This is a genomic window from Micromonospora sp. NPDC005237, from assembly GCF_040607775.1.
Lineage (GTDB): Bacteria > Actinomycetota > Actinomycetes > Mycobacteriales > Micromonosporaceae > Micromonospora.
Map to the genome: position 1 here is coordinate 1 of NZ_JBEXHJ010000004.1, position 224,785 is coordinate 224,785.

Sequence of the window (224,785 nt, forward strand, 5' to 3'; positions counted from 1 at the left end):
CCGCCCTGGACTGGAAGACCAGCCTCCAGGAGTTGACCGCCGCGCTCAGTCTCGGCGTGCCCGAGTACCGGATCGAGGGGGCCGGGCCCGCCGCCGACGACCGGTCAGATCTTGGCGACCTGGTTGAAGTTGAGCTCCACCGGGGTCTCCCGGCCGAAGATCGACACCAGCACCTTGAGCTTCTGCTGGTCGGCGTTGATCTCGCTGATCGTGGCCGGCAGCGACGCGAACGCGCCGTCCGTGACGGTGACCGAGTCACCGACCTCGAAGTCGAGGACCTTGATCTCCGGCTTGGCCTTCTTCTGCTCGGTCTCGACGGCCGGCGCCAGCCACTTCAGCACCTCGTCGAGGGAGAGCGGCGCCGGCCGGTCGGCCCGGTCGGTCGCGCCCACGAAACCGGTCACGCCCGGGGTGTTGCGGACACACGAGTAGGACTCGGCGGTCAACTCCATCCGGACGAGGATGTAGCCCGGGAAGACCTTGGCCTGGATCTGCGAACGCTTACCGTTCTTGACCTCGATCTCTTCCCGGGTCGGCACCTCGACCTGGTAGATGAAGTCCTCCATGTCGAGGCTCGTGATCCGGGTCTCGAGGTTGGTCTTCACCTTGTTCTCGTAACCGGCGTACGAGTGCACCACGTACCAGTCACCCGGGGCGTAGCGCAGCTTCTGCCGCAGCTCGGCGACCGGGTCGTACTCCTCGTCCGGCGCAGGCTCGGTGGTGGGGAACTCCGGCTCGCTGGCGGCCTCAACCGACTCGTCACCAGCCGCCGTCGCGACCGTGGACTGCTCGTCCACCGGTCCGGCGGTCTCGTCGTACTCAGGCACGCTCGCTCACTTCCGTCACTATCGGCTGGAGACAGCCGGTCAGTCCGAGTTGCCGAAGACGAACAACACGACCTTGGCGAAGCCGTAGTCCAGCACGCCCACGATCGTCAGCATCACCGCGACGAACGTGACCACCACGGCGGTGTACGTCAGCAACTCCTTGCGGGTCGGCCAGATGACCTTACGCAGTTCGGCAACGACCTCGCGGAAAAACCGGGCGATGCGGCCGAACACGCCCACCCGACCGGTTTCCGGCCGCGTGGTCGGCCGGCTGTCCGCCGATTCAGCCCGGGCGCGGGACCGCGTCGCGGTGCCTCCCCGGGAGACCGGCTCGTCCGCGCCAGAGGCGTCGTCGTCGGCTACGTCGTCGACGATCTCGTCGTCCAGACGATCGTCGCCGGCGTCCTCGCCGCGCCGCTTGTTGTCGGCCACTTCGCCCTCCGTCGCGGAATCTCGGGTCGCACGCCGGGCGGCGTGCGCGGCGCTGGTCACGCCGGCCGGGCCAAACCGTCCCGCGACGGGCCGCGGCCGGTGGATCAACCGGGGGCCCCGAATGCCTCGGAACCACCCCGCCGATGCCACCACCACGGGCCGGACGCCGCCTTGTCGGCGGCGCGACCCACGGGAACGGTCAGGCCTGAGGCGCAGGGGTGACAGGACTTGAACCTGCAGCCTGCGGTTTTGGAGACCGCTGCTCTGCCAATTGAGCTACACCCCTGTGCGGCAACACTCGCCCCACGCGGTCACAGACGACCGTGCAGGGGTCACTTGCCCCACGGCGGACCAGTGTACGGGTAGGCACCCGACTTTCCCAACCGGTCTCCCCGCCACGCGTGGCGGACCCGATTCAGCGCGCGGTCCGGATGGTCGCCCGGGCCTGTGAGAGCACCTTCTCTCCCAGGCAGGTCGCGGTCACATCGAGCCGGGTGAGGCCGTCCTCGGTCACCTCACGGACCCGCGCGGTCACCTCGATCTCGGTCCCCTGGTCGTCGTCCGGGACCACCACCGGCCGGGTGAACCGCACCCCGTACTCGATGACCGCGTCGGGCGCCCCGGCCCACTCGGCGACCGCCCGACCGACCAGGGCCATCGTGAACATGCCGTGCGCGATCACCCCGGGAAGCCCCACCTTCGTGGCGACCCGGTCGCTCCAGTGGATCGGGTTGAAGTCACCCGAGGCGCCGGCGTAGCGGACCAGGTCCGCCCGGGTCACCCGGAACGTCTTGGCTGGCAGCTCCATCTCAGCCCTCCCCGCGGATCACGTACCGGGCCCAGACGGCGACCACCGGTTCCCCGGCGACGGTGCTCACGTCGGTGCGGGTGGTCAGGAATCCGTGCCCGCCCCGGCTGCTGACGTCCTCGATGGTGTTGGTGCAGACCAGCTCGTCGCCCGCGACCACCGGCCGGATGTACGCGAACCGCTGATCGCCGTGCACCAGCCGGCTGTAGTCCACACCCAGGGCCGGGTCCTCGATGATCTGGCGGCTCGCCGCCATGGTGACGACCACCGGGAAGGTCGGCGGGGCGACCACGTCCGGGTGGCCCAGCGCCTGCGCCGCCACCGGGTCGTGGTGAGCCGCGTCAGTGGCGCCGATGGCCGTGGCGAACTCACGGATCTTTTCTCGGCCCACCTGGTAGGGGGCGGTCGGCGGATACGTCCGTCCGACGAAGGAAGGGTCCAGAGACATGCCGCGAACCTACACGGGAAGCACAATCGCCGATCTGGTCGGCAGGCAGCGGCTGAGCCGCGCCGTACCGGTCAGATCGGCGATTGGAAAGGCCTCGTCAATGGCCGGCGACTGCCGGCCAGAGATCAGCGGGTCTCGCGGTGAACCGTGTGCCGGCCGTCGCGCGGGCAGAACTTCTTCAGCTCGATGCGGTCGGGGTCGTTCCGGCGGTTCTTGCGCGTGATGTAGTTGCGCTCCTTGCACTCCACACACGCCAAAGTGATCTTCGGCCGGACATCGGTAGCCTTCGCCACGGCGGAGTGCCTTCCTCGCTAACGGAAACAACTACGACGCGTCAGCCTAGACGCTGACTGCGCGGACATGCAAAGTGGGCGCCAGTGGCGCCCATCTCCACGACCACCGGGAACGAGCCCGGAAGACGAGAGTAGCGGTGGCCGGACTTGAACCGGCGACACAGCGATTATGAGCCGCTTGCTCTGCCATCTGAGCTACACCGCCGCGGTGGGTCCAGCTGAACCCTCGAGCCCCCTTACGGAATCGAACCGTAGACCTTCTCCTTACCATGGAGACGCTCTGCCGACTGAGCTAAGGGGGCCTGCGCGATCTCCCCGTGGGGCGCGCAGAAGTAAGAGTACACGGCCCGGCTCGACAGGTGAAATCGGATCCCTGGTGATCGTCTACGCCCAGCTCAGGGCACGACACGCAGCCGCGGAAGCTCCCCGCCGGAGATCGTTTCGGGGTCGACCTGAGCGCCGAACCAGGCCGCCAACCGCTCGTACGGCAGGGGTCGACTGAACAGGAAGCCCTGGCCGATCTCGCACCCGATGTCCTGAAGGAGCTCCAGGGTCAGCTCACTCTCCACGCCCTCGGCGACCACGGCCAGACCGAACTGCTGGGAGAGCGTCACCACCGCGTTGACGATCGCCAGGTCCCCCGGATCGGTCGCCATGCCCTGCACGAAGGACCGGTCCACCTTCACCTCGTGCACCGGCAGCCGGCGCAGGTGGGCGAGCGAGGAGTCACCGGTGCCGAAGTCGTCCACCGACAGCCGGACGCCGAGATCGCGGAGCCTGCGCAGCGTCGGGATCGGCCGGTCCGTGCCGTCCAGGACCCCCGACTCGGTGATCTCCAGGGTGAGGCGCTGCGCCGGCACGCCGTACTCGGTCAACAGCTCCTGCACCCGGTCCGGGAAGTGCTGGTCGGTGAGCGTACGGGCGGCGAGGTTCACCGCGATGGGCAGCGGCTGGTTGGCCTCGGCCCAGTCCCGGCTGCGCCGCAGACCCTCGCGGAGCACCACCTCGGTGAGCCGACTCAACTGGCCGGTGTGCGCGGCAACCGCCACGAAGTCCTCGGGAGCGACGGTGCCGTGCGTCGGGTGCTCCCACCGGGCCAGACACTCGACACCGAGCAGACGCCGGTCCCGCAAGGTCACCTTGGGCTGGAAGTAGACCTCCAGCTCGTTCTGGTCCAACGCCTGACGCAGGTCACCGGCGAGACCCAGCCGGCGCAACGACCGGGATTCCAGGCCCGGGTTGAACAACTGCACGCTGCCGGGCACCGATTTGGCGGCGTTCGCCGCCAGATCGACGCGGAGCAGCAGGGTCGCGGCATCGCTGCCATGATCCGGGTGTACGACGACCCCGACGGCGGTGTTCACGTCCAGGGTGAGCGCGTCGAAGACCATCTCGTCGCGGATCTGGTCGCGCAGCTGTTCGGCCAGCTCCAGCGCCGCGTCGGGGTTCTCCAGACGCAGGGTCACCAGGAACTCGTCCCCACCGACGCGACCCACCAGGGCCGACGACGGCGCGCTGGCCCGCAGCCGGTTGGCGACCTCGACGAGCACCTTGTCCCCGGCGGCGTGGCCGAGGGACTCGTTGACCTGGCGCAATCCGTCGACGTCGAAGAGCAGCAACGCCACCACCTCACCCGGCGCGCCAACCTTGACCGACTCGTCCAGCGCTGCGGTGATGCGCCGCCGGTTGGGCAGCCGCGTCAGGGTGTCGTGGTAGGCGTCGTGCCGCAGGCGGTCGACAAGTCGCGAATTTTCGAGCGCCACAGAGGCGTGGGCGGCCACCGTCTCGAACACCGAGATGTCGCGTTGGGTGAAGTACAGCGGGTCGGCGAGCCGGTTGGTGACCTCGAGAGTCCCAATCACCACACCACCTGAGCGGAGCGGAACGACCACTGTGTCCTTGACCCCCCGCTCGGCGAGGCTGGCCCTGAACTCGGGATCACTTGTCACCCCACGACCGACAGTCACCGGGCGAGCGGTCTCCAACACCTTCTCCCGCAACGCCGACGGGGTCAGGGACAGATCCAGCAGGCCAGAATCCTCGACTCGCGCGGTGAGCAGAATCTCGGGGTGACGGCCCTGTGCGGGCAGCCAGAGGGTGGCGTACTCGGCCTGCATCAGCGCGCGCACCCGGCCGAGCAGGGCGTCGACGAGGGTGCCGTCCTGGCCGCTGGCCGCGACCGCCATGCTCAGCTCGTACATGTCGGTGAGCGTGCGGTGCTGGCGAAAGAACTGGGTGTACGAGCGGTAGACCAGAGCGAGCCCGGCCGCCAGCGCGGCCAGGGGCACCAACGACCACCAGGACGCCCTGATCAGGATCAGGACGACCAGACCGGCGGCGACGTTGATGCCTGCGGTCAGGAGCAGTGACGGCGCCGCGCGGAGGGCCTCCCGGCCGGCCTGCCAGCCCTGCAACAGGGTGTGCACCGACATGACGGCGGTGAGACTCACCAGGAACACCACGCTGATCGCGCAGCAGAGACTCACCCACGTCGTCGGGCCGACACCCGACCTCGGCGGCAACGCCTGGAGGACGAGAGTGGCGAGCGACGTCCCGGCGGCGGCCCGCGCCACGTTGAACCACACCTTGGGCGCCGTGATCCGGTGTCGCAGTTGGGTGACCAGGGACGCGAGCGTGTAGATGACGACGACCGTCAGCGGCGGCAGGAAGTAGAGCGCCAAGACGAGCGGCAACTCGGTAAGCGTCATGGCCACCGACTGCCGGCGGGCGACCAGCACCAGCAGCGGCAGACCCGCGGCGATCATCGCCGCGAGAAGGAGCGCTGCCCAGTGCCAGTCGCCAAACGGCCGGTCGGAGACCAGACCGGTGAGAGTTGCGCAGGCGACAGCCAGAAGGATCAGCGGAGCGGTGATGATCCAGGCGTCTTCCGACGACCTGCGCCTCGACTGGTCCCGCGCGATCATTCCGCTCCCTGGCGGTGTGGCGTGTCCCTTGACAAGCGGTGGCCCGTCGGACAGGGGTCGTCAGACCCAGACGACGTCCGTGAGGTGCAAATCGGCGGGTACACCGTGGTTGGCGATGACCATGGTGGCGACGGCGGCAAGGATGAGGAGCGAGCCATACAGCCGGCCCAACCTACGACCAGACATAAGATTGCTCCTGTCGGAAGGTCTCGTGGGGTAGTGGAGGTTCCACGATCGTGCCACAGCACGGGCAACCAGAGAAGTGGTGGCCGCCCGACTGGCACCACCGTCTGTTACTTCCCGCCGTTCGGCCCACCGCCCTCGTCGCACTGGGCCAGATCACGAGCTTGCGAGACAGTTCACCGCTGCGCGCAGTGCTGAAAACGACCTTCAACGCAATCCGGGTCCACCTATAAGCACTCGACACATCCGGTTCGAACGTTACGCTCAGTAACATCGGCCTGTGCGACCCGAACGCGCGCCTTAAGTCCGGCCATCGACCACCATACCGGCTCCGCGCCATCTCGCCAGTACCTCGTCGGGTTCATTTCACATGGACGACGCCTCCTGCCGCCGCTCGACCATGAACAGCATAGATGCAGCTCACCTGCGCAATCCCATCGACCCCCAAAGATGCAAGTTGCGTGCGCCATCAGGCGTACGGGCGCTCAAGCCGGCGTCGCGGTGTCCTACCGCAGCAGTCGGAACGGGGCCCACATTTCGGCCTCCGGCACCTCGTGGGCCGCGAAGTACCCACCTTGTTCCAGTGGCCCCAGCATGGAGACACCCCTCGACGTAGCTGCGTGGCGGGACCCGTCGCCATGGCGCTGGGGGCCACGTCCGGCAGTTGGGCCCAACCCTGTGGCAGCCGAGCAGGAGCAGAGCCTCCTTTGGGGCACCCCGGGTGCTCTACCCGGAGATGCACCTTGGGCATGGTGAGCCAACCAATGTGCTGGCCCGGGCAACCCCAACCCCAGCAGCCCGAGCCGGTTCGTCAGCAACATCGCAGCCACGACGCCGGTCGGCGGCGAGGCACCAGGAGGGTGACACGAGCCCTGTGCAGAGCCGGTCGTGCACATCAAGAGACAACGGCCTTCGGTTGCAGGCCGATCTGGAGCGGCATCCGTCAGGAGATCGCCTCCGGTTCCGCGGAGCACGAGCATCCGCAGAAGACCTCACAGCGACATGATCGACATACCCACAACCGGTCGGCAACGGCTGGACGCGGCCGAACTCGGCCGGACAAACGACAACGGCCCCCGATCAGCATCTCTGCTGGTCAGGGGCAGTGTCTGCACCTGGTGGCGGGTAGAGGATTCGAACCTCTGTAGCTTTCGCGACGGATTTACAGGGCGTCGGTGATTCCGCTCCAGTCAACGACGTTGAACTGCCGCTTCTTCCTTCCGGACAGGAACCGCCTGACCGGCCGCCCACCATCTGCCCACTGCCCACCAGGTCTGACGGGGTCAGGCCCTCGCTCTGGTTGCGTCTTCGTGCATCGCTGTGGCTGCGCTGCCGAGGACACGATTTACGTCCCAAACGTTCTGCATGCCGGAGACATAGCCGCTTAGAGCCGAAATTACGGCTGTCGCCTGGCTCCCGATCTCATCCCCGCCCATGATCATCACTTCGTCATAGCACTTATTTAGTTCGCTCATCGCAGCCGCGAACGGGGTGCCCATCCTGTAACGCCCTGTATATTTGATCTTCGAACCGGCTGGCAAGGGAGGTAAAGACGCCTCATCCATCAGCTCCGCGGCACCCCCATCGACCAGCAACCCCGCCTCTCCGAACGCCGCACGGGCGAGTTGAAGGAATCTCGCGTAGACCAGGCGCTTCTCGGCCGCTAGGGCGACGGCGACACTGATGGCCCCCTGTGTCCTCACTGCATCAAGCTGATGACGCCTGCCTAGGTGAGCAGTCAAGACTGTTCCCGCCACGCCCACCACCCCAACCACGGCCGTGGTCACCGGCCCAAGCCATTCCCACGTCATCCACTCATCGTGGTAGCTGGCCGCAATACCCAGAGTCATCCGAGGGCGTCGCCGATCTTGTCGTTCATGGTGTCGTCGCCGCCGTCGATGCAGTTGGCGTAGACGCGTAGAAGGACGGCGACGACGCGGCCCAACCGCCGGGCTACCTCGGTCGGCGGCACGCCTGCATTCAGCCAGAGCGAGGCCGCCGCATGCCGCAGGTCGTACGGCCAGCAGACGAGCCGCGGATAAGCCAGTGACAGCGGGGGCGCACTGCCGGATCGTATAGCGATGCTCTGTCAGGATGCTCTCGCTCGCCTCCAGGACGCCGCTGTCTTCTGGAGCGTCGGTTCTGGCACCGCGGCTCAGGTGATCGAAGCCGCCTGCGACTGCCTCACCGCGGGTATCGACAGCCCGACTCTCGGGATCCTCGCTGGCATCTCGCCGGTTAAGGGCGAGGAGAATGACGAGCTGCGGCGTTGGCTCGAAGGGGCGCTGTCGGAACTGTCTCTGGATTACTACGGTGAGGGAAGCCGCGAGAGCGAGGAGGAAGCCCTCCGACTCATGGCCCGGCGACTGCTCGCACAGGCCATCACACCTCGTGATCTCACCTCTTGGGCATACCGATTCATCTCCCACGACGGGACTCCCCTGGCAGCCGAGCTGATCGCCCTGGACAACGCCTACGACCTCGTAGACGCCGTTCACGACTGGCAACCGCACACCAGCACCGAAACCAGCAAGATCGACGCGGACGTCGTCGGCGAAGCCAAGCGCCTTCTCGGCGACGCGACGACCGCCGAGAAGGACTGAAGCGCGGACACTCATCCGAGGGCGTCGCCGATCTTGTCGTTCATGGTGTCGTCGCCGCCGTCGATGCAGTTGGCGTAGACGCGGAGCAGGACGGCGACGCCGTGGCCCAGGCGGCGGGCGACCTCGGTCGGTGGGACGCCGGCATTCAGCCAGAGCGAGGCCGCCGCGTGCCGCAGGTCGTACGGCCGGCGGACGAGCGGCGAGGCGACCTGCGATTCGGTCAGCGCCTTCTCGCGGGCGAGCTTCCACCACCGGTCGTAGACCGACTCGGAGAGCGGCCCACCGTGCAGGCCCCGGAAGAACCGCCCGTCCGGGCCGACCCCGTGAGTCTCGACGTGCGAGCACAGCAGCTCGACCAGCCGGGGCGGGATCGGGACCGTACGAGTCTCGGCCCTCCCCCGGTGCTTCAGTCCCCGCCGCTCGTGGGAGCCGCCGTCATCGGTCCAGTGCGAGCCGGCGCGCGGCGAGGTGCCGGCGAGCACCAGGCGCCCCCAGCGATATTCGATCTTCTCGTGCTCGCAGGACCGGGAAGGCTTGACCGCCGCCAAGTCGTCAAAGTCAGCCCCGCAATCGGCGCACCGGCCGGCGAGGTCGCAATCTTCCCGCCGTAGGTCCGCGGCTTCCGAGGGGCGCATCCCCGCGTAGTAGAGACAGCCGAAGAACGCCGTGACCTTGTCGGCCCGTTTGCCGAGAGATTTCACCGCCTTCAGCAACGTGGCGACCTGGGCCGGGTTCGCCACCACCCGCCGGTCGATCGACTGCGCCACCTCGGGGGCGGTCCACTGCACCCGGTCGACCGGGTTGGAGGCGATCAGCTCCAGCTCGACGGCGTACCCGAGCACGTTGTAGAAGGTGGCCCGCTTCCGCTGGACGGTGGAGGCAGCCGCGGGCTTGCCGTCGAGGCGTACGCAGAGGCTGTCGAGGACGCGGCGGACCACCGCGGGCGAGTCCAGCTCAACTACCGGGAGAGACGCGGTTTCCAGCCAGGCCAGCGCCGCCGCGTGCTCGGTGGGGATCTCCTCGGACCAGCGGCGCGGGTTGAGGCCGTAGAGGTACAGCGCCTCACGGAGCAGGGCGTCAGTCGGTCGGCCCCGCTTGGCCGGGCGGGTCAGGGTCACCGTGATGGAGGTCAGCGCCTCGACGATCGAGCGCCGGGTCTTGGCCGCCGCACGGGGCCACTTCATCTCGACGTACGCGCGGCTGTGCGCGTACCAGGTGGTGGGGTTCTTGGTTCTCGCCTCGGACACCGGGCGGCCAGTGGCTGGGTCGAAGGGCTCCCCCGCGTTGGCCGCCTGGACCAGCTCGGCGCGGAACGAGTGCGCCAGGGCCTTGGTACGGAACATGTCTTCGAAGCGCTGGCCGCTCACCGCCCAACGGACCCGCCACGGCCGAGCCTTCCGGTCAGCGCGCTTACCGATCTCCCAGATCTGGACCTCGTAGCTCTTCATGCTGCGTCCTGCTCCAGGTCGCCGAGCCACCGACCGAGCGCCGACCGCCGGACCCGCAGCTGCCCGTTCGGGAGCTTGATCACCCGCGGTCCCTTGCCGGTCTGCCGCCAGTAGAACCAGGTCGAGCGCGGTACGCGCAGCTCGGCGAGCACTTCCGGCACGGTCAACAACTCCTCGTTCACTGCGTTTTCTCCCCGTCGTGCTGTGCGCTGTGCTGAATTGCCGAAAGATCTGAGGACCCCTGCGCGGCCCGGTCCTTGGCGGCGAGCAGTTCGGATCGCCAGCGGGCGCGTTCGCTGATCGACCGCATGAGCCGGTGGGTCATCGGGCCGACGTCCGGGTCATCGGGCCGGGCCAACTCCCAGGCGTGCCGGACTCGTTCGGTGGTGGCGCCCTGGTCGTCGACGAGCTGCGTGCCGTCGGTGGTGACGCCGAGCAGTGCCCGCACCCAGGCCCGCGCGTCGTGCTTGTGGTCGGCGAGGGTCTTGCCGGACCAGTCGCGGGAGATGAGGATGCGCCGGCCGCCGATGCCGAGGGTGTCGCGCTGGTGGACCTTGCCCTTGCAGCGGCCGGGCTTGAGCTTGGCGTGTGCCTTCTTGGGCTGGACGCCGTAGAGCAGCCAGTTCGCGCACCGGTCGGTGCACGGAGTCAACTGGAGTTGCTGCCAGAGCCGGTCGAGGTGCTTGCGTTGCCGGTCGGTGGTCGCCTTGTGGCAGTCGCCGGTGTGCTTGGTGATGTATTTCGTGACGTACCGGATGGTCCGCTCGGCGTCCTCGGTGCCGGGCATGACGCCGCGGGCGTCGACCTGGGCGCCGAAGCGGACGACGTGGACGGGTTCGGCGTCCGGGTCGTCGTCGATGGCGTCGAGGGCTTCCGTCCAGGTGGTCAGCGGCTCGCGGTTGTCCGGGTCGACCCATGCCGCCGCCTGCTCGTCCCAGACCGGGAGCCGGTCGAGGGTGTAGCGCTGGACGTCGACCGACGGCCACCACACCTGGTGATAGGTCGCCGCCGCCACGGTGCGAAGCACGTCCCGAGGGATGGTGCCCCGGATGGCGAAGTGGGCGTGTGGGGCGAGACGGCGTTGCGGCTCGACGCAACCGGCGTACTGGACGTTCCAGCCCTCACACCGCCGCAGGTTCTGCCAGAACCGGTCGAGGAGCCGGGGGAAGTGCACGGCGTCCCAGGCGGCGCGGCGGTAGTCGTACCGGTCGGGGTTGAGCGGCGTGCCGTCGGGGCGGACCGGGCCGTACGAGTCGAGGGTGAGTGTCAGCCACATGGACGGTTGGTAGGTCGAGCCGTCGGGGGCGGTGTAGGTCTTGCCGACGGTCCGCCGCTCGACCTTGCGCCGAGGCAGTTCGGGAGCATCCTGGCGTCGCTTGGTGGAGCGCTTGCGCCGTGGGCCGGGCTCGTCGCCCTGGTCCTCATCGTCGGTGGCGTGGGGTGGTCCGACGCGCCCGCGCAGGCCCTTTGCGGCGATGGCTTCCTCTACCTCGCGGATAGCCTCGTCGATGTCGGCCACCTGGTCCCACTGCGCGGCGCGCACAGCCTCGTCGCGAGAGAACTCCAGGTGCGCGCGGAACAGGATCAGGGACTTCTGCGCCTCGGTCGCGGGTTCCGGGCCGGGTAGTGGCTCGTCGTCGCGGTGCCAGCCCTCGCGAATTTGGGCTTGCCGTAGCCGGCGGTTCTTCTTGGCGCACGGCGGGCACTTGTCCTCGCGGGTCGCGCCGCAGGGCAGGTCGATGACCTCGGTCAGGCCGGTGTCGAGGTCGGTCCGGCGCATGGCGAGCGGGCGGACGCAGACGCCGTACTCGATGGCGATGTCCTTGAGGACGTCGATCGAGCGGGGTAGCGCCATGCGGGCCGCCCGCGACCCCGGCCGAGGTGCAACCGGGGTCGGGGCGGGTTCGAGGCCGGGCAGGGTTGGAGCCGTCATCGGATGATCCCGACGACCTGGGGCCGGTTGGACGGGACGACACCGGCCGGAGGCAGTACCGGAACTGATGCCGGCGGCATCACCGGCGCTGGCGGGGCGGATTCGACAGGCTGCGGCTCGTCGTACCAGTCGCCCTGCGGCTGATCGGGCTCGGGAGCCGGCGCGGTGGTGGGTGCGCTTGACAGGACGACCTTGACCAGGGCGAGGAAGGCCAGCGACGGCACGGCCGCGACGATCCAGCCCCAGACAGAGGGTTCGGCTTCGGCGACCTGGGCGGCGAGGGAGAGCAACGCGAACGCGATCAGGAGAACGCCGACCAGGCCGACGGGCCGACCGTCACGGCGGCGGGCGCGGATCTCCAGGCCGAGATAGATGGCCATCAGCTCGACGGCTACGGCGTTGGCCCAGCCGATCCAGTCGGGCTGGCCGTGGGCGACGGTCAGGTCGTGGACGTGGGTGAAGGCGGCAGCGCCGGCCATGGTGCCGATGGCGAGCAGGATCAGCACCCGGATGCCCGACTCGGCTCGGTGGCGGATCATTCGAAGTCGCCTTCCGGGATGCGAATGGTCACGGTGATGCGGATGCGCTGCCCGTCGAGGTCACTGCGGCGGCGGACCATGTGCGCCAGGCCGTGCAGGGCGGCGGCGAGTCGGTCCGGGGAGCCGTTCAGGTCGATGTGCAGGGGCTTGAGGCGGTGGGTGCCAAGGAAGAAGCTCTTGAGGGACATCGGTTACCTCCGGGCCGGGGCGACGCGGGTACGGATGTGCTCGGGTGGCTCGCCGAGGGAGGCCACCGCTTCTGAGAGGCAGCGCCACAGCGCCCACGCCTCATCGGGGGTCAGGTACATGCGGCGCCGGCCACCGCCGACGGCGAGATAGACCGGGTACGGGTCAGGCCGGGCCGGGTCGACGCGGACGGACACGGCCGTACTGGTGGAGCCGTCGGTGCCCGGGGCGCGCAGCCGGTAGAAGGCCGGGGCGGTCATCGCGGCTCACCCCCGTCGGCGTCCCGGTCGAGGAAGTTCAGCAGCGAGTCGGGCAGCAGCGGTCCGCGACGCTGCCGGGGCAGGGGCGGTCGGGCCGGTTCGGTGGCGGTCTCCCGGCCGATCTGGGCGAGGATGTCCGCCGCGTCGGCCGGTGCCGGGTACTCGGCGGCCAGTTCCCGGATGTGGTCGTCGGAGATGTACGAAAAGCGGACCCGGGCCGGCTCGGGGGTGCCGTCGAGGATCACGTACCCGACGCCCTTGGCCCACCGGGGCATCTGGTCGGCAAGGGCACCCCGGTTGCGGGCACCGTCGCCCAACACGAGGTCGACCTGAGCGGCCTCGGTCAGGCCGAGCGCGATCCGGGTGGGGAACAGGTCCCGGAACGGCAGTACCTCCTTGCGGGGGTCCTGCAACGCGGCCACCACCAGGACACCAACGCCGGCACCCTGCGACAGCAGCAGCCCGAGCGACCCGGCGATGCGTTTGCGCAGGTCGACGTCCTGGAGGTACGCGGTCAGTGCCGCCATCTCGTCGATGACGACCACGACCAGGGGGTCATCCAGGGTCGGCGTGTGGACCCGCACCGCGCCGGCAAGCCGGGTCTGCCGTTCCCGCATGACTGTCACGGCCTCGTCGAGCAGATCGGCCATTGCCTCGAACGACTTGCAGGCGAACCGGGCGAACAGCGGCCGACCCATGGCGAATTCCATGCCGCCTTTCGGGTCGATCACCCAGACCCGGACCAGCCCGGAGGAGATCCCGCCGGCCAGGACGCGGACCAGCGACCAGAGGACCGAGCCCTTGCCAGAGCGGGTGGCGCCGCCGATGAGGACGTGGGTGGCGAGCAGGTGCAGGCACCAGTGCCGCAGGTCTTCCCGTCGAGCCAGAGGTAGCGCGGTGAAGTCGGGCACCGATGGAACGGCAAACGGGTCGACCAGGGTCCGCAGCGCATCCGTGCGGACCACCACCAGGTAGACCACCGACGGCCGGTCCCGGAACCGCAGCCGGTCCACCGCGCCCAGGACCAGCGCCCAGTAGCCCGACCGGATCGGCGGGTCATCGGGACGCTCGGAGTAGACCCGGGCGTGCCGCCGGCCGAAGGCGTACGCCAAGTTTGCCGTTGCCTTCTGGAACTCCTCGGGTGTCTGGCCGCGGACCATGCGGATGGTCAGCACGTCGAGCGCCTGATCCGAGCGGACCCGCAGCAGCTCCGGCAGGACCGTGCGATGGTCGTACACCTTGGCCAGCCCGCAGAGGGTCATGGCCTCACGCCAGGCCCGCCGGTAGACGAACAGCTGACGGAACCGGCCGAGGATCGGACCGGCGCACCAGGCCCACCAGGACGACTCGTGCCGCCACCGCCACAGCGCCGACACGGCAGCGGCCAGGACCACGGGCACGACCACGCCGGCCCGACCGAACTCGCGGTAGAGACTCACCCCGACCACGACCAGGCCGACGGCAACCGGGTGGCGAAGGCACCACCACAGGCCCCGCCACAGCCACCGCAGCACCAGGCCGAGCGCGATCAGCCAGAACGGCAACTCCAGCCGGCGCGGGCGAATCACCATCAAGTCCCCGGCGGAGGTCATCACGACCTCGCCACGCGGCCGGCGCATCACCGCGCACCCGCCACTGCGGGCCGCCGCAGGACGGCAGGCATACCCTTGGACATGTCACTACCTCTCTCGACAGAGCAGGGGAAAGAGACAAAGGGCGGGGCTGCCGTCCGCCAAGACCTGACAGCCCCGCCCCCACCACGTGCGGCTACTGCGCCGCCTTCGACGCCACGCCCGCCGGAGCACGCATCCCGGTCGCCCGCAGCGAATACGCCATCCGGTTGTTGTTGGTCACGTACGGCGTGACCGTCATGCCCTCAAACTCCACCGCCTCGAACGGGGCACCCGTCGGCGGGACTGGCTGGTAGTCCGCCGAGATCTTCACCGTCGTCTCCCGCGACCGCTTCCCCAGCTCCGGATCCAGGTCCATCACCCGGACCTGCCACACCCGCTGGCCGGTCAGCTTGTCCTTCGCCGGGCTACGCCGGCCGGTCTTCTCGTCGTAGTCCTCGACCTCGCCCAGAGACTCGGGCACCAACGCGCACCCCGCCGGGAACACGTCCTCACACCGCACCGCGAACCTCGTGCCGCCTCGCAGAGCCATCGCTCAACCTCCAACTTGTTAACTTGTCTGCCAAGTTGCGTCCAAGGTAGACGGCACTTGGCAGACAAGTCAACAAGTTGGCGCAGAGGCTAGCTGACGCGGGGTGACAGCGTGCGGCAATTGATGGTGCGCAAGCCATGTCTTTGGGCAGCTCAACCCACTGTCCATGATGGACAGACGGGGGACGCCTCCGGCATTCGTACTTGCCGCAAAATCTTAGCGCGCAGGAGCGGACATGCGGTCGGCAAGCGGCCATGGGGCAACATGCGGGCCGAATCTCCGAGAAGTGGCCTACCCCCACCAGATAGAACGACGGCCTCTCCGATGCAGCGGAGAGGCCGTCAACCCGTCGGTCCGCCCAGGTGTATTGAACAAACCGAGATGGCGCGTCACCGCAGGTCACGACTACCGTGCCAGACGGCGAGCTGCCGCCACGAGTATGTCATACACTCAGCGTTTTCCTGTATTGCGCTGCTCGTTTCGCCATCATCACCAACTGCATTCGACAATCATCGGCGCGTAAATTCGCCGGCGAATGGCTCAGGTGAGGGAACACCAAAATGCCTTGCCTGCAACTCAATCCGGAGTGTTTCGCGCGGCTCTTATTTAGAAACTTATACCTGCAATCAAATCTCGACTACCGCCCCTACCGAATGAGTCAACGCGCTGACCTGCGGCTTCGCGTCCGAACCGTCCGGACAGCCTCACCTGCACAGCCCCGTCCGGACGGTGAGCGCCACAGCAGCGTCGGCCTCGCGAGAATCAGGGGTATCTTTATAGCCCTTCCTGGTTGACCAACTCCCCACGAGCCAGCGATCCGCGCAGCAGGAATTGCGGAGTGGGATCGACTCGTGCGATGATCTACCCCGCCCAAAGGGGATTCCTTCAGACCAGATGGAATGCAGTCCGTCTGGCTCGGTGTCGAAGGCGCATCTCCGCAGGTCATTCCAGGTGTATTAACAAACGGAGGAGTTTGATCTTGACAGAAGTGACGTTCTCGCTGCGTGCACCACAGGTCGTGGTCATCCAGATCCTGGTGGTGATCGTCCTCGTCCTGGGCATCACGCCCGTCTTCGTCTAGGCAGGTGGGCGCGGAGGGGGCCCTTCCTCTCCGCGCCTGCGGGCAGCTATGTCCTGCTCGCGGGTGTTGCCGCAGCGACTGTCTGGGTATGGCCAAAACATGCCAGACCAACAGCATGCGGGCGCGCTCGACGCCGCTCACTCTCGCCCGTCGGGACTTGATGACGCAACCGTGGAGGCGCTTGGCGAACTGAGCAAGGCGCTCGAGACTATCCACCGGGTACGAGGTCACCTGTACTCGGCGCACCAGCTCGTCGGCGGCGCGGATCTCACCCTGGACCGGGTGGTGAAGTTGCTCCGCGAAGCCGGGCACGACGAAACGGCCGACCGGGTCGAGCACGAGCTGCTGGGGCGGAACCTGCTACCCGGCCGGTGGACGTTCCAGATCGTGGAGGAGTTCGACGACGGCTACTACGCCGCGTTCCAGGAGATCGAGCGGGACGCGCGGGAGAAGCTAGCCGGCGGTCGGCGGCACATCTTCGAGGCAGAGATGAAGGAGCGGCGGCGTACCCACGGGATGCCGGGGCACGAGGCTACGCCGTAGCGCTGCCGCCGAAGCCGTTCGGGATCATCGAGGCCAGGGCGTTTGCGCGGGCCTCGATGATCCTCATTCGCGCCTGATACTCGGCCGGTTCCCGGTGCGCGGCCTGGCTGGTGACCTGGCCGGGCCATTTGCGGTAGAGCAGGCCGTACTCCCGGGTGAAGTAGCCCGCGCTAACGGCGTTGGCGGCGAGCAGGAGGCCGGTGTCCTCAGAGGCGGGCAGCGCCATCCAGCCGCCCAGGGCGAAGACGAGATCTCGCCGCAGGCACAGGGTCGCCGGGTGCACCGATGCCCGGTAGTCGTTGGATTGCCAGAACGACAGGACAGCACCGCGGTCGATGACCCCGCCGGCCGGGTCCTTTTCCCAACCGGCGGTTGACCCGTCGGGGAGCAGATCGAGTACCCGCGAGGTGGTCCAGCCGATCTGCGGGTGCGCGTCGAACGCGGCGATGTCCCGGCCGAACGCGCCAGGGGTCAACTGGTCGTCAGCGTCCAGCACCTTGATGAGTTGCCCGGAGACCCGGGCAAGCGCGAGGGTACGGGCAACGCCAGGCCCACCGGGACGGCCGGTGCCCAGACTGATCCGGGGATCGTCGGGCAGCACGTCGACCAGGGCGCCGGTCTGCCCGTCCTCCTGGACCAGCCATTCCCAGTCCCAGCCGGCCGGCATTTCCTGCTTGGCCAACGACTCGTAGGCGCCAGCCAGATACTCGACGCTGGGCGCGTGGACCGGGGTGATGACCGAGACGAGCTGCGTCAAGTTTTCCACCGCTGGAGTTTGTGGGAGTAGACAAGCTCGGTGCGATCTCCCGGCATCACCACGTCGGCGACCTCGACGATCCGGCCGGTGGTGTCGGTGGAGGTCTTCCGCACGGTGAGCACGGAGACGCCCGGGTCGATATCCAGCAACTCGGCCTCATCCGGCGACGGCGGACGTGCCCGGATCTCGTCGTCGATCCGGTCCAGCTCGATGCCGAGCGTGTAGAGCTGGTGCTGCGTACCACCGGGCCACGGCTCCTTGCTCTCGTCGAGCAGGTCCGGGTTCGCGGCCACCAGGTCGTACGGCAGGTAGGAGTACGACATGGTCAGCGGCGCGTTCTCGTGCTTGGAGGATGTCCAGTAGACCCGGCGCAGCAGAGGCGTACCCGGCTCGACCTGCAAGGCCGCCGCCATCTCCGCATTAGCTTCCACCCGGGAGTACTCGGCGTGGAACTTGAGATCGTCGACGGTCAGGCCGGTGTCATGCTCGGTGGCGCCGGTCTTCAGCCGCTCGTCCTCGTCGAGCAGGACGCGTTCCTTCTCCCACTGGTATCGCTCGGTGTTGCGACGGCGTACCCGCTGGCGGGGTGCCCGCACGTAGGTGCCACGCCCCTGCTCCGCGCGGACCAGGCCCCATTCCCGGAGCTGCCGGATGGCGTTGCGGACGCTCGTGCGCGACAGACCCGAGGTCTCAGCCAACTCGGTCTCGCTCGGCATCAGCGTCCCGGGAGCCAGTTCACCGCCCATGATCTTCGCCCGCAACTCTTCCGCGAGTTGCAGGTAGCGAGGGCGCCAGTCCCGGCCATGCACACCGGTCACCGTACCCCCTAGACGTTCCAACGTCTGCCAGGTGGTCCCGCCGGCCGGCCGCTCGGGCACCGGGGGCACCACGACCGCCGGTCGCGGTTGTCGCCCAGGGCGTGAGCCGGGGGTACGAGGTACAGCCATACCCGGACGTCTGTTCGTGTTCACCGCACCTCCCCCGCCTGCTCGCCAGCATCAGCCGGGGTCAGCATCTCCAGGCGGGCGTGCTTCAGCTCGTCGATGAGCCGGTCCACCTGGGCGGCCGACAGGAGCACCGTCTGCGTCGCGCCGTAACGGGTCGCGTCGAGCTGCACGGCCAGGTCCCGGCGGGCGAACCGGTCCACGAGCAGTTGAACCGAGACCCACCCGCTGCGCTCCAGTCCGATCGTGGCGAGGAACCCTCGATGCATCGGATCGTTCGGACCGCAGCCCCGGCACCACACCGGGCAGACGACCGCAGCCTTTGACGACGGCGGCCGGTTCTCCGTCGATGGGACGCCTTCATTCATGGTCGGCCCTCGGCTCCCCGAGTACCTGCTCCACCAGGGCGCCAAGTTGCTCGGCCAGTTCGATCGCCTGTAGCAACGACAACTCGGCCCAGGCGATCCCGCTACGGCACGTCACGTGAACACCGACCAGGGCACCGTCCGAAGCCTCAGCACCGATGAGGTACGTGACGACCAGGCCGGCGGCGCGGCCGTCGCCAACTCGCTGCATCGGGCCGCGATGACGGCGGGCCATGTGTGCCATCACCGGCGGCACCAGGTAGCCGCAGCGGTCCGGGTCACACCAGTCCGGGTGGTTCGTGACCTTGAGTGGCCTGTTCGTACGGCTCACCGCATCCACCGCCCGCCGTTGCCTCGGTAGAGCTGCGCCCGGGTAGTCAGCGGCGCAAACCGGAGCACGGGCAACTCACGGGTTACCCCAGTGGACCACCGCGGCGAGATCATCGCAGAAGCCGTGCGTGGACCTGGCGGCTCCTGACTGCTCGCATTCAGGGCAACTGGTCGTCTCCAGATCCGCCACGACGAGAACCAGCGGCTCCGGCGATGAGAACCAGACATCGCACCTCCACAGGTAGACGGGGGCCGGTGGCTAGCCACGGGGGAATGCGGCCAGCCACCGGCCCGGATGAAGGCGCGGCGCACCGTCCGACGCCGGACGGGTCGGGTATCGCCGAGCCAACTTGTACGCGCGGCTACCGCAACCGGTCCGACAGGACGCCGCGCATCAGGTGCGACCAGGGCCGGCGGTGACCACCCCTGACACGAGCCGTCACCCCAGCCGCACACTAGGAAACGTATCTACAAGTGGACGAGTTGTCTAGACGTCGAAACGGGCCACTTGGTTGGCACTTGGTAAGACAAGTGCCGGGTACGGTAAGCAGGTGCCCACCCCGCACTTCGGACAGCCCCGCTACCGCATCATCGCCGACGAGTTGAGAGCGCGCATCGAGAACGGCGCTATCCCACTCGGCGCCCTACTGCCTCCCGAGAGCCTCCTGACTGCTGAGTTCCGGGTCAGTCGCGGCACGATCCGCCAGGCCATCGCTGTTCTGCGGGAGGAGCGGTTGGTTGCTACCGAACACGGCCGCGGTACCTACGCGAATTTCCGCCGGCGGGCGAGTGAGCTTGACAAAGATTCCGAACCTGAAACACGAGGGCGCGAGGTCGCCGCCGATCCGGAGCTTGCGGATCTTTTTGCCGTCGAGGTCGGCTCGCGCCTAGTCGAACAACAAACAGTCACCCGAACAGATGGAGCCGTCAGGGCAGTCGTCAGAACCTACCGACTCCCCGGACGAGCCGTTAGCTAGCTACAGTTCGCACCTTCGGTTCAGCCTCAAGGCGGCCCTGAACGGGCCGCACGCGCCGCCGCCTGGGCGCGCGTCCGTCCCTCCGCTGGCGCTCCGACTCGACGGGTGCCGGGTGCGTGGGTGGTTGCGGTAGACCAACCGCCTGCCATCGACCCGGCGCAAGCCGAGCAGACCACCGCCCTACCCGCCAGCGTCCGAACGTGCGTCAAGGCCGTCTTGACGTGGCGGGGCGGGCGGGAGCCCGCTCCCCCAGGAGGGCGGGTCGACGGCGGAAGGGAATCTCTCCTCTCCTCTAAGGAGCGCGGATGTTGACCGAACTCACGGTGGTGAGCGACCCTGTCAGTTGTGAACCAGCGCCGCAGCACTTCCGCCTATAAACTCTTACCTGCATGGCTTTATCTGGTATTGGGGATCACTGCAATTGCTATTACGATCGCCGCAGGGCTATGGCTATGGAGCACGGCCCAGCTACCATCTGTTCCAATGGGTGCGAATCTGACGCCGGCCGAGCAAGCCGATTTGGCGGTGAGTCAGGCTCAAATCCGGGGCAACGCCATCCGCAACATACTCGGACTGGCGGCTGGGATCGGCGCAGTTTTCGCCTTGATCTTAGCACTCCGGAAGCAATACGTGTCAGAGCACGACAGCCGATCAGAACAAGATTTCAAGGACCGTACGGCCGCTGCTTCTGATTACGACGCAGCTGAACGACGGCTAACGGACTTGTATGTAAAAGCGGGCGATCAACTCGGCTCCGATAATGCATCAGTGAGATTGGCTGGGCTGTATTCTCTAGAGCGTCTAGCACAAGATCACCCACTGCACCGTCAGACAATCGTGAACCTATTTTGCGCATACCTGCGCATGCCCTATCTTGACGCGAAGGATTCGTATGCGGCTGTAGCTAAAGCAGTCGACCCTGTTGCGAAGATGAAAGTAATTTTCAATGCTCGCAATGAAGAGGAGGTTCGAGTTACGGTCCAAAGAATTTTGAAGAAGCACCTCGACTCTAGGGAATCGTCACGTGAAGCTGGCACATACTGGTCCGATATCGCTCTGAATCTGCGAGGGGCGGTCCTTATCGATTTCGACCTTTCTTACTGCCGACTTCAGGAGTTGGTAGCTCACGGGTCAACTTTTCGTGGCCCTGGCTTGACGAATTTCGCAAACCTACACGTTGATGGATATCTGGGAATCCATGGTGCGAAATTCGAATCTCCGGTCACATTCAATAAATTGTACGCTGCCGAGAGGGTGCATCTTAGTGCGACCACATTCGAGAGCGCCGCCCTCTTCGAATCGGCAGAGTTTCAAGGCTTCGTCACTTTCGCAGATAGCAAGTTCGGAGATTTCGCAAACTTTCGCGATGCCAGATTCCCGGGATTAATGATTCTAAAAAGTGCCTTTACTGGCGCTCGTGCGCGTGCGGGCGGCGATCGAAGTCCGAAGGACTTCTTCCCGCCGCCTTGGCGGGTCAGTGGGGCGAGTTTGGAAGAACGACTCGGACTGCTCGTCTTTAAGGAGGAAGACTTAGCGTCCTCGGATCAGCGAGAACCCGAGGGGCACGTCGCTAGTGCATAACCAGCGGATCGGCAGCCGGCGCCGCAGGCGGGGGTTTCATCGGATCTACTCGACCGCATCCCTGCGCTGGCGGATTGATGCTTCAACGTCAGCTCAGCCAAGTAGCCAACGCAGCTCCCTCAACCGTGGTCGTTCCTTTGGGACGAAAAGGTCAAGCTCAGTCAGGAAATTGCGGACGGGGGCATCCATAGTCGCACCGGGATGCGCATCATTGCTTCTCGCCACGTGCAACTGCGGGGCGCCCTCGTTGACGACTAGGGGTTGTCTTCCCTTTCGGAACATTCCTTGGCGTCAGACTTCTGTCCGGGCTTACGCCGCCTAGTCGATACCGCGAACAAGCTGGTTGCCAAGCCGGCTAGAGCGACTGCCGTCGTGCCAGCCCGAAGCACAAGCTCCGCCGAAAGGGACCCAGCCGTAGCGGTTGCATAGATCAGGCTGCCTGCCAGTGCCGTTAGTAGAGCAAAACCCAATGCGCTGAGTGGAACCGGTACGCCGCGAAGCCGCTCTTGTTCGCGCCGTCTCTCCCTATCAATGGCCGCGCTGTCGCGAGACATTAGCGATCGCCGTATGAATGGAATCGCAAGGGCAATCCTGGTAGCGTAAACTAGCTTTCCTATACCGGTCCTGACGTTGTCGACCTCCGCAGTTAACTCCTCGGCATATCTCTCGGCGTAAGGATCTGGTAGAGCCCTGGCTGCTTGCTTAACAATGAATACCGAAGCGCGGTTGACCCACTGTCCGAGTTCGACCGCAAAGAGACCGGAGATCAACCCGGCTGCAAGGCCCAGGAGTAGCTCAAGGTCCACTGCTTACTCCCCTCATGCCTTGGCGCTAAGTGCGAGCAGTAGCGAGAGTTCGAGTGCGCCGACCGCAGATAGATGCGGCACCCCGTAAGTCCATATTACCTTCCGCCAGGGAGTGGTTCGCGGTATTGCGGCCATGAATGACACAATCCAAAGTGCCAGGAGGAGCACAAGTCCGGCCGACATGATGGCCAGAAAGCTGTCGCCAGCCTCTTCTGGGGAAAGTTTCCTATTCGCAAGATCGGAGGCCGCCGTCAAGAGGTTGAAGACTGCAGCCAAGAGCAGTTCAGGCCAAAATACGAACACCTCAGGACCAATCGTGAGACTACGAATCTTGGCCGTGAAGTATCGAATGAAGCAGCCGAGCCCCGCCGTAGCGACGGGAATGGCGACCATTCTGAAAAGTTCACTCGCCAGGAAATCCGTCAACTAAACCACCCGGTCGTAGGAGGCTCCATCCTGGACGCATTATTCGCCGATCTGTATCTGCCTGTCAATGGAGGTTACGAAGGCGGAGGACCTGAGTGCCTATCGACTGCATAGGAGCCGGTAAGCAAGACGTCAGGTGGCAGCGCAGGCAGCGTGAGTCTCAGGGAGTCTGCTAGGAGCAGAAGTCGATGACTGGTGCACCTGCTCACGGGTGCCGGGCGCTACCGGCCCGCAAACCAAGTAGCTTAAGTCCGCTTCCTCACAGCCGGGACTCGCACGCGGCCAGCTGAGATGACGGAGCGTTGTTGACAGGAACGGTGACAGCAACCGGCCGGGACGTGCGTAGTTCTGGACGGTAAACGGCGGACCGTTACCTGACATCGCACACGTGGATGGATGTCTCCGGACGACGTACACAGAGCTTGTAAGCGAGATCTCCTCGTGACCCTTCGCCAGGCTATTGCCGATTTGCTCTGTTCTGGATCAAGGCGCCGCGCTGCGCGCGGCGCGGGGCGGTGAGCCGGCCGGCGGCAAGCCGCCCCGGCCGCCTCCGGCGCCGGGGCGGTGAGCCACCGACTGCCGCCGGACGGCCGCCCCGAGCCTGCTGATCTAGGAAGCGCACGTTCACGGCCAGGCGGTACGGAAGCCGGACGCGTCGCCCTGATCGAGGGTCGCGGCTTCCGACTGCCGCACCAGTCCAACCCCGGGACTGGCTTGCCCCCGGCCTACCTCCCGCAGCCGGCTACGCCCCCAACGCGGAGCCCTCAGCCAGTCGCTGCACCCGTGGTCCACGCCGCCCCTGGCAATCCGGAGCATCACCAGCATTCGCAGCCCAGAACGTGTTCGAGATGGTGGGAAGTCGGTCCAACAGATGGCCGACCTACTGCCAGGTGATTGAGCCGGGGACGGCGGCCTCCGCGGCGGCGATCGCATCATCCACCAGGTGGAAGCCCTGAGAGTCCGGCCAGAAGGGCTTTCCCCCGGCAGGCCATCCTGGCCGATACCTCACGTAGTAGAGCCGGCCCTCCGGGTTCAGCTGCGGAGACTCGTCTTCTTCGAGGTCGTTGTCAGCCTCTCCGACGGCATACCAGAAGTCGTAGTCGAGCATCACTACGCAGACCGCCGCGGAAGTGACCCCGCCGTAGATCCAGTGGCCCGTCGCCACGATCGTCTCCACACGGCGAGCGTAGGACGGCGTCCGGACATCTCTCAAACGCGCTGCCAGAGGCAAGATCGACCTGCCCACCATCTGCCCACAACCAGTCGTCAACGGCTGGACCCAGCCGGACCCCGTCAGACAAACGACAACGACCCCCGATCAGCATCTCTGCTGGTCAGGGGCCGTGTCTGCACCTGGTGGCGGGTAGAGGATTCGAACCTCTGTAGCTTTCGCGACGGATTTACAGTCCGCTCCCATTGGCCGCTCGGGCAACCCGCCAGGGCACCCCACCGCGTCGTAACGCGGCGGCGGAAGCAAGGATAGCGGCTCGCCCCGGGACCGACGCAACCGGGTACGGTCAGAGGGTCGTGCCGCTGGTCGGCGGCCGACGGCACGCCCAGACCGCCGGACAGCAGGAGCAGAAGCATGCCAGCGAACCCGTCATTCGACATCGTGAGCAAGGTCGATCGCCAGGAGGTCGACAACGCCCTTCGCCAGGCGGAGAAGGAGCTCGCGACGCGGTTCGACTTCCGCGGCACGGGCGCGGAGATCTCCTGGTCGGGCGAGGAGGCGATCGGCCTCCAGGCGGAGACCGAGGAGCGCGTCCGGGCCGCGCTAGACGTGTTCAAGGAGAAGCTGGTCAAGCGGAACATCTCGCTGAAGTCGCTGGACGCCGGCGAGGCTCGCCCGTCCGGCAAGGTGTTCAAGATCGACTGCAAGGTGATCCAGGGCATCGAGACGGACAAGGCCAAGGCGATCAGCAAGAAGATCCGCGAGGAGGGCCCCAAGGGCGTTCAGGCGCAGATCCAGGGCGACCAGCTGCGCGTCACCGGCAAGAAGCGGGACGACCTCCAGGCGGTCATCTCGCTGCTCAAGGGCGAGGACTTCGGCGTCGCCCTCCAGTTCACCAACTACCGCTAGCGGCACGAGCAGCCGGGCCGGCACCCGCAGGCGTGGAGTGCCGGCACCACGGTTGCCGAGCGGTTCACCCCACGCTGTACCAGTGCGTGGTCTCGCCCGGGATGGGCGTCAGCCGCACCCGTGCGCCGCCCGGGTCGTCGAACATGCGCACCCCGTCTCCGAGCAGCACCGGAGCGAAGAAGATCAGGATCTCGTCGAGCAGGCCAGCCCGGACGCACTGCCGGGCGATGTCGGCGCCGAGGACGTTCACGTATGTGTCGCCGGCCGCCGCCTTGGCCTGCTCGACAGCGGTGTGCAGGTCGCCGACGAACGTGATGCCGTCCGGGGGCTCGGCCGGCGGCTGGTGGGTCAGCACGAACACCGGTCCGTGGTACCGGCCGCCGAACGCGCCTTCCTTCTCGGTCCCTCGGTTGGGGTCGTCGCCGCCGAAGGTGCGGTTGCCGGCCAGGATCGCGCCGACGTTGGCCAGGACGCGGTCCGCGGTCGGGTTGTCGATCGTGAGGTGTTCGGTCAGCCAGGACATGTCCCCGTCGGGGCCTGCGATGTAGCCGTCGAGCGACGCGGTCGCGGAGTAGAGCAGCTTGGCCATGGTTCCCCCCTCGTCGATGCCCATTCTGATGGACGCCGCACGGCGGCAGAAGCCATCGGGGGCACGTCCACTGAGATCGACTCGGGTTTCTGGATGTCGGGGCGTCCTCGTCAACGGGACACCGCGACTTGCAGGAACCCGAGTCGATCAAGGCGCGGGGCCTGGCCGGACCGAGCCGGCCGGTGAGGGATCAGACGGGGACGGGCTCTTCGGCGCGTACCGCCGAGGCTTCTGCCCGGGCGATGGGCCCGGCGGGCAGCGCGGCGACCGCGGCCCCGACGGCCACCGCCACCCCGGCGAAGACGAAGGCCCACGGCACGCCCCCGGCGTGATCCACGATCAGGCCGGCCACCGAGCCGCCGGCGGCGCTCGCCGCCACGGCCACCGTGACCACCCAGGTGTACGCCTCGTTCAGCATGCCGGCCGGGGCGATCCGGCCGACCAGGGTGTTCTCCAGGGTCAGCGCCGGCGCGATGGTGGCCCCACCGACGATCAGCGCCACGCCCAGCGCCAGTGGCGTGGGCATCACCGCGAACACCACGAAGGTGCCGGCCAGCGCGGCGAGCAGCAGGGCGAACTGGCGGGTCATGTTCGGCGCGGGCCGACGGACGCCGAACCACAAGCCGCCGATCGCGCTGCCGACTCCCCAGACCGCCAGCAACAGCCCGGCCAGGCTCTCCGGATCGTCGGTGGTGGCGTTGCCGGCGTACGCCGGAACGATTACACCGGCGGCGCCGAAGGCGATGCCCAGCCCGGCCACGCAGACCAGCAGGGCCGGGAAGCCACCGACCCGCAGCGGGCCGAGCCCACGGGCGTGGTGTTCGCGCGGGTGCGGACGCCATCCGCGCATCACGCGACCGAGGGCGACGGCGGTGGTGCCCACCAGGGTGACGACCGCTGCCCCGATCAGCGCGGCGGCTGCGTCGGCGACCAGCACGAAGCCGGCCACGAGCAGCGGGCCGAGCACGAACACGATCTCGAACAGTGAGGTCTCCGCGGCCAGGGCGGTGTTGCGCAGGGCGTACCGGCCGGAGGCGGGGCTGGTCAGCTCGTTCCAGGCGCCGCGGATGGCGGCGGTGAGCGGCGGGTACGTCGCACCGGCGACGCCGGCCGTCAGGTAGATGGCGGCGAGGGCGTCGTCGCCCGAACGGCTGGCCAGCAGCAGTCCGATGAGCGCCAGCGGGTGAGCCACGGCGGTGACGAGCAGCACCGGGCTCGGACCGACCCGGTCGGCGATCCGCCCGGCCACCGGGCTGAGCGCGGCGCCGGCGACGGCGTAGATGCCGCCGGCAACGGCGGCCAGCGCGTACCGGCCGGTCACCTGCTCGACCACCAGCAGCAGCGCCAGCGGCGTCATGCCGATTCCGAGTCGCCCGATGATGCCGGTGACCAGCAGGATCGGCGCACCGGGGATCCGCCAGACACCCAGGTACTGACGCAGCGCGGCCACCGTGAACCTCCGAGCATGTAATGAGCGTGAGCGGTTATGACCCTAACGCCGCCGGTCGGGCGGGCAGTACCGGATATCGGCCCCGACACAGCACTCCGCCCGCACCGGAGGCGAGCGGGTGCGGGCGGAGTGCAGGAAAGATCAGCGCTGGAACTGCACGGGCCCCGAGTTGGCGGCCATCCGCTCCAGCCGGGCGACCCGGTCCTCCATCTTGGGGTGGGTGGAGAAGAGCGCGGCCACCGCGCCACCGGAGAACGGGTTGGCGATCATCAGGTGGGCGGTGCTGGTGAGCGTGCCCTGGGCGGGCAGCGGGCGTTGCCGGGCCACGGCGTCGATCTTGCGCAGGGCGCTGGCCAGGGCCAGCGGGTCCCGGCTCAGCTCGGCGCCCGACTGGTCGGCCTGGAACTCACGGCTGCGGCTGATCGCCAACTGGATCACCGTGGCCGCGATCGGGCCGAGGATCAGGGTCAGCAGCAGGACTGCCGGGTTGGGCGAATCCTCGTCGTCCCCACCGCCCAGCGGGATGAACCAGGCGATGTTCGCCAGGAAGGTGATGATGCCGGCCAGACCGGCCGCGACGCTGGAGATCAGGATGTCCCGGTTGTAGACGTGGGACAGCTCGTGCCCGATCACACCCCGCAGCTCCCGGTAATCCAGGATCTCGGTGATGCCCTGGGTCACGCAGACCGCCGCGTGCTGCGGGTTACGCCCGGTGGCGAACGCGTTGGGCTGAGCGGTCGGGCTGACGTACAGGCGCGGCATGGGCTGCCGGGCTTCGGTCGCGAGTTCGCGCACCATCCGGTACAGCTCGGGGAACTGCGCCTCGCTGACCGGTTGCGCCCGCATCGAGCGCAGCGCGAGCTTGTCGGAGTAGAAGTAGGAAATGCCGTTCATGACCAGTGAGATGAGGACGGCGATGACCAGGCCGCCACTGCCGCCGAACCAGTAGCCCACCGCGAGGATCAGGGCGGTGAGCAGACCGAGCAGCGCGGCGGTCTTCAGACGGTTGTGGTGCACGATCTCTCCTTCGGTGCACGGATCGCCGGGATCCGCTGACCGGTTCAACAACCCGGTACCCGTCAACCATCCGTCTCAACGCTGAGAACTCACTGAGATTGGGGTCGCAGGTCAGCGGGCGGCCAGATCCAGCACCAGCTGCGGGGCGCAGCCCAGCACCACGGCGGCCACCGTGGCCACCGCCAGCACCGCCGCCACCACACCCCCCAGCGGTACGGCCGGCGCCGCGGCACCCGATGTCGCCGTCGGCGCCCACAGCGCGGCCGTGACCCGCAGGTAGTACGCCAACCCGATCACCGCGTTCAACGCCACCACCAGCGCCAGCCAGGCCGCGCCGCCGTCCAGCAGCGACCGGACCACCGTCACCTTCGCGAACAGCCCGGCCAGGCCCGGCGGCAGCCCGGCCAGACCCACAAGCGCGAGACCGAGCGCCGCGCCCCGCCACGGGTGCCGGCGGGCCGCCCCGCGCAGGTCGTCAAGCGTGCCGCCGTCCGCACCCACCGGGCGCAGCGCGGTCACCCCGGCGAACGCAGCCAGCTCCAACACCACGAAGAAGACGGCGTACGCCACCGCGGCGGCGTACGCGGCGGACCGCGCCTCGCCCGTGCGGCCGGCGGCCAGCGCCAACGCACCCAGCGGGGCCAGGATGTAGCCGGCCTGCGCCACCGAGGACCAGGCGAGCAGCCGGACGGTACGCCGCTGGCGCAGCGCCACCAGGTTGCCGACGGTCATCGTGAGCACCGCCAGCAGGGCGAGCACCGGGCCGGTCTGGTCCGCCGGCAGCGCCCGCTGCACCACGGCCAGCAACGCGACGAGGCCACCCAGCTTCGACGCCGTCGACAGGTACGCGGCCACCGGCAGCGGAGCGCCGTCGTAGGTGGCCGGCGCCCAGGCGTGGAACGGCACCGCCGCCACCTTGAAGGCCAGCCCGAGCAGCAGCAGCGCCACGGCGGCGGTGGTCAGCGGCAGGTCGCGCAGCTCCGACCGCTCGGCCAGCAGGGCACCGAGCCGGTCCAGGTGCAGCGACCCGGTCACCGCGTACAGCAGCGCGGCGCCGAGCAGGGTGATCGTGGTGGCCACCACGCTCACGACGAAGAACGTCACCGCCGCCTCGGCGCTGGCCAGGCTGCCCCGGCGCAGGCCGACCAGCACGTACAGCGGCAGGGTCAGCGTCTCCAGGGCCACGATCAGGGTGATCAGGTCGCCGGCCGCGCCGAGCACCACACCGCCGGTCATCGAGCAGGCGAGCAGGAAGGCGTACTCCCCCACCGGTGACCGCCCGGCCCGCAGCGCCGGCACCGACAGCCCGAGCACACCCAGGGTGAGCAGCGCCACCACCGCGGCGACCAGGGCCGCCCGCCCGCCGAAGACCCAGGAGCAGTCGGCGCCGACGCAGAACGTCCGCCGCTCGCCGCCCGCACCGACCACGGCGGCGCCGACGGCGGTACCGAGCGCGCCGAGCGCGGCCACCGCGACCGTGACCCGAGGCCGCGCCAGGACAAGATCGATGATCAGCACGAGTACGGCGGTGCCGGCCGCCAGGTACGCCGGCAGCAACGCCACGCTGTCCACGCTCTGCACGGCGCTCATTCGGGCCTGCCGTCGTTCGCGTCCACCCGCTGTGCGGTGCTCATCGGGAGACCACCCCGATCAGGGCGTCGACGGGCGCCTCGGCGACGCCGAGGACCAGCGCCGGGACCAGGCCGATGGCCAGCGCGAGCAGCACCAGCGGCGCCCACGCGGTCAGCTCCGCGCCGGCCAGCCCGGAGCCGACCCGGCCCACCGCGGGGCTCGGCCGGCCGTGGGTGACCTGGCGCAACAACCGCAGGAAGTACGCGGCCGTGAGCGCGCCACCGACCGCCGCCAGCACCCCGAGGGTGATCCACAGCGGGCCGCCCACCTGGATCGCCGCGACCACCGCGAACGCCTCCCCCCAGAAGCCGGCCAGCCCGGGCAGGCCGAGCGACGCGATCGCCGCGAACGCCAGCAGACCCGCCAGCCGGGGCGCGGTCTCCCGCAGCCCGGACAGCTCGGCGAGCGCACCCGTGCCGGTACGGTCCTTCACGGCGCCCGCGAGGAAGAACAGCAGGCCGGTGATCACGCCGTGCGCGACGTTGCCGATCAGGGCCGCCTGGATGCCGGTGGCGGTCAGCGTGGCGACGCCCAGCAGGACGAAGCCCATGTGCCCCACGCTGGAATACGCGATGAGCCGCTTCACCTCAGCCTGGGCCAGGCAGACAAGCGAACCGACCAGGATCGCGGCGACCGCCAGCACGCCGAGCACCGGCGCGGCCCAGCGGGCGCCCTCGGGCGCCACCCCCACCGCCACCCGGATCAGCCCGTACGTGCCCATCTTGAGCAGCACGCCCGCCAGCACGACGCTGCCCACCGTCGGGGCCTGCGTGTGCGCGTCGGGCAGCCAGGAGTGCAGCGGCCAGAGTGGACTCTTCACCGCGAACGCGAGCGCGAGCAACGTGAACGCGGCCAACTGGGTGCCCCGGGACAGCCCGCCCCCACCGGTCAGCGCGACCACGTCGGCGGTGCCCGCCGCGGCGACCACGACGTACACGCCGACCAGCAGCAGCACCGACCCGAAGAGGGTGTAGAGCGCGAACTTGCGGGCCGCCCGCCGCCGGTCCGCGCCACCCCAGCCGGCGATGATCGCGTACATCGGCAGCAGGACGACCTCGAAGAAGAGGAAGAACAGCACCAGGTCCAGGGCGAGGAACGTGCCGAGGATGCCCACCTCGACCACCAGCAGCAGGGCCACCAACGCCCGGCCGCTGCCGCCGTCCGGCACCCGCCACACCGTGTACGCGCAGCAGAGCAGAGTGAGCAGCGCGGTCAGCACCACCAGCGGCCAGGAGATGCCGTCGACGCCGAGGTGGAAGCGCAGATCCAGGCCGGGCACCCAGGGCAGGTCCACCTGATGCCAGGGGCGCACCGCAGGCGTACCGGCCGACCAGGCGAACCACCCCCGCCCACCGAACACCAGCGGTACGGCGGCCAGCAGGGTCAGCGCCGCCGCGACCGTCCCGACGATCCGTGCGGCCCGGTCCCGTGGAGTCGCCGCCACCGCGACCGCGCCCACCGCCGGCACCACCAGCACGGCGACAAGCAGAACCTGCCCAAGCGTCATCGGATCGCTCCCAGCATGGCGGCGGCCAGGCCGATCAGCAGGGCGCCGGCCAGCACACCAGCGGCGGCCCGGGGCAGCGCCGCCCGGTGCAGCGCGGCGAGCCCGGCGCCCAGGCCGGAGGCAGCCCGGCCGCTGCCCTCGACGGCCCCGTCGACCACCACCTCGTCGCCGCTGCGCGCGAGGCGGGCCAGCGCCCGGACGGGGCGTACGACAAGGGCGTGCTGGACGTCGTCGAGCCGGAACGCGCGGGCGAAGACCGGCCGCAGCGGACCCAGCGCGGTCGCCGGGTCGGCGGCCCGGTCCCGCTGCCAGCGCACCCACACCAACCCCGCGCCGACCGCCAGCAGAGCCAGCGGCAGCAGCAGCGCCGGCCCGACGTGGACCAGGCCGTCCTCCGCACCGGCGACCGGCACGGTGGCGAACCGCAGCCGGTCGGCGAACGCGCCCACGAACCCGGCCAGGCCGAGCAGCGCGGCCGGCACGGCCAACAGCAGTACCGGCCACCGCAGCACCGCCGGAGGATCGTGCGGCGCGACCAGCGGCAGCCGGGGCTCGCCGAAGAAGGCCCGCAGCAGCAGCCGGCCCGCGTACCAGGCGGTGATCGCCACACCGAGCAACCCGGCCAGCCAGACCAGCCAACCCACCCACGACGGCGCCGGCCCGGTGCCCTCCAGCGCGGCCGACTCGGCGACCGTCAACACGCCGTCCTTGCTCCAGAAGCCGGCCAGCGGCGGCACACCGGCGAGGGCCCCGAGGCCGATCACGGTGCACCAGAACGTCACCGGCATGCTGCGGCGCAGACCACCCATCTCCGACATCAGCGTGGTGCCCACGGCGTGGATCACCGCGCCGGCGGCGAGGAACAGCAGCGCCTTGAACGCGGCGTGGGTGAGCAGGTGGAACAGCGCCGCCGACGGTGAGCCGACGGCCAGCGCGCCGGTCATGTAGCCGAGCTGGGACACGGTCGACCAGGCCAGCACCCGCTTGATGTCGTCCTGGGCGGTGGCGGCGAGCGCCCCGAGCAGCAGGGTGATCGCGCCGAGCACCCCGAGCACGGTCAACGTGACCGGAGCGGCCGTGAACAGCGGGTAGAGGCGGGTCACCGCGTACACCCCGGCGGCCACCATCGTCGCGGCGTGGATCAGCGCGGAGATCGGCGTCGGGCCGGCCATCGCGTCCGGCAGCCAGGTGTGCAGCGGGAACTGCGCGCTCTTGCCGGCCACCCCGGCCAGCAGCAACAGGCCGGCGGCGGTCAGCGTCACGCCGGAGTGGTCGTGCGCGAGCACGTCGGCGATCCGGAAGCTGCCCGTCGACACGCCGAGCAGCACGATGCCGAGCAGGAAGCCGACATCACCGACCCGGGTCACCAGGAACGCCTTCATCGCGGCGGCCGGTGCGCCCGCGAGCCGGCGGTCGTGGGCGATGAGCAGGTACGAGCAGAGGCCCATCACCTCCCAGCCGACCAGCAGCATGATCAGATCGCCGGAGACCACCACCAGCAGCATCGCACCGGTGAAGAGGCTGATCTGGGCGGCGTACGGCGGGTAGCGGTGGTCGACGTCGACGTCGTCGTGGGGGCCGCGCCGCAGATAGCCGATCGAATAGACCTGCACGGCCAGGGCCACCGCGGTGACCGCGACGGCGACCAGCGCGGCGGCGCCGTCCAGGCGTACGCCGAGGGTCACCCTCAGCCCGCCGATGTCGACCCAGGTCGTCGACGTCTGGGTCGGACCGTCGACCGCCACCAGCAGGGCGACGGCCAACGCCAGCGCGCCGACCGCGCCGGCCACGCCGATCGTCACGGCGGCCGTCCGGGCCCGGTCACCTCCGGCCGCTCCGCCCGGGTGACGCGGGGCCGGCGGCAGCAGCAGACCGAGCAGGCCGGCGACCAGCGGCACGGCGGGCAGCACCGCCCCGAGCAGCCCGGTCACCGACCCGCCTCCGCGTTCTGGCCGGCGGCCCGCGCGGGCACCGGCGGCTCGGTCAACGCCACGTCATCAACCGCCACGGTGGCCCGCAGGCGATAGAGCTGAAGGACGATCGCCAGCCCCACCCCGATCTCCGCGGCGGCGAGCACGATGACGAACAGCGCGAAGACCTGACCGGAGTGCGGCAGCGCCGCACGAACGGTGGTGTCCGCCGTGACCAGGATGAGGTTCACCGCGTTGAGCATCAACTCGACCGCCATCAGCACCAGCACGGCGTTGCGTCGGCGCAGCACGCCGTACACGCCGAGGCCGAACAGCAGCGCGGCGGTCACGTACGGGATGACGGGCCTCACCGGCGCCCCCCGGAGGCCATGCTCCTCGCCGGTGCCTCGGCGTCGTCGCCGCGCCGGCCGATGTCCGGCCGGGACAGCACCACCGCGCCCACCAGGGCGGACAGCAGCAGGACGGAGAGCACCTCGAACGGCAGCACCCAGGAGGTGAAGATCTGCTCGCCCAGCCGCTCGGCCGTGCCCGCGCCGGGCATCGTGACGGTGCTCCAGCGGTACGCGTCGACCAGCAGGACGCTCAGCCCCAGGCCGGCGCCGCCGCCGATCAGCGCGGCGGGCCAGCCGGGCCGGTCCAGATCGTCGGAGGCCCCGATCGGGGCCCGCGTCAGCATCACCGCAAACAACAGCAGCACCACCACCGCGCCCACATAGATCAGCACCTGCACCCAGGCGACCAGCTCGGCGCCGAGCACCAGATAGTCGCCGGCCAACGCGCCCAGGCAGACCACCAGGTAGAGCCCGGCCCGGACCAGGTGCTTCGTGGTCACCACCAGCACGCCGGCGCCCACCGCGACCGCGCCCAGGGCGAGCAGCAGCAGATCCGCGCCGGTCACCGGGCCGCCCTTCCGCCGGGTCGGGCCGCGCCTGGCCGCGTCACAACGCGTCCCGTCACGACGTGTGCCGTCAGGACCTGTGCCGTCACGACGCGGGCGGTCACGACGCGGGACCCGGGTCGGCGTCGGGACGTACCGCCGGTGGGACCGAACGCGCGGCCTTGCGGGCCGCCGCGGTCTCCTCCTTGGCCGGCTCGCCGTTCGGGTCGTGCGCCGGCGGCGGTGGAACCGTGGCCATCCACTGACCGAGGTGGTCCTTGTCGTGCAGCAGGTCCTTGATGTCGTACTCGGCGTACTCGAATTCCGGAGACCAGTAGAGCGCGTCGAACGGGCAGACCTCGATGCAGATGCCGCAGTACATGCAGAGCGAGAAGTCGATGTCGAACTTGTCCAGCACGTTGCGCTGGCGGGGGCGGGCGGCGCCAGGCACCGCCACCTCCTCCTTGTGGGAGTCGATGTAGATGCACCAGTCCGGGCACTCGCGGGCGCAGAGCATGCAGACCGTGCAGTTCTCCTCGGACAGCGCAATCACGCCGCGCGAGCGCGGCGGCAGCTCGGGGGCGACGTCCGGGTACTGCTGCGTGGTCGAGCGGCTGGTCATCGTCTTGAGGGTGACCGCCAGCCCCTTGACCAGGCCCGCGCCGGGCAGGCCGCGCTCGGTGGCGCCGCCCGCCGGGTCGCCGTGCTCGCTGGGGTCGGTCATGTGGACCATCCTGCCCTGTGGCCCCGGCGCGCGCGACCACCACCCACAGGTCCACGGCGGTATCGTGGTCGTGGGGAGAACGACGCACCTGGAAGGACCCGCTCATGACCGCCGCGCTGCAGAGCGACTACCCGCCCGAGAGCGGATGGACGACTGACGATCTGGATGCGCTGCCCGAGGACGGCCGCCGCCGGGAACTGCTCGATGGAATGCTGCTGATGTCCCCCTCCCCCACCCGCACCCACCAGACCATCGCCGGCAGACTGATGGCCGCGCTCGACGAGGACTGCCCCGACGGCTACGACGTGACCCAGGGCGTCGAGGTGCGGATCAACCGCACCCGCTCCTTCATCCCCGACGTGCTGATCACCACCGCTACCGCGGCGGCGCGCGAACCGTCGAAGTACGAGCCGCACGAGGTGGTCCTGGCCATCGAGATCGTCTCACCGAGCACCCGCTCAATCGACCGGGTGTTGAAGCCGGCGCTGTACGCCCAGGCCGGCATCCCGTTCTACTGGCGTATCGAGACGGAGGGTGGCGCGTTGGAGGTCGTCACCTACCGGATCGACGCCGTGAACGAGGTCTACACCGAGACCGGGCGGTGGACGAAGTTCGTCGACACCGGCGAGCCGTTCCCGATCAACCTGCCGATCAGCCGGATCACGCCCCGGGTCCGCTGACGACGGTCGGCGGGAGCATCTCGACGCCGAGCTGTTGGAGGAGCTGGAACAGTTCGTTGCAGCTCCACACCTCGACGATCCGGCCGGCCGTGTCGAAGCGCAGGAACGTCGCCCCGGAGTAGCTGACCACCTGGCCGGTCGGCGGCACCGGCCCGAACTGCCCGGCGTGGGTGCCGGCCGCCCGCCAGTGCACAGCCACCCGCTCACCGGCGGCGACCACGTCAACGATCTTGTAGCGCAGGTCCGGGAAGGCCGCTCGGCGCTCGCGGTGCCAGGCCAGCGTCGCCTCCGGCCCGGTGCCGCCCAGCCCGGGGCACTCCTCGGCGATCAACTCGTGGGCCGACTCCTCCCGGCGGGCGTTCCACACGTCGGCGATGAAGCGCCGGGCCGCCACCTCCACATCCGTCATGCCGGCAGGGTATCCGGACGGGCCGGCCCCGAGCCGGGCCAGGTTGAGCCGCACCACACAGCCGGACCGGAGATCCGCGAGGATGGGACGGAGGCGGCAACAGACCGGAGGATGACGTGGGCGAGGAAACAGGCGGGAAGTACGTCGAGCCGGGTGGCGAGTTCACCCGGGACCAGCGGTACATCGCCACCCGGATCACCGCGGACGGGCGGGACGGCTACCCGGTCGAGCCGGGCCGGTACCGGCTGGTGGTCAGCCGAGCCTGCCCGTGGGCCAACCGCCTGATCATCGTGCGACGGCTGCTCGGCCTGGAGGACGCCATCTCGATGGCGGTGGCCGGCCCGACCCACGACGCCCGGAGCTGGACCTTCGACCTCGACCCGGGTGGGCGGGACCCGGTGCTCGGCATCGAGCGCCTCCAGGAGGCGTTCTTTGCGCGCTTCCCCGACTACGAGCGCGGCATCACCGTGCCGGCGATGGTGGACGTGCCGACCGGGCAGGTGGTGACCAACGACTACGCGCAGATGAGCCTGGACCTGTCCACCGAGTGGACCGCGTACCACCGAGAGGGCGCACCCCAGCTCTACCCCGAGCACCTGCGGGAGCAGATCGACGAGGTCAACAGTGTGGTGTTCCGCGACGTCAACAACGGCGTCTACCGGTGCGGCTTCGCGGGCAGCCAGGAGGCGTACGACAAGGCGTACCACCGCCTGTTCGACCGGCTGGACTGGTTGAGCGAGCGGCTGACCGACCAGCGGTACCTGGTGGGCGACACCATCACCGAGGCCGACGTGCGGCTGTTCACCACGCTGGTCCGCTTCGACCCGGTCTATCACGGCCACTTCAAGTGCAACCGGCAGAAGCTGAGCGAGATGCCGGTGCTGTGGGCGTACGCCCGGGACCTGTTCCAGACCCCCGGGTTCGGCGACACCATCGACTTCGACCACATCAAGCGGCACTACTACCAGGTGCACCGCGACATCAACCCGACCGGAATCGTGCCGCTCGGCCCCGACCTGTCCAACTGGGTCACCCCGCACGGCCGGGAAGCTCTGGGTGGCCGCCCCTTCGGCGACGGCACCCCACCCCCGCCCCCGGCCGAGCCCGTGGACCCGGCCCACACCCCGCTGCGCTGACCCACACCCCTCCCGGCGGGGGCGGGAGGGGGCGGGGTTAGAGGGCGACGCGGACCGCTGCGGTGAGGACCAACTGCGCCAGGGAGGCGGGCACGAGGACCAGCCAGCAGAGGCGTTGCAGCTGGTCCTCGCGCAGCCGGGGGTAGGACACCCGCAGCCAGATGATCACGAAGGCCACGGCGAAGACCTTGAGCAGGGTCCACAGCCAGCCCAGGTGCTCGTCGGCGAACGGGCCCTGCCAGCCACCGAGGAACAGCACCGTGGTCAGCGCGGCGATCACCACGATGCCGACGTACTCGGCGAGCAGGAAGAACGCGAACCGCAGCCCCGTGTACTCGGTCATGTAACCGAAGACCAGCTCCGAGTCGGCCACCGGCATGTCGAATGGCGGCCGGCGGATCTCGGCCAGCCCGGCGACGAAGAAGATGATCATCGCGGGCGCCTGCCAGAGCAGCCACCACGGCTGCCACGCCTCGACGATGCCGGACAGGCTCAGCGTGCCGGCCGCCATCGCCACCGAGGCGGCGGCCAGCACCAGCGGCAGCTCGTAACCGAGCAACTGGGCGGCCCCGCGCAGCCCGCCGAGCAGGCTGTACTTGTTGGCCGACGCCCACGCCGACATGAGCACCGCCACCACCCCGACGCCGACCACGGCCAGCACGAAGAACAGGCCGATGTCCAACGGTTGGCCGACCAGGTCGTTCGGGCCGAGCGGAATGACCAGCAGCACCAGCAGGTACGGCACCAGGGCCACCGCGGGCGCCAGCCGGAACACCGCCCGGTCCGCCTCGCGCGGGGTGATGTCCTCCTTCTGCACGAACTTGACGCCGTCCGCCACGAGTTGCGCCCAACCGTGGAAGCCACCCGCGTACATCGGGCCGAGGCGGCCCTGCATGTGCGCCATCACCTTGTGCTCGGCCTGGCCGACGAGCAGCGGCAGGGTGAGGAACGCGACGAGCACGCCGCCCACCCGGAGCACCAGCTCCACCCAGAGCGGCATCAGGCCGTACCCCCGTCGTGGTCGGTCCGGTCGTCGCGGCCCGGCGGGTCCGCGACCGCCTCGCCGCCCGACGCGGCCGGGCCTGCGCCGGACACCGGCTGGTCGGCCGGGCCTGCGCCGGACACCGGCTGATCGGCCGGGCCTGCGCCGGGCGCGGGCTGGGCGGCCGGTGCCGGGTCGTCGGCGGGGCCGGCGGCCCGGGGAGTACGCGCCGGACGGGTCCCCGGCGCCGGCCGTGCGGGTCGCTCGCCAGCTGGTCGGGCCGGGGTGCCGCCGCGTGGACCCTCCCCCACGCCACCCGCGCCGGCCGGAGTCGGCGTCGTTCCCCACTCGCCCGGAGCGGGCACGCCCGGCGGGCGGATCGGTCGACGGCCACCGCCGGCCTCCGACTCGCCCGGCTCCTTCGCGCCCGGCCAGGGCTTCGCCACGCGGGAGGCGAGCACGAACTCCTTGCGCAGCGGGTGGCCCTCGAACTCCGGGGGCAGCAGCAGCGGTCGCAGCTCCCCGTGGCCGTCGAAGTCGATGCCGAACATCTCGTGGGTCTCCCGCTCGTGCCAGGCGGCACCCGGGTAGACGTCGACCACCGAGGCCACCGAGGGCGCGTCGCGGGGCACCCGCGTGCGTAGCAGCACGCCGTGTCGCAACCGCGTCGACCAGAGGTGCGCCACCACGTCGAAGCCCTCGGCCAACTCATCGACGGCGGAGAGCCAGTCGAAGAAGTCGCAGGCCAGCTCGCTGTCGTCGCGGGCCGCGCGGACGGCGGCCGACCAACTCGTCGGGGGTACGTCGACGGTGGCCCGGGCGAACCGCTGCCCGCCGGAGACCGACGGGGTCGCCTCGACCGGCGCGAGCAGCGCGACCAGCCGAGCGCCGACCTCTTCCTCAGTCATGCCGCTGATCCTAGGGCGTCGGCCGGGTGCCGACCCGGCCCGCGGTCCACGACCGATCCCCGGTGATCTGCCCGCTTTACTGGGCAGCGGGCCAGTCGGCGGGGAAAGATGAGGGCGTGCGCGCTGTCACTGTGAAACCCGGGGTCGCCAACTCGCTGAGCCTCGCCGAGGATCAGCCGGAGCCGGCGCCCGAGGAAGGCGCGGTCCTGGTCGAGGCACTGGCCGTGGGAATCTGCGGCACCGACCACGAGATCATCGCCGGGGAGTACGGCGAGGCGCCGCCGGGCGCGGACCGCCTGGTCATCGGGCACGAGTCGCTGGGCCGGGTGCTGGAGGACCCGAGCGGCGCCCTGCAACCCGGCGACCTGGTGGCCGGCATCGTCCGGCATCCCGACCCGGTGCCCTGTCCCAACTGCGCGGTCGGCGAGTGGGACATGTGCCGCAACGGTCAGTTCACCGAGCACGGCATCAAGGCGCTACCCGGGTTCGCCCGGGACCGCTGGCGGATCGAGCCCCAGTTCGCGGTCAAGCTGGATCCGGCGCTGGCCCAGGTCGGCGTGCTGTTGGAGCCGACCAGCGTGGTGGCCAAGGCGTGGGACCACATCGAGCGGATCGGCCACCGGGCCGAGTGGCAGCCGCACACGGTCCTGGTGACCGGCGCCGGGCCGATCGGGCTGCTGGCCGCGCTGCTCGGCACCCAGCGCGGGCTCACCGTCCACGTTTTGGACCGGGCCACCGACGGCCCCAAGCCGGAACTGGTCGCCGGGCTCGGCGCCACCTACCACGCGGTGCCGGTCAACGACCTGCCCTTCGAGCCGGACGTGGTGATCGAGTGCACCGGCGCGCCCACGGTCGTCCTCGACGTCATGTGCAAGGCGGCGCCGACCGGCATCGTCTGCCTGGCGGGGGTGTCCAGCGGCGGCCGGAGCATCGACTTCGACGCCGGGGCGCTCAACCGGGCGCTGGTGCTGGAGAACAACGTGGTGTTCGGCTCGGTGAACGCCAACCGGCGACACTGGACCATGGCCGCGCAGGCACTCACCCGCGCCGACCAGGTCTGGCTCTCCTCACTGATCACCCGACGGGTCCCGGTGAACAGGTACGCCGACGCGTACACCTCCGGGCCGGACGACATCAAGGTGGTGCTGGAGTTCGCCTCCTGACCGGCGGCCCGGCGACGTCAGATGCCGGGTAGCCGGCCGTTGCGGAACAGGTCCACGAAGAGCTGGTGATCCTGACGGGCACGCACCCCGTACGCGTGCGCGAAGTCCACCAGGTGGGTGACGAAGCCCGACTCGTCGGTGTCCACGGCGGCGACGATCGCCTCCTCGGTGGAGTAGTCCACCAGGTCGTGACTGGACTCGTCGTCGGCGACCGAGTGCATCCGGGCCACCGCCCGGCCAAGGTCGGCAAGCACCCCGGTCAGCTCGTCCGGCTCGTTGACGTCGGACCAGTCCAGGTCGGCCGCGTACGGGGAGACCTCGGCGACGAGCTGACCGGCGCCGTCCAGCTCGGTGAAGCCCAGCCACGGGTCGGCGTGCGCCTGCAACGCCCGCTGCGACTCGGCGGTCCGGTGACCCTGGTGCTGGAAGTAGCCGCGTACCGAGTCGTCGGTCGAGTAGCGGGCCACCGCCGGGACCTGCGCCTGCTTCATGTAGATCACGACGTCGTTCTCCAGCGCCTGCGTGTGCCCCTCCAGCAGCAGGTTGTACGACGGCAGGCCGGCCGAACCGATGCCGACTCCCTTGCGCAGCACCACGTCCTTGATCCGCGTCGCCACCGGGCGCAGCCGGGCCGAGGCGGTCGGCAGAGTCCCCAGGTACTCCTCGAAGGCGGCGAGAACCCGGTCCCGGGTCTTCCCGTCGACCTCGAAGACCCCGTCTCCGATGGAGAACCGCCGCTCGTAGTTGTCGACGGTGGTCTGCTCGGCGAGCAGGTCGACCCGCGTGTTGAGGCGGGCCTGCTGGAGCACCCGACGCAGCACCCCGTCGGCGTTCTCCAGGGTGATCGAGCCGATGGCGTCGTCTCCGCCGGCGGCGATCGCCCGCAGCTCGGTCAGGTAGGAGCGGGCGAAGCCGGCCACCAGTTCACCGATCACCGTGTCGGAGAGGGCCTTGCTGTAGCCGAGCAGCGCCACGCTGGCCGCGAGCCGGCGCAGGTCCCAGGTGAACGGCCCGACGTACGCCTCGTCGAAGTCGTTGACGTTGAACACCAACTGCCCGGAGGCGTTCATGTAGGTGCCGAAGTTCTCCGCGTGCAGGTCGCCGTGGATCCACACCCGGCCGGTCCGCTCGTCGAGGAAACGGTCGTCGGCGAAGTCGCCACGCTGGTCGGCGTAGAACAGCGCGGCGCTGCCCCGGTAGAAGGCGAACGGCGACGCGGCCATCTTGCGGAACTTGCGGCGGAAGGCCGCCGGGTCGATTGCCATCGACGCGCCGAACTCCTCGGTGAGCACGTCGATGATGTGGGCGGACCGCTGGTCCACGGAATTGCTCATGAGCGCAGGTTAACCGGGCCCGACCAGCCCCCACGTCGAGCAATCGAGCGGTCCCCTCCGCACGGCGGGCCGTTCGTCAGTGTGCGGCGGGTGGGCGGACCGGCGGGGCGGTGAGGGAGTCGACGGAGCGCGGGGCGGCGGCCTCGCGGGGCGGGGCGTCCAGCGGCGCGGCGAGCAGATCCCGCTGCGGCACTCCGCCGATGCCGGACTGTTCGGCGGCGATCTTCTCCTGCAGGCGCAGGATGCCGTGCAGCAGCGCCTCTGGGCGCGGCGGGCAGCCGGGCACGTAGACGTCGACGGGGATGAGCTGGTCGACGCCCTTGGTCACCGAGTACGAGTCCCAGTAGGGGCCGCCGCAGTTGGAGCACGCGCCGAACGAGATGACGTACTTCGGCTCGGGCATCTGGTCGTAGAGCCGCTTGATGGCCGGGGCCATCTTGTCGGTCACGGTGCCGGAGACCACCATGAGATCGGCCTGCCGGGGGCCGTGGGCGAACGGAATCACACCCAGCCGGATGAAGTCGTGCCGACCCATGCTGGTGGCGATGAACTCGATCGCGCAGCAGGCCAGGCCGAAGTTGAACACCCAGAGCGAGTAGCGGCGCCCCCAGTTCAGCACGAACCGGATCGGCTCACCGAGCACTGCCGGTAGCTGCACGGACGTCCCCTCTCCTCATCCCACAGTGAATCACAGCCGCTTGTCACGGACCGGACAGGCAACCCCACCGGTTCGACCGCAACCGGCGGGCGCGGCCGAGTGTGTGACCGGTGCTGGCGAACACGCCGCCTGCGCCCACCACGGGGAGGACGAGTGCTTGTGACGAGAGAAGTACGGGTGGGCGGACCGCCCCCCGACCCGCCGGGAAGCCCCATCCCCGCGACTGCCGAACTGGCCTTCGACGACTTCTACCACGCCCACTTCCGATCGCTGGTGGTGCAGCTCACGGCGTACACCGGTGATCGTGGGCAGGCGCAGGACCTGGTTCAGGAGGCCTTCTGCCGGGCGTACACCCACTGGGGCCGGCTCGCCCGGTACGACGATCCGCTGGCCTGGGTGCGCCGGGTCGCCTGGAACCTCGGCCACAACCGCTGGCGACGGTTGCGGACCGCGCAGGCCTGGCTGCTGCGGCAACGCGAGACACACGTCGCCGAGCCGAGCCCGGACCGGGTCGCCCTCGACACCGCGCTGGCCAAGCTGCCGCCGAAGCAGCGACGGGCTGTCGTGCTGCACTACCTCGCCGACCTGACGGTCGCCGAGATCGCCGCCCAGGAACGGGTCGCCGAGGGGACCGTCAAGTCCTGGCTGCACCGGGGACGGGCGGCCCTCGCGACGCACCTGCGCGACACCAACGAGGAGGTGCGAGATGTCTGAGCAGGAGATCCTCGGCCTCGCCGACGAGTTCACCCACTACCGCCGTACCGTGCTGGCGGAGGTCGAGGTGCCCGGGCCCGCCGCCGTGCGGCGGACGGCAACCGGGCGCGGCCGTCGCCGGCTGGCCACCACCACCGCGACGGTGCTCGCGCTGTTCGGCGGGGCCGCCGTCGGGTACGCGGCGATGAGCGGCCCGGATCGCGAGCCGGGCCCGGTCGACCCCACGCCGACCATCTCCGCGTCGCCCACGCCGAGCGGCACGGCGAGCCCGACCCCCGGCCCGTCCGTCACGAGCGGCAGCCCGACCTCCACCGCCCCGAGCGGGAAGATCAGCCGGGCCCAACTGCTCGGCGCGGCGGTGACCCTGCCCGCGTGGCGAGCCGGGCGGGGATGCCCCACGTCGGGCGTCCGGCTCAGCGGTGACGACCGTGAGGGCGTCAACTGGCTGCTGGCGCTCGACCAGGGGGACGTCGACGGGGACGGCACGGTGGAGGCGGTGGCGCTGGTGCAGTGCGTGCTCGGCTCCGGCGGACCCATGCAGGTGGTCGCCTTCGACCGCGACCAGCAGGGCAAGATCGTCACACTGGGCCGGGTGGTCACGACGAGCATCGACAAGCCGCAGTGGTTGTTCGCCCTCGACGTGGTGGACGACGGCACCGTGCGGGTGCAGGTCGGCGACATCGCGCCCGGTGGTGGCTGGCCCGGTGAGTGGTCACAGCGACAGTGGCGGGGCTACCGCTTCAAGGGCGGGTCCTTCGCGCAGGTCTCCGGGCCGACGAGCTTCGGGCCGAACCCGCACGACGTCAACCTCGTGGTCAGCGCCACGAACCTCGTGCTGGCCGACGCGCCGGACGGCTCCCGGACCGGCACGATCACCGTACGCATCCGCAACGGGGGCGGCGGACCCGCCGCCTACGTGGCCCTGCGGCTCGGCCTACCGGCGGCGGTCCGCCCTGACGGGGACGGCTGGGCGGCCTGCCGCAACGACCCGGAGAAGACCCGGGATCCGCTGACCTGCGACCTGAACCAGCTCGGGGCCGGCAAGGAGGTCCGGCTCACGCTGGGCTTCCGGGTCGCCGCCGGCACCACGGTCGGCACGGGGAAGGCCGACGTGGACGGCCGCCCGATGGACGCGAGCTTCGACTTCGTGCAGGAGGTCTACGACCCGGACAACACGGTGGTGATCACCTACCGTTGAGCCGACCCGACCGGGACGGGACACGGCCGCGCTCACCGAGCGCGGCCGTGTCGGCGTGCCAACCGTCGCGTCCCTCGTGCCGACTGTCAGATTCGCGGCCGTTCGGGCCGCAACCTCGTACGCCGCACTGAAGTGTTACCGGCGCCAGGGCACCGGCCCCGGCGCCAACGGGGAGGGGCAGTGACAGCAACGATGGGAGCCCGCGCCAACGAACCACCGGCGGCGTTGACGGCCGCAGGGCTGAACGCGGCGGCGATCACCTTCGACGACTTCTACCACGCGCACTTCCGGAGCGTGACCGCCCAACTGTGCGCGTACACGGGGGATCTGGGCCACGCTCAGGATCTGGCCCAAGAGGCGTTCTGCCGGGCGCTGGCGCGCTGGGACCGCCTGGTCCGGTACGACGATCCGGTGGCCTGGGTTCGCCGGGTCGCCTGGAACCTGGCCCGCAGCCGCTGGCGTCGGCTGCGCACGGCCCGCAACCACCTTCTGCGCCAGCGGCGCACCGAGGCCGAGGTGGACGGCCCGACACCGGACCGGGTGGCCATCGACGCGGCGCTCGCGCAACTGCCCGCCAACCACCGGCGGGCCGTCATCCTGCACTACCTGGCCGACCTGTCGGTCAATCAGATCGCTCTTCAGGAAGGGGTGGCCGAGGGCACCGTCAAGTCCTGGCTGCACCGCGGCCGGGCCGCCCTTGCCGGACTGCTGGACGAGAACACCGAGGGGGTGTCCGATGTCTGATCTCGAACCGCGACTGCGCGAGCGGTTCACCGCGTACCGCACCGATGTCACCACCCGGGTCGTCGGTCCCGGTCCCGACCAGGCCCGACGCACCCTGCGTCGGCGCCGGCAGACGAGGGTGGTGGCCGTCGCCGCGGCGGCGGTCGTCCTAGTGCTGGCACCGGTCGTCGCCAACGCCGCGCTGAAAGGCGACCGCACGCCGCCGGTCCCGGCCGAGTCCGTCGACCCGACGTCCCCGCCGACGACGGCACCGCCGCCGCCCACACCGTCGGTCAGCCAATCGCCGAATTCCACACCCACGGCCGACCCCGACGCCCCGGACGGCCGGATCAGCCGGACGCAGCTGCTCGCTGCCCGCCTGGACCTGCCGGCCTGGCCGCCGATCGTGCCGTCGACCTGCACCACGTCGAAGGTGCGGCTGGTGACAAGCTCCATCAACAACTACATTCCGCTGCTCACCGACCTGAAGGTGAGCCACGCCGACCTGGACGGGGACGGCGCCGAGGAGACTGTCGCCGCCATCTCCTGCCGGTACGGCGAGGCGTCGGCGAAGCAGGTAGTCGCCTTCGACCGGGACGACAGTGGGCGGATCGTGACGCTCGGCAGAGTCGTGCGGACCACCGACGGTGTCGAGGACATTCGCGGCCTGGAGGTCACCGCGGCCGGTGCGGTCCAGGTGCGGGTGGCCGACCTGCAACCCTGCTGCGACACCCCGTCCTACTGGCCGCAGGAACAGCTGCGCACCTACCGGTTCACGGGGGGCCGGTTCACCCAGACCGACGGTCCCACGAAGTTCGGCAAGGATCCGCGGCTCACCGACCTGCGGCTGAGCATGACTCACACGCTTGTCGACGCCCCGGGTGGCCGCAAGCTGACCACCGTCTTCACCGTGAGGAACGCGGGACCGGTCGATGCGGCACAGGTCGAGCTGCGCGGCTTCAACCTGGGTGAGCCGACGGGTGGCGACTGGTCCCGGTGCGACCCGAAGGTGGCGGCAGCAGACGACAACGACTCGTGCCTGCTGCCGGGGGTGCCGGCCGGTGAGTCGCGGCGCTACACCTTCGTGCACCTGATGCCCGACCGTTCGGGCGCCGACGCGATGACACGGGCCTTCCATGTCACGCACTTCGACGCTCAGGACCGACGGTGGCGCGATCTCAACGACAAGGACAACCGTGTGGAACTGCCCGGCGTGCTCTGAGCGGGACGTCCGCTGCCCCACCCCGATCGGGGTGGGGCACCGGCGTTCAGTCGTCCGAACCCCAGGTGGGGCGTTGCAGCAGACCGACGAACTCGACCAGCAGGCGTTCGCGCAGCGCCGGCGGGGCGGCGTCGAGCAGCGTGTTCACCAGCGCCATCCGGTCCGGCAGAGGCCCCGCCGCACCTGTGTCGGCCCCGCCACCCAGGCCGAGCCCGGCGGCCAGGCCGACCACCACCTCCGGGGTCAGCGCCTCGGGGGTGAGGGCGCCAACCAGGGACGCCAACTCGGCGGGCAGCCGCACCGGGCCGGCCGCGTGGGCCGCCGCCACCGCGGCGGCGAGATCCGGGCCGAACTCCGCCACCCGGGGCGCGACCGAGGCGGTCACCGTGAGGTGCACGCTGGCCGGCAGACCGGCGTACGACAGCTGGGGCTGGGTGTGCCAGCCACGCGCGGTCAGCTCGTCCACCAGGACGAACAGGTCGGGTCCATCCTCGGTGGCGGTGAAGCAGACCACTGTCGACTCCGGCTCGGCCAGCAGCCGCAGACCGTCGACGGCGCGGACCGCGTCGGCCAGGCCGGCGACCGCGTCCCGGGTCACGGCGGCCAGTCGCAGGTAGCCGGCGTCGCCGAGGTGCCGCAGGGTGGCGTACGCGGCGGCGATCGGCCCGCCCGAGCGGGTGGACGCGATCACCGGATTGATCATGGTGTAGCCCGGCCAGTCCGCGTACGCGAAGTACTGCGGGGCGCGTCCCGCGGCGTCGCGGTGCAGCAGCACCGACACGCCCTTCGGCGCGTACGCGTACTTGTGCAGGTCGACCGAGATGGAGGCGACCCCGGGCACCGTGAAGTCGAACGCCGGCACCGGCTCGCCGAGACGACGCAGGTACGGCAGGGTCCAGCCGCCGAAGCAGGCGTCGACGTGACAGCGCACCCCGGCGTCGGCGGCCACGGCGGCGATCTCGGCCACCGGGTCCACCACCCCGTGCGCGTACGAGGGCGCGGAGCAGGCGACAAGCACCGTCTCCGGGCGGATCGCGGCGGCCATCGCGGCCGGGTCGGGGCGCAGAGTGTCCACCGAGACCGGCACCACGTCCAGCGCCACCCGCAGGTAGTGCGCCGCCTTGGCGAACGCGGCGTGGGCGCTCGCCGGCACCACGATCCGGGGTGCGGTGATCTCCGGGTGGGCGTCCCGGGCCGCCTTGACGGCGAGGATCAGCGATTCGGTGCCGCCGCTGGTGACGCTGCCGACCACGTCGGGTGCGGTCGTGCCCGGCCCGCCGCCGAGCACCCGGCCGGCAGCGCCGACGAGCGCGTTCTCCATGGCCAGCAGGGACGGGAACGCGGTCGGGTCGAGCCCGTTGACGTGCGCGCTCTCCCGGTGCGCGGCGGCGGCGAGGTCGTCGAGCCCTGGCACCGCCGGGTCGTACACGTACGCGAACAGCCGCCCGCCGTGGGTGGGCCGGTCGCCCGCGCGCAGCCGTCGAACCTCCGCCAGCGCGACGTCCGCGGCCACCCCGTCGCGGGACAGCGCCCCCGCCCCGACCGTGTTCTCGTCGATCATGGAATCGTCGTGCCCTTCTCGATGCGGCCCACCGCCGTGGTGTGCTGGCCCCGCGTGGAGGCCAGGACGGCGGGGGTCAGGGTGTAGCGGCGCAGGAGCAGGATCGGCGGGCCCAGCAACAGGGCCGGGATGATCGTGAAGCCGAGGAGAACGCCCAGTCGCGCCGTGTCGGACTGGGCGGCAGCCGTGCCGGTGTCGGAGGAGACGTAGCCGGAGAGCTGGAGCACCAGCCCGTACACGCCCGGGCCGAGGGCCAGGCCGAGGGTCTCCCCGGCGGTCCACAGGCCGGTGAAGACGCCCGCCTGCCGGCGGCCGGTCCGCGCCGTGTCGTACGCGATGCAGTCCGGGAGCATGGCCAGCGCGAACACCTGCTGCCCGGCGTACCCGACGCCGATGACCGCGACCACCAGGTAGACGACGACCAGGGGCAGCAGCGGGGCGGCGACCAGGGCGAGCGCCCCGGCGGCGAGGATCAGCCCGGCGGCGACCAGGGCCGACCGCTTGCCCAACCGGGCGCCGACGCGGGACCAGAGCGGCATCACCAGCAGCGCCGGCCCGACGAAGCAGGCGAAGAGGAGGGTCGGCCCACTCTGCTCGTCGCGCAGGATCTGCCCGGCGAAGTAGTTGACCCCGGCGAGGATGGTCGCCACGCCGGCGGACTGCACCACGAAGCAGACCAGCAGCGCCCGGAACGGCCGGTTGGCGGCCGCCACGGCGAGCTGGGCGCGCAGTGTCGGCTCGCTGGCGCCTACCACGCCACCGGGCGCGGACCGGGTGCCGAGGAACGCGCCGAGGGCGCCGACGACTATGAGCGCCGCCACGAACAGGCCCATCCAGCGGTGCCCGGGCACGCCGTCGCCGCCGACCCTCACGACCAGCGGGGCCACCGCGCCGGAGACCAGGATGGTCAGCGCCAGCACGGCGATCCGCCAGGTCATCAGCCGCGTGCGCTCGGCGTAGTCGTCGGTCATCTCGGCGGGCATCGCCACGTACGGCACCTGGAAGAAGGCGAACGCGGTGGCCGTGGCGAGGAAGGCGAGCGCCACGTACGCCGCGGCGGCCGGCCCGTTGCCGAACGGCGCGGCGAAGATGGCCGCGAAGAGCACGGCGAGCGCGAGACCGGCGACGAGCAGGTACGGCCGGCGTGCGCCCCAGCGCGACCGGGTGCGGTCGGAAATCCGCCCGGCGACCGGGTTGACCAGCACGTCCCATGCCTTGGGCAGCAGGACCAGCAGGGCGGCGAGCCCGGCGGCCACGCCGAGCGTGTCGGTCAGGTACGGCAGCAGCAGCAGACCGGGCACCGTGCCGAACGCGCCGGTGGCCAGCGAGCCGAGCGCGTACCCGGCGTGTACCGGGCGGGGCAGCCGACCGGCGGCGGGCAGGCTGGCCGCATCCGGGCCGACGGCGGGCAGGCCGGCGGCGCCCGGCGGCTGGTTCATGGGGCCGAATGTTACTCACGTTATGCGGCAGGTCACATCCCCTCATCCGGCGACCAACCGGCCACCGAAATGTCCACGCCCTCGCCGCGCAACGGGACCCCCTCGGCCCGCAGCCGGGCCCGCGCCTCCCGCTCGTGACCCGGTGGAAGCCGGCCACCAGCGGTCACCACCCGGTGCCAGGGCACCGAGCCGCCGTGCCGGGCCATGATGGAACCCACCAGGCGCGCGGAGGAACGGCCCGAGCGCTCGGCCAGGGCGTCGGCGACCCCGCCGTACGACATCACCCGACCCTGCGGGATCCGCTCCACCAGGTCCAGCACCGCCTCGACGTACTCGTCAGGAGTCACAATCGGCCACCATATGGGAACGCCGCCGGGCGACGCGGGCGTGACCACGCAGAATGGGCGGGTGCGCGACGCAGTCACGGCCGCCCGACGGGTCGTCGTCAAGATCGGATCCTCCTCGTTGACCACCGCCACCGGCGGCCTGGCCGACGAGCGGGTCGACGCGCTGGTCGACACCCTGGGCCGACTCGCCGCCGAGGGACGCGAGGTCGTGCTGGTCTCGTCGGGCGCGATCGCCGCCGGCCTCGCCCCGCTCGGGCTGATCCGACGTCCGCGCGACCTGGCCACCCAGCAGGCCGCCGCCAGCGTCGGCCAGGGCCTGCTGATCGGCCGGTACGCGGCCAGCTTCGCCCGGCACGGCCGCACCGTCGGGCAGGTGCTGCTCACCGTCGACGACGTGACCCGGCGGGCGCACTACCGCAACGCGTACCGCACGCTGCGCAAACTGCTCGACCTGCACGCGGTCCCGATCGTCAACGAGAACGACACGGTGGCCACCGAGGAGATCCGGTTCGGCGACAACGACCGCCTGGCCGCCCTGGTGGCCGCGCTGGTGCACGCCGACCTGCTGGTGCTCCTCTCCGACGTGGACGCACTCTGGACGGGCGACCCGGCCCGCCCGCAGTCGACCCGGATCCCGGAGGTCCGCAGCGACGAGGACCTCGCCGGGATCACCATCGGCGGCGCCGGCCGGTCCGGGGTCGGCACCGGCGGCATGGTGACCAAGGTCGAGGCGGCCCGGATCGCCACCGGCTTCGGCATCCCCGTGGTGCTCACCTCCGCCGACCTAGCCACGTCGGCGCTGGCCGGCGAGCCCGTCGGCACGCTGTTCCATCCGCAGCGGCAGCGCCCGACGGCCCGGCTGTTCTGGCTGGCCCACGCCACCTCGCCCCGAGGGCGGCTGCACCTGGACCCGGGCGCGGTGGCCGCCGTCGTCGGGCGGCGCAAGTCGCTGCTGCCCGCCGGCATCACCGCCGTGGACGGCACGTTCACCGCCGGCGACCCGGTGGACCTGGTCGACACCGCCGGCGCCCCGGTCGCCCGTGGCCTGGTCAACTACGACGCGGTGGAACTGCCCGGGCTGCTCGGTCGCTCCACCTCCGAACTCGCCGCGGCGCTCGGCCCGGCGTACGAACGGGAGGTCGTCCACCGCGACGACCTCGTACTGCTGTAAGCCAACCGCCCAGCTGAGGAGTAGTCGATGAGTGAGCGCCAGCGAATGAATCATCAGCTCAGGGCGTCGGTGCCTCAGGACGGCACGGAGCGAAGCGGAGTGCCGGCATGAGCGTCGTCGAGCAGGCGCGACGGGCGCGGGACGCCGCCGCCGACCTGGCCGTGGCCACCCGTACGGTCAAGGACGCCGCGCTGGTGGCGATGGCCGACGCGCTGGTGGCGCGTACCCCGGAGATCCTGACCGCGAACGAGACGGACCTGGCGGCCGGCCGGGAGGCCGGGCTGAGCGCGGCCGTGCTGGACCGGCTCGCCCTCGACGCGGGCCGGGTGGCCGGCATAGCCGACGCGCTGCGCCAGATGGCCGCGCTGCCCGACCCGGTCGGCGAGGTGGTCCGCGGCTCGACGCTGCCCAACGGCCTGGAGCTGCGCCAGATCCGGGTGCCGTTCGGGGTGGTCGGCATCATCTACGAGGCACGCCCGAACGTGACCGTGGACGCCGCCGGGATCTGCCTCAAGTCCGGCAACGCGGCGCTGCTGCGCGGGTCGTCCTCGGCCGCGCACTCCAACGCCGCGCTGGTCGCGGTGCTGCGCGACGCGATCGCCGACGCCGGCCTGCCGGCCGACGCGGTGCAGCTGCTCGACGCCAGCTCCCGCGACTCGGTCAAGGAGCTGATGCGCGCCCGAGGGCTGGTCGACGTGCTCATCCCGCGTGGCGGCGCGTCGCTGATCCGCACCGTGGTCGAGGAGTCGACGGTGCCGGTGATCGAGACCGGGGTGGGCAACTGCCACGTCTACGTCGACGCCGCCGCGGACGTGGCGAAGGCCGTCGCGGTCACGCTGAACGCCAAGACGCAGCGCCTGTCCACCTGCAACACCGCCGAATCGCTGCTGGTGCACACGGACGTCGCCGACGCGTTCCTGCCGCCGATGCTGGCCGCGTTCGCCGAGGCCGGCGTGACCGTGCACGGCTCCCCCGAGGTGACCGCGTACTCCGCCGCCGTGGTCCCGGCGACCGAGGAGGACTTCGCCACCGAGTACCTGTCGGCCGACATCTCGGTCGCGGTGGTCGACTCGCTGGACGCGGCGGTCGCGCACATCCGCCGCTTCGGCACCGGGCACACCGAGGCGATCCTCACCGACTCGGCGAGCGCGGCCCGCGACTTCGTCGCCCGTGTCGACGCGGCGGCGGTCATGGTGAACGCCTCGACCCGGTTCACCGACGGGGGCGAGTTCGGCTTCGGGGCGGAGATCGGCATCTCGACGCAGAAGCTGCACGCCCGGGGCCCGATGGGCCTGCCCGAGCTGACCAGCACCAAGTACGTCGTCACCGGGGACGGGCACCTGCGCTAGGGCCGATGTCAGCCCGGCTGCGCGGCGGCTCCGGCCGCCGCCGGTCGGGCGGCCCGGATCGCGGACAGCGTGGCGTGCACGTCGAACTGGTGACCGTCGTCGCTCTCCCAACCCCCGTCGCTGCGCTGGGTCTCGGCGAGCCGCCGCAGGGCCCGCACCATGATCCAGTCGTGCAGGTCGATGCCGACCCGGCGCAGCGTGGCCCCCAGCCAGGCCACGTCGCCCGGCGACATCGTGGGCATCCGTTCGGCGAGCACCACCTGGATCCGCGCCGACTCCTGGAACATCTCCTGACGGTGCAGCACGGCGGCGCTCAGCCAGCCCGCCGCGAGGAACGACGGCCAACTGCCGTCCGGGCGCAACCGCGCGACGATCGACTGGGCCGCCGCCTGCACCACACCGGCGTACGCCCCGCCGACCCGGTGATCGAGCGGACCCGAGGCGCGGGCGTCCAGGCCGGCGACGGTCAGCCAGAAGCCGGCGTTGGCGGTGAGGAAGAGTTTGGCCTCCGGATCGCCGGGGCGGGCCCACTCCGGGGCCGAGCCGGTCAGCGAGAGGTCCTCGTCCCAGCCGCCGTCGGCCTGCTGCCGGGACGCCAACCAGTCCAGTGCCCGGCGGGCGGCGGGACGGCCCAGCGCGCCCAGGTCGTCCAGCTCGGCGAGGCGGAAGCAGGTGGCGTCGACCGAGGCGACCTCGCCACCCCAGCTCGCCGGCCAGCCGCCGTCCGACGACTGGCCGATCTCGGCCGTCTCCAACAGCTCCGGCGGCACCGGCGTGCCGTTGCGCAGCCAGGAGAGGCGGGCGCGTTCCACCGCGTCCCCATGCGCCACGACGAACCCGATCGCGGCTTCCAAGTCGACCACGGCGGTGACGCTACCTGCGCAGACACGATCCCGCCTCGGGGAATCGGCCAGCTGGAAATGGCTGCGTCGCTCCGGCCGGAGCGCCGTACGGAGGCACTTGCGTCGATTTACCGCCGTCGGCCGCGGTGTGTAGAACCGCGCCGGGGCGGCGCCGCGTGGCGTCGCCCCGGTGGGCCGGTCAGTACGCGGGCAGTGCCGGGTCGATCTGCTTGATCCAGGAGAGCACGCCGCCCTGCACGTGCACGGCGTCGCGGAACCCGGCCGCCTTGAGCGCGGCGAGCGCCTCCGCCGAGCGGACACCGGACTTGCAGTGCAGCACGATCTGCTTGTCCTGCGGGAGCTTCGCCAGCGCCTCGCCAGAGATGATGTCGCCCTTGGGGATGAGGGTGGAGCCGGGGATCCGCACGATCTCGTACTCGGCCGGCTCCCGCACGTCGACGAGGAAGATGTCCTTGCCGGCGTCCTGCCACTCCTTCAGCTCCAGGGCGGTGATGGTCGAGTCGAGCGTCGCCTCCTGGGCCTCCTCGGAGACCGCGCCGCAGAAGTCCTCGTAGTCTTCCAGCAGGTCGGTGACGGTCGGGTTCTCGCCGCAGAGCACGCAGTTCGGGTCCTTCCGAACCTTGATCTTGCGATACTCCATCTCCAGGGCGTCGTAGACCATCAGGCGGCCGACCAGCGGCTCACCGATGCCGGTGAGCAGCTTGATGGCCTCGTTCACCTGGATCGAGCCGATCGACGCGCAGAGCACGCCGAGCACGCCTCCCTCGGCGCAGGACGGGACCATGCCGGGCGGCGGCGGCTCCGGGTAGAGGCACCGGTAGCAGGGGCCGTGCTCAGCCCAGAACACCGACGCCTGGCCGTCGAAGCGGTAGATCGAGCCCCAGACGTACGGCTTGCCGAGCAGCACCGCCGCGTCGTTGACCATGTACCGGGTGGCGAAGTTGTCGGTGCCGTCGACGATCAGGTCGTACTGGGCGAAGATCTCGCGGACGTTCTCGCGGTCCAACGCGGTGTTGTGGATCTCCACGTTGACCAGCGGGTTGATCTCGCGGATCGACGCGGCGGCGGACTCGGCCTTGGAACGGCCGACGTCGGACACGCCGTGGATGACCTGGCGCTGGAGGTTCGACTCGTCGACGGTGTCGAAGTCGATGATGCCGAGGGTGCCGACCCCCGCCGCGGCGAGGTAGAGCAGGGCGGGCGACCCGAGGCCACCGGCGCCGACACAGAGCACCCGGGCGTTCTTCAGCCGCTTCTGCCCGGCCACCCCGACGTCCGGGATGATCAGGTGGCGCGAGTAGCGGCGGATTTCGTCAACGGTCAGCTCGGCGGCGGGCTCGACGAGCGGGGGCAACGACACGGTGAACTCCCCGGGATCGGCGGTGTGACCGCGCCATTGTTGCTCGCCCGGGCCACTCTCGGCCATGAGGGAGGACACGTGGCCCGCGATGCGGGAGGGGAATAACCGGCGGCCGGTCGCTCAGGGGACGATGTCGCCGCCGTAGCGACGGCCGTCGAGGTACGGCCAGGCGTTGGCCAGGCAGCCCTGCAACCCGTACGTCTGCTGCTGCATCACCGGTGCGGGCTCCCCCGGGCCGGGGCATGCCTCGTGCTGCTCGCCGAACTCGTGGCCGACCTCGTGGTTGATGACGTAGGTGCGGTACGTCTCCAGCGGGGCCCCGTAGTCGGGCACCGCCTCCTGCCAGCGGGCCAGGTTGATGATGACCTGGCCGGGCAGCCGGCAGGAGGTGTAGCGCTCGGTGGTCAACCCGCCCTCGGCGCACATCCGCTCCGACGTGACCGGGGTGGCGAGGTAGACGGTGAAGTCGGCGGCATCGACGTCGGCCACCCGCTGCACCCGCAGCTCACCGGAGGCGATCCAGCTGCGCGGGTCGGCCAGCACCTCGTCCACTTGCGCGGCGAACGCGTCGGCGTCCTGACCGCTGCCCCGTTCGACCACGACCCGGTAGCGGCGCAGCGGTCCGTCCGTACCGTGCACCACCGTTCCCCCGTCGGCGACGGTGAAGCGTCCCGCGCCGACCGACGGGTAGCCGCTGGGCACCGGGTGGGCCTCCCCGCCGCCCAGGCCCATTCCGCCCTGGGTCGGGGTGGGCGGTACGTCGGCCGTCGGTTCGTCGCCCCGCGTCGCGGTCACGCCGACTGCGGTGGCGGTGGCGGCCACGAGCAGGCCGAGCAGCAGGCTGCGGCGTCGACGGCGGCGCATCCGCAGCACCGTGGGACGCGCACCCTCGTACGCGGACCGGTCGGGCGCCTCGGGCGGGCCGTAAGGGGACGACGGCGTCATGACGTCCAGCCTGCCAGATTATTCGGGCAATTCTCCGCTTTTAGCTTCTATTGCCGCAATACCCCTCATGGGGCCGGTTGTCTCAGAGAGCCGGGCCGGCGTAGCGCCGACCGTCGACGTACGGCCACGGGTTGACCCGACACCCGTCGAGAAAGAGGGTCTGCTGCATCATCACCGGCGCCGGACGCCCCGCGCCCGGGCAGCGCTCGTGCCGGTGCCCGAGCTGGTGACCCACCTCGTGGTTGACCACGTACGTCCGGTAGACCGCCAGCGGCACGCCCGCCGACACGTAGTGCGGCACCGACAACCGCCACCGATCCAGATTGATGATCACCTGGCCGGGCGCGCGGCAGGAGGTGTACGGCCGCCCGCCGATCCGGATGTCCACGCCACCCTCGGCGCACATCCGGCCCGCCGTACGGGCGGTCGCCAGGTAGACGGTGAAGTCCCGGGGAGCGTCCCCCGGGACCTGCTGCAACCGCAGCCGGCCGCTGTCGACCCAACTGCCCGGCCCGGCGAGCGCCACCTGGACGGCCTGCGCGAACGCGGCGATGTCCTCGTTGCTGCCCGACTCGACCGCCACCCGGTAGCGGCGCAGCTCACCCGCCCGGCCCAGCACCGGGCCGGCGTGGTCGTCGTGGCTGAACCGGCCGGTACCCGCGGTCGGCACCGCACCGGGCAACCGCAGCACCGGCGACGGGCTCGGCGACGCGGCGGTGGCGGTCGGTGACGGATCCGCCGACGGCGGCAGCGGCCCGGCCGCCGACGGCGGCAGCGGCCCGGCCACCAGCGGCGGCCCGATCTCGTCGGCAGTCAGCCGATCCGGTGGCACCCCCGGACCCTCGGCGATCACGGTCACCGCCGCGCCGACAGCCAGCACCACCGCCACCAGCTGGGCGATCAGTGCGAGGCGACGGCGGCGGCGAGCGGACCTGAACATCCCGGTCAGCCTGCCAGATCGGACGGCCGAGCGGCCTCCTCCGTTTCGGCGAGCAGGCCGACCACCGCCCGGGCGACCAGCCGGGGAACCTCCAGCTGAGCCACGTGACCGACACCGCCGAGCATCAGCAGGCGGCTGTCCGGGATGACCCGGGCGGTCTGGGGCGCGACGCGAACGTCGACCAGCCGGTCCTGCCGGCCACCCACCACAAGCGTCGGCGCGCGCACCGCCCCGGCGAGCCGCCACAGCGAGCCCGGCCCCGGCAGATACGCCCGCAGGAAGCTGGAGACCAGCCCCCGGAACGTCCGGACGTACGCGGCCGCGTAGTGCTCCGCCTCGTACCGGACCCGGATCTCCTCCAACGCCTCGGCCCGGCGCTGCGCACAGATGCGGCTGAGGTCGGCGACGCACGCCTCCAACACCTGCTGGGCCATCACCTCGGGCGCGAGTTGGGTGAGCCGCCGGGCGACCAGCCGTTCACCGCGCGGAATGGCCAGCACCGGCAGCATCCTGCCCTGCAACGACCGCCGGAAGTCCAGAAACGGCAGCGCCGGAGAGATCAGGGTGAGGGTGCGGACCAGGTCGGGCCGCAGCCCCGCCACCTGGACCGAGACCGCGCCACCCAGCGAGTTGCCGAACAGGTGCACCGGCCCCCGACCGGAGTGCTCGATCCACCGGATCACCAGGTCGGCGAAGGCCGGGATCGTGTAGCGCGGGCCCGGCTCGCTGCGGCCGAACCCGGGCAGGTCGATGGCCTGGCCGTCCAGCCGGTCGGCGAGCAGGCCGGCCAGGTCGGTCCAGTTCTGCGACGAGCCGCCCAGCCCGTGCACGTACAGCGCCGGCTCCGCGTCGACGGTCGTCGCCGGAGTGTCCCGCACATAGGTGACGACGCCGTCGAGGCGGACCTCCCGGCCCGGCCACGGCGGCGGCACACCGACCTCGGGGAGGAGGTGGTCCGGCCAGAGGGAGGCGCGCTTCATCCTCCCAGTCTGCCTCGGACCACTCAGGACAGCAGCGCCTCCAGCCGACGATTGACCGCCGCCAGCGTCGCCCGGACCACCGCCTGTCGCGGATCGCCGGCCACCAGGGCCGAGCCGGCGAGCTGCTCGACCCAGCCCTCGCAGACCAGCAGCACCACCACCGTGGCCACCTCGCAGTTGCCGAACGGCACCACCGCCGCGTGCTCGACGAAGCAGCGGCCACGCTCGGCGTTCTCGGCGCCGCGCAGCAACTCGTCCACGGCGGCGGCTGCGGCCACCGCGCAGAGGCGCAGCACGTAACCGTCGACCGCCGGCCCGGTCGCGTACCCGGCCGCGTTGTCGTCGCCGGCCAGCAGCCGCACCTCCACGTTGGCGTCCAGGCCGAAGGTGCTGACCTGCACGTGGTCGATGACCACACGCGGCCCCGGCACGCCGCCGGTGTCCAGAGGCCGAGAGGGCGCCGACTCCGTCGTGGTCACCTGACCGCCGGAGTACGACGTACCGACCGTCGCCGGGCTGCCGGTGGCTCCGCCAGTGGGCGCGGCCGAGACCGAGCCGGGCTCCTCGACGGTGGCGCGGCCCCGGTGCGGGGCGCCCGCCCGCCGTCGACGCGCGGCGTCCGGCCCGGCCCACTGCTCCGGGCCCGCCGGCGTGGCCTCGACCCGACCGCCCGACGACCGAGCGATCGAGGGCGCCTCGGCGGTACGCGGTTCCGCGCCGGTGTCGCGCGGCTCGACAGGCCGCGCCTCGACAGATCGCGGTTCGACGGGACGCGTCTCGGCAGCTCGTCGCTCGGCGGGGCGCGGGTCGGCGGATCGCGGCTCGGCAGCGCGACGGCGGACCGGCGGGGCTGGCGTGGTGGGCAGGCCGGGCACGTTCTGCGGGGCAGCGGCCAGCCCCATCCGTTCCTGGAGCAGCCGGGCCACCTGTCGACTCACCTCGGCCGGATCGGCACCGTCGGCCAGGTCCAGCCGGAGGCTGTGCGCGCCGGCCGGCGTACGGCGCAGGGCGGCGTCCCGAACGCCGGCCACCTCCCGTACGGCGTCCAGGATGGCGTTGACGTCGAACCCCTCGGGACGCTCCCGCAACGGAGCGGGCTCGTCGTCGCGGCGCAGGTGGGTGGCGATGCGCGCGAGTTCTGGGGTTTCGGCGGGTGGCTCCACGGCTGGCGGCTCCGGCACAACGGGCACGTCCGGTTCCGCGGGGACGCGCTGCGGCAGCACCGCCGACGTGTCGGGCCGTCGCCCGCCGTCGGCGGGCTCGACCGGCGACGCCGGGTCGGGGGCGGATCGGCGAGCCGCGTAGGGAGGGGAGGACGCGGGTGACGGCCGGTCGTGACGCCCGGGGCCGCTGGCGGCGGAGGCCGGACCGGCACTGGCCGAGGGAAGCGGGGCACCGGCGAGGGAGGGACCGGCCGCCGTCGGGGCGGCAGCAGTCGGCTCGGCGGGCGACGGCTCGGGCGGCTCGGGGGTCGCCGGTCGGAGCCGGAACGGTGCGGTCGGCCGGACCGGGCCGGTCGACTCACCCGCGTCGCTCGCCCGGGGAGAGGTCGCCGGCCGGGTAGCCGGCCAGGAGGGACGCTCGGCCGGAGCTGCCGGGATGCGGCCCTCGGACCAGTCGGGTCGCTCGGCCGCCACGGGTGTCGGCGATCCACCGGCCCACGAGGGCCGCTCGGCCACCGGACGGACGGGTGTCGCCGGTGGCGGCGCATCGGTCAACGCCGGCGGTGGGCCGGCGGGCGCCGGCGGCGGATCGACCGGCGCGGGCGGATCGACAGGTGCCGGGCCCGCCCAGGACGGGCGCGTACTCGCCGAAGTGCCGCCGGGCGTCGGATCGCCAGCCCAGGACGGGCGCGACGGCGGGACGCTGGTCGGCGTCGGGTCCGGGCCACCAGCCCAGGAGGGGCGGGGCGGCGGCGGGAGGGCCGATGCCGGGCCGGCCCAGGACGGGCGCGACGGCGGGGCGCTGGCCGGCGTCGGGTCCGAGCCGCCAGCCCAGGAGGGGTGGTCAGCGGCCGGCGGGCCACTGGTCGGCTCGGCGCGAGCGGCACCGCCCGACGCGGACCCTCCGGCCCACGACGGACGCTCAACGGCCGGCGGACCACTCGTGGGGGGAGACCCCCCAGCCCAGGAGGGGCGCTCAACAGCCGGCGGGCCGCCGGTCGGGGTGGGGGCGCCGGCCCAGGAGGGGCGCTCGGCGGCGGGCGGCGCAGTGCGTGGGGGAACGGGCGGGCCGCTGGTCGGGGTGGGGTCCGTGCCGCCCGCGCGAGGCGACGGGTCGGCCGCCGCGCTGACCGGGGCCGGCGCGGCCCAGGACGGGCGGGCCGCGGGGAGCCCGCTGGTCGGCTCGGGCGTCGGCCCACCGGCCCAGGAGGGCCGCTCGGCCGGCTCGGGCCGGGAGACTTCCGGAGGCACGCTGGTCGGAATCGCGGCCGGACGTTCACCGGCCCAGGACGGGCGCGTGGGCGTGCCGCGGTTGGCGTCCGCCTCGGCCTGGGGGGCGTCCCGGGTGACGTCGTACGCGCGGGGCGGCTCGGCGGGCACCGGCTCGTACGGACGGGTCGGCTCGGCGCGCACCGGCTCGTACGGCAGGTGGGGCTCGGCGACCCAGCCCGGGGTGGACTCGTCCCGCGCCGGTCGGCCGGCTGGCTCGCCGTCCTGGCGGGACCAGGGCGGCGCCCACCCACTGCCCCAGCTCGGGCGGTTCCAATTGGGCCCGGACCAGTCCGGCTCGATGGAAGGAGACTCACCCGCTCGGTGCGTGTCCCCGGTGGGGCGCTCCGGCTCGGGGTCGTCGCCGCGCCCGGTGGCACGCCCCGACTCGGCCGACGCCTCGGCTGCGGGCGGGACCTGCCAACCGCGGGAAACGGCCGGTTGATCGTCGACGGCCGGCCGTTCGCCGGTGGGCGCGCGGAGACCGGGCGGAACCTCGAAACCCGAGGCCGCCGTGCCGACGGGCGGCACCTGGATGGCGGCTGGCGCCGTGCTGGGCAGACCGGGGTCGGCCCAGCGGACGCTGCGCGGCGCGGCAGGGTCGGTGGTGGAGTGCCGGGGCGGGCCGGTGTCGGCCTCCCCCGCCCCCGGCTCCGCGGCCGGCGCGGGACGCTGGGCGGGCACCACCAGCCGGCCCCCGCCCACGTCGGGCCGGTCCTCGGCGGTCCGCCCGGGCGGCGCGCTCACCGGCGTCTGGCGGCCCGACGCGGCCCCGCCGTTGAGGTGCGCGACGCCGTTGATCTCCGCATCGCCGTGGCGGACGCCGTTGATCTCGCTGTCGCCGCTGCTCTCGCTGTCGCTGTCGATCTCGGCCTCGTCGTGGTGGACACCGTTGGTGTGGTGGCCGTTGACCCGGGCCGGCCGCTCGGAGTCACCGGTCAGCCCGGGCAGAGGCGCGGGCAGGTCGCCGTGCCTGGTGGAGGAGGCGCGCCAACCGGACGCGGGGGGTCGCTGCCACGGTGGTGCCTGCTCCCCGGCCGCCTCGCGCTCGACAGACGGGGACCACCCGCCCGTCGAGGGCGCCCACCCGCTGCCGGAGCGGCCCGGGTCGTCGTGCTGACCCGTTCCGTCACCGTGCTCTCCCGGGGTGGCGGCTCCGGGTTGCCCTGTTTCACTCACCGCGCGCTCCTTGGTCGCCCTCGCTGAGGCTACCGTGTGGGGAGAGTGGCGATAAGTTACAGCGGCGGGCCATTTCCACGACGCGGTCGAGGGCCGCCCCGGTCTGGGGGGAAAATGCCGGCCCGTACGGAGAACTCGGAGGATCCCATGACCGCTGTGGGGAACGGCGCACAGACTGCTGGCAGGCCCACCCGCCTGCCCCGCTCCGCGCGCCGTAAGCAGCTGCTCGCGGCGGCGCAGGAGGTATTCGTCGCGCAGGGCTACCACGCCGCGGCGATGGACGACATCGCCGAGCGGGCCGGGGTTTCCAAGCCGGTGCTCTACCAACACTTCCCGGGAAAGATGGACCTCTACCTGGCCCTGTTGGACACGCACTGTGACGCCATCGTCGCTCAGGTGCACGAGGCGATGCGCGGCACCAGCGACAACAAGGAGCGGGTCAGCGCGTCGGTGCGCGCGTACTTCGACTTCGTCGATCACGAGAGCGAGGCGTTCCGCCTCGTCTTCGAGTCGGACCTGCGCAACGACCCGGCGGTGCGGCAGCGGGTGGAGCGGGTCGAGCAGGGCTGCATCGCGGCGATCACCGACACGATCATCTCGGACACCGGCGTGAGCCGGTCGCACGCCGAGTTGCTCGCCTCCGGGCTGGTCGGCGCGGCGGAGACCGCCGCGCAGTTCTGGCTGGCCGGTGGCCGGCAGGTGCCGAAGGCGGAGGCCGAGGCTCTGGTGGCGGCGTTGTCCTGGCGGGGCATCGCGAGCTTCCCGCTGCAAGGTGAGTCAGCCTGACCGCCGACCCCGTGATCGGATAGCCTTCGCAGGGCGGTTATCGCCCCAGTTGAGGAGGCACAGTGGAGGTCAAGATCGGCGTGCAGTACGCGCCGCGCGAGCTGGTTCTGGACAGCGCGCAGTCGCCGGCCGAGATCGAGCAGATCGTGACCGACGCCTTCGCCGGCAACGGCGGCACGCTCTCCCTGACCGACGAGAAGGGCCGGCGGGTCATCGTTCCGGTCGAGAAGGTCGCCTACGTCGAGATCGCCGAGGCGTCCCCCCGAGCGGTCGGTTTCACCGTTCGCTGACCGGTCCGGCCGTCGCGGCAGGTAGGCGTTTCCAGGCCACCTGCCGCGGGCCGGTTCCGCGCCCGACGGGTGGCGGTCAGTTGTTCAGTCCGGCGACCGCCATTCGCGCGGTGTGTGCGGCGGTGAGCCTCCCGAACAGCCCCGGCACGTCGACCCGGTCGCCCCGCGCGATCAGCGCGGTGAGTGCGGCCCGTTCGGCGGCGACGCGGCCGGCCTGGGACAACGCCTCGCCGACCAGCCGCCGGGCCCACATGGAGAGCCGACCGGCCACCCGGGGATCGGCGGCGACGGCCACCCGGATCTCGGCGACGGCGAACTCCGCGTACCGGGAGTCGTGCAGCACGTCCAGCACCAGCGCCCGGTCGGGCTCGTCCAGCGCGTCGGCGATCTCCCGGATGAAGTCGTCGGTGATCGCGTCGCCCACGTACGCCTTGGTGACCACCTCCGCCCAGTCCCGCGGCTCGGTGGAGTCGTGGTACGCCTGCAACGGCTGCACGTACGGCGTCATCGCCTCCTCCGGCGGCACACCCAGCGCGGTGAGCCGGTCGGCGAGCCGGCGGTAGTTGCCGATCTCGGCCGCGGCCATCTGGTTCAACGCGGCACGTCGGTGCAGGTCGGGGGCGAGTCGCGCGTCACCGGCCATGCGTTCGAAGGCGAGCAGCTCACCGAAGGCGACCAGGCCCAGCAGGTCGGCGACGGCGGGACCGGGGGTGGTCGGCGCGGACACGAGCGCAGGCTACCGTGCGGGACGGGCGCCGGGTGGCCCGTGCGGGGCACGGACGAGCGCCCAAGGAAGTGTGGCGCAGGTCACATTCGATGGCCCCGCGTGCCGGCTGGCCGACCGGGAATCGGGACGTGAGCTTGCCTGTTCAGGTAGCATAGAGCAGTTGCCGTGGGCGCCGATCTGATCGAAAGCTCAGCCCGCGGCGCGCGTGCGGCCCGGTCCGGCTCGGCACTCTGCCGCCGACCGTGTGGCCCGCGTCATACCGAACGCGCCCTGAGGACGAGACGGGGCGCACCCACGAGAGGGCACCCCCACATCCACATGAGCGAGCTGACTCAAGATCTGATGGACGGCCAGGAACTGGCCCCCACCGCCCCGGTTCGACCCGAGGCTCCCACCTTCGCCGCCCTCGGCGCCCGCGAGGAGACCGTCGAGGCGCTGGCCGCGGCCGGCATCACCCGCGCGTTCGCCATCCAGGAGTACGCGATCCCGATCGCGCTGCGCGGCGTCGACCTGATCGGCCAGGCGCCCACCGGCACCGGCAAGACCCTCGGCTTCGGCGTACCGCTGCTGGAGCGGGTCTTCGCGCCGAACGAGGGCAGCGACGGCGTCCCCCAGGCGCTGGTCGTCGTCCCCACCCGTGAGCTGGGCATCCAGGTCGCCAAGGATCTGGCCGCCGCCGGCCGGACGCGCGGCGTCCGGGTGCTGCCGATCTACGGTGGCGTGGCGTACGAGCCCCAGATCGACGCGCTCCGCAAGGGCGTCGAGATTCTGGTCGGCACCCCGGGCCGACTGATGGACCTGCAGAAGCAGAAGCACCTCCGACTGGACCGGGTGCACGCGCTCGTCCTCGACGAGGCCGACCGGATGCTCGACCTGGGCTTCCTCGACGACGTCGAGAAGATCCTAGCGATGCTTCCGGAGGACCGGCAGACGATGCTGTTCTCGGCGACCATGCCGGACCCGATCGTCACCCTGTCCCGGCGTTTCCTGCGCCAGCCGATGACGATCCACGCCGGGCACACCGCCGAGACCGGGCCGTCGCCGCAGACCCAGCAGCTGGTCTACCGCACCCACTCGATGAACAAGGTCGAGGTGGTGGCGCGCATCCTCCAGGCCGAGGGGCGCGGGCTGACCATGATCTTCACCCGCACCAAGCGGGCCGCCGACCGGGTCGCCGAGGATCTCGACTTCCGCGGGTTCGCGGTCGCCGCGGTGCACGGTGACCTCGGTCAGGGCGCCCGTGAGCGGGCGCTGCGGGCGTTCCGCGCCGGCAAGATCGACATCCTGGTCGCCACCGACGTGGCGGCCCGTGGGCTCGACGTCACCGGCGTCACCCACGTGATCAACTACGACTGCCCGGAAGACCAGGACACCTACACCCACCGGATCGGTCGTACCGGCCGGGCCGGGGCGACCGGCGTCGCGGTGACCTTCGTCGACTGGGACGACATGCCGCGCTGGCGGATCATCGACAAGACCCTCGGTCTGGAGATGCCGGAGCCGCCGGAGACGTACCACACGTCGCCGCACCTCTACACCGACCTGCACATCTCCACCGAGGTCAGCGGCACCCTGCCCACTGCCGAGCGCACCCGGGCCGGGCTGTCCGCCGAGATCGAAGAGGATCTGGGCGGGACGACCCGCTCCCGCCGGGGCGACAGCGGCGGTCGGGGCCCTCGACGCGGTGAGAGCCGCGGCGACGGCCGGGGTGAGCGCCGTGGCCGTGGCGACGGCCGCCGGGACCGCACCGACGCCGGCACGCCGGCCGCCGAGGCACCCACGGACGCCGCCGGCGACGACGCCAGCCGCACCCCGCGCCGCCGGCGTCGCCGCCGTGCTGGCGAGACGGTGGCGGGCGAGCCGACCGCGGTGATCTCGGCGGACGCGGCACCTGCCGAGCCGGCCTCCGCCGCCGCCGAGGGCGAGGCGTCGAAGCCGCGCCGCCGCCGGCGCAGCCGTGGTGGCGGTTCCGGCGCGGGTACGCCGGCCGAGGCGACCGCGGACTGACGCAGCGAGATTCACCCGACATCCCCCGCACCGCCTCAGCGCGGTACGGGGGATGTCGCCTTCCCACCCCACCTGCCGAAAATGGAACGATGCCGGAACCACTGGATGCCGCCCTGACCGAGGTTCGTGCACTGCTGCTCGACCCCGCGCTGACCCGGGCGGTCGCCGCCGGGCGCCGCCGCGGACACCGACCCACGGTAGTGCGGGCCGAGCTGCGTCCGGTGACGCTCAAGGCCGGCCCGCGGTTGCAGATCGCCACCTCCGACGGCGCGCGCCCGCACACCCGCAACGTCGCCCCCGGTCCCGAGGCCGCCGTGGCGGTCGACGAACTCCTGGCCGAGCCCTTCGGCAACTGGCACGTGGAGACGGCCGACGCGACCCTCCAACTGCGGGTGACCAAGTCCGGTGAGGCGCAGGTGCACCGGGCCGCGACGACCCGACCGGCGGCGACGCCGAGTGGTAACGACCGAGCCAAGGAATACCTGCTCGACCCGGGCGACCCGATCTTCGCGGAGATCGGCGGCTCGGCGGCCAAGCGCCGCCAGGTCGACGCGTTCCTGCGCGCTCTGGCCGCGACCCTGCCCGCCGATCTGACCGGCCCGCTGCGGGTGGTCGACCTGGGCTGCGGCAACGCCTACCTGACCTTCGCCGCGTACCGCTACCTCGCCAGTCGCGGGCTCGACGTCGAGCTGATCGGCGTGGACGTCCGGGAGGACCAGCGGCGGCGCAACACCGAGTTGGCGCAGCGACTGGGCTGGGCCGACAAGGTCAGCTTCGTCGCGGGCACGATCGCCGAGGCCGTTGTCGACCCCGCCCCGGATCTGGTGCTGGCGCTGCACGCCTGCGACACCGCCACCGACGAGGCGCTGGCCCGCGCGGTGCGCTGGGAGGCCCGCTGGGTGCTCGCCGCGCCGTGCTGTCACCACGACCTGGCCAAGCAGCTACGCGCCCAGCCCACCCCGGCGCCGTACGAGCTGTTGACCCGGCAGGGCATTCTGCGCGAACGCTTCGCCGACGTGCTCACCGATGCGCTGCGCGCGGGGCTGCTGCGGGTGCACGGGTACCGGGCCGAGGTGGTGGAGTTCGTCGACTCCCAGCACACGCCCCGCAATCTGCTGATCCGAGCCCGCCGGAGCGGCACCGCCGACCCCCGACAGGCGGAGTACCGCGAACTCGTCGACCAGTGGCGGGTCACACCCCGGCTGGAGACCCTGCTCGCCGCCGACGAGCCGCCCGCCGTCTAGGAGCCCAACCGCTGGCCGGCGGTACGCGGTCACCGCCGGCCGGCCCCGGCCGTCGCCGTGGACTCGGTTTCAGCGTCGGCGGTCGCCGTTGTTGCCCCGGTCCCGGACGCCGGAGCGGTCGAAGACCGACACCCGGTCCCCGCTGTGGCGCAGGGCTGGGCGGTCGTCCTCACCCGCGCTGCTCGGGAAGGGCACCACCTTTCCCGAGCTCTCGGCGTTGCCGGCGGCCGTGAACGCGTTCCAGGAGATGTCGACGAGCAGCTTCTTCGTCTCGGCGTGTCGGATGGCGGCGTTGCGTTGCAGCGCCATCCGGGCGCCCAGCACCACCGCGACCAGTGTGGTGGTGATCGCGCCGGTGGCGGCCAGCACGTGGGCGCCGGTCGCCGTGCTGGTGCGCAGCACCAGGACCAGCAACCAGATCCAGAACCCGGCGGCGAAGACGCCGGCCTTGGCGACGAAGAAGAGGCTCACCGCACCGGGCTGGTACGGCAGCGGACGGCTCGATTCGGCCATGGTGCTCCTCGGCGGTGGTCCGGGCGATCGGCGGCACGCGCGCGTGCGCCGTGCCGGGACGGGCACCGAGCTTAGTGTAAGAACGACGATGATCGCTGGGTGCCGGTACGAATACTGCCCGAGTTGGAGTCTCATCGATGGGACAGTTTGTGCGGTCAGTCAGTGGTTTCCGGTTCCCGGCGTACTACGCTCGGGAGGCACATCTTCCCAGTGCTCGGCCGGGAGGGAAAGACATACTGGAATGGGTTCCGCAGACGTGTCACCGCAGATGGCGTTCGCCCGCTTCGTCCGGCGCGCCATCGACGACGCTCGCGACGAGCGCGGATGGACCGTGACTGATCTTGCCTCGCACACGGGCGTGGGCCGTTCCACAGTGTTCCGTTGGCTCGCCGGTGACTGGCAGGATTACCCCGAGTTGGCCAAGGTACGCGGCTTCTGCGCCGCGCTGGATCTGCCGGTGGCTGCCGCGTTCCGGGCGCTCGGGCTGCCCGACGCGGGCTCGGTGCCCCGGCGCCGCAGCGATGACGGCCCGGTCGAGGCCGACGTCCGGGCCATCCTCGACCGCCTGGCCGATCCCACCGTCCCAGCCGAGGAAAAGCACCACATCCGCGACCTCCTCCGCTACCTGGCCCGCCGCCCCACCCGCCGAGCCGGCTAACCCCTTACCCCCTCACCCTCACCCCCACCCCTCCGCGCGTCGATCATGAAGTTATTGCCGCGACACGCCGACGCGAGTGGCAATAACTTCATGATCAACGGGGGTGGCCCCCGGGGGGCGGGCGGGAGGCCGGGGGTCAGGGGACCGTCAGGGTGAACTCGGCGGTGTGGACCTTGTTGGCTACCTGGAAGTCGAGGTAGAGGCGATAGCGGCCCGGGCCCGGGGTGGTCAGCCAGAACTTCACCTGGCCGTCGGCCAGCTCCGGTTCGGGGTGCACGTGCAGGTAGCCCAGGTCGCCCTCGCGCAGCGCCACCAGGTGACCGTACGCCCCGAGGTAGCGCTCCAGCACCGCGTCACCGTCCGCGCCGTCGATCCGGAAGGTCAGCGGCACCGTGACACCGGCCTGCGGGCTGCCCTGGTAGGCGACGCTGAACCCGTCCACCGTCGTCGAGGTCGCCGGGCCGGGCAGCAAACGCGGCTCGTACGTGCCCGGCACGACCAGGTCCACCCCGAGGGTCAGCGCGCTCTGGCCGCCGTTGTCGGCGACCACCGTGAAGTCGGCGTACGCCCGCCAGACGCCGGGCTGCGCGAGGGTCACCGGCACCGTCCAGGTGCCGTCCGCCGCCATGGTCGGGTGCAGATGCTGGTAGCCCGTCAGGTCCCGACGGACCACGATGAGGTGCATCGGCTTGTCGTGCACGACGGCGAACCGGGTGACCGGGCGGCGTTGCACGTCGCGTACCTGAAAGCGGAGCTGCCCGGGGCGGCCGGCCGGAAACTCGGTGGCCAGGGGGACGAGCGTGTATCCGGCCGAGCTGACCGACAGACCGCCGGGCTCGGCGGCCGCGCCCTGGTCGGCGCCCGTCACGGACCCGTGGTCGTGGGCCCCGGTGCCCGGCGGGTGGGTGTGGTCGGCGGTCAGTGCCGCAGCGCTGCTGCCGCCGGTGGTGGTGGTGCCGTTCATGCGACCGAGGCCGAACCCGAGCAGCACGGCGAGCACCAGCCCGCCGACCACCAGCGCCAGCCGGACCGTGCTCCGGTCCGGCACGGTGGCGGCCTGCTCAGGCACCGCCAGCGTCCAGCACGTAGCCGGCCTCGTCGACGGCCGCCCGCACCGACTCGTCGGGCAGCGGGCTGTCGCTGGTCACCGTCGCGGTGCCGGAGGCCAGGTCGACCTGGACCTGCCGCACACCGGGCAGCGCCGACAGCTCGTCGGTGACCGCACGCACGCAGTGCGCGCAGGTCATGCCGGTCACGGCGTACGCGCGGGTGACGGGCTGCTGATCGGTCATGCGGCCACCGTACCGCCGCGCCCGGCCAGCCCTGACCGACGCCGGGGCGGCGTGGCGACCGTCGCAATCCGCGCGGCCCGGGAACTTTCCGCCCCGCAGCCGCCCACCGACCTCCGCGATCGCGAACGGCGGCTCAGCCGGCCACGGCCAGAGCGAGCGGGAGCACGTCGGGAGCACCGGCCCGCCGCAGCGCGCGGGTCACCATCGTCATCGTCCAACCCGAGTCGACCAGGTCGTCGACGAGCAGCACCGGCCCCTCCAGCGCGGCCAGCGCGTCGGCCAGGTCGGCCGGCACGGTGAAGGCGTCGTGCAGCGCGCGTACCCGCTGGGCGCTGTTGCCGCGCGGCCCGCCGGGGCCGTCCGGGCCGGTCGGGGTGACCGCGCCGAGCAGCGGCAGCCGGCCCACGGCGGCGATCCGCTCGGCCAGCGAGCCGACCAGCCGGGGCCGCCGGCGGGAGCCCACCGCGACCACGCCGACCGGGCGGCGGGGCCACGGATCGTCGCCGTGCGCCCACGCCTTCAGCACCTCGACCACCGCGCCGGCGACGTCGTCGGGCACCGGCACGTCGGGCGCCTCCGGGCCCACCAGCTCCCGCAGCCGGCCACCCCAGCCCAGGTCGGAGAGGCGCCCGACCGCACGGCCGGGCAGCGCCTGCTCCGCGGGGGCGATCCGGCCCTTCAGGGGTACGCCCACCGCGTCCAGCCCGGTCGGCCAGAGCTTCTTCGGGGCGATCTCCACGCCGGGGCGACCGAGGAAGGTCTGCGCGGCGGCGAGCGCTGCCGTCGACACGTCGGCGGCGAAGAGCGGGTCGGCGCACCTGTCGCACCGGCCGCAGTCGGTCGCGGCGGTGTCGTCGAGGCGTTCGCGTAGATACCGCATCCGGCAGTCGGACGTCGACGCGTACTCCCGCATGGCCTGTTGCTCGACGGTGCGCGCCTCGGCGACGCGGCGCAACCGGGCCTCGTCGTAGACCCAGGGCTCGCCGGTGGCGAGCCAGCCACCGCGCACCCGGCGGACCGCGCCGTCCACGTCGAGCACCTTGAGCATCAGCTCCAGGCGGGCCCGGCGCAGGTCGACGAGGGGTTCGAGGGCCTGGGTGGAGAGCGGACGGTCGGTGTGCAGGGCGGCCAGCACGGCGCGGACCTGCTGCTCCGGCGGGAACGCCAGCGAGGCGAAGTAGCGCCAGATCGCGGCGTCCTCGACACCGGGCAGCAGCAGCACCTCGGCGTGCTCGACGGCGCGGCCGGCCCGGCCGACCTGCTGGTAGTACGCGATCGGCGAGGGTGGTGCGCCGAGGTGGACGACGAAGCCCAGGTCGGGCTTGTCGAAGCCCATGCCGAGCGCGCTGGTCGCGACCAGCGCCTTGATCTTGTTGTCGAGCAGGTCCTGCTCGGCGGCCCGCCGGTCGGCGTCGTCGGTCTGCCCCGAGTACGAGGCGACCGGATAGCCCCGCGACCGCAGGAACTCGGCCGTCTCCCCCGCTGCCGCGACGGTCAGCGTGTAGACGATGCCGGACCCGGGCAGCTCGTCCAGGTGGTCGGCGAGCCAGGCCAGCCGGTGCGCCGGGCTGGGCAGGTCGAGGACGCCGAGGCGCAGCGACTCGCGGTCCAGCGTGCCGCGCAGGACGAGCGCGTCGCCCAACTGCTCGGCCACGTCCTGGGTGACCCGGGCGTTGGCGGTGGCGGTGGTGGCCAGCACGGGCGTGCGCTCGGGCAGGTTGGCGAGGAACGTGCGCAGCCGCCGGTAGTCCGGTCGGAAGTCGTGCCCCCAGTCGGAGACGCAGTGCGCCTCGTCGACCACCAGCAGCCCGGTGGTCGCGGCCAGCTTCGGCAGCACGCCGTCGCGGAAGTCCGGGTTGTTGAGCCGCTCCGGGCTGATCAGCAGCACGTCCACCGCGCCGGCCTGGATCTCGGCGGTGATCTCGTCCCACTCGTCGAGGTTCGCCGAGTTGATCGTGCGAGCCCGGATGCCGGCCCGCGCGGCGGCCTCCACCTGGTTGCGCATGAGCGCCAGCAGCGGCGACACGATGACGGTGGGGCCGGCCTGGTCGGCCTGCCCGCTGTCGCGCAGCAGGGCGGTGGCCACGAAGTAGACGGCTGATTTGCCCCAACCGGTGCGCTGCACGCAGAGCACCCGTCGCCGGTCGACGACCAACGCCTCGATGGCCCGCCACTGATCCTCGCGCAGTCGGGCGTGCTCACCGGCCAGCCGGCGCAGCACCGCCTCGGCCCGCTCCCGTACCGCCGCCCGTTCGTCGCCCATCCGGCATTTCTACCAGCTGGGGCGGACATCCCCTCCGGCCTGTTGCGGCGGAGAGCTGGTCTGCTGGGGCGGAGAGCTGGTCTGCTGGGGCGGAGGGCTGGTCTGCTGCGGGTGGGCGGCGGTCTGCTGCGGGAGCACGGTCGTCGGGCCCGGCGTCGGGGCAAGGAAGACGAGGTGGTCGCGGAGGGAGTCGGTGAGCAGCAGCGGGAGCAGACAGCGAGCGGCCAGGTCCTCCATCGAACCGAACGGGCCACGCAGCCAGCGGTCCACCACCACCTGCCGGGCCTGCTCGGCGGTGATCCCGGGCAGCTCGGCGATCGTCGTCTCGGGGACCGCGTTGACGTCCACCAGGCCCCCGTCGTCGAAGGTACGGGGCAGGTCGGGCCGGCCGATGCGCAACTCATGCCGCGCCGCCGGGTAGTGGTACAGCAGGTAGCGGGCCTGCTCACGGCGGACCCGGCGCTCGTCGGCGACCGCCCCGGCCGGCGCCGCGCCCCGGCCGGTGATCGCTGACCAGATCGCACCGTTGAGCAGGAGCGTGTGCAGGACGCCGAGCAGCCAGGTGAGCAGCCAGGTGATGATCGCGACGACGTCGACGGCAGTCACGTCGTCCGAGTCACCGGAGCCGACCATGCCGATGAACGCGACCATCACCGACAGGTAGCCGAGGGAGGCGAGCCCGTGTCGCCAGCTCCGTCGCCACACCGCGTAGACCAGCACCACCAGCCACGTGAGCAGGCCGAAGGAGAGCACCCCGATCAGCGCGGCGACGATCGCGGTGCTGATGCTGACCCACCGCCGCGCCCGCCGGGGTGGGGTGCCACGCACCGGGTACTCGTCCCGCGGCATCGGCGGGAACGCGGTGGGCGGCGGAACGGCGGCCGGCGGCGGGAACGCGGCCGGCGGCGGAACGGGCGGCGGAACGGCGGAGACCGGGTCGGCTGGGTGGCCTGACTCGGCTGCCCGCTCCTGGGCCGGCACCACCGCGACGGATCCCGCGGTCGCGGGCAGGGGTGACTCCGGCTCGTTCGCCGGCTTTTCCACCACCAGTGTCGGGTCGGCGCGCAGTATCCGCCCGTGCAGCACGCGGAGAGCCTCACCCGGCTCGATGCCGTACTCCTCGCGGAGCAGGTCCGCGAATTCCCGGTACGCGGCGAGTGCCTCCGCCTGCCGCCCACTGCGGTAGAGCGCCAGCATGAGCTGGTGCCGTAGCCGTTCCCGGACCGGGAACTCGGCCACCAGCTCCACCAGCTCCCCGGCCATCTCGCGGTGCCGCCCGAGGTCCACCATCAGCTCGGCCCGGGTCTCCAGCGCCACGGCCCGCAGCTCCACCAACCGCTGCCGGGCCGCCTCGAAGACCGGCCCGGTGAAGCCGGCGAACGGTTCCCCCTGCCACAGGGCCAGGGCTGCGGCCAGCTCGGTCACCGCGTCGGTGGCACGGCCCTCCGCGCGGCGTTGTCGGGCGCGGTGCACCCCCCGCTCGAAGCGGACCGCGTCCACCGCCTCGGGGCTGACCCGGAGCAGGTAGCCGGCGTCGGTGAGGCTGAGCACCTGTCCCGGCGTACGCGGCGACCGGTCCGGTTCCAGCACCCGGCGCAGCCCGGCCACGTACTTCTGCACCACGTTCGGGCCGTTGGCGGGCGGGTCCTCCGGCCAGACCGCCTCGACGATCTGCCCGGTGGAGACCGAGCGGCCGGCGGAGAGCAGCAGTACGGCGAGCACCGCGCGCTGCTTGCCGGGACCGAGGTCGATCTCCCGGTCGGCGTACCAGGCCCGCTGAGGCCCGAGGATCTCGAAACGCAGCTGTCCTGACATGCGAGTTTCCGCTCCTGACACCCCCGCGAGCGCCGGACGGCAGTGCCCGGCAGCCGGACGGCAGCATATCGGCAGCCGAACCGCCGTGCCGGCCGGCAGCATCGTCGTCGGCAGAAGCCAGGCAGCGAGAAAGAGAAGTGCGATGACACAGGCAACGGGCACCGCCGGCACCATCCGACGGACGGTCGGTACGGCCGCCGCCGTGCTGGCCGCGACCACCCTGCTCGCGGGTTGCGGGTCGAAGAGCGAACCGGCCGCGGCGCCACAGAGCAGCCCGTCCGCCAGCCCGAGCGTCAGTCCGAAGGAGGCGCTCCTCGACGCCGTCCCGGACGGCACCGAGGGGGCGTTCCGGTTGAGCGGCAAGGACGCGTCGAGCACCGTCGACGGCCGGGTCGACCCGGCGGCGAAGGGACTCGAACTCAACATGGTCATGCCGCCGGACTCCGACGGCATCGCGTTGAAGATGTCGTTCCTGGTGATCGAGGAGCAGTACTGGGTGAAGGTGAAGCTCAGCGGCCGTCCCGGCCTGCCGAAGTTCCCCGACAAGTGGATGAAGCTGGACCGCGCGAAGCTGACCGACGCCGAGAGCGTCCCGTCCTACGACGGTGTGGACCAGGGCAACGCCGGTCCGCTGATCCAGGCGGCCACCTCGGTCGAGGAGAAGAGCCCCGGTCAGTACGTCGGGTTCATCGACGTGAGCGAGCCGGAGGCGTCGAAGGCGCTGGAGGAGGGCGAGGCGGCGGCCCTCGGGGAGGCCGCCAAGAAGGTGCCGTTCACCGCGGTGGTCGGCGCGGACAAGCACCTGGCCTCGCTGACGTTGAAGATGCCGGCCGCCGGCAAGGCGAAGGCGTACGACTACGTCGTCAAGTACGCCGACTACGGCAGCGCGCCGAAGATCAGCGTGCCGACCGGCGCCGCCGCCACGAAGGCGCCGGCGATGGCGTACGAGTTGTTGAACGGCTGATCGGCTGACCCACGACGCAGAGGGCGGCGGCCACACGGGGGGCCGCCGCCCTGTCGTCGTCCGCGGACAGTGGCGTGCTGAGTGCGCTGCGGGTCGGCGTGGCGTGCTCAGCGGCCGAGGACCGAGCCGCCGTTGACGCCGAGGACCTGGCCCGTCACGTAACCGGCGGCGGGGCTGGCGAGATAGCGGACCGCCTCGGCGATGTCGTCGGGCACCCCGGCCCGCCCGACCAGGGTCGCCGCGACCCGCTTCGCGTGCCCCTCGGCGGTCATCCGGTCACCGAAGAACTCGGTCTCGGCGACGTAGCCGGGGCTCACCACGTTGACCGTGATCTGCTCCGGGCCGAGCTGCGCGGCCAGGTCGTACGCCCAGCCGTGCAGGGCCGCCTTCGCCGCCGAGTACGGCCCACCGCCACCGCGCTGGGCGGCGATCGAGCTGACCAGGATCACCCGCCCGCCGGGCCGCCGCAGAGCCGGCCGTAGCGCCTCGGTCAGCAGCACGGCGGTGAGCACGTTGGCGTCGAGGTTGGCCCGCCAGTGCGCGGCGGTGCCGGCCAGCGTGTCGGTGTCCCCGGCCAGGTAACCGCCGGCGTTGTTGACGACCACGTCGACCGGCCGGTCACCGACCGCCGCGAGGACCGCGTCGACCTGCCCGGGTTGGGTCAGGTCCGCGGTCACGGCGGTGACCGCGTCCGGCCGACCGCAGTCGGCGGAGATCCGCTCGGCGGCGGCCGTCAACACGTCCGCCCGCCGCCCGACGATCAGCACGTCGTACCCGTCCCGGGCGAACGAACCCGCGACGGCCACCCCGATCCCGGTCCCACCCCCACTGACAACCGCAACCCGTGAGTCCATCTGTCTGCCTCCCCATCCACAGAACCCCGTCGATCATGAAGTTATCGCCATCCGCGACGGCGTGTCGTGGCAATAACTTCATGATCGACAGAGGGGTCAGCGTGGGGGGCGGAGGGATCTGGTCAGGTGGGCCAGGCGGGGGGCGAGGCTCGTGATGCCTCCGGGGAAGAAGTAGACGGCCAGGATGAAGACCGTGCCCAGGACGAACAGGGGCTGGCTCAGCGGGTGACTGAGGACGGCCGGCAGGTTGTCGACCGCGTCGCTCGTGCCGAACGCGGTGAGCCGGTGGTCCAGGTACATGTAGAGGACCCCACCGAGCACCGGCCCCCACCGGGTGCCCGGCCCGCCGAGCACCACCATGACCAGCAGCGACAGGGTCAGCTCGGACGAGGTGATGTGCGGCGACGCGCCGCCGACGATCAGGACGTAGACCACCCCGCCCGTCGACGCCAGCCCGCCGGCCAGGGTGAACGCCACCAGCTTGTAGCGGTACGGGTCCAGCCCGAGCACGCCGATCCGCCGCTCGTCGTCACGCAGCCCGGCGAGCACCCGACCGGTCGGCGACCCGCTCACCCGGTGCACCACGAACACCACAAGCGTCAGGTACGCGAGCGCCAACCAGTACAGGTTGACCGTGTTGGTCACCCCGACCAGCCCGGCGGGCAGCCCGGACACGTCCAGCGGCAGACCCTCCTCGCCGCCGGTGAGCCCGCCGAAGTCCCGGGCCACCAGGATCGCGCCGACCTGGGCGAAGGCGAGGGTGACCATGGCGAAGGCGATGCCCACGGTCCGCAGCGCCACCGCGCCGAGCAGCGCCGCGAGGATGGTTCCCCCGGTGATGGTCAGCAGCGCCGCCTGCCACAGCGGCAGGCCGGCCCGGGTGACCAGGATGTCGGTCCCGTAGACACCGGCGGCGAAGTACAGCGCGTGCCCGAAGGAGAGCATCCCGGTCCGGCCGAAGAGCAGGTCGTACCCGGCCGCCAGCCCGCCGAAGATCAGGCAGATGGCGAGCAGTTGCAGGGTGCCGGGTGAGTTGACCGGCCCCTCGAAGATCCCCGGCAGGGAGATCGTCGAGTACGGCAGGATCGCCAGCACGGCCAGCGCGACAAGCGGCAGGAACGGGCGGACCCGGTGCCACCGCCCCCGCTGCGGGGTCAACTCGTCGGGCACCTGCGCGGGAGGCGCGTCGATCACCGTCATGCCGTTGCCACCTTTCCGGCGATGCCCTGCGGGCGCAGCAGCAGCACCACGGCCAGCAGGCCGACCACGCAGATGTCGCCCAGCCCGGACGTGCCGTAGTAGTTGACGAACTGCTGCACCAGCCCGACCACGACCGCCGCGTACGCGGAGCCGACCACCGAGCCCATCCCGCCGATCACCACCACGATGAACGCGAAGATCAGCAGCGAGCCGCCCTGCCCGGGCGAGACGGTGCCGAAGTAGACCCCGCCGAGCGCACCGGCGAGCGCGGCGGCCGCCCCACCGATCGCGAAGACCAGGGTGAACGCCTTGCGGACGTCGATGCCGAGCGCGGTCACCATCTCCCGGTTCTCCACCCCGGCCCGGATCACCAGGCCGTAGCGGGTCCACCGCAGGAACGCCAGGATCGCGCCGAGCACCAGCACCGCCGCGACGATCAGCAGCAGGCCACCGTTGGGCACCTGCGCGCCGAGGATCCCGGTCACCTGCCGGGTCCAGTCCGGCCGGGGAAACGGCCGGGCGTCCGCACCCCAGGTGGCCTGGAGCAACGCCACCCCGGCCAGCGACAGCCCGACGGTGACCAGCACCTGCTCGATGGTGCGGGAGTACAGCGGGCGGATCAGCACCAGCTCGACCAGGATCGCCACCAGCGTGCCGGCGGCCACCCCGAAGGCGACCGCGAACACGAAGCCGAACCCGTCGCCGCCGGCACCGGGCAGATTGCCCGCCGCCCACCAGGTGCCGTACGCGCCGACGCCGAGGAACAGTCCGTGCGCGAAGTTGAGCACGTCGGCCAGGCCGAAGACGAGGGACAGGCCGGACGCGACGAGGAAGTACAGCGCCGCCAGGCCCAGCCCGGTCAACGTCAAGAGGATCACGGTGCCCATCAGTGGTTCACCTCCGCCGAGCCCACACCCAGCAGCGACTTGGTCAGCGCCGTCTCCAACAGCAGCTCCCGGGCGTCGCCGGTCCAGGCCACCTTGCCGGCGGCCAGCACCACCGCGTCGCGGGCCAGCCGGCGTACCACCGCCAGGTTCTGCTCGACGAGCAGCACCGGCACCGACTCCGCGACCCGTTCCAACACCTCGGCCACCTCGGTCACCACCTTCGGCGCCAACCCCTTGGTCGGCTCGTCGACCAGCAGCAGCCGGTTGTCATTGAGCAGCACCCGCCCGATCGCGAGCATCTGCTGCTGCCCGCCGGAGAGCGAACCGGCCCGTTGGCGTCCGCGCCGGTCCAGCTCCGGAAAGAGCGCGAAGACCTTGTCGTACGCCGGGGTGGTGCCGCGCCGCTCGGCGAGCCGCAGGTTCTCCGCGACGGTGAGGCCGGCGAAGACGCAGCGGTCCTCGGGCACGTAGCCGAGACCGCCGCGGACCAGCCGGTGCGTGGGGCGGGCCAGCAGACTCTGCGCTCCCATCCGGATGGTGCCGCGGACCTCGCCGGCGGGCGGGGTGAGGCCGACGATCGCGCGCAGCGTGGTGGTCTTGCCGACCCCGTTGCGGCCGAGCAGGACGGTCACCCCGGTCGGGGCGACAGTGAAGGACACCCCCTGGAGGATGTGCAGCCCGGAGATCCGGACCGACAGGTCCTCCACGCTGAGGATCGGTTCCATCAGAGGGACTCCCCCAGGTAGGCCTCTTGCACGGTGGGGTTCGCCATCACCGTCTCCGGGGTGTCGCAGGCGAGCAGCGCGCCGTGGTGCATGACGGCGATCCGGTCGGCCAGTTCGAGGATCACGTCCATGTGGTGTTCGACCATCAGCACCGCCCGACCGCTGTCCCCGGTCAACGACTTGATGACGGCGACCAGCTCGGGCACGTCCTCGGCGCTGACGCCGGCCATCGGCTCGTCGAGCAGCATCACCCGCGGCTCACCTGCCAGCAGCAGAGCGATCTCCAGCTTGCGCTTCTCGCCGTGTGCCAGCGTGCCGGCCATCGCCGTACCCCGGTGGGCGAGGCCGACCCGGTCGAGCGCCGCGTCGGCGGCGGCGGCGACCTCCCGGTCGGCCGCCGCCCGCCGCCACAGCGCCATCGAGCCCCCGCGGTGCGCCTGCACGGCGAGCCGGACGTTCTCCCGCACGCTGAGCGAGCCGAAGACCGACGACGCCTGGAAGGTACGGCCCAGACCGAGGCGGGCCCGCCGGTGCGGCGCAAGCCCACCGATGTCCTGCCCGTCCAGGGTGATCCGACCCTCCGTGGCCCGGCGCAGGCCGGTGATCAGGTTGAACAGTGAGGTCTTGCCGGCGCCGTTCGGCCCGATCACGCCCAGGAACTCCCCGGGCGCCAGGTCGAGGTAGACGCTGTCGACGATGGCGACCTCACCGATCCGCCAGGTCAGACCGCGGGTGGCGAGCATGAATCAGCCCTTCATCGCCACGGCCGGCGGCGCGGTCTCGTCACCGGTGAGGCTCTTCTGCGCGGTCGCCGTGAAGGCGGTGCCGCTGCCGGTCAGCTTGGCCTGGAACATCGGCTGGAGCAGCGCGTGGTCGGCGGCCCGGATGGTCATCTTGCCCTTGACCCCGTCGAAGCTCCAGCCCTCCAGCGCGGTGACCATCTTGTCGACGTCGTCGCCGCCCTCCTGCACTGCGCGGACCACCATCTGGGCGGCGGCGAAGCCGTCCGGGTGGAACAGGTCGATGGTGTTCACCTTGGCCTTCAGCGCCTTGCTGGCCTCGGTGTCGGACGCACCGTCGAAGTAGTGCGACAGGAAGGAGATCTTCGCGCCGGCCGCCCCGAACGTCGGCCAGGAGGCCCGGATGTCCAGGCCGGTGACGACCGTGGTGGAGGAGAGCACACCCTGCTGGTCGAGCGTCTGCCACATCGCCGGGGCGGTCGTGCCGGCCCAGGCCACGAAGAGCAGGTCCGGCTTGGCGGCCTTGATCTGGCTGGCGAACGGCGTGAACTCGGTGGCACTGGCCGGCGCCCGGACGCTGCTCACGGTGGCGCCCGCGCTACCGATGACCGCCTTGACGGCCGCCTCGTTGGCATCGCCGAACGCGCCGTCCTGGGCGAAGACCACGACCTTCTTCCCGGCCGCGTCGCCGATGAACGACTTGGCGGTCACCACGTCCTGGTAGGACTGTCGGCCGGAGCGGAACGTGTACTTGTTCGCCCCGGTCACCGCGTCGGTCGCGGCCGGGCCGGAGATGAAGAGAACCTTGTTCTGCGCCGCGATCGGCGCGACCTGGAGCGCCACACCGGACGCGGTCGAGCCGGCAATGATCTTCGTACCCTTGCCGATCAGGTCCTTTGCGGCGGAGACCGCCTTGGCCGGGTCACCGGCGTCGTCGACCTCGGTCAGCTCGATCTTCCGGTCACCCACCTTGCCGGTGCCCTTGGTGGCGAAGTCCAACCCCGCCTTGAACCCCTCGACGTACTGCTTTCCGTAGCTGGCCAGGGCTCCCGACTGGGAGTACACCAGGCCGACCTTGACCGGCGCGGCGCTGTCGCCGCCGCCGGTGGCGGTGTCCTGCGGGCTACCACAGGCCGTTGCGGCGAGCGCCGCAGCCATCATCGTGGCGGCGGAGAGGAACGCCCGCCGCGTGTGCCGGACCGTCATCGCGACTCCAGGTGAGGACAGGATGCTGTGTTGTCGGCTCACGCTAGAAGTGACGTCACCCACGAGCTATGTGGCGGAAACACACAAGTAACAGGAAGGGGGTGGCCCGGGGTTACAGCGGGCCGCACTACCATCCTCGGCCCAGGCCTACCGATAGCCTGAAGCGCCACGGGTGGATCGACAGGTGTGTCGCCCCGAGCCATCCGCCGTCAGCCGCACGGCCCGTCGTGGTCCGCCGGGCGCGGGCACCGCCGAAGAGGCGGGCGAAGATCACCACAACATCAGGGAAGTCGCTGCCTCCGCCAGCCCCGGTGCAGCAACTTCCCCGTTGTTGCTGCATCGGGCCGCTTAGCCCCCGCAAGATCGTGCTCGATCGTTGATGTAGTGGCCTCGGGGGCACGGCGAGGCCACTACTTCCTGGATCGAGCACGCTCTTGGGGAGTGCCGCCGTTGGGCGAGCCATCTCCTGTTGAGCGGTATACCTGTGAGTCATAAAAATGACTCACAGGTATACCGCTCAACACAGCAAGTGGCTTCGGTCGAGTGGGGCGTCCCGCACAAGAGGTCGGCGGGTCTTGGGCCTGCGGGCTGTGCCGGAGACGCCGCTGGCCCGGCGTCCGAGGTGACGGACGACGGGCCAGCGTGTGGGCCGGGCGTGATCGGCCCGGTGGTCGACTCGGAGCGGGTCAGCTCCGGGCCGAGGCTCGCGATGGATCAGCAGCTCGCAGGGGATCAGCAGCTCGCAGGGGCTCAGAGGCCGGCGCGGGCGGCGACTGCCGTGTCCGGGTGGTCGCTGAAGACGCCGTCCAGACCCAGGCCGAGGAAGAGTTCGTACTCGGACGTGATGTCGCCGCGCGCGTTCGGGTCGGTGCCGATCCGGAAGTCCACGGGGAGGAACTGGTTCTCCGCGCGGAACGTCCAGGCGTGCACGAGCAGCCGCTCGCGGTGTGCGTCACGCACCACGTTCGTCGGGGCGAGCAGCTTGCCTGCGGCGTCGCGGGGCACGATCAGGTTCTTGTTCGCCCCGATGCCGTCGGCGTACCCGGCGATCCACTTCAGGCCGGCCGCCGTGGCGAGGTCCTGGTAGCTGCGGGTGTCGCCGGCGGCGGTGAAGTCGTACGGGCGGCCGGTGGCGTCGAGCAGCTGGACGAGCTTCACGTCGGTCAGCCGGCTCAGTCGACGCAGGTTGGCCGTCTCGAACGACTGGATGAAGACCGGCGAGTTCCGGTGGTCCAGCTTGTTCCGGCGCAGCACCTTCAGCAGCGGCTCCTCCAGCGGCAGTCCGATCGACGTGAAGTAGGTCGGGTGCTTGGTCTCCGGGTAGATGCCGATGGTGCGGCCCCGTGCCCGCCCCTCGGTGCGCGCGAGGTCGATGACCTCCTGGAGGGTGGGCACCTCGAAGCGTCCGTCGAAGGCGGTGTTCGCCACGCGGACCTGCGGCAGCCGCTCCTTGGCCCGCAGCGTCTTCAGCTCGGCCAGGGTGAAGTCCTCGGTGAACCAGCCGGTCACGGCGACACCGTCGATGGTCTTCGTCGTCTTCCGGGCGGCGAACTCCGGGTGCGTCGACACGTCGGTGGTCCCGGAGATCTCGTTCTCGTGTCGGGCGACCAGGACACCGTCGGAGGTGGACACCAGGTCCGGCTCGACGTAGTCGGCGCCCATCCGGATCGCCAGCCGGTACGCCTCCAGGGTGTGCTCCGGCCGGTAGCCGCTGGCGCCCCGGTGACCGATGACGATCGGCCGGTCGTTGCCGCGGGCGCGGTCGGCCCCGGTCGAGGGGTCGGCGGCGGCCATCGTGGGCACGGCCACGGCGGCGGCGAGCAGCGCGCCGGCCACGCCGAGGGTCGAGAGGGTACGTCGCAACGCCGTCTCCTGTCATCGAGGGATGTCGCAGACAGCAGACCCCCCGAGATTGACCGGGAGTTGGTCGATGACTGGCCGGCAGGTGAATCTCCGGAATGGGCGTTCCCACTCGGGCGGCCACCCGGAAAAGGAAGATTGTCTGGTGCGCCGGTTACTCCGCAACCCCGTGCGGCTGGTGCCGCTGGGGTTCCTGGTGCCGATCCTGCTCGGCACCGCGCTGCTGCTGGCGCGCTGGTCGACCATCCAGCACCAGCGTCCGTCCCTGGTCACCGCCTTGTTCACCGCCACCTCGGCGGTGTCCGTCACCGGCATGGCCGTCACTGACACCCCCAACTACTGGTCCGGTTGGGGCCTGGTGGTGATCACCCTGCTCACTCAGCTCGGTGGTCTCGGCATCCTCACCGCCGCGGCGCTGGTCATCCTCGTGGTCTCGCGCCGGCTCGGGCTGCGCAACCGGCTGCTGGTGCAGGCCGAAACGGCGGAGTTCGGGGTCGGTGACGTGGCCCGGCTGCTGCGGCGGATCGCGGTCACCGTCTTCGCGTGCGAGGCGGTGATGATTGCGCTGGTCGCCGGCCGCCTCTGGTGGGCGTACGACTACACGCCTGGTCGGGCCCTCTGGTCCGGCGTGTTCCATGCCGTCCAGGCGTTCAACAATGGCGGCTTCGCGCTCTACTCGGACGGGCTGCTGGCCTTCGATCGTGATCCGTGGGTGTCGTTGCCGCTGGCGTTCGGCGCCATCGTCGGCGGGCTCGGGTTTCCGGCCCTGTTCGAGGCCGTGCGCGAGTGGCGCAGGCCGGCGGGCTGGGCGGTGGCGACCAAGCTGACCATCTGGGGCAGCGTGGCGCTGCTGATCCTCGGCGTCGTCGGCCTGCTCGCCGCCGAGTGGACCAACGTCAGCACCATCGGCTTGTACGACGCCGAGGGCAAGGTGCTCGCGTCCTTCACCCAGATCGCGTTGAGCCGTACCGGTGGCTTCAACGTGCTGAACATCACGGACCTGCAGGAGGAGAGCTACCCGCTGCTGATCGTGCTGATGTTCATCGGCGGCGGCAGCGCCAGCACGGCCGGTGGAATCAAGGTGTCCACGTTCTTCCTCCTGGCGTTCACCATCTGGGCGGAGCTGCGCGGCGAGCCCGACGTGACGGTCGGGCACCGCCGGGTGGCCACCGCCAGCCAGCGGCAGGCCATCACCGTGGCCCTGCTCAGCGTCGCGCTGGTCACGGCCGGAACGATGCTCCTGTTGCTGCTCACCGAGGGCGTGCGGTTCATCGCCGCCCTGTTCGAGGTCACCTCCGCGTTCAGCACCACCGGGCTGACCATCGGTCTGGCCAGCGAGTTGCCGCCCAGCGGCCAGGTGGTGTTGACCGTGCTGATGTTCATCGGCCGGGTCGGGCCGCTCACCCTCGGGTCGGCGATCGCCCTGAACACCCGGCGCAGGCTCTATCGCTATCCCCAGGAACAACCCATTGTCGGCTGACGAGAAGGAGGGTCGAGGTGTCGGCGAGACGATCGGACGGCAGCGGCATCGTGGTGATCGGGCTGGGTCGGTTCGGGTGCCACCTGGCCGGCGCTCTCACCCGGATGGACCGTGAGGTGCTGGCCATCGACCGCGACCCGGATCAGGTGCAGCGCTTCTCGACCCAACTCGACCGGGTGGTCCAGGCGGACACGACCGAGGAGGGCGCCCTGCGGCAGCTCGGCGTCACCAGCTTCGGCCGGGCCGTGGTGGCCATCGGGGCCTCGGTGGAGGCGAGCGTGCTCACCGTGCTGGCGCTGGTCGAGCTGGGTCTGCCGCAGATCTGGGCCCGCGCCACCTCGCAGAAGCACGCCAAGATCCTGTCGTCGGTGGGCGCGCACCACGTGATCTTTCCGGAGGCGGAGACCGGGGACCGGGTGGCCCACCTGATCGTCAGCCGGCTGCTCGACTTCATCGAGTTCGACGACGACTTCGCGATCGCCACCGTCCGCGTGCCACAGTCGCTGGCCGGTCGTACCCTGCTCGACCTGCGCCCGGAGGAGCGCTACGGGGTCCGGGTGATCGGCGCGAAGGTGCCCGGTGAACGCTTCCGGTACGCCTCGGACGACACGGCGCTGCCGCGGGACGGGGTGCTGGTCGTGGAGGGTGGGATCGACCAGGTGCAGCGGTTCGCGGGGCGACGCTGACGCCTCATTTGTGGTGCGCGGCGCGCTTATGGGGCGCCTTCACCCTTTTCCCGGACCACCCGGTCCCTTGGCGTCGGTCGGCTTCGCGTGCTCCTTCGCGGGGGCCTTGGCGGGCTTCGGGGGCTTGGGCTTCGGCGCGGCACCGCCGGAGCCGCTGCGTACCGTCGTCTTCTTGGTCGGTGCCTTCGTCGGGGCCTTCGTCGGGGCAGCCTTGCTCGGCGGGGCCGTGGACGGGGTCGTCCCGGCCACCCCGGAGACGCGTACCCTGCAGGTCGCGTCGCCGAGCCGGAACTCCACCGGCAACGGGTTAGCCCCCTTGTACGTCCCGGCGAGGGTGAGCTTCTCGGCCGCGCCCGGCGCCAGAATCGTCCGCTGCGCAGCGGGCCGGATCTGCACCGATCCGCCCTGCTGCTGCACCGGGGCGGGCTCCGCCTTCGTCACCGTCTGTTGGCCGGGGAACGTGAAGTTCATCGTCCAGTCGCGCAGCTCGCGGTCACCGGTGTTGGTCAGGGTCAGCTCGGCGGTGAAGTCCTTGCCGGAGTCGGTGCGCAGCGCGTACGCCACCTCGCAGGGGGCCGTCTCGGGCAGGCCCATCCGCGCCTCGGTCGTGGGCCGGTCCTCGCCGCTGGCGGGGCTGCGGGAGGTGAACCCCCACATCGCCCCGGTGACCGCGATCAGCCCGACGGCTGCCACCCCGGCCTCCACCCGCCGCCGCCGCCGGTTCACCCGTCGGTCGCGGCTGCGCCGGGTACGCGAGAGCGGAAGCGCGTCCGTCTCCGCCGACCAGGGCAGGATCGTGGTTCCGGCGTTGGCCAGCTCGGCGGGATCCAGCGGACCGGCCGCCGGCGACACCGGCACCGCCGCCAGCATGCCGGCCGCCTCGGCGAGGGTGCGGGCCAGCTCGGCGGTGGTCGGCCGGTCGGCGGGGCGCTTGGCCAGGCAGCGCCGCACCAGGTCGGTCACCGCGTCGGGCAGTCCGGGCACCGCAGGCATCGGGTCCGGGTCGCTGTACATGTGCGCACGCAGCATCTGCGTGGTCGTGTTCGCCTCCCACGGCAGCCGGCCGGTGAGCATCCGGTAGAGCAGCAGCCCCACGGCGTACACGTCGGTGGCCGGGGAGACCTGGCCGTTGTCCAGCCGCTCCGGCGCGAGGTACGCGGGCGTGCCGAGCAGCGCGCCGTCCGGCCCCTTCTCGCTCTCCCCGACCAGCGCGGAGATGCCGAAGTCGACCACCTTCACCCCGGTCGAGGTGAGCATGACGTTGCCCGGGGTGACGTCGCGGTGCACGACCCCGCGAGCGTGCGCGGTGGCCAGCGCCGAGCTGACCTCCGCGCCGATGGTCACCGCCGCACGCCACGGCAGCCGCACCTCCCGGCCCAGTCGGCCGGCCAGCGAACCGCCGTCGACAAGCTCCATCACCACGTACGGCACGGTGATGCCGACCTGGTGGGACTCGCCGTAGTCGTACACGTTGGTGATGTTGGGGTGGCAGAGCCGCGCGGCGGCCTGCGCCTCGATGCGAATCCGGTGCCGGAAGGCCCGGTCGCTGGCCAGCCGCGAGGCCAGCACCTTCACCGCGACCTGGCGGCCCAGCACCTCGTCGTAACCGCGCCAGACCACCGACATGCCGCCCGCGCCGAGCTGCTCGATGAGCCGGTACCGCTCATCGAGGAGTTGTGCGCCGTTCCGGTCCCCACCGCCCATGGTGGCCGTTGTTGCCCGCAGGAGACCGGGCTACACCTGAAGGATCGGAATCGGTCAGGAATATCACCCGTTCAGGCGGTCGCCAGCAGTTGGTCCACCGGGGCGTAGTCGTCGGTCAGCACCGTCGCCTCCCCGATGAAGTCCGTGAGGCCCGCGCCGGAGAGCAGGCTGACGCTCCGGTCGACCTCGTCGAGGCGGGCGCGGACGGCGGCCAGCGGCAACGGCGCGTCGGAGCCGACGATGAGGAAGTTGCTGCCCCGCTCCTCGGCGAGCGCCTCCGGCGGGGCGATCAACGCGACGTGGGTGAACTCGTCGGCCACCGTGGCCAACTCGGCGCGGATGAACCGCAGCGGCGGGTAGTCGATGACGTTCTGCACGTACACGCCGCCGGGGCGGGTCACCCGCCGGATCTCGGCGGCCATCTCCCGGGTCGCCAGGTGCCAGGGCACCACCAGGTGACCGAACGCGTCGCCGACGACCAGGTCGCGGCTGTCCGCCGGCTCACCGGCGACCAGCATGCGGGCGTCGCCCACCACCGTTCGCAGGCCCGGCCCCGGGCGTACGCCCAGTTCCCGCTCGCCCAGCTCGACGAGCCCGCCGTCGATCTCGAACACCACGTTGTCGGTGCCCGGTCGGGTGGCGCTCAGGTACGTCGGCACGGTGAACCCGCCGCCGCCCAGGTGCAGCGCGTCCAACCGCTGCCCGGCCGGCGCGGCCACGTCGGCGACCGCGCCGATCCACTTGGTGTACGCGTACTCCAGGTGTTTCGGGTCGGCCAGGTCGACGTACGAGTGCTGGGCCGAGTTGAGCAGCAGCGTCCGGCCGCTGGGCCGGAGCGGGTCCGTGGTGACCCGGGCGCAGTGGTACGCGGTCTCGATGTCGCACGGGTTCGGCGCGACGGTGGTCAGCCCCGCCCCGAGCAGGCCGAGGACGGCCAGCGCGGCCCGGGTACGGGCCGGACCGGGCAGGTCGGTGCGCGCCTGCCGCCGCAGATACCACCCCAGGCCGATGCCGGCCAGCCCGAGCGCCACCGCCAGCGACAGCAGGATGACCGTGCTGGGCAGCGCGGCGACCAGCACGAACCCGGTGAGCAGGGTGGCGGTGATGCCGCCCAGGGTGCCGATGCCGGACAGCCGGCCGACCACCTGGCCGGTTCGACGCAGGTCGGCGAGCTGGAGCTTCACCACCAGCGGGGTGACCGCGGCCAGCAGCGCCGCCGGCACGAACACGGCGAGCGCCACCAGCAGCAGGATGGCGCTGGCCGCCCCGCCCCGCAGGACCTCCCCGGCGTAGCGCACCACGGGCAGGGTCACTGCGGTGGCGATCCCGGCCAGCACCAGGGCGGGCGCCAGCAGGCCGCGTGGGTCACGCCGGTCGGCGAGCCAGCCGCCGGCCCATGCCCCGTACGCGATCGCGGCCAGCGCGATGCCGATGACCGAGCTGGTCACCTGGAGGGTCACCCCGACGTACGGGCCGACCAGGCGCAGCGCGACCGTCTCCAGCACCAGCACGGCGCCGCTTGCGAAGAAGACCAGGAAGGCGGCCAGGCCGCCGGGCAGCGCCCGGCCGGTGACCGGCACGGACGGGCCCGAGGAGACCGGCGTGGTCGCGACGTCGGACGGTGGGGAGCTCATCGTCGCGATGGTACGCAGCGAAGCGGGCGTCTCGGGTCAGTACATCGAAAGATGAACATGGTTTGTGTGGCTGGCGGCCGGGCTGCCGCTGCCGCTGTACGACCGCCAGCCCGTGCCCGGATGCCAGATCTGCCGGTACCAGATCACGTAGAGCACACCCAGCCGGTCGGCGTTGCGCACGTGCCAGGCGGCCAGGCTGTCCCCGTACGCCTTGTCGCCGCCGGTCGCGTTCTTGTCCTCGAAGCCGTTCGTGGCGGCCGAGAAATCGCAGGCCCGCCCCTTCGGGTGCTCGCCGCCGCCGCCCTCACGCTTGCAGGAGACGTGCCGCTTGTAGCCGGCGGCCTGGGTCTGCTTGAGCGCGTTGAGGGTGCGCGGGGTGATGCAGCCCGAGGTCGTCGGGTCCTTCACCGAGCAGGACTCCGACGGCCAGGACCCGTCGGAGTTGCGCGGCGCGGGCTTCGCCGACGCGGAGCTGCCGCCGCTGAAACCGTTGCTGCTGCCCGAGCTGACCTCGGCGAGAGCCGCCTCGGCCTCCTTCTTCTTCTTCGCCATCACGGCGAGCTGCTTCTGCTGCTCACGGACCTCGGTGTCGATGGCGATCTTGGCCTGCTGGGCCTGCTGCCGGGCCTCGGTGAGATCGCGCAGCCGCTTGCTGTCCCGCTGGGCCATCAGGTCGAGGTCGGCGGCCCGTTGCAGGAACGCCTGCGGCGTGGCGGTGTTGAGCAGCATCGCCGTCGGGGTGAGCCGACCGGCCCGGTACGACTGCGCGGCCACCTCGCCGACCTGGGCGGTGAGCCCGACCAGCCGAACCTCGACGGCCTTCAGCTCGCCGGTCAGCGCCGTCTGCCGGCGCTTGGAGTTGTCCAGCTTGGCCTTGGCCTCGATGTGACCCTTGGCGGTCAGCTCCAGCGCGTCCTGCAGCTTCTTGGTGCCGCCCTCACCGGGCTCGGCGTACGCGGGCACCCCGCCGGCGAGCACCAGCGCGACGGCGGTGAGCAGAGGGAGCAGTACGCGGCGAACGCGCCGCTGGCTGAGCCTGGTCCTGGGCACGACAGCGTCCTTCCGTCGACCGCCGGCCCCCGGTGAACTCTGCGCGGCGGCGTCCCCGCCGGCGCCGGTCGGCGGCCTGCTGGCGGAGACCGCCGGTCACAATACCGGAACGCGCGCCGGTGACCAGCCCCGCGAGCGCCCGCCGGCCCCGGTGTCGACACAGCGTGCCGCCGTCGTCGCACACTGCGCGCCGATGCCGCGCTGGCCGTCGTCGCACACCGGGCGGAGACGCCCCACGGCCGTCGTCGTCGACGGCCTGGAGTCGCGGCGCGGACGTCCGTCACACGGTCTGGAGACGTCGCGCGGTGTGCGGATCAGGAGCCGAGCAGGGCCTCGTGCACCTCGGCCCAGACCTGTTCGTTGGCCGCGACCAGCAGCCCGCGGCCATCGTCGGCCGGGTGGTAGTCGACGCCGTCGAACCGGCGGGCGACACCCCCCGCGGCGCGGACCAGCAGGGTGCCCGGCGCATGGTCCCACGGCAGGGTGCGCCAGAAGAGGGTGAACTGCTGCTCGCCGGTGAGGATGTCGAGGTATTCCCGGCCGGCACAGTGCTGGCCGGGCAGCAGCTCGCCGAGCCGCCGACCGCCGGCGCGGACCCGGTCGCGGGCCTCCGCCGGCAGGAACCGCGTCATCGCCGCGCCGCGCAGGTCGCCCAGTGGCGGCACGGCGTCGGCGGCGTCGACCGGCTGGCCGTTGACCAGGGTGCCCTCGTCGGCCCGACCGGCGGCCAGCGTCCCGGCCAACGGGTCGAGAATCCAGCCGGCGGTCGGGCGGCCGTCGGTCAGCAGGGCCACCATCAGGGCGAACGGCCGGCGGCCGGCGGCGAAGTTGGCGGTGCCGTCGACCGGGTCGACCAGCCACACGTCTCCGCTGTCGCGCAGGTGCCGCAGCAGCCCCGGATCGTCGGCGACACCCTCCTCCCCCACCACCGTCGAGCCCGGCCGCAGCCTGCGCAGCCCAGCGGAGATCAACTCTTCGGCGCGGCGGTCGGCGACGGTGACCACCTCGCCGGGCGCCTTCTCCGACACGTCGGCGTCGTCGAGCTTGCGGAACAGCGGCAGCACGACCTGGTCGGCGGCCTCCAGGAGCAGGTCACCGACGTCGTCGAGCAGGGTGTCAGCCACGAGGCGGCAGCTTGACCACGCTGACGAAGAACTCGTCGATCTGCCGGACCACGGCGATGAAGCGCTCGAAGTCCACCGGCTTGGTCACGTAGGCGTTGGCGTGCAGCTGGTAGCTGCGCAGGATGTCCTCGTCGGCCTGGGAGGTGGTGAGCACGACCACCGGAATCCGGCGCAGCTCGTCATCCTTCTTGATCTCTTCGAGCACCTCGCGGCCGTCGCGGCGGGGCAGGTTGAGGTCGAGCAGGATCAGGTCGGGCGCCAGCGCGTCGGCGTACTGGCCCTCCCGCCGCAGGTAGGCGAGCGCCTCGGCGCCGTCGGAGACGACGGTCAGCCGGTTGCGCAGCTTGTGCTCCTCGAACGCCTCCTGGGTCATCAACACGTCACCCGGATCGTCCTCCACGAGCAGGACCTCGATCGGGCTCTTGCCGTCCGCCGGCGCGGTCATCCCACCGTCTCCCTCATGTCACCCGTTCTACCGCTTTCCGGCGACCCGTCGGCCCGGTCCGGCTGGTCCGCTCCGGCGGAGTGCTCCGGCAGCGCGGACGACGCCTCGTCCGCGGGCGTCGTGTCCCCCGGCGTGGCCGGCTGCGGCTGCTCGGCGGGGTCGGTGGCGGCAGCCGCCTCCACGTCCTCGGGACGTGCCGGGAGGGTGAACCGGATGGCCGTGCCCTCCGGTACGTCGGTGTCCACCCAGACCCGGCCACCGTGATATTCCGCGATCTTCTTGACGATCGCCAACCCGATGCCGGTGCCCGGGTACGCGTCCTTCGAGTGCAGCCGCTGGAAGATCACGAAGATCTTGTCGGCGAACTCCGGCTCGATGCCGATGCCGTTGTCCTGGCAGCTGATCTCCCACTCGGCCCCGACCAGCCGGGCCGAGATGTGCACCTTCGGCGGCACGTCGGGACGGCGGAACTTGATCGAGTTGCTGACCAGGTTGGCCAGCAGGTTGGTGAGCAGCGGCTCCTCGCCACGGATCACCGGCAGCTCGGTCCAGGTCAGCTCGGCGTCGGCGTACTGCCGGGCAGCCTCGGTCTGACCGGCCACGTCGCCCATCACCTTGTTGAGGTCGACGTCGACGAAGCCGGTGGTGAGCCGGCCGATCCGGGAGAACGCGAGCAGGTCGTTGATCAGGCGCTGCATCCGCTGCGCGCCGTCCACCGCGAAGGCGATGTACTGGTCGGCCCGCTCGTCGAGCTGCCCGGCGTAGCGGCGCTGGAGCAGCTGGCAGAAGCTGGCCACCTTGCGCAGCGGCTCCTGCAGATCGTGGGAGGCCACGTACGCGAACTGCTCCAGGTCGCGGTTGGACCGGGTGAGCTCCTCGGCCTGCTTCTGGAGCTGGCTGTTGACCCACTCGATGCGCTCGCGGGCCTCCCGCACCTCGGCCAGGTCGGAGGCGATCTTCTGGCGCATCGCGTCCACGTCGTCGCCGAGCCGGATGAACTCGGGTGGGCCGACGGTGGCGATGCGGTGCTGGTAGTCGCCCTCGGCGACCTCGCGGACCTGGGTGGCCAGCCCGGTCAGCGGCCGGATCACCATCCGGTCCAGCGAGAGCAGCAGCACCGCGCCGGCCACGACCACCACCACGGCCGCGATGATCAACAGGATGACCAGCACGTTGCTGCTGTTGCGGACGTCCGCCGCGGACTGCTCCCGGGCGGCCAGAATCTCCTGCTGGAGGTCATCGACGGCCGAGCGCACCTCGTCGAACCGCTGCCGGGCCTGCTCGGTGACCAACGCCTGGCCGGCGCGGGTGCCATCCTGTTCGGTCGTGGCGATGACCGGCTCGGCCACGGCCCCCCGCCACTGCTCGGCCCTCTCCTCGACTACCCGCAGCTCCTGGCCGATCTGCGGGTAGTCGTCGAGCAGCGCCCGCATCGCGCTGATGGTGGCCTTCTCCTGCTCGAGCCCCGCCTCGTACGGACTCAGATCAGCCGGGTCACCGCTGACCGCGTACCCGCGAACCGCCGTCTCCTGGTCGAGCACCGCGTTGAGCAGCACCTGCGACTGCACCCGCAGCGGGCCGGTCTGGTTCAGGATGGCGTCGATCTGGGTGCGGTTGCGGGCGGCCATCGCCGCCTCCGCGGTGGCCAGGCCGATCAGCAGCACGCCCACGACGGTGAGCAGCGTGATGACCCGGCGGCGCAGACTCCAGCCGCCGCTCACCGGCTTCACCGGCCACCGCCCCGGCTGACCAGCAGCATGGCCACGTCGTCGGCGAGCGGGCCGCCGTTGATCTGCTCGGCCCGACCGACCAGCCAGGCCGGCAGTTCGGGCAGCGACACCTCCCGGTTGGCCGGCTCGTCGAGCAGCCCGCTCAGGCCCGGCACGTCGAGCCGTTCGTTGCCGGCGCCCACCCGCCCCTCGATCAGGCCGTCGGTGTACATCAGCAGGGACCAGTCATCGGTGTCGAACTCCAGGTCGTAGGCGATCGGCCGGCGAGGTCGTACGCCCAGCAGCAGGCCGCCGGGCGCGGGCACCGGGACGACCCGGCCACCGGAGAGCAGCAGCGGCGGCGGATGCCCGGCGAGTCGGACGGTGGCCCGGTTGGCGTCCAGGTCGAGTCGGGTGGTGGCCACCGTCGCGAAGATCTCCCGAAGTCGGCGCTCACTCATCAGCACCTGCTCCAGTGCGGGCAGCACCTCGTCGTCCGGCACCCCGGCGAGCACCAGGGCCCGCCAGGCCACCCGCAGTTCCACACCGAGCGCGGCCTCGTCCACCCCGTGCCCGCAGACGTCCCCGACGATCAGGTCGAGACGGTCCGGACGGGTCTGCACCACGTCGAAGAAGTCTCCGCCGATCAGCGCGGCGTGCCGACCCGGCCGGTAGAACGTGTGCACCGCCACCTGGTCGGTCGTCATCAACGGTTGGGGCAGCAGGCCACGTTCGAGTCGCGCCGACTCGGCCTGGCGCAACTCGACCTCACGCAGCCGGCGGGCGTTCACGTCGGCGCGCTTGCGCTCAACCGCGTAGCGCAGCGCCCGCGTCAGCAGCACCCCGTCGACCTGGCCCTTGACCAGGTAGTCCTGTGCGCCCTCGGCGACGGCCACGATGCCCATGTGCTCGTCCGAGCGGCCGGTCAGCACACAGACGGCGGCCCCACTGGGCATCTCCAGCACCTGGCGCAGCCCGTCCAGCCCCTGCGCGTCGGGCAGGCCCAGGTCGAGCAGGACGCAGTCGACGCCGGTGATCCGCTGCCGCGCCTCGCTGAGGCTGGTGGCGACCACCAGGTCGATCATCGAGTTCGTCTCGGCGAGCAGCTCACCGACCAGGAAGGCGTCACCCTCGTCGTCCTCCACCAGCAGCACCCGCAACCGCTCGCCGGGCGGCAGGTTGGCGTGCCGCGCCAGGCCACCGTGCGGGTACGGCACAACTGGGGACGCGGCCAGGCCGCCTCCCCGGTGCGGCCGGGTCACCGCCGCGAGACGCGGGAGTTCGCTGGTGATGTCGGGCTCCTTCCGAGTGCCCTGCTGATCCTGTATTAGACAACGGTCGCACACAACACGATGGGCGCGGCACGGGCGGGGATGGGCCGGATCACTGCCCGCCGGGGGACAAAACGGACGGCCGGTCGGTGCCCGGTGGCCGAGCGCCCCGCCGACGGGCGGGAGATCGGTGGACGCCCGGCCATCCAGTCCCGGGCCACCGGAGGGCAGGATGGTGCCACCCCAGGCCCCACCACCTTCGAGGAGTTCGGATGGGCGCACCCCCCACCCCCGTCACGGCGGGCGTACCGCTCCGGCCGGGTCCGGGCGTACCCCCGGCCGACCGTGCGCTGACCCGACCGCGCCGACGGCTCCTGGCCGCCGCGGCGGCGCTGGTCGCGCTGGCGGCCGTCGGCGCCGGCAGCCTGCTCGACCTGCGCACCCCGGCGCCGAGGCCGGCGGACGCGCCGGCGGGCGAGTTCAGCGCCACCCGGGCGTACGAGGACGTCCAGGTGATCGCGGCCCGGTCGCACGTCGCCGGGAGCCCGGCCAACGACCAGGTTCGCGCGCACGTCGAGCAGCAGTTGCGCGGCCTGGGCCTGGAGACGGAGGTGCAGGACACCGTCGCGCCGGAGGCCGGCCAGCTCAGTGGCGCGGCCGGCGGGGCGACCCTGGCCCGGGTGCGCAACGTGGTGGCCCGACTGCCCGGCACCGACCCGACGGGTCGGGTGTTCCTGGTCGCCCACTACGACTCGGTGCAGACCGGGCCGGGCGGCAACGACGACGCGGCCGGCACCTCGGCCATCCTGGAGGTGGCCCGCGCGCTGACCACCGGCCCCCGGCCCCGCAACGACATCGTCTTCGTGCTGACCGACGCCGAGGAGGCGTGTCTCTGCGGGGCGGCCGCGTTCGCCGCGAGCCACCCGCTCGCCGCCGACGGCGGTGTGGTGCTCAACCTGGAGGCGCGCGGCTCCACCGGCCCGGTGATCATGTTCGAGACGTCGAAGAACAACGCGAAGCTGGTGGACGTCTTCGGCCGGGCCGCCCCGCACCCGGTCGGCACCTCGTTCGCGGTGGAGATCTACCGGGCGCTGCCCAACGACACCGACTTCACCGCCTTCCTGGACCAGAAGTTCGTCGGGCTGAACTCGGCGTACATCGACGGCGGCGCGATCTACCACACGCCGCTGGACACCCCGGCCGCGATGGATCGGAGCAGCCTCCAGCAGCACGGGGACAACGCGCTGGGCCTGGCCCGGGAGTTCGGCCGCACCGATCTCACCGACCTGCGCTCCGGGTACGACGCCACCTACTTCCCGGTCCCGCGTGGGCTGGTCCGCTACCCGGGCTGGCTCGTCCTGCCGCTGGCCCTGCTCGCGGTGCTCGCCGTCGCGGCCCTGGGTTGGCTGACCCGCCGCAGCGGTCGGGCCAGCACGGGACAGCTCGCCGCCGGTTTCGGCCTCGCTCTCGGGCCGATCGTGGCCGCGCCGGTCGCCGCCCAACTGCTCTGGCTGGCGATCACCGCGATCCGTCCGGGGTACGCCGAACTGCTCGACCCGTACCGGCCGATCTGGTACCGGATGGCCGTGCTGGCGCTCGCCGCCGCCATCCTGTTCACCTGGTACGCGCTGGTCCGCCGCCGGATCGGCCCGGCCGCGCTCGCCGTCGGCGGGCTGGCCTGGCTGGCCCTGCTCGGGGTGCTGCTCGCCGTGGCGGTGCCCGGCGGGGCGTACCTCACCACCCTGCCGGCCCTGGCCGGCGCCCTCGGCGGGCTGGTCGCGCTGCGGACCCGGCAGACCGGGCCGTGGCCGGTGGTGGCGGTGACGGCCGCCGCCGCGGTCGGCGTGGTGATCCTGCTGCCGACAGTGGTGCTGCTCTTCCCCGCGTTGGGCATGGCGATGGGTGGGGTGGCCGCGCTGGTCGCGGTGCTGCTCGGCCTGACGGCGCTGCCGGTGGTCGACCTGCTGCACCCGCAGGCCGGCGGGCAGCGCGGCCTGGTGGCGCTGCGGGCCCGACGACTCGCGGCGCTGCCGGCCGGGGCCGCCGCCCTGGCGGCGGTGGTGCTCGCCGGGGTCGGGCTGGCCGTGGACCGGTTCGACGCCGCCCACCCCGCGCCCACCCACCTGATGTACGCCCTGGACGCCGGCACCGGGCAGGCCCGCTGGCTGAGCCACGAGACCGACCCGCAGCCGTGGACGGACGGCTACGTGGACGGGGTGGCCAGCGTGGCGGACGACTTCCCCGGCCTGGGCGACGCGGAGCTGCGCGCCGGCCCGGCGCAGGCGGCGAACCTGCCGGCGCCGAAGCTCGACGTGCTGGCCGACACCAGCGCCGGCGGTGAGCGCACGCTGCGGCTGCGGCTCACCCCGCAGCGGGCGGTCCGGCTCGCCACCCTGCACGTCGACACGGCGACCGCCACCGTGGTGCGCGCCGAGGTGGCCGGCCGTCCGGTGCCCGTGGAGCCCCGCGCGGGCAGGTGGGGCTTCGGACTGGTCTTCCACGCCCCACCGCCGGAGGGCGTCGAGGTCACGTTGACGCTGCGGCCGATCGCAGCGCAGGTGGCGCTGCGGGCGATGGACGCCAGTGACGGGCTGGACGCGCTGCCCGGCTTCCGGCCCCGGCCGCCGGCCGTCGGCGTCGTCGGATCACACAGCTCCGAGATGCTGGCGGTCGCCCGCACGTATCCCCTCTGAGAAGAAAAACCGGTGGTCCGGCGGCACGAATCAGCCGCCGGACCACAGTCGTTGGAATTGCGTTTCGGTCAGCTCACCGGCTCGGGTTGACCGGAGCCGATACGCCGCCAGCGGTTTCCGTCATGATCGGTGAAGGTGAGCTCCACCAGAACGGTGTCGGTCGCCACTTGTAGCCGATGCTCCGCCGTGACGGTGACGAACAGATCCGAACTTTCCCGGCCGTGGATCCGGCGGACCTGTTTCGCACCGGCCAGGTCCACGGGGGTGCCCTCCGGATCGTCGGACGGGACCAGTCGCGGCAGCGCCGTCACGTCCAGGACCGGCGCGTCACTCTCGTTGGCCACGGTCACCCGCAGCACCGACTTGCCCCGGATCTCGGCCACCGCCGAGACCAGCCGGGCCTGGGTGGCGCGGAACCGCAGCTCGTCGGTGCGCCGGGCGCGGATCTCCCGGCGCAGCCCGAGATAGACGAAGAGCACACTCGCGATGGAGCCGAGCGCGCCGAACCAGTCCGGCACCGAACCCCAGTCGGCCACATCGTCGTACGGCAACCAGTTCATGCGTCCATCGTGGAACCGCCGCGCGAGGAACGAGCACGGCGGATCGGCCCGAATGGACGGCGAATTGGAATTCCCGGTGCCGATTCCGGTCAGCCGGGCGACCTAAACGGAGAGTGTGCAAGCCAGCACAGTGGTGGATACCCTTGCGGTTGACGTAGGGCGGGTGACTATCCCTCCGAATGTCCACTCAGTGGACATGATCTTTTCTGCCACCCGCCGCGCCGCAATTTCGCCACCGAAGGGGGACCGCATTGACTGCGGACGTTCCACCCGAGGATGCGGGCGTGCGCCGGCCGGCCTACGACCGACCGAGTCGCGTCTCCGTCGACCCGCCACTCGGGCGCCTGGACAGCCCGCTGCACGGCCGGGACGACCTGATCGACGAGATCATGCATCCGGCAGACGCCGACGGCGAACAGCCGTCGGTGCACATCCTGTGCGGCATGGGCGGCTCCGGCAAGAGCCACGTGGCCCTGGAGATCGCCCGCCGGGCCCGAGCGGACGGCCGGACCGTCTGGTGGGTGCAGGCCGGCCGGCTCAACTCCGGAATGCGCGAGGTGGTCAGTCAGCTCGGCGCCTCGGAGAGCCAGGTCGACCAGGCGTGGGCCGGCATGATCAGCGCGACCGACCTGGTCTGGCGCTACCTCAACCAGGCCCAGCAGCCCTGGCTGCTGATCTTCGACAGCGTGGACGAGCCCGGCACACTCGGCCCCACCGACGGGGTGCTCGCCGACGGCACCGGCTGGCTGCGCAGGCCGGAGGCCGAGGACGGGATGGTCCTGGTGACCACCCGGGACGGCAACCGGGCGACCTGGGGCACCTGGTCGATTCTGCACCAGGTGCGCCCGCTCGACGCCGACGCCGGGGCGCAGGTGCTCATCGACCGGGCCGGCGCGCAGGCCGGCGGCCTCGACGACGCCCGCGAACTGGCCCGCGAGCTGGGCGGGTTGCCGCTGGCGCTGCGGGCGGCCGGCAACTACCTCCGCTCGGTCAACGCCAGCCCGGTCTGGCGCGGCTCGTCCACCATCACCACCTTCGCCGACTACCGCAGGGCGGTGCAACGCCGGTTCCGCTCGCCGCGCGACGCCGCCGACGTCGACCTCGACGAGTCGCTCGGTCTGGAGATCGTCCGCGAGGTCGACGACATCTCACTGGACCTGCTGGCCCGCCGCCAGCTCCAGCAGAGCCGACCGCTGCTCAACGTGCTGGCCTGCCTCAGCATCTCCCCGGTGCCCTACGAGGTGGTGCTCAAGCCGGCCATCCTGGCCGGGTCGCCCCTGTTCGAAGGGCTTACCGCCCGGCAGCGGGTGAAGGTGCTGGAGGGCATCGGTGACCTCGCCCTGGTCGACTTCGATGTCCAGGAGGACGTCACCGACCCGGCCTTCGCGCACGTGCTGTCGCTGCACCCGCTGGTGCACGCGATGTTCCGCGACCGCGACGAGGTTCGCGAGCAGATCGCCGAATACCACGGCGTGGTCATGAAGCTGCTGCTCGCCGCCACCGAGGGGCAGAGCCCGGACGACTCGGCGGTCTGGGCCAACTGGGACGTGCTGGTGCCGCACCTCGTCGAGGCGGTACGCGAATACCTCGTGCCGCAGCGACAGAAGCACGACCCCGAGACCGTACGCCGGGCGCTGGAGCTGACCCGGCTCACCGCCCGCTACCTCATCGCGATCGGCCTGCCGGGGTCGGCCTTCGACATCCTCGACCCGATCGTGCGGGGCTGCGCCGCGTACGACCACGACCTGGACCGGCCCCAGGTGCTGGCGCTGCGCCACGAGCTGGGCCGCACCTGGCTGGAGCGCAACCAACCGGAGATGGCCGACCGGGTGCTGCGCGACGTGATCGCCGACCGCACCCGCGTGCTGGGCAGCGACGACCCCGACACCCTCGCCAGCCGGCACAAGCTCACCAAGGCGATCATGGCGCAGCGCCAGTGGCCGGAGGCCGAGTCGGAGCTGCGGCAGATCGTCGCCGCCGAGGACCAGGTCCGCGGGCCCGAGCACTGGGACACGATGATCGTGCGGCACAGCCTCGCGCTGGCCGTCCTCGCCCAGCACCGGGCCCCCGAGGCGGAGGAGATGCTGCACGCCATCCTGGAGGTCCGCTACCGGCTGTGGCCGCTCAACCAGCCCGAGACGTGGCAGGCCCGGCACACGCTGGCCCGGTGCATGCAGGAGCAGGGCCGCCTCGCCGAGGCGGAGGCGGAGCTGCGGGCCACCCTGGCCACCGTGGAGCCCCGGCACGCCGACCGCAGCGAGGTGCTCGCCATCCGGGCCACGCTCGCCGTGGTGCTGCTGCTCGACGGGCAGGTCGACGCGGCGATCGGGGTGTACGAGCACCTGCTGGCCGACCGGCGGCGGCTGCTCGGGGACACCCACCTGGACACCCTCCAGGTGGAGCACGCCCTGCGCCGCCTGCGCAACGGCGGCTGACCCGTCAGTGCGGCGCCGCCGGGCCCAGGTCGCTCGGGTCGGTGTTGCCACCGCAGACGATCAGCGCCACGCGCTCCCCCGCCTGCGGCACGTACGCCCCGCCGACCAGCGCGGCCAACGCGGCGGCGCCGCCCAGCTCGGCGGCGACCCGCAGCTCCGACCAGAGCAGCCGACGCGCCCGCACCAGGTCCTCGTCGCGCACCAGCACGGACACCACGCCGGTACGACGGGCGGTGTCGAACGCGATGTCGCCGATCCGGCGAGCGCCCAGTGAGTCCGTGGCGATGCCGCCCACCTCGATGTCGACCGGTCGGCCCGCCTTGAGGGCGGCGTGCAGGGTGGGGATCTGCTCCGGCTCGACGGCGACGACGCGTACCGACCCGTCGAACCAGGTCGCGATGCCCGACACCAGCCCGCCGCCGCCGACCGCCACCAGCACGGTGTCGATCCCGTCGAGCTGGCGTTCCAACTCCCGACCCACGGTGCCCTGACCGGCCACCACCTCCGGCTGGTCGTACGCGTGCACCACCAGCGCCCCGGTCTCGCCGGCCCGCTCGGTGCTGGCCGCCAACGCCTCGGCGTAGTGCTGGCCCACCTGCCGCACCTGCGCGCCCAGGCCGGCCAGCCGCTGCACCTTGACCGGCGAGGCGGTGACCGGCACGAAGACCTCCGCCGGCACGCCCAGCGACCGGGCCGCGTACGCGACCGCGAGGCCGTGATTGCCCCCCGAGGCGGCGATCACCCCGGCCGACGGCAGCGAACCCTGGAGCATCCGGTTGAACGCGCCGCGCGGCTTGAACGAGCCGGTGTGCTGGTGCAGCTCCAGCTTGAGGCTCAGCAGACCGGGCACGCCCAGGTCGGCGCCGTCGACGGAGATGACCGGCGTCTGCCGGACCCGACCCTGCACCAGCGCCGCAGCCGCCTCGACGTCGCTCTTGTCCACCATGGGGAAACGCCCTTCGCTACGACCAGAGAGCCAGTCGACCGTCGTCGGTGAGCCCGACGAAGCATCCTATGGAGATTCGCCGGCCATCCGTCGCCGGACGCACCGTGTGATAGTGACGCGGGTCAAACAGAAATCCCTCTCCCAGTTCGGGCCGCAACGTCAACGACTGCGCGCCGTCGGCCACCGACTCGTGATAGCCGTACCCGCCGGGAATCCGCAGGTCCTCGTCGCTCGGCTGCCACCGGCGACGCCACAGCACCGTTTCACCGCCGACGGGCGGCACCCGGACGTAGATGTTGAACGCCAACTGGGCCACCACCTCCGCGTCGAGCAGTCGGCCGGCGTACTCCCGGACCGCGTCGTCGAAGTGCACCTGCAGGCCGGCGTTGATCTCGCGGACGATGCCGACGTGCATCTCCCGCCGCTGCCGCCGCCCGGGTGCCACATCCGGCCAGGCCGACCGGAACGCGGCCAGGCACAGCTCGCGCGGCGCGTCCGGCAGACCCAGCACGGACCAGCCCTTCTCGGCGGCACGAGCCGCCTCCCAGTAGTCGTCGCGCAGGTCACCGCCGTCCCGGTGATCGTTGATGGCCGGGCCGAACTTGGCGACGACGGGAAACACCCGGCTCTCGTCGTAACGGTCCATCTCCGCGTCGGCGAGTGCGGCGGTGATCGCGTGGCAGCGGGCGGCGGGCAGCAGCCCCGGCACCCGGACGGCGGCGATCCGCCCCGCCACGAGCCCGGCGACGTCTGACCGGGTGATCGCCGCGGACTCGACGGCCACGAACAACGGATCGGTTCTGCTCGGTTGCCGCACGGCGGTCCTCCCGTATCGAAGATCCCTCACCGGACAAATCGCGCCCCCCGACCCGCGCACGGTGCAATGTAGCCACCGGCGGCAAATCCGCACCGCACCATTGACCGCAGCACATGTCGTGAACACTTCCGCAGTTCCACGGCGGGGTGGCGGATGCCCCGTTACCATCGGCCCCACCAGGAGTACGTCACACCGAGCCGTACGGCGGGTCGATTCCACCGATCGGGGAATGGTGACGACTCCCGGCCGGGTGGATGATGCGAGTAGTTCGAATGCGGACGAGGAGTTCGATTATGGCTGGCGCCGGCTCGACCGATCTTGACGCGTACGTCGACCGCCTGGAGATGGCGCGTCGAATAGCCCGGGAAATGATCGAGTCCGACCACCTCACGCTGGAGCTGGCCGTCCGGCAGCGCCCGCAGTGCTGGTCCCGACGTCCGGTCGTGCACACCTCCCGCACCGACGCCTGACTCACGGGGCCACCAAATGTGGCACGGCCGGGCAGAATGCCACCCATGCGCCGGCTCGCCATCGTCCTTTGCCTGCTGACTGCCGTGGTGCCGGGAGTGGCTGCCTGCGCGGCGCCGCAGACACGGCCCGGAGACGCCGCACCGAGCGCGTCCGCCGCGTGGGGCACCTACCAGGCCGAGGTGAGCGGCGTGACGCCCGGTCCGGGTGTCCGGGCGGTGACGGTGCAGGTCAAGGCGCTCGCTGGTGGCGATGGTTGCTCCCGCAACGTGCGGGTCGACAACCAGACCGAGGAGAACGGCGTCATCTTTGCCGACATCGTGCAGGATTCGGCCGGGTCCGCCATCGTTGGCGCCTGCCCGACCTTCGAGCCCGCCGAGGTGACCCTCACGTCGGAGGAGCCCATCGGCGACCGCCCGCTGTCCCTCAACCAGAAGACGTGGGCGCTGAAGAACGGCGCCTACAGCCGCTGCGATGAAAACCTGGGCTGCAACCCACCCAAGGATCGCTGCGACCCGACCTGGACGCGTGCGGCCGTACGCGGGATGGACGTGTCCCGCCACTCGCAGGGTCACGTCGAAGCCTGCGACGGGACGTGGCTGGTCATGACGGTGGCCGACGACCCGACCTCGTGCGGCGCCGAGCCACGCCCTGGGTGCGAGGTGAACACCGCCGTACGGCGCTACTTCCTGCGGAACGAGCCGGCCGGATGGTCGACCGTCGCCCGGACCACGTCGGGTGGGTGCGACGTGGTCCGCAAGGCCGCGCCCGCCTTCCCCCGCAAGCTCTGCGTCGATCTGAAACCGACGGTCCGGCTCGTCACCGCGGGCCCACCGCTGCCGAGCGGTCAGCCCGGCGGCTGATGCGAGTAGTCCGAATGGGGACGAGGAGTTCGATTAGGGCTGGTGCGGCCCGGCCGGCCACGGCACCCGCTTAGACGCGCAGGGACTGACCCCGCTCGTACGACAGCGGATACTCCCGTCATTCCCCCGTCGCCGCCATGCTCCGACATAGCCAGCACGGGCAAGGCGACCCGCGCTCCTCTTTCCTCGTGCTGATCGGCTGGTACGTGGCCGTCGTTGTGGCGTTCGGCCTGTTCCTCGGCGACCGCTCCGGCTCGGTTCCGGCGGACTGCGGCGAGGTGTGCGACTCCGAACGTTCCCGGATGCTGCTCTTCGGGCTGTACGTCGCCGCGCCGGCGCTGTTCCTCGAGCTGCTGGTCAGCCTGGTAACGCTCGCAATGCTGGTCTCCCGTACGCGGAATCGCTCGTCGGCCCTGGTGGGACCCTGAGCGCGGTGCTCCCGCTGGCCGTGTGCGGCCTTCTCACCGCCAGCCTGTGACCGTGCGCCCGGTCGGAGTAGGACATGCCCCCGTCGCCTGGGTGGACGCTGCCCATCAGCGCGTCCAGGCCACGAACCGCTCGTACAACTCGGCCGGCGCCACCTCGGGCAGCTCCACGACGACGACGACGAGCAGCCCACTGACGTAGATGGAAAGGCCGATACGGTCACACCCGTACGCCTCGGCCAGGCGCACCCGCGCGGGATGGCACGGCCAGGGGGTGTCTGCCGCACACGTCTGACAGTGCCACTGCGGCCGGCGCGGCAGGTGCTCCCCGTCCATCCGGCGATCGAGCGCTGACACCGACCGTTCAGCCCGATTGGCCCGTGCCGTCTCCCATCCTCCGGCCATCACAGCGCCGCCCGCCCACCGTCGCGGTTGCCGTCCCGCGCCGTGATTCCATACGCGCCGGACCGCTGTGGGTAGCAGGTCGCTGCGCCGGTTTTGTCCAACTGGACCTGATGCCGTCTCCTCCACCAGCGCTTGACCCGCTCCCAAACTGCCACCACGCCTCCCGCCGATCACTGCGCGTGCTCGTCCGATACACCGTGCGGCGGTACGCTCACATCGGTCGACGGGTTGCGCGTTGCCAACCCGCATCGGCAACCCGGCAACTCCGGCGGGAGGCGCGAGACATGCCAACATTCGGCGCCCGAATGCGCACAGCGCGGGAAGCGCGCGGACTCAGCCTGGCAGCTCTCGCCGAACTGCTGCCCGCCGACAAGGGGCACCTCTCCCGCCTTGAGAACGGCCGTCGCCGACCGGGTGAGGATCTGGCCCGCCGGATCGACGACGTCCTGGCCGCCCGTGGGGAGCTGATCGCCTGCGCCGCCCTGGATATCGCCGCCGCCTCCGACACCCGGCCGTCGGAGACCGTCGAGCTGCTACATCGAATGCACGCCAGCGACACCGCCCCCGCCACCATCGAGACGTTGCAGGCGACCGTGACCGAGCTGTGCTGCCAGTACGGGTGGCGCGACGCCGGGGAACTCCGCGCCGAAGGTCAGAGTTGGCTGCGCGAGGTCGCCCGACTGCTACAGCGACCCACCGGGCTACGGCAGCACCGCGAACTGCTGGTGTGCGCAGGCTGGCTGGCGCTGCTGATCGGCTGTGTCGAATACGACCTCGGCAAACGCGCCAGCGCCGAGGCCACCCGCACTGCCGCCCGTCAGCTCGGCGAGGAAGCCGGTCACGCCGGCATCACCGGCTGGGCGTGGGAGATGACGGCGTGGTTCGCACTCACCCAGTCTCGGCACGAGGCAGTGTTGACTGCCGCCCGAGCTGGGCAGGAAGCGGCCGGCCGGCAGCGGGTGGGGGTGCAACTGATCGCACAGGAAGCCAAAGCGCTGGCACGACTCGGCGACCTCGAGGGCGCGCGGGCGGCGCTCGATCGAGGTCGGCGGCTACTCGACGACCTCGGTGCGCCAGACCGGCCCGACAACCACTTCGAGGTCGATCCTGGCAAATGGCTGTTCTACGCGATGGACGCCTACCGGCTCGCCGAGCACGACACTCTCGCCGAGCACTACGCCAACGAGGTTCTGCGTCTCGGCACCGGGTCCGATGGCATCGAGCGATCACCTATGCGGATGGCGGAAGCCAGACTCACTCTCGCCGCCACTGCCCTGCGCGCTGGTGAGCTTGACCGGGCCGTCGAGCAGGGGGTGGCAGCGTTCGCCGCAACTCGCCGGTCCCTGCCCTCGCTGCTGCTCGTCGCCGGTGAAGTCGACGTCGAACTCCACCGTCGCTACCCCCACGAGCAGGCCACCGCCGAGTTCCGCGACGCGTTGAATGTGGTCCGGTAGATACATCCAGCAGCATTGGTCTGGATTCGTGGCGCAGTCGGTCAAACCGGCAAGCACGTCTCTGACCTGCGGTCACTTATGGCATCGATGGCCTGGCTCCTGCATGAGCCCTCCGCCGGCTGGAGGAACGGCTATGTCGGATGTGTTACACCTTCACTACCAGCGGGCTGCGGAACTTCGGACTGGATGGTAGATAAGTAGCCCTGCGCCCAGCATGGAGGTACGGTGCCCGGACTTGAAGCAGCCCTCCTCGGCCTTGCCTCGGCAGCCGTGAACAGTGCCATCAAATTATGGATGGGCGACAAGACACTTGCAGCGGACCTAACGACGAAGGCAATTGACCAGGCAAGCACCTCGCTCACTTCGCTTATTCAAAGGCGAAAACTGGAACGCGTCGCCGACCAAATGATAGAGATTGTCACCTCGCGAACACAGCCGCTGGTCGAGACAGAGTTCCGAAACCTGCGGGAGAACGATCGTGACGCAGCGATTCTCGCCGTCCAGGCGACCTTCGAACAGGCGCGGCTCACGAACGACGACCTATTCCGAGCTGATCTTGATGCGGTGTACTTAGATCGATACCTGCGCAGTCAGGGCGCAGGCGCGAGCGATGATCTTCCAGACGATGCGACTCGCTTGTATGACCTACTGCTACGCGAATGTTCTGGATACGCAATCGAGTTAGCCAAAACACTTCCCCCATTCGCGCCTGCGGCGCTGGTAGAAATACTTAGGCGAGAAACTGAGATCATCGACGAGCTTAGGCGCATTATCGAAAGCACACCACCTCGTCAGTCGGCTCGTGATTTCGAATACGAATATAGACAGCTGATTGCACGAGTCTTGGACGTCGTCGAGATGTTCGGGGCTACGTTCAGCGAGGCGTCGCGCAGGTATTCACTCTCAGTGGCATATATCAGCCTAACAACGGTTACCAAGACAAATCCGGTCGAGCACCAGGGCCGCATCTCATTAGTGGCGGGTGAGCGAGTTGAGAACCTGCTTGAGGAGAGCACCCGGATCTTCCTACGAGGACAGGCGGGACTGGGAAAGACAACCCTGCTTCAATGGATAGCGGTTCGCTGCGCACGGTCCGACTTCCCACCGGGCCTAGCCCACTGGAGCGAGCTTGTGCCATTTTTCATACCTCTGCGGAGGTACGTCAATGAGCGCCTTCCGTCAGCTGGTGATTTCGCAACTGTAATCGGAAGCCACATTGCCGATGAGATGCCAGTAGGCTGGGTACAAAACAAGCTACGCTCGGGCAAAGGTGCCATCCTTATCGATGGCGTTGACGAGCTACCAATGAATCGCCGCGACGAAGTAAGACGGTGGCTAACCGAACTCATCAACGCTTTTCCCAGGTCTCATTACATTGTCACCTCGCGACCGGCTGCAGCGGAAGCAACGTGGCTAACCCCTTTGGAGTTTACTGAGGCCGAGCTCGGCCCTATGTCCCCGTCAAATATTGCTACCTTCGTTGGGCGCTGGTTCGAAGCACTGCGCAAGGAGTCTGCAACCTACACGGGCTCCCATGAACTTGCTCAACTGGAGTCCGGCCTTCTCCAGCTGATGGCTGGCAGGCAGCATCTGCGGCGCCTCGCCGGATATCCACTTCTTTGCTCCCTGATATGCGCCCTGTATAGAGACCGGCATGCGACTCTTCCTGAGAGCCGTATGGAGCTTTACGACATCGCATTACAGATGTTGCTTGAACGGCGCGACGCAGAACGGAAGATATCTACGGACGTGGCAATAACGCGTACCGCAAAGGCGATACTATTGAGCGACCTAGCCTACTGGCTCATCAAGAATGGCGCGTCCGATGCTCCCACACCTCAGGTAGTAGGCAGGATCGCACGGAAGACGGACGCTATGACTATACGAGCGTCGGCCGATGTCGTGTACCGTCACCTTCTTGAGCGGACAGGTCTGCTTCGCGAGCCAGCTTATGGACGCACGGACTTTGTTCATCGCACGTTTCAGGATTATCTTGCAGCCAAGGCGGCAGTAGATGATGACGACGACGGCTTGCTACTCGCGAACGCGCATCTGGATAACTGGCATGAAGTGGTCGTTATGGCCTGCGGCCACTTTGGTCGCGAACGCAGGGAGAAGTTACTAAAGGGCCTCTTGAAAAAGGCTAAGAAGAGTCCTCGGTGGCGAGCAACGCTGTACTTGCTCGCGGCGGCCTGCCTGGAGACGAGCACTGAACTGACCTCCGAGCTACGCATGGAGATTCAGGCACGCGTCCAGCGTATGCTTCCACCAAGCTCCCTAGAGCAGGCAAAAGCCCTTGCAGTTGGGCCTTTCGTCCTTGATCTTTTGGCTGCTTCTCTTCCGAAGACTGAGGTCGAAGCCGCAGCAACGATTCGCGTTGCGACAGAGATTGGCGGCGAGGAGGCCCTCCCGGTTGTTGCACAATTTGCAGCACGGACAGAGCCACTTGTTCGCCGGGAGTTGATCGCCGCTTGGGCGCGGTTCGACCACAATGAGTATGCCAAAGCGGTGATATCGAACATGGAGCTGTCCACCCTCACCGTGCGTGATCCAGGGCTGGTGGACTCCTTGCGGTTCTTGCGCGGTGTACACGATCTGGCGTGTACCCTGCCGCCGAATTCAAAGCTCGATTTTGTTCCGGCGTCGGTTCAGACGATGGAACTCGACTTCGAGGGTGTGCTTGAACTAAATCAGCTCAGAGCGCCTTCCCTAAGCCAGTTGCATATACGAGGAGTTAAAAGGGATGGATCCGACGCAGCCTTCGTCTCTAGCTTTGACCGACTGCCGAAGCTTCGATCCCTCATTGTGGAGGCCTGCAGCCTTGAGGCACGCGGGGTTAGCTACACGTCTGGACCCAGCAGCCTAGAGTTCCGGGAGCTGCCGGGACGTTCATTAGGTTCATCTGGCCCCGCTACCGTGATCCAGCGCCTCCAGGTATCGTCCTGTCAGTTACTAGGCAGCCTGAGCGGGTTGGAGCACATCGCGGGAGTGGAAGAATTAACACTGTCTAACTGCCGGAATCTAATTGACTTGTCAGTGCTTCCCAGGTGGACATTTACGCTGAGGAAAGCGACTATCACGAACTGCGCGGCTCTCGGCAGCCTACGGATCTTCGGTGCTCTTAAATCGCTTGAACATTTAGAGATTACGGTTGACGAACCGGACGCTAACTGGCAGAAGCTTCAGCGGGGATCTTTCCTACTAGCATCGCTGGCACCACTTGACCATCCGCTAAATATTTCATTGGTCGGATTTTCGGTCAGTGATCTCGACCCGTTGAATGATCTGGGCATGGTATCCAGTGTTACGCCATTCGAGGGTGGCATTGCTTTCCGAGCGCGACTCGTTCCTGCTACGCACATCCCAAAGCAGCGAACTGCTGAACATAGCGACCCCCTGTACCCCAAGGTGATCTCCAGGCGGGATTTAGAGGGCGGAGATTTCGGCTGGACCCTTAATCCGCGCGCACCTCGGCGACAGGAAGGCGCGGACTAGTTGCCCCGGTAGCGAGGGGCCCCATCCGAACCGATCACCCTGCCTTTGGCCAGCCTGACCGGCGAGCCGCAGAGCGTCGAGCTGTACCTGTCCACTCCCGCCGGCACGCCCTCACCCGCTCGCATGCTCAACTCCGGCATCTGGATTCGACGATCCGTGCAACGGGCGCACCGAACGACAGGCACAACGGGATGCAAGTGCTCCGGCACACCTACGCCTCGGTGCTCCTGGACGCCGGGGAAAGCATCAAGGCCCTGGGCCACGCGGACCCCGGTTTCACCCTCCGGACCTACACACACCTGCTGCCTAGCAGCGAGGACCGCACCCGGCTAGCCATTGACAAGGCATTCGGTGAGGACCAGGTGGTCGACCGGGGGCCGGGAATCTGACGACAGCCCGCGGGCCGGCGAGGGCCATAGAGAAGGCGGGATCTAACTGGCCTTTTTGCGCTTGAGTTCATAATTAACAGATGACGTCCAGACAGTGATACCGCCACTCGCGGGTCGACCATATCCGGCGTGCGGCTGATATTCGACGGTCGAAGCCCCGACCCTCGAAACAGATATAACCTCCCAGCCCATGTCTCCGATTTCATTCAGCTTAGCCATCGCGGCCACCTCTCCTTCGATGGCCTGCCTCTTCGTTTCCTTTCCATCTAGCCAGGAGATTGTCCAACCGTTTCGGTCATCGCCGCTGAGATTACTGTCTCTGCATTCGACCGAAAAGCGCGCGTATTCCCATCTCGGCATGCCTCTATAGTGGTTCAAGGAAGACGGTGTCGGAATCCGTCAAACGGACACGCAAGAGTGGTCCTCGCGCCATCCCGCCGAGCGTTCGCACTGCGGAGGTCTCCACCCGGAACGAAGCCGGCCGACGACGGCCCGGAAGCTGGCGACGGCCTGGAGACGGCATGATCATTGCTCTGTGGTCCTCGAATAACCCGAACGCGCAGGTCAGGACCGGTGTCGGCGCTACTTCCAGCGGAAGTGGACGAAGAGGCGGCCGAAGTTCTTCGAGTCCTTCTCGACCCGGTGGTAGAGCTGTTTGACGTCCTTTTGGTCGAGGAACCGCAGCACACGCTTCTTGAGCTGTCCCGACCCCTTGCCCGGGATGATCTCCACGAGGGTGGCCTTCTTCGCCACCGCCTCGTCCATGATCCCGCGCAGCGCGCGGTCGATGTCCTGGCCCTTGTTGAAGATGTCGTGCAGGTCCAGCTTGAGCTTCATGCCGCAGCCCCCGGCCGGTCAGGTCCCATGTCCGCCATCCTAGGCACGCCCGTCGGCCCGGCCGCCGGACGACGAAGGGGCGGTCCGCAGGACCGCCCCTTGCTCATCACCAGGTCTCCGCTCAGCGCGTGCCGCCCACTCGGGTCTCCACCCGCTGCAGCGCGATCCGGTAGTCGTCGTTGGCCGCGTACATCGCTGCGGCGATCCGCAGGTGCCGCAGCGCGTCGGTGTGCCGGTTCAGCCGCTCCAACGTCCGGCCCAGCACGTGGTGCGCGTAGTGGTCACTCGGGTCCCGGTCGACGAGCTCCCGCAGCTGCTCCTCGGCCCGGTTGAGCTGGGCCGACTGGAAGTACGCCCGGGCCAGCAGCTGCCGGACAGCGGCGTTGCCGGGTTCGGCGTCGACGATCGGCTCCAGCAGTCGGGCCGCTCGGCTCGGGTCACCGGTTTCGAAGAACATGGTCGCCCGCCGGTAGTCCGCCAGAAGATCCATCTGCCCACCTCCTCGGGTCGCGCCGTCACCTGTTGCGACGCTGGCACAACACTCGACGTTTGGCGACTGTTCCCCGGGTGGAAATAGGGTCAGGCGCGAGCGTCCCGGCGGCCGGCGGCCAGCTCCCAGGCGCGGACGCCGCCGACGATCCCGGCCGTGTTCGGCACCACCACCACATCGTCGCCCATCCGGGCCAGCTGCTCCGGCCGGATCAGCCGGGAGTTGCCCCCGCCCAGGTAGAGCCGGTCCCACCGGAACACCGGGCGCAGCCCGTCCACCACCTGCCGGATCCGCCGGGACCAGAAGGCGTCGCCGAGCCGCCGACGCTCCGGCTCACCCACGTACGTGTCGTAGGTGGTGCCCCAGCGCACCGGCGCGTGCGACAGCTCCAGGTGCGGTGCGAGCACACCGCCGTCGAAGAGGGCGCTGCCCAGCCCGGTTCCCAGGGTCAACACCAGTTCACAGCCGGTGCCGGCGACCACACCCGCTCCGTGCACCTCGGCGTCGTTGAGCACCAGCGCGGGCACCCCGAACGCGTCGGCCAGCGCGCCTCGCGCGTCCCAGCCGGACCACTCGGCCAGCAGGTCCGGGTCGATGCGGGAGCGGGGGCCGCTGCGGGTGACGTAGTGCGGGGTGGCCACCACCACGCCGTGCCGGATCATCCCGGGTACGCCGACCGTCAGCCGGTCCGCCGTGGGCAGCCGCCCGCCCAGCTCCAGCAGGGTCCGGACGAACAGGGCGGGAGGCAGCGGGTACGGGGTCGGCACCCGCAGCGGCCGGGCGCGCATCGTGCCGGCCTCGTCGAGGACCGACGCCTTGATGCCCCCGCCACCGCAGTCGATCGCCAGAGTGGTCACCACGCCGTTGAGTCTGCCCGCTGCCGTCGGCTCTTATGCGAGCAGCCGGATAGGCTGCCGTCCTGATGAGCGCCACGATGATCGTCAAGGACCTGGCCGCCGGGCACGGGGACCGCCCACTCTTCTCCGGGTTGGACCTGGTCGTCGCCCCGGGCGACGTGGTCGGCCTGGTCGGGCCGAACGGGGCCGGCAAGTCGACGCTGCTGCGTACCCTCGCCGGATTGTTGCCGGTCGAGGCCGGCAGCGTGCGACTCAGCCCGCCCACCGCGAGCGTCGGGCACCTGCCGCAGGAGCCGGAACGGCGACCGGGCGAGACCGTACGCGACTTCCTGGCCCGCCGGACCGGGGTGACCGCCGCCCAGGCGGCGCTGGACGCGGCCACCGAGGCGCTGACCGCCGGGACGGCGGGCGCCGACGACGCGTACGCCGACGCGCTGGAGCGCTGGCTCGCCCTCGGCGGCGCGGACCTGGACGAACGCGCCGAGCAGGTGAGCGCCGGCCTCGGGCTCGCGGTCGACCTGGACCACCCGACGACCGGGCTCTCCGGCGGTCAGGCCGCCCGCGCCGGGCTGGCGTCGCTGCTGCTCAGCCGGTACGACGTGTTCCTGCTCGACGAGCCGACCAACGACCTGGACCTGGCCGGCCTGGAGCGGCTGGAGGAGTTCGTCACCGGGTTGCGGGCCGGCACGGTGCTGGTCAGCCACGACCGGGAGTTCCTCACCCGCACCGTGACCCGGGTGGTGGAGCTGGACCTGCCGCAGCAGCAGGTGCACCACTACGGCGGCGGTTACGCGGCCTATCTGGAGGAGCGCGAGGTGGCGCGGCGGCACGCCCGCGCCGACTTCGAGGAGTACGCCGACACCAAGGCCGGCCTGGAGACGCGGGCCCGCACCCAGCGCGGCTGGATGGACAAGGGCGTGAAGAACGCCCGCCGCAAGGCCACCGACAACGACAAGATCGGCCGCAAGTTCCGCAGCGAGGCGAGCGAGAAGCAGGCCGCCAAGGCCAAGCAGACCGAGCGGCTGATCGAACGGCTCGACGTGGTCGAGGAGCCCCGCAAGGAGTGGGAGCTGCGGATGGAGATCGCCGCCGCGCCCCGCGCCGGCGCCGTCGTGGCCACCCTGCGACATGCGGTGGTACGCCGGGGAGGCTTCACCCTCGGGCCGGTCGACCTCCAGATCGACTGGGCGGACCGGGTCGCGGTGACCGGGGCGAACGGTTCGGGCAAGTCCACCCTGCTGGCCGCACTGCTCGGGCGGCTGCCGCTTGACGAGGGCACCGCCTCGCTCGGGCCGGGCGTGGTGGTCGGCGAGGTGGACCAGGCTCGGGGACTGTTCCTCGGCGACGCGCCGCTGATCGACGCGTTCCACGCGGCCGTACCGCATCTGTCGCCGGCGGACGCGCGGACCCTGCTGGCCAAGTTCGGGCTGCGGGCGGCGCACGTGCCGCGGCCGGCGGCGACCCTCTCCCCCGGCGAGCGGACCCGCGCGGCGCTGGCCCTGCTCCAGGGGCGCGGGGTCAACCTGCTGGTGCTCGACGAGCCCACCAACCACCTCGACCTGCCCGCCATCGAGCAGCTCGAATCGGCGCTGGCCAGCTACCCCGGCACGCTGCTGCTGGTCACCCACGACCGGCGGATGCTGGCCGCCATCGAGACGAACCGTCGGCTGCGGGTCGACGCCGGGCGGATCGCCGAGGATTGATCCGTGCCGGAGGGCCGGGCCGGGGTGAGAATGACGCCATGCTCAAGTGGGAGTACGCGCTGCTGGTCCGCCGCCGCCAGGCGGCGACCAACGACCTCGGCTGGGAGGTCGTCTTCGTCTGGTACGGCCCGGACGGCTCGATGGTCGACGTGACGCCGTACGGCGACACGGCGCTGGCTCACCTGAACCGGGCCGGCGACCAGGGCTGGGAACTGGTCGCGATGAGCGAGGACCCGTCCCTGCCCGGCCACAACGAGTTGCACCGCTATCACCTGAAGCGGCCGAGGGCCGCCGCCCCGCAACCCCGCCAGCGGATGCGCGGCAGCCGGCGCACCCTGTCCGGCTGACCCGGCCGTCCGCCGGGCCGATGGCCCTGGTGGCCGCCGTGGGCTGCGACACGCCTGCGACGAGGCGGCGGCCCTACGGCGTGGTGGACGAGCGGGGCATACCGGGCGCGAATGCGGGTAACGCGCGGCGGGAGGTGGCCCGAATGGTCGCTTTGGCGCAGACTCCGCCCTCGGCCGACCGGCTGCGGTTGATCGACGAATCCCTCGCGCAGGCGTGGGCGGACCAGGCCCGGCACGACGACCGGCTGCGTGCTCTGGCGGTCGAGGTGCGGTTCGACCGGGGGGTCGCCCATCTCACCGGGGAGGTGGCCGAGCCGGCCGAGCTGCGGCTGGTACGGGACCTGGTGGGACGGCTGGCCGGCGTCTACGGCGTCTGGTGCCGGGTCGGCGTCGGCGGGCGGGCACCGGTGGTGGTGGACCTCGGTTGCGGTCCGACCAAGCAGTGGTCGGGCAACCTGGGGCTGGACATCTACCCGGCGCCGGGGGTGGACGCGGTCGCGGATCTGTCCGGCTCGCTGCCGCTCGCCGACGATTCGGTGGACGTCCTCTTCGCGGTGCACATCCTGGAGCACCTGATCGACTTCCTGCCGCTGGTGGACGAGTGCCATCGGGTCCTCCGTCCGGGTGGCGTGCTGCACGTGATGAGCCCCTGGTGGGGGCACGTGAACGCGGTTGCCGACCCGACTCACGTCCGGCTGATGGATGTGCAGACGTTCAAGGGGATCTGCCAGCTCCGGCCGCCGGGCACCCCGCGGTGGTACCCGCTGCACGCGGGCTGCGACGGCGCCTCGATCTTCGCCGACCTGACCCCCCTCCCCCCAGAGGCCGACCCGGCACCCCGATGCCACCTGGCCCGCTTCTTCGACTGAGAACCGTCAACTCGAACGCTTGTCATGCCGATCGAGCGCCAGGGGGCTGCCTCCGGACGACGCCATCTTCGTATCACGGGGTCGGGATCGTGGGGACGATGCGGCGGATTATGGGGCCTGGGTGGATTCGCGGATCTCCAGGCGGTACGGGGCGGAGAGTTCCTTTGCCGGGGCGGCGCGGTCGCCGTCCAGGCGGTGGGCCAGGAGTTCGACGGCCAGTTGGGCGATCCGCTCCTTGTCCGGGGCGACCGTGCTCAGTGTCGGGATCGAGAACCTGCCGTCCTCGATGTCGTCGAAGCCGACCACCGCCACGTCCTCGGGCACCCGCAGGCCGGCCTCGTGCAGGGCGCGCAGGGCGCCCAGGGCGAGCGTGTCGTTGAAGCAGAAGACGGCGTCGGGGCGTACCCCCGCGGTGAGCAGGCCGCGCATCGCGGCCGCGCCGTCGGCGCGGTGCCAGGCCGGCGCGGGCGCCACGAGGGCTTCGTCGTAGGCCAGACCGGCGGCGCGCAGCGCCTCGGCGTAGCCGGCCAGGCGCAGGCGGGCGCTGGCGCCCTCGTCGGTGCGCTGCGAGCCGATCGCCGCGATCCGGCGGCGGCCGAGCTGGATCAGGTGGTCGGTGATCTCGCGGGCGGCGGTCACGTTGTCGATCACCACGCGATCGGCGGGGCCGTGGTCGACACGCTCGCCGAGCAGCACCATCGGGGTGCCGTCCAGACCGGCCAGGTCCTCGGCGGTGAGCGCCAGCGGGCTGAAGATCAGCCCGTCGATCAGGTGGTCGGTGATGCCGGAGGCGACCACCCGTTCCTGCTCGCGCCGGCCGCCGGTCTGGTCGATGAGCACCGTCCAGCCGTAGTCGGCGGCGGCGGTGACCACGTAGCGGGCGAGTTCCGCGAAGTACGGGATGTCCAGTTCCGGCACCGCCAGGGCGATCACCCCGGTACGTCCCTTGCGCAGGTGGCGGGCGGAGAGGTTGGGCCGGTAGTTCAGTTCGGAGATGGCCTCCTCGACCCGGGCGCGGGTGTCCGGGCGTACGTGCACGTAGCCGTTCACCACGTTGGAGACGGTCTTCACCGAGACGCCCGCCCGTTCGGCCACGTCCTTGAGCCTGTTTCGCACGCCGCAACCTCCCCGATGGAACCCAGCGCACCATACCTCGTCATCAGCTCTTTACAACGTTGACTACAACGTTGTAGAAACGAGGGACGCCGGGTGGACGGTGACTGCGGTCACCCGGTTCCGGCACTGAGGAAAGGTGGCATCCCTTGCGGACCGCGCAGCTCACGATCGACCCGGCCTTCTCGATCGGGCCGGCCGACCGACGTCTCTTCGGCTCGTTCGTCGAGCACATGGGGCGGTGCGTCTACGGCGGCATCTACGAGCCCGGCCACCCCAACGCCGACTCCCGCGGCCTGCGCCGCGACGTGCTGGACCTGACCCGCGAGCTGGGCGTCTCGGTGGTCCGCTACCCGGGCGGCAACTTCGTCTCCGGCTACCGCTGGGAGGACGGCGTCGGCCCGGTCGGTGACCGGCCGCGCCGGCTCGACCTGGCGTGGAAGACGATCGAGACCAACGCGTTCGGGCTGGACGAGTTCATGACCTGGGCCGCCGAGGCCGGTGTCGAGCCGATGATGGCGGTCAACCTGGGCACCCGGGGCGTCCAGGAGGCGCTCGACCTGCTGGAGTACGCCAACCACCCGGGCGGCACCGAGCTGTCCGACCTGCGCCGCAAGCACGGCGCGGAGGACCCGTACGGCGTGCAGCTGTGGTGCCTCGGCAACGAGATGGACGGTCCGTGGCAGGTCGGCCACAAGACCGCCGACGAGTACGGGCGGCTGGCTGCCGAGGCGGCCCGCGCGATGAAGATGATCGACCCGTCGATCAGCCTGGTCGCCTGCGGCAGCTCCAACCGGCGGATGCCCACGTTCGCCGCGTGGGAGGCGACCGTGCTGGAGCACACCTACGAGCACGTCGACTACATCTCGGCGCACACCTACTACGACCCGTCCGACGGCGACCAGGCCAGCATCCTGGCGTCGGCCGTCGACATGGACAACTTCATCACCGAGGTCGTGGCGACCGCCGACCACGTGGCCGCCAAGCGGCGGCAGAAGCGCAAGCTGAAGATCTCGTTCGACGAGTGGAACGTCTGGTACGAGTCCCGCCTCCAGGCCGACCTGGACCGGCGTGGCTGGGTCGAGGCGCCCGCGCTGATCGAGGACGACTTCACGGCGGTGGACGCGGTGGTGGTCGGCGACCTGCTGATCACCCTGCTCCGGCACGCCGACCGGGTCGGGGTCGCCGCCCAGGCCCAGTTGGCCAACGTGATCGCGCCGATCCGCACCCGCAACGGCGGCCCGGCCTGGCGGCAGAGCATCTTCCACCCGTTCGCGCTGACCGCCCGGTACGCCCGGGGCACCGTGCTGCGTACCGAGCCGGTGTCACCGCGCTACGACACGAAGAAGTACGGGGACGTGCCGGTGCTCGACACGGTCGCCGTGCACGACGAGGAGACCGGCGAGCTGACAATCTTCGCGACGAACCGTGACACGACGGACCTCGCATTGGACATCGACCTGCGCGGCCTGCCGGGACTATCCGGTCTTTCTTTCCAGAGCATCGCTGCCGGGTCCGACCCGTCGGCGACGAACACCGAGGCCGAGCCCGACCGGGTGACGCCGCGGGAACTGCCCACCCCCACCCCCGACGGCGGCCGGTGCACCGTGCGCCTGCCCGCCGTGTCGTGGAGCGTGCTGCGCTTCGGCCCGACCGGCGTCTGAAGTCGTAACGGTTCTGCGCAGGCACAATTCATCCCGTCCCCCTCCAAGGAGAGATACAGCATGATCCAGAACGACATGAGCCGGCGACGCCTGCTCGGCCTCGGTCTCGGAATCGGTGCCGCGGCCTCGCTGACCCTCGCCGGCTGCGGCGGCGACGACAGCACCTCCGGGCCGGCCGTCGGTAACGGCGGCAAGGAGTACACCGGCCCGAAGGTCGACCTGAAGCTGTGGAACGGGTTCACCGGCGGCGACGGCGACATCTTCAAGGCGCTGGTCAACCAGTTCAACACCGAGCACAAGAACATCGCGGTGTCGGTGGCCACGTACCAGTGGGAGGACTACTACAACAAGCTCCCCGGTGCTGCCTCCAGCGGCAACGGCCCGGACATCGCGGTCATGCACATGGACCAGCTCGCCACCTTCGCCGCTCGTGGCGTGATCACCGAGCTGGACGACGTGGCCAAGAACCTGGAGCTCTCCGAGGGCGACTTCGCCCCGACCGTCTGGAAGGGCGGGATCTACAACAACAAGCGGTACGGCATCCCGCTGGACATGCACCCGCTGGGCTTCTACTACAACAAGGCCGTCATGCAGAAGGCCGGCCTCGACCCGAACAAGCCGCCGACGACGAAGGACGACTACACGGCGGCCCTGGTCGAGCTGAAGAAGGCCGGTGTGCAGGGCTTCTGGGTCAGCCCGTTCCAGTTCACCGGCGGCATGACGTTCTACTCGCTGCTCAACCAGTGGGGCGCCACCCTCTTCGACGCCGAGGTGGCCAAGGCGACGTTCAACTCCGACCCGGCGGTCGAGGCGTGCACCTGGCTGGTCGACGTGATCAAGCAGGGCTACTCGCCGGCCAACGTCGGACAGGACGCCGACTACCTGGCGTTCAAGAGCGGCAAGAACGCCTTCACCTGGAACGGCATCTGGCAGATCAACGACCTCAAGAAGAGCCCCGAGGTCCAGTGGGGCGTCGCCCCGCTCCCCCAGATCGGCAGCAAGCCGTCGGCCTGGGCCAACTCGCACAACTTCACGATCGTGAAGCAGCGGGCCAACGACGCCAACAAGGTCTCCGGGGCGAAGGTCTTCATCAACTGGCTGAGCCAGCACTCGCTGGACTGGGCCAAGGGTGGGCAGATCCCGGCCCGCAAGGAGGTCCGTGAGGGCGCCGAGTTCAAGGCGCTGCCGGAGATCTCGTCGCTCGCTCCCGAGCTGGAGTACGCGGCCTTCCCGCCGGCGGCCCCGGGTCTGGGTGAGGTCATGACGACCTTCTACAACTCGTTCAACGAGGCCGCGCTGGGCAAGAAGTCGCCCAAGCAGGCGCTCGACGACGGCGTGTCCAAGGCCAACAAGCAGCTTGAGGACAACCGCAAGAAGTACGGGAGCTGATAACCCGTGGCGGACGTGATCGAGGTCGGGGCGGCGCGCGGTGACGCGCCGCCCCCGGCGGCCAACCCAGCCCGCCGGGGCGCCTCGGCGCGCCGGACCGGACGGGCGACGCCATACCTGTTCCTCGCCCCGTACCTGGTCCTGTTCGGGGTCTTCGGCCTGCTGCCGATCATCCTCGGCCTCTGGCTGAGCGTGCACCAGTGGGACTTCCAGCTGCCCAACCGACCCTTCGTCGGGTGGGACAACTACAAGGAGCTGTTCTCCAGCGACTCCGCCGTCTACGGCGACTGGTGGGAGAGCGTCCGGGCCACCGCGATCTTCACAGTGCTGTCGGTGCCACTGCTGGTGGTCGTACCCCTCGGGCTGGCGCTGCTGTTGAACCGCTCCTTCCCGGGCCGCACCTTCTTCCGGGCGATCTACTTCGCCCCGTACGTGCTGGGCGTGGCGGTGATCGGCCTGCTCTGGCGATTCCTGCTCGACGCCAACCTGGGCCTGGTCAACCGGCTCCTCGGAGTCGTCGGCCTGCCGTCGGACACCCCGTGGGTGACCAACATGCCGTGGGCGTGGATCTCCCTGGTCGGGGTGACCGTCTGGTGGACCTCCGGCTTCAACGCGGTGATCTACCTGGCCGGTCTGCAGGACATCTCGCCGGAGCTGTACGAGGCGGCCCGGGTGGACGGCGCCAACGCGTGGCAGCGGTTCCGCAACGTCACCCTGCCCGGGCTGCGGCCGGTGCTGCTCTTCGTGATCACCACGACGGTGCTCGCCTCGGCGAACATGTTCGGCCAGTCGTTCCTGATCACCCAGGGAGCGCCGGGCACGGAGACCCGCACGGTGGTGTGGTTCATCGTCGAGGAGGGCCTGCGGGACAACGACGCCGGTCGCGCCGCCGCGATGAGCATCGTGTTCGCCCTGCTGCTGGCGATCGTGAGCATCGCCAACTTCCGCCTCTTCCGCTACCGGGAAGACTGAGGGGACCGCCATGACGACGCCCACGCCGACCACCAACGGCTCCGCCCCCGGGCTGCGCCGGGTCGTCTTCTACGCCACTCTGGTCGCGCTCACCCTGATCTTCCTGACCCCGCTGGTGTGGATGGTCATCACCTCGCTGAAGACCTACACCGCCGCCCAGCAGATCCCGCCGAGCTGGCTGCCGAACCCGCTGGCGGGGTACGGCTACGAGCAGATCATCAACAACTCGGCGAACCCGGTGCTGCGCTGGTTCCTCAACAGCATGGTGGCCGCCACGCTGCACTCGCTGCTGGTGCTGGTGACCGCCTCGATGGCCGCGTACTCCCTGGCCCGGCTGCGGTTCCGCGGACGCGGGGTGACCTTCGCGTTGATCGTCGGGACGCTGTTCATCCCGCCGACCTCGCTGATCATCCCGAACTTCCTGATCGTCGACCAGCTCAACTGGATCGACACCCTCGCCGTGGTGGTGGTGCCCGGCGCGGCCAGCGCGTTCGGGGTGTTCTTCCTGCGGCAGTTCTTCCTGTCGCTGCCGAGCGAGCTGGAGGAGGCCGCCACTCTCGACGGTGCCAACCAGTGGCAGATCTTCTTCAAGGTGGTGCTGCCGCTGTCCAAGCCGGCGCTGGCCACCCTTGCCGTGCTGTCGTTCCTGACCAACTGGAACGACTTCCTGTGGCCGATCTTCGTGCTCTTCAGCCCGGAGAAGCTGACGCTGCCTCCGGGCCTGGGCCTGCTCCAGGGCTCGTACGTCACCGACTACCCGGTGATCATGGCGGGCGCGGTGCTGGCCAGCCTGCCGGTGCTGATCCTCTTCGTGCTCGCGCAGCGGCACATCATCCAGGGCGTCTCCCGCAGCGGTCTGAAGGGATGACGCGGGCGACAACTCGGCGAGTCGGCGCGGCGGCGGTCACCCTCGCCGCCGCGCTGCTCGTCACGGGCTGTTCCGACGGCGACGAACCCACCTACACGAGCAACGGGAGCGGCACCAGGATGTTCACCAACCCCGTCGTCAGCACCGACGCCCCGGACCCGCAGGCGATCCAGGTGGGCGACACCTGGTACCTGTTCCACACCAACTCGCAGGGCCGCAACGTCCCGGTGCGCACCTCGACGAACCTGGTCGACTGGACCGAGGCGGAGGACGCCCTGCCGACGCTGCCGGACTGGGCGGACCCCGGCAAGACCTGGGCGCCGGAGGCGATCGAGCTGGCACCGGAGAAGTTCCTGCTCTACTACACCGTCGCGGGCCGGGAGTCGGGCCGGCAGTGCGTCGGGCGGGCGGTGGCCAGCGCGCCGCAGGGGCCGTACTCCGACGACGCGACCGGCCCGCTGATCTGCCAGGCCGAGTTGGGCGGGGCGATCGACGCCAGCCCGTACCGGGACACCGACGGCAGCCTCTGGCTGCTGTGGAAGAACGACGGCAACGCGATCGGGGTGGACACCTGGCTCTGGTCGCAGCGCCTCGCCGACGACGGCCTGACCCTCGTCGGTGAGCCGACGAAGCTGCTCAAGCAGACCGAGCCGTGGGAGGGCACCCTGATCGAGGGGCCGTTCTTCCACCGCCAGGACGGCCGGCTGCTCCTGTTCTTCGCCGCCAACGCCTATGACCGGGCCGAGTACGCGGAGGGCTACGCGGTCTGCGAGAGCCCGACCGGCCCGTGCGTGAAGGCCGCCGAGAACCCAATCCTGAAGAGCAACGAGGCCGCCTCCGGCCCGGGCCACGCCTCGATGGTGGTCAAGGACGGCCGCACCTGGCTGCTGTACCACGCCTGGCCTCCCGGCCAGGAGGGCAGCACCGACCCCGGTCGTCAGGTGTGGCTCGACGAGGTGACCTGGGTCGACGGCAAGCCGGTCGTCAAGGGTCCGACGGCCACGCCGCAGACCCGCCCCTGACCTGGTCAGACGGAAGGGCCCCCGGAGCGGGGGCCCTTCCGGCGTTCGTGGGTCAGGCGCTCGGTTCGCGCGGTGCCGGGGCGACGGCGGGTTCGTGCCGGGCCAGCCGGTTGCGGCGGTAGCCGTAGCCGAAGTAGATGACCGCGCCGAGCAGCATCCAGGCCAGGAACCGCAGCCAGGTCTCCACCGACAGGTTGAGCATCAGGTAGAAGCAGGCCAGCGCCGAGACGACCGGCAGCACCGGGGAGAACGGAACCCGGAACGGCCGCTCCAGGTCGGGGCGCTTGCGGCGCAGGATCGGCACCGCGATCGAGACCAGCACGAACGCGCAGAGCGCGCCGATGCTGACCAGGTCGGCCAGGGCGGAGAGCGGCAGGAAGCCGGCCAGCAGCGCGACCGCCACCGTCATGATCGCCGAGATCCGGTACGGGGTGCCCCAGCGCGGGTGCACGGCCGCGATCGAGGGCGGGATCAGGCCGTCCCGGGCGATGGCGAAGCCGATCCGGCCCATCGCCACCAGGTCGACCAGGATGACGCTGGTCAGGCCGGCAACCGCGGCGATGGAGACGAGCGTCGCCGCCCAGCCGGCGCCCACCGACTCGAACGCCGAGGCGATCGGGGCGCCCCGGTCGATCTCGGTGTACGGCACCATGCCGACGAGCACCAGCGAGACGCCGATGTAGAGCACGGTGGAGATCAGCAGCGTGCCGAGCAGACCCAGGGTGAGGTCCCGCTTGGGCTTGCGCGTCTCCTCGCCCAGGTTGGCCACGGCCTCGAAGCCGGTGTACGCGAAGAAGACCACCGCGGCGGCGCTGAGCACCCCCACGAAACCGAAGACCGACGGCTCCAACCCGAACAGCGCCTGCGTCACCGGCTGCTTGATGCCATCGTCGCCACTGCCGGCGGGCTCGGCCGGCGGGATGAACGGGGTGAGGTTGGCTGCCTTGACGAAGAACAGGCCAGCGACCACCACGAAGACGCAGATCGACACCTTGACCAGCACCAGCAGGTTGGTGATCCGGGCGGACTCCCGGATGCCGACGATCGCCACGATGCCGAGGATCAGCACGATGGCGATCGCGCCGATGTTGACCGTGCTGCCCTCCTCGCCGAACCACCGGGTCGGCAGGTCGAGCAGCTCGGCGAGGTAGCCCGACCAGCCGCGGGCCACCACCGCCGCGCCGAGCGCGAACTCCAGCAGCAGGTCCCACCCGATGATCCAGGCGACGATCTCGCCCATCGTGGCGTACGCGTAGGTGTAGGCGCTGCCGGCCGTCGGCACGCTGGAGGCCAGCTCGGCGTAGCAGAGGGCGGCGAGCAGGGCGACCACGCCGGCGATGGCGAAGGAGATCACCACGCCCGGACCGGCGCTGTCGCGGGCCTCGATCCCGGTGAGCGTGAAGATGCCCGTGCCGATCACGATGCCGATGCCGAAGCCGGCGAGGTCGATCGCGCCGAGCCGCCGCTTGAGCCCCAGTCGGCCGTCGGTGCCGTCGGCGTCGCCCTGGGCTAGGACGTCCTTGATTGGTTTGGTTCGCAGCACCGACATGCGCTCACCCCTCCCACCGTGCGACCACCACCATGGCGGCCGGTGACCGGCGTTGCTACCCACCCCGGATCCCGGCCAACCGCCACGGATCATGCCGATCAGGTCACGACGCGGCGTGCGGTCCCGATCACTACCCGCAATCGGGCGCTCGGCGCGAATCGTCCGATCCGGTGACCGGGGAATCGATCAGGCGCGGCCCCTTGCGGGACCGTGCCGAGTGTGAAAATTTCCTACCAGCGGCACATTGCCTACGGCGAATCTTGCCGGGACGCCGCGAGAACCCCTGACACGGGAGCCCCAACGAAGGGACACACCGCATGAAGGCACCTCGACTCGGAGCGGCCGGGCTGGTCGCAGCCCTGCTCGGCACGCTGGTCGCAGCCACCCCCGCCCACCCCGCGAGCGCCGCGACCGATGCCGTCACCACCACCTGCGTCACCGACCCGGCCACGCCGAAACGACAGTTCCGGGCGATGTGGATCTCGTCGGTGGTCAACATCGACTGGCCCAGCAAGGCGTCCCAGACCAGCCCGGACCGGATCGCCGCCCAGCAGGCCGAGTACCGCGCACTGCTCGACCTCGCCGAACGGCTGCACCACAACGCCGTCGTGGTGCAGGTCCGACCGACCGCCGACGCGCTCTGGCCCTCGCCGTACGAGCCGTGGTCGGAGTACCTGACCGGCGTACGCGGCCAGGACCCGGGCTGGGACCCGCTGGCCTTCCTGGTCGACGAGTCGCACAAGCGCAACCTGGAGTTCCACGCCTGGTTCAACCCGTACCGCGTCTCCATGCCGGCCCCCGGCGGCGCCGGCGCCGACCTCAACCTGCTCGCCCCCGGCCACCCGGCCCGGGCGCACCCCGACTGGACCTTCGCCTACCCACCGGCCGGCGTGGCCGGCAGCCGGCTCTACTACAACCCCGGCATTCCCGAGGTCCGCGAGTTCGTCCAGACCGCGATGATGGACGCGGTCAAGCGGTACGACATCGACGGCGTGCACTTCGACGACTACTTCTACCCCTACCCCAGCGGCACCTACCAGGTGCCCGACGATGCCGCCTTCGCGGCGTACAACCGGGGCTTCACGGACCGGGCAGACTGGCGGCGGGACAACATCAACCTGCTGATCCAGGAGATGAACGGCAAGATCAAGGCGGCGAAGCCGTGGGTGAAGTTCGGCGTCAGCCCGTTCGGCATCTGGCGCAACAAGAGCGCCGACCCGCTCGGCTCGGACACCACCGGCAGCCAGTCGTACGACATCATCTCCGCCGACACCCGCAAGTGGGTCAAGCAGGAGTGGATCGACTACGTGGTGCCGCAGCTCTACTGGTACATCGGCCAGTACCCGGCGGCCGACTACGCGCGGCTGGTCCCGTGGTGGGCCGAGACCGTGCGCGGCACCCGTGTCCAGCTCTACATCGGCCAGGCCGACTACAAGAGCGGCGATCCGGCGTACGGGCCGTACTGGCAGAACCCGCGTGAGCTGTCCGACCACCTGACGCTCAACCGGTCGTACCCCGAGGTGCAGGGCAACGTGCACTTCTCGGCCGTCCAGGTGCGGGCCAACCGGCTCGGCGCCACCGACATCTACGCGGCCGAGCACTACTCCCGCCCGGCCCTCGTGCCGGCCATGCCGCACCTGCCGGCGAAGCCGTTGCTCCTCCCGGTGGTCACCAGGGTCGCCCGGGAGGCCGACGGGGTGCGGCTGACCTGGCGCCAGCCCGCCGACGGCGTGGGCCCGCTGGGCACGGCCACCTCGTACGCGATCTACCGGTTCGACGGCACCACGCTGCGCGGGCGGTGCGCCACGGCGGACGCCACGCACCTGGTCGACACCGTCCGGGCCACCCCCGGCGGCACCCAGTCCTGGGTGGACACGTCGGCCGAGCCCGGCCGGCGCTACACCTACCGGGTGACCGCGCTGGACCGTACCGCCAACGAGAGCCCGGCCAGCCCGCCGGCGTTCCTGCTGCACTGACCCGTTCCGCGGAATGCGCCGGGTGCCTCGCGCACCCGGGGCATTCGTCTGTTTGAACGTATGTCACCAATAGTTGGCGGCGCACATACCGCCCAGTTGATCAGCTGATCGACACTCATCGACATCCGGTAACCCGCCGGTAACTTCCGTCCCACCGCTCACCCCGCGGAGGTAAACCGTGCCCCGACGTCTCGCCACCCTGTTCGCCTCGGGCGCGCTAGCGCTGCTCGCCACCCTCGCCGTCGCCTCCCCCGCCGCCGCCGTCACCCCCGCGGAGCGACTGTCCGTGCTGTCGAGCTGGACCCAGACCAGCGCGTCCAGCTACAACTCCTGGAACAGCGCCCGCGTCAACCGGGCCCCCTGGGCCGAGTACAACTTCGACTGGTCCACCGACTACTGCTCGTCCAGCCCGGACAACCCGCTCGGGTTCACCTTCAACCTGAGCTGCTACCGACACGACTTCGGCTACCGCAACTACAAGGCGGTCGGCCAGTTCTCCGCCAACAAGTCCCGCCTGGACAGCGCCTTCTACGAGGACCTGAAGCGGGTCTGCGCCACGTACAACTCGGTCGTCCGCCCGGCCTGCTACAGCCTGGCCTGGACGTACTACCAGGCGGTCCACATCTTCGGCTCGGTGGCCGCCGTCCAGCAGGCCGACATCGACCGAGCCGCCCGCATGAAGGCCCAAGCCGAAGCCAAGGCCGCAACCCACTAACCCCACCCCACCCCCGTCGCGGTGATCATGAAGTTATTGCCCGTCCGCCCGGCGTGTCGTGGCAATAACTTCATGATCAACAACGAGGGGTCAGGCGCGTTCCGTTCGGGTTGCGGGGTGGCGGTTGGGGTCGGCGGGGCGCGGGGGCGGCGCGTGTTGGGACAGGTCGGTGCTGAAGCGGGTCGAATCCGCTGCCAGGTCCGGGTGTTCCACGTCGAGCGCCAGTGCCACGGCCTCGTCCAGGCCCATCTCGGCACCCTCCCCGTACGCGTCGTCGAACGCCGCGTCACCCGCCATCGACCGCAGCTCCGCCTGCTGGTCGGCCCAGTAGCCGCCGTAGATACCCGGCGTCGCTCGCATGCTCGCCCGGGTGGCCTGGGCCGCCCCGAACAGTCGCGCGGCCGTCAACCGGTCTCCACCGAGAGCGCAGCGCACCGCGATCGCGTTCAGCGTGTCGCAGGCCCGGCCGTGGTAGCCGTGACCCATCCGTGAGCGCAGCGCCACCAGCAGGTGCTCGTGCGCGGCGATCACGTCGCCCCGGGCCAGCGCGACCATCCCGAGCAGCATGTCCACCGAACGCCGGCCCCGCTCGACCGGCCGGGCGGCCTCCACCGGACGCGCCGCTCCCAGCAGCTCGGCCGCCTCCTCCAGCGCGCCGCGCCGCCACAGCAGCTCGGCCAGGCTGAACACCGCGAACAGCGCCTCGCCGACCACGTCCTGCCCGTGGGCCCAGTCGATGACCTCCCGACAGACCCGCTCGGCCTCGAAGAACTGGCCCATGTCCACCAACGGCGCGGCCCTGCCGGCGAGCACCCGGGCCAGCAGCCCGGCGTCGCCGGCCTGTCGGGCGGCTGCCTCCGCCCGCTGCGAGTAGCGCAGCTCCTCGGCGAACTCGCCGTCGGCGCCGGCATGCAGCGAGTGCATGTGGTACGCCGCCGCCAGCTCCGCGTCCGGGATCCGCTCGCCGGTCTCGGCGATCCGTCCGTACAGCCGGAACAGCCAGAGTCGACCCTCCCGGGCCAGCCCGCGCTCGCGCCACCACTGGTCCAGCCCACCGGCCAGACGGAGACCGGCACGGGCGCTGCCGCCGGTGGCGCACCAGCGCAGCGCGGCGCGCAGCTCGTCGGCCAGCGGGTCGAGGGTGTAGAGCGACAACGTCACCGGCCGGCCGTCCGGCCCCAGGTGGGCCCGCTCCAGCGCGTGCGCCGACCAGGCCACGTGCCGGTCCCGGGCAGCCTGCTCCTCACCCGCCTCGGCCAACCGCCGTGCCGCGTACGCCCGGATCGGGTCGAGCATCCGGTACGAACTGCCGGCAGCGCGCGGCTCGGCCAACACCATCGACTTGTCCACCAGCACCGACAGTGGATCCAGCGGATCGTCGCCCAGCAGCCACTCCACAGTCGGCAGATCCACCGGCCCCGCGAAGACCGCCAACCAGCGCAACAGCCGCGCGGCCCGCGGCCCCAACGTGCGGTACGACCACGTGACGGTCGCCTGCATGGTCAGGTGCCGTTCGGTGGCCGAGCGCTGCACGGCCCTGCTCGCCGGGGTCGGCGGCGGTGTCCCGATCGCCGCGGCCACGAGGTCCACGGTGTCCTGCTGGTTGCCGGACCAGCCCCGCTCGACCGGCGGTGGATCCGGATCCTCCCGGCCGGCGTCCAGCGTGCCGAGGACGTCGTCCAACCGCTCGGCCAGCTGACCCACGGAGAGCACCCGCAGCCGGGCGGCCGCCAACTCGATGGCGAGGGGCAGCCCGTCCAGCCGCTGCACCACCCGGCGCAGGTCGGCCGACTCGGACGGGTCGGGCCGCCGACCGCCGCGGGCCGCCGCCGTACGGTCCAGCAGCAGCGCGACCGCGTCGCTCTCCGCGCCGTCCGGGCGGGGATCGACCGAGAGCGGCGGGATCCGCCAGACCACCTCGCCGGGCAGGCTGAACGACTCGCGGCTGGTCGCCAGCACCCGCACGCCACCCCCGCCGGAGAGCAGCCGCGAGATGACCTCGCCGCAGGCCGCCGGCTGCGTGTCGCAGGTGTCCAGCACGACCAGCATCCGGCGGGCCGCCGCGTACTCGACGAGGGTGTCCAGCATCGGGCGGCCCGGCTCGGGCCGCAGCCCGAGCACCGCGGCGATGGCGAACGCCACCAACCCCGGGTCGGTCACCGCGGCGATGTCGACGAACCAGACCCCGTCCGGGTACGCCTCGACGACGCCACCGGCCAACTCCACGGCGAGCCGGGTCTTCCCCGCGCCGCCCGCGCCCAGCACGGTGACCAATCGGTGCCGCTCCACCAACCGGCCCAGCTCGGCCCGCTCGACCTCCCGCCCGACGAACGAGGTCACCTGGGTCGGCAGGTTGTGCGCCACCGCGTCGGCGGTGCGGGGGCGGGGGAACTGCCGCTCCAGGCCGGGCGCGACCAGTTGGAACAACCGCTCCCGGTCGTCGAAGCCACGCAACCGGTGCAGGCCCAGGTCCAGCAGGGTGGCGCCCGGGGGCAGCGGATCGGCCCGGCGGGCCGTGGACGCCGAACAGAGCACCTGTCCGCCGTGCGCGGCCGCGGCCACCCGGGCGGCCCGATGCACCTCGGGGCTCGCGTACTCCCCGTCGCGGGGCTCGGCGTACCCGGTGTGCAAGCCCATCCGCACCCGGGGCGCGGCCTCCTCGGTGGGCCAGTCGTGGCTCGCCAACGCCCGCTGGGCGGTCAGGCAGGCGGTCAGCGCCGCCGCCGCGTCGTCGAAGGCCAGGAAGAACGAGTCGCCCTCGGTCAGCAGCTCCGCGCCACCGGTGGCGGCCAGGGTGCGACGCAGCAACCGGCGGTGCTCGGCGAGCACCGGGCGGTAGTCCGCGCCGAGCAGTTGGGCCAGCCGGGTCGAGCCCTCGATGTCGGTGAACACGAAGGTCACCCAACCGCTCGGGAGCTGGATCCGTGGCGACATGCGTGGAACCTCCGCCCGTGACGTCGGGTTCATGCTGCCTGACTCCGAGCGGTCACGCATCGTGAGAACGGCCGGGCACGTGCCGCCTCAAGGTGCCACTCGAACCCGCTCCCGGCAAGGCCAGCCCACCGGCCGGTCACCGGAACGCCCGGCTCAGCAGCCGCAGGCACCCCCGCAGCAGCCACCGCCACCAGCGGGAGCTTGCGCGCCACCAGCGCCCCGACCGGTGACCGACACCGCCGAGAGCAGCTTGACCGTGTCGACATGGCCCTGCGGGCAGGTGGCCGGCGCGCCGGCCTCCGCCATCGGACGGTTGACCTCGAAAGTGTCGCCGCAGGCGCGGCAGCGGAACTCGTACCGGGGCATGGCGATCAGGGTACGTGGGCCTGACGGTCGCCGGGGACATGAGTGATACTCGACGGGTGGTGGACGGCGAGGACAAGACGCGTGTGCAACCGCTTCGGCCGGCCGCGCCGCTGGACGGGCCGCTGGCCGAGTCGGGCGCCGCGCCGGATCCGGTGCCCGCGGCCGTGCCCCGCCCCCGCCGGCCCTGGCTCAGCATCCGCACGACCGACGCGAAGGCCAAGACCCCCGCGACGCCCGTGACCGCACCCCTACCCCCGAGCGTCGATGCCGCGACCGGTGACCAACTGGGGGACACCGCCACCGGCGACCCCGCCGCGGCGAAGCCCACTTCGGACACCACCGCCGCCCCGCCGACCACCCCAGCCGCCACCGCCGCCCCAGCCGCCGACGCCGACGCCCCAACCGCCGACACCGACACCGACGCCGCCAACGCCGACAGCGCCAACGCGGAGACCGACGGCGCGAAGGCCGACGACGGGGCAGTCACGGTCGCGGCGGGCGCCACCGCCACCGACCTGACGGCGACCAAGGTGGACGGTGTCGCAGTGGTGCCGACGCCCGAGCGCGGCCGCCGGCGGCGGGTGCCGTTCGCGCACGCCGTACGGGTGCCACCGCCACGTCAGGCCGCGGTGACCGCCGCCCGGGCGACCCGCGCCTGGGCCCGCCGGCCCAGCGGTCGACTCACGGTCCCGGGGGTCTTCCTGCTGGTCCTGGTGGCCGCGACCGCCGCGGCGGGGGCATTGCTCGTCCCGGCCACCATCCGTGGGTCCCGACCGGTGGCGGTCGACGTCACTGCCGCGCCGACCGTGGCCGTGCCGCCGGCGGTGCCGCTCGACCCGCGGCCCACCGGCCCTCTGCCCACCGGGCCGATGCCGACCGCGCCGCTCCCCACCGGAGCGTTCCCGAGCGGCGGCATGCCAACCGGGCCGGCCGTCGGTCCGACGACCGGCGGCCGTCCGTCGGACTCCCTGGCCGCCTGGGCGCAGCAGGTCGGGGCCAAGGTCAACATTCCCGCGACCGCGATGCAGGCGTACGGGTACGCCGAGCTGATGCTCGCCCAGACCAACCGCAGCTGCGCGTTGAGCTGGACGACGTTGGCCGCGATCGGCCAGGTCGAGTCCGGCCACGGCTCGGCCAACGGCGCGCGGTTGAGGCCGGACGGCAAGGCGCTGCCCCAGATCATCGGGCTGCCGCTGGACGGAAACGGCGGCCGGATGCGGATCATCGACACCGACCGTGGGTTCCTCGACAAGGACAGCACCTACGACCGGGCGATCGGGCCGATGCAGTTCATCCCGACCACGTGGCAGGAGATCGGCGCCGACGCCGACGCCGACGGCGTGAAGGACCCGCACGACCTGGACGACGCCGCTCTGGCGGCCGGCAACTACCTGTGCAAGGGCGGCCGCAACCTGAGCATTCCGGGCGACTGGTGGAACGCGATCCTGTCGTACAACGACGTGCGGCGGTACGCCCAGGCCGTCTACGACACCGCTGACCGGTACGGACGGGCCAGCCGTACGTGATGTGATCGTCCGCGTACATTGGAGAACTGGACACTTCCCCCGAGCAGCCGTTAGCGGCAAGCTAGACGGGTGATGGTGCGCGAGTGGGACCCCAGGACCGCGTCGTCCGCCGAGATCGCGTCGCTGCTGACAACGCTGAACGCGGTGCTGGCGGCCGATCTGCCGCAGGACCCGCCGTGGCGGGAGACCTCCCTGCGGGAGTATCTCGGCGAGGTGATGCCCGGTGAGCGACGGATCTCCTGGCTCGCCCAGGCCGAACCGAGCGCTCCCGGCGAGACCGGCGCCGTCCTCGGGCAGGTCCACGTGCTGCTCCTCGGCGACATCGGGGTGCTCGAGGTGCTGGTGCATCCCTCCGTCCGACGCAACGGCCTCGGCCGTGAGCTGGTGCTACGCGCCGCCCGCCGCGTCTACCAGGAGGGTTTCCAGTCGATCGGGGTCGAGGTGGTCGGCGACACGCCTGCGGTGGGCTTCTACGAGTCGCTCGGCTTCACCCGGGAGTACGTGGAGACGCGCAGCGTGCTCGACCTGACCTCGGTGGACTGGGCCGAGCTGGCCGAAATGGCCATCGGGATCGGCGCGGGCTACCACCTGGAGTTCTACCCCGGTGGGCCACCGGACGACCTGATCGAGTCGTACGCGCGGGCCAAGGCCGAGGTGCGCGACGTCGACGACGGCGAGTTGCGTCCCAGCTCGTATGACCCGGAGCGGCTGCGGGACAGCCTGGACACCCTGCACCGGCGGGGCATGAAGCCGTACATCGTCCTGGCCCAGCACGAGCAGAGTGGCGAGGTGGCCGGCCTGACCGAGGTCGTGGTGCCGGCGCAGCACCCGACCCGCGCCGATCAGTACGACACGATCGTCGCGCAGGACCACCGGGGTTACGGCATCGACCGGGCGATCAAGGCGCGGATGCTGCTGGAGCTGCGCTCCGCCGAGCCGGAGCTGGCCGAGGTGCAGACCTGGAACGCCCAGGCCAACGAGGCGATGCTCAAGGTCAACGCGGAGCTGGGCTACCGGCCCGACCGGGACTGGTGCGAATACAGCGTCGACGTCGCCGAGCTGGTGCACCGCCTCGACCAGCCGCGCTGAGGAATTCACGAAACTGTCCGGTGGGGGATGGACGATGGACGGTTACGCACCTTAACGTGCGTTGACCCCCATCCACCCATCGTGGAGGCCCTATGCGCCCGCGCCGCACGACAGCCGCGCTCGCGATCGCCACCGCCGCAGTGACCGTCACGGCCCTCGGCGTCACACCCACCGCGGCCAGCGCCGCGCCTACCGACCTGTTCATCTCGGAGTACGTCGAAGGCTCGTCGAACAACAAGGCGATCGAGCTGTTCAACGGCACCGGCACCGCCGTGGACCTCACCGCGGGCGGCTACCAGCTCCAGCTCTACTTCAACGGCTCCATCACCCCGACCACCATCGCGCTGGCCGGGAACGTGGCCGCCGGGGACGTGTTCGTGTTCGCCAGCGCCTCGGCCGGGGCGGCCATCCTCGCCCAGGCCGACCAGACCACCGGTGCGAGCCTGTTCAACGGCGACGACGCGATAGTGCTGCGCCGGGGCACCACGGTGCTCGACTCGATCGGCCAGGTGGGCGTCGACCCGGGCACCGAGTGGGGCGCCGGCGCGACCAGCACGGCGGACAACACGCTGCGCCGGCTGCCCACGGTGACGGCGGGCGACACCGACCCGTCGGACGCGTTCGACCCCGCCGCGCAGTGGACCGGTCTGCCGGTCGACACCTTCGACGGGCTCGGCTCGCACACCGTGGACGGCGGTGGCCCGGTCGACGCGCCGGCCACGCTGACCTGTGGTGGGCCGCTGGTCACCGCCGCCGGAACGGCCGCGAGCCGCGAGGTGACCGCCGCCGACCCCGACGACACGATCGTCGACCTGGCGGTGACCGCGATCAGCCCGAGCCCGACCTCCGGCTCGATCACCCGTACCGCGTTCACCCCGGCCGACGGGGTGGGCGGCACCGCCCGCGCCACGATCAGCGCGAGCGCCGACCTCACCGCCGGGGCGTACACCGTCACCGTGACCACGACCGACGCGGGCGGTGGCACCGCCACCTGCGCGCTGGCCGTGCAGGTCACCCGGGAGCTGACCGTCGGTGAGGTGCAGGGTCCGACCACCGACACCGAGTCCGGCCCCGCCGACCGGTCACCGCTCGCACCGGCGAGCGGCAACGGCACCAGCAGCACGATGTACGACGTCCGTGGCGTGATCACCCAGTTGACGCTTGCCCGTACGGCGGCCGGTGCGGAGCAGAACGGGTTCTTCCTGCAGAGCCGCAGCGGTGACACCGACGGTGACCCGACCAGCTCCGACGGCATCTTCGTGTTCATGGGCACGTTCACCTCGCTGATCGGCGGCTACGTGCCGACGGTCGGCGACGAGGTGGTGCTCCGGGCCCGGGTGTCGGAGTACTACAACCTCACCCAGCTCTCCGGCGCGTCGCTGGTCCGCCGGATCGCCACCGGCCTGGACGTGGACACGGCGGTCACGGTGACCGACGCGGTGCCGCCGGTCGAGCTGACCGACGCGCAGCGCTGGTGGGAGCGGCACGAGGGCGCCCGGCTGCGCGTACGCGCGGGCAGCGGCGCGGTGAGCGGTCGCGACGTCTTCTCGTCCACGGCGGACGCGGAGCTGTGGGTCGTCGACCGGGACGACCCGCTGCTCGACCGCGCCGACCCGTACGCCCGGCGGGTCTTCCGGGACTCCCACCCGCTGGACAATGACCCGAGCCGGCGCTTCGACGACGGCAACGGTCAGCGCGTGCTGCTCGGCAGCATGGGTGTGAAGGGCACCGCCGGGGACAGCACGGCGCTGCTCCCGCCGGCGCACACCTTCGACACGCTGCGCGCGGACGCGGTGGGCGGCGTCTACTACTCGTTCGAGAAGTACGGCGTGCAGGTCGAGCGGGCCGAGTTCGATGCCGGGGCCGACCCGTCGAAGAACAACCCGCCGAAGCCGGCCGACCGTTCCCAGGAGGTCGCGGTCGCCACGTACAACGTGGAGAACCTGTACGACTACCGCGACGACCCGTTCGACGGCTGCGACTTCGCCGGTAACGCCGGCTGCCCGGGCGTCGCCCCGCCGTTCGACTACGTGCCGAGCAGCGAGGCGGACTACCGGGAGCATCTGACGTCGCTCGCCGACCAGATCGTCAAGGACCTGCACGCGCCCGATCTGATCCTGGTGCAGGAGGCCGAGGACCAGGACATCTGCACGGTCTCCGGGGCGGCGCTGGCCTGCGGCGACACCAACAACGCCGACGGCGCTCCGGACAGCATCCAGGAGTTGGCGCTCGCGGTGGCGGCGGCCGGCGGGCCGGCGTACGCCGCCGCCTATGACCGGACCGGCGCGGACGCCCGCGGTATCACCGCCGCGTTCCTGTACCGCACCGACCGGCTGTCGTTGGCGGCCGCGACGGCGAACGACCCGCTGCTCGGCTCGGCGCCGACCGTCCAGTACCGGGCCCCCGGACTGCCCGGCAACGCCGACGTGCAGAACCCGAAGGCCCTCAACGCGGTGCTGCCGGCCGATGTGGACACGTCGACCGGGAAGGACGGCAACAACGTCTTCACCCGGGCACCCCAGCTGGGCAAGTTCACGGTGGCCGCGGCGCCCGGCGCGGCCGAGCGGTTCACCCTGTACGCGCTGAGCAACCACTACTCCTCCGGCCCGGACAGCCGGATCGGGCAGCGGCGGGAGCAGGCGGCGTACGGCGCGGCGATCGTCACCGCGATCGAGGCGGCTGATCAGAGCGCCCGGGTGGTCTACGGCGGGGACCTGAACGTCTTCCCCCGCCCGGACGACCCCATCGCCACCGGCGCTCAGCCGACGCCGTCGGACCAACTCGCCCCGCTCTACGAGGCCGGCCTGCACAACCTGTGGGACACCCTCGTCGCGCAGGTGCCGGCATCGGCCTACTCGTACAGCTTCGAGGGGCAGGCGCAGACGCTGGACCACCTGTTCGTCAACGACGCGCTCTACGGTGACCTGGTGCAGGTGCGGGCGGCGCACGTCAACGCCGACTGGCCGGCGGAGTTCACGGGTGACGGGTCGCGGGGCTCCAGCGACCACGACCCGCAGGTGGCCCGTTTCCGGTCCCGGGCGTCGTTGACCGTCACCGACACGTCTGTGGTCGAGGGCGACCAGGGCACCCGTCAGCTCACCTTCACGGCGACCGTGTCCCGTCCGTTGTCCCAGCCGGTGCTGCTCTGCGCCGCGACCGTCGGCCTCACGGCGCAGGCCGGTTCGGACTTCGAGCCGTACGCCGGCTGCAAGGTGCTGGCCGCCGGTGACACCTCGGTGGCTTTCCCGGTCACCGTGCGGGGTGACCGGCGGCGCGAGTCGGACGAGAAGTTGACCCTGCTGGTGGCCGGGGTGCCCGGCCTGCGGCTGGCCGACCCCCTGGCGACCGGAACGATCACCAACGACGACTGAACGACGGCGCTGACGGCCCACCGTCCGGTTCCCCGGAGGGTGGGCCGTTCGCGGTGTCAGTAGTATTCGTCGATGATCGGGGGCGGTGGCAGGTGCCGATACTGCGCGACCCGCACCTCCCACTGGCTGCGTCGGCGCCGCGCCTCGCGGTCCGCCGAGCTGCGGTGGTAGGTCTCCGGCGGCCGTGCCAGGCCGTAGATGTCCCCCCACCACTCCCCCGGCTCAGGATCGAGGATCGTATCGAGGTGGGCGGGGTAGCGGCGTCCGGCGCCGTCGTGAACGTCGTCGCGGTCGGCCATCGGTCGAATCACCCGGCCCTCCTGGTCCACCACCACCAGATAGAGCCCGGCCGCGCCGAGTAGGCGCTCCAGCACCGCCAGACTCGGTGTCAGACTGCCGGCCTCGACCTTGCCCACGGTCGACGGTGAGACCTTGGCGAAGCGGGCCATCTGGCGTTGACCCAAACCCTTCATCCGACGGGCCCGCCGGACCAGGCCGGTGATGGGAAACCGCCCGACGGTCGGGCCGGGTGGCGGAGGAGGAACGAGTGCGGAAGCCATCCGACAACCATTCTCGGCCGAGACCCGCCTCTCAACCCCTGTGGATAACCCTGTGGAAAGCTGGCCGGCTCAGGGACTCGCCGCACCCCCCACGCATCCTTTGCTCTGCTTCAACGGAGGCGACAGTGTGAGGCTCTTAGTGTTGCCTCCGCTGAAGCAGAGCAAAGGACGTCAAGGTGGCCCTTGGGCCTTGGGCCTTGGGCCCATGCCGGTGAGCTGCTCGCCGCCGTCGTCCGGATGGCCGTGGTTGACCAGCCGGGGCACCTGCCCTGATCGTCAGGGCGCGCGGGCGACGATCAGCGGACCGCGGACCGGTCGAGGTCACAGCTCGCAGAGGCGGCGACCGGAGCCGATGTCGTCCAGTGCCGCGTGCAGGTCGCGGATGCGCCGCTCGGCCTCGGCGGTCAGCCGATCGTGCAGACTCTGCCAGTCGGCCAGCTGGGGGTCGGGTGGCAGGGCCGCGAGCAGGTCACGGATCTCGTTGACGGTCAGGCCGACGCGCTGGGCCACCCGCGCCACCCTGATCCGGCAGGCCGCGTCGGCGTCGAAGCGCCGCTGGTTGCCGCCGGTGCGGGCAGCCGTGATCAGGCCCTGCCGCTCGTAGAACCGCACCGCAGAGCCGCTGACCCCGCTCTCCCGGGCCACCTCGCCGACCGTCAACGTGCCCATCGCCACTCCCCCGCCGCCATTGACTTCACCATTAGTTCAAGTCCTAGCGTCCGAGGCATGACTACGCAAGAGGACACCGCACCGCCGACCGTCGCCGTGCTCGTCGGGAGCGTCCGGCAACCTCGGGTGGGCCGCTCGATCGCCGACTGGTTCGTCGCCCACGGGAGCCGCCGCCGGGACCTCGACCTGGACCTCGTCGACCTCGCCGAGGTGGCGCTGCCATTCGCCGACACCCCTCCTGGGGGCAATTCGGCCAGCCCGATCAGTGCCCGGTTGGCCGCCGCCGACGCGTTCGTGGTGGTGACACCCGAGTACAACCACAGCTTCCCGGCCGCCCTGAAGAACGCCATCGACTGGCACTACCGGGAGTGGGCCCGCAAGCCGGTGGCCTTCGTGTCGTACGGCGCCGGTTCCGGCGGCATCCGCGCGGTCGAGCAGCTCCGGCTGGTCTTCGCCGAGGTGCAGGCCGCCACGACCCGCTCCGGGGTGGTGCTCCGGGCTCCCTGGGAGCGACTCGACGTCGCCGGTCGGCTGGTCGACGACGAGCCGCTGCGGCAGGCCGCCGACGCCACGCTGAGCGAGCTGGCCTGGTGGGCCGAGGCGCTGCGCACCGCCCGCCGGGTCCGGCCCTGAGCCGACGACATGGACGCCTCCGCGCGACGGCTCGGCTGGTACCTGACCCTGGGTGGTCTGCTCGCGGTGATCGACACCACGGTCACCGTGGTGGCCCTGCCGAGGCTGGTCGACGACCTCGACACCAACCTCACCACGATCGGCTGGGTCACCAGCGGCTATGCGCTCGCCCTGGTCGCGGTGATGCCCACCGCCGCCTGGGCGATCGGCCGCTTCGGCGCCCGCCGCACCTACCTGACCGCGCTGCTGCTGTTCACGGTCGGCTCGGTGTTGGCCGGGGCCGCCTGGAGCGTCGGGTCGCTGATCGCGTTCCGGGTGCTCCAGGGGCTCGGTTGGCGCTCGCCTGGCTGACCAGCCGGCGACTTCCGGCCGCCGTCGCGGGTGCCGACGAGATGGCCACCCCGGCGGGACCCGCGGAGTCGGTCAGTAGCGCTGGCGGAGCAGACCGGCGGCTTCGACCGCCCAGTAGGTGAGGATGATCTGCGCGCCGGCCCGCTTGATCGAGGTGAGCGTCTCCAGCATGACCCGCTCCCGGTCGATCCAACCGTTCGCGGCAGCCGCCTCGACCATCGCGTACTCCCCGGAGACCTGGTAGGCGGCGACCGGGACGTCCACCGCGGCCCGCACCGCCGACACCACGTCGAGGTAGGGCAGTGCCGGCTTGACCATCACCAGGTCGGCGCCCTCGGCGACGTCGAGCGCCACCTCGCGCAGCGACTCGCGCAGATTGGCCGGATCCTGCTGGTAGGCGCGTCGGTCGCCCTCCAGCGCCGACTCCACCGCCTCCCGGAACGGGCCGAAGAACGCCGAGGCGTACTTCACCGCGTACGCCAGCACCGCCACATCCTGGTGGCCGGCGGCGTCGAGCGCCCGGCGGACCACGCCGACCTGGCCGTCCATCATCCCGGACGGCCCGACCATGTGGACCCCGGCTTCGGCCTGGGCGACCGCCATTTCGGCGTACGCGGCCAGGGTGGCGTCGTTGTCCACCGCACCGTCCGCGGTGAGCACGCCGCAGTGCCCGTGTGAGGTGAACTCGTCCAGGCACAGATCGCTCATCACGACCGTGCTGTCACCCACCTCGGACACCACGTCGCGGATGGCGACGTTCAGGATGCCGTTCGGGTCGATGCCGCCGGACCCGGTCGGGTCACGCCGCTCGGGCACCCCGAAGAGCATGATCCCGCCGACGCCGGCCTGGACCGCCTCGGTGGCCGCCTTGCGCAGGGAGTCCCGGGAGTGCTGGAGCACCCCCGGGAGCGACCCGATGGCCCGGGGCTCGGTCAGCCCTTCCTTGACGAACATCGGCACGACCAGCTCGGCCGGGTCGACCCGGGTCTCGGACACCAGCCGACGGATCGCCGGGGAGCGGCGCAGGCGGCGGGGCCGGATCTCGGGGTACGACATGGGAGGGCCCTCCTGAAGACGACTACCGGAAGCGGAGGGCGGTCGGCCCCTGCACCTTCGAGCCACGGCGCTGCTTGGCCGGCATGGCGGCCAGCTTCTCGCGCAGCTCGACGGCGTAGGCGGCGAGCGCCTCCACCAGGTCGGGCACCGAGGCGTGCGGTGGCTGGACGTCGACCCGAAGGCCGAACTCCGTCGCGGTCTCCGCCGTCTTGGGCCCAATCACGGCAACAACGGTCCGCGCGTGCGGCTTCCCGGCGATGCCGACCAGGTTCCGCACAGTGGAAGAAGACGTGAAGAGGACCGCGTCGAACCCGCCCGACTTGATCGCGTCCCGGATCTCGGCGGGCGGCGGCGCGGCCCGCACCGTCCGGTACGCGGTCACGTCGTCGACCTCCCAGCCGCGCTCGGTGAGCCCGGCGGCGAGCGTCTCGGTGGCGATGTCGGCGCGCGGCAGCAGCACCCGGCCGACCGGGTCGAGGATCTCGTCGTGCGGCGAGAACTCGGCCAGCAGCCCCTCGGAGGACTGCTCCCCGGCGGGGATCAGCTCCGGCTGGATGCCGAACGCGCGGACGGCGTCCGCGGTCGCCTCGCCGATGCAGGCGATCTTGACGCCGCCGAAGTGCCGGGCGTCCAGACCGTGCTCGGCGAACTTCTCCCAGACCGCGCGGACCGCATTCACCGAAGTGAAGATCACCCAGGCGTACCGGCCGTCGACCAGGCCCTTGACGGCCCGCTCCATCTGCGCCGGGGTGCGCGGCGGCTCGACCGCGATGGTCGGCACCTCGCACGGGATCGCCCCGTACGCCCGCAGCCGGGCGCTCATCGCGCCGGCCTGCTCCTTGGTGCGGGGCACCAGCACCTTCCAGCCGTACAGCGGGCGGTTCTCCCACCAGCTCATCTTGTCGCGCTGGCCCACACCCGCGCCGACGGTGAGCACCACCCGGCCGGTGAAGCCGAGCGCGGCGGCCACGAAGCTGTCCACGGTCGACGTGGTCGTGTACTGGGTCTCGCCGGTGCCGTCGCCGGTCACCCCGACACCGGTGGTGCCGTCGACCCCGGCGGCCAGCAGGCCGTCCCGGACGGCGGCGAGGTCACCGGCGTCCACCGCGAGCGCGAGCGAACCCCGGCCGACGGCCGCGGCCAGCGCCTCGAAGTCCAGCGTGCTGACGTCCTCGACGTCGGCGGCGGTACGCACACCCGGCAGCGGGACCCCCGCGTAGGTGGCGACGCCCTCGGCCTGGCCGACGCCCGGCACCACCTCGAAGTGGGCGGCGGTGCGGGCCACCGCCTGCACCTCCTTGACCACCGAGTCGTGGCCGAACGGGTCACCGGCAACCAGGTGCACCGCGTTCAGCCCGGACCGGGCCGCGGAGATCAGCACCTTCGCCACGTCCCCCGGCGCGCCTTCGGCCGGGGTGAACTCGGCGTCGTCTCTGGCCTCGGCGCGGACGACGGCGAGCAGCGACTCGGGGACTCCCCGGTCGTAGATCACCTGGTCGGCGTCGACCAGGGCGTCGTGCGCCCGACGGGTCAGCAGGCCCGGGTCACCGGGGCCAGCCCCGACGAACGCGATACGGCCGACGGGCTTACGGGTGCGGGTCATTCTGTGCTCCCAAATTGCTGGGTCCCCGGGCCGGTGTGTCCTTCGTGGCCGAGGATCGAGTCGGCGCCGAGTTCGAGGAGTTCGGCGGCGAGTGCCTTACCGATCTCCGCCGCGTCGGCGGGCGTTCCGGTGCGGGACAGCCGGAGGTCACGAGTGCCGTCCGGGCTGATCACCGCCCCGCGCAGGTAGATCTCATCGCCGGTCTCGCCTTCGGCGAGTTCGGCATAGGCGGCGACGGGTGCGCTGCACCCGGCCTCCAGGGTTGCCAGCAACGCGCGCTCCGCGGTGACCGCGGCGCGCGACGGTGCGTGGTCGAGCGTCCCGAGCAGCTCGACCAGCTCCTGGTCGTCGACCCGGCACTCCACGGCCAGCGCGCCCTGGGCGGGCGCGGGCAGCATGAGCATCGGGTCGAGCGTCTCGGTGATCGCGTCGGTCCGGCCGATCCGGGCCAGTCCGGCCCGGGCCAGCACGACCGCGTCGAGGTCGGCCTCGGGGCCGAGCACCCGCGCCAGGCGGGTGTCGATGTTGCCGCGGATCGGGGTGACCTCCAGTTGCAGCCCGAGAGCGTGCAGCTGGGCGATGCGGCGCAGCGCGCCGGTGCCCACGGTGGCGCCGGGCGGCAGCTCGGCGAGCGTCCGCCCGCCCTGGGCGATCAGCGCGTCGCGCGGGTCCTGTCGGGCCGGCACGGCCGCGATGTGCAGCCCGGCGGCACCGGCCGTGGGCAGATCCTTGTAGGAGTGCACGGCGAAGTCGATCGTCCGGGCGGTCAGCGCGTCACGCAGCGCCGAGACGAACACCCCGACGCCGAGCCGGTGCACCGGCGCGCTGGAGCGATCGCCGGCGGTGACCACCTCGACCAGCTCGACCGGGCGGCCGGTGGCGACGGTCAACGCCTCGGCGACCTGGCCGGACTGGGCCAGCGCCAGAGCGCTGCCCCGGGTGCCGAGGCGCAGGGGGGCGGTCATCGCGCACCTCCGGTGGGCGGGATCTGCTCGGTGGCGTCGGCGCCGGTCACCGGGTAGTTGGCGGGAGTCAGCACGTCGGGGACGGTGTCCACCGGCGAGGTCTGCGGCACCTGGAGGTCGAACAGCTCGCGCAGCAGCGCCGCGTACTGGTCGCCACCGGGCTCGGCCGCCAGTTGGCGGACCTTGACGGTGGGCTGGTGCAGCAGTCGCTGCACCACGCGGTGCACCGTACGGGCCACCTCGGCCCGCAGGTCGTCGCCGAGGTCGGGGCGGCGCTGGGCCAGACGACGCAGCTCGGCGGTGACGACGTCGTCGGCGCGACCGCGCAGCGCCGCCACGGTGGGCGCCACGTCGGCGCCGCGCAGCCAGGTGAGGAAGCTCTCCACCTCGCCGAGCACGATCCGCTCGACGGCGGCGGCGTCCGCCGCGGCCGGGCCGTCGGCGAGCAGCGCCGCCATCCGGTCGATGTCGATCACCTCGACGCCGGGCAGGTCGGCGACGCCCTCCTCGACGTCGCGGGGGACGGCCAGGTCGAGCAGGACCAGCGGACCCCGCGCGGGGCCCCGCTCGGCGAGCGCGGCGCTGACCACCGCCCGGGTGAGGACCGGTTCAGTCGACGCGGTGGCGGCCACTACGATGTCCACTGTGGAGAGCGTGGCGGCCAGCTCGGTCATCGGCGCGGCGTCCGCCCCGTACGACTCGGCGAGCCGGACGGCCCGGTCGGCGCCCCGGTTGGTGACCGTGAGCGGCCCGGCGCCCTGCCGGGACAGCGTGGCCACCCCGAGCGACCCCATCGCGCCGGCCCCGATCACCAGGGCCGGGTGGCCGGCGAGGCTGCCGTCGAGGTGCCCGGCGGCCAGCTCCAGAGCAGCGGTGACCACACTCTGGCCGGCCCGGTCGATGCCGGTCTCGGCGTGCGCCCGCTTGCCGACGCGCAGCGCCTGCTGCATCAGCTCGTGCAGCAGGCGGCCGGCCGAGTCGGCGCCGGTGGCCCAGTGGTACGCGTCACGCAGCTGGCCGAGGATCTGCGCCTCGCCCACGACCATCGAGTCCAGCCCGGTGGCGACCCGGAAGACGTGGTCCACGGCGGCGGTGTCGTAGTGCACGTAGAGGTGGCTGGCGAGCGCCGCCGGCGAGCTGCCGGCCTGCTCGGCCAGGACGGCGCAGATGTCGCCGAGCCCGCCGTGGAATCCGGACACGGCGGCGTAGACCTCCACCCGGTTGCAGGTGGAGACGAGCACCGCCTCGCTCACGTACGGCTGGGCGACCAGGCGGTCCAGGGTGCGGGTGAGGTCGGCGGGGGGCACGGCCAGCTGCTCCAGCGTGGCGACCGGGGCGGTCCGGTAGGACGCGCCGACGACGAGCAGTTTCACGTGCCGATCGCCTCCTGGGTGTCGGTGGCCGCGAGCCGACCGGGCAGGGCCGTGAGAGCGGACCCGCCGGTGGCGGGCAGCGCGGTCAGCGACGCCTTGCGGTGCTCGTGGAAGGACAAAATCTGCAGCTCGATGGCGAGGTCGACCTTGCGCACGTCGACCCCCTCCGGAACAGAGAGTACGCACGGCGCGAAGTTGAGGATGCTCGTCACGCCGACCGCGACCAGCTGATCGGCGACCCGCTGGGCCGCGGCGGCCGGGGTGGCGATCACGCCGATCGCGATGGATTCCTCCGAGGCGACCGCCGGCAGCTCGTCGACATGCCGGACAACCAGGCCGTTGATCTCCTCGCCGACCCGGGAGGGATCGGCGTCGAGCAGTGCGGCGATCCGGAAGCCCCGGCTGGCGAAGCCGTCGTAGCCGGCCAGAGCGTGACCGAGATTACCCACGCCGACCAGGGCGACCGCGCGACGCTGAGTGAGCCCGAGCACGTACTCGATCTGCTCGATCAGCAACGCGACGTCGTAACCGACGCCCCGGGTGCCGTACGAGCCGAGGTGGGAGAGGTCCTTGCGGAGCTTGGCGGAGTTCACCCCGGCGGCGGCCGAGAGGCCCTCGCTGGAGATCGTCTCGTGCCCGGCGTCGGCGAGGTTGTGCAGCGCGCGCAGGTATTCCGGGAGCCGAGCGACGGTCGCCTCGGGAAGGTCCGGGAGCGCCGGTACGGCACCGGCGCGGCCGGGCGCACCTGGGTGACGGTGCTGACTCATGAGACTCCGTGCGGTGCGATCCTCGGCCAACTCCGCTGGTCGGCCGCTTATGGACTCCCGCTGGCGACCGAGGTTGCCGGCTGTGCTAGCAGGGCGCGTCGGAACTAGAGAGTAGGCGCTTGTGAAGACGTGCACAAATCGCGATCTTGTCGCTCCGGGACGCGACCCCACCAGCACCTCCATTCCACAAGATCGATTGACCGGCCCTGCGCGCCCGCCACCTGGGCGATTATTGCTCAATCCCGACTTCTCTGACCAATCCCGCGTCGGCCGGTCCCGACGGCGGTAGGGCCCCTGGTCACGGGCGACGGTAGGGACAGCACTACGAGGGAGAGGCGGGGCTTCGGGATGGGGACACCGAGCCCAGGTGCCTAGCCTTTGGGCTATGACCGCCGTTGCCGCCAGCGACCATCCGACGCTGGCACCGAGCATCCCCCGCCAGCTCTTCGTCGACTCCGGGTACGTGCTGCTCGGCCTCCCGCTGGCGGTGGCCAGCTTCGTCGTCCTCCTCGCGGGCCTCGTGGCCGGCGTCGGCCTGGTGGTCACCGTGATCGGCCTGCCGATCCTCAGCGGCACCCTGTACGCGGCCCGAGGGCTGGCCGACATCGAGCGGCTGCGGCTGCCCGCCGTGCTGCGGCAACCCCGGATCCGCCCGCACTACCGACTGCCCGAGGCGGGCGCGAACGCCTGGCGGCGGATCTTCCTGCCGATGCGCGACGCCCAGTCCTGGCTCGATCTGGCGCACGGCATCCTGCGGGTGATCGTGGCGCTGGTCACCTTCGTGCTGACGCTTGCCTGGTGGATCGCCGCGGCTGCCGGCTCCCTCTACTGGGTGTACGACTGGGCGCTGCCGCGCGGCGAGGGCGACGGCGACCTGGCCCAGCTGCTCGGCCTGGGCGAGTCGACCACGGCCCGGATCGGGGTGACCACCGCGATCGGGGTGTTCTTCCTGATCACGCTGCCGATCGTGGTCCGGGGCTGCGCGCTGCTCCAGGCCAGCTTCGCCAAGGCCCTGCTGACCGGGGTGGCCGAGATGCGGGACCGGATCACCGTGCTGGAGGAGCAGAAGCGGGCCGCCGTGTCCGCCGAGGCGTCCGCGCTGCGCCGGCTCGAACGCGACATCCACGACGGCCCCCAGCAGCGCCTGGTCCGGCTCGCGATGGACCTCAGCCGGGCCCGGATGCAGCTCGCCTCCGACCCGGAGGCCGCCGGCCGGACCATCGACGAGGCGGTGATCCAGACCCGGGAGACGCTGGCCGAGCTGCGGGCGCTGTCCCGGGGCATCGCCCCGCCGATCCTGGTCGACCGGGGTCTGCCCAGCGCCCTGGCCGCGCTCGCCGGCCGCGGGCTCATCCCCATCGAGCTCCAGGTGGACCGGCAGCTCGGCACGCCGGGCGGCCGGCTCGATCCAGCGGTGGAGAACACCGCGTACTTCGTGGTGGCCGAAGCGTTGACCAACATCGCCAAGCACAGTCGGGCCACCGAGGCCGTGGTCGCCGTGGCCCGCCAGGAAGCCCAGCTCCAGGTGCGGGTGGGCGACGACGGGCAGGGCGGCGCCCACCTCGCCAAGGGCCACGGGCTGGCCGGCATCGCCGACCGGGTCCGGGCGGCCGGCGGGGAGCTGGCCGTGGTGAGCCCGAGCGGCGGGCCCACCGAGATCCGTGCGGAGCTTCCGCTGTGAACCAACGAGAGCCGGGCCGGACGTGGTAGACACCACAGCCATGCGCATCGTGATCGCGGACGACGCCGTCCTGCTCCGGGAGGGGCTGGTGCGGCTGCTGACCGAGAGCGGGCACCAGGTGGTGGCCGCCGTCGGGGACGGTGACGCGCTGGTCGAGGCGGTGGTGGAGCACCGGCCGGACGTGTCGATCGTCGACGTCCGGATGCCGCCGTCGCACACCGACGAGGGGCTGCGGGCCGCGGTGGAGGCGCGTCGGCTGGTGCCGCGTACGCCGATCCTGGTGCTCTCCCAGTACGTCGAGGTCTCGTACGCCGATGATCTGCTGGCCACCACCGGCGGCGCCGGCGGTGGCATCGGCTACCTGCTCAAGGACCGGGTGGCCGCGATCGACGAGTTCCTGGACGCGCTGCGTCGGGTGGCCGGCGGCGGCACGGTGCTCGACCCGGACGTGGTCGGCCAGCTCTTCGCCCGACGCCGCCGCGACGACCCGCTGCGCGAGTTGACCCCGCGCGAGCGGGAGGTGCTCGCCCTGATGGCCGAGGGCCGGTCGAACACGGCCATCGCCCGCGCCCTGGTGGTCAGCGACGGCGCGGTGGAGAAGCACGTGCGCAACATCTTCACCAAGCTCACGCTCCCGCCGGACACCGAGCAGCACCGGCGGGTGCTGGCCGTCCTCACCTACCTGCGGAACTGACCTCCCGGGCGGCCAGGGCCACCGCGTCGGTGAGGGTGTCGGCGACCGGGTGGCCGGAGGCGCGCAGCCGGGCCGGGTCGGTGAAGCCGCCGGTGTAGAGCACCGCCCGGCCGCCCACCGCGAGGGCCGCGTCCGCGTCGTCGATGGAGTCGCCGATCAGCACCACCGCGCTGCCGTCCACGCCCAGCTCGGCCAGATGCCGCCGGAGCGACTCGGCCTTGCGGTCGCCGCCGACCGTGGCCCGCAGGCCGTCGACGCGGGTGAAGTGGCCGGTCAGCCCGTAGGTGTGCACGGTGGGCACCAGCTCCTCGTGGAACCACATGGACAGCAGGCTCTGGCTGCCCTCCCAGGCGGCCATCGCGGACTGGGCGTCGGCAGCCAGCTCGCAGGTCGTCAGGCCGCTGCGGTACGCGTCGTGGAAGATCCGGTCGAGGCGGCCGAACGCGTCGTCGTCGACGGCCTGACCGAGCACCTCGGCGTAGTAGTCGGCGATCGGCCGGCGGAACCGCGTCCGGTGCTCGTCGAGGGTGACCGTCGGCCCGCCCACGCTGGCGAACGCGGCGTTGGTGGCGGCCACCACCAGGCTGAGGTCGTTGAGCAGGGTGCCGTTCCAGTCCCAGACCAGGTGGGGTTGCGCAGGGGTCATCAGAGCACCATAGGCACCGCTCAGAGCTGCGGGGTGGTCAGGTCCCGCAGCAGCCGCTCCTCCTCCACCCGCCAGTAACCGTGCTCCTTGCCGTCGAGCAGCACCACCGGCAGGCGGTCGCCGTACTCCCGTTCCAGCTCCTCGTCGCCGGTGACGTCCCACTCGACCCACTTGTCGCCGGTCACCGCGACCACCCGGTCGAGCGCCACCTTGGCGTCGTCGCACAGGTGGCAGCCGGGTCGGGTGATCAGGGCGAGTCGGGCGTCAGTGGCCATCGGTTACCTCCGTGCGGTCGGTCGGCGTCGCCGACCGGAGCTGGGTCTTGCGTACCTTGCCGATCGCCGAGTGCGGCAGGGCGTCGACGAACTCGACAGCGGTGGGGCACTTGAACCGGGCCAGGTTGCGTGCGCAGTGGGCGAGCAGCTCCTCGCTGGTCACCGGGCGGCCCTGCACCGGCACCACGTACGCCCGCACAGTCTCGCCGGTCCGCGGGTGCGGCACACCCAGTACCGCCGACTCGACCACCCCGGGGTGCCCGGCGAGCACCAGCTCGACCTCGTGGGGATACACGTTGAACCCGTTGACCAGGATCAACTCCCCGAGCCGGTCGACCAGGAAGAGGTCACCGTCCTCGTCGGCGTACGCGATGTCACCGGTGCCCCACCAGCCGTCGTCGTCCGGGCCGTCGCGGCCGTCGGGCCAGTAGCCGCCGAAGAGGTTGCGCCCGCGAACGACGATCTGCCCCGGGTCGGTGCCCGGGGCGACATCGGAGATGTCCAGCTCGTCCGGGTCGTCGTCGGGGACCGCCTGGCCGTCGCGCCACAGGTCCTCCCCGGTCGGGCCGACCAGGCGCAGCTCCACCCCGGGCAGCGGCCGGCCGATCGAGCCGGGCTTGGCCACCGGACCGACCAGGGTGGAGGTGAGCACCGGCGCGGTCTCGGTGAGGCCGTACCCGACGTGCACCTGATGACCGGTGGCCTCGGTGAAGCGCGCCGCGACCGCGGGATCCAGCGGCGCCGCGCCGCACACCGCCACGCGCACCGACACGGTCGCCGCGCGGACCGCGTCGGCGTCGGCCCAGGCCAGGAACATCGACGGTACGCCGACCAGCACGCTGACCCGGTGCCTGGCGATCTCGGCGAGCCCCGCCGTGGGCCCCGGCTCGTCGAGCAGCACGCCGGTGGCCCCGTGGTGGACGACGGCGCCGAGCACCGAGTTGAGCCCGTACGCGTGGAACAGCGGCAACGCCAGGAGAACGGTGTCCGTCGGCCCGACGACCGGCGGCTCGATCTCCGCGACCTGTTCGTGGTTGGCCAGCAGCGCACGGTGGGAGAGCATCGCGCCCTTCGGACGGCCCTCGGTGCCGGACGTGTAGAGCAGTACGGCCAGGTCGTCGCCGCCTCGGCGCGGACGGGGGCGCGGATCGGGCGCGTCGGCGGTCGGCGGTGTGTCGTGCACGGCGGTGAGCGCGGGCAGGTCGGCGGCCACCTCGGCGACCAGGCGGCGGACCCGCTCGGTGCCGATGAGCACGGACGCGCCGGAGTCGGCCAGTACGTGCCGCAGCTCCGGGGCGGTGAAGCCGGGGTTGACCGGGACCGCGACCAGGCCGGCTCGCAGTGCGCCGAGCCAGCCGATCACGAAGTCGGGGGTGTTGTGCAGCCCGATCGCGACCCGCGGCGGCGGGCCACCCGGGTCGGTGGGTGGCACGGCGGCGGCGAGGCCGTGCGCGGCGGCGGTCACGGCGGCGTCCAGTTCGGACCAGGTGACGCGCCCCTCCCGCCAGTACAGCGCGGGCCGGTCACCGTGGTCGAGAGCCGCCCGATGGACCCGGTCGGCGAGGTTCGGCGCGGGGTCTGCCGAGAAGTCCTGCACGGTGGTCGAGTCTGGCACAGCGGCGGTCGACAGGCCACGCCCGACGGTCGGGCCGCCAGGGCTGCCCGGCGTCCCGTCAATGGGACAGTCGCGGTGTCGTCGACACTCCGATCGAGTCCGGACGATGGGACGGGTGGTGGGCCGGCCGACGCTTCGGCCCGGCCCACGCGGCGGCCGGCCGGGACGGCGCGGCCGATCGGCCAAACTGCCCCCGACCTGGGGATCCATCCAGGACCACCGGCCCGGGTCAAAGTCAAACGCACACGACGGACAACCGGTCCGCCACCGGTGCGACACAGCGGGAAATACTTCCGCCCTGTGTAACGGACTTGCCACGCGCGGGTGACGTTGGCCCTATTATCACTCGGGTCGGCTCACCCCATTTGCCGTGAGTCGACACCCCTCAGCCCGAGGAGGCCCCCGTGCCTGTGAGCGCATTGGACCAGCACCTCAAGGGGAACTGCCGCCCGTCGGCACACCCCGGAACCGTCCTGCCCGACCGGTTGCCCGGTCGGTCCGCACCGACGACCCGTAAACCAGCCCGGCCGGCCACCAACGGGACGGGGGCCGCGCGGTGACCACCTTCGGATACGCGGAACGCCCGGTCGGCCTGACTGGCCAGACGACCCGCTCCCCGGTCAACGAACGACCGGCGGCCCGCGCGCCGCTGGGCGACCCGCACGCCGCGATGCGTGGCGACAACGCCGCCCAGCGGACCCGCAACCGCCCACACACCAACGAGCCACCACCGAGACCGGCGGTCCCGGGTGGCAACGCGATGCCGACCGGTGGCCGTGTCGCCGCACCGGCCCGACCGACCATGCCCTCCCAGGGCCGTCGGGTCGGCGACGCGCCGACGGCGGCCACCGATCCGACGGCGGGCGAGACGGCGGTGATCCCGGCGGTCCCGGCCGCCACTCCGACCACCCCGACCACCCCGACCGGCTTCCCCAGCCGCCCGGACCCGTCCGACCCGGCCACCGAGGTCTGGACGCTTGTCGAGCGGGCGCAGGCTGGCGAGTCCGAGGCGTTCGGCCTCATCTACGACCGGTACGTCGACACCGTCTTCCGGTTCGTCTACTTCCGGGTCGGCAACCGCCAGCTCGCCGAGGACCTCACCTCGGACACGTTCCTGCGCGCTCTCAAGCGGATCGGCAGCTTCACCTGGCAGGGCCGCGACCTCGGCGCCTGGCTGGTGACGATCGCCCGCAACCTGGTCGCGGACCACTTCAAGTCCGGCCGGTACCGGTTGGAGGTCACCACCGGCGACGTGCTCGACGCCGACCGCGAGGACCGGGGCCCGGAGGGCAGCCCGGAAGCCGCGGTGGTCGAACACATCACCAACGTCGCCCTGCTCACCGCCGTCAAGCAGCTCAACCCGGAGCAGCAGGAGTGCATCGTGCTCCGGTTCCTCCAGGGCTTCTCGGTCGCCGAGACAGCCCGCGCGATGGGCAAGAACGAGGGTGCCATCAAGGCCCTGCAGTACCGGGCCGTTCGCGCCCTGGCACGGCTTCTGCCCGACGGCTTCCAGCCGTGATTCTCGGCGGCGGGGCCGACGAGCGTCGATCAATGTCTCGGCAGCTCAGGCCCGGTCGCACCCGGTGACGGCGATCACTTTCTGTGATTTCCGCCCCGCCAGGCCCGTAACCCGTGCCCGGTCCGCCGCGTTTCTCCGGGTGCGACCGGTGGTTGTCCCGGCAGGCCCGGGGCACCGAGGTCCGACCGGCACGCCGGACGGCACCTCACCTCCGTGGTGTCACACCGCCGCCCGGTCGCTGGCAACTATGGCGGCCGACCGGCCGTGACCAGCGAGAGGAGGTGCCTGCGGTGGACGACATCCTCTTCTCCCGCCGGCGCGCCGAGCGCTTCGCGCAGCTTCTCGACGAGGCCAACGGCGGCCGGCGGCACCACGTGCGGTCCCGGGTGGACAGCCAACTGGCCCCGCTCGTCGCAGTGGGTCAGCGGCTCAGCGTCGATCCCCCCACGGCCGAGGTGGACCCCGAGTTCCGCACCGGCCTGCGAGCGATGCTGCTCGCCACCGCCGAGCGCGAGGGAATGGGCACCCCACCGGCGACGGCCGAGCCGGCTGCCCCGCGGGCCGCGGCCACGAGCCGCGGCTCTCTGCTACCCGCGGTCACCGCCCGGCGGGCCCGCGCCCGGGGCGCGATCCTGGTCGGCATCGCCGCCGGCGCCATCGCCGTCTCCGGGATCTCCGCCGCCAGCGAAAACGCCGTTCCCGGCGACGCGCTGTACGGCATGAAGCGCTCCACCGAGCGGGCCCAGCTCGCCCTGGCCAGCTCGGACGTCAGCCGCGGCCAGCTGTTCCTGGACTTCGCCCGGACCAGGCTCGGCGAAGCAGCCGAACTGCGCGGCGACCGCATCGGCTACAGCGCCGTCCTCGACGACATGGACGCCGACACCCGGCAGGGTATCCGCCTGCTCACCGCCGCCGCCGTGCAGCGGGCCGAGCCGGCCAGCCTGGACACCGTCAACACGTTCGTCGCCAGCCAGCGCCGGGCGGTGACCAACCTGCTCGACGGCGCCAGCCGGGCCGACCGCGAACGGACCCGGAGGTCGCTGGCCCTGCTGGACAGCATCCGTGAGCGCTCGGACTCGGTACGCGCGGCGATCGCCTGCGGCCTGCCGGCACCGACCGGCAGCGACGCGCTCGGACCCACTCCGACCACCTGCCCCGGCGAGCGCTGACCCGCCAGCCCCGGGACCGCCATACCGCACGTCTGACCGGCCGGGCCACAGTTCCCTGTGGTCCGGCCGGTCGACCGTGCGCTCCGGCTACCCTCGCTGGAGGCATCCGTCGTACCTGGTCAGGAGGGGAGTCGCGTGGCGCGCAGCCGCAAGGTGACGGTGAGCACCGACGCCCACGGTCACACCGCCGGGTGGGCGGAGACCGCGCTGGCGCCGGTGACCCCACCCGCACCGGACCCGGCCGCCGCGGCGTTCTTCGACGTCGACAACACGATGATGCAGGGCGCGTCGATCTACTGGTTCGCCCGCGGGCTCGCCGCCCGGAACTACTTCACGACCGCCGACCTGGCCCGCTTCGCCTGGCAGCAGCTCCGGTTCCGGCTGCTCGCCCGCGAGCACGCCGGGGACATGTCCCAGGCGAAGGACGCCGCGCTCGCCTTCGTCGAGGGGTGGCGGGTGGACGACGTCGAACGCCTCTCGGAGGAGATCTTCGACGAGCTGATGGCCCCTCGGATCTGGGCCGGCACCCGGCAGCTCGCCCAGCGCCACCTGGACGCCGGTCAGCGCGTGTGGCTGGTCAGCGCCGCCCCGGTGGAGATCGGCCGGGTGATCGCCACCCGACTTGGCCTGACCGGCGCGATCGGCACGGTGGCCGAGGTGCGGGCCGGGGCGTACACCGGGCGGTTGGTGGGCGACCTCATGCACGGGCCGGCTAAGGCCGAGGCGGTCACCCAGCTCGCCGCCGTGGAAGGGCTGGACCTGAGCCGCTGCGCGGCCTACAGCGACTCGGCCAACGACCTGCCGCTGCTCCGCTCGGTGGGCCGGGCGGTGGCGGTCAACCCGGACGGCACCCTGCTGCGGCAGGCCCGGCAGTACGGCTGGGAGGTGCGGGACTTCCGCACCGGCCGTCGGGCCGTCAAGATCGCCGTACCGTCGACGGCGGCAGCCGGTCTGGTCGCCGGCGCGGTCACCGCCGGCCTGGCGTTGCAGCGCCGCCGCCGCGCCAGCTGACCGTCGGCCCTACGGCCCGAAGGGGTCGGGTCGCCGTTCCAGCAGCGAGTGCAGGGTCTGCTGGATGGTCTCCCGCACCTGGTCGGCGAGGTTGAAGACCACCAGCGGGTCGTCCGCCGAGTCGGTCAGGTGCGCGGTGGGGATCGGCGGGCAGAACTCGATCAGCCATTTGCTGGGCAACGGCACCATGCCCAGCGGCCCGAGCCAGGGGAAGGTCGGCGTGACCGGGAAATACGGAAGCTTGAGCAGCCGAGCCAGTGGCTTGATGTCGGCGAGCATGGGGTAGATCTCCTCGCCGCCGACGATGGCGACCGGAACGATCGGCGTGCCGGTGCGCAGCGCCGCCGAGACGAAGCCGCCCCGACCGAACCGTTGCAGCTTGTACCGGTCGGCGTAGAGCTTGCCGACGCCCTTGAACCCCTCCGGGAACACACCGACCAGGTCACCACCGCCGAGCAGCCGCTCGGCGTCCGGGTTGCAGGCCACCGTGCCGCCGGTCTTGCGGGCGATCTCCGACACCACCGGCATCCGGAAGACCAGGTCGGCGCCGAGCAGGCGCAGGTAGCGGTGAGCGGGGTGCTTGTCGTGCAACGCCGCCGAGAGGATCAGCGCGTCCAGGGCCACGGTGCCGGAGTGGTTGCCGACCACCAGCGCGGGCCCGTCGACGGGGACGTGCTCGACCCCGCTGACCTCGGTACGGAACCAGTCCCGATAGAGCAGCCGCAGCAGCGGGTGGAAGACCGCGTCGGTCAGGTCCGGGTCGAACCCGAACTCGTCGACCTCGTAGTCACCGGCCAGCCGCCGACGCAGGAACGCCAGCCCGTTCGCGACCCGGCGGTCCCACTGGTCGCCGGGCCGATCCGGCACCGCCGGACCGGTGCCGCCCGCCCCGCCCGCGGTGGGCGGGACGCCCCCGCCCGCCGGCTCGTCGGTCGTCGTGTCGACCTCGTCGGCGGCCGGGTCGCCGCCCGCCACCGCCGGCTCGTCGGTCGCGGTGTCGACCTCGTCGCGCGGCGTCCCGGCCGGCGTGAGCCGGCTCGCCGGCCGGTGGCCGTTGCGCCGCGCCGGCTCCGCGTCCGGCACGGGTGGCCCCGGCGGTACGTCGAACGGCCCCATGCCCGCCGGCTCGCGCCCCTGCGTCGGCCCGGTCATGACGCCACCTCGGTTCGCGACCGCGGGGCTCGCCCAACCGGCGCACGCCGCGCGCTCATGACGACCGCTCCCGCACCGCGGCACGGACCTGCCGGATGCCGTCCAGGACCAACTGCTCGGCGGCGGCCAACTGACCCCGGCTGAGCACCACCCCACCGTTGTGGGCGCGGATGAAGTCGTCGAACGCGGCGGCGGTGGAGCGGGGTGTGAAGCCGTACTCCTGCTCAAGGCGCGTGGTGTCGACGACCCGCCCGTGCACGAAAAGATCGACCTGGTCCAGGCCGTAGCGGCCGAACCCCATGGTGCGGGCCAGCGCCGCGGCACCCGAGAGACCCGGCTCCAGCACCGGCACGGCCACCCGACCGGCCCGCCGGATCGCCTGGGACAGCGACAGCACCCCCGGACCGGCGACGTTGTAGGTGCCGGGGTGATCCTCCACGATCGACCGGTGCAGCACCTCCAACGCGTCGTCGAAGTGCAGGAACTGCAACCGGGGATCGCGGCCGAAGACGGTCGGCACGAACGGCTGCGCGAAGTAGCGCGTCAACGTCGTGTCGGCGGTCGAACCGATGAACGGAGCGAAACGCAGCACCGTGGCGGTCACGTCGGCCCGGCGGCGGCGGAAGCCGCGAACGTACCCCTCGACGTCGAGGATGTCGCGGCCGAAACCGCCGCGCGGCACCTCGCGCGGCTCGGTCTCCTCGGTGAACACCGCCGGATCGCGGAACGACACCCCGTACGCGGCGGTCGACGACCGGACCACGAGCTTGCGCAGACGGGGCGCCCGTTGGCAGGCGGCGAGCAGTTGCATGGTGCCGATGACGTTCTGGTCCTTCATGGCCGACCGGCCGCCGTGCTGCTGGTCGGGGGCGCTGACCAACGCGAGGTGCACCACCGCGTCGACCTCCAGGTCGGCGAGGAGCCCGACGAGCGACCCCGGGTCGACGCGAATCCGCTCGACCCGGTCCAGCAGATCGGTGAACTCGGCGCCCGGCTCCGGCGCGTCCACGCCGATGACCCGCTCGATGCGGGGGTCGGCGGCCAGCCGGGCCGCCACGTGCGCGCCCAGGTACCGACCGACCCCGGTGACGACGACGACCCCCGGAGCACCTGAGGTGCTTCCGGGGGTCATCTGACGCACCTACGCCGACAGGAGGGATCGAGCCGGGACGACCACGGCCTGATCACCTGAGCCTCCGGGGGTCGACAGTTTGGCAAGTGAGGCCTTATGCCGGGCTCAGCGCCCGACGACGATCACTTGCCGAGACGGCGACGCTGGACGCGGGTCTTGCGCAGCAGCTTGCGGTGCTTCTTCTTAGCCATGCGCTTACGGCGCTTCTTGACCACCGAGCCCATACGACAGCCTTTCGATACAACGTGCGGGGCGGACCGGATGACACCACGCAGGTGGCGACGGCGACCGCATGCGGACAACGGACCGGACCGGTCTGGGCGGCAGGGCGCACCGGTGGGGTCTCGGTCGGGCTCCAGGGTAGCCGGAGAGCGTCAGCAGGACCAACGCGCCCCCGTCCATGCCGCCTACGTGGCACTCGATCGGCGGACCGGTGGCTCAGGCGGTTTCCTGAAACGCGCCCCGCAGGTATTCGTGCACCGCGTGCTCGGGCACCCGGAACGACCGCCCCACCCGGACGGCGGTGAGCTCACCGCTGTGCACGAGGCGATAGACAGTCATCTTTGACACCCGCATGACCGTCGCCACCTCCGCGACGGTCAGGAACTTGACCTCCGACAGCCGTCCATCGGACTGCGACCCGGCCATGGCTCACCGACCCATCCCATGCCCGGCGCGTGCCAACCCGACGGATGCTCCGGGCCGGGCGGCGACGCGCGTGTTACCAGTACGGTAGCGGGGCGGCTGTGACCGGCGCGATCCCTTCGTACAACTGATCATGCCTGGATCGTCGGTTCACCCAATCCGGCCTGCCGTTATCTCCCCGGCTGCGTCCGCCGTCCGGTTGCTCACTCGGCGCGCAGCGCCACCACCGGGTCGAGTCGGCCGGCGCGCTGCGCGGGAACCACCCCGAAGACGATCCCCACCGCCGCCGACACACCGAAGGCCAGCGCCAACGACCACCAGGTGATCGCCGCCGGGATCGGTGACAACGCGTCCACCAGCAGGGCGGTGCCCACGCCCAGCGCCATCCCGGTCAACCCGCCGATCGTGGTGAGCAGCACCGCCTCCAGCAGGAACTGCACGCCGATGTCACGGGGCCGCGCACCGACGGCCATGCGCAGCCCGATCTCCCGGGTCCGTTCCCGGACGCTGACCAGCATGATGTTGGAGACGCCGACGCCGCCGACGAGCAGCGAGATGCCGGCGATGGCGGCGAGCACGCCGGTGAGGACACCGAGGATGTCGCCGAGCACACCGAGGATCTGCTGCTGCGTGACCGCGCTGAACTCGGTGTCCGGGTGGCGGCGGTTCAGCTCGGCGACGATGCGCTCACCCAGCTCGTCGATGCGCTCCCGATCGGGCGCCTTCACCGCGATGCCGTCCACCCGCTGGGTGCCCCACAGGCGCTGCGCCGCGGTGACCGGCACGTGCACCTCGTCGTCCCGGTCGACGCCGAGGCTCTGCCCGAGGGGCGCGAAGACGCCGATGACCCGGAACCGCACCCCGGCGAGGGTCACCTGCTGACCCAGGGGATCTCGGTCGGGGAACAACGCGCGGGCCACCGAGTCACCGAGGACCGCTACCCGCCGGCTGGTGTCGACGTCCGTGCCGGTGAGGTAGCGGCCCCGGGCCAGCGACCGGGTGAACACCGTCGGGGTGGTCTCCAGCACGCCCTGGACAGTGGTGAAGTCGGAGCGGGCGCCGGCCCGTGCGGTCGCCCCGGAGGCGACGGTGACCGCGACCCGCTGGGGATCGCCGACGACCCGGGAGACCGCGTCCACGTCCTTGAGCGTCAACGGCGACACGACCGGCGCGGTGCCCACCTCGATCTTGCCGGGGACGACCAGCAGCAGGTTGGAGCCGAGCCCTTCGACCTGCTGCTCCACCTTCTGCTTGGTGCCGGTGCCGATGGCGACCAGCAGCACCACCGAGGCCACCCCGATGATCACGCCGAGCATGGTGAGCGAGCTGCGCAGCCGGTTGGCCCGGAGCGCGTCCAGCGCGACCCGCCACGCCTCGGCGACCCTCACGCCGCACCGTCCTCGGGCTCGCGCGGAAGGCGCCCGGTGGCTCCGGCGGCGCCACCAGAGCCACCGGACGGGTGCCCCGGGCCGCTTCCGGACACGGACCGGGGCTCCGCGCTGGGAGCGGGGACCAGTGTCTCAGGTCGACCGTGATCGACGGACAGCGGTCGATCATGAGGCGCGGTGGCGCTGTCCGCCACCACCACTCCGTCGCGCATGGTGATCCGGCGGGCGGCCCGAGCCGCCACCTCCTGGTCGTGGGTGACCATCACCAGCGCCACCCCGGATTCCGCGTTCAACCGCTCCAGCAGCTCCAGGACCGCCGCGCCGGTGACGCTGTCCAGGTTGCCGGTCGGCTCGTCGGCCAGCAGCACCGTCGGCTCGGTGACCAGGGCGCGGGCGATGGCGACGCGCTGCTGCTCGCCACCGGACATCTGGTTGGGCCGGTGGTCCAACCGGTGCCCGAGACCCACCCGGCCCAGCATCGCCGCCGCCCGCTCCCGGCGCTGCCGGGCCGACACACCCCGGTAGACCAGGGGCAACGCCACGTTCTCCACCGCCGACGTACGCGGCAGCAGGTGGAACGCCTGGAAGACGAACCCGATCGTCTCGTTGCGCAGGGCGGCCATCTCCGGCGGGGAGAGGGCGTTGACGTCCCGCCCGCCGATCACCAACCGGCCACCGGTCGGTCGGTCGAGCCCGCCCAACAGGTGCATGAGCGTGGACTTGCCCGAGCCGGACGGTCCCACCAACGCCACGTAGTCACCGGGCTGCACGGTCAGCGACACCCCGCGCAGCGCCTCCACCGACACCCCGTCGAGGTGGTACGTCCGCGACACGTCCACCGCCTCGATGGCCGGCGGGGTGTCGGTCACCGGACCTCCTGGCCGTCGCGCACCTGGTCGGTGCCGCGCACCACGACCCGGTCGCCGGCCTGGACCCCGTTGAGGATCTGCACCAGGTCTGCCCCCTGGACGCCCACGGTCACCGGTGCCCGGTCGGCCTTGCCGTCGCGGACCACCCAGACCGCGTCCCGGCCGTCGGCGGAGAACACCGCCGAGGCGGGGACGGTCACCGCGTCGGCGGCCTCGCGTACGCGCAGGTGCACGATCGCGTTCATGCCGGGGCGGGGCGTCGGGGCCGGCGCGTCCTCGGCCAGCTTCCCGGGACCCAGCGTGAGGCGTACCCGATAGGTGACGCCGCCCTGCGCGGAGCTGGTGGGGAGCACGTCGACCGAGCGGACCGTGGCGTCGTAGCTGGCGCCGGTGACGGCGTCCAACTCGACTGTGGCGCCGACCCCGGCCTTGACCAGCAGCACGTCGGTCTCGTCCACCTCGGCGAGCAGCCCCAACTGCCCGGTGTCCACCACGGTCAGCACCGGCGTGCCGGCGGTGACCTGACCGCCGACCGCGACGGCGTCGTCGACCCCGGCGGGCGGCCCGCCCTGGGCGGGGGCCAGCGCGGACGGGTCGAGCCCGGCCCCACCGGCCTGCTCCAACAGCCCGGCCAGGCCGCCGTTGGCACCGCTGCCGGCCCGGGTGCCGCCGGGCTGCACCACCCCGGCGACCGGGGCGCGCAGGGTCAGCGCGTCGACGGTCGCCTTCGCCAGGTCGTACGCCTGCTGGGCCTGGAGCCGCTGCGCCGCGGAGAGCGAGCCGACGGCGGAGTTCAGCCCGCTGATCCCCCGCTGCACCGCGCGGACCGCCGCGTCGGCGCTGCGCGCGGCGGCGGCGTACTGCCGCTGGGCGGACGTCACCTGCGTCAGCAGCGCGTCGCGCAGTTGCGGGTCGGCGATCTTCTCGGCGGCCTCGCGGGCGGCGTCGAACGCCTCCTCCGCCGCCTTGTCGGTGCCCCGCCGGCTGCTGCTCAGGTTGCCGGTGGACACACCCCGGCCGGCGCGCTTGGCGGCGTCCAGCGCCTCCTTCGCCTGGCGCAGCCGGGCCTGAGCCGACGGGGATGCGACCACGGCGAGCACCTGGCCACGCTTCACCCGCTGTCCGGGTTGGACGCGCAGGCTGGCCAGGGTGCCGTCGGCGGGCGCGGTGAGGGTGGCGGCGGCGCGGGCCGTCACCGTCGCCGGGGCGTCGATCACCTCGCTGACCGGGTTGCGGGCGGCCGAGGCGAGCGCGACCGGCGGCTGGTCGTCGCCGCACGAGGCGGCGGTGGTGGCGGTGAGGACGGCGACGGCGGTCAGGGCGATGAGCAGGCGGGGCCGCGTGGCGCTTGCGGGCCGCGGCAACTGGGGGCGGCGCACCCATCGATCGTACGGCGCACCGTCGCGCCGACCGTCAGGCGGAGGTCGCGCGGACGTACGCCACGCACTCGTCGTGCAACGTCGACCACTGCTCGCCGAACGCCTGCTCGGCGGCGGCGTCGGGGGTCTTGCGCTCGTGCACCACGGCCTTGAAGAAGGTCAGCAGCCGCTCCGGCCCGAACCGGTCGACGAGGTGCCGGACGGCGAGGTAGCCGACGCCGTAGCTGCCGCCGACCCGCTCGGCGGGGGCGTCGTCGGCGGGCGTGACGCCCTCCAGCCGGCCGTCCCAACCGCCCCGGACCAGCTTGCGCACCTCCGCGAGCCCCTCGTACCGGTCGACCGGCTGACCGCCCGAGCCGGCGAACTCGGCAAGCCCTTCGACGAGCCACCAGGTCGTCTTGCCCGGGTAACCGCGCTCCGGCAGCGAGGCGGCGTGGGTCAGCTCGTGCCGGAGCAGGTCGTCGGTGCCGCTGCTGGACAGCCCGTCGGCGTTGAGCACCACCTCGTGGTGGCCACCGCCCACGGTCACCGCGTAGCCGCCGGTCCACTGTGGGCGTCCGCCGCCGTACCAGCGCTGCCACTCCGTCCGACCGGCGTAGAAGATCCGGTAGCGGTCCGGCGGCGAGCCGGTCACGGCGTACGTGTCGGCGACGGCGGCGGCCGCCTCCGCCTGGGTCAGCAGGCCGGGCAGCTTGCCGCGCAGCGCCGGCGTGGTGGCGACGATGGTCCGCGCGCCGACCGCCACGGCCAGCTCACTGATCTCCCACGGTCGGGTGCCGGTCTCGGCGGACTTGGACTCCTCCAGGGCGACCAGTCGCGGCTGGTCGCCGTTCTCCCGCCAGCGGGTGCCGATCAGCACCGGGCTCGGTCGGCAGCCGGGCGCCACGAAGCAGTACTGGAAGCGCACCAGCAGCCGCCACTCGCCCGGCCTGCCGACGACAGGTACGGGCAGGCCGCTCGGCTCGGCCCGCCACACCGTCACCTTCAGGGCGCGCAGTGCGGCGAAGCGACGGCGCAGGTCGGGGTGCGCGGCGGGGTCGGCGACGGCGAGGAAGGCGGGCCGGTCGCCACCGAGCAGTGCCGTGGACTGCCGCTGGAGCTGCGCGGTCATCCGGTCGGACAGAGCGCGGGCGACGGCGGTGGCCGGGTCGTCGGTCGCGGTGGCGCCGGCCCGGCTGACCGTGGCCCGGCCGCCGGCCTCGCGTACCGCACCGACGACCAACGCCGCCGGAAGGCCGCAGCCCAGCAGCAGGACCACCACGACGAGCACGGTCCACAGCGGCCAGAGCCGCCGCGGTGCTGGCTGCTGCACCCCGTCAGTCACCCGCCGAAGGGTACGACCAAAGACCGGATCGGGCGAGGCCGACCCGGCCGATCGGACCGGGTCAGGCTCCGCGAGCCGGCCAGGAGCGGAATGCCACGTCCAGGCCGGCGACCAACTGGTGGTACGAGCGGTCGACCTCGCGCGGCAGGCCGAAGCCACCGGCGGCCTCCAGGGCGACGAACCCGTGCAGGGCGCTGCGCAACGCCCGGGTCGCGTCCACCGCGTCGTCGCCGGTGAGTCCGTAGCCGCGCAGCACCGCGAAGATGGCGCCGACCGCGCGTTCGCCCGCCTCGACGTGTTCCGGGTCGGACGGGTCGGGCACCCGCTGGGTGGCGGGGTAGCGCCCGGGGTGCCGGTGGGCGTAGGCGCGGTAGGCGTCCGCCATCGCCCGCAGCGCGTCCCCACCCGAGCGGCCGGCGGCCGACGTGGTCAGCTCTGTGGCCAGCTCGACGGTGGCCAGCGCGGCGAGCTTCTGACTCAGCGCGTCCGCCCCTCGGATGTGCTTGTAGAGGCTGGGCAGCGCGACTCCGAGCCGGCTGGCGAGCGCGGCGAGGGTGAGCTGCTGGTAGCCGACCTCGTCGGCCAGCCGGGCGGCCTCCCGCACCACGGTCTGCTGGTTGAGCCCGGCCCTAGGCACCGGCACACACCGCCAGGAAACCCACCAGCTCGTCGGCGGTGGCCCGCGGCCGGTCGGCGTGCGGGTAGTGGCCGGCCTCCTCGATCATCCGGGCCTCGGCGACGCGGAAGAGCCGGCGGGCCGCCCGCGCCTCGGCGCCCGGGTCGGGGAAGTCCGGGTCCTTGGTGCCCATCAGCACCAGCACCGGTTGGCGCACCTGCGGCGCGCGGGCGGTCCAGTGCGGCTCGACCGGCGCGATCACACCGCGGGTCGCGGCCATCCGGCCGGGCTCGCGCAGGTTGGCCACCATCGACCGGCGGTACGCCGCGTCGTCGGCCGGCCGGTGCACGGGAAAGAGCGTGTTGTGGAACATCCCGAACAGTCGGGGACTGCGCAGCACGGCCGCCATCGCCGCCCGCAGCAGCGGGTTGAGTTTCGGCTGACCGACGAACGCGCCGATCTGCACGATGCCGGAGACCAGCTCGGGCGCGTCGGTCGCGGCGAAGACCACCGCCGCGGCGGCGGACGAGCTGCCGACCAGCACGGCCGGCCCGGCGTCGAGGTCACGGACGACGGCCAGCAGGTCGGCGCCGACCTCCGCCGGGGCGTACGTGGGCCAGCCGACGCTGGACTCCCCGTGCCCGCGTACGTCGACCGAGGCGACCCGGTAACCGGCGGCCACGAGCAGCGGCACCAGGTGTCGGAAGCTCGCCCTGTTCTCGCCCATGCCGTGCGCGAGGACGACCAGTGGGCCGTCGCCGTGCACCTCGTACGCGATGTGTCCGCCGTCCCGCCGCACCTGGCTAACTGTCATAGCTTTAAGCTAACCCAATTAGCCAAGCGCGTCAAGCGGCGACTACTTCTTGGAGATCAGGGCGCGGCCGAAGAAGACCAGGTTCGCCGGGCGCTCGGCGAGCCGACGCATCAGGTAGCCGTACCACTCGTCGCCGTACGGGACGTAGGTGCGCACCGTGTAGCCCTCGCCGGCCAGCCGGGCCTGCTCCTCGGGACGGATGCCGTAGAGCATCTGGAACTCGAAGCGCTCCGGCCCCCGGTCGAACCAGCGCGCCCGGTCCTCGCCGATCGCGATCATCCGCGGATCGTGGGTCGCCAGCATCGGGTAACCGTCACCGGACATCAGGATGTTCATGCAGCGGACGTAGGATTTGTCCACCTCGCGGGCCGACTGGTACGCCACCGACTCCGGCTCCCGGTACGCGCCCTTGCACAGACGCACCCGCGACCCGGCGGAGGACAGCTCCCGGCAGTCCGACTCGGTGCGCCGCAGGTACGCCTGGAGCACCGCGCCGGTCGACGGGAAGTCCTTGCGCAGTTTGGCCAGCACCTCCAGCGTCGAGTCGGTGGTGGTGTGGTCCTCCATGTCCAGGGTGACCGTGGTGCCCGCGGCGTCGGCGGCCGCGCAGATCGCCCGCACGTTGTCGTACGCCAACTGCTCGTCGAACATCTGGCCGAGCGCGGAGAGCTTCACGCTCACCTCGGCGGCCGGGGTGAGCCCGGCCCCGGCGAGCATCTTCAGCAGCTTCAGATACTCGTCCCGGGTGGCCGTGGCCTGCTCGGGGGTGACGGTGTCCTCGCCCAGATGGTCGAGGGTGACGGCCAGACCGTCGTCGACGAGCCCGCGGGTCGCGCGCAACGCGTCGTCGGTGGCGGCGCCGGCGACGAACCGGCGAACGACGTCCCGGGTGTACGGGGCGGTCGCGACGAGCCGCTCGACCTGGGATGACCGGGAGGCGGCGAGGATGACGGAACGGAGCATGAGCCGAGCGTATCGCCCCTGCCAGGACCCCCGCCCAGGGGCGGCCGGGGCTGCGGTGCTGGCGTCGATCGACTACAACGATGCCGTGGACCAACGCCCCCGCCGCCGGCTCCGGTCGGCCTCCGTGCAGCTCGGCGCGCTCACCGCTCTCGCGCTCGCCCTCTCCGGCTGCAACATGACCTCGGACGACGACGATGACGACTGCGCCCTCGGGCCGGTCGGCGGCGGTGACACGGTCGCGCTGGCGATGCGGGTCCCCGCGCCTGTCGCGGGGCGGACCGCCGGGGAGCCGACCACCGCCGCCCTGCCCGAGCGCGGCGGGTTCGGCACCCACCTCGCCTCCTGCGGCGGCTGACGTGCGCCGCGAGTCCGTGCCGCCCCGGCCCGACTGGGACGCCACCATCCGCGCGCAGGGGCTGGTCTACGTCGACACCGAGCTGCCCGACGGCGGGATCATGTCGTACTGGGACGAGACCGCCGCGTACGCCTTCGACCTCGACGAGGTGCTGCGGCTGGAGGAGGCCACGGAGGAGCTGCACCGGATGTCGGTGGCCGCCGCCGAGCACGTGGTGGCGCAGCGCCGGTACGCCGAGTTCGGTATCCCCGCCTGGGCGGCCGACGCGGTGGCCCGGTCGCTGCGCGAGGCGCCACCCACCCTCTACGGGCGCTTCGACCTGGCGTACGACGGCACCTGGCCGCCGAAGATGCTGGAGTACAACGCGGACACGCCGACGGCGCTGGTCGAGGCGAGCATCATCCAGTGGTACTGGCTGGAGCAGACCCGCCCCGAGCTGGACCAGTGGAACAGCCTGCACGAGCGGCTGGTCGGCGCCTGGGCCAAGATCGGCGCCGGGCTGCACGACCCCCGGGTGCACGTGCTCTGGTCGAACGAGGAGGAGTCGGGCGAGGACCACATGACGGCCGGCTACCTCGCCGAGACCGCCCGACAGGCCGGCCTCGACGTCGAGCTGCAACCCATCCAGGAGATCGGCTGGGACGGCCGGCGCTTCGTCGACGCCGCCGACCGCCCGGTGAACACCTGCTTCAAGCTCTACCCGTGGGAGTGGATGCTGGCCGAGCCGTACGGGCCGCCCGCGCTGGCCCCGGGCACCCCGACCACCTGGATCGAACCGGCGTGGAAGTTGCTGCTGTCCAACAAGGCGCTGCTCGCGATCCTCTGGGAGCTGTACCCCGACCACGAGTACCTGCTCCCGGCGTACCTCGACTCGCCGCGCGGCATGCCCGAGTACGTGGCCAAGCCGCTGCTCGGCCGGGAGGGCGGCTCGGTACGCATCGTGACCGCCGAGCAGGAGATCACCAACCCGGGGATCTACGGCGACGAGGGCTGGTGCTACCAGGAGTTCCGGGCGCTGCCGCAGTTCGCCGGCAACCGGGTGGTGCTGGGCAGCTGGATCGTCGACGGCGAGTCGGCCGGGGTGGGGGTTCGGGAGAGCGCGAGTCTGATCACCGACGGTTACGCGCGGTTCCTGCCGCACTACATCGACGCGCCGCGCACCCCGTGAGTCGTCTACCGTTGGGGGCGTGAACTTCGACGCGTACGCCCGGACCGGTGTTGACCTGGTCAACGCCCGCCTGGACGACCTCGACGACCTGCGGGCCCTCTTCCCCGACGACAACGCCTGGATGCGCGACGAGGTCGCCGATCGCGACGTCGCGATTTTCCGGCGGGCGCAGAAGCGGCTCCGCGACGTCTTCGAGTACGGCACCTCGGGGCGCGACGCCCAGGCGGTGACCGAGCTGAACGCGCTGCTCGAGGCGTTCCCGGTCCAGCCGCGCATCTCCGGGCACGACTCCAGCGACTGGCACATGCACGTGACCAGCCGGGGCGCGTCGGTCAGCGCCGAATACCTGGCCGGCGCGGTCTGGGGGCTGTCGGTCTGGCTCTGCGAGTACGGCAGCGCCCGCTTCGGGGTCTGCGCCGACGAGCGGTGCGGCAACGTCTACCTGGACACGTCGTCCAACTGCTGCCGGCGGTTCTGCTCCGAGCGCTGCGCCACCCGCTCGCACGTGGCGGCACACCGGGCCCGCAAGCGGGCCGCCATCGGGGAGCAGCTGCCGGTCGCCCCGCAGCCGACCGCGACCACCGAGTCACTGACCCCGGTCAGCTGACGCCGGGCCCCGCCGGGGTCAGACGTCGACCGGTGACTGGGCGGGCAGGTGCTGGCGGGCGAACTCCAGCGCGGCGCGCAGGTCCGCCTCGCGCACCGCGCGGCTCTTCGCGCCCCGGGTCGCCACCTCGACGGCCACCGCGCCGGTGAAGCCGCGCGCCGCCAGCGAGGAGAGCAGCTCCCCGCAGGGCTGGGTGCCGCGCCCGGGCACCAGATGCTCGTCGCGGCCCTCGCCGGTGCCGTCGCCGAGGTGCACGTGGGCCAGGCCCGCGCCCATCCGGTCGGCCATTTCGAGGGGGTCGCTGTGCGAGGCCGCGCAGTGCGACAGATCCAGGGTGTACGACGGGTAGCCGCTGTCGGTGGGATCCCACCCGGGGACGTACGGGACGAACTGCCGGCCCGCCATCCGCACCGGGTACATGTTCTCCACCGCGAAGCGCAGGCCGTTGAACCGGTCCGCGACCGTGGCCAACCCCTCGGCGAAGTTGCGCGCGTAGTCCCGCTGCCAGGAGAACGGCGGGTGCACCACGACCGTCGGCGCTCCCAGCGTCTCGGCCAGCTCGGCGGCCCTGCGCAGCCGCTCCCACGGGTCGGGGCTCCACACCCGCTGGGTGACCAGCAGGCAGGGCGCGTGCACCGACAGCACCGGCACGCCGTAGTGCGCCGACAGGCCGCGCAGCGCGCCCGCGTCCTGGCTGACCACGTCGGTCCAGACCATCACCTCGACGCCGTCGTAGCCGAGCGCCGCGGCCAGTTGGAACGCCGCCGCGGTCGGCTCGGGGAAGACCGACGAGCTGGACAGGAGCACCGGAACGCGGGAAGTCACATCAGCCAGCGTAGCTTGGCTGTCGTGGGGCCATCAGGACGAGCACTGGCAAACCACTCGTAACCCGGCACCCTGGTCAGATCGGCTCGAGTTGATCGAGTCGGCGGAGGATGACCCCCTCCCGCAGGGCCCACGGGCAGATGTCCAGCGTGTCCAGGTCGAGCCTGCGCATCACCGCCTCGGCGACCACCGCGCCCGCCAGCAACTGGTGGGCCCGGCCCGCGCTGACCCCCTCCAGCTCCACCAACTGACTGGGCGAAATGTGCCGGATGAAGCCGATGACCTGCCGCAGACCTTCACGGGTCAGGCTGCGCCGCGCCCAGAGACCGGCCCCGGACGGCGCCGCGCCGGCCAGTCGCGCCAGGGTGCGGAACGTCTTCGAGGTGGCCACCGCCCGACCCCAGCCCACCTCGGTCAACTGGTCGACCACCTTGTCCAGCCGGCCGTCCACGTACTCCCGCAGTTTGTCGACGGCCTCGGCGGACGGCGGCGTCGCGCTGTCCGGGTCGACCCGCAGCCGCTCCCGGCTCAGGCGGCCGGCGCCGAGCGGCAGCGAGATCGCGACGTCCGGGTCCTCGTCGATCCCGGCGGCGATCTCCAGGGAGCCACCACCGATGTCGAGCACCAGCAGACGCCCCGCCGACCAGCCGAACCAGCGCCGCACCGCCAGGAAGGTCATCCGTGCCTCGTCCGCGCCGGAGAGCACCTCCAGGCGTACGCCGGTCTCGTCGCGGACCCGGGCGAGCACGTCGGCCGCGTTGGTGGCGTCGCGGACGGCGGACGTGGCGAACGCGATCAGGTCGTCGGCCTCCAGCCCGGTGGCCGCCGCCTTGGCCATGCCGACCGCCTTGACCAGGCTGTCCGAGCCGACCTCGGTCAACGCGCCGTCCGGGCCGATCTGCTCGGCGAGACGCAGGACGACCTTCTCCGAGTGCGCCGGCCAGGGGTGCGCGCCATGGTGCGCGTCGACCACCAGCAGGTGCACCGTGTTGGATCCGACGTCGAGGACACCCAGTCGCATGGTGAAGACACTAGGTGCAACACGATCGTGCGGCTCGTCGGCCCGGGGACGTCACCGCGCGTACGCTGGTCCGAGTGACGATGGAGCTCCGCGTGCTGGTGGACGATCCGGGCGACCCGCGCAGCCGCGAGGTGCCGCTGGACTTTCCCCGGGAGTGGATCGAGTTCGCCGACCCGGCGGACGAGACCCACCTGATCCGGGCCGACCTGACCTGGCTGCTGTCCCGCTGGACCTGCATCTTCGGCCGGGGTTGCCACGGCATCATCGCCGGCCGGTCCGCCGACGGCTGCTGCTCGCACGGGGCGTTCTTCACCGACTCGGACGACGAGAAGCGTGTCCGCAAGGCCGTCAAGCTGCTCACTCCGTCGACCTGGCAGCACTTCCGGCGCGGTTTCAAGAACTGGACCGACGAGGACACGATCGACGGCAAGAACCCCGCACGCCGCACCGCCACCCAGGACCCCGACGGGCCGTGCGTCTTCCTCAATGACGCCGACTTCGCTGGCGGGGGAGGCTGCGCGCTGCACGCCCAGGCGCTGCGCGACGGGGTGCACCCGCTGGAATACAAGCCGGACGTCTGCTGGCAGCTGCCGATCCGGCGGGACCAGGACTGGGTCAAGCGACCCGACAACACCAAGGTGCTGGTCTCCACGCTGTCCGAGTTCGACCGGCGCGGCTGGGGCGCCGGCGGGCACGATCTGGACTGGTGGTGCACCTCCTCGACGGACGCCCACGTGGGTGCCGAGCCGATGTACCTGTCGTACGGGCCGGAGCTGACCGCGCTGATCGGCGCCGCCGCGTACGAGCGACTTGCCGAGCTGTGCGCGGCCCGGGTGAAGCAGGGCCTGGTCGCCCCGCACCCCGCCGACGATCTCTAGCTGATCTTGGTAGCAAACTTGCTACCATTTCCCCATGGCAATGACGCTCCGCCTCGATGACGAACGTGAACGGCAACTCCGCCTCGTCGCGGACGAGGAGGCGCGGTCGATGCACGCCGTCGTCGTCACCGCGATCGATGACTACCTGGCACGGCGAAACGCCAAGGAGTTCGGCGACCTGGCCGACGAGATCATTGAACGCCACGCCACCCTGCTCGCTCGCCTGGCGGAGTGATGACGGACATCCGCTATCCCACGCTCGCCGACGTGGCCGCCATCGCCCGCAAGCTCGGTGTCGGGATCAGGGACGCCGGCCTGGTGGAGTCGGCGGTGGCTCGACCGAAGACGAGTGTGTTCGGAGAGGATGCCTACCCGGACCTCTGGACCAAGGCGGCGGCACTGCTGCACTCGCTGGTCAACAACCACCCGTTCGTGGACGGCAACAAGCGGATCGGCTGGATCGTGACGATCGCCTTCCTGCTCCAGAACCGCGCCTTCACCGTCGCCCAACTTGACGAGACCGACCAGGACATCGCGTACGACCTGGTCATCAGCGTGGCGGAGAGCCGTCTGACCGAGGTGGCCGACATCGCGGTGGCGCTGCGCAAGCTGTTCTGAGCTGCGCGCCCCGTCAGCGCAACGCCGCATCGACGAGCGTGCGGGCGCTGCGCCGGGCCGCGTCGGCGATCACCGGGTCGCCGTCCAGCACGCCGCTGGCGAGCCCGCCGTCGAGCAGCAGGGTGAGCTGCCGGGCGAGCAGCTCCGGGTCGGCCGCGCCGGCCTGCCGGGCCAGCTCCGTCACCCAGGCCCGGACCACGGTCTTGTGCTCGACCGTCCGGGCGTGCACCGGGCCGCCGGCCGGTGACTCGGCGGCCGTGTTGATGAACGCGCAACCGTGGTAGCCGTCCCGCCGGCAGGCGCCGGCGAGCGCGTCGAACATCCCGACCAACTGGTCGCGCGGCTCGTCGCCGGCATCCCGGGCGGCGGCGCGCAACGCACCGAACCACGCCTGGTCGACCCGGTCGAGGTACGCCAGCACCAGGTCGTCCTTACGCGGGAAGTGCTTGTAGAGCGTCGCCTTGGCCACGCCCGACTCGGCGATGACCGTGTCCACCCCCACGCCGCGCGGTCCGTGGGCGTAGAAGAGCCGGAACGCGGTCTCCAGGATCCGGTCCCGGGCCGAGCCGGCCGGCGTGCGGTGGGCAGGCATCGACACTCCCTCGACGTGCTGGTGGCGGGCCGATTCTACAGACAGCTCCGTCTGCGGCCGCGAGCCGTCGTCTGCGCAGCTCGGGCGGACGATGCCCCATCTCCGGGGCAGCTCGACAGGACGCGGTAGGCAAACCGCTGCCCACGGCCCGCACTCCCCGAGGGACAGCAGTAGACAGACCTGTCTGTTAGCCTGCGGACAGTCGGCGCGAGGCCACCGCGCCCGAGTGGAGGATCGATCGACATGCGCATCGCAGTTCTCGGCACCGGCTCGGTCGGCAGGACCATCAGCGCCCGCGCGGCGGAGTTGGGCCACCAGGTCACCATCGGCACCCGGGACGTCGCGACCACCCTGGCCGGCGATTACGCCGCCTGGACCGCGGAGCACCCCGAGGTGGGCCTGGCAACCCAGGCGGACGCTGCCGCGGACGCCGAGCTGGTGGTCAACGCCACCAGTGGCAGCGGCTCCCTGCCGGCGCTCACCGCGGCCGGCGCGGCGAACCTGGCCGGCAAGGTCCTGCTCGACATCGCCAACCCACTCGACTTCAGCGCAGGCTTCCCACCCACCCTGACGGTGCAGGACACCGACTCTCTCGCCGAGCAGATCCAGCGGGAGTTCCCGCAGGCCAGGGTGGTCAAGGCACTCAACACGCTGACCGCCGAGCTGATGGTGCGTCCGCGCCAGCTCGCCGACGGCGCGCACAGCGTGTTCGTCTCCGGCGACGACGCGGAGGCCAAGCGGATTATCACCGGGCTGCTCGTCAGCTTCGGCCACACCGACGTGATCGACCTCGGTGACCTCTCCACCGCCCGGGGCACCGAGATGCTGATGCCGCTCTGGTTGCGGCTCTACGGCCGGCTCGACACCGCCAACTTCAACCTCAAGGTCGTCCGCTGACCGGACCCGGACAGCCCGAAGGGGGCCCACGCCGAGCGTGGACCCCCTTCGGGTCGGCCGATCACGGCTCGAACTTGTATCCCAGGCCCCGCACCGTGACGATGAAGCGGGGTGCCGACGGCTCCGGCTCGATTTTGGAGCGCAGCCGCTTGACGTGCACGTCAAGCGTCTTGGTGTCGCCGACGTAGTCGGCGCCCCAGACCCGGTCGATGAGCTGACCGCGGGTCAGCACCCGGCCCGCGTTGCGCAGCAGCAGCTCCAGCAGCTCGAACTCCTTGAGCGGCAGCTGCACGGCCCCACCCTCGACGGTCACCACGTGCCGCTCGATGTCCATCCGGACCGGGCCGGCGGCCAGCGTCGGGGCGCCCGCCTCGGCCACCTCCGGGCTCTGCCGGCGCAGCACCGCGCGGATCCGCGCGACCAGCTCCCGGGGAGAGTACGGCTTGGTGACGTAGTCGTCGGCGCCGATCTCCAGGCCGACCACCTTGTCGATCTCGCTGTCCCGCGCGGTGACCATGATGATCGGCACGGCCGAGCGCTGCCGGAGCTGCCGGCACACCTCGGTTCCCGACATCTCGGGCAACATCAGGTCGAGCAGCACGATGTCGGCGCCGGTTCGGTCGAACTCGGTGAGGGCGTCGGTGCCGGTCGCGGCGACCGAGACCTCGAAGCCCTCCTTACGGAGCATGTACGACAGGGCGTCGGAGAACGACTCCTCGTCCTCGACCACCAGAACGCGGCTCAACGGGGATTTCCTTTCCATTGCTGTCAGACCTGCCGAAGCTCGGCCGGACCGGCCTCGATCCCAACCGGCGGCAGTGTCGCCAGCAGGTCGTCCGGTGGGCTGGCGGGCAACCGTAGGGTGAACGTCGATCCACCCCCAAGAGTGCTCGACACCTCCACCCGACCGCCATGGTTGCTCGCGATGTGTTTCACGATGGCCAGGCCGAGCCCGGTGCCACCGGTGGAGCGCGAGCGGGCCTGGTCGGCCCGGTAGAACCGCTCGAAGATCCGGTCCACGTCCGTCGGGGCGATGCCGATGCCCTGGTCAGCGACCGCGACCTCGACATGTTCGCCGTCACCGCGGAGGGTGACCCGCACCGTGGTGTCCTCGCCCGAGTAGTTGATGGCGTTCTCCACCAGGTTCGCCACCGCCGTGGCAAGCTGACTGTCGCTGCCGTACGCGGTGAGACCCCGCTCGCCGTCGACCGTCACCTCGACCCCCCGGGCGGCGGCCGTGGTGCGGGTGCGGTCGACCACCTCGGCGATCACCCAGTCGAGCGCGACGGGCTCCGGTGGCGGCTGCGGCTCGGCGCCCTGGAGCCGGGTCAGCTCCAGCAACTCCTGCACCAGCCGGCCCAGCCGGGTCGACTCGTGCTGGATCCGTTCGGCGAACCGGCGGGCGGCGACCAGGTCCTCGGAGAGGTCGGGTACCGCGGCGTCGGCCGGCTCGGTGGCGTCCAGCAGCGCCTCGGCGAGCAGTTGGAGCGCGCCGATCGGTGTCTTGAGCTCATGGCTCACGTTCGCCACGAAGTCACGTCGCACCCGGGTCAGGCGGTGCGACTCGGTCACGTCGACCGCCTCCACGGCGATGAAGCCGTTCCCGAGGCCCATGGCCCGCAGGTGCACGCCCAGCGGGTTCTCACCTGCGCTGTCGCGACCCCGCGGCAGGTCCAGCTCGATCTCGCGCCGCACGCCGGTGCGCCGCACCTGGCCAGCGAGAGTACGGATCAACGGGTGCGCGGCGATCGAGCCCGGGGTGCTGCCGGTACGCAGCAGACCCATCGCACGGGCGGCCGGGTTGATCAGCACGGGCACGTCGTCGTTGTCCAGTACCACGACACCGGCCCGGAGCGAATCGATCGTCCGGCGGCCGAGCCCGGCCTGCTGCTCGTCGGCTATCGCGGGCCTCCCCCTGCTCCAGCGGGAGCTCGCGCTGCCCGTCGACGTGGAGCGGCCGCGCGCCGGCAGGAACCGGGGCAGCAGAAGGCCGACGACCAGTCCGGCCGCCAACGCCACGGCCACCACGACCGTCACCGCCCACTCCACCCGGCGATCGTAGGGTCATTGTTAACCTGGCTACCACACAGAACGGGACGAACCACCCGCACTTCCGGAAGTGTTCACCCCCACGTCTGGCGTCGTTCACCGTGGTTCATCCGGGATCCGTTCACGCGCCCTACCGTTGGCGTCGCACCTGCTCAACCCCTGCGCCGGCACCCGTCGGCGGCGACCGACCACAGGACGTGATGATGCGCGACGAGTTCCGGGCCGACCTCCAGATCGTCAGCCAACTGCTGGTGGACATGGCGGAGGGCGTCCGCGCTGCCATGCGCCAGGCCACCCGGGCCCTGCTCACCGCCGACCGGCAGGCCGCCGAGACGGTCATCGAGCGGGACGCCGAGATCGACGACCTCTACCGGCACGTCGAGGAGCGGGTGTGTGACCTGCTCGCCCGGCAGGCGCCGGTCGCCTCCGACCTGCGTGCCATGATCACCGCGCTGCACGTCGCGGCCGACCTGGAGCGGATGGGCGACCTGGCCGACCACGTGGCGAAGACGGCGCTGCGGCGGCACCCCTCGCCCGCCGTACCGGCCGAGCTGCGGACGATCTTCACCGAGATGGCCGACATCGCCGACCGGATGGCGGCGAAGATCGGTTCGGTGCTGGCGAAGCCCGACGTCGACCTGGCCGGCGAGTTGGACCGGGACGACGACGCCATGGACGAGCTGCACAAGAGCCTGTTCTCGGTGCTGCTCGGCGACGACTGGCCGTACGGGGTGGAGACCGCCATCGACGCCACCCTGCTGGGCCGCTTCTACGAGCGCTTCGCCGACCACGCGGTCAACGCCGGCGAGCACGTGATCTACCTGATCACCGGTGAGAGCACGCCCACCGGCAACTGACACCCGTCAGAAAGGGGCCCCCGCGTCGCGGGGGCCCCTTTCGCTGCTCTCAGCGGCCCTGGTTGGCGACCGCGGCGGCGGCTGCCTTCGCCGCTGTCGGGTCGAGGTAGGTGCCGCCCAGGGTGAGCGGGCGCAGCTGCGGGTCGAGGTCGTAGCGCAGCGGGATGCCGGTCGGGATGTTCAGCTTGGCGATCGCCTCGTCGGAGATCTGGTCGAGGTGCTTCACCAGGGCGCGCAGCGAATTGCCGTGCGCGGCCACCAGCACCGTCCGGCCGGCCAGGATGTCCGGCACGATCGAGTCGTACCAGTAGGGCAGCATCCGCTCGACGACGTCCTTGAGGCACTCGGTACGCGGCATCAGCTCGGTCGGCAGCAGCGCGTAGCGCGGGTCGCCCACCTGCGACCACTCGTCGTCGTCCGCGATCGGCGGCGGCGGCGTGTCGTACGACCGGCGCCAGAGCATGAACTGCTCCTCGCCGTACTCGTCGAGGGTCTGCTTCTTGTTCTTGCCCTGCAGGGCGCCGTAGTGCCGCTCGTTGAGCCGCCACGACCGGCGCACCGCGATCCAGTGCCGGTCGGCGGCGTTCAGCGCCAACTCGGCGGTGCGGATCGCCCGGCGCATCACGCTGGTGTGGACGACGTCCGGCAGCAGGCTGTGCTCGCGCAGCAGCTCACCGCCGCGCCGCGCCTCGCCCTCGCCCTTCTCGGTCAGGTCGACGTCCACCCAGCCGGTGAAGAGGTTCTTGGCGTTCCAGTCACTCTCGCCGTGCCGCAGCAGGACCAGCGTCCCGACGGTGGGCCCCTCGCTCGCAGTCATGCGGATCATCCTGCCTCAACCCCGTACCGGACACGCGGGCACCCGTCGTGACGACCACCACGTGATAAAGCGGATGACCTGTGAATCCGACCGCCACTAGGGTTGTAAGGCGCTGTAGTCAGATCGGTCATTACTTGCAAGCGGGGGCACCACGTGCGGACGATGCGGAGCTGGTTCCGGGACACCACCGGCGGCCTGCCGGCCACCTTCTGGTACCTGTGGTCGGGGACTCTGATCAACCGGCTCGGCTCGTTCGTCCTCGTCTTCCTCGCCATCTACCTGACCCAGGAACGCGGCTTCTCCGCCTCCCAGGCCGGCCTGGTGCTCGGCCTGTGGGGTGTCGGCGGCGCGGTCGGCACCACCGCCGGCGGCACCCTGGCCGACCGGTGGGGCCGCCGACCGACGCTGCTCACCGCGCATGTCGGCGCGGCGGCCATGATGCTCGCCCTCGGCCTGGCCCGTGACCTCTGGGCGGTGGCGCTGGGTGCGCTGCTGCTCGGCATGTTCGCCGAGGCGGCCCGGCCGGCGTTCGGGGCCATGATGATCGACGTGGTGCTGGCCAAGGACCGGCTGCGCGCGTTCTCGCTCAACTACTGGGCGATCAACCTGGGCTTCGCCTGCGCCGCCATCCTCGCCGGTCTCGCCGCGCAGGCCGACTACCTGCTGCTGTTCGTGGTCGACGCGGGCACGATGCTGATCACCGCGTTGATCATCTTCGCCCGGGTGCCGGAGACCCGGCACGGCGGATTCACCGTCGCGGCGACCACGGCCCCGCGCGGCGCCCTGCGCACCATCCTCAGCGACCGGGTCTACCTCGGCTTCGTGGCTCTGAACCTGTTCGCCGCGATGGTCTTCCTCCAGCACATCTCGATGCTGCCGATCGCCATGGGCGACTCCGGCCTGAGCCCGGCCACCTACGGCTCGGTGATCGCGCTCAACGGCTTGCTCATCGTCGTCGGCCAACTCTTCGTGCCCCGACTGATCCGGGGTCGGAACCGCTCGCAGGTGCTCGCCCTCGCCGCCGTGGTGATGGGTGTCGGGTTCGGGCTGACCGCGTTCGCCGGCAGCGCCTGGTTCTACGGGCTGACGGTGCTGATCTGGACGGTCGGCGAGATGCTGAACTCGCCGTCCAACTCCACGCTGATCGCCGAACTCTCCCCGGCCGAGCTGCGCGGTCGCTACCAGGGCGTGTTCGGGCTCTCCTGGCAGATCGCCGGGGCGAGCGCGCCGATTCTCGGCGGCCTGGTGCGGGAGCACGTCGGCAACGCGGCGCTCTGGTTCGGCTGCGCCGTGATCGGCGTACTGACGGCGGTGGCCCACCTCGCCTCCGGTCCGGCCCGGGAGCGGCGTGCCGTCGCGCTGCGCCACGCCGCCGACGCGTCCGCACCGGTCAGCACCCGCGCTGCGGCGTCGCACCCCGCCGAGGCGGCAGCCTGAGCCCGGTGTGACCGCTGAGACGAACGGCTCATGATCAGGAACCCGACTGGCGCAACCCGGCCCGACTTCCTACCGTCCAGGAGAAACGGTTAAGAAACCGAACTGTCGGGAGGTCGGATGCACGCCCTGCGGCGCTGGTGGCAGGACACCGCGGGCGGGCTACCCGCCACCTTCTGGTACCTCTGGGCGGGTTTGCTGATCAACCGCGCTGGCGCGTTCGCCATGCTCTTCCTGTCGCTCTACCTGACCGACGCCCGGGGCGCCAGCGAATCGGTGGCCGGCACCGTGGTCGGGGCGTACGGGGCCGGCGGGGCGGCCGGCGCGCTGCTCGGCGGGGTGATGGCCGACCGGTGGGGTCGCCGGGCCACCCTGCTCGCCGCCCACCTGGCCACCGCCGCCCTGATGGTGGCACTGGCCTTCAGCCGGCCCCTGCTGCTGATCGCGGCGCTCTCCGCACTGGTCGGCGTGGTGCACTTGATGCCCAGCCCCGCCTTCGTGGCGGCAATCGTCGACGTGGTGCCGGCGCAGCGCCGCTCACGCGCGTTCAACCTCCAGTTCTGGGCGTTCAACCTGGGCATGGCCGTCGCGTCGCTGCTCGCCGGCGTGCTGGCCGAGGCGAGCTTCACCGCACTGTTCCTGGTCGACGCCGGCGCCACGCTGACCGCCGCCGCCGTCATCGCCTGGAAGGTGCCGGAGACGCTGCGACGGGCCGGCCCGGCCGCGCCCCTCCCGCCCGCCGGCCAGCAGGGGGCCGGCCGCTCCCGTCGACAGGGGCTGCACACCGCGCTCACCGACCGGACCTTCCTGATCTTCGTCGGGCTCACCTTCGTGCTGGCCGTCCTCACCCTGCAGACCTCGACGATCATGCCGCTGGCGATGCGCGCCGACGGTCTGGGACCGTCGGCGTACGGGGCGGTGGTGGCACTCGGGGGCGCGCTGATCGTGCTGGGGCAACTGTTCGTGCCCCGGCTGATCGACCGGCACCGCAAGGACGTCGTGCTGGCCATCTCCACGGCCCTGCTGGCGGTCGGCTTCGGCGTGCTCGCCGTCGCCGACCACCTGGGCGTCTACCTCGGTGCGGCGGTGGTCTGGACGGTCGGCTCGATGCTCGCCGCGCCGCCCAACGCGCAGATCAACGCGGATCTGGCGCCGCCGCAACTGCGCGCCCGGTACCAGTCGGTCTTCTACCTGACGTTCCCGGCCGCGGCGTTCGTCGCACCCACCCTGGGCGGGGTGAGCCTGCAGCACCTCGGTGACCGGCACTGGCTGATCGTGGGCGGGCTGGGCCTGCTGGCCGCGCTCGGGCACCTGCTGGCCGGGCCGCCCCGTGACCGGCACGTCGCCGCGATGCGCCGGATGGTCGACCGGGAGCCGGCGCCGCGCGGGGACCGCGTCCAGACGGGCTGACCGTACGACGGCAAAGCGCCCACCATGTCCCGAAGGTCATGGTGGGCGCTCGCCGGTGGGGCCGGCGGCGGCGGGCAACACTCACCCCCGTAAGCATCGCCCGCTCGCGCCGCCGGTCCAAACAGGTGGGCACCGTCCCCCAACGGTTGATCCACCCGTCCCCTCGCACCTCGCCTGGTGCGCGGATCTGATCGATCCGCCGCTCCCCCGAACGTTTCCAAGCGTGGCGCGGTGCAATAAAGCTAGTTCGGCCGGATTCTGGATTCAACCCAGATGGGTGTCTCGCCGGTCACAACTGACGAGTATCCCCAGCTCGGGCCTCGGTCTGTGGCAACAGCCGGGTACCCGTCGGGCATTCCCTCAAACACCTCAGCCGTCCTCACGATCGGGTGACTCGGTCCGGAAGAAGTTGCTCTGCCGGCCGTCACGCATCTGCTCCTGATAGATCAGGTTGAGCCGGCGCAGATCAAACGTGTGAAACCACTCATCCCAGGGGATCTCACGAATCCGGCTGCTTTCCCGGTAGCCGGGGATGTTGAAGGTCAACACTCCGGCCCGACCGTCCCGCTCAGTGCCCGCGATGGTCGCCGGCTTCGCGCCACGCTCCCGCGCCCAACGTTGGATCACCTCGTGATTCGCGGTGATCAGGCTCCGTCCCGGCCGCTCCGGCCGGTCCGCCGTCGACGAGATCACCTGCGAGCTGCGGACCGACCGTCCGCTGCCCCGTCCGGTCCGGATCCCACCGGCCGTCGTGCCACCAGCCGCCGGCCGGCTCGCCGTGGCCCGCTTGGTGGGAGCCGCCCGCTTCGCCGTGGCCCGCTTGGCGGGAGCCGCCCGCTTCGCCGGCGCCGCCTTCGCCGTGGCCCGCGTGGCAGCCGGTCGCGACGGCGCCTTCTTCGCGGGCGCCTTTCGCGCTGGCGCGGCACGCGCGGTCGTCGACGTCCTGCGAGCGGCGGTCGACCTGGCCGCTGTCGTCTTCTTCGCCGCGGCCGTCTTACGGGCCGCCGTCGATGTCCGTGCGGTGGTCGTCCGCTTCGCAGCGGTCGACCTGCTCGCGGCGGTGGTGCGCTTGGCAGGGGTGGTCCGCTTCGCCGCTGTCGTCTTCTTCGCCGCTGTCGTCTTCTTCGCGGCGGCCCGCTTCGCGGGAGCGCTCTTGTTCGCGGGCGCAGCCTTTGCGCGACTCGGTGCCGCCCTCGACGCCGACTTCTTCGTCGCGGCGGCCCGACCGGCCGACGCCCTGGTGCCGGCGGCCCGACCAGCCGGTCCGGTACTGCGCCGGCCCGCCCCACCGGCGTCCGAACGCATCGAACGCACCAACTGTTTCACCAGGTCAGGCTTGCGCATCGCGGAGATCCCAGAGACCCCGCGTTTGCGCAACTGCCCGCGGATGTCGTCCACCCGCATCCGGGAGATCTCCGACTCGGAGATCCCGGGTGTCGCCGGGCTCTGGTTGCCGGCCTGCCGTCTGGTCCTGGTCGCAGTCCCGCCGCGACCTGAGCTGTTCCGCTGAGCCATGGGATGCTCCGCTCCTCGACACTCCGTCCTCGGCGCGCGGGGGTCCCTCTGCCGCACCGCGCGGTGCGGCATACCCAGCAAGGGCAGTCCGAACCCTCCGTTCGTCGCCGCCCGCTGTGACGGTAGGGATTGAGCCGGGCGCACCCGTACCCCACACATCCTTTGCTCTGCTTACACCCAGGCAACGCTCGGAGCCCGTAAGTGTTGCGTCGGTTGAAGCAGAGCAAAGGAGGCGTCCCACCACCTCGGCCCGGAAGCCCGCCTGATAAACCCCGCAGTCGGGGCGCAGGCCCCCGCGCGTGGAGCCGCCGAGAACGCCAGTTGTCAGGCGGGGCCGGGGCCGGACGGCTCGAAGAGGTGGGCGAAAGCGGCCAGGTTCGCGGTCGACTCGCCGCGCTTGACGCGCCACTCGTACTCGCGCCGGATCGAGCTGCCGAAGCCGATCTCCAGCATGGTGTCGAAGGACTCGTCGGAGTAGGTAAGCACCGAACCGAGCAGCCGGTCCAGCTCGTCGGCGTCCACACCGGCCGGGTTGACCCGCCCGGTCAGGTACACGTCACCGACCGCGTCGGTGGAGAAGGAGACCCCGTACATCCGGGCGTTGCGCTGCAGCAGCCAGGCCCACAGCTCCTCGCGCCGCTCGTCGGGCTGGCGCATGACGAACGCCTCGATCCGCAGCGCGTGCTCACCGACGATCAGGTTGCAGATCGTCTTGAGCTTGTGGGTGCCCGGCAGGGTGATCGCGTACGAGCCGGGGCCGGTCGACTCCCAGGCCAGGTCACGTTCGGCACACACCGACTCGATCAGGGTCGCAAGATCGCTCTTCGGGCTCACCGGACCCACTCTACGACCGCCCCGGCCCACGCACCGGATGACGACCGGCCCGCGGTCACCCACCAGCACGATCGGCGCGCGGTCAGCACCGGCACGATCGGCGCGGGGTCACCACCGGCACGACCTGTCCCCGGTCACCAGGAGCAGGAGAGGGCGGGGCCTCCGGCCAGGTCGGCGGCGAGGCGGGCCCGGCGCGCGGCGATCGCCTCGCCGTAGACGTCGAGCAGGCCCGTGACGGTGCGGTCCCAGGAGAAGTGTCGGGCGTGCTGCGCGGCGCCGCGGGACAGCCTGGCCCGCAGGGCCCGGTCCGGCAGCAGGCGGCCCAGGGCGCGGGCCCAGTCCACCGGGTCGTGCCCGTCGATGAGCACCCCACTGGCCTGGTCCCGAACGGCGGTGACCAGACCACCGACGGCGGCGGCCAGCACCGGCGTACCGCAGGCCTGCGCCTCCAGGGCGACGAGCCCGAAGGATTCGTTGTGCGACGGCACCGCGACCAGATCGGCGGCCCGGTACAGGGCCGGCAGGTCGTCGCCGGTACGCGGCGGCAGGAAACGGACCCGGTCGGCGACGCCGAGCGTCGCGGCCAGCTCGATCAGGGCGGTCGGCCGGTCCAGTCCGCTGCCGCTGGGCCCGCCGCAGATCACCACGGTCACCTCGTCGGCCAGGGCCGGATCACGCTCGCGCAGGGCGGCGATCGCGCGGATGAGCACGTCCGGCGCCTTGAGTGGTTGGATCCGACCGACGAAGGCCACCACGTACCCGTCGACCGGCAGCCCCAGCCGGCGGCGGGCGGCGCGGGCGGCCATGAACCGGTCGCCCGGCGCGGGCCGGAACCGGGCCAGGTCGACGCCCGGCTGCACGACGGAGACCTGGTCGGGGGCGGCGTCGTACCGCTCGACGAGGTCGCGGGCCTCCACCCGGGTGTTGGCGACCAGCTGGTCGGCCTCGGCGACGACCTGCTCCTCGCCGATCACCCGAGCCTTCGGTTCCGGCCGGTCGTCGGCGGCGAGTTGGGCGTTCTTGACCTTCGCCAGGGTGTGCGCGGTGTGCACCAGCGGCACTCCCCAGCGCTCCTTGGCCAGCCAGCCGACCTGCCCCGACAGCCAGTAGTGGGAGTGGATCAGGTCGTAGTGCCCGGGTGGGCGGGACGCCTCGGCGCGCAGCACCCCGGCGGTGAAGGCGCAGAGCTGGCCGGGCAACTCCTCCTTGGTCAGCCCTTCGAGCGGACCGGAGGTGATGTGCCGGACCTGCACGCCGGGGGCCATCTCGACCACCGGGGGGAGGTCACCCGAGGTGGCCCGGGTGAAGATCTCCACCTCGACGTCGGCCTCGGCGAGCCGCCGGGCGACCTCCAGGATGTAGACGTTCATCCCGCCGGCGTCGCCGGTGCCCGGCTGGTGCAGCGGGGAGGTGTGCACCGACAGGGTGGCGATGCGGCGGGGCCGGGGCCACGGTCGGGCACCTCGCTGACGACCGACACCGGTGTGCAGTTCCGCCACGTCCGCTCCTTCAGTCACGGTTAATGCCGTCTCGCACGACCGGCGCTTCTCGGTCAACCTGTACGCCGGATGTCATCTTCCCCATCGGGCTACGGAAATGCGTCGGCGCGGCCGGCCGGGGTGACGGACCTCATCAACCGTCGGCCCGCACGGCGAAGCCCCGCGCCCGATCGCAAGGCCTCGGACGACCGGGGCGACAATGACCGGATGACCTCTGTCGCCATCGTCACCGGAGCGTCCAGCGGGATCGGAGCGGCCACCGCCCGCCGGCTCGCCGCCGAGGGTTTCCACGTGCTCGCCGCCGCCCGCCGCGCCGAACGGCTCGCCGACCTGGTCGCCGAGATCACCGCCGCCGGCGGGCAGGCCACCGCGGTGACCTGCGACGTCACCTCGGACGAGTCGGTGGCCCGGTTGGCCGAGGCCGCCGCCCAGGCGCCCGGGCCGGTCACCCTCCTGGTGAACAACGCCGGCGGAGCACGCGGGCTGGACCCGGTGGAGTCCGGCTCGGTCGCCGACTGGCAGTGGATGTACGACGTGAACGTGCTCGGCACCCTGCGGGTCACCCAGGCGCTGCTGCCGGCGCTGGAGGCGTCCGGTTCCGGCACCATCGTGGTGGTCTCCTCCACCGCCGGCCTGACCGTGTACGAGGGTGGCGGCGGCTACACCGCGGCGAAGCACGCGCAGACCGCCATCGCCGGCACGCTCCGCCTGGAGCTGTGTGGCCGGCCGCTGCGGGTCATCGAGATCGACCCGGGAATGGTGAAGACCGACGAGTTCGGGCTGGTCCGCTTCGAGGGCGACGCCGAGCGGGCGGCCGCCGTCTACGCCGGGGTGCCGGGGCCGCTGGTCGCCGAGGACGTCGCCGACTGCATCGCCTGGTGCGCCACCCGCCCGGAGCACGTCAACATCGACCGGCTGGTGGTCCGGCCACGGGCGCAGGCGGCGCAGCACAAGGTGCACCGGGTCTCCTGAGTCGGGGACAGGACCGATGAGCGGGGCTCCACGACGCCGACCGCTCGGCGTGGTCACCCGGGGCACCACCAACCCGAACCGGCTGCGCCGGGTGGACAACTGGATCGTCGCGACCTGCGCCGACCGGCTGCGGGCGGCGGTCGATCCGCTGGTGGTGGACCTCGGGTACGGCGCCACCCCGGTGACCGCCGTGGAGTTGCGGGCCCGGCTTGCCGCCGGGGTCCGTCGGGACGTACGCCTGGTCGGGCTGGAGATCGACCCGGCGCGGGTGGCCGCCGCGACGCCGGCCGCCGACCCGCCCGGCCTGACCTTCGCCCGGGGTGGCTTCGAGTTGGCCGGGCTCCGGCCGGTGCTGGTCCGCGCGTTCAACGTCCTGCGCCAGTACGACGAACGCGAGGTGCCCGACGCCTGGCGCACGATGACCGCCGCGCTCGCTCCGGGTGGGGCGCTCGTCGAGGGCACCTGCGACGAGCTGGGCCGGCTGGCGAGCTGGCTGCTGGTCGACGCGGACGGCCCGCGGACGCTGACCCTGGCCGCGAAGCTCACCACGCTGGGCAGTCCCGCCGAGTTGGCCGAGCGGCTGCCCAAGGCGCTGATCCACCGCAACGTCCCGGGTGAGGCGGTGCACGACCTGATCCGGGCCCTGGACGACGCCTGGCAGGCTGCGGCCCCCTACGCCACCTTCGGTCCACGGCAGCGCTGGCTGAGGGCCGTGGGCAGGCTGCGGGACGACGGCTGGCCCGTGCGTGACGGCCCGCACCGCTGGCGGCACGGCGAGCTGACCCTCTCCTGGCCCCTCCCCTGAGCGGGGTGGGGTCAGAGGGCGCAGTTGATCAGGACCGGCTCGGGGTGCAGGGTCACCCCGAGGCGGGCGTGCACGGTGTCACGGATGGTGCCGGCGAGGGTGAGCAGGTCGCTGGTGCTGGCCGTGCCGCTGCGATTGGTGAGGGCGAGGGTGTGCTTGCTGGAGATGGCCACGCCGTCCGGGCCGGGGTGGCCCTTGGTGAAGCCGGCCTTGTCGATCAGCCAGGCCGCGCTCACCTTGACCAGGCCGTCCGCCCCGGGCCAGGACGGGGGCTCGCCCAGGTCGGCGGCACGCTCCCGGAGCAGCTCGTACGTCGCCCGGTCGAGCACCGGGTTGGTGAAGAAGGAGCCGACCGAGCGGGTGTCGGGATCGGCGGCGTCGAGCACCATGCCCTTGCCGGCGCGCAGCCGCAGCACCGTCGCCCGCGCGTCGGCCAGCGGCACCCGCTCGCCCACCTCGACCCCGAGCGCCCGGGCCAGCTCGGCGTAGCGCACCGGGCCGGACAGCGGCGAGCGGGTGAGCCGGAAGTCGACCGAGAGCACCACCCAGCGGTCCTGGTACTTGAAGATGCTGCCCCGGTACGCGAACCCGCACTCTGCCGCGGGGACGATCCGACGGGTGCCGTCGAGCCGGTCGTACACCTCGACGCCGGTGATCGTCTCGGCGACCTCCTGGCCGTACGCGCCGACGTTCTGGATCGGGGTGGCGCCGGTCGAGCCGGGGATGCCGGAGAGGCACTCCAGGCCGGCCCAGCCGTTGCCGATCGTCGCGGCGACCAGGTCGTCCCACGGCTCGCCGGCCTCGACACGTACGGTGACCGACTCGGCGTCCTCGGTGAGGACCCGCAGGCCACGGGAGCGCACCAGCACGACCGTGCCGGGGAAGCCGGCGTCGCCGATCACCACGTTGCTGCCGCCGGCCAGAACCAGGATCGGCTCGTCCGTGACCTGGACCGCCCGGATGATCTCGTCGGCGCTGGTCGCGGCCACGATCCGCCTGGCCGGCCCGCCCATCCGTAGCGTGGTGTAACCGGCCAGTGGACCCGGGATGGCACGATCGGCTTCGGTTGTCGGCTGGGCGTAGGCGTCTGACACGTCTTTCACCTTAGGCTGATGGGCAGCCGTGGCACCTACTGGTGGCCCGGCACCCCCGGGAGGATGGCGATGAGCAGACTGCAGGGCAGCAAGGACTTCTGGATTGGGGCGCTGCGGGCCGAGGGCCCGGCGTTCGCCGCGGCGGTCGCCGAGGCGCCGCCGGAGACACCCGTGCTGTCCTGTCCGGGCTGGACAGTCAATGATCTCACCCTGCACCTCGCGGGCATCTACCACTGGGTTTATTCGTTCGCCGGGTCGGGGCAGACGGAGGTGCCGGCCCGCCGGGACGCGTCCGTGGCACCCTCGGGCCTGAGCGCGCTCCAGCTCTGGCAGCAGGGGTACGACCAGCTGATGACCCTCTTCGACGGGCTCGACCCGGAGGCGCCGGCGTGGAACTGGGCGCCGCAGCCGAAGAAGGCCGGCTTCTGGCCGCGCCGGATGGCACACGAGACGGCGGTGCACCGCTGGGACGCCCAGCTCGCCATCGCCGCCGGTGAGCCGGTCGAGGCCAAGCTCGCCGCCGACGGGGTGAGCGAGGTGCTGGACACCTGGTTGCCGGCCGGCCGGCGGCAGGTCAAGGGCGACTGGCACGGGGTGGTGCAGCTCGCGGCGACGGACGCGGATCAGGAGTGGTATCTGCGGCTGCGCGGCGAGGGGGTGGCGCTGCTCGACACGGCGACCATCTTCGACCACGACGATCACCACGCCCGCGCGCAGGTCAGCGGCACCGCGAGCGATCTGCTGCTGGCGCTCTGGGGGCGGGTGAGCTTCGAGACCCTCGACGTCACCGGCGACCGCGCGCTGCTGGACGGGCTGCGTACCGGCTGATCTGACACCGGGCGCGGCCCGGCCGACGTGACGAGGGCGTCACCCCCGTCGGGGTGACGCCCTCGTCGTGCGTCCGGTGCTGCCCGCGCAGATTCGAGAGAGCGCTCTCTTGACACTGCCCGGGGAACCCACCACCCTGACGTGAGAGCGCTCTCTTGGCCTTCTTCCACCACCTGACCACCTTGAGAGAGGTCCATATCCGATGGCTGTCTTTCCGCGCCGCCGCCTCGCCGCGGTGGCCCTCGCCGCCACGACCGCCCTGCTCGTCACCGCCGGCTGCGGCGGCGGTGACGACGCCGAGGCGGACGGGCCGATCACGCTGACCGTCGACGTCTTCGGCCAGTTCGGCTACGACCAGCTCTACCAGGAGTACATGGCCGCGCACCCCGGCGTGAAGATCGTCGAGCGGGGCACCGGCAGCAACCTCGACGAGTACTCGCCGAAGCTGACCCAGTGGCTCGCCGCCGGCCGGGGCGCCGGCGACATCGTGGCCATCGAGGAGGGCCTGCTGGTCGAGTACAAGGCCAACCCCGGCAACTTCGTCAACCTGCTGGACCACGGCGCCGCCGACCTCAAGGGCAACTTCCTGGAATGGAAGTGGAACGCCGGCCTGACCCCGGACGGCAAGCAGCTCATCGGCCTCGGCACCGACGTCGGCGGCATCGCCATGTGCTACCGCAAGGACCTCTTCGAAAAGGCGGGCCTGCCCACCGAACGGGACGCGGTGTCGAAGCTCTGGCCGACCTGGCAGGACTACATCGCCACCGGTGAGAAGTTCGTCGCGGCCAAGACCGGGGCGTCCTTCCTCGACGCGGCCACCAACACGTTCAACACGATCCTGCTGCAGACCGCCGGCAACACCACCGGCTACAGCTACTACGACACCAACGGCAACGTCGTGGTCGACAGCAACCCGGCGGTACGGCAGGCCTGGGACACCACCATGGACATCATCGACTCGGGCCTCTCCGGCAAGTACGGCTCCTGGTCCGAGGAGTGGGTGTCGGCCTTCAAGCAGTCGAAGTTCGCCACCATCGCCTGCCCCGCCTGGATGACCGGTGTCATCGAGCAGAACTCCGGCCCGGCTGCCAAGGGCAAGTGGGACATCGCCCGGGTGCCCGGCAACGGCGGCAACTGGGGCGGGTCGCACCTCGCCGTGCCGAAGCAGAGCAAGCACCAGGCCGAGGCCATCGAGCTGGCGAAGTTCCTGACCAGCGCCAAGGGCCAGATCGGCGCGTTCAAGGCCAAGGGTCCGCTGCCCTCCTCGCCGCAGGCGCTCGACGACCCGGCGATCGCCGGCTCGACCAACGCGTACTTCTCCGGGGCGCCCGTCGGAGCGATCTTCGGCACCGGCGCGAAGAGCCTGAAGCCGGTCTACATGGGCCCCAAGAACCAGGCCGTCCGCACGGAGGTGGAGAACGCCGTACGGACCGTGGAGCTGGGCCAGCGCAGCCCCACGCAGGGCTGGACGGACGCGGTGACCAACGCGAAGAAGGCCGCCGCCAAGTAGCCCGAGCCAGCGTGCGGGCGGGCTCCGGGACCCGGGGTCCCGCCCGCACGACGGAAAGGAGTCCCCGGGCATGACCGTCCAGCTCGACGCCCGACCGCCGGTCGCACCGGCAACCGGGCACCAACGCCGATCGTCGGGTCGGCTCAGCCGGCTCGACACCCGCTTCTCGCCGTACCTCTTCATCGCCCCGTTCTTCCTGATCTTCGGAGTCTTCGGGGCGTATCCGCTGGCGTACACCTTCTGGGTCTCGCTGCACGACTGGGACCTGCTCGGCACCGACCACCCGTTCGTCGGCGCGGAGAACTACACCCGGCTGCTCGCCGACGCCGACTTCTGGCACGCGCTGGTCAACACGATGGGCATCTTCGTCATCTCCACGGTGCCGCAGCTGCTCGCCGCGCTCTGGCTGGCCAACCTCCTGAATCGAGGGCTGCGGGCGCGTACGGGCTGGCGGATGGCGGTGCTCGTCCCCAACGTCACCTCCACCGCCGCCGTGGCGATCGTCTTCGGGGTGCTCTTCGGCCGCGAGTTCGGCATGATCAACTGGCTGCTCGACCTGGTCGGGATGGACGCGATCGAGTGGAAGTCCAACCGGGTCGCCTCCTGGGTGGCCATCTCCGCCATGGTCGACTGGCGGTGGACCGGCTACAACGCGCTGATCCTGCTGGCCGCGATGCAGGCCATCCCCCGCGACCTGTACGAGGCGGCGGCGATCGACGGCGCCAACCGGGCCCGGCAGTTCTGGTCGGTCACCGTGCCGCTGCTCAAACCGACGATCATCTTCTGCACGATCATCGCCACCATCGGCGGCCTGCAACTCTTCACCGAGCCCCGGATGTTCAACTCCGGCACCAACCCGATCCGGGGCGGACCGCTGCGCGAGTCGCAGACCCTGACCATGTACATGTTCGAGAACGCCTTCGCGCCGCACTACAACTTCGGTTACGGCTCGGCGGTGGCGTGGCTCCTCTTCGCGCTCATCGCGATCGTCGCGGCGGTCAACGTGCTGATCCTGCGCCGACTCGGCGGCGGGGCCGGCCCTCGCAAAGGAGCAACCCGATGAGCCGCCTCTGGCGGGCGAGCCCGCTCACCTACCTGGCCCTGATGTTCGCCGCCGTTCTGTCGATCTTCCCGATCTGGTGGATGTTCGTCGTCGCCAGTCGCAGCAACGACGCGATGGGCCAACTGCCACCCCCGGTCACACCGGGCGGCAACCTGGGCGCGAACATCGCCCGCCTGTTCGACAACACCGACGCGTACTTCCTCACCGGTCTGATCAACTCGGTGATCGTGGCCACCACGGTGACCGTCTCGGTGGTGTTCTTCTCCAGCCTGGCCGGGTTCGCCTTCGCGAAGCTGCGCTTCCGGGGGCGCAACGCGCTGCTGTTGGTGATCATCGCGACGATGATGGTGCCGACGCAGCTCGGCGTGATCCCGCTCTATCTGCTCATGACCAAGTTGCAGTGGAACGACCGGCTGCCCGCGGTGATCGTCCCGGTGCTGGTCACCGGCTTCGGGGTGTTCATGATGCGGCAGTACGCCGGCCAGGCCATCAGCGACGAGCTCATCGAGGCCGCCCGGATGGACGGCTGCGGCACCCCGCGGATCTGGTGGCACGTGGTGCTGCCGGCGCTGCGCCCGGCCGCCGCCGTGCTCGGCCTGCTCACGTTCATGACCACGTGGAACGACTTCCTGTGGCCGTACGCTGTGCTGAACGACCCGGCGAACCCGACCGTTCAGCTCTCCCTGCGAGCGCTGTCCGACGGGTATTACCAGGACATGTCGCAGGTGTTCACCGGGACGGCCATCGCGACGCTCCCCCTGCTGCTGGTCTTCGTGCTGTTCGGCCGCCAGATCATCGGCGGGATCATGGAAGGTGCGGTCAAGGCGTGAATGAACTCCGGTTTCCCGAGCACTTCCTCTGGGGTGCGGCCACCGCCGCGTACCAGATCGAGGGCGCGGCCCGCGACGATGGTCGCGGCCCGTCCATCTGGGACACCTTCTGCCGTACGCCAGGCAAGGTGTACCAGGGCCACACCGGCGACGTCGCCTGCGACCACTACCACCGGTACGCCGACGACGTGGCGCTGATGGCCGAGCTGGGCCTGCGGGCGTACCGGTTCTCGGTCGCCTGGCCCCGGATCCAGCCCGACGGCAGCGGCCCGGTCAACCCGCGCGGGCTGGACTTCTACGACCGGCTCACCGACACCCTGCTCGCCCGGGGCATCGATCCGATCGTCACCCTCTACCACTGGGACCTGCCGCAGAGCCTGGAAGACCGGGGCGGCTGGACCAACCGGGACACCGCCGAGCACTTCGCCACGTACGCCACCGCCGTGTACGCCCGCCTCGGCGACCGGATCGACGTCTGGACCACGCTCAACGAGCCGTGGTGCTCGGCCTACCTCGGTTACGGCAACGGGGTGCACGCGCCGGGCGAGCAGGACGGCGCGGCGGCCTTCACCGCCGTACACCATCTGCTGCTCGGGCACGGCCTGGCGGCGCGGGCGCTGCGGGCGGCCGGCGCGCGCAGCGTCGGCATCACCGTCAACCCGGCCGATGTACGGCCGGCGGACCCGCAGAGCGCGGCCGACGCCGCCGCCGTCCGCCTGGTCGACGGCCTGCACAACCGGATCTTCCTCGACCCGCTGCTGGCCGGGGGCTATCCCGACGACGTACGCGAGCACGTGGCCCGCATCGTCGAGCCGACGTTCATCCGCGACGGCGACGAGAAGCTGATCGCCGCCCCGATCGACCTGCTCGGCATCAACTACTACGCGCCCACCTACGTCGCCGGCCGCCCCGACGGCGACGGCGACGGCGCCTACCCGGGCACCGAGGGCGCGGTGCACTTCCTGCCGCCGGCCGGGCCGCTCACCGACATGGGCTGGATGATCGAGCCGTCCGGGCTGACCCGGTTGTTGGAGCGGATCGCCACCGACTACCCGGGTGTGCCGCTGCTGATCACCGAGAACGGCGCGGCGTTCCCCGACAAGGCGGGCACCGACTCGCCGGCCGGGCCGGGACAGGTGATCGACAACGACCGGATCGCCTACCTCGACGGGCACCTGCGGGCGGCGCACGAGGCGATCTCCCGGGGCGTGGATCTGCGCGGGTATCTCGTATGGTCATTCCTGGACAACTTCGAGTGGTCGGAGGGTTACCGCAAGCGGTTCGGGATCGTGCACGTCGACTACCTGACCCAGCGGCGCACACCGAAGGCCAGCGCCCGGTGGTACCAGGAGGTGATCTCCCGGAACGGGCTGTGACGAGCGGGGGGAGAGTCGCGATGACCACTGCGCAGCGGCCGACGCTCGAGGCGGTGGCGGCACGGGCCGGGGTGTCCCGGGCCACCGTCTCCCGGGTCGTCAACGGCTCCACCACCGTCGCCGAACCCATCCGGGAGGCCGTCAACCGGGCGGTCGCCGAGCTGGGGTACGTGCCCAACCTGGCCGCCCGCAGCCTGGTCACCCAGCGGACCGACTCGATCGCCCTGGTCATGCCGGAGGCGGCCACCCGGGTCTTCTCCGACGACCAGGTCTTCCCCGGCATCATCCGGGGCGTCAGTCAGGAGTTGGAGGCCGCCGACAAGCAACTGGTCCTGATGCTGGCCGGCTCACCGGCCGGGCACCAGCGGGTCGAGCGGTACACCACCGGTCGCCACGTCGACGGAGTGCTCTTCGCCTCGCTGCACGGCGCCGATCCGCTGCCCGGCACGCTGGCCCGGCTCGGCATCCCCGTGGTGGTCAGCGGCCGGCCGCTCGGCGACGTACCCGTGCCGTACGTCGACGTGGACCACGTCGGCGGGGTCACCGCCGCCGTCCGACACATGATCGACGGTGGTCGTCGGCGGATCGCCACCATCGCCGGCCCGCAGGACATGGTCGCCGGGATCGAACGGCTGATCGGCTACCGGGAGACGGTCGCCGCCGCCGGGCTGCCCGAGCTGATCGCCGTCGGCGACTTCACCCGGGAGTCCGGTGCGGCGGCGATGGACCGCCTGCTCGCCGACCATCCCGACCTGGACGGGGTGTTCGCCGCCTCCGACCTGATGGCACACGCCGCCCTGCGCACGCTGCGCGCGGCCGGCCGGCGGGTGCCGGAGGACGTCGCGGTGATCGGCTTCGACGACATCGAAACCGCCGCCTACACCGAGCCGCCGCTGACGACCGTCCGGCAACCGATCGTGGAACTCGGCCGACGGATGACCCGGCAACTGCTCCGGCTGGCGGCCGGCGAAGCGATCGAACCGGCCGTCATGCTCGATACCGAGCTGATCATCCGCGCGTCGGCCTGACCCGTCTCGCTCTCAAGATCCGCTTTCAAGATCCGCACAACTTCGGTGTTGTTGCTGCTTCCCGGCGTCGGGAGGCAGCAACAACCCTGAAGTTGCTGCCCGGCGCGTTAATGCGTCGCCACCGTGCGCGATCGTCGTTAGCCTCGCCGGCATGCCGGATCCTGTCGCGTTGCTGCACGTGCCCGCTCTCTCCGACGTCGCCGAGTACGCGTACGCGGCCACCGTCGAGCCGCCCGCCCGCCTGGTGTTCACCGCCGGGGCGTGCCCGCTGGACGCCGAGGGCCGCACCGTCGCGCCGGGTGACCATGCCGCGCAGGCCCGGCAGGTGCTGGCGAACATGGAGACCGCCCTCGGCGCGGCCGACGCGCGGCTCACCGACGTCGTCAAGACCACCGTGTACGTGGCATCGTCGCGGCAGGCCGACCTGGTGACCGTCTGGGAGGTGGTCCGGGACTTCTTCGGCGACCACGATCCGCCCAGCACCCTGCTGGGTGTGGCCGTGCTCGGCTACACCGACCAGCTCGTCGAGGTCGAGGCCGTCGCCGCCGTACGGACGGGGGCCTGAGATGCGCATCCGTGTGGCGCAGCCCGACGACGCCCCGGGCGTGGTGGCCCTGCGGGCGAACGTCCACCCGTACCTGGTGCGTGGGGTCGAGTCGACCCGCAAGATGATCGCCGAACCACCGCCGATCGACGGCTGGACCGCGTTCGTGGCCGAGGTCGACGGCCAGGTGGTCGGCTGGACGTCCGCCGAGCCCAACACCTCGACATCGGTGCAGGGTTTCGGCGACGTCAGCATGCTGCACGTGCACCCCGAGCACCGCCGCAGGGGAATCGGGACGGCGCTGTTGACCGCCGCGACCGACCACCTCCGCCCTCTCGGGGTCCGCCGCGTACGCACCATGGCCGCAGCGGACTCGCTGCCCTTCGCCCGCCGGCACGGTTTCACGCCCAGCCGCGAGGTGCGCTACTCGGCGCTGGACCTGACCCCGCCGCCCGCGCTGCCCGAGCCGCCTCCGGGTGTACGACTGCGGCCGATCGCCGAGCTGGACCCGCACCTGCTCTACGAGGCGAACGTCGCCGCAGCCGTCGACGAACCCGGTGACGTACCCGTCGACGCGGTCACCTTCGAGAGCTGGCAGTACGACGTGTGGGACAACCTCGGACTGGACAAGACCGCCAGCACCGCCGCCGAGGTCGACGGCGAGGTGGCCGCGTTCAGCCTGGTCAAGCGGGACGGGGAGCGGATGTGGTCGGACTACACCTGTTCCGTCCCGACGTACCGGGGTCGAGGGCTCGCCCGACTGGCCAAGACGGCGGCGCTGCACCGGGCCGCCGAAGCCGGCGTACGGGTCGCGTACACCTCGAACGACGAGTCCAACGCGCCGATGCTGGCGATCAACGCCCGGCTGGGCTACCGACCGGTGGCGACCCTGTGGGCCTGCCTGGCCGACCTGACCTGATCAGTCAGCTCGGTTGTCGCTGCGCGGGCGCGTCCACTCCAGGAACCGCGCGACGTACACCGCGGGGTCCGGGCGCAAGCCGAGCTTCAGCGCGTCGGCGAACGCCTCCCACGCGAGCGTGGTCAACATGAGCAGCATCCCGACCCGGTCGCCATGCCAGCGGGACAGCAGCGACAACCGCGCGGCTGAACACGGCCAGTGGACACCGCAGCGGGTACAGCGCCAGTGCGGCAGGCCGGCATGATGCGGGCGCGGTCGCGGGCTCATCCGGCGCGTGTGAGCTTGCGGGCAGGAGCGTTCAGCAGTTGTACGCCTTCGCGGCGCACGTAAAGCTCACGCCGGGCGACCGCGTCACCGCGTGCGCCCAGCTCGTACGCGTCGAGCCACACCCACCCGTCGTACGTGTCCCACTGCAACTCACGGATGACCCGCACGGTGATCGGGCGCAGGAACTGCACGCTCGCGGTGGCCGACAGGCGTAGCAGGTCGCCGGCCCGGAATGTCGGTCCTGGTGCTGCGGGCATGTCTCCCCCTCCGATGGGCTAGGAGGGGCCGCCCCTGAGTGCTCGCCCACGGGACGGCCCCGGGCTGACACCGCCGCCGGGCTACGCCTCCACCAGCAGTGCCGCTCAACTGACACACTGCCCAGAGGAGCTGGACGGCTACACCCCGTAGATATACGTTCAATAGACGTTGGGGACGTCCAGTAGGAGGCGACCATGAATCAGGCACTACGGGCTGCACTGGCGGACTCGGGCGAGACTGTGGAGAGTCTTGCCGAGCAGGTGGGGGTAGACCCGAAGACTGTCGCACGGTGGGTCACGCCGGGCAGAGTTCCCCACCCCCGCCATCGAGCGGCTGCGGCGAGCGCCCTGGGGCTTGAAGTGCGGGACATTTGGCCGGACGTTTTGAAGCGCCGTGAGCCGGCGTGGCTGCGGCCGTGGGTCGAGACAGAGCTCCAGGCGACCGCCCTCCGCGCGTTTCAGGTTTCTGTGATTCCCGGTCTGCTACAGACACCGGAGTACGCGTCGCTAGTCCTCAGTAGCGGGTTGTTGGACGCGGACGAGGTTGCGGATTACGTCGAAACGCGACTCCGCCGACAGGCGGCGGTCCTTAACCGGCGTAAGCCCCCGCTCTTCATCGCGGTCATCGACGAATGCGCGTTGCGCCGCGGGGAGCCGGACATCATGCATCCCCAGCTAGACCACCTGATCGAAATGGCGCAGCGGCCTAACACCTTCCTTCATGTGTTACCGCTTGACGCGGGCATGCACGCCGGGCAGGCCGGACCGTTCGTCATTGCTACCACCGAGGATGGCGACGTGGGATACCTGGACGACCAGGCAGCCGGCCGACTGACCAACGAGACAGCCCCGCTCTGGGCCATCTGGGATACGCTGCGATCAGTGGCTCTTCCACGCCGCCACACCATCGACTTCTTGAAGGCACGAACATGGCTGACCTGACCGGCGCCGAATGGCGTACCAGCACCCGAAGCAGCTCTAACGGCGGCGACTGCGTCGAGGTCGCGGACAACCTGCCGGGCGTCGTCGCGGTCCGCGACTCGAAGGATCGCGATGGCGGCACGCTCCGGTTCGACCGTCACACCTGGCGGGGCTTCGTCGACATGGTGAAGACCGCCGCCCTCTGAGCAGCCGCATCAACAAGACCCTCGGGTAGACCGGGGGTCTTTCGGTATGCCCACTGCCGGCGATGGCGCAGCGATACGACGAGATCTTGGACAGTTTCCGTTAGCTGCTAACGGAAACTGTCCAAGATCTGCGGCCGGACCCGCGGGGCCGGCGGGTCCCCGGGGCCGGCCGGGACCGACGGGCCGGCCGGGACCGGCGGGCGCGGCAGCGCCGCGCGAGCGCGTCGCACTTCGAATCCTTGATCACTTGATGGTGACCAGTTCGAACCCGCTTCTGACAACTGGTCAGCATCACGTGATCAAGGAGGGAGCGCGCGCCCTACGCGACGTCGAAGACTTCGCGTGCCGTCGCGTACGTATCCGCGCCGAAGAGCACCAGGCGGGCCTCGGTGACGGTGGCCGGAGTGGCCGACCGCAGCACCGACAGCGCCTGGCGGACCGCGTCGTCGACCGGCCACCCGTAGATGCCGGCGGAGACCAGCGGAAACGCGACCGTCGTCGCGCCCAACTCGTCTGCCACGCGCAGGCTGTTGGCGTAACAGTCGCGCAGCAGCGCCGAGCGGTCCTCGGTGGACGACCAGACCGGGCCGACGGTGTGGATCACCCAACGGGCGGGCAGCTCGCCGGCGGTGGTTGCCACCGCCTGGCCGGTGGGCAGGCCCTTGCCGTACCGGGACGCCCGCAGCGCCCGGCACTCGGCCAGGATGGCTGGCCCGCCGCGTCGGTGGATGGCACCGTCGACTCCGCCGCCGCCGAGCAGGGACGAGTTCGCGGCGTTGACGACGGCATCCACCCGCTGGGCGGTGATGTCCCCCTCGACCAGGGTGATCTCCATGTCAGCTCTCCTCGATCGACTGGCCCAACGAGCGGCGGGCCAGCAGGGTGGCACCGGCGACCGCGGCCGGCATGACCAGCACCGCGCCGAGCGGAATGAGGAAGCAGAGGAAGACCGCCACCCCGAAGCCGAGCGCCATGGGCCGGTCCGCCTTGAGGATCGTCCGGCGTTGCGGCAGCCGCATACCGCGTCGGTAGAACGGTGCTCCGACCAGCTCGACGGCGAGGAACCAACCACCCACCGCCGCCCCGATCACCGGGACGACCGTCTGACCGACCACCGGGATGAAACCGGCGAGAAAGAGCGGGATGCCGACCAGCGCCGTGAGGGCCACCAGGCGTACCGAGTCGGCGAGGCTGCGGCGCAGTGACGACCAGAACGGCACGTCCACGGCGTCCGGGGTGCCGCCGAGCCGTTCCTCGACCCGCTCGGAGATCTTCTCGTAGAACGGATCGCCGATGACCAGGGTGACCGCGGTGAAGGCGAGGACACCGAGCAGGCCACCGAGCCCCAGGAAGGCCAGCCCGGCGATCACCCGGACCAGGCTGCGGGTGGTGCTCGACCAGTCGTCGGCGAACGGCGTGACCAGCGCGGCCAGGTCGTCCACGAAGTACACCAGGGTGACGAGCGCGGCCACGAAGAGGGCACCGGAGATCAGCGCCGGCACGATGCCGAGCAGCATCAGCTTCGGGCTGCGGACGTAGAGGCCCAGCCCGCGCAGGAGCAGCCTGACCCCGAGGAAGAAGCGTCCGACGGCCCCGGTCACCGGGCTGGCGATTTTGCTGGCGTCCACGATCGAGCAGCCTAACCAGCCGTGCTCGAATCCGCCGGGCAGCGCGCCCCGGCGGCGAGCGGCACCGGGCAGGATGGGCGGGTGCGCGCGTCCCGACTGATCTCACTGCTGCTGCTGTTGCAGGCGCGCGGGTCGATGACGGCGGGCGAGCTGGCACGGGAGCTGGAGATTTCCGAGCGGACCGTCTACCGGGACGTCCTGGCGCTCTCCGCAGCGGGCGTGCCCGTCTACGCAGACCGGGGTCGGGCCGGCGGTTACCGCCTGCTCGGCGGCTATCGCACCCGGCTAACCGGTTTGACCCGGGACGAGGCGGAGGCGCTCTTCCTCGCTGGGCTACCCGGGCCCGCCGGTGAGATGGGGCTCGCCGACGCGGTCGCGTCCGCCGAGCTGAAGGTGCTCGCCGCGCTGCCACCCGCCCTGCGCGACGCGCCGGCCCGTACCGGGCAGCGGTTCCACCTGGACGTGCCGGGCTGGTTCCGGGAGACGCCGCCGCCACCGTGGCTGGCCGAGCTGGCGCGGGCGGTCTGGAGCGATCGGGTGGTGGATCTGCGCTACCGACGCGGCGAGAAGGAGGTGACCCGCCGGGTCCAGCCGTACGGCCTGGTGCTCAAGAGCGGCGTCTGGTATCTGGTCGGCCGGGTCGGCGAGGATGTCCGCACCTACCGGGTGGACCGCGTGACCGGGGTCGAGGTGGGCGAGGAGCACTTCGAGCGCAACGAGGGCTTCGACCTGGCCGGGCACTGGCGGGAGCAGGCCGGGGAATTCCTGCGGACCATGCTGCGGGCCGAGGTGACCGTCCGGCTCAGCCCCGCCGGCCTGCGTCAGCTCCGACGCCTGGTCGATGCCCCTTACGTGTACGACGAGGTGGTCGCCTCCGTGGGCGAGCCCGACGAGCAGGGCTGGGTGGTGGCCCGGCTGCCCGTCGAGTCGGTCGGCGTCGCGTACGCCCAGTTGCTGGCGCTGGGCCCGGAGGTGGAGGCGCTCGACCCGCCGGAGCTGCGCGCGGAAATGGCGGGCGCGGCACGCCGGGCCGCCGCACGCTACGACGGCCCGACCGTGCCGTGACACCGGTCAGCGGGCCAGCAGGTCAGCGGCCCGCCGGTGACCGGTCAGCGGGTCAGCGGTAGCCGGTGACGTCGGCCGGCTTGCCGGCGCCGACCACCTCGGTGATGTACCGGATGGCCTCCGGCTGGCTGCCGTCGACGTCGGTGAAGCCGTACACCTTCGACAGCGTGCCCGCGTCGACGGACTGGCCGTTCCAGCGGGCCTTCTCCTCGTCGGCGGCGAGCGCTGCCACCGCGCGGCCGACGAAGGCCGGCGTCTCCGAGATGAGGAAGTGCGGGTCGGTGGCGGCCCCGTCGCGCCAGTTCTCCTCGGTGACGCCGAAGTGCTCCAGCATGGCCTCGGAGCGGAGCCAGCCGGGGGTGAGCGCGACCGCCGTGCCACCGTGCGGCTTCAGCTCGTGCGCCTGGGTGAAGGCGAGCCGGTTGACCGAGACCTTGGCCAGGTCGTAGAAGACCGAGAGGCGGTAGTTCTCGTCGTTGTACGCCTTGGTGCCGTCGCCGATCTCCACGACCAGGCCACCGGGCTGACGGATCAGCAGCGGCAGGGCGAATTGGCTGGTGATGATGTGCGTGTCGACGGCCAGCCGCAGGGTGCGGAAACCCGCCTCCAGCGGCTGCTCCCAGACCGGCTTGTCCCAGGTCACCAGGGGGTCGCCGCCCCAGATGTCGTTGACCAGCACGTCGAGTCGGCCCTGCTCGGCGTCGATCCGGGCGACCAGGTCGCGGACCTGTTCGGGCACCAGGTGGTCGACCTGCACGGCGACGCCGGTGCCGCCGGCCGCGGTGACCAGCTCGGCGGTCTCCTCGATGGTCTCCGGCCGGTCCATCTCCGAACGGCCGGCGCGGCTGCTGCGACCGGTGGCGTACACGGTGGCGCCGGCGGCACCCAACTGGACCGCGATCTGTCGACCGGCGCCCCGCGTGGCACCGGCGACGAGCGCGATCTTTCCTGCGAGCGGTTGTGTCATGCCTGCGAGGCTGCCAGCGATACCTGACAGCCGGCGTCCGAATTTGTCAGTCCACCAACCGGACGCGGACCCGGCGGTTGGCCCGACCCTTGCTCTCCACCTTGACCACCTGCACCTTGCCGATCTGGGCGGTGGACGCGACATGGGTGCCGCCGTCGGCCTGCACGTCCAGTCCGACGATGTCGACGATCCGGACCTCCTGCTCGTCCGGCGGGATGAGGTTGGACTGGGTACGGATGATGTCCGGAAGGGCCAGCGCCTCGGTGCGCGGCAGCACCCGGGTGGCGACCGCGCGGTCGGCGGCCACCTCGGCGTTGACCAGCTCCTCGATGCGACTCTTGAAGTCCGGCGGAACCTCGGGGAGGTTGAAGTCCATCCGGGCCTCGCCCGGCTCCATCGAGTTGCCGGTGACGAGCGCGCCGAAGTCGCGGAACACCACACCGCAGAGCACGTGCAGCCCGGAGTGGGTACGCATCAGACGGGTGCGGCGCTCGTCCTCCACCGCGCCGACGACCTCGGTGCCGACCGGCGGCAGCGGGTCACCCTCGGCGGGGATCAGGTACGGGTCGTCGCCCTTGCGGGTGCCGACGATCCGGGTCTGCACGCCCTGCCAGAGCAACACGCCGTGATCCGGCGGTTGGCCGCCGCCGCCCGGGTAGAACGCCGAGCGGTCCAGGACGATGCCCTGCTCCGGGTCGGCGTGCAGGACCGTGCAGGTCCACTCACGCAGGGTCGGGTCGGCGAGATCCAGCCGGTGCGTCCGGCCATGCTGTGTGACGCCCATGACAGGCCACGTTACCCGTTGAGGAAGCCGGAGATCCGCTCCCGCAGGTCGGCGCGTTCCGTCCAGAGCACCCCCGGTCGGTCGTACACGTGCAGGGTGGCCTGGGGCAGCGCGGCGGCGAGCTGCTCGGCGACCTCGACCGGGTGCAGGTCGTCGCCCGCGCAGCCGATCACCAGGGCCGGCGCGGTGACCGCCGCCAGGGCGGTCGCGTCCTGCAGCGGCGCCTGCTCCGGAAGCGTGGCCAGGCCGTCGGCCAGACCGTCGCGGAGCAGCTGGTCGAGCCGCTGCCGCAGGTACGCCCAGCCGGCCGGCGTGTTGCGGACCGCCGCCGGCAGCTCCAGCGCGACGACGTCGGCGACCGCCGACGCCTCGCCGCTCTCGACGGCCTCCAGCAGGGCGGTGATGCGGTCCCGGGCGACCGGACCGCGGGGCTGGTCGAGGACCGCCGGCAGGAAGAACACCAGTTTCTCGAAGCGCTCCGGGCTCTCGGCCAGCAGGCGGCACAGTGCGCCCGCGCCGAGGCTCGCCCCGAACGCCCGGCTGGCGCCGCCCAGATCCGCGATGGCCCGCAGATCGCGGGCCAGGTCGAGGTAGGTCCACGGGCCGGCCGGCGCCTCGGAGCGACCGTGACCCCGGAACTGGAAGAACAGCCGACGACCGGCCACCCCGCTGCCGAACGGGCGTGTGGTGGCGATCCCGTTGCCCAGCCCGTGCGCGAACACGGTGACCGGGTCACCGACGCCGGTGACCAGGCGCTCCAGCTGCACGCCGTGCGGGGTGGCGACCAGCTCCGTCTCCGGCTCCGGCAGAGCCGGCCGGCCGGTACGCGGCCCGCCCGGACCCGGCCCCCAGGTGCGGGGGCCGCTGTCGGGCGGAGGCGGCCAGCGAAAACCTCTCACCAGAACCCTTTGCCGTCACTGAGGTCGCGGAGACCGACCCGGACGTCGAGCAGATAGATCAGCGCGGCGGCGATGCCGATCAGTCCGAAGAGGCTGATCGGACCGCGGCTGAGCAGGATCAGCACGAGGCAGACCGCCAGGATGGCGATCCAGCCACCCTTGGGCAGCGTCCCGATGGCGGAGAAGGCGTCGGAGCGCTGCGTGATGGCATGCACCAACGCGACACCCTGGATGATCAACGCGAAGACGAGCAGGATCAGCTCGATCACGTAACGGACTTCGAACGCGAAGATCGGCGCGGCGGTGGCCATGCCGGCAAGTTTATGTCGGCGACCCCGACTACGTCCGTCAAGGACGCCGTCGGGATCGCCGACAGGACGAACTACTCGGCCGCCGGGCGGGTCCGCTTGGTGGCCCGGGGCAGCTTGGCCGACGGGGTCTCGGCCGGCTTCGCGGCCTTCGCCCGGGCAGCCTTCTTGACGGCGGCCGGCTTGGCCTCGGCGATCTCGGCCACCTCGGCCGGGCTCGGCACCTCGGCCGGGGCCGGGGTCACAGCCGGGGCGGTGGCAGCCGGCGCGGCCGGGGCGGGCGCGGCCTGGGTGGCCTCGATGTCGGCGTTGACCGTCTCGGCGGCCTCCAGCACACCGGCGCCGACGACCCGCTCACCACGGGCCACCAGCGCGCCGTACGCGGCGTACGCCCGCTCCTGCGCGGCCTGGGCACCGGCGATCACCACGGCGGCGTTGCGGGTCGCGGCGGTCCGCAACTTGTCGATGTCGGCGACCTCGCGGAGCTTGGTCAGGTCGGCCGCCTCGCGGAGCTTGGTCAGGTCAGCCGCCTCGCGCAGCTTGGCCAGGTCCAGCTCGGCCTGCGCGCGACCGCGCAGGGTCTCGGCGGTCTCGTTGGCGGTACGCAGCGTCTCGGTGGCCTTCTGGCGCAGCTCGAAACCGGTCAGCACGGCCCGGCCGCCGAGGTCGGCGACGACCCGGGTGCCGTGGAGACCGACGGCCGCGGGCAGCTTGCGCAACTGCTCGAGGGCCAACTCGGCGGCACCGGCGGCGGCGTAGATCGGGGCGGGGATGCGGTTGGTCTTCGGCTCGGTCATGACGTCTCCTCCTCGGCCGCCTCGGCGGCCTTGCGGACCGCCGGTCCGGCGGCCTTCTTCTCGGGGGTGCTGGTGCTGCTCTTCTCGGGGGTGCTGGTGCTGCTGCCCGGGGCGGGGGCGGTGCCCGCCTCGGTGACGGCGACCGACTCGAGCACGGCCTCGGTCGGGGTGCCGCCCGCGGTGGTGGGGCCGGTGGCGGCCAGGTTGGCCACGTCGGCCGGCTCGTCGGCGACGTCGGTCGGGGTGGAGGACCTGGTCACTCCGGTGGTGCCGGCGACGTCCGGGCTTCCGCTGGCCGGGCCCTCGGCGGCCGGACCCTCGGCGGCCGGGCTCTCGGCGGCGGCCTTGGCCTCGGCGAGGCGGGCGTTCTCCCGGCGGAACGTCTCGTAGATCTGGCTGAGCGACTGCTTCTGGGCCATCGTGAGATCGGGGTCCACCGCGATGGCGGCGAGCACGCCGTGGCCCTCCTTGTCGTCGAGCAGCCCGGCCCGCAGGTACATCGCCGGGGTCGAGACCCGTAGCGCGCTGGCCAGTTGCTGGAGCACCTCGGCGCTGGGCTTGCGCAGCCCGCGCTCGATCTGGCTGAGGTACGGGTTGCTGACCCCCGCCTGCTCGGCGAGCTGGCGCAGCGAGATCTTGGCGTTGCGCCGCAGATCGCGGATGAACCCGCCGACGTCGGGAAGGTCCTTGGGTGTGGCCATGGACCCGACGCTAATGCCGCCTGCTAGCTCTTGCAAGCGAAATGCTTGCCAAAGTTAGCAAGGTCTCAGCGTCACGTTTGCGCGCCGCTCGCCGGATCCGTACGGTCCGTTGGTGCACAAGATCACAGTCAACGGAGCACTTCTCGCGTACGACGAGGTCGGCAGCGGTTCGCCCGTCGTGCTGCTGCACGCCGGCATCGCGGACCGGCGGATGTGGCGGGGCGTCGTGCCCGCGCTCGCCGCCCGGCACCGGGTGATCGTCCCGGACCTGCGCGGGTACGGCGACTCCGAGCTGCCCCCGACGCCGTTCGCGCACCACGACGACGTGGCCGGCCTGCTGGACGCCCTCGACCTGCCCCGGGCCGCGCTGGTCGGCTGCTCCTTCGGTGGATCGGTCGCCGTCGACACCGCGCTCGCGCACCCGGACCGGGTGAGCGCGCTCGCCCTCTTCGACACGGCGCTCTCCGGCAACGAGTGGTCCGACGAGGCCAACGACCTCTGGGACGACCTGGTCGGCGAGGTCGACCCGGACGACTTCGTCGCCGGGGCGGCCGGCGAGGTGCGGTTCTGGGTGGTCGGGCCCGGCCGCCAGCCGGCCGACGTCGACCCCGAACTGCTGGCGTTCGCGCAGGAGATGGACCAGCGCGCCCTGGCCGCCGAGCTCGCGCTCGGCGCGGTGGAGGTGGGCGAGCTGACGCCTCCGGCGATCGGCCGCCTCAGCGAGCTGCGGGTGCCCGTCCTGGTCACCGCCGGCGCCGCCGACGTACCGGACATCAGCCGCCTCGCCGACCGGATCGCCGCCGAGGTCCCCGGCGCGGTACGGCTGCCGGATGTGCCGGATGCCGCACACCTGTTGCCGCTGGAGCGTCCGGAGCCCGTCAACGCCGCCCTGCTCGACTTCCTGAGCTGACCGGCGGCGCGCGCAGCCCTGACCGCGCGGCGCGCGCAGCCCTGACCGCCCCTCGGCCAGCGACGCCAAGGGGCCGCCGACAGCCCCGCACCCCCGCCGCCAGCAGACCCGCCGCCAACGACGGGGCTGACGCCACGACGAGCGCTATACCTCAGAGTCAGATTCATGCCTGTGAGGTATAGCGCTCGATCAGGCGTTGGCCGCCGTGCCGGGCAGCCGGATCGCCGACCGGTGGACCGGTGGTGTCACCAGAGCGGGCGGACCGCCCCGACCGGAACGCCACCGCCGAAGAGCGGCACCTCGGCGTACTCGGCCAGCACCGGCGCGTCCACACCGAGCCGGCGCAGCGCGGAGACCAGCACCGGCATCCGGGCCCGGTCGGCTCCATCGTCGATCTTCAGAGCCACCGCGCCGACGCCCGGCAGCCCCACCGCGAACACGCCCTCGGCGCCGACCTTGGCCAGCAGGCCCGGGACACCGCGCATCAGCCGGGTGTCGTCGGCCTGGGTGCCACCGACGATCTCCGGGTGCGCCCGCATCGCGTCGGCCACCGTGCGCGGCGCCGAGCCCGGCTCGGCGCCGACCAGCCGGAGGTACGCCCCGGCCAGGCCGGTCAGCGACACCGCCAGCACCGGGGCACCGCAGCCGTCCACCCCCACCGCCGCCGCCTGCTCGCCGGTGAACTCCTCGATGGCGGCTCGCAACCCCTGCTGCAACGGGTGCTCCGACCGCCAGTAGCCGTCCCGCGGCCACCCGGCGGCCTCGCAGGTCAGCAGCATTCCGCTGTGCTTGCCGGAGCAGTTCATCTGCACCCGGCTCGGCCCGCCCCCGGCCCGCAGCACCGCCTCCCGGGCCGCCGCACCCACCGGCAGGTCGGGCGGGCAGTGCAGCGCCGAGGCGTCCAGCCCGGCCCGGTCGAGGAGCGCGCCGACCCGGGCCAGGTGGAAGTCCTCCCCCGCGTGGCTCGCCGAGACCAACGCCAGGTCGGCCGGATCGGTAAGCGTCAGGCCGGCGCGGAGCATCCCGATCGCCTGCATCGGCTTGCTGGCCGAGCGCGGGAAGATCGGCGCGGTCACGTCCCCGGCGGTCGCCAGCGGCGCCCCGGCGGCGTCCAGCACCACCACCGAGCCGCGGTGCGCGCCCTCCACGAACCCGGACCGGACCACCTCGGCGAGCGGCACGCCGCCCTCGTACGTCTTTCCCACGTGCTGGACGGTACCGAGGGGCCGAGGCTGTCCGTCGGCGGGGTGACCAGGTGGTCCACCGCCCGGGTGACAGGGGCGCGGAAGGTGTCCGGCCTTACAGCCCGAGCAGCGCGCGGGCCTCGGTGGTGGTCAGCGGCGGTCGCTGGGCGAGTTGGGCGAAGCCGACCGCGCGGGCGACCAACTGCATGTTGGACTCGACCGCCCGACCCTTGGCGTACGTCACCGTGTCCTCCATGCCGACCCGCAGGTGCCCGCCGGTGGACAGCGAGGCGAGCATGACCGGGATCGTGCTGCGGCCGATGCCAGTGGCCGAGAAGGTGGTGCCCGCGGGCAGGTCCGCCAGCATCCGGTGGGCGGCGACAAGCGTCTCGGTGGTGCCCGGCATGCCGCCCGGCACCCCCATCACGAAGTCGACGTGCACGTGACCGCCCGCCGGCAGGCCGTACTTGCCGAGCAGCCGCTGCAACGCGGACAGGTGGCCGAGGTCGAAGATCTCGTACTCCGGCACGATGCCGCGCTCCTGCATCCGGGTGTGCAGGTCGACGATGAACTCCCAGCGGTTGAGGAAGACGTCGTCGCCGAAGTTGACCGTGCCCATGGTGCAGGAGGCCATGTCCGGACCCGCGTCGAGCACGGCGAGCCGGGACGCCTCCGGGTCGGTCACCGCGCCGCCGGAGGAGAGCTGCACGATCAGGTCGGTGCTCTCCCGCAGTGCCGCCACCGTCTCGGCCAGCCGGGCCGGGTCGAGGGTCGGCCGCGCCTCGTCGTCGCGGATGTGAACGTGGATCACGGCGGCGCCGAGCGCCTCGCACTCCTTGGCGGTGAGCAGCAGCTCGTCCAGGGTCACCGGCAGCGCCGGCACCTCCGCCTTGGCCGACTCCGCGCCCGTCGGGGCCACCGTGATCAACGTCCCTGTCGTCATGCCGGCGATCCTAGACGCCCCGGTCAGGACGGGTCGATCGCCGCCGCGGTCTCGCCGATCATCAGCGCGGCGTCGTCCGGGACGTTCCGCTTCAGGACGGCGAGAGCGACCTGACCCAGCTCGTGGTGCAGCACGGCGGTGCCCACGAAGCCCACCGCCCGGCCGTCGAGGGTGACCGGCGTACCGGCGGTCGGCGGCTGGTCGGTGGTCACCCCGTCCAGGTGCAGCAGCACCAGGCGGCGCGGCGGCCGACCCATGTTGTGTACGCGGGCCACCGTCTCCTGACCCCGGTAGCAGCCCTTGTCCAGGTGCACCGCCGGGCCGATGAGGTCCACCTCGGCCGGGATGGTCCGGTGATCGGTGTCCACCCCGACCCGGGGCTGCCGGGCGGCGACCCGGATCGCCTCGTACGCCCAGAGGCCGGCGACCGGCACGCCCGCGCCGCGTAGCTCGGCGACCACCTGCTCCATCGCCGAGCGGGGCACCAGCAGGTCCACCCCGAGCAGGCCGCGACGCGCCCACCCGCCGATCGGCAGCGGTCGGACGTCGTACCGGATGCCCGCTCGGGGCGGCACGGCCCCGGCGGCGAACTTCGGACCCGGCACCGGCACCAGGTCCGGCGCGGCCAGCCCGGTCACGCCGAGCGTGCCCAGGGCCTCCGGCGCCGCCGGCCCGACCAGCGACAGCAGCGCCCGCTCGGCGGTGGCGTCGCGGGGGTCGACCCTGCTGAAGAACCGCATCTTCTCCAGGTACGCGAGCAGACCGTCGGTCGCCCCCGGCTCGGTGTCCAGCCAGGTCGTCTCGCCGTCCTCGGCGACCAGGGCGTGCTGCTCGACGTGCCCGTGCGGCGAGAGCACCAGCAACTCGGTGCCCTCGCCGGCGGCCAGCGTGCTCAGGTGCTGCGAGGTGATCGTGTGCAGCCAGCCGGCCCGCTCCTCGCCGGGCACCGCGATGATCCCCCGGTGTGACCGGTCGACCAGGCCGACCGCGGTGTCCAGGACGCGCTGCTCGCGCAGCGGATCGCCGTAGTGCGCGGCCACCCCCCGCACCCCGACCGCGACGTGCGCCGGGTCCGGCTGGTCACGGCTGGCCTCGTCGATGCTCTCGACGGCCACCGCGCCCGCGATGTCGATCATGTTTGATCCCCGTTCTCGCAGCGGTCGCAGACGCCGAAGAGTGACACGTGCCCGATGTCCACCCGGAAACCCCGCTGCGCGGCCAACTGCTCGGCGAGCGGGCGGAGCAGCTCCGGATCGATCTCGTCGATCGCGCCGCACTCCCGGCAGACCAGGTGGACGTGTTGGTGCTCACCCGCCGCGTGGTAGGTCGGCGAACCGTGCGAGAGGTGGGTGTGGGTCACCAGGCCGAGCCGTTCCAGCAGCTCCAGCGTGCGGTAGATGGTGGTGATGTTGACGCCGGCGGCGACCTCCCGGACGGCGGTGTGCACCTGCTCCGGTGTGGCGTGGCCCAGATCGAGCACCGCCTGGAGGACGAGCTGCCGCTGGGCCGTCAGCCGCAGCCCACGGGCCCGGAGCATTTCCGCGAGGGAGGATTCGGACACCGTCCGATCATAGTTCGGCGGCCGTGGCTACCTCCGCCGTGCGACGCCCGTCGCTACCCTCGACCCTCATGGCGACGTCCTTCACCGGGCAGGTTCCGGTCGGCCCGACCGCGCGGATCGCCGTGCTCGGGCAGGGCCCGGTCCCGGCCACGGAGCCGGTGGTACGCGGCGACGACCGTGGCGTCCTGCACGGCGACGGGCTCTTCGAGAGCATGCACCTGCGCCAGGGCCGGCCGTGGCTGCGCGACGAGCACCTGGCCCGGCTGGCCGCGTCGGCCGCCGCCATCGAGCTGGCCGTGCCCGACGCCGCCGCGTTGACCGACCTGCTCGACACGGTGTGCGCCGGCTGGCCGGCGCGGGTCGAGGGGGCGTTGCGGCTGGTCTGCACCCGGGGCCCGCAGGCCGGCGCACCGACGGTCTACGCCACGCTGAGCGAGGTGCCGGCGGCGGCGCGGATGGCGCGACGGGACGGGATCAGCGTCGCGAACCTGCCGCTCGGGGTGCCCGCCACCGCCCGCGCCGAGTTGACCTGGCTGCCCACCGGGATCAAGTCCACCTCGTACGCGGTCAACAGCGCCGCCCGCCGCTGGGCCCGCGCCAACGGGGTGGACGACGTGCTCTGGATCTCCTCCGACGGGTACGCCCTGGAGGGGCCCACGGCCAACGTGGTGTGGCTCACCGGCGACACGCTCCGCACGGTGCCGGCCGCCACCACCGGCATCCTGCCCGGCACGACCGTCGCCTGGCTGCTCGCCCACGCCGGCGAGCTGGGCCTGAGCGCCGCCGAACGGATGGTCACCCCGGCCGAGCTGCACGACGCCGACGGGGTGTGGTTCGCCTCGTCGGTGCGCGGGCTCACCGAGGTCCACACGCTGGACGGGGTGCGCCGGGACCGTTGCCCGCGCACCCCCGCCCTGCAGTCGCTGCTGGGTTTCCCCGTCGGCTGAAGCGTCAGCCGCCGACCCGGACGAGCCGGGCGGAGAGGTGCGCGCTGAGTGGGTGACCCATCGCCGCCATCTCCTGGGCGTAGAGCAGCGCCCCCTCGACGATGCCGAAAAGCCGGTGCCCGCCGGTGACCTCCTTGGCGGTCGCCGTCCGGACCACCGCGTCGGTGGCGAACTCGACCTGGGTGCCGGTGCGCTTGCCGAGGTGCAGCTCCATCACCCCGGTGGGGGTCGTGAGCAGGGCCTCCAGCTCGTCGGTTGCCCGACCGTCCACCAGCACCGGTCGCCACCAGCCGACCTCACGCCCGGCCGGGCGGACGGGCCTGCTCTGCTCGTCGAGGATCCAGGCGCGCGACTCGTAGTGCAGGAACGGCCGGCCGTCGTGGCTGATCCGGATCTCCTGCGCGTAGTCGAAGTCCTCGATGGTGGGGAAGCCACCCTTGCCCCGGCCGCGCCACAGACCGATGTACGGCAGCAGGCCGTCCAGCGCCGGGTGCAGCTTCGGGCCGACCCGCAGGTCGTGACTCTCCTCGAACGGGTACTCCTCGACCGGCGGCGCGTTCAGCCACGGTGGCTGCAGCGGGTTCTCGTCGCTCACCGTGCCACCTTCGTTCGCGACTGCGGGGCTCGCAGGCCCGGCTCACTCCTCGCGCTCACCGTGCCACCTTCGTTCGCGACTGCGGGGCTCGCAGGCCCGGCTCACTCCTCGCGCTCACCAACGTCCCCTCGAAATCTTTACTGCCAGGTAGACCAGGCCGCCGGCGAGCCCGCCCAGGCCGGCGACCAGCAGGCTGACGAACCCGATCTCGGTAACCATCGTGACCATCCTATGCTGGGCCTCATGGCCCGCTCTCTCGTCGTCAAGGTCACCGCTGGGGCGGACGCCCCGGAGCGGTGCGCGCAGGCTTTCACGGTCGCCGCCACGGCGGTCGCGGCCGGCGTGGACGTGTCGCTCTGGCTGACCGGGGAGTCGACCTGGTTCGCGCTGCCCGGCCGCGCCCAGGAGTTCGAGCTACCGCACTCCGCGCCGCTGGCCGAGCTGCTGCACGTCATCCTGACCAGTGGTCGGGTGACCGCCTGCACCCAGTGCGCGGCCCGGCGGGAGATCGGCCCGGACGACGTACTGCCCGGTGTGCGGATCGCGGGCGCCGCGGTCTTCGTCGAGGAGGCGTTGGCCGAGGGCACGCAGGCGCTGGTCTACTGACCACCGGCACACCTCGGGGCGACGGTATGGGCGGACTCCCGATACCGACCCGACATCTCGGACAGCTGCCTACGATTCGACTGTGACCGAGGCGACGGAGAGGTTCTTCGAATCGCTGCCGACGCGTGCCCCCGCGGTCCTTGGCGGCCTGGCCAGGGGGACCCTGCAGATCGATCTCGGCACCGGCCACCGGACCGAACACTGGCTGGTCCGGATGCGGCCGGGAGCGGTACAGGCCAGCCGCGAGCGGGGTCCGGCCGACGCCATCTGGTTCAGCAGCTCGGCCCTGTTCGACAGGCTGATCACCGGCGAGGCCCAGGCGCTCGCGGCGGTACTGCGCAACGAGAGCACCTTCAGCGGTGACGTGGTGCTCTTCCTGGCCTTCCGCCGCTTCTTCCCGAACCCGCCGGGCACCCGCGACCCGCGCGAGGTGGCCCGGGAGGCAGTCGGGCGGCGGACGTGAACGATCTCGTCAGCATCCTGGACGGCAACACCTTCCTGGTCAGCGACCGACGCGGCGACATCGAGCCGTCCTTCACCTTCCCGACCGGGTTGTTCTCCTTCGACACGCGTTTCCTGTCCAGTTGGGTGCTCACCCTCAACGGCGAGCGGCTGCACGCACTCTCGATCGACGACAGCCAGTCGTACCGGACGACGTTCTTCCTCGCTCCCGGCGAACCCACCCACTACCTGGACGCCAAGTGGTCGGTGATCCGCAGCAGAGAGATCGGGGGCAGCTTCGACGAGGAGCTGACCGTGCTCAACCACTCCGGCGAGGAGGGCGAGTTCACCGTCCGGATCGAGATGAGCAGCGACTTCGCCGACCTGTTCGAGATCAAGCACGCCCGGGAGAAGGTGGGCCGGACGACGGTCGCGGCGACCGACAACGAGCTGCGGTTGACGTACCGGCGGGAGGCGTTCCGCCGGGAGACCGTGGTCCGCTCCACGGTTCCAGCGCAGGTCGACAACTCCGGGATGACCTTCCGGGTCCGGATCGACAGCAACAGCGAGTGGACCACCCGGCTGCACGTCTCCACCGTCGTCTACGGGGCCCGGGGCGAGGACATCCGGGCCACCCTGCCGTACGCGGGCAGCCGCAGCGGGGACGCCATCCGCGCCGAGCAGCAGGAGCTGATCGACCGGGCGCCGAAGCTCGGCTGTGACTGCGAGCCGCTGGCCGGGGCGTACCGGCGCAGCCTCAACGACCTGGCCGCGCTGCGCTACGAGTCGATCGCCCTGGGCGTACGGCTGATCGCCGCCGGGCTGCCGTGGTTCATGACCCTGTTCGGTCGGGACAGCATCATCACCTCGTTGCAGGTGCTGCCGTTCCTGCCGGAGTTGATCCCGCCGACCATCTTCATGCTGGCCGGTCTCCAGGGGCACCGGGTGGACGACTTCCGGGACGAGGAGCCCGGCAAGATCCTGCACGAGCTGCGGTACGGCGAGACCGCCGGCTTCGAGGAGCAGCCCCACTCGCCGTACTACGGGTCGGCCGACTCGACCCCGCTGTTCGTCATCCTGATCGACGAGTACGAACGCTGGACCGGCGACACCGCGCTGGTCAAGCGGCTGGAGCCGAACATCCGGGCGGCCCTGGAGTGGATCGACACGTACGGCGACCTGCTCGGCACCGGCTACCTCTGGTATCGGACCCGCAACCCGGAGTCCGGGCTGCAGAACCAGTGTTGGAAGGACTCCTGGGACGCCATCTCGTACGCCGACGGCCGGCTGCCCGGCTTCCCCCGGGCCACCTGCGAGTTGCAGGGCTACGCGTACGACGCGAAGATCCGGACCGCCCGGCTGGCCCGGAAGGTCTGGAACGACCCGGCGTACGCCGACCGGCTGGAGCGGGAGGCGGCGGCGCTCAAGCAGCGGTTCAACCACGACTTCTGGATCGCCGACCGGGAGTACTACGCGCTCGCCCTGGACGCCGACGGCCGGCAGGTGGACGCGCTCACGTCGAACATCGGGCACCTGCTGTGGAGCGGGATCGTGGACGAGTCCCGGGCCCGCAAGGTGGTCGACCACCTGCTCGGGCCGAGACTCTTCTCGGGCTGGGGGGTGCGGACCCTCGCCGAGGGCGAGGGTCGGTACAACCCGATCGGCTACCACGTGGGCACCGTGTGGCCGTTCGACAACTCGATCATCGCCTGGGGCCTGGGCCGGTACGGCTACCGGGAGGAGGCCGGGCTGATCTGCGACTCGATGCTCGCGGCGTCCCGCTACTTCGACGGGCGGCTGCCGGAGGCGTTCGCCGGCTACGCCCGCAGCCGCACCGGCTACCCGGTGGAGTACCCGACCGCGTGCAGCCCGCAGGCCTGGTCGAGCGGCACCCCGCTGCTGTTGCTGCGGGTCATGCTGGGGCTGGAACCGCAGGGCGAACACCTGATCATCGATCCGGCTGTGCCACCGGGCATGGGCCGGGTGGAGCTGCTGGACATTCCCGGCCGCTGGGGCCGCGTGGACGCGTTGGGTCGCAGCCGGGGCCCGCAGGATCACCAGACGGGCGGCTGACCCGGGCCCGACGTCCGGCTCAGGCGGGGCAGCCGACGGTGGCGGCCACCCGTGCGGTGTCCGGGCCGAGTTCGGCCAGCACGGTGACGTCGCCGGTGCGGTACGCGTACAGCGGGGGGTTGTCCAGCAGTGGGGTGCCGGCGGCCAGCGGGGCGAGCGCGCCGGCCGTGGCCGGGCCGGGCCCGGCGGCGGACCGTGCGGTACGGGCCACGGCGCCGCCGGGGCACGGCGCGGTGACCAGGTCCGGCGCGGCGTCGGCCGGACGGTCGAGCGCGGTCAGGGCAGCCGTCAGGGCCGTGGCCTCCGGGCCGGCGCCGGTGGCCGGCTTCGGGTCGTAGCCGGCGCCCAGCGGCCGGCAGCCGGTGTCGACGGTCAACCGGAGCCGGCCGTCCCCGGTCGGTCGTCCCTCGACGGCGACGAAGTCCCCGGCGTCGGCGTGCAGTTCGGGGCCGTCCAGGCCGGGGCCGACTCCGGCCCGCCAGGTGGACGGCAGCCGGTCGGCGATGCCGGTCAGCACGGCGCGCTCGGTGCCGGCGGGCGCGAGCACGCCGACCTCGCGGCGCAGCGCCGCGCCGTCGGAGAACGGGGTGACGCGGCAGCCGGCGTTGACCCGCACCGGGCCCAGTTCCAGCAGCCCGGCCGTGCCGGCGGCGCGGGCCAGCTCGCCGACCGCCCGGTCGACCACCGGGGCGGCCTCGTCGAGGGAGCGCTGTTCGCGCACCGTCGGCGGGTCGTCGCGGACCGACATCCAGGCGAGCCCGGCCAGCAGGACGGCCCACAGCACGGTCGCGACCAGCAGCCAGCGCCGCCCACGCCGGGCAGGTGCCGGCGCGGCGGGATCGCTCGACGGGGCCCAACCCGTCTGGACAGCACCGCTCACCCGGCCATGGTGTCACGGGCGGTCCGCCGTACCGGAGGCAGCGGTCGGCAGCCGGGGCGAAGGCCGAGGGTCAGGCCGGCCGGGGCGGCGGATCGAGCCGGTAGCCGACCCCGCGCACGGTGTGCACCCGCGGCCCGCCCGGCAGCCCGTGCAGCTTGCGCCGGAGCCGCTTGATCGCGGAGTGCAGGATCGCCGTGTCGCCGAGGTACGCGCCGGCCCAGACCGCGGCGAAGAGCTGCTCGTGGCTCCACACCACCAGCGGCGGACCGACGAGCCGGGCGAGCAGCTCCCGTTCGGTACGGGTGAGCGGGAGTGGATCGCCGCGCCAGGTGACCAGGTGCCCGGCCCGGTCGACGACCAGCTCACCCCAGCTGACCCGCCCCTGCGGCGGGGCCGGCGGGGTGGCCGGTGTCGAGCCGCCCGGCGGTGGGAACAGCATCGCCCGCAGCTGGGCAAGGTCGGCGCAGGTCACGACCGGCCCGATCCCGTCCAGCTGCCGCAGCACCCGCTCGCGCACCGAGGCGTCCGCACTGACGCAGACGACGATCGGGGCCTCTGCGCCGGGCCCGCCGACTCCGCCCGCACCACCCGCGACCACCACCCGACGATAGTGACGTATGCCGATGCGATTCGGGGCCCCGTCCACGGTCGGGATGACGCCACGTCACTGACCAGGCACTGACCGGCGTTATTCACTGAGCACCGTCCGAACCAGCCAGAGCATGACTGTCAGCGGACGTGGGGGTGCCACCCACCCACTCCACCCGCCCCGCTGCGCGGCCGTCCCGGCGGTGCGCGCTCGTCCCGAACCCATCGGGACCCAACGTGGGGAGGAAAAGTGCTCCGACCATCAACGACCTGTTGGCCGCCGGCCACCCGCACTGACGACGACCGGGGCCGGCCACCCCGGAGGGTGACCGGCCCCGGTCGATCAGAGCAGTGGGTCAGGCGACGGTGACGGTGACCTCGTTGACGCCCCGGCCGGCGGTGACGGCGGCGTCGCCGTTGCCGTGCCGGGACAGCGCCCGCAGCGTCCAGGAACCGGGCGCGGCGAAGAACCGGAACTGGCCGGCCGCCGAGGTGACCACCTCGGCGGTGAACTCACCGGTCGAGTCGAGCAGCCGGACGTACGCGCCCGGCACGGCCTCGTCCGCCGCCGAGCGGACGATGCCCGTGATGACGGTTTCCTTCTCCAGGTCCAGGCTGGTCGGCAGCGGCGCGGCCTGGTCGGGTGCGGCGCAACCCGCAGCGGTGGGAGCAGTCATGGCGGATCAGGCCTCCCCGGGCTCATCGCCGAGCGCGACCGGCACGCCGACGAGCGAGCCGTACTCGGTCCAGGAACCGTCGTAGTTCTTCACGTTGCGGTGGCCGAGCAGCTCCTGCAGCACGAACCAGGTGTGCGAGGAACGCTCACCGATCCGGCAGTACGCGATGGTCTCCTTGCCGTCGTCGAGCCCCGCGTCGCCGTAGATCCTGCGCAGCTCGTCGTCGGACCGGAAGGTGCCGTCCTCGTTGGCCGCCTTGGACCACGGGACGCTGATCGCGGTCGGGATGTGACCGGCCCGCTGCGCCTGCTCCTGCGGCAGGTGCGCGGGGGCGAGCAGCCGGCCGGCGAACTCGTCGGGGCTGCGCACGTCGACCAGGTTCTTGGTGCCGATCGCGGCGACGACCTCGTCGCGGAAGGCCCGGATGGAGGTGTCCGGCTCCTGCGCGACGTACTGGGTCGCCGGGCGGGCCGCCGTCTCGGTGACCAGCGGACGGGCGTCCAGCTCCCACTTCTTGCGACCGCCGTCGAGCAGCTTCACGTCGCGGTGGCCGTAGAGCTTGAAGTACCAGTAGGCGTACGCCGCGAACCAGTTGTTGTTGCCGCCGTACAGGATCACGGTGTCGTCGTTGCTGATGCCCCGCTCGGACAGCAGCGCCTCGAACTGGGTCTTGTTGACGAAGTCCCGGCGGACCGGGTCCTGGAGGTCGGTCCTCCAGTCGATCTTGATGGCGCCGGCGATGTGGCCGGTCTCGTAGGCCGAGGTGTCCTCGTCGACCTCGACGAAGACGACGCCCGGGGCGTCAAGGTTCTTCTCGGCCCATTCGACCGAGACGAGTGCGGTGTCGCGACTCATCGAATCACTCCCTGGTGAGGATGGATGGTGAGCCAACGCGCGAATATCGATGGGTTGAACTGTCGCACCGCGCGCGGGACCCAGCGGAAGGACGGGATCACGGGTTTGTGCGACGGCGCCGCTGCCGGGCGTTCGGTGGGATCACCGGAAAGGATCGAGGACCCTGCGTGCCGGTGGCCGCCGTCAGGCGGCCAAAAACAGCCCCGCCGTCAGATGACAGGGCGACACAGGCAGGTGGCCACGCGGCACAGGTCGACCGCGCGCCGTTTGGTGAGGTGGGTCCCCATGAGCACGGAGCCTACCAGGCAGTGACCGGGCTGCCACTGGACCGACCACCATCCGGGATCGTCCGGGCTGCGGGGCCGATGGGGTGTCCCAGCGGCCCGGATGATTGACGCGCCGCTCAGCCGGCGGAGTTGATCGGTACGTTCTTCGCGTCGGCGGTGACCGCCAGCCCTTCGGGCAACGGCCGGACCTCCCGGACCGCGAGCTGGAACGGCAGGTCGGGCAGCGGCACGTCGACGGAGATGCCCTCGGCGTACTTGTTCAGGATCGTGCGGGCCAGCGGCAGGTTCGGCAGGCCGGCAGCGTCCAGTTTGCTGAAGCGCAGGGCGACGGCGCCGTTCTCGGCGACGGTGACGTCGGCGGTGCCGGCGACGGTGAACTTCTGGCCGAGGATGTCGACCGGGGCGGTGACGGCGAGCTTGCCGCCCTGCTCGCCGAGGGTGAGCCCGGGTCGGTTCAGCAGCGCGGCGAGGCTCTCGTAGCTGATCGTGCCGGTGCCGTTGACCGTGTCGGCGACGACGTCGCCCTGCCCGGTCCGCAGCGTGTCGAGCGAGGCACGCACGTTGCGGGCGTCCACGTCCAGCACCGGCAGCCGTACGGCGTCACCCTCGACCGACGCCTGCACGTCCCGCAGAGTGATGGAGATCCGCTCGTACCGCCCGTCCAGCACCTGGGTGAGGAACGGCGTCCCGGCGACCTCGACGTCGGGCTTGGCCGACTGCGCCCCCTGCTTGCTGACCTCCTGGCTGACCCGCTCGGCGATGAGCCGCTCGGCCACGCCGACCGCCACCCGGTCGGCGACCACCAGCAGACCCGCCACCACCAGGAGCAGGACGACCAGGCCGATGAGCAGCTTGCGACCGCGCCGTCGGGGCCGGGCCTCGTCAGCCGGATACTCCTGGGCCACGCCGCCTCCTGTCTCCGCCCGCCGCGATGCGGCGGGACGTCCGAACCGGTGCCGCAGCGCGGCGCACCCGTAGGTACCCGACCGACACCGGCCTCAACCGTAGGCTCAGAGGAACAGCATGCACATGGCGTACGCCGCCGGTGCGGCCAGGGCGAATCCGCCGAGCGGACCCTGCATGTGCCGGGCGACCCACATGGTGGGCGGTTCGCCCGCCATCAGGCGACCCGCCTCCGCGTACCCCACGGCGAGATCGGACAGGACGGCGGTGACGGCCGCGACCAGGCCGATCACCGCGGCCCGGGTCGGCGTGAAGGGTGCCACCAGGTAGCTGCCGAGGAGAGCGCTGCCCAGCGTGCCCACCATCGCGCCGGCGACGACGCCGGCCGCGCCCCGGGGCACCTGCGGGGCCAGCCGGGGCCACGGCAGCACCGCGTCGGTGAGGCGGGCGACGGTCAGCGCGACCCCGCTCGCGGTCAGGCAGACCGTGATCGCCTGGGTGCCGGCCGGGATGCGGCTGAGCACGATCAGGGTCCCGAAGGCCACGACCCCGACCACGATGAGCAGTGTGGCGCCGAGTGAGTCGGTGACCCGGACCCGGTCGACGCGGCGGACCAGCTGGCCGAGCACGGCGGCGAGGAAGCCGCCGACGGCCAGGTAGCCCAGCGGCGCCAGACCGGCGACGTCGCTCTGGACGGCGGCGACGTCAGCGGCAGCGGCGACCGCCGCGCTGATCCCGCCGACCAGCAGCAGCGCGGGTGGGCGCATGGCCATCGTCCAGGCGAGCACGAACAGCAGCTGGACGCCGAAGACGATGAAGGCGAACGGCAGGCGGTGACCCGGCCCGGACGTCTGCGCGCCGAGCACCAGACCCACCCCGAGCAGCGCGGCGAAGCCGGCGATGGTCAGGGCCAGCGGCCGGTGCACCTCCACCGGAGCGACGGGCTCCTCCTCCGGCTCGTCGACCTCGTCCTCGGCACGACGGGCCGGCTCCCCGGCACGGCGGGCCCGGCGCGGCCCACCCCGTTCACGGCGTTCGCCGTCGGCGACGGCCGGTCCGGTGCGCGGCGCGGGCGGATGGCCACGGGTCGGAGCGGCCGGACCCGGGCGGGGACCGTCGGACCACGATTCGCGGCCGGCGTCGGGCGAGGTGGAGGGAAACACGCCCCGATCGTGCCAGATCGGCTGCCCGGCGCGACGGTCACGGGTTTCCGCAACGTTAAAACCTGCGCCGCGATCAGGGGCAAGCTAGACAAACGGGAAATGACTCGGAGGCGCGGCCGAGGCGATCGGTTACGCTCAACGCGTTACCCGCCCGTCAGCGACGCCGGGACCACGCTATTTCTCAGCGCACTCCGCCACGAGTGTGTCTGGTCGCGTGCGGCGTTGCGCCGCCGGGACGGAGGTGATCGTGGAGATCCTGCTGCTGGTGACCGCGCGCGCAGGGGAACCGTCGGCTGTGCTGCCGGCGCTCGACCTGCTGCCACACTCGGTTCGCACCGCGCCGCGCGACGTCCGCACCCTGGTTGCCGGGCCCAGCCCCGACGCGGTGCTGGTGGACGCCCGGTCGGAGCTGAGCGAGGCCCGAGCGACCTGCCGGATGCTGCACGCCACCGGGCTCGGGGTGCCGCTGGTCGCGGTGGTGACCGAGGCCGGTCTGATCGCGCTGAACGCGGACTGGGGCGTCGACGACGTCATCCTCGCGTCGGCCGGTCCCGCCGAGGTCGAGGCTCGACTGCGGCTCGCGGTCGGCCGCCTGAGCAACGCGACCGCCGGCGCCGGCGGCTCGATCCGGGCCGGCGAGCTGACCATCGACCCCGACACGTACGCCGCCAAGCTGAAGGGTCGCCCGCTCGACCTCACCTACAAGGAGTTCGAGCTGCTGAAGTTCCTGGCCCAGCACCCGGGCCGGGTGTTCACCCGCGATCAACTGTTGCGCGAGGTCTGGGGCTACGACTACTTCGGCGGCACCCGGACGGTGGACGTGCACGTCCGGCGGCTGCGCGCCAAGCTCGGCTCGGAGTACGAGTCGATGATCGGCACGGTCCGCCAGGTGGGCTACAAGTTCGTCGTACCGCCGTCGCGCTCTCTGCCCGAGGCGGAGCACGCGCCGCTGCCCGTCTGACCCCCACCCCGGGGCGATTTCCCATATGCCCCTTTTGCGCGGCTCGCCAGTCCTATTCTGACTGCCGGGTTTGTCGGAAAAGGGGGCGACGGTGCGGGCAGGTAGCACGGGGGCGAGGGGCCGGCGCGTCCGGCCAGCCGGGCGGAAGCCGTGACGCGGGTCAGCTCGACCGCGCGCGCGGCAGTGATCGTGACGGCGGTGGTGGCTGCCCTGCTCGGCTCGGCGTACGTGCTGGGCCGCAGTCTCGTCCCCGACCAGACCCAGCGGCACGCCACCGGCGTCACCACCGAGGGCGACGGGCCGCACTACGCCGACCAGACTCCCGAAGAGCCCCCGACCGGCGCCCCGACCGGCACCCCGACCGGCACCCCGACCGGTATCGCGACCGCGGGCCAGAGCGCCGGCCCGACCGAGGCCGGCCAGGACGGCTCGGGGCAGAGCGCCAGCGGCGACAAGCTGTTCGGCGCCCACACCGAGACCGGCAACGCCCGACTCGCGCTGACCTTCGACGACGGGCCGGACCCGCGCTACACCCCGCAGGTCCTCGCGATCCTGCGCGAGTACGACGTCAAGGCCACGTTCTGCGTGGTGGGCGAGAACGCCCAGGATCATCCCGACCTCATCCAGGCGATCGTCGCCGACGGCCACACCCTGTGCAACCACTCCTGGCACCACGACGTCTCCCTCGGCAACAAATCCGCCGACCAGATCCGCGCCGACCTGGTACGCACCAACGAGGCGATCCGGTCGGCGGTCCCGGACGCCCCGATCGTCTGGTACCGCCAACCCGGCGGCGCCTGGACGTACCCCGTGGTGTCGGTGTCGCAGCAGCTCGGCATGACTCCGCTGCACTGGTCGGTGGACCCGTCGGACTGGCAGGCGCCCGGTGCCAGCAAGATCGCCGCGACCGTGCTCGCGCAGGCGGAACCCGGTGCGGTGGTCCTCATGCACGATGCCGGCGGCGACCGGCAGGGCACGGTCGACGCGCTGCGCCGGATCCTGCCCCAACTCAGCGCGCGATACGAGCTGGAGGCACTGCCCACCGACCCGACGTGAGCTACGACCCCCTCCTCGGGCGACAGTCCGGGACGCCCGAGACGCAGCGGCTACGGTGACCCAATGAGCAGCGCGGAGCCGACCAGCGACCAGGTGACCCGGACCGACCGACTGGCCCCGACGGAGATCGCCGGCGTGCTGGCCCTGGCGCGTACGGCGGGCGACACCGACGGCGCGGACCCGCTCGACGAGCACGTCCTGCTCCGCCTGCGCGATCCGGAGGCGCCGGCCGTGCACCTGCTGGCCCGCGCCGACGACGGCACCCTCACCGGGTACGCCCACCTGGACACCACCGACCCGGTGGGCGGGATCGGGGTGGAGCTGGTGGTGCACCCCGCGTACCGGCGGCGGGGCACCGGCCGGGCGCTGGCCCGGGGCGTGCTCGCCTCGGCCACCGGGCCGCTGCGGGCGTGGGCGCACGGCGACCACCCGTCGGCGGCGGCGCTCGCCGTGGACCTCGGGTTCACCCGGGCGCGCGTGCTCTGGCAACTACGCCGGCCGTTGGCCGCCCCGCTGGGCGAGCCGCGCCTGCCCGACGGGGTGGCGCTGCGCGCGTTCCGGCCGGGGGCCGACGACGCGGCCTGGCTGGCCCTGAACGCGCGGGCCTTCGCCGAGCATCCCGAGCAGGGGCGGTGGACCTCGGACGACCTGCGGGTCCGCCTCGCCGAGCCGTGGTTCGACCCGGCCGGCTTCCTGCTCGCCGAGGAGACCTCGGCCGGCCGGCTGCTCGGCTTCCACTGGACGAAGGTGCACGAGCGGCCCGGGTCGGCCCGCATCGGCGAGGTGTACGTGCTCGGCGTGGAGCCGACCGCGCACGGGGGCGGGCTCGGTCGGGCGCTGACCACCGCGGGGCTCGCGTACCTGCGGGACAAGCGGGGGCTCGACCGGGTGATGCTCTTCGTGGACGACTCGAACACCGGGGCGGTCGCGCTCTACGAGCGGTTGGGCTTCGCCCGCTGGTCCGCACACATCAACTACCACCTGGGCTGACCGTCGGACGCCGCCCCGACCGAGTCACCGGCGGGTAACGGCCGAGCATCGGCGGGATAACGCCGAACCGGAAATATACCCATACTTCCGACAGGTGTACCCGAGTTCACTTAACGGACAACTCACCCTCAGCAAGCGGTCACCTCGGGGGCCGTACGTGTTCACCTTGCGTTCACTTGTGACCGGCGAACCGGCTACCTGGCACTTCTAACTTTCGTGTCAGCCGGTCAGTGCCGGTCCTCGGGCCCCGGCATCGGGGCACCAAGTCAGACGCGAAGGGAAACCCCTCAGGTGAAGCTCCAGCGGTACGGCACTATTGCCTGCCTCGCTCTTGCCGCGACGCTCGGCCTCAGTGCATGCGGCTCGGACAACAACGAGCCCACTTCCGGCGCCAGCGCCTCGGGCTCCGCCGCCGCGGTCGACTGCGGTACCGGCACGGTCAACGCCCAGGGCTCGTCGGCACAGAAGAACGCCATGGCCGAGTGGATCAAGGCGTACCAGCAGAAGTGCGCTGGCACCACGATCAACTACGAGGCTTCCGGCTCGGGCGCCGGCATCCAGGCGTTCATCGCCGGCACCGCCGACTTCGCCGGCTCCGACTCCGCGCTCAAGCCGGAGGAGCAGCCGCAGGCCGACGCCAAGTGCGCCGGCGGCAAGGCCATCCACCTGCCGATGGTGATCGGCCCGGTGGCCGTCGCCTACAACGTCAGCGGCGTGGACAACCTCCAGCTCAAGCCGGCCACCCTGGCGAAGATCTTCGCCGGCAAGGTCACCAAGTGGGACGACGCGGCGATCAAGGCCGACAACCCGGACGCCAAGCTCCCGGCGACCGCCATTCAGACCGTCCACCGCTCGGACGAGTCGGGCACCACCGACAACTTCACCAAGTTCCTCTCGAAGACCTCCGAGGCGGACTGGACGCTGGGCAACGCCAAGGCCTGGAAGGCCCCGGGCGGCACCGGCGCCAAGGGCTCGGACGGCGTGGCCAGCCGGGTCAAGGGCGCCGACGGCTCCATCGGCTACATGGAGTGGTCGTTCGCCGAGAACGCCGGCCTGAAGATGGCCAAGATCGGCAACGGCAACGGCGAGTTCGCCGCGCTGACCGCCGAGGCCGCCGGCAAGACCATCGCCGGCGCCAAGATCGATGGCCAGGGCGACGACCTCAAGCTGTCGATCGACTACAACACCAAGGAGGCCGGGGCCTACCCGATCGTCCTGGCGACGTACGAGATCGTCTGCAGCAAGGGCCTCGCGGCCGACAAGCTCAAGCTGGTCAAGGGTCTGCTGGGCTACGCCGCCAGCGCCGAGGGCCAGAACTCGCTGACCGACCTCGGCTACGCCCCGCTGCCGGAGACGGTCCGCACCAAGGTCGAGACCGCGGTCAAGAGCCTCTCCTGACCCGACCCCACCACCTCCGCAACCGAATCGAGCGAGCAGATGGGTGAAACCCCTCACCGCTCGGCCGACGCCGGCACCGGCGGGACGCGCGTGACCCAGAGTCACGAGTGGCCCGCCGGTGCCTCGGCGCGTGTGGCCGAGGCACCAGTCAGCACCCGTTCCCCGGGCGGCACCGGGCTGGGCGGCGGTGGCGGCGCGTTGCCGCGCAGCCGCAAGTTCGGCGCCGAGCGGGCCTTCCGCGGTCTCACACTGGCCGCCGGCACCGCCGTTCTGGTCATCATCGCCGCCATCGCGATCTTCCTGATCGCCAAGGCGGTGCCGGCCCTGCGCGCCAACACCGAGAACTTCTGGACCTACGAGGGCTGGTCCCCCAACGAGCCGCAGCCCAAGTTCGGCATCGGCACGCTCGCCTTCGGTACGGTGCTCAGCTCGGCGCTGGCGCTGCTGATCGCGGTGCCGGTGGCGTTGGGCATCGCGCTCTACCTCTCGCACTACGCGCCGCGCCGGCTGGGCACCGCACTCGGCTTCCTGGTCGACCTGCTGGCCGCCGTGCCGAGCGTGGTCTTCGGCCTGTGGGGGCGGGACGTCTTCAGCAACCCGGTCCGGGACTTCTCGGTCTGGCTGAACGAGCACTTCGGCTGGATCCCGCTCTTCGGCGGTGACGGCCCGTTCGGCGCCTCGATCATGCTGGGTGCCCTGGTCCTCGCGATCATGGTGTTGCCGATCATCACCTCGCTCTCCCGCGAGGTGTTCCTCCAGACGCCGACCGCGAACGAGGAGGCCGCCCTCGCGCTGGGCGCCACCCGCTGGGAGATGCTCCGCACCGCGGTGCTCCCCTACGGTCGCCCCGGCATCATCGCCGCGGTGATGCTCGGTCTGGGTCGGGCGCTCGGCGAGACCATCGCCCTGGCGCTGACCCTCGGCATCACCTTCGGCATCTCGTTCAACCTGATCCAGAACGGCGGCAACACCATCGCCGCCAACATCGCCAACGCGTTCGGCGAGGCGAACGAGACCGGCCGTGGCGCGCTCATCGCGTCCGGCCTGGTGCTGTTCACCATCACGCTGATCGTCAACATCACGGCGCGGGCGATCATCTACCGCCGCCGGGAGTTCACGGAGTCGGCCGCATGACCACAACCGTCACCTCCCACCGCACCCGCCCGCCGGCCCAGCCGGCCTCGCTGCGGGCCCGGCGGCTGCCCCGGTACGCCGCACCGGCCCTCGCCGTGGCGGCCCTGGCGCTCTCCGCCGCGCTGGTCTACGGCACCGGCATCGGCGGCCCGGTCCTCGTCGTCGTCCTCGGCGCGATCCTCTACCTGGTCGGGCTCTTCGTCGCGGCCAACGCGGTCGAGGGCCGCCGGTCGGCCCGTAACCGCACCTGGAGCGCGCTGATCCACTCCGCGTTCGTGCTGGCGGTGCTGCCGCTCGTCTCGGTCGTCTGGACGCTGCTGAGCAAGGGCACCGAGCGGCTGGACGGCACCTTCTTCCAGACCTCGATGAACAACATCGGGGCCCGGGACCCGAACGGCGGCGCGTACCACGCGATCGTCGGCACGCTGGAGCAGGTCGGGATCGCCACCCTGATCACCGTCCCGCTCGGCGTTCTCTGCGCGATCTACATCGTCGAGTACGGGCGGGGCAAGTTCGCCTTCGCGATCCGATTCTTCGTGGACGTGATGACCGGCATCCCGTCGATCGTCTCCGGCCTCTTCGTGCTGGCGTTCTGGGTGCTGGTCGTGTCGCCGTGGTTCAACGACGGCCGGCCGAGCTTCTCCGGCTTCGCCGCCGCGCTCGCGCTGAGCGTGCTCATGCTGCCCACCATCGTCCGGTCCACCGAGGAGATGCTCCGCCTCGTCCCGCCGCCACTGCGCGAGGGCGCGTACGCGCTCGGCATTCCCAAGTGGAAGACCATCCTGCGGGTGGTGGTGCCGACGGCGCTGCCCGGCATCGTCACCGGCGTCATGCTCGCCATCGCCCGCGCGGCCGGCGAGACCGCTCCGGTGCTCCTGGTCGCCGGCGGCGGCGCCGCGATCAACACCAACCCCTTCGAGAACAACCAGTCGTCGCTGTCCCTCTTCGTCTACCAGCAGGCCGGTGACGCGTCGAAGTACGCGCCGGCACGGGCGTGGACCGCGGCACTCACCCTGGTCGCCCTCGTGCTCATCCTGACGATCGCGGCGAAACTGCTGGCCCGTCGCAACAGGCTCAGCCGATGAACCCCGGAGGTACCACCATGGCCAAGCGCGTCTCCGCCTCGAACGTCACCGCCTACTACGGCGGGTTCAAGGCGATCGAGAACATCAACCTGACGGTCGAGCCGAAGACGGTCACCGCTCTCATCGGGCCGTCCGGCTGCGGCAAGTCGACCTTCCTGCGGTCGATCAACCGGATGCACGAGGTGCTGCCGGGGGCCCGGGTCGAGGGCAGCCTGACCATCGACGACCAGGACATCTACGACCGGGACGTGGACGTCACCGCGGTCCGGCGCACCATCGGCATGGTCTTCCAGCGGCCGAACCCGTTCCCCACCATGAGCATCTTCGAGAACGTGGTGGCCGGGCTGAAGCTCAACGGCGTCCGGCGCAAGTCGATCCTGGACGAGGCGGCCGAGAAGGCGCTGCGCTCGGCGAACCTGTGGGACGAGGTCAAGGACCGGCTGGGCAAGCCCGGCGCGGGCCTCTCCGGCGGTCAGCAGCAGCGGCTCTGCATCGCCCGGACCATCGCGGTCGAGCCGCAGGTCGTGTTGATGGACGAGCCCTGCTCGGCCCTGGACCCGATCTCCACGCTGGCCATCGAGGACCTGATGTTCCAGCTCAAGGACAAGTTCACGATCATCATCGTGACGCACAACATGCAGCAGGCCGCCCGTGTGTCGGACCGGACCGCCTTCTTCTCCATCGAGAAGACCGGCGACCCGGGCCGTCTCATCGAGTACGACAACACCCAGAAGATCTTCAGCAACCCGAGCGTCAAGAAGACCGAGGACTACATCACCGGCCGCTTCGGCTGAGCTTCCCCCTTCCCTCCGCGACGCAGGCGGTCCGTCTCCGGACGGACCGCTTCGTCGTTCCCGCGGCCGATGACCGTCGATCCGTGAGCTGCCTACGATCACCGGGTGCGTTCACCCGGCAGGCTCCTGCGCGGATGCCGGCCCGACCTGCGGGTCGCCGTCGGCCTGTTCGTCGTGCTCGCTGCGCTGATCCTGGTCACGCCGAACGGGCCACACCATGTGCTCGGGTACGCCGCCGCCATCGCACTGGCGGCGGTGCAGGCCGGCACCATCGCGGTGCTGCGCCGCCACCCGGAGGCCGCGATGGCGGTGGCCGTCCTCGCCGGGATCGGCATCGAGTCGCTCAGTCCGGCCATCGGCTGGCTCGGTCAGGTCGCCGCGGTGCTGGCCGGGTACGCGCGGCGGAGGCCGCCGTCGCGGTCGCTGTGGGTGCTCGGCCTGCTGGTGGCCGGGACGCCCTGGAAGCTGGCGTACGGCGACTGGCGCAACGTGCTGCTCGCGATCGCCGGCCCGGCGCTCGGCTGGACCCTCGGTGAGCTGGGCCGGACCCGCGCGCTACGCCGGCAGGACTCCGAGCGGCGCATCGTCACCCAGGAACGCGAACGGATCGCCCGCGAGCTGCACGACGTGCTGGTCCACACGGTGTCGGTGATCGTCGTGCAGGCCGGCGCCGCGCAGGACGTCTTCGACCGTCGACCCGACCTGGCCCGCGCGGCGCTCACCTCGATCGATCTGGCGGCCCGTTCCACCCTGTCCGAGCTGCGGGTGCTGTTGCAGACGATGAGCGCCGACACCGAGCCCGGCTCGGCCACCCCGCAGCCCGGTCTGGCGCAACTGGACACGTTGGCCGCGTCGCTGGGGGCCACCGGGCTGACCGTCGAGCTGGACCGGGAACCGGCCCTGCCACCGTTGCCGGCGGCGGTGGACCTCTCGTCGTACCGGATCGTGCAGGAGTCGCTGACCAACACGCTGCGGCACAGCCAGGCCACCCTGGCCCGGGTGACGGTGCGGTGCTCGCCCCGGTCGGTACGGCTGGAGATCCGCGACGACGGCCCGGCCCGTCCGAGCGGCCGGGTCGACCGTTCCGCGCACCGGGGGATCGTGGGGATGCAGGAACGGGCCCGGCTGCTGGGCGGGACGCTGGACGCCGGGCCGGTGCCGGGCGGCGGCTTTCGGGTACGAGCGGACCTGCCGCTCCCCTCGGCATGACGGCGGCCATCCGGGTGTTGATCGCCGACGACCAGGCCCTCGTGCGAGCCGGGTTCGCGATGATCATCGAGAGCCGCGAGGACCTCGAGGTGGTCGGCGAGGCGGGCGACGGCCTGGAGGCCGTGGCGCTGGCCGGGCGCCTGCGACCGGACGTGATCCTGATGGACGTACGGATGCCCCGGCTGGACGGCATCGAGGCGACCCGCCGGCTGGTCGCCGCCGGCCAGGCGGCGAGGATCATCATGCTGACCACGTTCGACCTGGACGAGCCGGTGTTCGCGGCGCTGCGGGCCGGTGCCAGCGGCTTCCTGCTCAAGGACATCCGCCCCGACGAGCTGGCCACGGCGGTACGGGTGGTGGCGCGCGGTGAGGCGCTGCTCGCGCCGACCGTCACCCGGCGGCTGCTCGACCGGTTCGCCAGCGAACTACCCGGCGGCACTCCCCCGCCGGCGCTCGACGCGCTCAGCGCGCGTGAGATCGAGGTGCTCACGCTGGTCGCGCGGGCGCTCTCCAACGACGAGATCGCGGAGCGCCTGGTCCTCAGCCGGGCCACCGTGAAGACCCATCTGTCGGCGATTCTGCTCAAGCTCGGTCTGCGCGACCGGGTGCAGGCGGCAGTGCTCGCCTACGAGTGCGGCCTGGTCCGGCCGGGCACCGCTCCGCCCCGGGGATGACCGTGAGTCCCGTCCCGGGACCGATTCGAAAGGCCCGCCGAACTGCCTAGTCTCCCTCCAAAGAGGAGGGAAGCATGATCCGAACTGTTCTGGCACTGCTGACCGCCGTACCCCTGATCGTCACGCCGGGATCCGCCACCGACCCGCCCGCCGACCGGTGCGCGGGGTTGGCCGGGGCGCGGATCCCGCAGGTGTCGGTGACGTCGGCGGAACGCGACACCAACGCCGAGGGCCAGGAATTCTGCATGGTGCAGGGGGTGATCCGGCCGCAGGCACGGTTCACCGTCAAGCTCCCCGTCTCCGGATGGACGGGGCAGTACGTCCAGCAGGGCTGTAGCGGGCTGTGCGGCACGGTGCCCGACCTGACCCTGCCGCTCTTCGGGTTCCAGTGCGCGGCCGCGCGGGACGGCAGGCTGGTGCTGGCCTCCGACGACACCGGGCACACCGGCGACCCGCAGACCAGCGAGCCCGCGACCTGGGGCGCCGACCCTCGGACGCGACTGGAGTTCGGGCTGCTGTCCGAGCACCGGCTGCGGCGGGTGGCGGACGCGGTGATGGTCGCGTACTACGGGCACGGGCCGACGTACCGGTACTTCGACGGCTGCTCGACCGGCGGCCGGCAGGGGCTGATGCTGGCGCAGCGGTTCCCGTCCGACTTCGACGGCATCCTGGCCGGCGCACCGGTGCACAACCTGGCGCCGCTGGCGCTGCTCAACGCCTGGGTGGTGCTGCGCAACACCGACGCGTCGGGCCGGCAGATCCTCGGCCCGGAGAAGATTCCCGCGCTGCACGAGGCGGTTGTGCAGAGGTGCGGCTCGGTCATCGAGGATCCGCGGCGGTGCGGGTTCCAGCCGTTGTCGCTGCGCTGCCCGCGTGGCACGGACCGGCCCGACTGCCTCACGCCCGCCCAGGTGGCGGCCGTTGTGGCGTTCTACCGGGGCCCGAACGGGCTCTACCCCGGAGGCATGCCGTACGGATCGGAACTGGGCTGGATCGACGAGTTCGTGGTGCGCTCCGGCTCGCCGGTGGACGGCAACACCGGGAGGATCGCGCTCAACTACCTGAAGTACCTCGCGTACCCGCAGAGCCCGCCGGCCGACTTCCAGCTGACCGACGTGCGGTTCACCCGGGCCACGTTCGAGCGGCTGAACGTGCTGGGCGACGCCATCTACAACGCCACCGACGCGGACCTGTCCGAGTTCCGCGACCAGGGCGGCAAGCTGATCCTCTACCACGGCTGGGCGGACCCGTCCGTCCCCCCGTTCTCGACGGTCGACTACTACGCGGCCGTGCAGCGTCGCGGCGGCAGCGAGGCGTTCACGCGGCTGTACATGGTGCCGGCCGGCTACCACTGCCTGTTCGGGCCGGAGCCGACCGAGCACCCGTCGGAGGTCGGCATCCCGGAGTTCCTCCAGCCGCTGATGGACTGGGTCGAGCGCGACGTCGCTCCGGGCGACATCGACGTCCTCACCTACGCGCCCAATGCGGAGCCGGATCAGCAGTTCGTCCGCTTCCTCACGGTGGCGCCGTTCGACGCGCTGGCGCCGGCGCACGCCGCCCCGGGCAGCCTCAACGCCAACTACCGCTACGTCGGGCACTACTGACGGGCCGCCGGTCCGCCGTACCCGCAGGGATACGGCGGACCGCGGCTCGGGTCAGCCGAGCACGAAGCGGGGCTCGCCGTCGGCCGGGAGGTCCAGGCGCGGCGTGATCGGCGTGGCGGCGTCCCGGTCGGCCGCCGCCCGCGCCACGCCGGCCAGGTCGCCGGCAGCCGCCACCTGGGCCAGCGTGACCAGGGTCGGCGGCAGCATGGTCAGCTCGCCCGCCTCCGCGCGGGCCAGCGCGTCCGCCGGGCGGATCCAGAGGGTGTGGTCGGCCTCGCCGGAGACGTCGCGGGTCCGCTGCCCCGCCGGCAACAGGGCGACGAAGAAGTACGTGTCGAAGCGGCGCGGTTCGAACTCCGGGGTGATCCAGCGGCTCCACGGCAGCAGCAGATCCGACCGCAGCGTGAGGTGACGGTCGGCGAGCAGCGCCGCGAAGCCCAGCCGACGCCCCTCCAGGTCCTGCCGGGCCGCCTCCCAGTCGTCGCCGCTGACGTCGCCCACCACAGTCGCCGGATCGGGCCCGGCGAGCAGCACGCCGGCCTCCTCGAAGACCTCCCGGGCGGCGGCGCAGACCACCGCCTGGGCGGCGTCCGGGGCCACCCCGAGCCGCCCCGCCCACTCGGTCGGCGCCGGGCCGGCCCAGTCGAGGTGCGCCGCCGAGTCGGAGCGGTCCACCCCGCCGCCGGGGAAGGCGTACATCCCGCCGAAGGTCATCGCGGCGACGCGGCGGATGACGTACACCTCGAAGTCGGTGTCGGTCGGGCGCAGCAGCAGCACGGTGGCGGCGACGCGCGGCGTCGCCGGGGTGCCGCCCTCGGCCTGGAACCGGCGGGCGTGCTCGACCAGGGCGGCGGGCGCGGCGAAGCCGTCACTGTCGATCGTCATGCCGCGAGCCTAGTTCCCCGACCCGCCGCCACCGGCCGGCGTGCGCCGGTGGGCTCCGCTCGACCGCCGACCACCCACGCGCCTCCTTTGCTCTGCTTCAACCCGCGCAACAGAAATGGCCGTTCACTGTTGCGTGGGTTGAAGCAGAGCAAAGGGAGCGAACGAGGTGGGCGGCCTGCGAGGTATGTCGTCGCGGTGAGGAGCACCGAGGTCTCGACGGATGAGCTGGGCGGCGGCCGGGCAGGGGGCGGTTCACCCGGTTCGGCTAGCGTTCCGGCATGACTCGTTGGGGCATCCTGGCCACCGGCCACATCGCCAGCCGTTTCGCCGAAGACCTCCGGCTGGTGCCGGACGCCGAACTGGTCGCGGTCGGCTCCCGCTCCGCCGACAGCGCGCAGCGGTTCGCCGACACGTACGACGCGAAGCGCGCGTACGGCTCCTGGGTGGAGCTGGCCGCCGATCCGGAGGTCGACGTGATCTACGTGGCGACCCCGCACGCGGCGCACCACGAGGCGGCGCTGACCTGCCTGACCGCTGGCCGGGCGGTGCTGCTGGAGAAGCCGTTCACCCTCGACCTGGCCACCAGCACCGAGCTGGTGGCGACGGCCCGCGCCGCCGGGGTCTTCCTGATGGAGGCCATGTGGATGAGGACGAACCCGCTCATCCTTCGCGCGGTCCAGCTGATCGCCGAGGGTGCCATCGGCACGGTCAGCAATGTCCGGGCCGACTTCGGGGTGGCCGGACCGTTCCCGCCGGAGCACCGGATGCGCAACCCGGCGCTGGGCGGGGGCGCGCTGCTCGACCTGGGGATCTACCCGATCAGCCTGGCGCACCTGCTGCTCGGCGTGCCGCAGCACATCCGCTCCTGGGCGCACCTGGGCCCGGAGGGGACCGACGAGAACACCGGCATCCTGTTCGGGTACGACAGCGGGGCGGTGGCCACGCTGAGCTGCGGCATGGTCGGGGCGAGCTCGTTGGCCGCCTCGATCACCGGCAGCACGGGCCGCATCGACCTGCCGGAGCCGTTCTTCCGGCCGGCTTCGCTGACCCTGCACCGGGACGGCTTCGCGCCCGAGACGATCTCCGCCGAGGAGGCCGGCAACGGCTACCAGTACGAGGCGATCGAGGTGCAGCGCTGCCTGGCCGCCGGGCTGACCGAGAGCCCGCTGGTGCCGCACACCACGACGCTTGAGGTGATGACCCTGCTGGACACGATCCGCGAGCAGATCGGCGTCCGGTACGAGTGAACGCGAGAAGGCACCCCGGTCGGGGTGCCTTCTCGCGTGCCGGGTGCGGTCAGCCGAAGAGCGGCCGGACCAGCAGGTAGGCGACGCAGGCGATCAGCGCCGCCGCCGGGAACGTGATGATCCAGGCGATCACGATGTTGCCGGCGACGTTCCAGCGGACCGCGGAGAGCCGCTTGGTCGCGCCCACACCCATGATCGCCGAGGTGATCGTGTGGGTCGTGGAGATCGGCGCCTTCAACACCAGGGCGTTGAAGTAGAGCACCGCGCTGGCCACCGTCTCGGCGGCGAAGCCCTCCGGAGGCCCGAGGTCGATGATCTTGCGGCCGAGGGTGCGGATGATCCTCCAGCCACCGGCGTACGTGCCGAGCGCCAGCATGGTGGCCGACGTCCAGAACACCCAGCCCGGGATGTGCGTCTTGCTCTCCTGGAAACCGCCGGTGTAGAGCGCCAGCACCACGATGCCCATCGTCTTGGCGGCGTCCTGCATGCCGTGGCCGACCGACATGGCGGCGGCGGACACGGTCTGCGCATGGCGGAAACCCCGGTTGAGCCTGCCCGGCTGACCCTTGCGGAACAGCCAGAGGATCGCCAGCATCAGCAGGTAACCGAGGGTGAGGCCGACGATCGGCGAGAGCACCATCGGCAGGATGACCTTCTCGCCGATGTTGCCCCACTGCACGATGCCGCCGCTGGACAGCAGGGTCGCGCCGACCAGGCCGCCGAAGAGCGCGTGCGAGGACGACGACGGCAGGCCGAAGTACCAGGTGATCAGGTTCCAGGCGATGGCACCCAGTACCCCGGCGAAGACCACCCCGAGGCTGCTCACCCCCGTGGGGAGGGTGACCAGGCCGTCGCCGACGGTCTTGGCGACCCCGGCGCCGAAGTGGGCGCCGATGAAGTTGCCGACCGCGGCGAGGCCGAGGGCGATCCGGGGTGTCAGCGCGCGGGTGGAGACGCTTGTCGCGATCGCGTTGGCGGCGTCGTGGAAGCCGTTGGTGTAGTCGAACGCCAGGGCCACCGCGA

General features: G+C 71.6%; 218 protein-coding genes, 4 tRNA genes and 3 pseudogenes (1 of these 225 cut by a window edge). 89 read left to right on the forward strand and 136 right to left on the reverse strand.

All coding sequences use genetic code 11. The annotated features are described in order from the left end of the window. A pseudogene (locus ABZT87_RS12375) lies at positions 1-89 on the forward strand (ribonuclease III); the annotation flags it as partial. Positions 90-104: 15 nt separating this feature from the next. Here ABZT87_RS12375 and nusG read toward each other — a convergent pair. The 11 genes and pseudogenes from nusG to ABZT87_RS12430 form a co-directional block, all read right to left on the reverse strand. Next, a complete protein-coding gene (gene nusG, locus ABZT87_RS12380; protein WP_354854322.1) occupies positions 105-827 on the reverse strand; it encodes a transcription termination/antitermination protein NusG in 723 nt (240 codons plus the stop codon). Between the two features lie 39 nt (positions 828-866). After that, positions 867-1,259, reverse strand: coding sequence for a preprotein translocase subunit SecE (gene secE / locus ABZT87_RS12385; protein WP_355135909.1), 393 nt, complete (start codon positions 1,257-1,259; stop codon positions 867-869). A 213-nt stretch (positions 1,260-1,472) separates the two neighbouring features. Next, positions 1,473-1,545, reverse strand: a tRNA-Trp gene (locus tag ABZT87_RS12390). Between the two features lie 129 nt (positions 1,546-1,674). Beyond that, positions 1,675-2,067, reverse strand: a complete 393-nt coding sequence (locus ABZT87_RS12395) for a MaoC family dehydratase (protein ID WP_354854324.1) — start codon at positions 2,065-2,067, stop codon at positions 1,675-1,677. A 1-nt stretch (position 2,068) separates the two neighbouring features. Beyond that, positions 2,069-2,515, reverse strand: coding sequence for a MaoC family dehydratase N-terminal domain-containing protein (locus ABZT87_RS12400; RefSeq protein WP_355135421.1), 447 nt, complete (start codon positions 2,513-2,515; stop codon positions 2,069-2,071). Positions 2,516-2,640: 125 nt separating this feature from the next. Beyond that, the gene (gene rpmG, locus ABZT87_RS12405) at positions 2,641-2,808 is read right to left on the reverse strand and encodes a 50S ribosomal protein L33 (RefSeq protein ID WP_007073056.1); all 168 of its coding nucleotides are present in this window, start codon (positions 2,806-2,808) and stop codon (positions 2,641-2,643) included. Between the two features lie 132 nt (positions 2,809-2,940). Next, positions 2,941-3,013, reverse strand: a tRNA-Met gene (locus ABZT87_RS12410). Positions 3,014-3,037: 24 nt separating this feature from the next. Next, positions 3,038-3,110: transfer RNA gene (locus ABZT87_RS12415), tRNA-Thr, on the reverse strand. 93 nt (positions 3,111-3,203) lie between these two features. Next, on the reverse strand, positions 3,204-5,732 hold the full coding sequence (locus ABZT87_RS12420) for a bifunctional diguanylate cyclase/phosphodiesterase (protein ID WP_355135423.1): 2,529 nt from the start codon (positions 5,730-5,732) through the stop codon (positions 3,204-3,206). A 1,466-nt stretch (positions 5,733-7,198) separates the two neighbouring features. Next, positions 7,199-7,726, reverse strand: coding sequence for a hypothetical protein (locus ABZT87_RS12425; RefSeq protein ID WP_355135425.1), 528 nt, complete (start codon positions 7,724-7,726; stop codon positions 7,199-7,201). A 35-nt stretch (positions 7,727-7,761) separates the two neighbouring features. Further along, positions 7,762-7,935 (reverse strand): annotated as a pseudogene (locus tag ABZT87_RS12430) (site-specific integrase); the annotation flags it as partial. Between the two features lie 61 nt (positions 7,936-7,996). On the opposite strand from ABZT87_RS12430, the gene ABZT87_RS12435 reads away from it, so the two are divergent. After that, positions 7,997-8,518, forward strand: a complete 522-nt coding sequence (locus ABZT87_RS12435; protein ID WP_355135427.1) for a hypothetical protein — start codon at positions 7,997-7,999, stop codon at positions 8,516-8,518. An 11-nt stretch (positions 8,519-8,529) separates the two neighbouring features. On the opposite strand, the gene ABZT87_RS12440 is transcribed toward ABZT87_RS12435, so the two are convergent. From ABZT87_RS12440 to ABZT87_RS12475, 8 genes are all read right to left on the reverse strand, one after another. Next, positions 8,530-9,966, reverse strand: coding sequence for a tyrosine-type recombinase/integrase (locus tag ABZT87_RS12440; RefSeq protein ID WP_355135429.1), 1,437 nt, complete (start codon positions 9,964-9,966; stop codon positions 8,530-8,532). Beyond that, positions 9,963-10,148 carry a helix-turn-helix domain-containing protein gene (locus tag ABZT87_RS12445; protein ID WP_030329852.1) on the reverse strand — a complete coding sequence of 62 codons (186 nt, stop codon included), beginning with the start codon at positions 10,146-10,148 and terminating at the stop codon, positions 9,963-9,965. The genes ABZT87_RS12440 and ABZT87_RS12445 overlap by 4 nt, the downstream gene beginning before the upstream one ends. Beyond that, positions 10,145-11,899: a replication initiator gene (locus tag ABZT87_RS12450; protein ID WP_355135431.1), complete on the reverse strand. Its 1,755-nt coding sequence runs from the start codon at positions 11,897-11,899 to the stop codon at positions 10,145-10,147. Before ABZT87_RS12450 ends, ABZT87_RS12445 begins: the two co-directional genes overlap by 4 nt. Beyond that, the gene (locus tag ABZT87_RS12455) at positions 11,896-12,438 is read right to left on the reverse strand and encodes a DUF2637 domain-containing protein (RefSeq protein ID WP_355135433.1); all 543 of its coding nucleotides are present in this window, start codon (positions 12,436-12,438) and stop codon (positions 11,896-11,898) included. The genes ABZT87_RS12450 and ABZT87_RS12455 overlap by 4 nt, the downstream gene beginning before the upstream one ends. Then, positions 12,435-12,626, reverse strand: a complete 192-nt coding sequence (locus ABZT87_RS12460; protein WP_355135435.1) for a hypothetical protein — start codon at positions 12,624-12,626, stop codon at positions 12,435-12,437. Before ABZT87_RS12460 ends, ABZT87_RS12455 begins: the two co-directional genes overlap by 4 nt. 3 nt (positions 12,627-12,629) lie before the next feature. Continuing rightward, on the reverse strand, positions 12,630-12,884 hold the full coding sequence (locus ABZT87_RS12465; protein WP_355135437.1) for a hypothetical protein: 255 nt from the start codon (positions 12,882-12,884) through the stop codon (positions 12,630-12,632). Further along, entirely contained in the window at positions 12,881-14,476 is a 1,596-nt protein-coding gene (locus ABZT87_RS12470; protein ID WP_355135911.1) for an FtsK/SpoIIIE domain-containing protein, read from the reverse strand. The genes ABZT87_RS12465 and ABZT87_RS12470 overlap by 4 nt, the downstream gene beginning before the upstream one ends. Before the next feature lie 175 nt (positions 14,477-14,651). Further along, positions 14,652-15,047, reverse strand: coding sequence for a transcriptional regulator (locus tag ABZT87_RS12475; protein WP_355135439.1), 396 nt, complete (start codon positions 15,045-15,047; stop codon positions 14,652-14,654). Between the two features lie 1,180 nt (positions 15,048-16,227). Between ABZT87_RS12475 and ABZT87_RS12480 the strand changes: the two genes are divergently transcribed. Beyond that, on the forward strand, positions 16,228-16,671 hold the full coding sequence (locus tag ABZT87_RS12480) for a hypothetical protein (protein ID WP_355135441.1): 444 nt from the start codon (positions 16,228-16,230) through the stop codon (positions 16,669-16,671). Here ABZT87_RS12480 and ABZT87_RS12485 read toward each other — a convergent pair. The 4 genes from ABZT87_RS12485 to ABZT87_RS12500 all read right to left on the reverse strand — a co-directional run bounded on the left by ABZT87_RS12485 (position 16,661) and on the right by ABZT87_RS12500 (position 19,068). After that, positions 16,661-17,437 (reverse strand): glycosyltransferase, encoded by a 777-nt coding sequence (locus tag ABZT87_RS12485; RefSeq protein WP_355135443.1) that lies wholly within the window; start codon positions 17,435-17,437, stop codon positions 16,661-16,663. The genes ABZT87_RS12480 and ABZT87_RS12485 overlap by 11 nt on opposite strands. Beyond that, positions 17,425-18,246: a GntR family transcriptional regulator gene (locus tag ABZT87_RS12490; RefSeq protein WP_355135445.1), complete on the reverse strand. Its 822-nt coding sequence runs from the start codon at positions 18,244-18,246 to the stop codon at positions 17,425-17,427. The genes ABZT87_RS12485 and ABZT87_RS12490 overlap by 13 nt, the downstream gene beginning before the upstream one ends. A gap of 149 nt (positions 18,247-18,395) precedes the next feature. Next, positions 18,396-18,641, reverse strand: coding sequence for a precorrin-4 C11-methyltransferase (locus ABZT87_RS12495; protein WP_355135447.1), 246 nt, complete (start codon positions 18,639-18,641; stop codon positions 18,396-18,398). A 91-nt stretch (positions 18,642-18,732) separates the two neighbouring features. Next, entirely contained in the window at positions 18,733-19,068 is a 336-nt protein-coding gene (locus ABZT87_RS12500; RefSeq protein WP_355135449.1) for a hypothetical protein, read from the reverse strand. A 550-nt stretch (positions 19,069-19,618) separates the two neighbouring features. Here ABZT87_RS12500 and ABZT87_RS12505 point away from each other — a divergent pair. Together ABZT87_RS12505 and ABZT87_RS12510 are read left to right on the forward strand one after the other, a co-directional pair. Further along, a complete protein-coding gene (locus ABZT87_RS12505) occupies positions 19,619-20,044 on the forward strand; it encodes a GntR family transcriptional regulator (protein WP_355135451.1) in 426 nt (141 codons plus the stop codon). Positions 20,045-20,389: 345 nt separating this feature from the next. Then, positions 20,390-21,625 (forward strand): hypothetical protein, encoded by a 1,236-nt coding sequence (locus ABZT87_RS12510; RefSeq protein WP_355135453.1) that lies wholly within the window; start codon positions 20,390-20,392, stop codon positions 21,623-21,625. Between the two features lie 818 nt (positions 21,626-22,443). On the opposite strand, the gene ABZT87_RS12515 is transcribed toward ABZT87_RS12510, so the two are convergent. From ABZT87_RS12515 to ABZT87_RS12525, 3 genes are all read right to left on the reverse strand, one after another. After that, positions 22,444-22,857, reverse strand: a complete 414-nt coding sequence (locus tag ABZT87_RS12515; protein ID WP_355135455.1) for a hypothetical protein — start codon at positions 22,855-22,857, stop codon at positions 22,444-22,446. Between the two features lie 880 nt (positions 22,858-23,737). Then, on the reverse strand, positions 23,738-24,034 hold the full coding sequence (locus ABZT87_RS12520) for a hypothetical protein (RefSeq protein ID WP_354854337.1): 297 nt from the start codon (positions 24,032-24,034) through the stop codon (positions 23,738-23,740). 177 nt (positions 24,035-24,211) lie between these two features. Further along, a tRNA-Tyr gene (locus tag ABZT87_RS12525) sits at positions 24,212-24,295 on the reverse strand. Between the two features lie 147 nt (positions 24,296-24,442). Here ABZT87_RS12525 and ABZT87_RS12530 point away from each other — a divergent pair. Further along, positions 24,443-24,937 carry a YajQ family cyclic di-GMP-binding protein gene (locus ABZT87_RS12530; RefSeq protein ID WP_354854339.1) on the forward strand — a complete coding sequence of 165 codons (495 nt, stop codon included), beginning with the start codon at positions 24,443-24,445 and terminating at the stop codon, positions 24,935-24,937. Between the two features lie 64 nt (positions 24,938-25,001). Here the strand turns inward: ABZT87_RS12530 and ABZT87_RS12535 are convergent, their stop codons facing one another. From ABZT87_RS12535 to ABZT87_RS12575, 9 genes are all read right to left on the reverse strand, one after another. After that, positions 25,002-25,526: a dihydrofolate reductase family protein gene (locus ABZT87_RS12535; RefSeq protein WP_354854341.1), complete on the reverse strand. Its 525-nt coding sequence runs from the start codon at positions 25,524-25,526 to the stop codon at positions 25,002-25,004. 190 nt (positions 25,527-25,716) lie between these two features. Beyond that, positions 25,717-26,976: an MFS transporter gene (locus tag ABZT87_RS12540; RefSeq protein ID WP_355135457.1), complete on the reverse strand. Its 1,260-nt coding sequence runs from the start codon at positions 26,974-26,976 to the stop codon at positions 25,717-25,719. A gap of 141 nt (positions 26,977-27,117) precedes the next feature. After that, a complete protein-coding gene (htpX, locus tag ABZT87_RS12545; RefSeq protein WP_354854345.1) occupies positions 27,118-27,993 on the reverse strand; it encodes a zinc metalloprotease HtpX in 876 nt (291 codons plus the stop codon). 111 nt (positions 27,994-28,104) lie between these two features. After that, positions 28,105-29,583 (reverse strand): proton-conducting transporter membrane subunit, encoded by a 1,479-nt coding sequence (locus ABZT87_RS12550; protein WP_355135459.1) that lies wholly within the window; start codon positions 29,581-29,583, stop codon positions 28,105-28,107. Positions 29,584-29,623: 40 nt separating this feature from the next. Continuing rightward, on the reverse strand, positions 29,624-31,132 hold the full coding sequence (locus tag ABZT87_RS12555; protein WP_355067698.1) for an NADH-quinone oxidoreductase subunit M: 1,509 nt from the start codon (positions 31,130-31,132) through the stop codon (positions 29,624-29,626). Beyond that, the gene (locus ABZT87_RS12560; RefSeq protein ID WP_355067700.1) at positions 31,129-33,063 is read right to left on the reverse strand and encodes an NADH-quinone oxidoreductase subunit L; all 1,935 of its coding nucleotides are present in this window, start codon (positions 33,061-33,063) and stop codon (positions 31,129-31,131) included. Before ABZT87_RS12560 ends, ABZT87_RS12555 begins: the two co-directional genes overlap by 4 nt. Further along, positions 33,060-33,413: an NADH-quinone oxidoreductase subunit NuoK gene (gene nuoK, locus ABZT87_RS12565; protein WP_355135461.1), complete on the reverse strand. Its 354-nt coding sequence runs from the start codon at positions 33,411-33,413 to the stop codon at positions 33,060-33,062. The genes ABZT87_RS12560 and nuoK overlap by 4 nt, the downstream gene beginning before the upstream one ends. Further along, entirely contained in the window at positions 33,410-33,961 is a 552-nt protein-coding gene (locus tag ABZT87_RS12570; protein ID WP_355135463.1) for an NADH-quinone oxidoreductase subunit J, read from the reverse strand. The genes nuoK and ABZT87_RS12570 overlap by 4 nt, the downstream gene beginning before the upstream one ends. A 100-nt stretch (positions 33,962-34,061) precedes the next feature. Beyond that, a complete protein-coding gene (locus ABZT87_RS12575) occupies positions 34,062-34,673 on the reverse strand; it encodes an NADH-quinone oxidoreductase subunit I (protein ID WP_354854356.1) in 612 nt (203 codons plus the stop codon). 95 nt (positions 34,674-34,768) lie between these two features. Between ABZT87_RS12575 and ABZT87_RS12580 the strand changes: the two genes are divergently transcribed. Next, entirely contained in the window at positions 34,769-35,344 is a 576-nt protein-coding gene (locus ABZT87_RS12580; RefSeq protein WP_355135465.1) for a Uma2 family endonuclease, read from the forward strand. Here ABZT87_RS12580 and ABZT87_RS12585 read toward each other — a convergent pair. Continuing rightward, positions 35,325-35,753 (reverse strand): ester cyclase, encoded by a 429-nt coding sequence (locus ABZT87_RS12585; RefSeq protein WP_355135467.1) that lies wholly within the window; start codon positions 35,751-35,753, stop codon positions 35,325-35,327. The two genes, ABZT87_RS12580 and ABZT87_RS12585, sit on opposite strands and share 20 nt — an antisense overlap. 116 nt (positions 35,754-35,869) lie before the next feature. Between ABZT87_RS12585 and ABZT87_RS12590 the strand changes: the two genes are divergently transcribed. Then, positions 35,870-36,889 (forward strand): glutathione S-transferase C-terminal domain-containing protein, encoded by a 1,020-nt coding sequence (locus ABZT87_RS12590; protein WP_355135469.1) that lies wholly within the window; start codon positions 35,870-35,872, stop codon positions 36,887-36,889. Positions 36,890-36,926: 37 nt separating this feature from the next. Here the strand turns inward: ABZT87_RS12590 and ABZT87_RS12595 are convergent, their stop codons facing one another. Together ABZT87_RS12595 and ABZT87_RS12600 are read right to left on the reverse strand one after the other, a co-directional pair. Continuing rightward, entirely contained in the window at positions 36,927-37,889 is a 963-nt protein-coding gene (locus ABZT87_RS12595; RefSeq protein ID WP_355135471.1) for a complex I subunit 1 family protein, read from the reverse strand. Positions 37,890-38,212: 323 nt separating this feature from the next. Further along, a pseudogene (locus ABZT87_RS12600) lies at positions 38,213-38,779 on the reverse strand (NADH-quinone oxidoreductase subunit C); the annotation flags it as partial. A gap of 116 nt (positions 38,780-38,895) precedes the next feature. On the opposite strand from ABZT87_RS12600, the gene ABZT87_RS12605 reads away from it, so the two are divergent. Beyond that, positions 38,896-39,942 (forward strand): glucose 1-dehydrogenase, encoded by a 1,047-nt coding sequence (locus tag ABZT87_RS12605; protein WP_355067709.1) that lies wholly within the window; start codon positions 38,896-38,898, stop codon positions 39,940-39,942. A gap of 17 nt (positions 39,943-39,959) precedes the next feature. On the opposite strand, the gene ABZT87_RS12610 is transcribed toward ABZT87_RS12605, so the two are convergent. Further along, on the reverse strand, positions 39,960-41,276 hold the full coding sequence (locus tag ABZT87_RS12610; RefSeq protein WP_354854367.1) for a DUF2252 domain-containing protein: 1,317 nt from the start codon (positions 41,274-41,276) through the stop codon (positions 39,960-39,962). Positions 41,277-41,352: 76 nt separating this feature from the next. Beyond that, a complete protein-coding gene (locus ABZT87_RS12615; protein WP_354854368.1) occupies positions 41,353-41,934 on the reverse strand; it encodes an NADH-quinone oxidoreductase subunit B family protein in 582 nt (193 codons plus the stop codon). Between the two features lie 177 nt (positions 41,935-42,111). Between ABZT87_RS12615 and ABZT87_RS12620 the strand changes: the two genes are divergently transcribed. The 4 genes from ABZT87_RS12620 (at position 42,112) to ABZT87_RS12635 (ending at position 45,791) form a co-directional block, all read left to right on the forward strand. Next, positions 42,112-42,648 carry a SigE family RNA polymerase sigma factor gene (locus tag ABZT87_RS12620; protein ID WP_354854369.1) on the forward strand — a complete coding sequence of 179 codons (537 nt, stop codon included), beginning with the start codon at positions 42,112-42,114 and terminating at the stop codon, positions 42,646-42,648. Then, positions 42,641-43,846, forward strand: a complete 1,206-nt coding sequence (locus ABZT87_RS12625) for a hypothetical protein (protein WP_355067710.1) — start codon at positions 42,641-42,643, stop codon at positions 43,844-43,846. The genes ABZT87_RS12620 and ABZT87_RS12625 overlap by 8 nt, the downstream gene beginning before the upstream one ends. A 180-nt stretch (positions 43,847-44,026) precedes the next feature. Next, positions 44,027-44,590, forward strand: coding sequence for a SigE family RNA polymerase sigma factor (locus tag ABZT87_RS12630; protein WP_354854373.1), 564 nt, complete (start codon positions 44,027-44,029; stop codon positions 44,588-44,590). After that, a complete protein-coding gene (locus ABZT87_RS12635) occupies positions 44,583-45,791 on the forward strand; it encodes a hypothetical protein (protein ID WP_354854375.1) in 1,209 nt (402 codons plus the stop codon). Before ABZT87_RS12630 ends, ABZT87_RS12635 begins: the two co-directional genes overlap by 8 nt. Before the next feature lie 46 nt (positions 45,792-45,837). Here the strand turns inward: ABZT87_RS12635 and ABZT87_RS12640 are convergent, their stop codons facing one another. From ABZT87_RS12640 to ABZT87_RS12650, 3 genes are read right to left on the reverse strand one after another with little or no spacing between them, the layout of a single operon-like run. Continuing rightward, the gene (locus tag ABZT87_RS12640; protein ID WP_355135473.1) at positions 45,838-47,352 is read right to left on the reverse strand and encodes an aminotransferase class V-fold PLP-dependent enzyme; all 1,515 of its coding nucleotides are present in this window, start codon (positions 47,350-47,352) and stop codon (positions 45,838-45,840) included. Then, positions 47,349-48,791 carry an MFS transporter gene (locus ABZT87_RS12645; RefSeq protein WP_355135475.1) on the reverse strand — a complete coding sequence of 481 codons (1,443 nt, stop codon included), beginning with the start codon at positions 48,789-48,791 and terminating at the stop codon, positions 47,349-47,351. The genes ABZT87_RS12640 and ABZT87_RS12645 overlap by 4 nt, the downstream gene beginning before the upstream one ends. A 32-nt stretch (positions 48,792-48,823) precedes the next feature. Continuing rightward, complete coding sequence (locus ABZT87_RS12650) at positions 48,824-49,138, reverse strand: MGMT family protein (RefSeq protein ID WP_354854381.1); 315 nt, start codon at positions 49,136-49,138, stop codon at positions 48,824-48,826. 13 nt (positions 49,139-49,151) lie between these two features. On the opposite strand from ABZT87_RS12650, the gene proB reads away from it, so the two are divergent. Next, entirely contained in the window at positions 49,152-50,309 is a 1,158-nt protein-coding gene (gene proB, locus ABZT87_RS12655) for a glutamate 5-kinase (RefSeq protein ID WP_354854383.1), read from the forward strand. Positions 50,310-50,416: 107 nt separating this feature from the next. Continuing rightward, positions 50,417-51,658, forward strand: coding sequence for a glutamate-5-semialdehyde dehydrogenase (locus ABZT87_RS12660; protein ID WP_355135477.1), 1,242 nt, complete (start codon positions 50,417-50,419; stop codon positions 51,656-51,658). Between the two features lie 8 nt (positions 51,659-51,666). Here the strand turns inward: ABZT87_RS12660 and ABZT87_RS12665 are convergent, their stop codons facing one another. The 6 genes from ABZT87_RS12665 to ABZT87_RS12690 all read right to left on the reverse strand — a co-directional run bounded on the left by ABZT87_RS12665 (position 51,667) and on the right by ABZT87_RS12690 (position 60,357). Beyond that, on the reverse strand, positions 51,667-52,572 hold the full coding sequence (locus tag ABZT87_RS12665) for a prenyltransferase/squalene oxidase repeat-containing protein (RefSeq protein ID WP_355067743.1): 906 nt from the start codon (positions 52,570-52,572) through the stop codon (positions 51,667-51,669). 127 nt (positions 52,573-52,699) lie between these two features. After that, on the reverse strand, positions 52,700-53,947 hold the full coding sequence (moeZ, locus tag ABZT87_RS12670; RefSeq protein WP_354854564.1) for an adenylyltransferase/sulfurtransferase MoeZ: 1,248 nt from the start codon (positions 53,945-53,947) through the stop codon (positions 52,700-52,702). Positions 53,948-54,001: 54 nt separating this feature from the next. Then, the gene (locus ABZT87_RS12675; protein WP_355135479.1) at positions 54,002-54,826 is read right to left on the reverse strand and encodes a DUF3152 domain-containing protein; all 825 of its coding nucleotides are present in this window, start codon (positions 54,824-54,826) and stop codon (positions 54,002-54,004) included. 82 nt (positions 54,827-54,908) lie between these two features. Further along, positions 54,909-55,766, reverse strand: coding sequence for a DUF3152 domain-containing protein (locus ABZT87_RS12680; protein ID WP_355135481.1), 858 nt, complete (start codon positions 55,764-55,766; stop codon positions 54,909-54,911). Positions 55,767-55,771: 5 nt separating this feature from the next. After that, positions 55,772-56,746, reverse strand: coding sequence for an alpha/beta hydrolase (locus ABZT87_RS12685; protein ID WP_355067723.1), 975 nt, complete (start codon positions 56,744-56,746; stop codon positions 55,772-55,774). Positions 56,747-56,769: 23 nt separating this feature from the next. Further along, a complete protein-coding gene (locus tag ABZT87_RS12690) occupies positions 56,770-60,357 on the reverse strand; it encodes a hypothetical protein (protein ID WP_355135483.1) in 3,588 nt (1,195 codons plus the stop codon). 147 nt (positions 60,358-60,504) lie between these two features. On the opposite strand from ABZT87_RS12690, the gene ABZT87_RS12695 reads away from it, so the two are divergent. After that, complete coding sequence (locus tag ABZT87_RS12695; RefSeq protein WP_039909051.1) at positions 60,505-61,143, forward strand: TetR/AcrR family transcriptional regulator; 639 nt, start codon at positions 60,505-60,507, stop codon at positions 61,141-61,143. 62 nt (positions 61,144-61,205) lie between these two features. Next, positions 61,206-61,433, forward strand: coding sequence for a DUF3107 domain-containing protein (locus tag ABZT87_RS12700; RefSeq protein ID WP_030329796.1), 228 nt, complete (start codon positions 61,206-61,208; stop codon positions 61,431-61,433). Between the two features lie 76 nt (positions 61,434-61,509). On the opposite strand, the gene ABZT87_RS12705 is transcribed toward ABZT87_RS12700, so the two are convergent. Further along, complete coding sequence (locus ABZT87_RS12705; RefSeq protein WP_355135485.1) at positions 61,510-62,160, reverse strand: ferritin-like fold-containing protein; 651 nt, start codon at positions 62,158-62,160, stop codon at positions 61,510-61,512. 318 nt (positions 62,161-62,478) lie between these two features. Here ABZT87_RS12705 and ABZT87_RS12710 point away from each other — a divergent pair, with 318 nt between their 5' ends. Then, positions 62,479-64,167 (forward strand): DEAD/DEAH box helicase, encoded by a 1,689-nt coding sequence (locus ABZT87_RS12710; RefSeq protein ID WP_355135487.1) that lies wholly within the window; start codon positions 62,479-62,481, stop codon positions 64,165-64,167. An 89-nt stretch (positions 64,168-64,256) separates the two neighbouring features. After that, on the forward strand, positions 64,257-65,411 hold the full coding sequence (locus ABZT87_RS12715) for an SAM-dependent methyltransferase (protein ID WP_354854396.1): 1,155 nt from the start codon (positions 64,257-64,259) through the stop codon (positions 65,409-65,411). A gap of 69 nt (positions 65,412-65,480) precedes the next feature. On the opposite strand, the gene ABZT87_RS12720 is transcribed toward ABZT87_RS12715, so the two are convergent. Next, positions 65,481-65,924, reverse strand: coding sequence for a hypothetical protein (locus ABZT87_RS12720; protein WP_355135488.1), 444 nt, complete (start codon positions 65,922-65,924; stop codon positions 65,481-65,483). A gap of 241 nt (positions 65,925-66,165) precedes the next feature. Here ABZT87_RS12720 and ABZT87_RS12725 point away from each other — a divergent pair, with 241 nt between their 5' ends. Further along, complete coding sequence (locus ABZT87_RS12725; RefSeq protein ID WP_355135490.1) at positions 66,166-66,582, forward strand: helix-turn-helix transcriptional regulator; 417 nt, start codon at positions 66,166-66,168, stop codon at positions 66,580-66,582. Positions 66,583-66,718: 136 nt separating this feature from the next. Here ABZT87_RS12725 and ABZT87_RS12730 read toward each other — a convergent pair whose 3' ends face one another. The 4 genes from ABZT87_RS12730 to ABZT87_RS12745 all read right to left on the reverse strand — a co-directional run bounded on the left by ABZT87_RS12730 (position 66,719) and on the right by ABZT87_RS12745 (position 71,952). Further along, on the reverse strand, positions 66,719-67,651 hold the full coding sequence (locus ABZT87_RS12730) for a hypothetical protein (protein WP_355135492.1): 933 nt from the start codon (positions 67,649-67,651) through the stop codon (positions 66,719-66,721). Then, positions 67,644-67,874, reverse strand: coding sequence for a heavy metal-associated domain-containing protein (locus ABZT87_RS12735; RefSeq protein WP_354854407.1), 231 nt, complete (start codon positions 67,872-67,874; stop codon positions 67,644-67,646). The genes ABZT87_RS12730 and ABZT87_RS12735 overlap by 8 nt, the downstream gene beginning before the upstream one ends. 133 nt (positions 67,875-68,007) lie before the next feature. Further along, on the reverse strand, positions 68,008-70,137 hold the full coding sequence (locus ABZT87_RS12740) for a DEAD/DEAH box helicase (RefSeq protein ID WP_354854409.1): 2,130 nt from the start codon (positions 70,135-70,137) through the stop codon (positions 68,008-68,010). 9 nt (positions 70,138-70,146) lie between these two features. After that, positions 70,147-71,952 carry a BTAD domain-containing putative transcriptional regulator gene (locus tag ABZT87_RS12745; RefSeq protein ID WP_355135494.1) on the reverse strand — a complete coding sequence of 602 codons (1,806 nt, stop codon included), beginning with the start codon at positions 71,950-71,952 and terminating at the stop codon, positions 70,147-70,149. Between the two features lie 142 nt (positions 71,953-72,094). Between ABZT87_RS12745 and ABZT87_RS12750 the strand changes: the two genes are divergently transcribed. Next, positions 72,095-72,916 (forward strand): hypothetical protein, encoded by an 822-nt coding sequence (locus ABZT87_RS12750; protein ID WP_355067736.1) that lies wholly within the window; start codon positions 72,095-72,097, stop codon positions 72,914-72,916. 107 nt (positions 72,917-73,023) lie between these two features. Here the strand turns inward: ABZT87_RS12750 and ABZT87_RS12755 are convergent, their stop codons facing one another. The 7 genes from ABZT87_RS12755 to ABZT87_RS12785 all read right to left on the reverse strand — a co-directional run bounded on the left by ABZT87_RS12755 (position 73,024) and on the right by ABZT87_RS12785 (position 80,391). After that, positions 73,024-73,770 carry an SDR family oxidoreductase gene (locus ABZT87_RS12755; protein ID WP_355135496.1) on the reverse strand — a complete coding sequence of 249 codons (747 nt, stop codon included), beginning with the start codon at positions 73,768-73,770 and terminating at the stop codon, positions 73,024-73,026. A 96-nt stretch (positions 73,771-73,866) separates the two neighbouring features. Next, positions 73,867-74,970 (reverse strand): branched-chain amino acid ABC transporter permease, encoded by a 1,104-nt coding sequence (locus ABZT87_RS12760; protein ID WP_355067738.1) that lies wholly within the window; start codon positions 74,968-74,970, stop codon positions 73,867-73,869. Then, positions 74,967-75,857, reverse strand: a complete 891-nt coding sequence (locus ABZT87_RS12765; RefSeq protein ID WP_354854416.1) for a branched-chain amino acid ABC transporter permease — start codon at positions 75,855-75,857, stop codon at positions 74,967-74,969. The genes ABZT87_RS12760 and ABZT87_RS12765 overlap by 4 nt, the downstream gene beginning before the upstream one ends. After that, positions 75,857-76,582 carry an ABC transporter ATP-binding protein gene (locus ABZT87_RS12770; protein ID WP_354854418.1) on the reverse strand — a complete coding sequence of 242 codons (726 nt, stop codon included), beginning with the start codon at positions 76,580-76,582 and terminating at the stop codon, positions 75,857-75,859. Before ABZT87_RS12770 ends, ABZT87_RS12765 begins: the two co-directional genes overlap by 1 nt. Next, a complete protein-coding gene (locus ABZT87_RS12775) occupies positions 76,582-77,325 on the reverse strand; it encodes an ABC transporter ATP-binding protein (protein ID WP_354854420.1) in 744 nt (247 codons plus the stop codon). Before ABZT87_RS12775 ends, ABZT87_RS12770 begins: the two co-directional genes overlap by 1 nt. Positions 77,326-77,328: 3 nt before the next feature. After that, the gene (locus tag ABZT87_RS12780; RefSeq protein ID WP_355135498.1) at positions 77,329-78,528 is read right to left on the reverse strand and encodes a substrate-binding domain-containing protein; all 1,200 of its coding nucleotides are present in this window, start codon (positions 78,526-78,528) and stop codon (positions 77,329-77,331) included. Positions 78,529-79,278: 750 nt separating this feature from the next. Continuing rightward, positions 79,279-80,391, reverse strand: coding sequence for a glycerophosphodiester phosphodiesterase (locus ABZT87_RS12785; RefSeq protein ID WP_355135500.1), 1,113 nt, complete (start codon positions 80,389-80,391; stop codon positions 79,279-79,281). A gap of 142 nt (positions 80,392-80,533) precedes the next feature. Here ABZT87_RS12785 and ABZT87_RS12790 point away from each other — a divergent pair, with 142 nt between their 5' ends. After that, positions 80,534-81,868 (forward strand): potassium transporter TrkG, encoded by a 1,335-nt coding sequence (locus ABZT87_RS12790; protein ID WP_355135502.1) that lies wholly within the window; start codon positions 80,534-80,536, stop codon positions 81,866-81,868. Between the two features lie 17 nt (positions 81,869-81,885). Beyond that, positions 81,886-82,554: a TrkA family potassium uptake protein gene (locus tag ABZT87_RS12795; protein WP_354854427.1), complete on the forward strand. Its 669-nt coding sequence runs from the start codon at positions 81,886-81,888 to the stop codon at positions 82,552-82,554. A gap of 39 nt (positions 82,555-82,593) precedes the next feature. On the opposite strand, the gene ABZT87_RS12800 is transcribed toward ABZT87_RS12795, so the two are convergent. The 7 genes from ABZT87_RS12800 to ABZT87_RS12830 form a co-directional block, all read right to left on the reverse strand. After that, positions 82,594-84,258 (reverse strand): serine/threonine-protein kinase, encoded by a 1,665-nt coding sequence (locus ABZT87_RS12800; RefSeq protein WP_355064563.1) that lies wholly within the window; start codon positions 84,256-84,258, stop codon positions 82,594-82,596. A 71-nt stretch (positions 84,259-84,329) separates the two neighbouring features. Then, entirely contained in the window at positions 84,330-85,892 is a 1,563-nt protein-coding gene (locus ABZT87_RS12805; protein WP_355135504.1) for a fused MFS/spermidine synthase, read from the reverse strand. Between the two features lie 36 nt (positions 85,893-85,928). Beyond that, a complete protein-coding gene (locus ABZT87_RS12810; RefSeq protein ID WP_355135506.1) occupies positions 85,929-86,942 on the reverse strand; it encodes a hypothetical protein in 1,014 nt (337 codons plus the stop codon). 314 nt (positions 86,943-87,256) lie between these two features. Continuing rightward, positions 87,257-88,066: an inositol monophosphatase gene (locus tag ABZT87_RS12815; RefSeq protein WP_355064560.1), complete on the reverse strand. Its 810-nt coding sequence runs from the start codon at positions 88,064-88,066 to the stop codon at positions 87,257-87,259. After that, on the reverse strand, positions 88,059-88,511 hold the full coding sequence (locus ABZT87_RS12820; protein ID WP_354854435.1) for a response regulator: 453 nt from the start codon (positions 88,509-88,511) through the stop codon (positions 88,059-88,061). Before ABZT87_RS12820 ends, ABZT87_RS12815 begins: the two co-directional genes overlap by 8 nt. Beyond that, on the reverse strand, positions 88,508-90,241 hold the full coding sequence (locus ABZT87_RS12825; protein ID WP_355135508.1) for an ATP-binding protein: 1,734 nt from the start codon (positions 90,239-90,241) through the stop codon (positions 88,508-88,510). The genes ABZT87_RS12820 and ABZT87_RS12825 overlap by 4 nt, the downstream gene beginning before the upstream one ends. Further along, complete coding sequence (locus tag ABZT87_RS12830) at positions 90,238-91,437, reverse strand: fused response regulator/phosphatase (RefSeq protein WP_355135510.1); 1,200 nt, start codon at positions 91,435-91,437, stop codon at positions 90,238-90,240. Before ABZT87_RS12830 ends, ABZT87_RS12825 begins: the two co-directional genes overlap by 4 nt. Positions 91,438-91,763: 326 nt before the next feature. Here ABZT87_RS12830 and ABZT87_RS12835 point away from each other — a divergent pair, with 326 nt between their 5' ends. Then, entirely contained in the window at positions 91,764-94,184 is a 2,421-nt protein-coding gene (locus tag ABZT87_RS12835) for a M28 family peptidase (protein WP_355135512.1), read from the forward strand. A 68-nt stretch (positions 94,185-94,252) separates the two neighbouring features. Here the strand turns inward: ABZT87_RS12835 and ABZT87_RS12840 are convergent, their stop codons facing one another. After that, the gene (locus ABZT87_RS12840; RefSeq protein WP_355135514.1) at positions 94,253-94,744 is read right to left on the reverse strand and encodes a hypothetical protein; all 492 of its coding nucleotides are present in this window, start codon (positions 94,742-94,744) and stop codon (positions 94,253-94,255) included. 284 nt (positions 94,745-95,028) lie between these two features. Between ABZT87_RS12840 and ABZT87_RS12845 the strand changes: the two genes are divergently transcribed. Beyond that, positions 95,029-97,179 (forward strand): tetratricopeptide repeat protein, encoded by a 2,151-nt coding sequence (locus ABZT87_RS12845; protein ID WP_355135516.1) that lies wholly within the window; start codon positions 95,029-95,031, stop codon positions 97,177-97,179. Between the two features lie 4 nt (positions 97,180-97,183). Here the strand turns inward: ABZT87_RS12845 and ABZT87_RS12850 are convergent, their stop codons facing one another. After that, complete coding sequence (locus tag ABZT87_RS12850) at positions 97,184-98,125, reverse strand: threonine/serine dehydratase (protein ID WP_354854444.1); 942 nt, start codon at positions 98,123-98,125, stop codon at positions 97,184-97,186. A gap of 16 nt (positions 98,126-98,141) precedes the next feature. Beyond that, positions 98,142-98,909 carry a hypothetical protein gene (locus ABZT87_RS12855; protein WP_355135518.1) on the reverse strand — a complete coding sequence of 256 codons (768 nt, stop codon included), beginning with the start codon at positions 98,907-98,909 and terminating at the stop codon, positions 98,142-98,144. Positions 98,910-99,235: 326 nt separating this feature from the next. Between ABZT87_RS12855 and ABZT87_RS12860 the strand changes: the two genes are divergently transcribed. The 3 genes from ABZT87_RS12860 to ABZT87_RS12870 all read left to right on the forward strand — a co-directional run bounded on the left by ABZT87_RS12860 (position 99,236) and on the right by ABZT87_RS12870 (position 100,701). After that, on the forward strand, positions 99,236-99,412 hold the full coding sequence (locus tag ABZT87_RS12860) for a hypothetical protein (RefSeq protein WP_355135520.1): 177 nt from the start codon (positions 99,236-99,238) through the stop codon (positions 99,410-99,412). A gap of 45 nt (positions 99,413-99,457) precedes the next feature. Continuing rightward, on the forward strand, positions 99,458-100,273 hold the full coding sequence (locus tag ABZT87_RS12865) for a hypothetical protein (protein ID WP_355135522.1): 816 nt from the start codon (positions 99,458-99,460) through the stop codon (positions 100,271-100,273). 188 nt (positions 100,274-100,461) lie between these two features. Continuing rightward, the gene (locus ABZT87_RS12870; RefSeq protein WP_355135524.1) at positions 100,462-100,701 is read left to right on the forward strand and encodes a hypothetical protein; all 240 of its coding nucleotides are present in this window, start codon (positions 100,462-100,464) and stop codon (positions 100,699-100,701) included. 105 nt (positions 100,702-100,806) lie between these two features. Here the strand turns inward: ABZT87_RS12870 and ABZT87_RS12875 are convergent, their stop codons facing one another. After that, complete coding sequence (locus tag ABZT87_RS12875) at positions 100,807-101,055, reverse strand: flavin reductase (RefSeq protein ID WP_355135526.1); 249 nt, start codon at positions 101,053-101,055, stop codon at positions 100,807-100,809. Positions 101,056-101,282: 227 nt separating this feature from the next. Here ABZT87_RS12875 and ABZT87_RS12880 point away from each other — a divergent pair, with 227 nt between their 5' ends. Then, a complete protein-coding gene (locus ABZT87_RS12880; RefSeq protein WP_355135528.1) occupies positions 101,283-102,557 on the forward strand; it encodes a helix-turn-helix domain-containing protein in 1,275 nt (424 codons plus the stop codon). Between the two features lie 225 nt (positions 102,558-102,782). Further along, the gene (locus ABZT87_RS12885) at positions 102,783-106,052 is read left to right on the forward strand and encodes an NACHT domain-containing protein (protein WP_355135530.1); all 3,270 of its coding nucleotides are present in this window, start codon (positions 102,783-102,785) and stop codon (positions 106,050-106,052) included. Between the two features lie 971 nt (positions 106,053-107,023). Here the strand turns inward: ABZT87_RS12885 and ABZT87_RS12890 are convergent. The 3 genes from ABZT87_RS12890 to ABZT87_RS12900 form a co-directional block, all read right to left on the reverse strand. Next, positions 107,024-107,278, reverse strand: a complete 255-nt coding sequence (locus ABZT87_RS12890; RefSeq protein WP_088987488.1) for a Smr/MutS family protein — start codon at positions 107,276-107,278, stop codon at positions 107,024-107,026. 121 nt (positions 107,279-107,399) lie between these two features. Next, on the reverse strand, positions 107,400-107,768 hold the full coding sequence (locus ABZT87_RS12895) for a tetratricopeptide repeat protein (protein ID WP_354854452.1): 369 nt from the start codon (positions 107,766-107,768) through the stop codon (positions 107,400-107,402). Between the two features lie 89 nt (positions 107,769-107,857). After that, on the reverse strand, positions 107,858-108,628 hold the full coding sequence (locus ABZT87_RS12900) for an ROK family protein (RefSeq protein ID WP_354854454.1): 771 nt from the start codon (positions 108,626-108,628) through the stop codon (positions 107,858-107,860). 62 nt (positions 108,629-108,690) lie between these two features. Between ABZT87_RS12900 and ABZT87_RS12905 the strand changes: the two genes are divergently transcribed. From ABZT87_RS12905 to ABZT87_RS12915, 3 genes are all read left to right on the forward strand, one after another. Beyond that, a complete protein-coding gene (locus ABZT87_RS12905; protein WP_355135532.1) occupies positions 108,691-110,328 on the forward strand; it encodes an ABC-F family ATP-binding cassette domain-containing protein in 1,638 nt (545 codons plus the stop codon). Between the two features lie 38 nt (positions 110,329-110,366). Then, positions 110,367-110,675: a hypothetical protein gene (locus ABZT87_RS12910; RefSeq protein WP_354854457.1), complete on the forward strand. Its 309-nt coding sequence runs from the start codon at positions 110,367-110,369 to the stop codon at positions 110,673-110,675. Positions 110,676-110,818: 143 nt separating this feature from the next. Then, a complete protein-coding gene (locus tag ABZT87_RS12915; protein ID WP_355135534.1) occupies positions 110,819-111,544 on the forward strand; it encodes a methyltransferase domain-containing protein in 726 nt (241 codons plus the stop codon). A gap of 108 nt (positions 111,545-111,652) precedes the next feature. Here ABZT87_RS12915 and ABZT87_RS12920 read toward each other — a convergent pair whose 3' ends face one another. Beyond that, positions 111,653-112,660 (reverse strand): LacI family DNA-binding transcriptional regulator, encoded by a 1,008-nt coding sequence (locus ABZT87_RS12920; protein ID WP_355135536.1) that lies wholly within the window; start codon positions 112,658-112,660, stop codon positions 111,653-111,655. A 146-nt stretch (positions 112,661-112,806) separates the two neighbouring features. On the opposite strand from ABZT87_RS12920, the gene ABZT87_RS12925 reads away from it, so the two are divergent. The 5 genes from ABZT87_RS12925 to ABZT87_RS12945 are packed head-to-tail and all read left to right on the forward strand — an operon-like array spanning position 112,807 to position 118,572. Continuing rightward, the gene (locus ABZT87_RS12925; RefSeq protein ID WP_355135538.1) at positions 112,807-114,321 is read left to right on the forward strand and encodes an alpha-N-arabinofuranosidase; all 1,515 of its coding nucleotides are present in this window, start codon (positions 112,807-112,809) and stop codon (positions 114,319-114,321) included. Between the two features lie 60 nt (positions 114,322-114,381). Then, the gene (locus ABZT87_RS12930; protein ID WP_354854464.1) at positions 114,382-115,710 is read left to right on the forward strand and encodes an ABC transporter substrate-binding protein; all 1,329 of its coding nucleotides are present in this window, start codon (positions 114,382-114,384) and stop codon (positions 115,708-115,710) included. Between the two features lie 6 nt (positions 115,711-115,716). Beyond that, complete coding sequence (locus tag ABZT87_RS12935; RefSeq protein ID WP_355135540.1) at positions 115,717-116,682, forward strand: sugar ABC transporter permease; 966 nt, start codon at positions 115,717-115,719, stop codon at positions 116,680-116,682. 10 nt (positions 116,683-116,692) lie between these two features. Continuing rightward, a complete protein-coding gene (locus ABZT87_RS12940; protein WP_355135542.1) occupies positions 116,693-117,550 on the forward strand; it encodes a carbohydrate ABC transporter permease in 858 nt (285 codons plus the stop codon). Next, on the forward strand, positions 117,547-118,572 hold the full coding sequence (locus tag ABZT87_RS12945) for a glycoside hydrolase family 43 protein (protein ID WP_355135544.1): 1,026 nt from the start codon (positions 117,547-117,549) through the stop codon (positions 118,570-118,572). Before ABZT87_RS12940 ends, ABZT87_RS12945 begins: the two co-directional genes overlap by 4 nt. A gap of 52 nt (positions 118,573-118,624) precedes the next feature. Here the strand turns inward: ABZT87_RS12945 and ABZT87_RS12950 are convergent, their stop codons facing one another. Next, positions 118,625-120,121 carry an amino acid permease gene (locus ABZT87_RS12950; protein ID WP_355135546.1) on the reverse strand — a complete coding sequence of 499 codons (1,497 nt, stop codon included), beginning with the start codon at positions 120,119-120,121 and terminating at the stop codon, positions 118,625-118,627. Positions 120,122-120,438: 317 nt separating this feature from the next. Here ABZT87_RS12950 and ABZT87_RS12955 point away from each other — a divergent pair, with 317 nt between their 5' ends. Both ABZT87_RS12955 and ABZT87_RS12960 read left to right on the forward strand, forming a co-directional pair. Continuing rightward, entirely contained in the window at positions 120,439-122,097 is a 1,659-nt protein-coding gene (locus tag ABZT87_RS12955) for a family 10 glycosylhydrolase (RefSeq protein ID WP_355135548.1), read from the forward strand. Between the two features lie 178 nt (positions 122,098-122,275). Beyond that, positions 122,276-122,812 (forward strand): phospholipase, encoded by a 537-nt coding sequence (locus ABZT87_RS12960; protein WP_354854474.1) that lies wholly within the window; start codon positions 122,276-122,278, stop codon positions 122,810-122,812. Positions 122,813-122,902: 90 nt separating this feature from the next. On the opposite strand, the gene ABZT87_RS12965 is transcribed toward ABZT87_RS12960, so the two are convergent. Beyond that, positions 122,903-125,746 carry an adenylate/guanylate cyclase domain-containing protein gene (locus ABZT87_RS12965; protein WP_354854476.1) on the reverse strand — a complete coding sequence of 948 codons (2,844 nt, stop codon included), beginning with the start codon at positions 125,744-125,746 and terminating at the stop codon, positions 122,903-122,905. 153 nt (positions 125,747-125,899) lie between these two features. Beyond that, entirely contained in the window at positions 125,900-126,112 is a 213-nt protein-coding gene (locus tag ABZT87_RS12970) for a zinc ribbon domain-containing protein (protein WP_354854477.1), read from the reverse strand. 38 nt (positions 126,113-126,150) lie between these two features. On the opposite strand from ABZT87_RS12970, the gene ABZT87_RS12975 reads away from it, so the two are divergent. The 3 genes from ABZT87_RS12975 to ABZT87_RS12985 all read left to right on the forward strand — a co-directional run bounded on the left by ABZT87_RS12975 (position 126,151) and on the right by ABZT87_RS12985 (position 132,098). Beyond that, the gene (locus tag ABZT87_RS12975; RefSeq protein WP_355135550.1) at positions 126,151-127,638 is read left to right on the forward strand and encodes a lytic murein transglycosylase; all 1,488 of its coding nucleotides are present in this window, start codon (positions 126,151-126,153) and stop codon (positions 127,636-127,638) included. Between the two features lie 72 nt (positions 127,639-127,710). After that, positions 127,711-128,727 carry a GNAT family N-acetyltransferase gene (locus ABZT87_RS12980; RefSeq protein ID WP_354854567.1) on the forward strand — a complete coding sequence of 339 codons (1,017 nt, stop codon included), beginning with the start codon at positions 127,711-127,713 and terminating at the stop codon, positions 128,725-128,727. A gap of 92 nt (positions 128,728-128,819) precedes the next feature. Further along, the gene (locus ABZT87_RS12985; protein WP_355135552.1) at positions 128,820-132,098 is read left to right on the forward strand and encodes a lamin tail domain-containing protein; all 3,279 of its coding nucleotides are present in this window, start codon (positions 128,820-128,822) and stop codon (positions 132,096-132,098) included. 56 nt (positions 132,099-132,154) lie between these two features. On the opposite strand, the gene ABZT87_RS12990 is transcribed toward ABZT87_RS12985, so the two are convergent. Together ABZT87_RS12990 and ABZT87_RS12995 are read right to left on the reverse strand one after the other, a co-directional pair. Beyond that, a complete protein-coding gene (locus ABZT87_RS12990; RefSeq protein WP_354854483.1) occupies positions 132,155-132,658 on the reverse strand; it encodes a helix-turn-helix transcriptional regulator in 504 nt (167 codons plus the stop codon). A gap of 321 nt (positions 132,659-132,979) precedes the next feature. Further along, on the reverse strand, positions 132,980-133,327 hold the full coding sequence (locus tag ABZT87_RS12995; RefSeq protein WP_354854485.1) for a MerR family transcriptional regulator: 348 nt from the start codon (positions 133,325-133,327) through the stop codon (positions 132,980-132,982). Between the two features lie 57 nt (positions 133,328-133,384). On the opposite strand from ABZT87_RS12995, the gene ABZT87_RS13000 reads away from it, so the two are divergent. Further along, a complete protein-coding gene (locus ABZT87_RS13000) occupies positions 133,385-133,960 on the forward strand; it encodes an NAD(P)H-dependent oxidoreductase (RefSeq protein WP_354854487.1) in 576 nt (191 codons plus the stop codon). A 9-nt stretch (positions 133,961-133,969) separates the two neighbouring features. After that, entirely contained in the window at positions 133,970-134,311 is a 342-nt protein-coding gene (locus tag ABZT87_RS13005) for an MFS transporter (protein WP_355135554.1), read from the forward strand. Positions 134,312-134,383: 72 nt separating this feature from the next. Here ABZT87_RS13005 and hemB read toward each other — a convergent pair whose 3' ends face one another. The 5 genes from hemB to ABZT87_RS13030 are packed head-to-tail and all read right to left on the reverse strand — an operon-like array spanning position 134,384 to position 140,075. Beyond that, positions 134,384-135,367 (reverse strand): porphobilinogen synthase, encoded by a 984-nt coding sequence (hemB, locus tag ABZT87_RS13010; RefSeq protein ID WP_354854490.1) that lies wholly within the window; start codon positions 135,365-135,367, stop codon positions 134,384-134,386. Positions 135,368-135,389: 22 nt separating this feature from the next. Next, complete coding sequence (locus ABZT87_RS13015; protein ID WP_354854492.1) at positions 135,390-136,970, reverse strand: uroporphyrinogen-III synthase; 1,581 nt, start codon at positions 136,968-136,970, stop codon at positions 135,390-135,392. After that, positions 136,967-137,935, reverse strand: a complete 969-nt coding sequence (gene hemC, locus ABZT87_RS13020) for a hydroxymethylbilane synthase (protein ID WP_354854494.1) — start codon at positions 137,933-137,935, stop codon at positions 136,967-136,969. Before hemC ends, ABZT87_RS13015 begins: the two co-directional genes overlap by 4 nt. Continuing rightward, positions 137,932-139,308, reverse strand: coding sequence for a glutamyl-tRNA reductase (locus tag ABZT87_RS13025; RefSeq protein ID WP_354854496.1), 1,377 nt, complete (start codon positions 139,306-139,308; stop codon positions 137,932-137,934). Before ABZT87_RS13025 ends, hemC begins: the two co-directional genes overlap by 4 nt. After that, a complete protein-coding gene (locus ABZT87_RS13030) occupies positions 139,305-140,075 on the reverse strand; it encodes a redox-sensing transcriptional repressor Rex (RefSeq protein ID WP_355135556.1) in 771 nt (256 codons plus the stop codon). The genes ABZT87_RS13025 and ABZT87_RS13030 overlap by 4 nt, the downstream gene beginning before the upstream one ends. Positions 140,076-140,460: 385 nt before the next feature. Here ABZT87_RS13030 and ABZT87_RS13035 point away from each other — a divergent pair, with 385 nt between their 5' ends. Together ABZT87_RS13035 and ABZT87_RS13040 are read left to right on the forward strand one after the other, a co-directional pair. Continuing rightward, positions 140,461-141,756: a sensor histidine kinase gene (locus ABZT87_RS13035; protein WP_355135557.1), complete on the forward strand. Its 1,296-nt coding sequence runs from the start codon at positions 140,461-140,463 to the stop codon at positions 141,754-141,756. Between the two features lie 40 nt (positions 141,757-141,796). Beyond that, positions 141,797-142,450, forward strand: coding sequence for a response regulator transcription factor (locus ABZT87_RS13040; RefSeq protein ID WP_354854500.1), 654 nt, complete (start codon positions 141,797-141,799; stop codon positions 142,448-142,450). On the opposite strand, the gene ABZT87_RS13045 is transcribed toward ABZT87_RS13040, so the two are convergent. From ABZT87_RS13045 to ABZT87_RS13055, 3 genes are read right to left on the reverse strand one after another with little or no spacing between them, the layout of a single operon-like run. After that, the gene (locus tag ABZT87_RS13045; protein ID WP_354854501.1) at positions 142,431-143,096 is read right to left on the reverse strand and encodes an HAD hydrolase-like protein; all 666 of its coding nucleotides are present in this window, start codon (positions 143,094-143,096) and stop codon (positions 142,431-142,433) included. The two genes, ABZT87_RS13040 and ABZT87_RS13045, sit on opposite strands and share 20 nt — an antisense overlap. Before the next feature lie 20 nt (positions 143,097-143,116). After that, a complete protein-coding gene (locus tag ABZT87_RS13050) occupies positions 143,117-143,371 on the reverse strand; it encodes a glutaredoxin family protein (protein ID WP_354854503.1) in 255 nt (84 codons plus the stop codon). Next, positions 143,361-144,986 (reverse strand): AMP-binding protein, encoded by a 1,626-nt coding sequence (locus ABZT87_RS13055; protein ID WP_355135559.1) that lies wholly within the window; start codon positions 144,984-144,986, stop codon positions 143,361-143,363. Before ABZT87_RS13055 ends, ABZT87_RS13050 begins: the two co-directional genes overlap by 11 nt. 556 nt (positions 144,987-145,542) lie before the next feature. Between ABZT87_RS13055 and ABZT87_RS13060 the strand changes: the two genes are divergently transcribed. The 3 genes from ABZT87_RS13060 to ABZT87_RS13070 all read left to right on the forward strand — a co-directional run bounded on the left by ABZT87_RS13060 (position 145,543) and on the right by ABZT87_RS13070 (position 148,685). Next, positions 145,543-146,505, forward strand: coding sequence for an ECF subfamily RNA polymerase sigma factor, BldN family (locus ABZT87_RS13060; RefSeq protein WP_354854506.1), 963 nt, complete (start codon positions 145,543-145,545; stop codon positions 146,503-146,505). A gap of 281 nt (positions 146,506-146,786) precedes the next feature. Then, positions 146,787-147,674 carry a DUF5667 domain-containing protein gene (locus ABZT87_RS13065; RefSeq protein WP_354854508.1) on the forward strand — a complete coding sequence of 296 codons (888 nt, stop codon included), beginning with the start codon at positions 146,787-146,789 and terminating at the stop codon, positions 147,672-147,674. A 135-nt stretch (positions 147,675-147,809) separates the two neighbouring features. Then, complete coding sequence (locus ABZT87_RS13070; RefSeq protein WP_355135561.1) at positions 147,810-148,685, forward strand: HAD-IB family hydrolase; 876 nt, start codon at positions 147,810-147,812, stop codon at positions 148,683-148,685. Positions 148,686-148,694: 9 nt separating this feature from the next. Here ABZT87_RS13070 and ABZT87_RS13075 read toward each other — a convergent pair whose 3' ends face one another. The 11 genes from ABZT87_RS13075 to ABZT87_RS13125 form a co-directional block, all read right to left on the reverse strand. Further along, positions 148,695-149,552 (reverse strand): lysophospholipid acyltransferase family protein, encoded by an 858-nt coding sequence (locus ABZT87_RS13075; RefSeq protein WP_355064585.1) that lies wholly within the window; start codon positions 149,550-149,552, stop codon positions 148,695-148,697. A 340-nt stretch (positions 149,553-149,892) separates the two neighbouring features. After that, positions 149,893-150,969, reverse strand: coding sequence for an NAD-dependent epimerase/dehydratase family protein (locus tag ABZT87_RS13080; RefSeq protein ID WP_354854512.1), 1,077 nt, complete (start codon positions 150,967-150,969; stop codon positions 149,893-149,895). 122 nt (positions 150,970-151,091) lie between these two features. Beyond that, positions 151,092-151,193, reverse strand: coding sequence for an AURKAIP1/COX24 domain-containing protein (locus ABZT87_RS13085; protein ID WP_007465623.1), 102 nt, complete (start codon positions 151,191-151,193; stop codon positions 151,092-151,094). Between the two features lie 214 nt (positions 151,194-151,407). Beyond that, a complete protein-coding gene (locus ABZT87_RS13090) occupies positions 151,408-151,617 on the reverse strand; it encodes a helix-turn-helix domain-containing protein (protein ID WP_007465625.1) in 210 nt (69 codons plus the stop codon). Positions 151,618-151,817: 200 nt separating this feature from the next. After that, positions 151,818-153,002, reverse strand: coding sequence for an ABC transporter permease (locus ABZT87_RS13095; RefSeq protein WP_355135563.1), 1,185 nt, complete (start codon positions 153,000-153,002; stop codon positions 151,818-151,820). Continuing rightward, positions 152,999-153,871 (reverse strand): ABC transporter ATP-binding protein, encoded by an 873-nt coding sequence (locus ABZT87_RS13100; protein ID WP_354854514.1) that lies wholly within the window; start codon positions 153,869-153,871, stop codon positions 152,999-153,001. Before ABZT87_RS13100 ends, ABZT87_RS13095 begins: the two co-directional genes overlap by 4 nt. Beyond that, on the reverse strand, positions 153,868-155,250 hold the full coding sequence (locus ABZT87_RS13105) for an efflux RND transporter periplasmic adaptor subunit (RefSeq protein WP_355064525.1): 1,383 nt from the start codon (positions 155,248-155,250) through the stop codon (positions 153,868-153,870). The genes ABZT87_RS13100 and ABZT87_RS13105 overlap by 4 nt, the downstream gene beginning before the upstream one ends. Before the next feature lie 34 nt (positions 155,251-155,284). Further along, the gene (locus ABZT87_RS13110; protein ID WP_355135565.1) at positions 155,285-156,574 is read right to left on the reverse strand and encodes a hypothetical protein; all 1,290 of its coding nucleotides are present in this window, start codon (positions 156,572-156,574) and stop codon (positions 155,285-155,287) included. 61 nt (positions 156,575-156,635) lie between these two features. After that, the gene (locus tag ABZT87_RS13115; RefSeq protein ID WP_354854518.1) at positions 156,636-157,211 is read right to left on the reverse strand and encodes a WHG domain-containing protein; all 576 of its coding nucleotides are present in this window, start codon (positions 157,209-157,211) and stop codon (positions 156,636-156,638) included. Next, positions 157,204-158,004 carry an alpha/beta hydrolase gene (locus ABZT87_RS13120; RefSeq protein ID WP_355135567.1) on the reverse strand — a complete coding sequence of 267 codons (801 nt, stop codon included), beginning with the start codon at positions 158,002-158,004 and terminating at the stop codon, positions 157,204-157,206. Before ABZT87_RS13120 ends, ABZT87_RS13115 begins: the two co-directional genes overlap by 8 nt. Before the next feature lie 42 nt (positions 158,005-158,046). After that, the gene (locus tag ABZT87_RS13125) at positions 158,047-158,967 is read right to left on the reverse strand and encodes a proline dehydrogenase family protein (protein ID WP_355135569.1); all 921 of its coding nucleotides are present in this window, start codon (positions 158,965-158,967) and stop codon (positions 158,047-158,049) included. On the opposite strand from ABZT87_RS13125, the gene ABZT87_RS13130 reads away from it, so the two are divergent. Genes ABZT87_RS13130 through ABZT87_RS13140 form a run of 3 tightly spaced genes read left to right on the forward strand, consistent with a single transcriptional unit; the run spans position 158,966 to position 161,097 of the window. Beyond that, complete coding sequence (locus ABZT87_RS13130; RefSeq protein WP_355135571.1) at positions 158,966-159,322, forward strand: hypothetical protein; 357 nt, start codon at positions 158,966-158,968, stop codon at positions 159,320-159,322. The genes ABZT87_RS13125 and ABZT87_RS13130 overlap by 2 nt on opposite strands. A 1-nt stretch (position 159,323) precedes the next feature. Beyond that, complete coding sequence (locus ABZT87_RS13135; protein WP_355135573.1) at positions 159,324-160,490, forward strand: glutathionylspermidine synthase family protein; 1,167 nt, start codon at positions 159,324-159,326, stop codon at positions 160,488-160,490. 19 nt (positions 160,491-160,509) lie between these two features. Further along, positions 160,510-161,097, forward strand: coding sequence for a CGNR zinc finger domain-containing protein (locus ABZT87_RS13140; RefSeq protein WP_007465644.1), 588 nt, complete (start codon positions 160,510-160,512; stop codon positions 161,095-161,097). A gap of 18 nt (positions 161,098-161,115) precedes the next feature. Here ABZT87_RS13140 and ABZT87_RS13145 read toward each other — a convergent pair whose 3' ends face one another. Together ABZT87_RS13145 and ABZT87_RS13150 are read right to left on the reverse strand one after the other, a co-directional pair. Then, complete coding sequence (locus ABZT87_RS13145; RefSeq protein ID WP_354854527.1) at positions 161,116-161,922, reverse strand: sugar phosphate isomerase/epimerase; 807 nt, start codon at positions 161,920-161,922, stop codon at positions 161,116-161,118. Positions 161,923-161,998: 76 nt separating this feature from the next. Next, positions 161,999-162,943: a Ppx/GppA phosphatase family protein gene (locus tag ABZT87_RS13150; protein ID WP_355135575.1), complete on the reverse strand. Its 945-nt coding sequence runs from the start codon at positions 162,941-162,943 to the stop codon at positions 161,999-162,001. An 80-nt stretch (positions 162,944-163,023) separates the two neighbouring features. Between ABZT87_RS13150 and ABZT87_RS13155 the strand changes: the two genes are divergently transcribed. From ABZT87_RS13155 to ABZT87_RS13165, 3 genes are read left to right on the forward strand one after another with little or no spacing between them, the layout of a single operon-like run. Then, complete coding sequence (locus ABZT87_RS13155; RefSeq protein ID WP_354854569.1) at positions 163,024-163,821, forward strand: hypothetical protein; 798 nt, start codon at positions 163,024-163,026, stop codon at positions 163,819-163,821. 34 nt (positions 163,822-163,855) lie between these two features. Further along, positions 163,856-164,056 (forward strand): hypothetical protein, encoded by a 201-nt coding sequence (locus tag ABZT87_RS13160; protein WP_354854531.1) that lies wholly within the window; start codon positions 163,856-163,858, stop codon positions 164,054-164,056. Continuing rightward, the gene (locus ABZT87_RS13165; RefSeq protein WP_354854533.1) at positions 164,056-164,439 is read left to right on the forward strand and encodes a type II toxin-antitoxin system death-on-curing family toxin; all 384 of its coding nucleotides are present in this window, start codon (positions 164,056-164,058) and stop codon (positions 164,437-164,439) included. The genes ABZT87_RS13160 and ABZT87_RS13165 overlap by 1 nt, the downstream gene beginning before the upstream one ends. Positions 164,440-164,452: 13 nt before the next feature. On the opposite strand, the gene ABZT87_RS13170 is transcribed toward ABZT87_RS13165, so the two are convergent. Continuing rightward, a complete protein-coding gene (locus ABZT87_RS13170) occupies positions 164,453-165,031 on the reverse strand; it encodes a TetR/AcrR family transcriptional regulator (RefSeq protein WP_354854535.1) in 579 nt (192 codons plus the stop codon). Between the two features lie 243 nt (positions 165,032-165,274). On the opposite strand from ABZT87_RS13170, the gene ABZT87_RS13175 reads away from it, so the two are divergent. Further along, positions 165,275-165,928 carry an NAD(P)-binding domain-containing protein gene (locus ABZT87_RS13175; RefSeq protein ID WP_355135577.1) on the forward strand — a complete coding sequence of 218 codons (654 nt, stop codon included), beginning with the start codon at positions 165,275-165,277 and terminating at the stop codon, positions 165,926-165,928. A 61-nt stretch (positions 165,929-165,989) separates the two neighbouring features. Here ABZT87_RS13175 and ABZT87_RS13180 read toward each other — a convergent pair whose 3' ends face one another. Together ABZT87_RS13180 and ABZT87_RS13185 are read right to left on the reverse strand one after the other, a co-directional pair. Continuing rightward, entirely contained in the window at positions 165,990-166,673 is a 684-nt protein-coding gene (locus ABZT87_RS13180; protein ID WP_039906992.1) for a response regulator transcription factor, read from the reverse strand. Positions 166,674-166,696: 23 nt separating this feature from the next. Next, a complete protein-coding gene (locus ABZT87_RS13185) occupies positions 166,697-167,977 on the reverse strand; it encodes an ATP-binding protein (RefSeq protein WP_355064515.1) in 1,281 nt (426 codons plus the stop codon). 203 nt (positions 167,978-168,180) lie between these two features. Between ABZT87_RS13185 and phoU the strand changes: the two genes are divergently transcribed. Further along, a complete protein-coding gene (phoU, locus tag ABZT87_RS13190; protein WP_354854540.1) occupies positions 168,181-168,834 on the forward strand; it encodes a phosphate signaling complex protein PhoU in 654 nt (217 codons plus the stop codon). A gap of 49 nt (positions 168,835-168,883) precedes the next feature. Here the strand turns inward: phoU and ABZT87_RS13195 are convergent, their stop codons facing one another. Continuing rightward, complete coding sequence (locus ABZT87_RS13195) at positions 168,884-169,651, reverse strand: phosphoglyceromutase (protein WP_354854542.1); 768 nt, start codon at positions 169,649-169,651, stop codon at positions 168,884-168,886. A gap of 153 nt (positions 169,652-169,804) precedes the next feature. Between ABZT87_RS13195 and ABZT87_RS13200 the strand changes: the two genes are divergently transcribed. Beyond that, positions 169,805-171,088, forward strand: a complete 1,284-nt coding sequence (locus ABZT87_RS13200; protein WP_355135579.1) for an MFS transporter — start codon at positions 169,805-169,807, stop codon at positions 171,086-171,088. A gap of 117 nt (positions 171,089-171,205) precedes the next feature. Then, the gene (locus tag ABZT87_RS13205) at positions 171,206-172,495 is read left to right on the forward strand and encodes an MFS transporter (RefSeq protein ID WP_355064511.1); all 1,290 of its coding nucleotides are present in this window, start codon (positions 171,206-171,208) and stop codon (positions 172,493-172,495) included. Positions 172,496-172,864: 369 nt separating this feature from the next. Here ABZT87_RS13205 and ABZT87_RS13210 read toward each other — a convergent pair whose 3' ends face one another. The 3 genes from ABZT87_RS13210 to mshA all read right to left on the reverse strand — a co-directional run bounded on the left by ABZT87_RS13210 (position 172,865) and on the right by mshA (position 176,343). Then, a complete protein-coding gene (locus ABZT87_RS13210; protein ID WP_355135913.1) occupies positions 172,865-173,899 on the reverse strand; it encodes a hypothetical protein in 1,035 nt (344 codons plus the stop codon). A gap of 435 nt (positions 173,900-174,334) precedes the next feature. After that, on the reverse strand, positions 174,335-174,844 hold the full coding sequence (locus ABZT87_RS13215) for a YbjN domain-containing protein (protein ID WP_354854549.1): 510 nt from the start codon (positions 174,842-174,844) through the stop codon (positions 174,335-174,337). A gap of 134 nt (positions 174,845-174,978) precedes the next feature. After that, positions 174,979-176,343, reverse strand: a complete 1,365-nt coding sequence (gene mshA / locus ABZT87_RS13220) for a D-inositol-3-phosphate glycosyltransferase (RefSeq protein ID WP_355135581.1) — start codon at positions 176,341-176,343, stop codon at positions 174,979-174,981. A 207-nt stretch (positions 176,344-176,550) separates the two neighbouring features. Here mshA and ABZT87_RS13225 point away from each other — a divergent pair, with 207 nt between their 5' ends. Continuing rightward, positions 176,551-177,315: an SDR family oxidoreductase gene (locus ABZT87_RS13225; RefSeq protein WP_354854553.1), complete on the forward strand. Its 765-nt coding sequence runs from the start codon at positions 176,551-176,553 to the stop codon at positions 177,313-177,315. Between the two features lie 16 nt (positions 177,316-177,331). After that, complete coding sequence (locus ABZT87_RS13230) at positions 177,332-178,120, forward strand: class I SAM-dependent methyltransferase (protein ID WP_355064507.1); 789 nt, start codon at positions 177,332-177,334, stop codon at positions 178,118-178,120. Positions 178,121-178,131: 11 nt separating this feature from the next. Here the strand turns inward: ABZT87_RS13230 and ABZT87_RS13235 are convergent, their stop codons facing one another. Then, on the reverse strand, positions 178,132-179,214 hold the full coding sequence (locus ABZT87_RS13235) for a UDP-N-acetylmuramate dehydrogenase (RefSeq protein WP_355135583.1): 1,083 nt from the start codon (positions 179,212-179,214) through the stop codon (positions 178,132-178,134). 69 nt (positions 179,215-179,283) lie between these two features. Between ABZT87_RS13235 and ABZT87_RS13240 the strand changes: the two genes are divergently transcribed. The 8 genes from ABZT87_RS13240 (at position 179,284) to ABZT87_RS13275 (ending at position 187,312) form a co-directional block, all read left to right on the forward strand. Continuing rightward, the gene (locus ABZT87_RS13240) at positions 179,284-180,042 is read left to right on the forward strand and encodes a maleylpyruvate isomerase family mycothiol-dependent enzyme (protein ID WP_354854558.1); all 759 of its coding nucleotides are present in this window, start codon (positions 179,284-179,286) and stop codon (positions 180,040-180,042) included. Between the two features lie 202 nt (positions 180,043-180,244). Then, positions 180,245-181,552 (forward strand): extracellular solute-binding protein, encoded by a 1,308-nt coding sequence (locus tag ABZT87_RS13245; protein ID WP_355135585.1) that lies wholly within the window; start codon positions 180,245-180,247, stop codon positions 181,550-181,552. A 70-nt stretch (positions 181,553-181,622) separates the two neighbouring features. Continuing rightward, positions 181,623-182,615 carry a sugar ABC transporter permease gene (locus ABZT87_RS13250; RefSeq protein WP_355064500.1) on the forward strand — a complete coding sequence of 331 codons (993 nt, stop codon included), beginning with the start codon at positions 181,623-181,625 and terminating at the stop codon, positions 182,613-182,615. Beyond that, complete coding sequence (locus ABZT87_RS13255; RefSeq protein ID WP_354859777.1) at positions 182,612-183,445, forward strand: carbohydrate ABC transporter permease; 834 nt, start codon at positions 182,612-182,614, stop codon at positions 183,443-183,445. Before ABZT87_RS13250 ends, ABZT87_RS13255 begins: the two co-directional genes overlap by 4 nt. After that, on the forward strand, positions 183,442-184,821 hold the full coding sequence (locus ABZT87_RS13260) for a GH1 family beta-glucosidase (protein WP_354859778.1): 1,380 nt from the start codon (positions 183,442-183,444) through the stop codon (positions 184,819-184,821). Before ABZT87_RS13255 ends, ABZT87_RS13260 begins: the two co-directional genes overlap by 4 nt. Before the next feature lie 20 nt (positions 184,822-184,841). Next, on the forward strand, positions 184,842-185,849 hold the full coding sequence (locus ABZT87_RS13265) for a LacI family DNA-binding transcriptional regulator (protein ID WP_354859779.1): 1,008 nt from the start codon (positions 184,842-184,844) through the stop codon (positions 185,847-185,849). 151 nt (positions 185,850-186,000) lie between these two features. Beyond that, positions 186,001-186,414, forward strand: a complete 414-nt coding sequence (locus tag ABZT87_RS13270) for a RidA family protein (RefSeq protein ID WP_355135587.1) — start codon at positions 186,001-186,003, stop codon at positions 186,412-186,414. Position 186,415: 1 nt separating this feature from the next. Further along, positions 186,416-187,312, forward strand: coding sequence for a GNAT family N-acetyltransferase (locus tag ABZT87_RS13275; RefSeq protein WP_355135589.1), 897 nt, complete (start codon positions 186,416-186,418; stop codon positions 187,310-187,312). On the opposite strand, the gene ABZT87_RS13280 is transcribed toward ABZT87_RS13275, so the two are convergent. Beyond that, positions 187,313-187,441: a hypothetical protein gene (locus ABZT87_RS13280; RefSeq protein ID WP_355064494.1), complete on the reverse strand. Its 129-nt coding sequence runs from the start codon at positions 187,439-187,441 to the stop codon at positions 187,313-187,315. A gap of 134 nt (positions 187,442-187,575) precedes the next feature. Then, on the reverse strand, positions 187,576-187,836 hold the full coding sequence (locus ABZT87_RS13285) for a hypothetical protein (protein ID WP_355135591.1): 261 nt from the start codon (positions 187,834-187,836) through the stop codon (positions 187,576-187,578). Positions 187,837-188,031: 195 nt separating this feature from the next. Between ABZT87_RS13285 and ABZT87_RS13290 the strand changes: the two genes are divergently transcribed. Both ABZT87_RS13290 and ABZT87_RS13295 read left to right on the forward strand, forming a co-directional pair. Beyond that, the gene (locus ABZT87_RS13290) at positions 188,032-188,778 is read left to right on the forward strand and encodes a helix-turn-helix transcriptional regulator (protein ID WP_355135593.1); all 747 of its coding nucleotides are present in this window, start codon (positions 188,032-188,034) and stop codon (positions 188,776-188,778) included. Then, positions 188,775-188,963 carry a DUF397 domain-containing protein gene (locus tag ABZT87_RS13295; RefSeq protein ID WP_354859857.1) on the forward strand — a complete coding sequence of 63 codons (189 nt, stop codon included), beginning with the start codon at positions 188,775-188,777 and terminating at the stop codon, positions 188,961-188,963. The genes ABZT87_RS13290 and ABZT87_RS13295 overlap by 4 nt, the downstream gene beginning before the upstream one ends. Before the next feature lie 319 nt (positions 188,964-189,282). Here the strand turns inward: ABZT87_RS13295 and ABZT87_RS13300 are convergent, their stop codons facing one another. Next, positions 189,283-189,798, reverse strand: a complete 516-nt coding sequence (locus tag ABZT87_RS13300) for an O-acetyl-ADP-ribose deacetylase (RefSeq protein ID WP_355135595.1) — start codon at positions 189,796-189,798, stop codon at positions 189,283-189,285. A 1-nt stretch (position 189,799) separates the two neighbouring features. Continuing rightward, complete coding sequence (locus ABZT87_RS13305) at positions 189,800-190,591, reverse strand: EI24 domain-containing protein (RefSeq protein WP_355135597.1); 792 nt, start codon at positions 190,589-190,591, stop codon at positions 189,800-189,802. Between the two features lie 81 nt (positions 190,592-190,672). On the opposite strand from ABZT87_RS13305, the gene ABZT87_RS13310 reads away from it, so the two are divergent. Continuing rightward, positions 190,673-191,656 (forward strand): YafY family protein, encoded by a 984-nt coding sequence (locus ABZT87_RS13310; RefSeq protein ID WP_355135915.1) that lies wholly within the window; start codon positions 190,673-190,675, stop codon positions 191,654-191,656. 52 nt (positions 191,657-191,708) lie between these two features. Here the strand turns inward: ABZT87_RS13310 and ABZT87_RS13315 are convergent, their stop codons facing one another. The 6 genes from ABZT87_RS13315 to ABZT87_RS13340 all read right to left on the reverse strand — a co-directional run bounded on the left by ABZT87_RS13315 (position 191,709) and on the right by ABZT87_RS13340 (position 196,112). Continuing rightward, positions 191,709-192,623, reverse strand: coding sequence for an SDR family oxidoreductase (locus tag ABZT87_RS13315; RefSeq protein ID WP_355135599.1), 915 nt, complete (start codon positions 192,621-192,623; stop codon positions 191,709-191,711). 46 nt (positions 192,624-192,669) lie between these two features. Further along, the gene (locus tag ABZT87_RS13320) at positions 192,670-193,407 is read right to left on the reverse strand and encodes an alanyl-tRNA editing protein (RefSeq protein ID WP_355135601.1); all 738 of its coding nucleotides are present in this window, start codon (positions 193,405-193,407) and stop codon (positions 192,670-192,672) included. 11 nt (positions 193,408-193,418) lie between these two features. Further along, positions 193,419-194,306 (reverse strand): alpha/beta hydrolase, encoded by an 888-nt coding sequence (locus tag ABZT87_RS13325; RefSeq protein WP_355064485.1) that lies wholly within the window; start codon positions 194,304-194,306, stop codon positions 193,419-193,421. Continuing rightward, positions 194,303-194,617, reverse strand: coding sequence for a DUF2516 family protein (locus ABZT87_RS13330; RefSeq protein ID WP_234582317.1), 315 nt, complete (start codon positions 194,615-194,617; stop codon positions 194,303-194,305). The genes ABZT87_RS13325 and ABZT87_RS13330 overlap by 4 nt, the downstream gene beginning before the upstream one ends. A 71-nt stretch (positions 194,618-194,688) precedes the next feature. Next, a complete protein-coding gene (locus tag ABZT87_RS13335) occupies positions 194,689-195,411 on the reverse strand; it encodes a hypothetical protein (protein WP_354859806.1) in 723 nt (240 codons plus the stop codon). Further along, positions 195,408-196,112: a helix-turn-helix domain-containing protein gene (locus ABZT87_RS13340; protein ID WP_354859808.1), complete on the reverse strand. Its 705-nt coding sequence runs from the start codon at positions 196,110-196,112 to the stop codon at positions 195,408-195,410. The genes ABZT87_RS13335 and ABZT87_RS13340 overlap by 4 nt, the downstream gene beginning before the upstream one ends. A gap of 112 nt (positions 196,113-196,224) precedes the next feature. On the opposite strand from ABZT87_RS13340, the gene ABZT87_RS13345 reads away from it, so the two are divergent. Continuing rightward, the gene (locus ABZT87_RS13345) at positions 196,225-197,022 is read left to right on the forward strand and encodes an alpha/beta hydrolase (RefSeq protein ID WP_355135603.1); all 798 of its coding nucleotides are present in this window, start codon (positions 196,225-196,227) and stop codon (positions 197,020-197,022) included. A gap of 245 nt (positions 197,023-197,267) precedes the next feature. On the opposite strand, the gene ABZT87_RS13350 is transcribed toward ABZT87_RS13345, so the two are convergent. From ABZT87_RS13350 to ABZT87_RS13365, 4 genes are all read right to left on the reverse strand, one after another. Continuing rightward, entirely contained in the window at positions 197,268-198,227 is a 960-nt protein-coding gene (locus ABZT87_RS13350) for an asparaginase (RefSeq protein WP_355135605.1), read from the reverse strand. A 94-nt stretch (positions 198,228-198,321) separates the two neighbouring features. Next, a complete protein-coding gene (locus ABZT87_RS13355) occupies positions 198,322-199,149 on the reverse strand; it encodes a 3-keto-5-aminohexanoate cleavage protein (protein WP_354859816.1) in 828 nt (275 codons plus the stop codon). Positions 199,150-199,172: 23 nt separating this feature from the next. Then, entirely contained in the window at positions 199,173-200,285 is a 1,113-nt protein-coding gene (locus ABZT87_RS13360; protein ID WP_355135607.1) for a folate-binding protein, read from the reverse strand. After that, complete coding sequence (locus ABZT87_RS13365; RefSeq protein ID WP_355064475.1) at positions 200,282-200,710, reverse strand: Fur family transcriptional regulator; 429 nt, start codon at positions 200,708-200,710, stop codon at positions 200,282-200,284. The genes ABZT87_RS13360 and ABZT87_RS13365 overlap by 4 nt, the downstream gene beginning before the upstream one ends. 68 nt (positions 200,711-200,778) lie before the next feature. On the opposite strand from ABZT87_RS13365, the gene ABZT87_RS13370 reads away from it, so the two are divergent. Then, entirely contained in the window at positions 200,779-201,657 is an 879-nt protein-coding gene (locus tag ABZT87_RS13370; protein WP_355064473.1) for an aminotransferase class IV, read from the forward strand. A 4-nt stretch (positions 201,658-201,661) separates the two neighbouring features. Here ABZT87_RS13370 and ABZT87_RS13375 read toward each other — a convergent pair whose 3' ends face one another. Then, entirely contained in the window at positions 201,662-202,252 is a 591-nt protein-coding gene (locus ABZT87_RS13375; RefSeq protein WP_354859826.1) for an FABP family protein, read from the reverse strand. A 114-nt stretch (positions 202,253-202,366) separates the two neighbouring features. After that, a complete protein-coding gene (gene mtfM / locus ABZT87_RS13380) occupies positions 202,367-202,471 on the reverse strand; it encodes a small membrane protein MtfM (RefSeq protein ID WP_305076120.1) in 105 nt (34 codons plus the stop codon). A 12-nt stretch (positions 202,472-202,483) separates the two neighbouring features. Here mtfM and ABZT87_RS13385 point away from each other — a divergent pair, with 12 nt between their 5' ends. The 3 genes from ABZT87_RS13385 to ABZT87_RS13395 all read left to right on the forward strand — a co-directional run bounded on the left by ABZT87_RS13385 (position 202,484) and on the right by ABZT87_RS13395 (position 205,372). After that, positions 202,484-202,858: a DsrE family protein gene (locus tag ABZT87_RS13385; RefSeq protein WP_354859829.1), complete on the forward strand. Its 375-nt coding sequence runs from the start codon at positions 202,484-202,486 to the stop codon at positions 202,856-202,858. Positions 202,859-202,940: 82 nt separating this feature from the next. After that, positions 202,941-203,321 carry a hypothetical protein gene (locus ABZT87_RS13390; protein ID WP_354859832.1) on the forward strand — a complete coding sequence of 127 codons (381 nt, stop codon included), beginning with the start codon at positions 202,941-202,943 and terminating at the stop codon, positions 203,319-203,321. Beyond that, entirely contained in the window at positions 203,318-205,372 is a 2,055-nt protein-coding gene (locus tag ABZT87_RS13395; protein WP_354859834.1) for a glycogen debranching N-terminal domain-containing protein, read from the forward strand. The genes ABZT87_RS13390 and ABZT87_RS13395 overlap by 4 nt, the downstream gene beginning before the upstream one ends. Before the next feature lie 19 nt (positions 205,373-205,391). Here ABZT87_RS13395 and ABZT87_RS13400 read toward each other — a convergent pair whose 3' ends face one another. From ABZT87_RS13400 to ABZT87_RS13430, 7 genes are all read right to left on the reverse strand, one after another. Then, entirely contained in the window at positions 205,392-206,156 is a 765-nt protein-coding gene (locus ABZT87_RS13400) for a hypothetical protein (protein ID WP_355135917.1), read from the reverse strand. Between the two features lie 166 nt (positions 206,157-206,322). Continuing rightward, on the reverse strand, positions 206,323-206,799 hold the full coding sequence (locus ABZT87_RS13405) for a winged helix-turn-helix domain-containing protein (RefSeq protein WP_354859862.1): 477 nt from the start codon (positions 206,797-206,799) through the stop codon (positions 206,323-206,325). Positions 206,800-207,196: 397 nt separating this feature from the next. Then, positions 207,197-207,517, reverse strand: coding sequence for a DUF1416 domain-containing protein (locus ABZT87_RS13410; RefSeq protein WP_354859840.1), 321 nt, complete (start codon positions 207,515-207,517; stop codon positions 207,197-207,199). A 6-nt stretch (positions 207,518-207,523) separates the two neighbouring features. Further along, positions 207,524-208,372 (reverse strand): sulfurtransferase, encoded by an 849-nt coding sequence (locus ABZT87_RS13415; RefSeq protein ID WP_355135609.1) that lies wholly within the window; start codon positions 208,370-208,372, stop codon positions 207,524-207,526. 209 nt (positions 208,373-208,581) lie between these two features. Next, the gene (locus ABZT87_RS13420) at positions 208,582-208,659 is read right to left on the reverse strand and encodes an Ms5788A family Cys-rich leader peptide (protein ID WP_310503780.1); all 78 of its coding nucleotides are present in this window, start codon (positions 208,657-208,659) and stop codon (positions 208,582-208,584) included. A gap of 116 nt (positions 208,660-208,775) precedes the next feature. Further along, positions 208,776-209,564, reverse strand: a complete 789-nt coding sequence (locus ABZT87_RS13425; protein ID WP_354859846.1) for a DUF2993 domain-containing protein — start codon at positions 209,562-209,564, stop codon at positions 208,776-208,778. Between the two features lie 105 nt (positions 209,565-209,669). Further along, positions 209,670-210,725: a hypothetical protein gene (locus ABZT87_RS13430; protein WP_354859849.1), complete on the reverse strand. Its 1,056-nt coding sequence runs from the start codon at positions 210,723-210,725 to the stop codon at positions 209,670-209,672. Between the two features lie 241 nt (positions 210,726-210,966). Here ABZT87_RS13430 and ABZT87_RS13435 point away from each other — a divergent pair, with 241 nt between their 5' ends. From ABZT87_RS13435 to ABZT87_RS13480, 10 genes are all read left to right on the forward strand, one after another. Next, the gene (locus ABZT87_RS13435) at positions 210,967-211,686 is read left to right on the forward strand and encodes a response regulator transcription factor (protein ID WP_179781168.1); all 720 of its coding nucleotides are present in this window, start codon (positions 210,967-210,969) and stop codon (positions 211,684-211,686) included. A gap of 189 nt (positions 211,687-211,875) precedes the next feature. Continuing rightward, a complete protein-coding gene (locus ABZT87_RS13440) occupies positions 211,876-212,742 on the forward strand; it encodes a polysaccharide deacetylase family protein (RefSeq protein ID WP_355135611.1) in 867 nt (288 codons plus the stop codon). A 63-nt stretch (positions 212,743-212,805) separates the two neighbouring features. Next, positions 212,806-213,732, forward strand: a complete 927-nt coding sequence (gene mshD / locus ABZT87_RS13445) for a mycothiol synthase (protein WP_355135613.1) — start codon at positions 212,806-212,808, stop codon at positions 213,730-213,732. A 291-nt stretch (positions 213,733-214,023) separates the two neighbouring features. Next, positions 214,024-215,130 carry a phosphate ABC transporter substrate-binding protein PstS gene (gene pstS, locus ABZT87_RS13450; protein WP_355135615.1) on the forward strand — a complete coding sequence of 369 codons (1,107 nt, stop codon included), beginning with the start codon at positions 214,024-214,026 and terminating at the stop codon, positions 215,128-215,130. Between the two features lie 39 nt (positions 215,131-215,169). Then, positions 215,170-216,264 (forward strand): phosphate ABC transporter permease subunit PstC, encoded by a 1,095-nt coding sequence (pstC, locus tag ABZT87_RS13455; protein WP_354861653.1) that lies wholly within the window; start codon positions 215,170-215,172, stop codon positions 216,262-216,264. After that, on the forward strand, positions 216,261-217,349 hold the full coding sequence (gene pstA, locus ABZT87_RS13460; protein WP_354861651.1) for a phosphate ABC transporter permease PstA: 1,089 nt from the start codon (positions 216,261-216,263) through the stop codon (positions 217,347-217,349). Before pstC ends, pstA begins: the two co-directional genes overlap by 4 nt. A gap of 17 nt (positions 217,350-217,366) precedes the next feature. Continuing rightward, positions 217,367-218,143, forward strand: a complete 777-nt coding sequence (gene pstB / locus ABZT87_RS13465; protein WP_354861658.1) for a phosphate ABC transporter ATP-binding protein PstB — start codon at positions 217,367-217,369, stop codon at positions 218,141-218,143. Positions 218,144-218,248: 105 nt separating this feature from the next. Further along, a complete protein-coding gene (locus ABZT87_RS13470) occupies positions 218,249-219,352 on the forward strand; it encodes a sensor histidine kinase (RefSeq protein ID WP_355135617.1) in 1,104 nt (367 codons plus the stop codon). Further along, positions 219,349-220,026, forward strand: a complete 678-nt coding sequence (locus tag ABZT87_RS13475) for a response regulator transcription factor (RefSeq protein WP_354861648.1) — start codon at positions 219,349-219,351, stop codon at positions 220,024-220,026. The genes ABZT87_RS13470 and ABZT87_RS13475 overlap by 4 nt, the downstream gene beginning before the upstream one ends. Positions 220,027-220,100: 74 nt before the next feature. Beyond that, positions 220,101-221,630 (forward strand): tannase/feruloyl esterase family alpha/beta hydrolase, encoded by a 1,530-nt coding sequence (locus tag ABZT87_RS13480; RefSeq protein ID WP_355135619.1) that lies wholly within the window; start codon positions 220,101-220,103, stop codon positions 221,628-221,630. A 51-nt stretch (positions 221,631-221,681) separates the two neighbouring features. On the opposite strand, the gene ABZT87_RS13485 is transcribed toward ABZT87_RS13480, so the two are convergent. Further along, positions 221,682-222,515 carry an NUDIX hydrolase gene (locus ABZT87_RS13485; RefSeq protein WP_355135621.1) on the reverse strand — a complete coding sequence of 278 codons (834 nt, stop codon included), beginning with the start codon at positions 222,513-222,515 and terminating at the stop codon, positions 221,682-221,684. A 278-nt stretch (positions 222,516-222,793) separates the two neighbouring features. On the opposite strand from ABZT87_RS13485, the gene ABZT87_RS13490 reads away from it, so the two are divergent. Next, a complete protein-coding gene (locus tag ABZT87_RS13490; RefSeq protein WP_355135623.1) occupies positions 222,794-223,762 on the forward strand; it encodes a Gfo/Idh/MocA family oxidoreductase in 969 nt (322 codons plus the stop codon). A gap of 49 nt (positions 223,763-223,811) precedes the next feature. On the opposite strand, the gene ABZT87_RS13495 is transcribed toward ABZT87_RS13490, so the two are convergent. Continuing rightward, positions 223,812-224,785, reverse strand: the 3' portion of a protein-coding gene (locus ABZT87_RS13495; protein WP_354861642.1) for an inorganic phosphate transporter. Its footprint extends 34 nt past the window's final position; 974 of the gene's 1,008 nt are visible here — the last part of the coding sequence; the start codon falls outside the window, past its right edge; the stop codon is at positions 223,812-223,814.

Excerpts from the sequence above, each read along its gene's own strand:
- ABZT87_RS13000 (WP_354854487.1), top strand. The coding sequence starts at position 133,385 with ATGACTACGCAAGAGGACACCGCACCGCCGACCGTCGCCGTGCTCGTC.
- ABZT87_RS12645 (WP_355135475.1), bottom strand. The coding sequence starts at position 48,791 with ATGAACCAGCCGCCGGGCGCCGCCGGCCTGCCCGCCGTCGGCCCGGAT.
- ABZT87_RS12735 (WP_354854407.1), bottom strand. The coding sequence starts at position 67,874 with ATGACCGATCAGCAGCCCGTCACCCGCGCGTACGCCGTGACCGGCATG.
- pstB (WP_354861658.1), top strand. The coding sequence starts at position 217,367 with ATGGCCAAGCGCGTCTCCGCCTCGAACGTCACCGCCTACTACGGCGGG.
- moeZ (WP_354854564.1), bottom strand. The coding sequence starts at position 53,947 with ATGGCCGAGAGTGGCCCGGGCGAGCAACAATGGCGCGGTCACACCGCC.
- ABZT87_RS12715 (WP_354854396.1), top strand. The coding sequence starts at position 64,257 with ATGCCGGAACCACTGGATGCCGCCCTGACCGAGGTTCGTGCACTGCTG.
- ABZT87_RS13035 (WP_355135557.1), top strand. The coding sequence starts at position 140,461 with ATGACCGCCGTTGCCGCCAGCGACCATCCGACGCTGGCACCGAGCATC.
- ABZT87_RS13415 (WP_355135609.1), bottom strand. The coding sequence starts at position 208,372 with ATGAGTCGCGACACCGCACTCGTCTCGGTCGAATGGGCCGAGAAGAAC.
- hemB (WP_354854490.1), bottom strand. The coding sequence starts at position 135,367 with ATGTCGTACCCCGAGATCCGGCCCCGCCGCCTGCGCCGCTCCCCGGCG.
- ABZT87_RS12495 (WP_355135447.1), bottom strand. The coding sequence starts at position 18,641 with ATGCATCGAGGGTTCCTCGCCACGATCGGACTGGAGCGCAGCGGGTGG.
- ABZT87_RS12890 (WP_088987488.1), bottom strand. The coding sequence starts at position 107,278 with ATGAAGCTCAAGCTGGACCTGCACGACATCTTCAACAAGGGCCAGGAC.
- ABZT87_RS12550 (WP_355135459.1), bottom strand. The coding sequence starts at position 29,583 with ATGAGCGCCGTGCAGAGCGTGGACAGCGTGGCGTTGCTGCCGGCGTAC.
- ABZT87_RS12420 (WP_355135423.1), bottom strand. The coding sequence starts at position 5,732 with ATGATCGCGCGGGACCAGTCGAGGCGCAGGTCGTCGGAAGACGCCTGG.
- ABZT87_RS13195 (WP_354854542.1), bottom strand. The coding sequence starts at position 169,651 with ATGACTGCGAGCGAGGGGCCCACCGTCGGGACGCTGGTCCTGCTGCGG.
- ABZT87_RS12675 (WP_355135479.1), bottom strand. The coding sequence starts at position 54,826 with ATGACGCCGTCGTCCCCTTACGGCCCGCCCGAGGCGCCCGACCGGTCC.
- ABZT87_RS13090 (WP_007465625.1), bottom strand. The coding sequence starts at position 151,617 with ATGGCCGGGTCGCAGTCCGATGGACGGCTGTCGGAGGTCAAGTTCCTG.
- ABZT87_RS12535 (WP_354854341.1), bottom strand. The coding sequence starts at position 25,526 with ATGGCCAAGCTGCTCTACTCCGCGACCGCGTCGCTCGACGGCTACATC.
- ABZT87_RS13355 (WP_354859816.1), bottom strand. The coding sequence starts at position 199,149 with ATGACGACAGGGACGTTGATCACGGTGGCCCCGACGGGCGCGGAGTCG.
- ABZT87_RS12480 (WP_355135441.1), top strand. The coding sequence starts at position 16,228 with ATGCCAGACCAACAGCATGCGGGCGCGCTCGACGCCGCTCACTCTCGC.
- ABZT87_RS12805 (WP_355135504.1), bottom strand. The coding sequence starts at position 85,892 with ATGAGCTCCCCACCGTCCGACGTCGCGACCACGCCGGTCTCCTCGGGC.
- ABZT87_RS13175 (WP_355135577.1), top strand. The coding sequence starts at position 165,275 with ATGCGCATCGCAGTTCTCGGCACCGGCTCGGTCGGCAGGACCATCAGC.
- ABZT87_RS12985 (WP_355135552.1), top strand. The coding sequence starts at position 128,820 with ATGCGCCCGCGCCGCACGACAGCCGCGCTCGCGATCGCCACCGCCGCA.
- mtfM (WP_305076120.1), bottom strand. The coding sequence starts at position 202,471 with ATGGTTACCGAGATCGGGTTCGTCAGCCTGCTGGTCGCCGGCCTGGGC.
- pstC (WP_354861653.1), top strand. The coding sequence starts at position 215,170 with ATGGGTGAAACCCCTCACCGCTCGGCCGACGCCGGCACCGGCGGGACG.
- ABZT87_RS12905 (WP_355135532.1), top strand. The coding sequence starts at position 108,691 with ATGAGCGCCACGATGATCGTCAAGGACCTGGCCGCCGGGCACGGGGAC.
- ABZT87_RS12460 (WP_355135435.1), bottom strand. The coding sequence starts at position 12,626 with ATGTCCCTCAAGAGCTTCTTCCTTGGCACCCACCGCCTCAAGCCCCTG.
- ABZT87_RS13170 (WP_354854535.1), bottom strand. The coding sequence starts at position 165,031 with ATGCCTGCCCACCGCACGCCGGCCGGCTCGGCCCGGGACCGGATCCTG.
- ABZT87_RS13050 (WP_354854503.1), bottom strand. The coding sequence starts at position 143,371 with ATGGCCACTGACGCCCGACTCGCCCTGATCACCCGACCCGGCTGCCAC.
- ABZT87_RS13320 (WP_355135601.1), bottom strand. The coding sequence starts at position 193,407 with ATGGGCGTCACACAGCATGGCCGGACGCACCGGCTGGATCTCGCCGAC.
- ABZT87_RS12745 (WP_355135494.1), bottom strand. The coding sequence starts at position 71,952 with ATGTCAGGACAGCTGCGTTTCGAGATCCTCGGGCCTCAGCGGGCCTGG.
- ABZT87_RS12395 (WP_354854324.1), bottom strand. The coding sequence starts at position 2,067 with ATGGAGCTGCCAGCCAAGACGTTCCGGGTGACCCGGGCGGACCTGGTC.
- ABZT87_RS13265 (WP_354859779.1), top strand. The coding sequence starts at position 184,842 with ATGACCACTGCGCAGCGGCCGACGCTCGAGGCGGTGGCGGCACGGGCC.
- ABZT87_RS12425 (WP_355135425.1), bottom strand. The coding sequence starts at position 7,726 with ATGACGTGGGAATGGCTTGGGCCGGTGACCACGGCCGTGGTTGGGGTG.
- ABZT87_RS13240 (WP_354854558.1), top strand. The coding sequence starts at position 179,284 with ATGAGCAGACTGCAGGGCAGCAAGGACTTCTGGATTGGGGCGCTGCGG.
- ABZT87_RS13015 (WP_354854492.1), bottom strand. The coding sequence starts at position 136,970 with ATGACCCGCACCCGTAAGCCCGTCGGCCGTATCGCGTTCGTCGGGGCT.
- ABZT87_RS13280 (WP_355064494.1), bottom strand. The coding sequence starts at position 187,441 with ATGTTGACCACGCTCGCGTGGGAGGCGTTCGCCGACGCGCTGAAGCTC.
- ABZT87_RS13275 (WP_355135589.1), top strand. The coding sequence starts at position 186,416 with ATGCGCATCCGTGTGGCGCAGCCCGACGACGCCCCGGGCGTGGTGGCC.
- ABZT87_RS13085 (WP_007465623.1), bottom strand. The coding sequence starts at position 151,193 with ATGGGCTCGGTGGTCAAGAAGCGCCGTAAGCGCATGGCTAAGAAGAAG.
- ABZT87_RS13315 (WP_355135599.1), bottom strand. The coding sequence starts at position 192,623 with ATGACACAACCGCTCGCAGGAAAGATCGCGCTCGTCGCCGGTGCCACG.
- ABZT87_RS12740 (WP_354854409.1), bottom strand. The coding sequence starts at position 70,137 with ATGGGCGACGAACGGGCGGCGGTACGGGAGCGGGCCGAGGCGGTGCTG.
- pstA (WP_354861651.1), top strand. The coding sequence starts at position 216,261 with ATGACCACAACCGTCACCTCCCACCGCACCCGCCCGCCGGCCCAGCCG.
- ABZT87_RS13205 (WP_355064511.1), top strand. The coding sequence starts at position 171,206 with ATGCACGCCCTGCGGCGCTGGTGGCAGGACACCGCGGGCGGGCTACCC.
- ABZT87_RS12895 (WP_354854452.1), bottom strand. The coding sequence starts at position 107,768 with ATGGATCTTCTGGCGGACTACCGGCGGGCGACCATGTTCTTCGAAACC.
- ABZT87_RS12585 (WP_355135467.1), bottom strand. The coding sequence starts at position 35,753 with ATGACGGATGTGGAGGTGGCGGCCCGGCGCTTCATCGCCGACGTGTGG.
- ABZT87_RS12695 (WP_039909051.1), top strand. The coding sequence starts at position 60,505 with ATGACCGCTGTGGGGAACGGCGCACAGACTGCTGGCAGGCCCACCCGC.
- ABZT87_RS12945 (WP_355135544.1), top strand. The coding sequence starts at position 117,547 with ATGACGCGGGCGACAACTCGGCGAGTCGGCGCGGCGGCGGTCACCCTC.
- ABZT87_RS13165 (WP_354854533.1), top strand. The coding sequence starts at position 164,056 with ATGACGGACATCCGCTATCCCACGCTCGCCGACGTGGCCGCCATCGCC.
- ABZT87_RS12765 (WP_354854416.1), bottom strand. The coding sequence starts at position 75,857 with ATGGGCACCGTGATCCTCTTGACGTTGACCGGGCTGGGCCTGGCGGCG.
- ABZT87_RS12965 (WP_354854476.1), bottom strand. The coding sequence starts at position 125,746 with ATGTCGCCACGGATCCAGCTCCCGAGCGGTTGGGTGACCTTCGTGTTC.
- ABZT87_RS13335 (WP_354859806.1), bottom strand. The coding sequence starts at position 195,411 with ATGACCGAGCCGAAGACCAACCGCATCCCCGCCCCGATCTACGCCGCC.
- ABZT87_RS12400 (WP_355135421.1), bottom strand. The coding sequence starts at position 2,515 with ATGTCTCTGGACCCTTCCTTCGTCGGACGGACGTATCCGCCGACCGCC.
- ABZT87_RS12865 (WP_355135522.1), top strand. The coding sequence starts at position 99,458 with ATGCGCCGGCTCGCCATCGTCCTTTGCCTGCTGACTGCCGTGGTGCCG.
- ABZT87_RS12955 (WP_355135548.1), top strand. The coding sequence starts at position 120,439 with ATGAAGGCACCTCGACTCGGAGCGGCCGGGCTGGTCGCAGCCCTGCTC.
- ABZT87_RS12930 (WP_354854464.1), top strand. The coding sequence starts at position 114,382 with ATGATCCAGAACGACATGAGCCGGCGACGCCTGCTCGGCCTCGGTCTC.
- ABZT87_RS13045 (WP_354854501.1), bottom strand. The coding sequence starts at position 143,096 with ATGACCCCTGCGCAACCCCACCTGGTCTGGGACTGGAACGGCACCCTG.
- ABZT87_RS12595 (WP_355135471.1), bottom strand. The coding sequence starts at position 37,889 with ATGCCGCTCTGGGTGGAGCTGGTGCTCCGGGTGGGCGGCGTGCTCGTC.
- ABZT87_RS12465 (WP_355135437.1), bottom strand. The coding sequence starts at position 12,884 with ATGACCGCCCCGGCCTTCTACCGGCTGCGCGCCCCGGGCACCGACGGC.
- ABZT87_RS13230 (WP_355064507.1), top strand. The coding sequence starts at position 177,332 with ATGAGCGGGGCTCCACGACGCCGACCGCTCGGCGTGGTCACCCGGGGC.
- ABZT87_RS13040 (WP_354854500.1), top strand. The coding sequence starts at position 141,797 with ATGCGCATCGTGATCGCGGACGACGCCGTCCTGCTCCGGGAGGGGCTG.
- ABZT87_RS12470 (WP_355135911.1), bottom strand. The coding sequence starts at position 14,476 with ATGACCTCCGCCGGGGACTTGATGGTGATTCGCCCGCGCCGGCTGGAG.
- ABZT87_RS12800 (WP_355064563.1), bottom strand. The coding sequence starts at position 84,258 with ATGGGCGGTGGGGACCGGAACGGCGCACAACTCCTCGATGAGCGGTAC.
- ABZT87_RS13130 (WP_355135571.1), top strand. The coding sequence starts at position 158,966 with ATGAGCCGAGCGTATCGCCCCTGCCAGGACCCCCGCCCAGGGGCGGCC.
- ABZT87_RS12455 (WP_355135433.1), bottom strand. The coding sequence starts at position 12,438 with ATGATCCGCCACCGAGCCGAGTCGGGCATCCGGGTGCTGATCCTGCTC.
- ABZT87_RS12660 (WP_355135477.1), top strand. The coding sequence starts at position 50,417 with ATGAGCGTCGTCGAGCAGGCGCGACGGGCGCGGGACGCCGCCGCCGAC.
- ABZT87_RS12440 (WP_355135429.1), bottom strand. The coding sequence starts at position 9,966 with ATGAAGAGCTACGAGGTCCAGATCTGGGAGATCGGTAAGCGCGCTGAC.
- ABZT87_RS13005 (WP_355135554.1), top strand. The coding sequence starts at position 133,970 with ATGGACGCCTCCGCGCGACGGCTCGGCTGGTACCTGACCCTGGGTGGT.
- ABZT87_RS13155 (WP_354854569.1), top strand. The coding sequence starts at position 163,024 with ATGGAGCTCCGCGTGCTGGTGGACGATCCGGGCGACCCGCGCAGCCGC.
- ABZT87_RS12680 (WP_355135481.1), bottom strand. The coding sequence starts at position 55,766 with ATGTTCAGGTCCGCTCGCCGCCGCCGTCGCCTCGCACTGATCGCCCAG.
- ABZT87_RS13080 (WP_354854512.1), bottom strand. The coding sequence starts at position 150,969 with ATGACCCCCGGAAGCACCTCAGGTGCTCCGGGGGTCGTCGTCGTCACC.
- ABZT87_RS13160 (WP_354854531.1), top strand. The coding sequence starts at position 163,856 with ATGGCAATGACGCTCCGCCTCGATGACGAACGTGAACGGCAACTCCGC.
- ABZT87_RS12970 (WP_354854477.1), bottom strand. The coding sequence starts at position 126,112 with ATGCCCCGGTACGAGTTCCGCTGCCGCGCCTGCGGCGACACTTTCGAG.
- ABZT87_RS13485 (WP_355135621.1), bottom strand. The coding sequence starts at position 222,515 with ATGACGATCGACAGTGACGGCTTCGCCGCGCCCGCCGCCCTGGTCGAG.
- ABZT87_RS13225 (WP_354854553.1), top strand. The coding sequence starts at position 176,551 with ATGACCTCTGTCGCCATCGTCACCGGAGCGTCCAGCGGGATCGGAGCG.
- ABZT87_RS12770 (WP_354854418.1), bottom strand. The coding sequence starts at position 76,582 with ATGGAACCGATCCTCAGCGTGGAGGACCTGTCGGTCCGGATCTCCGGG.
- mshD (WP_355135613.1), top strand. The coding sequence starts at position 212,806 with ATGAGCAGCGCGGAGCCGACCAGCGACCAGGTGACCCGGACCGACCGA.
- ABZT87_RS12950 (WP_355135546.1), bottom strand. The coding sequence starts at position 120,121 with ATGTCGGTGCTGCGAACCAAACCAATCAAGGACGTCCTAGCCCAGGGC.
- ABZT87_RS13150 (WP_355135575.1), bottom strand. The coding sequence starts at position 162,943 with ATGCGACTGGGTGTCCTCGACGTCGGATCCAACACGGTGCACCTGCTG.
- ABZT87_RS12750 (WP_355067736.1), top strand. The coding sequence starts at position 72,095 with ATGACACAGGCAACGGGCACCGCCGGCACCATCCGACGGACGGTCGGT.
- ABZT87_RS13250 (WP_355064500.1), top strand. The coding sequence starts at position 181,623 with ATGACCGTCCAGCTCGACGCCCGACCGCCGGTCGCACCGGCAACCGGG.
- ABZT87_RS12910 (WP_354854457.1), top strand. The coding sequence starts at position 110,367 with ATGCTCAAGTGGGAGTACGCGCTGCTGGTCCGCCGCCGCCAGGCGGCG.
- ABZT87_RS12755 (WP_355135496.1), bottom strand. The coding sequence starts at position 73,770 with ATGGACTCACGGGTTGCGGTTGTCAGTGGGGGTGGGACCGGGATCGGG.
- ABZT87_RS12975 (WP_355135550.1), top strand. The coding sequence starts at position 126,151 with ATGAGTGATACTCGACGGGTGGTGGACGGCGAGGACAAGACGCGTGTG.
- ABZT87_RS12450 (WP_355135431.1), bottom strand. The coding sequence starts at position 11,899 with ATGACGGCTCCAACCCTGCCCGGCCTCGAACCCGCCCCGACCCCGGTT.
- ABZT87_RS12840 (WP_355135514.1), bottom strand. The coding sequence starts at position 94,744 with ATGAACTGGTTGCCGTACGACGATGTGGCCGACTGGGGTTCGGTGCCG.
- ABZT87_RS12475 (WP_355135439.1), bottom strand. The coding sequence starts at position 15,047 with ATGGCTCTGCGAGGCGGCACGAGGTTCGCGGTGCGGTGTGAGGACGTG.
- ABZT87_RS12835 (WP_355135512.1), top strand. The coding sequence starts at position 91,764 with ATGGGCGCACCCCCCACCCCCGTCACGGCGGGCGTACCGCTCCGGCCG.
- ABZT87_RS12435 (WP_355135427.1), top strand. The coding sequence starts at position 7,997 with ATGCTCTGTCAGGATGCTCTCGCTCGCCTCCAGGACGCCGCTGTCTTC.
- ABZT87_RS13410 (WP_354859840.1), bottom strand. The coding sequence starts at position 207,517 with ATGACTGCTCCCACCGCTGCGGGTTGCGCCGCACCCGACCAGGCCGCG.
- ABZT87_RS12575 (WP_354854356.1), bottom strand. The coding sequence starts at position 34,673 with ATGGTCCACATGACCGACCCCAGCGAGCACGGCGACCCGGCGGGCGGC.
- ABZT87_RS12915 (WP_355135534.1), top strand. The coding sequence starts at position 110,819 with ATGGTCGCTTTGGCGCAGACTCCGCCCTCGGCCGACCGGCTGCGGTTG.
- ABZT87_RS13370 (WP_355064473.1), top strand. The coding sequence starts at position 200,779 with ATGGCGACGTCCTTCACCGGGCAGGTTCCGGTCGGCCCGACCGCGCGG.
- ABZT87_RS12635 (WP_354854375.1), top strand. The coding sequence starts at position 44,583 with ATGTCTGATCTCGAACCGCGACTGCGCGAGCGGTTCACCGCGTACCGC.
- hemC (WP_354854494.1), bottom strand. The coding sequence starts at position 137,935 with ATGACCGCCCCCCTGCGCCTCGGCACCCGGGGCAGCGCTCTGGCGCTG.
- ABZT87_RS13285 (WP_355135591.1), bottom strand. The coding sequence starts at position 187,836 with ATGCCCGCAGCACCAGGACCGACATTCCGGGCCGGCGACCTGCTACGC.
- ABZT87_RS12995 (WP_354854485.1), bottom strand. The coding sequence starts at position 133,327 with ATGGGCACGTTGACGGTCGGCGAGGTGGCCCGGGAGAGCGGGGTCAGC.
- ABZT87_RS13340 (WP_354859808.1), bottom strand. The coding sequence starts at position 196,112 with ATGGCCACACCCAAGGACCTTCCCGACGTCGGCGGGTTCATCCGCGAT.
- ABZT87_RS12725 (WP_355135490.1), top strand. The coding sequence starts at position 66,166 with ATGGGTTCCGCAGACGTGTCACCGCAGATGGCGTTCGCCCGCTTCGTC.
- ABZT87_RS13120 (WP_355135567.1), bottom strand. The coding sequence starts at position 158,004 with ATGACAGTTAGCCAGGTGCGGCGGGACGGCGGACACATCGCGTACGAG.
- ABZT87_RS13125 (WP_355135569.1), bottom strand. The coding sequence starts at position 158,967 with ATGCTCCGTTCCGTCATCCTCGCCGCCTCCCGGTCATCCCAGGTCGAG.
- ABZT87_RS13480 (WP_355135619.1), top strand. The coding sequence starts at position 220,101 with ATGATCCGAACTGTTCTGGCACTGCTGACCGCCGTACCCCTGATCGTC.
- ABZT87_RS12555 (WP_355067698.1), bottom strand. The coding sequence starts at position 31,132 with ATGACGCTTGGGCAGGTTCTGCTTGTCGCCGTGCTGGTGGTGCCGGCG.
- ABZT87_RS12710 (WP_355135487.1), top strand. The coding sequence starts at position 62,479 with ATGAGCGAGCTGACTCAAGATCTGATGGACGGCCAGGAACTGGCCCCC.
- ABZT87_RS12760 (WP_355067738.1), bottom strand. The coding sequence starts at position 74,970 with ATGACGGTGATCGACGCGCCTCCCGCGCAGGTGCCCGACGAGTTGACC.
- ABZT87_RS12640 (WP_355135473.1), bottom strand. The coding sequence starts at position 47,352 with ATGATCGACGAGAACACGGTCGGGGCGGGGGCGCTGTCCCGCGACGGG.
- ABZT87_RS13385 (WP_354859829.1), top strand. The coding sequence starts at position 202,484 with ATGCTGGGCCTCATGGCCCGCTCTCTCGTCGTCAAGGTCACCGCTGGG.
- ABZT87_RS13290 (WP_355135593.1), top strand. The coding sequence starts at position 188,032 with ATGAATCAGGCACTACGGGCTGCACTGGCGGACTCGGGCGAGACTGTG.
- phoU (WP_354854540.1), top strand. The coding sequence starts at position 168,181 with ATGCGCGACGAGTTCCGGGCCGACCTCCAGATCGTCAGCCAACTGCTG.
- ABZT87_RS12860 (WP_355135520.1), top strand. The coding sequence starts at position 99,236 with ATGGCTGGCGCCGGCTCGACCGATCTTGACGCGTACGTCGACCGCCTG.
- ABZT87_RS12990 (WP_354854483.1), bottom strand. The coding sequence starts at position 132,658 with ATGGCTTCCGCACTCGTTCCTCCTCCGCCACCCGGCCCGACCGTCGGG.
- ABZT87_RS12775 (WP_354854420.1), bottom strand. The coding sequence starts at position 77,325 with ATGCTCGCCACCCGCGGTCTGACCTGGCGGATCGGTGAGGTCGCCATC.
- ABZT87_RS12780 (WP_355135498.1), bottom strand. The coding sequence starts at position 78,528 with ATGACGGTCCGGCACACGCGGCGGGCGTTCCTCTCCGCCGCCACGATG.
- ABZT87_RS13255 (WP_354859777.1), top strand. The coding sequence starts at position 182,612 with ATGAGCCGCCTCTGGCGGGCGAGCCCGCTCACCTACCTGGCCCTGATG.
- ABZT87_RS13270 (WP_355135587.1), top strand. The coding sequence starts at position 186,001 with ATGCCGGATCCTGTCGCGTTGCTGCACGTGCCCGCTCTCTCCGACGTC.
- ABZT87_RS12720 (WP_355135488.1), bottom strand. The coding sequence starts at position 65,924 with ATGGCCGAATCGAGCCGTCCGCTGCCGTACCAGCCCGGTGCGGTGAGC.
- ABZT87_RS12580 (WP_355135465.1), top strand. The coding sequence starts at position 34,769 with ATGACCGCCGCGCTGCAGAGCGACTACCCGCCCGAGAGCGGATGGACG.
- ABZT87_RS12850 (WP_354854444.1), bottom strand. The coding sequence starts at position 98,125 with ATGGTGGACAAGAGCGACGTCGAGGCGGCTGCGGCGCTGGTGCAGGGT.
- ABZT87_RS12530 (WP_354854339.1), top strand. The coding sequence starts at position 24,443 with ATGCCAGCGAACCCGTCATTCGACATCGTGAGCAAGGTCGATCGCCAG.
- ABZT87_RS13030 (WP_355135556.1), bottom strand. The coding sequence starts at position 140,075 with ATGAGTCAGCACCGTCACCCAGGTGCGCCCGGCCGCGCCGGTGCCGTA.
- ABZT87_RS13245 (WP_355135585.1), top strand. The coding sequence starts at position 180,245 with ATGGCTGTCTTTCCGCGCCGCCGCCTCGCCGCGGTGGCCCTCGCCGCC.
- ABZT87_RS12685 (WP_355067723.1), bottom strand. The coding sequence starts at position 56,746 with ATGAAGCGCGCCTCCCTCTGGCCGGACCACCTCCTCCCCGAGGTCGGT.
- ABZT87_RS13330 (WP_234582317.1), bottom strand. The coding sequence starts at position 194,617 with ATGGCCACCGCCGCGCCGATCTTCGCGTTCGAAGTCCGTTACGTGATC.
- ABZT87_RS12980 (WP_354854567.1), top strand. The coding sequence starts at position 127,711 with ATGGTGCGCGAGTGGGACCCCAGGACCGCGTCGTCCGCCGAGATCGCG.
- ABZT87_RS13210 (WP_355135913.1), bottom strand. The coding sequence starts at position 173,899 with ATGCGGGTGGACGACATCCGCGGGCAGTTGCGCAAACGCGGGGTCTCT.
- ABZT87_RS13475 (WP_354861648.1), top strand. The coding sequence starts at position 219,349 with ATGACGGCGGCCATCCGGGTGTTGATCGCCGACGACCAGGCCCTCGTG.
- ABZT87_RS12625 (WP_355067710.1), top strand. The coding sequence starts at position 42,641 with ATGTCTGAGCAGGAGATCCTCGGCCTCGCCGACGAGTTCACCCACTAC.
- ABZT87_RS12610 (WP_354854367.1), bottom strand. The coding sequence starts at position 41,276 with ATGAGCAATTCCGTGGACCAGCGGTCCGCCCACATCATCGACGTGCTC.
- ABZT87_RS13300 (WP_355135595.1), bottom strand. The coding sequence starts at position 189,798 with ATGGAGATCACCCTGGTCGAGGGGGACATCACCGCCCAGCGGGTGGAT.
- ABZT87_RS12940 (WP_355135542.1), top strand. The coding sequence starts at position 116,693 with ATGACGACGCCCACGCCGACCACCAACGGCTCCGCCCCCGGGCTGCGC.
- proB (WP_354854383.1), top strand. The coding sequence starts at position 49,152 with ATGGGAACGCCGCCGGGCGACGCGGGCGTGACCACGCAGAATGGGCGG.
- ABZT87_RS13490 (WP_355135623.1), top strand. The coding sequence starts at position 222,794 with ATGACTCGTTGGGGCATCCTGGCCACCGGCCACATCGCCAGCCGTTTC.
- ABZT87_RS13360 (WP_355135607.1), bottom strand. The coding sequence starts at position 200,285 with ATGATCGACATCGCGGGCGCGGTGGCCGTCGAGAGCATCGACGAGGCC.
- ABZT87_RS13420 (WP_310503780.1), bottom strand. The coding sequence starts at position 208,659 with ATGGGGACCCACCTCACCAAACGGCGCGCGGTCGACCTGTGCCGCGTG.
- ABZT87_RS12820 (WP_354854435.1), bottom strand. The coding sequence starts at position 88,511 with ATGACCGCGCCGGCGGACGGCAAGAGCCCGATCGAGGTCCTGCTCGTG.